The 227,583-nt window shown below is 69.7% G+C and carries 216 protein-coding genes, 7 tRNA genes and 3 pseudogenes (1 of these 226 only partly in view); 98 read left to right on the forward strand and 128 right to left on the reverse strand.

Translation table 11 applies throughout. The annotated features are described in order from the left end of the window. On the reverse strand, positions 1–1,792 hold a 1,792-nt coding region (locus SOM13_RS05760; protein WP_320479103.1), incomplete at its 3' end, for a glycosyltransferase. A gap of 328 nt (positions 1,793–2,120) precedes the next feature. Between SOM13_RS05760 and SOM13_RS05765 the strand changes: the two genes are divergently transcribed. Continuing rightward, complete coding sequence (locus SOM13_RS05765) at positions 2,121–3,353, forward strand: polysaccharide pyruvyl transferase family protein (protein WP_320479104.1); 1,233 nt, start codon at positions 2,121–2,123, stop codon at positions 3,351–3,353. Between the two features lie 176 nt (positions 3,354–3,529). On the opposite strand, the gene SOM13_RS05770 is transcribed toward SOM13_RS05765, so the two are convergent. The 5 genes from SOM13_RS05770 to SOM13_RS05790 form a co-directional block, all read right to left on the reverse strand. Beyond that, positions 3,530–4,915, reverse strand: a complete 1,386-nt coding sequence (locus tag SOM13_RS05770) for a carboxylesterase family protein (RefSeq protein ID WP_320479105.1) — start codon at positions 4,913–4,915, stop codon at positions 3,530–3,532. An 87-nt stretch (positions 4,916–5,002) separates the two neighbouring features. Further along, the gene (locus tag SOM13_RS05775; RefSeq protein WP_320479106.1) at positions 5,003–5,872 is read right to left on the reverse strand and encodes a ThiF family adenylyltransferase; all 870 of its coding nucleotides are present in this window, start codon (positions 5,870–5,872) and stop codon (positions 5,003–5,005) included. Positions 5,873–5,946: 74 nt separating this feature from the next. After that, positions 5,947–8,397, reverse strand: a complete 2,451-nt coding sequence (locus SOM13_RS05780; RefSeq protein WP_320479107.1) for an FtsX-like permease family protein — start codon at positions 8,395–8,397, stop codon at positions 5,947–5,949. Then, on the reverse strand, positions 8,357–9,121 hold the full coding sequence (locus SOM13_RS05785; protein ID WP_320479108.1) for an ABC transporter ATP-binding protein: 765 nt from the start codon (positions 9,119–9,121) through the stop codon (positions 8,357–8,359). The genes SOM13_RS05780 and SOM13_RS05785 overlap by 41 nt, the downstream gene beginning before the upstream one ends. After that, positions 9,118–10,044 (reverse strand): hypothetical protein, encoded by a 927-nt coding sequence (locus tag SOM13_RS05790; protein WP_320479109.1) that lies wholly within the window; start codon positions 10,042–10,044, stop codon positions 9,118–9,120. The genes SOM13_RS05785 and SOM13_RS05790 overlap by 4 nt, the downstream gene beginning before the upstream one ends. Before the next feature lie 300 nt (positions 10,045–10,344). Here SOM13_RS05790 and SOM13_RS05795 point away from each other — a divergent pair, with 300 nt between their 5' ends. Continuing rightward, positions 10,345–10,980, forward strand: coding sequence for a response regulator transcription factor (locus SOM13_RS05795; protein ID WP_320479110.1), 636 nt, complete (start codon positions 10,345–10,347; stop codon positions 10,978–10,980). 197 nt (positions 10,981–11,177) lie between these two features. Here the strand turns inward: SOM13_RS05795 and araA are convergent, their stop codons facing one another. From araA to SOM13_RS05840, 9 genes are all read right to left on the reverse strand, one after another. After that, a complete protein-coding gene (gene araA, locus SOM13_RS05800; RefSeq protein WP_243215643.1) occupies positions 11,178–12,704 on the reverse strand; it encodes an L-arabinose isomerase in 1,527 nt (508 codons plus the stop codon). Then, entirely contained in the window at positions 12,701–13,414 is a 714-nt protein-coding gene (locus SOM13_RS05805) for an L-ribulose-5-phosphate 4-epimerase (RefSeq protein WP_320478416.1), read from the reverse strand. The genes araA and SOM13_RS05805 overlap by 4 nt, the downstream gene beginning before the upstream one ends. Then, positions 13,411–15,207, reverse strand: coding sequence for a ribulokinase (gene araB, locus SOM13_RS05810; RefSeq protein ID WP_320479111.1), 1,797 nt, complete (start codon positions 15,205–15,207; stop codon positions 13,411–13,413). Before araB ends, SOM13_RS05805 begins: the two co-directional genes overlap by 4 nt. A 599-nt stretch (positions 15,208–15,806) precedes the next feature. Next, positions 15,807–16,028 (reverse strand): hypothetical protein, encoded by a 222-nt coding sequence (locus SOM13_RS05815; RefSeq protein WP_320479112.1) that lies wholly within the window; start codon positions 16,026–16,028, stop codon positions 15,807–15,809. Continuing rightward, the gene (locus SOM13_RS05820; RefSeq protein ID WP_192060926.1) at positions 16,025–16,480 is read right to left on the reverse strand and encodes an SRPBCC family protein; all 456 of its coding nucleotides are present in this window, start codon (positions 16,478–16,480) and stop codon (positions 16,025–16,027) included. The genes SOM13_RS05815 and SOM13_RS05820 overlap by 4 nt, the downstream gene beginning before the upstream one ends. Positions 16,481–16,589: 109 nt before the next feature. After that, on the reverse strand, positions 16,590–17,603 hold the full coding sequence (locus SOM13_RS05825) for a LacI family DNA-binding transcriptional regulator (protein WP_192060925.1): 1,014 nt from the start codon (positions 17,601–17,603) through the stop codon (positions 16,590–16,592). A 103-nt stretch (positions 17,604–17,706) separates the two neighbouring features. Beyond that, the gene (locus SOM13_RS05830) at positions 17,707–18,672 is read right to left on the reverse strand and encodes a carbohydrate ABC transporter permease (protein WP_192060924.1); all 966 of its coding nucleotides are present in this window, start codon (positions 18,670–18,672) and stop codon (positions 17,707–17,709) included. Positions 18,673–18,674: 2 nt separating this feature from the next. Further along, entirely contained in the window at positions 18,675–19,667 is a 993-nt protein-coding gene (locus tag SOM13_RS05835; RefSeq protein ID WP_192060923.1) for a carbohydrate ABC transporter permease, read from the reverse strand. 85 nt (positions 19,668–19,752) lie between these two features. Continuing rightward, positions 19,753–21,054 carry an ABC transporter substrate-binding protein gene (locus SOM13_RS05840; protein ID WP_243215648.1) on the reverse strand — a complete coding sequence of 434 codons (1,302 nt, stop codon included), beginning with the start codon at positions 21,052–21,054 and terminating at the stop codon, positions 19,753–19,755. Positions 21,055–21,264: 210 nt separating this feature from the next. Here SOM13_RS05840 and SOM13_RS05845 point away from each other — a divergent pair, with 210 nt between their 5' ends. The 3 genes from SOM13_RS05845 to SOM13_RS05855 all read left to right on the forward strand — a co-directional run bounded on the left by SOM13_RS05845 (position 21,265) and on the right by SOM13_RS05855 (position 24,103). Then, the gene (locus tag SOM13_RS05845) at positions 21,265–23,325 is read left to right on the forward strand and encodes a beta-galactosidase (protein WP_320479113.1); all 2,061 of its coding nucleotides are present in this window, start codon (positions 21,265–21,267) and stop codon (positions 23,323–23,325) included. Between the two features lie 120 nt (positions 23,326–23,445). Further along, positions 23,446–23,757, forward strand: a complete 312-nt coding sequence (locus SOM13_RS05850) for a hypothetical protein (RefSeq protein ID WP_192060920.1) — start codon at positions 23,446–23,448, stop codon at positions 23,755–23,757. A 67-nt stretch (positions 23,758–23,824) separates the two neighbouring features. Continuing rightward, positions 23,825–24,103, forward strand: a complete 279-nt coding sequence (locus SOM13_RS05855; protein ID WP_320479114.1) for a hypothetical protein — start codon at positions 23,825–23,827, stop codon at positions 24,101–24,103. A 358-nt stretch (positions 24,104–24,461) separates the two neighbouring features. On the opposite strand, the gene SOM13_RS05860 is transcribed toward SOM13_RS05855, so the two are convergent. The 7 genes from SOM13_RS05860 to SOM13_RS05890 form a co-directional block, all read right to left on the reverse strand. Further along, positions 24,462–25,418, reverse strand: a complete 957-nt coding sequence (locus SOM13_RS05860; protein WP_320479115.1) for a helix-turn-helix transcriptional regulator — start codon at positions 25,416–25,418, stop codon at positions 24,462–24,464. Between the two features lie 90 nt (positions 25,419–25,508). Beyond that, positions 25,509–25,976: a hypothetical protein gene (locus tag SOM13_RS05865; RefSeq protein ID WP_320478410.1), complete on the reverse strand. Its 468-nt coding sequence runs from the start codon at positions 25,974–25,976 to the stop codon at positions 25,509–25,511. A 295-nt stretch (positions 25,977–26,271) separates the two neighbouring features. Beyond that, the gene (locus SOM13_RS05870; RefSeq protein ID WP_243216395.1) at positions 26,272–26,616 is read right to left on the reverse strand and encodes a hypothetical protein; all 345 of its coding nucleotides are present in this window, start codon (positions 26,614–26,616) and stop codon (positions 26,272–26,274) included. Positions 26,617–26,679: 63 nt separating this feature from the next. Next, positions 26,680–27,147, reverse strand: a complete 468-nt coding sequence (locus SOM13_RS05875) for a hypothetical protein (RefSeq protein ID WP_320479116.1) — start codon at positions 27,145–27,147, stop codon at positions 26,680–26,682. Positions 27,148–27,226: 79 nt separating this feature from the next. Then, positions 27,227–28,096, reverse strand: coding sequence for an SDR family NAD(P)-dependent oxidoreductase (locus SOM13_RS05880; RefSeq protein WP_320479117.1), 870 nt, complete (start codon positions 28,094–28,096; stop codon positions 27,227–27,229). A gap of 98 nt (positions 28,097–28,194) precedes the next feature. Next, positions 28,195–30,405: an NADP-dependent isocitrate dehydrogenase gene (locus SOM13_RS05885; protein ID WP_320479118.1), complete on the reverse strand. Its 2,211-nt coding sequence runs from the start codon at positions 30,403–30,405 to the stop codon at positions 28,195–28,197. A gap of 48 nt (positions 30,406–30,453) precedes the next feature. Then, positions 30,454–32,592 (reverse strand): transketolase, encoded by a 2,139-nt coding sequence (locus tag SOM13_RS05890; protein ID WP_320479119.1) that lies wholly within the window; start codon positions 32,590–32,592, stop codon positions 30,454–30,456. Positions 32,593–32,704: 112 nt separating this feature from the next. On the opposite strand from SOM13_RS05890, the gene SOM13_RS05895 reads away from it, so the two are divergent. The 4 genes from SOM13_RS05895 (at position 32,705) to SOM13_RS05910 (ending at position 36,359) form a co-directional block, all read left to right on the forward strand. Next, a complete protein-coding gene (locus tag SOM13_RS05895) occupies positions 32,705–33,871 on the forward strand; it encodes an ROK family transcriptional regulator (RefSeq protein WP_320479120.1) in 1,167 nt (388 codons plus the stop codon). Positions 33,872–34,028: 157 nt separating this feature from the next. Beyond that, positions 34,029–34,502, forward strand: coding sequence for a PTS sugar transporter subunit IIA (locus tag SOM13_RS05900; protein WP_192060910.1), 474 nt, complete (start codon positions 34,029–34,031; stop codon positions 34,500–34,502). Between the two features lie 49 nt (positions 34,503–34,551). Further along, entirely contained in the window at positions 34,552–34,824 is a 273-nt protein-coding gene (locus SOM13_RS05905; protein ID WP_192060909.1) for a PTS sugar transporter subunit IIB, read from the forward strand. A gap of 47 nt (positions 34,825–34,871) precedes the next feature. Further along, positions 34,872–36,359 carry a PTS ascorbate transporter subunit IIC gene (locus tag SOM13_RS05910; protein WP_192060908.1) on the forward strand — a complete coding sequence of 496 codons (1,488 nt, stop codon included), beginning with the start codon at positions 34,872–34,874 and terminating at the stop codon, positions 36,357–36,359. Between the two features lie 129 nt (positions 36,360–36,488). Here SOM13_RS05910 and opgC read toward each other — a convergent pair whose 3' ends face one another. The 7 genes from opgC to SOM13_RS05945 all read right to left on the reverse strand — a co-directional run bounded on the left by opgC (position 36,489) and on the right by SOM13_RS05945 (position 44,451). Further along, positions 36,489–38,984: an OpgC domain-containing protein gene (opgC, locus tag SOM13_RS05915; protein ID WP_320479121.1), complete on the reverse strand. Its 2,496-nt coding sequence runs from the start codon at positions 38,982–38,984 to the stop codon at positions 36,489–36,491. After that, positions 38,981–39,409 carry an ATP-binding protein gene (locus SOM13_RS05920; protein ID WP_192060906.1) on the reverse strand — a complete coding sequence of 143 codons (429 nt, stop codon included), beginning with the start codon at positions 39,407–39,409 and terminating at the stop codon, positions 38,981–38,983. The genes opgC and SOM13_RS05920 overlap by 4 nt, the downstream gene beginning before the upstream one ends. Beyond that, positions 39,402–39,731 carry an STAS domain-containing protein gene (locus SOM13_RS05925; protein WP_197981978.1) on the reverse strand — a complete coding sequence of 110 codons (330 nt, stop codon included), beginning with the start codon at positions 39,729–39,731 and terminating at the stop codon, positions 39,402–39,404. Before SOM13_RS05925 ends, SOM13_RS05920 begins: the two co-directional genes overlap by 8 nt. Beyond that, positions 39,731–41,674, reverse strand: a complete 1,944-nt coding sequence (locus SOM13_RS05930; protein ID WP_320479271.1) for a glycosyltransferase — start codon at positions 41,672–41,674, stop codon at positions 39,731–39,733. Before SOM13_RS05930 ends, SOM13_RS05925 begins: the two co-directional genes overlap by 1 nt. 62 nt (positions 41,675–41,736) lie before the next feature. Next, on the reverse strand, positions 41,737–42,924 hold the full coding sequence (locus SOM13_RS05935) for a SpoIIE family protein phosphatase (RefSeq protein ID WP_243215780.1): 1,188 nt from the start codon (positions 42,922–42,924) through the stop codon (positions 41,737–41,739). 127 nt (positions 42,925–43,051) lie between these two features. Further along, the gene (locus tag SOM13_RS05940) at positions 43,052–44,104 is read right to left on the reverse strand and encodes a hypothetical protein (RefSeq protein ID WP_320479122.1); all 1,053 of its coding nucleotides are present in this window, start codon (positions 44,102–44,104) and stop codon (positions 43,052–43,054) included. After that, the gene (locus SOM13_RS05945; protein WP_320479123.1) at positions 44,101–44,451 is read right to left on the reverse strand and encodes a GntR family transcriptional regulator; all 351 of its coding nucleotides are present in this window, start codon (positions 44,449–44,451) and stop codon (positions 44,101–44,103) included. Before SOM13_RS05945 ends, SOM13_RS05940 begins: the two co-directional genes overlap by 4 nt. A gap of 210 nt (positions 44,452–44,661) precedes the next feature. Between SOM13_RS05945 and SOM13_RS05950 the strand changes: the two genes are divergently transcribed. Together SOM13_RS05950 and SOM13_RS05955 are read left to right on the forward strand one after the other, a co-directional pair. Next, positions 44,662–44,925 carry a GlsB/YeaQ/YmgE family stress response membrane protein gene (locus SOM13_RS05950; protein WP_192060901.1) on the forward strand — a complete coding sequence of 88 codons (264 nt, stop codon included), beginning with the start codon at positions 44,662–44,664 and terminating at the stop codon, positions 44,923–44,925. 120 nt (positions 44,926–45,045) lie between these two features. Further along, positions 45,046–46,260: a multidrug effflux MFS transporter gene (locus SOM13_RS05955; protein WP_320479124.1), complete on the forward strand. Its 1,215-nt coding sequence runs from the start codon at positions 45,046–45,048 to the stop codon at positions 46,258–46,260. 127 nt (positions 46,261–46,387) lie between these two features. Here the strand turns inward: SOM13_RS05955 and SOM13_RS05960 are convergent, their stop codons facing one another. Beyond that, entirely contained in the window at positions 46,388–46,894 is a 507-nt protein-coding gene (locus SOM13_RS05960; protein WP_320478398.1) for a hypothetical protein, read from the reverse strand. Positions 46,895–47,006: 112 nt separating this feature from the next. Between SOM13_RS05960 and SOM13_RS05965 the strand changes: the two genes are divergently transcribed. Next, the gene (locus SOM13_RS05965; protein WP_192060894.1) at positions 47,007–47,933 is read left to right on the forward strand and encodes a hypothetical protein; all 927 of its coding nucleotides are present in this window, start codon (positions 47,007–47,009) and stop codon (positions 47,931–47,933) included. 409 nt (positions 47,934–48,342) lie between these two features. Here the strand turns inward: SOM13_RS05965 and SOM13_RS05970 are convergent, their stop codons facing one another. Together SOM13_RS05970 and SOM13_RS05975 are read right to left on the reverse strand one after the other, a co-directional pair. Further along, complete coding sequence (locus tag SOM13_RS05970) at positions 48,343–49,359, reverse strand: endonuclease/exonuclease/phosphatase family protein (RefSeq protein ID WP_320479125.1); 1,017 nt, start codon at positions 49,357–49,359, stop codon at positions 48,343–48,345. A gap of 35 nt (positions 49,360–49,394) precedes the next feature. After that, a complete protein-coding gene (locus SOM13_RS05975; protein ID WP_320477711.1) occupies positions 49,395–49,853 on the reverse strand; it encodes a hypothetical protein in 459 nt (152 codons plus the stop codon). A gap of 513 nt (positions 49,854–50,366) precedes the next feature. Here SOM13_RS05975 and SOM13_RS05980 point away from each other — a divergent pair. Then, positions 50,367–50,840, forward strand: a complete 474-nt coding sequence (locus SOM13_RS05980) for a hypothetical protein (RefSeq protein WP_192061841.1) — start codon at positions 50,367–50,369, stop codon at positions 50,838–50,840. A gap of 1,638 nt (positions 50,841–52,478) precedes the next feature. Next, complete coding sequence (locus SOM13_RS05985) at positions 52,479–52,901, forward strand: hypothetical protein (protein WP_320479126.1); 423 nt, start codon at positions 52,479–52,481, stop codon at positions 52,899–52,901. Positions 52,902–53,322: 421 nt separating this feature from the next. Here SOM13_RS05985 and SOM13_RS05990 read toward each other — a convergent pair whose 3' ends face one another. Continuing rightward, positions 53,323–54,117: a hypothetical protein gene (locus SOM13_RS05990; RefSeq protein ID WP_320477709.1), complete on the reverse strand. Its 795-nt coding sequence runs from the start codon at positions 54,115–54,117 to the stop codon at positions 53,323–53,325. Continuing rightward, on the reverse strand, positions 54,114–54,689 hold the full coding sequence (locus SOM13_RS05995; RefSeq protein WP_320477708.1) for a sigma-70 family RNA polymerase sigma factor: 576 nt from the start codon (positions 54,687–54,689) through the stop codon (positions 54,114–54,116). Before SOM13_RS05995 ends, SOM13_RS05990 begins: the two co-directional genes overlap by 4 nt. Before the next feature lie 220 nt (positions 54,690–54,909). On the opposite strand from SOM13_RS05995, the gene SOM13_RS06000 reads away from it, so the two are divergent. The 4 genes from SOM13_RS06000 to SOM13_RS06015 all read left to right on the forward strand — a co-directional run bounded on the left by SOM13_RS06000 (position 54,910) and on the right by SOM13_RS06015 (position 58,124). Then, positions 54,910–55,386 (forward strand): hypothetical protein, encoded by a 477-nt coding sequence (locus tag SOM13_RS06000; RefSeq protein WP_320477707.1) that lies wholly within the window; start codon positions 54,910–54,912, stop codon positions 55,384–55,386. Positions 55,387–55,846: 460 nt separating this feature from the next. Further along, the gene (locus SOM13_RS06005) at positions 55,847–56,464 is read left to right on the forward strand and encodes a hypothetical protein (protein ID WP_320477705.1); all 618 of its coding nucleotides are present in this window, start codon (positions 55,847–55,849) and stop codon (positions 56,462–56,464) included. 96 nt (positions 56,465–56,560) lie between these two features. Further along, positions 56,561–57,034, forward strand: coding sequence for a DUF3515 family protein (locus SOM13_RS06010; protein ID WP_341850026.1), 474 nt, complete (start codon positions 56,561–56,563; stop codon positions 57,032–57,034). Positions 57,035–57,209: 175 nt separating this feature from the next. Beyond that, positions 57,210–58,124, forward strand: coding sequence for an aminoglycoside phosphotransferase family protein (locus tag SOM13_RS06015; RefSeq protein ID WP_244637325.1), 915 nt, complete (start codon positions 57,210–57,212; stop codon positions 58,122–58,124). 103 nt (positions 58,125–58,227) lie between these two features. On the opposite strand, the gene SOM13_RS06020 is transcribed toward SOM13_RS06015, so the two are convergent. Both SOM13_RS06020 and SOM13_RS06025 read right to left on the reverse strand, forming a co-directional pair. Beyond that, positions 58,228–59,331: a hypothetical protein gene (locus SOM13_RS06020; RefSeq protein WP_192061775.1), complete on the reverse strand. Its 1,104-nt coding sequence runs from the start codon at positions 59,329–59,331 to the stop codon at positions 58,228–58,230. Between the two features lie 398 nt (positions 59,332–59,729). Then, entirely contained in the window at positions 59,730–59,996 is a 267-nt protein-coding gene (locus tag SOM13_RS06025) for a hypothetical protein (protein WP_320477702.1), read from the reverse strand. A gap of 76 nt (positions 59,997–60,072) precedes the next feature. Between SOM13_RS06025 and SOM13_RS06030 the strand changes: the two genes are divergently transcribed. Beyond that, on the forward strand, positions 60,073–60,417 hold the full coding sequence (locus SOM13_RS06030) for a hypothetical protein (RefSeq protein WP_192061774.1): 345 nt from the start codon (positions 60,073–60,075) through the stop codon (positions 60,415–60,417). A gap of 40 nt (positions 60,418–60,457) precedes the next feature. On the opposite strand, the gene SOM13_RS06035 is transcribed toward SOM13_RS06030, so the two are convergent. From SOM13_RS06035 to SOM13_RS15370, 3 genes are all read right to left on the reverse strand, one after another. Continuing rightward, on the reverse strand, positions 60,458–61,027 hold the full coding sequence (locus SOM13_RS06035; RefSeq protein WP_192061773.1) for a recombinase family protein: 570 nt from the start codon (positions 61,025–61,027) through the stop codon (positions 60,458–60,460). Between the two features lie 511 nt (positions 61,028–61,538). Then, a complete protein-coding gene (locus SOM13_RS06040; RefSeq protein ID WP_320477701.1) occupies positions 61,539–62,129 on the reverse strand; it encodes a sigma-70 family RNA polymerase sigma factor in 591 nt (196 codons plus the stop codon). Positions 62,130–62,373: 244 nt separating this feature from the next. Next, positions 62,374–62,700 carry a helix-turn-helix transcriptional regulator gene (locus SOM13_RS15370; RefSeq protein ID WP_320477700.1) on the reverse strand — a complete coding sequence of 109 codons (327 nt, stop codon included), beginning with the start codon at positions 62,698–62,700 and terminating at the stop codon, positions 62,374–62,376. Positions 62,701–63,391: 691 nt separating this feature from the next. Between SOM13_RS15370 and SOM13_RS06045 the strand changes: the two genes are divergently transcribed. After that, entirely contained in the window at positions 63,392–63,985 is a 594-nt protein-coding gene (locus SOM13_RS06045) for a recombinase family protein (RefSeq protein ID WP_243214021.1), read from the forward strand. 144 nt (positions 63,986–64,129) lie between these two features. Beyond that, positions 64,130–64,594, forward strand: coding sequence for a DUF805 domain-containing protein (locus SOM13_RS06050; protein WP_243214019.1), 465 nt, complete (start codon positions 64,130–64,132; stop codon positions 64,592–64,594). Between the two features lie 431 nt (positions 64,595–65,025). Here SOM13_RS06050 and SOM13_RS06055 read toward each other — a convergent pair. Beyond that, a tRNA-Ser gene (locus SOM13_RS06055) sits at positions 65,026–65,116 on the reverse strand. A gap of 121 nt (positions 65,117–65,237) precedes the next feature. Between SOM13_RS06055 and SOM13_RS06060 the strand changes: the two genes are divergently transcribed. After that, positions 65,238–65,996, forward strand: coding sequence for an SGNH/GDSL hydrolase family protein (locus SOM13_RS06060; protein ID WP_320477698.1), 759 nt, complete (start codon positions 65,238–65,240; stop codon positions 65,994–65,996). Between the two features lie 341 nt (positions 65,997–66,337). Further along, positions 66,338–67,702 carry a DNA repair protein RadA gene (gene radA / locus SOM13_RS06065; protein ID WP_243214870.1) on the forward strand — a complete coding sequence of 455 codons (1,365 nt, stop codon included), beginning with the start codon at positions 66,338–66,340 and terminating at the stop codon, positions 67,700–67,702. A 193-nt stretch (positions 67,703–67,895) separates the two neighbouring features. Here radA and SOM13_RS06070 read toward each other — a convergent pair whose 3' ends face one another. From SOM13_RS06070 to SOM13_RS06085, 4 genes are all read right to left on the reverse strand, one after another. Continuing rightward, entirely contained in the window at positions 67,896–68,399 is a 504-nt protein-coding gene (locus tag SOM13_RS06070) for a dehydrogenase (RefSeq protein WP_320477697.1), read from the reverse strand. Between the two features lie 3 nt (positions 68,400–68,402). Further along, entirely contained in the window at positions 68,403–69,089 is a 687-nt protein-coding gene (locus tag SOM13_RS06075; RefSeq protein ID WP_320477696.1) for a hypothetical protein, read from the reverse strand. A 134-nt stretch (positions 69,090–69,223) separates the two neighbouring features. Further along, positions 69,224–69,757 carry an amino-acid N-acetyltransferase gene (locus tag SOM13_RS06080; protein ID WP_243214859.1) on the reverse strand — a complete coding sequence of 178 codons (534 nt, stop codon included), beginning with the start codon at positions 69,755–69,757 and terminating at the stop codon, positions 69,224–69,226. Between the two features lie 107 nt (positions 69,758–69,864). After that, entirely contained in the window at positions 69,865–72,354 is a 2,490-nt protein-coding gene (locus tag SOM13_RS06085; protein WP_192061742.1) for an ATP-dependent Clp protease ATP-binding subunit, read from the reverse strand. Between the two features lie 259 nt (positions 72,355–72,613). Here SOM13_RS06085 and SOM13_RS06090 point away from each other — a divergent pair, with 259 nt between their 5' ends. Further along, the gene (locus SOM13_RS06090) at positions 72,614–73,558 is read left to right on the forward strand and encodes an NAD(+)/NADH kinase (RefSeq protein ID WP_192061741.1); all 945 of its coding nucleotides are present in this window, start codon (positions 72,614–72,616) and stop codon (positions 73,556–73,558) included. A 235-nt stretch (positions 73,559–73,793) separates the two neighbouring features. On the opposite strand, the gene SOM13_RS06095 is transcribed toward SOM13_RS06090, so the two are convergent. From SOM13_RS06095 to tilS, 14 genes are all read right to left on the reverse strand, one after another. Further along, on the reverse strand, positions 73,794–74,324 hold the full coding sequence (locus tag SOM13_RS06095; RefSeq protein ID WP_320479127.1) for a hypothetical protein: 531 nt from the start codon (positions 74,322–74,324) through the stop codon (positions 73,794–73,796). A gap of 889 nt (positions 74,325–75,213) precedes the next feature. Next, positions 75,214–76,239: a sigma-70 family RNA polymerase sigma factor gene (locus SOM13_RS06100; protein WP_192061739.1), complete on the reverse strand. Its 1,026-nt coding sequence runs from the start codon at positions 76,237–76,239 to the stop codon at positions 75,214–75,216. A gap of 501 nt (positions 76,240–76,740) precedes the next feature. After that, positions 76,741–76,986: a hypothetical protein gene (locus SOM13_RS06105; protein WP_192061782.1), complete on the reverse strand. Its 246-nt coding sequence runs from the start codon at positions 76,984–76,986 to the stop codon at positions 76,741–76,743. 24 nt (positions 76,987–77,010) lie between these two features. Then, positions 77,011–78,564 (reverse strand): lysine--tRNA ligase, encoded by a 1,554-nt coding sequence (lysS, locus tag SOM13_RS06110; protein ID WP_320479128.1) that lies wholly within the window; start codon positions 78,562–78,564, stop codon positions 77,011–77,013. A 51-nt stretch (positions 78,565–78,615) separates the two neighbouring features. After that, positions 78,616–79,377 (reverse strand): Rossmann-like and DUF2520 domain-containing protein, encoded by a 762-nt coding sequence (locus SOM13_RS06115; protein ID WP_192061737.1) that lies wholly within the window; start codon positions 79,375–79,377, stop codon positions 78,616–78,618. After that, positions 79,374–81,353, reverse strand: coding sequence for a PH domain-containing protein (locus SOM13_RS06120; protein ID WP_320479129.1), 1,980 nt, complete (start codon positions 81,351–81,353; stop codon positions 79,374–79,376). The genes SOM13_RS06115 and SOM13_RS06120 overlap by 4 nt, the downstream gene beginning before the upstream one ends. Beyond that, a complete protein-coding gene (locus tag SOM13_RS06125) occupies positions 81,350–81,862 on the reverse strand; it encodes a PH domain-containing protein (RefSeq protein WP_320479130.1) in 513 nt (170 codons plus the stop codon). The genes SOM13_RS06120 and SOM13_RS06125 overlap by 4 nt, the downstream gene beginning before the upstream one ends. Before the next feature lie 45 nt (positions 81,863–81,907). After that, positions 81,908–82,378 (reverse strand): DUF3180 family protein, encoded by a 471-nt coding sequence (locus tag SOM13_RS06130; protein ID WP_320479131.1) that lies wholly within the window; start codon positions 82,376–82,378, stop codon positions 81,908–81,910. Beyond that, entirely contained in the window at positions 82,375–82,995 is a 621-nt protein-coding gene (folK, locus tag SOM13_RS06135; protein ID WP_320479132.1) for a 2-amino-4-hydroxy-6-hydroxymethyldihydropteridine diphosphokinase, read from the reverse strand. Before folK ends, SOM13_RS06130 begins: the two co-directional genes overlap by 4 nt. Next, the gene (folB, locus tag SOM13_RS06140) at positions 82,992–83,411 is read right to left on the reverse strand and encodes a dihydroneopterin aldolase (protein ID WP_320479133.1); all 420 of its coding nucleotides are present in this window, start codon (positions 83,409–83,411) and stop codon (positions 82,992–82,994) included. The genes folK and folB overlap by 4 nt, the downstream gene beginning before the upstream one ends. Continuing rightward, the gene (gene folP / locus SOM13_RS15375) at positions 83,408–84,367 is read right to left on the reverse strand and encodes a dihydropteroate synthase (protein WP_414655516.1); all 960 of its coding nucleotides are present in this window, start codon (positions 84,365–84,367) and stop codon (positions 83,408–83,410) included. The genes folB and folP overlap by 4 nt, the downstream gene beginning before the upstream one ends. Before the next feature lie 663 nt (positions 84,368–85,030). Beyond that, the gene (gene ftsH / locus SOM13_RS06150; RefSeq protein ID WP_320479135.1) at positions 85,031–87,028 is read right to left on the reverse strand and encodes an ATP-dependent zinc metalloprotease FtsH; all 1,998 of its coding nucleotides are present in this window, start codon (positions 87,026–87,028) and stop codon (positions 85,031–85,033) included. Between the two features lie 152 nt (positions 87,029–87,180). Further along, positions 87,181–87,732: a hypoxanthine phosphoribosyltransferase gene (gene hpt, locus SOM13_RS06155; protein ID WP_192061730.1), complete on the reverse strand. Its 552-nt coding sequence runs from the start codon at positions 87,730–87,732 to the stop codon at positions 87,181–87,183. Positions 87,733–87,782: 50 nt separating this feature from the next. Further along, entirely contained in the window at positions 87,783–88,790 is a 1,008-nt protein-coding gene (tilS, locus tag SOM13_RS06160; RefSeq protein ID WP_192061729.1) for a tRNA lysidine(34) synthetase TilS, read from the reverse strand. A gap of 68 nt (positions 88,791–88,858) precedes the next feature. Between tilS and ppa the strand changes: the two genes are divergently transcribed. Then, positions 88,859–89,350 (forward strand): inorganic diphosphatase, encoded by a 492-nt coding sequence (gene ppa, locus SOM13_RS06165; protein ID WP_055799285.1) that lies wholly within the window; start codon positions 88,859–88,861, stop codon positions 89,348–89,350. An 82-nt stretch (positions 89,351–89,432) separates the two neighbouring features. Here ppa and SOM13_RS06170 read toward each other — a convergent pair whose 3' ends face one another. After that, complete coding sequence (locus SOM13_RS06170) at positions 89,433–90,431, reverse strand: hypothetical protein (protein WP_320477684.1); 999 nt, start codon at positions 90,429–90,431, stop codon at positions 89,433–89,435. A gap of 523 nt (positions 90,432–90,954) precedes the next feature. Beyond that, positions 90,955–92,259 carry a M23 family metallopeptidase gene (locus SOM13_RS06175; RefSeq protein WP_192061141.1) on the reverse strand — a complete coding sequence of 435 codons (1,305 nt, stop codon included), beginning with the start codon at positions 92,257–92,259 and terminating at the stop codon, positions 90,955–90,957. Between the two features lie 234 nt (positions 92,260–92,493). Between SOM13_RS06175 and SOM13_RS06180 the strand changes: the two genes are divergently transcribed. The 4 genes from SOM13_RS06180 to SOM13_RS06195 all read left to right on the forward strand — a co-directional run bounded on the left by SOM13_RS06180 (position 92,494) and on the right by SOM13_RS06195 (position 94,503). Further along, a tRNA-Glu gene (locus tag SOM13_RS06180) sits at positions 92,494–92,566 on the forward strand. Between the two features lie 49 nt (positions 92,567–92,615). Further along, a tRNA-Asp gene (locus SOM13_RS06185) sits at positions 92,616–92,692 on the forward strand. Positions 92,693–92,770: 78 nt separating this feature from the next. Beyond that, positions 92,771–92,843, forward strand: a tRNA-Phe gene (locus SOM13_RS06190). A 136-nt stretch (positions 92,844–92,979) separates the two neighbouring features. Continuing rightward, positions 92,980–94,503: a glycosyltransferase family 39 protein gene (locus tag SOM13_RS06195; RefSeq protein ID WP_192061142.1), complete on the forward strand. Its 1,524-nt coding sequence runs from the start codon at positions 92,980–92,982 to the stop codon at positions 94,501–94,503. 37 nt (positions 94,504–94,540) lie between these two features. Here SOM13_RS06195 and ddaH read toward each other — a convergent pair whose 3' ends face one another. Continuing rightward, complete coding sequence (gene ddaH / locus SOM13_RS06200) at positions 94,541–95,395, reverse strand: dimethylargininase (protein ID WP_371740776.1); 855 nt, start codon at positions 95,393–95,395, stop codon at positions 94,541–94,543. 124 nt (positions 95,396–95,519) lie between these two features. Between ddaH and SOM13_RS06205 the strand changes: the two genes are divergently transcribed. Next, complete coding sequence (locus tag SOM13_RS06205) at positions 95,520–95,957, forward strand: Lrp/AsnC family transcriptional regulator (protein ID WP_192061143.1); 438 nt, start codon at positions 95,520–95,522, stop codon at positions 95,955–95,957. Positions 95,958–96,693: 736 nt separating this feature from the next. On the opposite strand, the gene SOM13_RS06210 is transcribed toward SOM13_RS06205, so the two are convergent. Beyond that, a complete protein-coding gene (locus SOM13_RS06210) occupies positions 96,694–100,254 on the reverse strand; it encodes a proline dehydrogenase family protein (RefSeq protein WP_320479136.1) in 3,561 nt (1,186 codons plus the stop codon). A 41-nt stretch (positions 100,255–100,295) separates the two neighbouring features. Between SOM13_RS06210 and SOM13_RS06215 the strand changes: the two genes are divergently transcribed. Further along, positions 100,296–100,781 carry a MarR family winged helix-turn-helix transcriptional regulator gene (locus tag SOM13_RS06215; protein ID WP_243215031.1) on the forward strand — a complete coding sequence of 162 codons (486 nt, stop codon included), beginning with the start codon at positions 100,296–100,298 and terminating at the stop codon, positions 100,779–100,781. Positions 100,782–100,818: 37 nt separating this feature from the next. Here SOM13_RS06215 and SOM13_RS06220 read toward each other — a convergent pair whose 3' ends face one another. After that, on the reverse strand, positions 100,819–101,766 hold the full coding sequence (locus tag SOM13_RS06220; RefSeq protein ID WP_320479137.1) for a DNA-3-methyladenine glycosylase 2 family protein: 948 nt from the start codon (positions 101,764–101,766) through the stop codon (positions 100,819–100,821). A gap of 92 nt (positions 101,767–101,858) precedes the next feature. On the opposite strand from SOM13_RS06220, the gene SOM13_RS06225 reads away from it, so the two are divergent. The 6 genes from SOM13_RS06225 (at position 101,859) to SOM13_RS06250 (ending at position 106,703) form a co-directional block, all read left to right on the forward strand. Then, positions 101,859–102,407 (forward strand): ArsR/SmtB family transcription factor, encoded by a 549-nt coding sequence (locus tag SOM13_RS06225; RefSeq protein WP_320477679.1) that lies wholly within the window; start codon positions 101,859–101,861, stop codon positions 102,405–102,407. Further along, on the forward strand, positions 102,404–103,678 hold the full coding sequence (locus SOM13_RS06230; protein ID WP_320479138.1) for an MFS transporter: 1,275 nt from the start codon (positions 102,404–102,406) through the stop codon (positions 103,676–103,678). The genes SOM13_RS06225 and SOM13_RS06230 overlap by 4 nt, the downstream gene beginning before the upstream one ends. 41 nt (positions 103,679–103,719) lie before the next feature. After that, positions 103,720–103,890, forward strand: a complete 171-nt coding sequence (locus SOM13_RS06235; protein WP_192061149.1) for a hypothetical protein — start codon at positions 103,720–103,722, stop codon at positions 103,888–103,890. Positions 103,891–103,956: 66 nt separating this feature from the next. Beyond that, on the forward strand, positions 103,957–105,234 hold the full coding sequence (nhaA, locus tag SOM13_RS06240) for a Na+/H+ antiporter NhaA (RefSeq protein WP_243215027.1): 1,278 nt from the start codon (positions 103,957–103,959) through the stop codon (positions 105,232–105,234). A 117-nt stretch (positions 105,235–105,351) separates the two neighbouring features. Next, on the forward strand, positions 105,352–106,038 hold the full coding sequence (locus SOM13_RS06245) for a GntR family transcriptional regulator (RefSeq protein WP_197982001.1): 687 nt from the start codon (positions 105,352–105,354) through the stop codon (positions 106,036–106,038). Continuing rightward, positions 106,035–106,703 carry a sugar transferase gene (locus tag SOM13_RS06250; protein WP_243215025.1) on the forward strand — a complete coding sequence of 223 codons (669 nt, stop codon included), beginning with the start codon at positions 106,035–106,037 and terminating at the stop codon, positions 106,701–106,703. Before SOM13_RS06245 ends, SOM13_RS06250 begins: the two co-directional genes overlap by 4 nt. 12 nt (positions 106,704–106,715) lie before the next feature. Here SOM13_RS06250 and SOM13_RS06255 read toward each other — a convergent pair whose 3' ends face one another. Next, on the reverse strand, positions 106,716–107,402 hold the full coding sequence (locus tag SOM13_RS06255; RefSeq protein ID WP_320479139.1) for a GntR family transcriptional regulator: 687 nt from the start codon (positions 107,400–107,402) through the stop codon (positions 106,716–106,718). A 110-nt stretch (positions 107,403–107,512) separates the two neighbouring features. On the opposite strand from SOM13_RS06255, the gene SOM13_RS06260 reads away from it, so the two are divergent. Both SOM13_RS06260 and SOM13_RS06265 read left to right on the forward strand, forming a co-directional pair. Next, positions 107,513–108,406, forward strand: a complete 894-nt coding sequence (locus tag SOM13_RS06260; protein ID WP_320477674.1) for a rhodanese-related sulfurtransferase — start codon at positions 107,513–107,515, stop codon at positions 108,404–108,406. Beyond that, positions 108,403–108,888, forward strand: coding sequence for a pyridoxamine 5'-phosphate oxidase family protein (locus SOM13_RS06265; protein ID WP_192061153.1), 486 nt, complete (start codon positions 108,403–108,405; stop codon positions 108,886–108,888). The genes SOM13_RS06260 and SOM13_RS06265 overlap by 4 nt, the downstream gene beginning before the upstream one ends. Positions 108,889–108,981: 93 nt before the next feature. On the opposite strand, the gene SOM13_RS06270 is transcribed toward SOM13_RS06265, so the two are convergent. After that, entirely contained in the window at positions 108,982–109,608 is a 627-nt protein-coding gene (locus SOM13_RS06270; protein WP_320479140.1) for a hypothetical protein, read from the reverse strand. A gap of 77 nt (positions 109,609–109,685) precedes the next feature. Between SOM13_RS06270 and SOM13_RS06275 the strand changes: the two genes are divergently transcribed. The 10 genes from SOM13_RS06275 to SOM13_RS06320 all read left to right on the forward strand — a co-directional run bounded on the left by SOM13_RS06275 (position 109,686) and on the right by SOM13_RS06320 (position 120,156). Beyond that, positions 109,686–110,711, forward strand: a complete 1,026-nt coding sequence (locus tag SOM13_RS06275) for a 6-phosphofructokinase (RefSeq protein ID WP_192061155.1) — start codon at positions 109,686–109,688, stop codon at positions 110,709–110,711. A gap of 96 nt (positions 110,712–110,807) precedes the next feature. Beyond that, positions 110,808–111,299 carry a hypothetical protein gene (locus SOM13_RS06280; RefSeq protein WP_192061156.1) on the forward strand — a complete coding sequence of 164 codons (492 nt, stop codon included), beginning with the start codon at positions 110,808–110,810 and terminating at the stop codon, positions 111,297–111,299. A 66-nt stretch (positions 111,300–111,365) separates the two neighbouring features. Next, positions 111,366–112,814, forward strand: a complete 1,449-nt coding sequence (locus SOM13_RS06285; RefSeq protein WP_243215019.1) for an SPFH domain-containing protein — start codon at positions 111,366–111,368, stop codon at positions 112,812–112,814. A 10-nt stretch (positions 112,815–112,824) separates the two neighbouring features. Then, positions 112,825–113,856, forward strand: coding sequence for an acryloyl-CoA reductase (locus tag SOM13_RS06290; RefSeq protein WP_320479141.1), 1,032 nt, complete (start codon positions 112,825–112,827; stop codon positions 113,854–113,856). Positions 113,857–113,991: 135 nt separating this feature from the next. Continuing rightward, a complete protein-coding gene (locus tag SOM13_RS06295) occupies positions 113,992–114,681 on the forward strand; it encodes a GntR family transcriptional regulator (protein WP_320479142.1) in 690 nt (229 codons plus the stop codon). Between the two features lie 136 nt (positions 114,682–114,817). Beyond that, positions 114,818–115,507 (forward strand): GntR family transcriptional regulator, encoded by a 690-nt coding sequence (locus tag SOM13_RS06300; protein ID WP_320479143.1) that lies wholly within the window; start codon positions 114,818–114,820, stop codon positions 115,505–115,507. Continuing rightward, complete coding sequence (locus tag SOM13_RS06305; RefSeq protein WP_320479144.1) at positions 115,504–116,337, forward strand: ABC transporter ATP-binding protein; 834 nt, start codon at positions 115,504–115,506, stop codon at positions 116,335–116,337. The genes SOM13_RS06300 and SOM13_RS06305 overlap by 4 nt, the downstream gene beginning before the upstream one ends. Positions 116,338–116,567: 230 nt before the next feature. Beyond that, positions 116,568–117,095, forward strand: coding sequence for a PadR family transcriptional regulator (locus tag SOM13_RS06310; protein WP_320479145.1), 528 nt, complete (start codon positions 116,568–116,570; stop codon positions 117,093–117,095). After that, a complete protein-coding gene (locus SOM13_RS06315) occupies positions 117,092–117,871 on the forward strand; it encodes an ABC transporter ATP-binding protein (RefSeq protein ID WP_320479146.1) in 780 nt (259 codons plus the stop codon). Before SOM13_RS06310 ends, SOM13_RS06315 begins: the two co-directional genes overlap by 4 nt. Then, entirely contained in the window at positions 117,868–120,156 is a 2,289-nt protein-coding gene (locus SOM13_RS06320) for an FtsX-like permease family protein (RefSeq protein ID WP_320479147.1), read from the forward strand. Before SOM13_RS06315 ends, SOM13_RS06320 begins: the two co-directional genes overlap by 4 nt. A gap of 214 nt (positions 120,157–120,370) precedes the next feature. Here the strand turns inward: SOM13_RS06320 and hemL are convergent, their stop codons facing one another. From hemL to SOM13_RS06380, 12 genes are all read right to left on the reverse strand, one after another. Continuing rightward, positions 120,371–121,732: a glutamate-1-semialdehyde 2,1-aminomutase gene (gene hemL, locus SOM13_RS06325; protein WP_243215015.1), complete on the reverse strand. Its 1,362-nt coding sequence runs from the start codon at positions 121,730–121,732 to the stop codon at positions 120,371–120,373. Beyond that, positions 121,732–122,721, reverse strand: coding sequence for a porphobilinogen synthase (gene hemB, locus SOM13_RS06330; RefSeq protein WP_243215014.1), 990 nt, complete (start codon positions 122,719–122,721; stop codon positions 121,732–121,734). The genes hemL and hemB overlap by 1 nt, the downstream gene beginning before the upstream one ends. Continuing rightward, positions 122,721–123,503 carry a uroporphyrinogen-III synthase gene (locus SOM13_RS06335; protein ID WP_243215013.1) on the reverse strand — a complete coding sequence of 261 codons (783 nt, stop codon included), beginning with the start codon at positions 123,501–123,503 and terminating at the stop codon, positions 122,721–122,723. The genes hemB and SOM13_RS06335 overlap by 1 nt, the downstream gene beginning before the upstream one ends. Beyond that, positions 123,500–124,486 (reverse strand): hydroxymethylbilane synthase, encoded by a 987-nt coding sequence (hemC, locus tag SOM13_RS06340; RefSeq protein ID WP_192061163.1) that lies wholly within the window; start codon positions 124,484–124,486, stop codon positions 123,500–123,502. The genes SOM13_RS06335 and hemC overlap by 4 nt, the downstream gene beginning before the upstream one ends. Positions 124,487–124,490: 4 nt before the next feature. Continuing rightward, positions 124,491–125,714, reverse strand: a complete 1,224-nt coding sequence (locus SOM13_RS06345) for a ferrochelatase (protein WP_243215011.1) — start codon at positions 125,712–125,714, stop codon at positions 124,491–124,493. After that, positions 125,711–126,493: a hydrogen peroxide-dependent heme synthase gene (gene hemQ, locus SOM13_RS06350; protein ID WP_320479148.1), complete on the reverse strand. Its 783-nt coding sequence runs from the start codon at positions 126,491–126,493 to the stop codon at positions 125,711–125,713. Before hemQ ends, SOM13_RS06345 begins: the two co-directional genes overlap by 4 nt. Before the next feature lie 99 nt (positions 126,494–126,592). Then, positions 126,593–126,820: a DUF3618 domain-containing protein gene (locus tag SOM13_RS06355; RefSeq protein ID WP_192061165.1), complete on the reverse strand. Its 228-nt coding sequence runs from the start codon at positions 126,818–126,820 to the stop codon at positions 126,593–126,595. 47 nt (positions 126,821–126,867) lie between these two features. After that, on the reverse strand, positions 126,868–127,329 hold the full coding sequence (locus tag SOM13_RS06360; protein ID WP_192061166.1) for a phage holin family protein: 462 nt from the start codon (positions 127,327–127,329) through the stop codon (positions 126,868–126,870). Then, the gene (locus SOM13_RS06365) at positions 127,326–127,607 is read right to left on the reverse strand and encodes a hypothetical protein (protein WP_243215010.1); all 282 of its coding nucleotides are present in this window, start codon (positions 127,605–127,607) and stop codon (positions 127,326–127,328) included. Before SOM13_RS06365 ends, SOM13_RS06360 begins: the two co-directional genes overlap by 4 nt. Before the next feature lie 51 nt (positions 127,608–127,658). After that, complete coding sequence (locus tag SOM13_RS06370; RefSeq protein WP_320479149.1) at positions 127,659–129,059, reverse strand: protoporphyrinogen/coproporphyrinogen oxidase; 1,401 nt, start codon at positions 129,057–129,059, stop codon at positions 127,659–127,661. Between the two features lie 29 nt (positions 129,060–129,088). Continuing rightward, entirely contained in the window at positions 129,089–130,189 is a 1,101-nt protein-coding gene (hemE, locus tag SOM13_RS06375) for a uroporphyrinogen decarboxylase (RefSeq protein WP_414655512.1), read from the reverse strand. 122 nt (positions 130,190–130,311) lie between these two features. Continuing rightward, complete coding sequence (locus SOM13_RS06380) at positions 130,312–131,325, reverse strand: NADP-dependent oxidoreductase (protein WP_320479150.1); 1,014 nt, start codon at positions 131,323–131,325, stop codon at positions 130,312–130,314. 185 nt (positions 131,326–131,510) lie between these two features. Here SOM13_RS06380 and SOM13_RS06385 point away from each other — a divergent pair, with 185 nt between their 5' ends. Together SOM13_RS06385 and SOM13_RS06390 are read left to right on the forward strand one after the other, a co-directional pair. After that, positions 131,511–133,913, forward strand: coding sequence for a DUF4143 domain-containing protein (locus SOM13_RS06385; protein WP_320479151.1), 2,403 nt, complete (start codon positions 131,511–131,513; stop codon positions 133,911–133,913). 73 nt (positions 133,914–133,986) lie between these two features. Next, positions 133,987–135,261: a glutamyl-tRNA reductase gene (locus tag SOM13_RS06390; RefSeq protein WP_320479152.1), complete on the forward strand. Its 1,275-nt coding sequence runs from the start codon at positions 133,987–133,989 to the stop codon at positions 135,259–135,261. Positions 135,262–135,728: 467 nt separating this feature from the next. On the opposite strand, the gene SOM13_RS06395 is transcribed toward SOM13_RS06390, so the two are convergent. After that, positions 135,729–137,693 carry a M13 family metallopeptidase gene (locus SOM13_RS06395; RefSeq protein ID WP_320479153.1) on the reverse strand — a complete coding sequence of 655 codons (1,965 nt, stop codon included), beginning with the start codon at positions 137,691–137,693 and terminating at the stop codon, positions 135,729–135,731. A gap of 41 nt (positions 137,694–137,734) precedes the next feature. On the opposite strand from SOM13_RS06395, the gene SOM13_RS06400 reads away from it, so the two are divergent. The 3 genes from SOM13_RS06400 (at position 137,735) to SOM13_RS06410 (ending at position 140,880) form a co-directional block, all read left to right on the forward strand. After that, positions 137,735–139,000 (forward strand): uracil-xanthine permease family protein, encoded by a 1,266-nt coding sequence (locus SOM13_RS06400; RefSeq protein ID WP_192061172.1) that lies wholly within the window; start codon positions 137,735–137,737, stop codon positions 138,998–139,000. A 1-nt stretch (position 139,001) separates the two neighbouring features. Continuing rightward, entirely contained in the window at positions 139,002–140,327 is a 1,326-nt protein-coding gene (locus SOM13_RS06405) for an MATE family efflux transporter (RefSeq protein WP_320479154.1), read from the forward strand. Positions 140,328–140,409: 82 nt separating this feature from the next. Further along, positions 140,410–140,880 (forward strand): MaoC family dehydratase, encoded by a 471-nt coding sequence (locus SOM13_RS06410; protein WP_320479155.1) that lies wholly within the window; start codon positions 140,410–140,412, stop codon positions 140,878–140,880. Positions 140,881–140,974: 94 nt separating this feature from the next. Here the strand turns inward: SOM13_RS06410 and SOM13_RS06415 are convergent, their stop codons facing one another. The 7 genes and pseudogenes from SOM13_RS06415 to SOM13_RS06445 form a co-directional block, all read right to left on the reverse strand. Next, positions 140,975–141,562: a YdeI/OmpD-associated family protein gene (locus tag SOM13_RS06415; protein ID WP_320479156.1), complete on the reverse strand. Its 588-nt coding sequence runs from the start codon at positions 141,560–141,562 to the stop codon at positions 140,975–140,977. A gap of 103 nt (positions 141,563–141,665) precedes the next feature. Continuing rightward, a pseudogene (locus tag SOM13_RS06420) lies at positions 141,666–141,824 on the reverse strand (DivIVA domain-containing protein); the annotation flags it as partial. 30 nt (positions 141,825–141,854) lie between these two features. Then, positions 141,855–141,917 (reverse strand): annotated as a pseudogene (locus SOM13_RS06425) (hypothetical protein); the annotation flags it as partial. Between the two features lie 66 nt (positions 141,918–141,983). Beyond that, positions 141,984–143,972 carry a glycoside hydrolase family 127 protein gene (locus tag SOM13_RS06430; RefSeq protein ID WP_320479157.1) on the reverse strand — a complete coding sequence of 663 codons (1,989 nt, stop codon included), beginning with the start codon at positions 143,970–143,972 and terminating at the stop codon, positions 141,984–141,986. Positions 143,973–143,976: 4 nt separating this feature from the next. Beyond that, on the reverse strand, positions 143,977–144,738 hold the full coding sequence (locus SOM13_RS06435) for a carbohydrate ABC transporter permease (RefSeq protein ID WP_243215687.1): 762 nt from the start codon (positions 144,736–144,738) through the stop codon (positions 143,977–143,979). A 116-nt stretch (positions 144,739–144,854) separates the two neighbouring features. Beyond that, positions 144,855–145,829 (reverse strand): carbohydrate ABC transporter permease, encoded by a 975-nt coding sequence (locus SOM13_RS06440; RefSeq protein ID WP_243215684.1) that lies wholly within the window; start codon positions 145,827–145,829, stop codon positions 144,855–144,857. 77 nt (positions 145,830–145,906) lie between these two features. Next, positions 145,907–147,163: a sugar ABC transporter substrate-binding protein gene (locus SOM13_RS06445; protein ID WP_320477658.1), complete on the reverse strand. Its 1,257-nt coding sequence runs from the start codon at positions 147,161–147,163 to the stop codon at positions 145,907–145,909. A 164-nt stretch (positions 147,164–147,327) separates the two neighbouring features. Here SOM13_RS06445 and SOM13_RS06450 point away from each other — a divergent pair, with 164 nt between their 5' ends. After that, a complete protein-coding gene (locus SOM13_RS06450; RefSeq protein WP_192061177.1) occupies positions 147,328–148,350 on the forward strand; it encodes a LacI family DNA-binding transcriptional regulator in 1,023 nt (340 codons plus the stop codon). A 252-nt stretch (positions 148,351–148,602) separates the two neighbouring features. Here SOM13_RS06450 and SOM13_RS06455 read toward each other — a convergent pair whose 3' ends face one another. Next, positions 148,603–149,832: an N-acetylglucosamine-6-phosphate deacetylase gene (locus SOM13_RS06455; protein ID WP_320479158.1), complete on the reverse strand. Its 1,230-nt coding sequence runs from the start codon at positions 149,830–149,832 to the stop codon at positions 148,603–148,605. Beyond that, a complete protein-coding gene (locus tag SOM13_RS06460; RefSeq protein WP_320479159.1) occupies positions 149,829–150,602 on the reverse strand; it encodes a glucosamine-6-phosphate deaminase in 774 nt (257 codons plus the stop codon). The genes SOM13_RS06455 and SOM13_RS06460 overlap by 4 nt, the downstream gene beginning before the upstream one ends. A gap of 300 nt (positions 150,603–150,902) precedes the next feature. Between SOM13_RS06460 and SOM13_RS06465 the strand changes: the two genes are divergently transcribed. The 3 genes from SOM13_RS06465 to SOM13_RS06475 all read left to right on the forward strand — a co-directional run bounded on the left by SOM13_RS06465 (position 150,903) and on the right by SOM13_RS06475 (position 152,925). Next, positions 150,903–151,904, forward strand: a complete 1,002-nt coding sequence (locus SOM13_RS06465) for a helix-turn-helix domain-containing protein (protein WP_320479160.1) — start codon at positions 150,903–150,905, stop codon at positions 151,902–151,904. A 183-nt stretch (positions 151,905–152,087) separates the two neighbouring features. Beyond that, entirely contained in the window at positions 152,088–152,423 is a 336-nt protein-coding gene (locus SOM13_RS06470) for an Lsr2 family protein (protein WP_320479161.1), read from the forward strand. 4 nt (positions 152,424–152,427) lie between these two features. After that, positions 152,428–152,925, forward strand: a complete 498-nt coding sequence (locus SOM13_RS06475) for a CarD family transcriptional regulator (protein WP_192061182.1) — start codon at positions 152,428–152,430, stop codon at positions 152,923–152,925. 181 nt (positions 152,926–153,106) lie between these two features. On the opposite strand, the gene SOM13_RS06480 is transcribed toward SOM13_RS06475, so the two are convergent. Further along, positions 153,107–154,174: a LacI family DNA-binding transcriptional regulator gene (locus tag SOM13_RS06480; RefSeq protein ID WP_320479162.1), complete on the reverse strand. Its 1,068-nt coding sequence runs from the start codon at positions 154,172–154,174 to the stop codon at positions 153,107–153,109. Between the two features lie 37 nt (positions 154,175–154,211). After that, complete coding sequence (locus tag SOM13_RS06485) at positions 154,212–154,907, reverse strand: hypothetical protein (protein ID WP_320479163.1); 696 nt, start codon at positions 154,905–154,907, stop codon at positions 154,212–154,214. Between the two features lie 146 nt (positions 154,908–155,053). Here SOM13_RS06485 and nucS point away from each other — a divergent pair, with 146 nt between their 5' ends. The 4 genes from nucS (at position 155,054) to SOM13_RS06505 (ending at position 158,188) form a co-directional block, all read left to right on the forward strand. Further along, the gene (gene nucS, locus SOM13_RS06490; RefSeq protein WP_192061185.1) at positions 155,054–155,749 is read left to right on the forward strand and encodes an endonuclease NucS; all 696 of its coding nucleotides are present in this window, start codon (positions 155,054–155,056) and stop codon (positions 155,747–155,749) included. Positions 155,750–155,856: 107 nt separating this feature from the next. Continuing rightward, positions 155,857–156,096, forward strand: coding sequence for a hypothetical protein (locus SOM13_RS06495; RefSeq protein WP_192061186.1), 240 nt, complete (start codon positions 155,857–155,859; stop codon positions 156,094–156,096). Positions 156,097–156,176: 80 nt separating this feature from the next. Beyond that, positions 156,177–156,854, forward strand: coding sequence for an HAD hydrolase-like protein (locus SOM13_RS06500; RefSeq protein WP_320479164.1), 678 nt, complete (start codon positions 156,177–156,179; stop codon positions 156,852–156,854). Beyond that, positions 156,851–158,188, forward strand: a complete 1,338-nt coding sequence (locus SOM13_RS06505; protein ID WP_320479165.1) for a CynX/NimT family MFS transporter — start codon at positions 156,851–156,853, stop codon at positions 158,186–158,188. The genes SOM13_RS06500 and SOM13_RS06505 overlap by 4 nt, the downstream gene beginning before the upstream one ends. On the opposite strand, the gene SOM13_RS06510 is transcribed toward SOM13_RS06505, so the two are convergent. After that, positions 158,154–159,044, reverse strand: a complete 891-nt coding sequence (locus SOM13_RS06510) for an SDR family oxidoreductase (protein ID WP_320479166.1) — start codon at positions 159,042–159,044, stop codon at positions 158,154–158,156. The genes SOM13_RS06505 and SOM13_RS06510 overlap by 35 nt on opposite strands. Positions 159,045–159,255: 211 nt before the next feature. On the opposite strand from SOM13_RS06510, the gene SOM13_RS06515 reads away from it, so the two are divergent. Beyond that, the gene (locus SOM13_RS06515) at positions 159,256–160,170 is read left to right on the forward strand and encodes a cation diffusion facilitator family transporter (RefSeq protein WP_192061189.1); all 915 of its coding nucleotides are present in this window, start codon (positions 159,256–159,258) and stop codon (positions 160,168–160,170) included. An 86-nt stretch (positions 160,171–160,256) separates the two neighbouring features. Here the strand turns inward: SOM13_RS06515 and SOM13_RS06520 are convergent, their stop codons facing one another. Then, positions 160,257–160,775 carry a universal stress protein gene (locus tag SOM13_RS06520; protein ID WP_320479167.1) on the reverse strand — a complete coding sequence of 173 codons (519 nt, stop codon included), beginning with the start codon at positions 160,773–160,775 and terminating at the stop codon, positions 160,257–160,259. Between the two features lie 115 nt (positions 160,776–160,890). On the opposite strand from SOM13_RS06520, the gene SOM13_RS06525 reads away from it, so the two are divergent. Then, complete coding sequence (locus SOM13_RS06525) at positions 160,891–161,574, forward strand: SOS response-associated peptidase (RefSeq protein ID WP_192061191.1); 684 nt, start codon at positions 160,891–160,893, stop codon at positions 161,572–161,574. Positions 161,575–161,705: 131 nt separating this feature from the next. Here the strand turns inward: SOM13_RS06525 and SOM13_RS06530 are convergent. Then, positions 161,706–161,789, reverse strand: a tRNA-Leu gene (locus SOM13_RS06530). A gap of 107 nt (positions 161,790–161,896) precedes the next feature. Between SOM13_RS06530 and SOM13_RS06535 the strand changes: the two genes are divergently transcribed. From SOM13_RS06535 to pknB, 7 genes are all read left to right on the forward strand, one after another. Next, complete coding sequence (locus tag SOM13_RS06535) at positions 161,897–162,613, forward strand: FhaA domain-containing protein (RefSeq protein ID WP_192061192.1); 717 nt, start codon at positions 161,897–161,899, stop codon at positions 162,611–162,613. Continuing rightward, the gene (locus tag SOM13_RS06540; RefSeq protein WP_243213724.1) at positions 162,610–163,134 is read left to right on the forward strand and encodes an FHA domain-containing protein FhaB/FipA; all 525 of its coding nucleotides are present in this window, start codon (positions 162,610–162,612) and stop codon (positions 163,132–163,134) included. Before SOM13_RS06535 ends, SOM13_RS06540 begins: the two co-directional genes overlap by 4 nt. Positions 163,135–163,141: 7 nt before the next feature. Beyond that, positions 163,142–164,386, forward strand: a complete 1,245-nt coding sequence (locus tag SOM13_RS06545) for a PP2C family serine/threonine-protein phosphatase (RefSeq protein WP_320479168.1) — start codon at positions 163,142–163,144, stop codon at positions 164,384–164,386. Between the two features lie 154 nt (positions 164,387–164,540). Further along, positions 164,541–165,833 (forward strand): FtsW/RodA/SpoVE family cell cycle protein, encoded by a 1,293-nt coding sequence (locus tag SOM13_RS06550; RefSeq protein ID WP_243213742.1) that lies wholly within the window; start codon positions 164,541–164,543, stop codon positions 165,831–165,833. Next, the gene (locus SOM13_RS06555) at positions 165,833–167,308 is read left to right on the forward strand and encodes a peptidoglycan D,D-transpeptidase FtsI family protein (RefSeq protein ID WP_192061196.1); all 1,476 of its coding nucleotides are present in this window, start codon (positions 165,833–165,835) and stop codon (positions 167,306–167,308) included. Before SOM13_RS06550 ends, SOM13_RS06555 begins: the two co-directional genes overlap by 1 nt. Continuing rightward, positions 167,305–169,107, forward strand: a complete 1,803-nt coding sequence (locus tag SOM13_RS06560; protein WP_320479169.1) for a protein kinase domain-containing protein — start codon at positions 167,305–167,307, stop codon at positions 169,105–169,107. The genes SOM13_RS06555 and SOM13_RS06560 overlap by 4 nt, the downstream gene beginning before the upstream one ends. Positions 169,108–169,276: 169 nt before the next feature. Next, positions 169,277–170,971 (forward strand): Stk1 family PASTA domain-containing Ser/Thr kinase, encoded by a 1,695-nt coding sequence (pknB, locus tag SOM13_RS06565; protein WP_320479170.1) that lies wholly within the window; start codon positions 169,277–169,279, stop codon positions 170,969–170,971. A 181-nt stretch (positions 170,972–171,152) separates the two neighbouring features. On the opposite strand, the gene SOM13_RS06570 is transcribed toward pknB, so the two are convergent. Next, on the reverse strand, positions 171,153–171,791 hold the full coding sequence (locus tag SOM13_RS06570) for an anthranilate synthase component II (RefSeq protein ID WP_192061199.1): 639 nt from the start codon (positions 171,789–171,791) through the stop codon (positions 171,153–171,155). A gap of 160 nt (positions 171,792–171,951) precedes the next feature. Continuing rightward, positions 171,952–172,725 carry a class E sortase gene (locus SOM13_RS06575; RefSeq protein ID WP_320479171.1) on the reverse strand — a complete coding sequence of 258 codons (774 nt, stop codon included), beginning with the start codon at positions 172,723–172,725 and terminating at the stop codon, positions 171,952–171,954. 107 nt (positions 172,726–172,832) lie between these two features. Between SOM13_RS06575 and SOM13_RS06580 the strand changes: the two genes are divergently transcribed. Next, the gene (locus SOM13_RS06580) at positions 172,833–173,081 is read left to right on the forward strand and encodes a cell division protein CrgA (protein WP_192061201.1); all 249 of its coding nucleotides are present in this window, start codon (positions 172,833–172,835) and stop codon (positions 173,079–173,081) included. Between the two features lie 172 nt (positions 173,082–173,253). Here SOM13_RS06580 and SOM13_RS06585 read toward each other — a convergent pair whose 3' ends face one another. Together SOM13_RS06585 and SOM13_RS06590 are read right to left on the reverse strand one after the other, a co-directional pair. Further along, positions 173,254–174,111, reverse strand: a complete 858-nt coding sequence (locus SOM13_RS06585) for a rhomboid family intramembrane serine protease (protein WP_192061202.1) — start codon at positions 174,109–174,111, stop codon at positions 173,254–173,256. After that, complete coding sequence (locus tag SOM13_RS06590) at positions 174,112–174,651, reverse strand: peptidylprolyl isomerase (RefSeq protein ID WP_320479172.1); 540 nt, start codon at positions 174,649–174,651, stop codon at positions 174,112–174,114. It abuts the gene before it with no gap. A gap of 138 nt (positions 174,652–174,789) precedes the next feature. Here SOM13_RS06590 and SOM13_RS06595 point away from each other — a divergent pair, with 138 nt between their 5' ends. After that, entirely contained in the window at positions 174,790–175,326 is a 537-nt protein-coding gene (locus SOM13_RS06595; protein ID WP_243213713.1) for a hypothetical protein, read from the forward strand. 303 nt (positions 175,327–175,629) lie between these two features. On the opposite strand, the gene SOM13_RS06600 is transcribed toward SOM13_RS06595, so the two are convergent. From SOM13_RS06600 to dnaA, 10 genes are all read right to left on the reverse strand, one after another. Continuing rightward, positions 175,630–175,702 (reverse strand) — tRNA-Ala (locus SOM13_RS06600). Positions 175,703–175,742: 40 nt separating this feature from the next. After that, a tRNA-Ile gene (locus tag SOM13_RS06605) sits at positions 175,743–175,816 on the reverse strand. Between the two features lie 84 nt (positions 175,817–175,900). Beyond that, positions 175,901–176,308 carry a DUF3566 domain-containing protein gene (locus tag SOM13_RS06610; RefSeq protein WP_243213711.1) on the reverse strand — a complete coding sequence of 136 codons (408 nt, stop codon included), beginning with the start codon at positions 176,306–176,308 and terminating at the stop codon, positions 175,901–175,903. Then, positions 176,301–178,970 carry a DNA gyrase subunit A gene (gyrA, locus tag SOM13_RS06615; protein ID WP_192061205.1) on the reverse strand — a complete coding sequence of 890 codons (2,670 nt, stop codon included), beginning with the start codon at positions 178,968–178,970 and terminating at the stop codon, positions 176,301–176,303. Before gyrA ends, SOM13_RS06610 begins: the two co-directional genes overlap by 8 nt. Before the next feature lie 76 nt (positions 178,971–179,046). Next, on the reverse strand, positions 179,047–181,026 hold the full coding sequence (gene gyrB / locus SOM13_RS06620) for a DNA topoisomerase (ATP-hydrolyzing) subunit B (RefSeq protein ID WP_192061206.1): 1,980 nt from the start codon (positions 181,024–181,026) through the stop codon (positions 179,047–179,049). 165 nt (positions 181,027–181,191) lie between these two features. After that, positions 181,192–181,761 (reverse strand): DUF721 domain-containing protein, encoded by a 570-nt coding sequence (locus tag SOM13_RS06625; protein WP_243213707.1) that lies wholly within the window; start codon positions 181,759–181,761, stop codon positions 181,192–181,194. Then, entirely contained in the window at positions 181,758–182,927 is a 1,170-nt protein-coding gene (recF, locus tag SOM13_RS06630; protein WP_192061207.1) for a DNA replication/repair protein RecF, read from the reverse strand. Before recF ends, SOM13_RS06625 begins: the two co-directional genes overlap by 4 nt. A gap of 16 nt (positions 182,928–182,943) precedes the next feature. After that, positions 182,944–183,831: a phosphogluconate dehydrogenase (NAD(+)-dependent, decarboxylating) gene (gene gnd / locus SOM13_RS06635; RefSeq protein ID WP_320479173.1), complete on the reverse strand. Its 888-nt coding sequence runs from the start codon at positions 183,829–183,831 to the stop codon at positions 182,944–182,946. Between the two features lie 54 nt (positions 183,832–183,885). Beyond that, positions 183,886–185,034 (reverse strand): DNA polymerase III subunit beta, encoded by a 1,149-nt coding sequence (gene dnaN, locus SOM13_RS06640; protein WP_192061209.1) that lies wholly within the window; start codon positions 185,032–185,034, stop codon positions 183,886–183,888. Between the two features lie 494 nt (positions 185,035–185,528). After that, the gene (gene dnaA, locus SOM13_RS06645) at positions 185,529–186,944 is read right to left on the reverse strand and encodes a chromosomal replication initiator protein DnaA (RefSeq protein ID WP_055799026.1); all 1,416 of its coding nucleotides are present in this window, start codon (positions 186,942–186,944) and stop codon (positions 185,529–185,531) included. A 366-nt stretch (positions 186,945–187,310) separates the two neighbouring features. On the opposite strand from dnaA, the gene rpmH reads away from it, so the two are divergent. The 8 genes from rpmH (at position 187,311) to SOM13_RS06685 (ending at position 192,564) form a co-directional block, all read left to right on the forward strand. Beyond that, entirely contained in the window at positions 187,311–187,448 is a 138-nt protein-coding gene (gene rpmH, locus SOM13_RS06650) for a 50S ribosomal protein L34 (protein ID WP_043595303.1), read from the forward strand. Between the two features lie 9 nt (positions 187,449–187,457). Beyond that, a complete protein-coding gene (rnpA, locus tag SOM13_RS06655) occupies positions 187,458–187,796 on the forward strand; it encodes a ribonuclease P protein component (protein ID WP_192061210.1) in 339 nt (112 codons plus the stop codon). Continuing rightward, positions 187,793–188,155 (forward strand): membrane protein insertion efficiency factor YidD, encoded by a 363-nt coding sequence (yidD, locus tag SOM13_RS06660; protein ID WP_192061211.1) that lies wholly within the window; start codon positions 187,793–187,795, stop codon positions 188,153–188,155. The genes rnpA and yidD overlap by 4 nt, the downstream gene beginning before the upstream one ends. Positions 188,156–188,165: 10 nt before the next feature. Beyond that, positions 188,166–189,128, forward strand: a complete 963-nt coding sequence (yidC, locus tag SOM13_RS06665; protein WP_192061212.1) for a membrane protein insertase YidC — start codon at positions 188,166–188,168, stop codon at positions 189,126–189,128. Positions 189,129–189,151: 23 nt separating this feature from the next. Next, a complete protein-coding gene (locus SOM13_RS06670; RefSeq protein WP_243213706.1) occupies positions 189,152–189,730 on the forward strand; it encodes a protein jag in 579 nt (192 codons plus the stop codon). 20 nt (positions 189,731–189,750) lie between these two features. Then, positions 189,751–190,392, forward strand: a complete 642-nt coding sequence (gene rsmG / locus SOM13_RS06675; RefSeq protein WP_320479174.1) for a 16S rRNA (guanine(527)-N(7))-methyltransferase RsmG — start codon at positions 189,751–189,753, stop codon at positions 190,390–190,392. A 322-nt stretch (positions 190,393–190,714) separates the two neighbouring features. Beyond that, complete coding sequence (locus tag SOM13_RS06680) at positions 190,715–191,617, forward strand: ParA family protein (RefSeq protein WP_308196159.1); 903 nt, start codon at positions 190,715–190,717, stop codon at positions 191,615–191,617. Next, positions 191,617–192,564: a ParB/RepB/Spo0J family partition protein gene (locus tag SOM13_RS06685; RefSeq protein WP_192061216.1), complete on the forward strand. Its 948-nt coding sequence runs from the start codon at positions 191,617–191,619 to the stop codon at positions 192,562–192,564. Before SOM13_RS06680 ends, SOM13_RS06685 begins: the two co-directional genes overlap by 1 nt. A gap of 920 nt (positions 192,565–193,484) precedes the next feature. Here SOM13_RS06685 and SOM13_RS06690 read toward each other — a convergent pair. From SOM13_RS06690 to SOM13_RS06715, 6 genes are all read right to left on the reverse strand, one after another. Continuing rightward, positions 193,485–194,444, reverse strand: a complete 960-nt coding sequence (locus SOM13_RS06690; protein WP_243213700.1) for a D-alanine--D-alanine ligase family protein — start codon at positions 194,442–194,444, stop codon at positions 193,485–193,487. Between the two features lie 49 nt (positions 194,445–194,493). Further along, positions 194,494–195,801 carry a PLP-dependent aminotransferase family protein gene (locus SOM13_RS06695; RefSeq protein ID WP_192061218.1) on the reverse strand — a complete coding sequence of 436 codons (1,308 nt, stop codon included), beginning with the start codon at positions 195,799–195,801 and terminating at the stop codon, positions 194,494–194,496. Positions 195,802–195,915: 114 nt separating this feature from the next. Beyond that, the gene (trxA, locus tag SOM13_RS06700) at positions 195,916–196,242 is read right to left on the reverse strand and encodes a thioredoxin (RefSeq protein ID WP_055799001.1); all 327 of its coding nucleotides are present in this window, start codon (positions 196,240–196,242) and stop codon (positions 195,916–195,918) included. Positions 196,243–196,310: 68 nt separating this feature from the next. Further along, on the reverse strand, positions 196,311–197,309 hold the full coding sequence (gene trxB / locus SOM13_RS06705; RefSeq protein ID WP_192061219.1) for a thioredoxin-disulfide reductase: 999 nt from the start codon (positions 197,307–197,309) through the stop codon (positions 196,311–196,313). Between the two features lie 182 nt (positions 197,310–197,491). Next, positions 197,492–199,162, reverse strand: a complete 1,671-nt coding sequence (gene murJ, locus SOM13_RS06710) for a murein biosynthesis integral membrane protein MurJ (protein ID WP_320479175.1) — start codon at positions 199,160–199,162, stop codon at positions 197,492–197,494. After that, entirely contained in the window at positions 199,159–201,444 is a 2,286-nt protein-coding gene (locus SOM13_RS06715; protein WP_320479176.1) for a DUF6049 family protein, read from the reverse strand. The genes murJ and SOM13_RS06715 overlap by 4 nt, the downstream gene beginning before the upstream one ends. 175 nt (positions 201,445–201,619) lie before the next feature. Between SOM13_RS06715 and SOM13_RS06720 the strand changes: the two genes are divergently transcribed. The 10 genes and pseudogenes from SOM13_RS06720 to SOM13_RS06765 all read left to right on the forward strand — a co-directional run bounded on the left by SOM13_RS06720 (position 201,620) and on the right by SOM13_RS06765 (position 211,187). After that, positions 201,620–203,050, forward strand: a complete 1,431-nt coding sequence (locus tag SOM13_RS06720; protein ID WP_243213695.1) for a CCA tRNA nucleotidyltransferase — start codon at positions 201,620–201,622, stop codon at positions 203,048–203,050. A gap of 137 nt (positions 203,051–203,187) precedes the next feature. After that, a complete protein-coding gene (locus tag SOM13_RS06725) occupies positions 203,188–204,615 on the forward strand; it encodes a sugar ABC transporter substrate-binding protein (RefSeq protein ID WP_320479177.1) in 1,428 nt (475 codons plus the stop codon). A gap of 117 nt (positions 204,616–204,732) precedes the next feature. Then, positions 204,733–205,095 (forward strand): annotated as a pseudogene (rpsF, locus tag SOM13_RS06730) (30S ribosomal protein S6); the annotation flags it as partial. A 123-nt stretch (positions 205,096–205,218) separates the two neighbouring features. Next, entirely contained in the window at positions 205,219–205,785 is a 567-nt protein-coding gene (locus SOM13_RS06735) for a single-stranded DNA-binding protein (protein ID WP_192061224.1), read from the forward strand. A gap of 66 nt (positions 205,786–205,851) precedes the next feature. Continuing rightward, the gene (rpsR, locus tag SOM13_RS06740) at positions 205,852–206,112 is read left to right on the forward strand and encodes a 30S ribosomal protein S18 (RefSeq protein WP_043595327.1); all 261 of its coding nucleotides are present in this window, start codon (positions 205,852–205,854) and stop codon (positions 206,110–206,112) included. 26 nt (positions 206,113–206,138) lie between these two features. Further along, entirely contained in the window at positions 206,139–206,594 is a 456-nt protein-coding gene (gene rplI, locus SOM13_RS06745; RefSeq protein ID WP_192061225.1) for a 50S ribosomal protein L9, read from the forward strand. Positions 206,595–207,236: 642 nt separating this feature from the next. Beyond that, entirely contained in the window at positions 207,237–208,622 is a 1,386-nt protein-coding gene (gene dnaB, locus SOM13_RS06750; protein WP_055798980.1) for a replicative DNA helicase, read from the forward strand. A gap of 162 nt (positions 208,623–208,784) precedes the next feature. Beyond that, on the forward strand, positions 208,785–209,195 hold the full coding sequence (locus SOM13_RS06755) for a sigma factor (protein ID WP_320479178.1): 411 nt from the start codon (positions 208,785–208,787) through the stop codon (positions 209,193–209,195). Positions 209,196–209,199: 4 nt separating this feature from the next. Continuing rightward, a complete protein-coding gene (locus SOM13_RS06760; protein ID WP_320479179.1) occupies positions 209,200–209,859 on the forward strand; it encodes an SLATT domain-containing protein in 660 nt (219 codons plus the stop codon). Next, positions 209,856–211,187, forward strand: a complete 1,332-nt coding sequence (locus SOM13_RS06765; RefSeq protein ID WP_320479180.1) for a nucleotide-binding domain-containing protein — start codon at positions 209,856–209,858, stop codon at positions 211,185–211,187. The genes SOM13_RS06760 and SOM13_RS06765 overlap by 4 nt, the downstream gene beginning before the upstream one ends. Before the next feature lie 248 nt (positions 211,188–211,435). On the opposite strand, the gene SOM13_RS06770 is transcribed toward SOM13_RS06765, so the two are convergent. The 10 genes from SOM13_RS06770 to SOM13_RS06815 all read right to left on the reverse strand — a co-directional run bounded on the left by SOM13_RS06770 (position 211,436) and on the right by SOM13_RS06815 (position 217,810). Then, on the reverse strand, positions 211,436–211,963 hold the full coding sequence (locus SOM13_RS06770) for a hypothetical protein (RefSeq protein WP_320479181.1): 528 nt from the start codon (positions 211,961–211,963) through the stop codon (positions 211,436–211,438). A gap of 1,537 nt (positions 211,964–213,500) precedes the next feature. Further along, positions 213,501–214,415, reverse strand: coding sequence for a hypothetical protein (locus SOM13_RS06775; protein WP_320479182.1), 915 nt, complete (start codon positions 214,413–214,415; stop codon positions 213,501–213,503). 163 nt (positions 214,416–214,578) lie between these two features. Next, positions 214,579–215,022, reverse strand: a complete 444-nt coding sequence (locus tag SOM13_RS06780) for a hypothetical protein (protein ID WP_320479183.1) — start codon at positions 215,020–215,022, stop codon at positions 214,579–214,581. Positions 215,023–215,496: 474 nt separating this feature from the next. Next, positions 215,497–215,823 (reverse strand): hypothetical protein, encoded by a 327-nt coding sequence (locus SOM13_RS06785; protein WP_320479184.1) that lies wholly within the window; start codon positions 215,821–215,823, stop codon positions 215,497–215,499. 21 nt (positions 215,824–215,844) lie between these two features. Continuing rightward, a complete protein-coding gene (locus SOM13_RS06790; protein WP_320479185.1) occupies positions 215,845–216,000 on the reverse strand; it encodes a hypothetical protein in 156 nt (51 codons plus the stop codon). Positions 216,001–216,013: 13 nt separating this feature from the next. Next, positions 216,014–216,211, reverse strand: a complete 198-nt coding sequence (locus SOM13_RS06795; protein WP_320479186.1) for a DUF4913 domain-containing protein — start codon at positions 216,209–216,211, stop codon at positions 216,014–216,016. Further along, positions 216,208–216,720 carry a TraG/TraD/VirD4 family protein gene (locus SOM13_RS06800; protein ID WP_320479187.1) on the reverse strand — a complete coding sequence of 171 codons (513 nt, stop codon included), beginning with the start codon at positions 216,718–216,720 and terminating at the stop codon, positions 216,208–216,210. Before SOM13_RS06800 ends, SOM13_RS06795 begins: the two co-directional genes overlap by 4 nt. Next, positions 216,720–216,917, reverse strand: a complete 198-nt coding sequence (locus SOM13_RS06805; protein WP_320479188.1) for a hypothetical protein — start codon at positions 216,915–216,917, stop codon at positions 216,720–216,722. Before SOM13_RS06805 ends, SOM13_RS06800 begins: the two co-directional genes overlap by 1 nt. 212 nt (positions 216,918–217,129) lie before the next feature. Further along, positions 217,130–217,351: a hypothetical protein gene (locus tag SOM13_RS06810; RefSeq protein WP_320479189.1), complete on the reverse strand. Its 222-nt coding sequence runs from the start codon at positions 217,349–217,351 to the stop codon at positions 217,130–217,132. A 93-nt stretch (positions 217,352–217,444) separates the two neighbouring features. Further along, positions 217,445–217,810: a helix-turn-helix domain-containing protein gene (locus tag SOM13_RS06815; protein WP_320479190.1), complete on the reverse strand. Its 366-nt coding sequence runs from the start codon at positions 217,808–217,810 to the stop codon at positions 217,445–217,447. A gap of 86 nt (positions 217,811–217,896) precedes the next feature. Here SOM13_RS06815 and SOM13_RS06820 point away from each other — a divergent pair, with 86 nt between their 5' ends. Further along, positions 217,897–218,298, forward strand: a complete 402-nt coding sequence (locus SOM13_RS06820; RefSeq protein WP_320479191.1) for a RidA family protein — start codon at positions 217,897–217,899, stop codon at positions 218,296–218,298. Positions 218,299–218,314: 16 nt separating this feature from the next. Here the strand turns inward: SOM13_RS06820 and SOM13_RS06825 are convergent, their stop codons facing one another. Next, positions 218,315–218,560, reverse strand: a complete 246-nt coding sequence (locus tag SOM13_RS06825; protein WP_320479192.1) for a hypothetical protein — start codon at positions 218,558–218,560, stop codon at positions 218,315–218,317. Between the two features lie 301 nt (positions 218,561–218,861). Then, complete coding sequence (locus tag SOM13_RS06830) at positions 218,862–219,599, reverse strand: hypothetical protein (protein WP_320479193.1); 738 nt, start codon at positions 219,597–219,599, stop codon at positions 218,862–218,864. A 359-nt stretch (positions 219,600–219,958) separates the two neighbouring features. Between SOM13_RS06830 and SOM13_RS06835 the strand changes: the two genes are divergently transcribed. From SOM13_RS06835 to SOM13_RS06845, 3 genes are all read left to right on the forward strand, one after another. Continuing rightward, entirely contained in the window at positions 219,959–220,510 is a 552-nt protein-coding gene (locus SOM13_RS06835) for a hypothetical protein (RefSeq protein WP_320479194.1), read from the forward strand. A gap of 258 nt (positions 220,511–220,768) precedes the next feature. Next, positions 220,769–221,272: a hypothetical protein gene (locus SOM13_RS06840; RefSeq protein ID WP_320479195.1), complete on the forward strand. Its 504-nt coding sequence runs from the start codon at positions 220,769–220,771 to the stop codon at positions 221,270–221,272. 91 nt (positions 221,273–221,363) lie between these two features. Then, positions 221,364–222,191: a DUF2268 domain-containing putative Zn-dependent protease gene (locus SOM13_RS06845; RefSeq protein WP_320479196.1), complete on the forward strand. Its 828-nt coding sequence runs from the start codon at positions 221,364–221,366 to the stop codon at positions 222,189–222,191. A gap of 217 nt (positions 222,192–222,408) precedes the next feature. Here SOM13_RS06845 and SOM13_RS06850 read toward each other — a convergent pair whose 3' ends face one another. After that, complete coding sequence (locus SOM13_RS06850; protein WP_320479197.1) at positions 222,409–223,179, reverse strand: DUF6998 domain-containing protein; 771 nt, start codon at positions 223,177–223,179, stop codon at positions 222,409–222,411. Between the two features lie 112 nt (positions 223,180–223,291). Continuing rightward, a complete protein-coding gene (locus SOM13_RS06855) occupies positions 223,292–223,807 on the reverse strand; it encodes a PH domain-containing protein (RefSeq protein ID WP_320479198.1) in 516 nt (171 codons plus the stop codon). Positions 223,808–224,338: 531 nt separating this feature from the next. Between SOM13_RS06855 and SOM13_RS06860 the strand changes: the two genes are divergently transcribed. From SOM13_RS06860 to SOM13_RS06870, 3 genes are all read left to right on the forward strand, one after another. Beyond that, entirely contained in the window at positions 224,339–225,157 is an 819-nt protein-coding gene (locus tag SOM13_RS06860) for a hypothetical protein (protein ID WP_320479199.1), read from the forward strand. A 297-nt stretch (positions 225,158–225,454) separates the two neighbouring features. Further along, a complete protein-coding gene (locus tag SOM13_RS06865; RefSeq protein ID WP_320479200.1) occupies positions 225,455–225,724 on the forward strand; it encodes a hypothetical protein in 270 nt (89 codons plus the stop codon). Positions 225,725–225,810: 86 nt separating this feature from the next. Further along, a complete protein-coding gene (locus SOM13_RS06870; protein ID WP_320479201.1) occupies positions 225,811–226,866 on the forward strand; it encodes a zinc-dependent alcohol dehydrogenase in 1,056 nt (351 codons plus the stop codon). Positions 226,867–227,085: 219 nt separating this feature from the next. On the opposite strand, the gene SOM13_RS06875 is transcribed toward SOM13_RS06870, so the two are convergent. Beyond that, positions 227,086–227,385 carry a hypothetical protein gene (locus SOM13_RS06875; RefSeq protein ID WP_320479202.1) on the reverse strand — a complete coding sequence of 100 codons (300 nt, stop codon included), beginning with the start codon at positions 227,383–227,385 and terminating at the stop codon, positions 227,086–227,088. 34 nt (positions 227,386–227,419) lie between these two features. After that, positions 227,420–227,583, reverse strand: the end of a protein-coding gene (locus tag SOM13_RS06880; protein WP_320479203.1) for a hypothetical protein. It continues 457 nt past the right edge of the window; the window shows 164 of its 621 coding nt (coding positions 458–621); the start codon falls outside the window, past its right edge — the gene reads right to left on this strand; the stop codon is at positions 227,420–227,422.

Consider the following 227,583-nt stretch of genomic DNA (forward strand, 5'->3'; position numbering starts at 1 on the left):
CGCCGCCGTCGCCCGCGTCGCCGACAGCGCGCGCACCGCCGCCGGCCGCACCGCCGCCGCGCGCACCGCCGGCCCACGCCTCGACGATCGTCGCCATGCCCTTCACGCGGTGCAGCCGCCCGACGCTGACCAGCAGCGGCAGATCGCGCCGCTCGGGCGGCAGGGTCTCGAGCAGCTCGCGCAGCTCGGCGAGCGGCGGGGTCGGCGGCAGCCCCGCGGCGTGCTCGGCGGCCTCGGACACCGCGCGGTCGACCACGTCGAGATCGATGCCCTCGGGCACGACCGTGTGGCGTTCGGGGTGCGCCGTGATGTCGATGCCGACCAGTTCGCGCATGTCGCGCTGCAGCTCGGGTCGGGGGAACAGCACCGTGTGCGACGCGTTGGCCGCGAGCTGCTGCACCAGTCGGGTGCGGAACCAGAAGTGCTCGCGCTCGTCGACGTCGCCGAAGGTCTCGCGGGTCAGACCGCCGGCGAGGTCGAGCGACTGGATGACGGCGTGCGGATCGGGCGCCACCGTGAACACCACGGGGATGTCCAGCTCGCGCGCAACGTCGGACGCCGCGAGGCTGCCGACGTCGGCCATGCGCAGGTGCAGCAGGTCGACCCCGCCGCTCGCGCGCAGGATGCGCCGGATGCCGCGTCGGGCCGCGACCCGCAGCGGCCAGGCCGCGGCCGACGAGACCGGCTCGCTGAGCAGGGGCACCCGTCCGTAGGTGTGACCGGTCGTGGTGGCGGCGATCCGTTCGACGCTGTCGAGCGCCCCGGCGGCCGAACCGCGCGAGAGGGTGACCACGCGGCCGACGTGACGGGTGTCGGGCTCGCGACCCGCGCCTCCTCGGCTGTCGGGCTCGGTCTGAGCACCGAAGCCCGCGCCGAAGCCGCCGCCCGCATCGGAGCCGCCGCCCGCGCCGAAGCCGCCGCCCGCATCGGAGCCGGCCGACGCCCCGGCGGCGGAGCGCCCCGCCAGCGCGTCGCCGAGCCGCACGAGCAGCGTCGCGATCCCGCCGTTGTCGCCGCTGCCCGCCTGCGTCAGGTCGGCGTCGATGTCGGCGTGCAAAAACAGCTGGGCGACGGTCAGGTCGCCGGTCGGTGCGCGGAGCTCGTCGGGTCGTGCCGAGAGATCGACGACGGCCAGCCGTGCGACGTCGCCGAGGAACCCCTCGTGCCGCGCGAGCCCGTCGACCGCCGCGGCGACCGCGGAGTCGCCCTGCCGCTGCCCCAGCGCGGAGACCGCGGCGACCCGGACGCGCTCGTGCTCGCCGGGGTCGAGGGCGATGGTCAGCAGCGGTCGGGTCGCGATGGCGGCGCGTACCAGCCCGAGCGTCTCGACCAGCCGGTAGCGCGCATCGGGCTCGTGCACGCCGAGCAGCGCGCCCTCGAGCCCGACGGCGACGAGGGCGGGCGACGACGACGTCCATTGCTCGAGCGTGCGCTGCGCGACCATGCCCGTGAAGCCGCCCGTCGCGACGAGGCCGATCAGCCGCCCGATCGTGTCGTAGCGAGGGAGGCGCTGGCTGAGCGCCGAGGCGGCGTGCTCTCTCAAGAAGGTGCGGTCGCTCGACAGCAGCCCCGAGAGCACGACGTCGGCCGCGTCGTCGAAGACCTGCGCGAGGGCGTTCGTGGCGGCGATGGCGACGAGCTGGTCGTCGCTCGAGAGGGCCGTGCGCAGCACGCGGATGGTGCGGGGCCCGCCGGTGCGGGCGGCGTCGAGGGCCAGCTCGTCGGCGAGGCGCATGGAGTCGACGAGGCGCTCGGCCTCGTGGATCGCGTCGAGCGAGGTCTGGATCCCCATGTGGTGCCTCTCGAGGTCGTGTGCCGTGCCGCCGGTGCGTCGCGCCCGGACTCCCCGGGCAGAGGGGAGCCTATCGCCGCCCGGTGACACTCTCGCGCGGGCCCGATCCGCGCGGGCGCGGCCCCTGGCGGTGGGGCGGGTCCGTGTCATCCGGGGCGGGTCAGCGCTGACCCGCCCCGGATGACGCGAACCCGCCGCAGCCCGTGCCCGAACCCCCGCAGCTCGCGTCCGAACCCGCCGCAGCGCGTGTCCGAACCCCCGCTCCGCCGTCCGGTACCGTCGTCTCGGCGCGGAACCGCGACCCCCCATCACCACCCCCGGAGGCCCCGTGCGCATCGTCACCATCGGAGACGTCGGCGTCGTCGACGACATGATCCACATCGGCGACGAGGCCATGTTCGACGAGTTCGCCGCGCAGCTGCGGGCCCGCGGCGCCTCGATCACCGGAGTCTCGTCCACCCCCGCCGAGACCGCCTCCCGTTACGGCATCGAGGCCGTGCCCGCGCTCGACTTCTCGCCGGCCACGACCGGCGGCCGTGTGGGTCAGCTGGAGCGCAGGAGGCGCGTGCTGGCCGCCGCCGACGGCGACCGTTCCGCACTCCCCGCCTCCGACACCGCGTGGCAGGCGATCGAGGCGATCCGCGCCTCCGACGCCTTCGCCGTCGCCGGGGGCGGCAACATGGCGTCGCTCTGGCCGATGCACGTGTTCGAGCGGTCGACGCTCGCCGAGCTCGCGCGCCGCGCGGGCAAGCCCTACGTCGTGACCGGGCAGACGATCGGTCCCGTGCTCGACGGCGACGACCGCGCGCTCGTCGCCGAGCTGCTGTCGGGCGCCGAGCTGGTCGGGTTGCGCGAGCGCGCCTCGTTCGAGCTGGTCCGCACGCTCGGCGTGCCCGAGTCGCGGCTGACGGCGACGATCGACGATGCGAGCTTCGTCGGGGTCGAGACCGACGCCGCAGCGCCCGCAGCCGGCACCGCGGCCGCCGCGCCCGCGGCCCCGTACTGCGCGGTCAGCCTCTCCGCCCACGTGGGAGCCGCCGACCGCACCCTGTTCGCGGAGGCCGTGGCGCGCCTCCTCGATCGGGTCGTCGACGAGACGGGGCTCGAGGTCGTCTTCCTCGCGCATTGGGCGTCGTTGCGGGCCGACGACGAGCGCGGCGACTCGCTGCTGCACCGCGCCGTGATCGACCGGATGACCCGGCCCGCCCGCGTCGAGCCGACCACCGACACCCCCGCCGCCGCGCGCTTCGCCCGGGAGGCGGCCCTGCACCTCACGAGCCGGTACCACCCCGCGGTCTTCGCCGTCGCGGCGGGCGTCCCCACCGTCGGCATCGCGGTCGACGACTACACGACGGTCAAGCTGACCGGGGCGCTGGCGAACTTCGGCCAGTCGAGCGTCGTCTCGGCCGAGCAGGTGCTGGCCGGCTCGGCCGACCAGGTCGTGCTCGACGCCTGGGGCGCGCGCGACGCGGTGCGCACCGCCTGGGAGGCGCGGGTCGACTCCGCCCGGACCGCCTCCGCCGCGTGGTGGGACCGCGTCGCCGCCGCCCTCCGCGCGTAGCCCGCGCCGCGCCGCCCCGAGCCCGCGCCGCGCCGCGCCCGTGCCGCGCGTAGCCCGCGCCGCGCCGCTACATCCGCTTTTCGGCGCTACACCCCGGTAAATGCGGGTGTAGCGCCGAAAACGGGGTGTCACGCGAGCGAGCCGGCGGCGCGCCGGCTCGCGAGCGAGGCCACGCCTCAGCCCCGGTCGAGCGTGATCGTGTCGCGCGCGCCGGCCGCGGCGTCCGCCGCCAGGGTGCCGGTGCGGGCGAAGTCGGCCCAGATCTGCCGCACCCGGCGCCCGCGGCGGTCGACGTCCTCCCACGAGCTCGAGCCGACCAGCCGGGTGTGCCCCCACGACTCGCGGCCGCCGAGCAGCAGCGGCACGTCGGTCACGTGGGCCGCGCCGAACTCGGCGCCCTCGGGGGCCCAGGTCATCCGGTACCGGACGGCCCTCCCGCCGGAGGCGCGGTGCCGGTCCGCGAACGCCCGAGCGTCTCGGCCGTAGATCACGTGCGTGGTCCCGCCGACCAGCACCCTGCGGACCAGCCCGCCCACCACCGGCAGCGCGGCCAGGCGACGGAGCGCGGGGATGAACGCCAGGAACAGCCCGGTCTCCTCGCTCGTGGTGCCGATCAGCAGGTCGATCTGCGGGGCCACGCGGCGCCAGGCGGCGTCGCGGTCCGCTTCGGCGGGCAGGGGCGCCTCGTCGTACTGGAGCCCGAACGCCATGCCGCCGCGCAGGCCGAACCGTCGGGCGGCCTTCTCGGCGACGGCCTGCCGGGCGAGCACCTCGTCGACTGGGGCGTCGCGCGACGGGGTGCCGACGGCGGCCGCCATCGCGGCGGACATCTTCGAGCGCCCGGAGGTGATGCCGAGTGGTGCGCTCTGCACGATGGCCCGCTGGAAGAGCCCGGCAGCGCCGTCGCTGATCATCAGGTGGGCGATGGCGTCGCCGCCCGCGGACTGCCCGAAGAGGGTGACGCGGTCGGCCGCGCCGCCGAACCCCTCGATGTTCGCGTGCACCCAGCGGAGCGCCTCGAGCTGGTCGAGGAGCCCGAGGTTGGCGGGGATCCGGTCGCCGTCGCCGAAGAAGCCGAAGAGGCCGAGACGGTAGGTGACGGTGACGACGACGACGCGCTGCTCGACGACGAGCGCGCGGGGGTCGTAGACGGAGAGGTCGCCGGCGCCGGTGACGTACGAGCCGCCGTGGATCCACACCATGACGGGCAGGCGCTCGCCCGGGCGGAGGTCGGCGGGGAGGGTGACGGAGAGGAACTGGCAGCTCTCGTCGGCGACCATGCCGTCGGCGGCGCCTTCGATGAGGGCGCTCAGCGTCTCGGAGGGCAGCTGCGGAGACCCGGGCGAGCGGTCGAAGGCGAGCACGGGCTCGGTCGAGGGCGGCACCGGGCGTGGTGCGGTGAAGCGGTCGGACTCGGCGTAGCGGATGCCCGTCGCCCGCACGACGTCGCCGTCGCCGTCGACCCGGCCGACGATCGGGCCGGCCGGTGTCTCGAACCGTCGCCGCGCCTCCTCGGGGATCGATGCTGCAGGAGGCGCGGTGCGAGAGCTCTGTTCGGTCACCCCGCCACGCTAGGCCCGCCCCCTGCGCCCGGCCCGCGAGCCGCCGCCCCGGCCCGTCACAGAACCGCATGGACGCAGCGGCAGGACTCACGGGCTTGAACAGCACGCACATGCCACTCCAGGGTCGAGAGATCCAGCTCCCTGATGGAACCCGAGAGAGTCGGCGATACACCGAGAAGCAGTCGCGCGGACGCAGAACCAGCACACCGTCTCACCGGGAATCACCGAGACGCCCGGCGCCCCGAGGACGGCCCCATAGGCCCCTCCGACGATGTGCGGGATGCCCATCGCCATGCAGGCCTCGGCCACGATGTCGGAGGCCAGTGTCACCGTGGGGTGATCGGCGCAATTGATGACGAGATCACAGCCCGCGATGATCTCGCGCAGAGCGGCCACCGTTCGGATGGTCCGGTTCCGGGACGTGACCCGGATGGATGGGTCGATCTGCTCTACGCGGCGTCGCGCCGCCTCGACCTTGATCGAACCGACGTCTTCGAGTCGGAACAGGACCTGCCTGTTGAGGTTGCTGACTTCGACCACGTCTGCGTCGATGACATCGAGGTTGCCCACTCCCGCCGAAGCGAGCGCCTGGACGACCCACGAGCCTGCACCGCCGACCCCGACGACTGCTACTCGAGAATTCCGGAGGATCGACTGAGCCCCGTCCGACGTGGAGGCGTCGATGAGATCCCCCGACGCGAGCATGTCGTCGAAGAGGCGCAGCTGCCGGCTGTGTCGTCCCGAGACGTCCCGACTCGGGGCCGAGACCGCGAGGAGACGTTCTTCGGCGAGCGCATCGATGATGGCTTCGACGTCGCCGCGTGGAACAGCCGGCGCCACGGCCCATCCGAGCTCCTCCGCCGTCTTGGAGCCGTCCATCTTCGAGACGACTTGCGGCACCCACGCCTCGACGTCGAATGTGGAGACCGTCCTCTCGTAGGGGTTTCTCACCTGCATGCGCCCGTCCTCTCCGATCGCGACGACGATGCTGTCGCGAAGCCGTGGTCGGGTGCCGGGTTCGTATCGCTCGGTCATGTCGCCTCAGCTCTCATGACGATCAGCGGGTCGGTCGTCAGCGCGGACCGCAACGGCGCGACGGCGGCGAGAGTGAGCGCGACCACGGTCACGCCGACGACACCCCCGGCGAGACTCCAGGGGATCGGCTGGGGGAGGGCGACTCCGAGCAGACCCGAGACGAGGCCCGTGCCGAGGAATCCGCCGACGAGCCCACCTGCGACCCCGCCGAGGATCCCGACGACGGCCACCACTGTGACGTCTGTCGCGATGACGCGGGCCACGAAGCGACGATCGGCGCCTATGGCGCGCAAGATGGCGAGGTCCCCTCGACGCCTCTCGACGTTCGAGTTGAGGGCGCTGCTCGCACCCAGGGCACCGAGTCCGATGGTCAGAGCGACGACTGCGAAGAGTCCGGCGGTGAGTCCGACGATCTCAGTCGTAGCGCGTGTCCTGGTCTCGTGTCCTGTGATGACCTGGACTCCAGGTTGCTGTCCGACGAGATCATCCACGCGTTCCGCGAGCATCTCGGGTTCGACACCCGGAGCTGCGGAGATGTCCCACCTGCTCACATCGACGAATCCCAGAGCACGGCCGAGCGACCGGTCGACGACTATCTGCTGACCAGTCGCCAGCGAGGTGAAGGTCCCTGCGATGGTCACCTCGCGGTCGACTCCGCCTCTCGTCAGGACGACGTCGTCGCCCGCCTCGACACCGAGCATCTCCGCCACCCCCCGAGGCACGGCGATGCCCGAGGCGGCGCGCACGCTGGCCGCCCCTTCCGTGTCGCCCACATCGAGCCACGGCAGTTGGGCGACGTCGAACCACGCGTCGCTGTCGACCGCCTGGACAGGCACATCGATGACGGACGTTCCACTGCTGAGGCTGGCCGTCCCCGTCGAGGCGGAGGCTATGAGTCCGACGCCGTCGACGCTGCCGAAATCGGGGACCTCCCTGAGCGGGACCATCGACGTCACCTGCACGTCCGCCCCGAACTGCCGCTCGATCTGCGTGACCGTCGCGTCGGACACCGCGCCCACAGTCGATGACAAGAGCACCCCGCCGAACACGACCATCGCAACCGGCGCGGCCACCTGCCGCCGCACGGTGCGCTCGTCTCGCGAAGCCAGCTCTCCGCTTCGGAGACAGCGAGCCGTGATGACGGACGCCGGCCGAACGAGAGCCCGCGCGGCGATCATCGAGAGCAAGGCGCACCCGACGACACCGAGCATGGCGAGGTTCGTCCCCCCTGAGGCCGCTGCGATACACACGCCCGTGACGGCCGCCGAGCCGATGATGAGGGTGACTGGACGAGCACGGCCAGCGGATCGAACATCGCGGTCTGCCAGCCCCCGAAGCTGCAGGGCGGGCGAGATGCCCATCACCTCGCGGACGGCTCGGAGGGCGCCGGCACCACCCGCGACGATCCCACCCGTGACCCCGATTCCGATGGCGAGCGCGATCGACACCGGCCCCGGGATGTCCTGTCCTGGCACGATTCCGGTCAGCACCCCCACGACGGCGCCGACGACGGTTCCCGCCCCGCAGACGATCGCCGTCTCCGCGAGGACGGAGGCGCCGATCCAGCGCCTGTCGGCACCGATGGCCCGGAGTGCGGCGTAGGTGGTGCGGCGCGATCGGACCGCGCCGAGACTCGCCGAGGCGACGAGCATCGTCGAGAGCGAGAGCGCGAGGACACCGAGCAGCCCCGTGACCACGGAGACCGCCGTCGCGACCGGTTCTATACCGCGAGCGATCGCGGCAGTGTCTTGAAACGCCGCGCCCTCGGGTAGATCGCGCTGGTGCAGGGTCGTCCATCCATCCGCGTCGGCCGCGTCCAGTGTCAGATCGATGCGGGTCAAGGCCCCGTCCAGGCCGTACGTCGTCTGGGCGTTGCCGAGGCTCGTGATTACATGTCCGTCGGCGAATACGCCGAGGGACTGCTGATCGACGACTCCGACGACGGTGAAGCGAACGGGGCCGTTCGGGGTAGCGACACTCACTGGTGTGCCGACGCTCACGTCGGCGTCAGTCGTGAGCCTCGACGGAACGAGCATCTCCGTCGCGTCGGCCGACGGAAGCCGACCCTCGGTCACGACCAGGGCAGCGAGCGAGTCCGGTCCGACGGGTACGCCGGTCAGGAGGGCGGGTTCGTCTGACAGACCGCCTCCCGTGAGTACCGTCTCACGGCTCAAGGTGGGCAGGACGCTGTCCACCCCAGGTAGCGCGGCGAGATCCGGCACGGCGTCCTGCTGCAGCAGCTCTCGTCCCGGTCCGGGGACGACGCCGACATCTCCCAAGGACACGAGCGACTCGATGCCCCCGACGACTGTCTGGCGTGATGTCAGGCCTCCGAGCACGGCGGTCGTCAAGAGCGCGACCCCCAGTGCCGTGCTCAGCCCCGTGAGGATCGACCGCCGGCGCCCGTCAGCGATGTTCCGCCAGCCAACGACGAACGCGTTCTTCATGAGCCCTCACCTCCTCGTGGCCTATGCCGGGTGGGGTGAACGATCGATCCGCGGTGACGCGGCCGTCTCGCAGGACGATGAGACGGTCGGCGATGCAGGCCGTCTCCAGGTCGTGCGTGACGATGACGACGCTGGAGGTCCCGGCCCCGACGGCCGAACGCAGCAGAGTGTGGACTCGTGATGCCGTCGCCGTATCGAGCGCGCCGGTCGGTTCGTCCGCCAGCAGCACCTCCGGTCGCGCGAAGAGGGCTCGCGCGAGAGCGACGCGCTGCCGTTCGCCTCCGGACAGCTCGACTGGTCGGTCACGACCCCGCGTGCCGAGCTCGAGATGTCTCAGCAGTTCGTCCGCACGCGGGCCCCAGGATCGCCGCCGCTCCCCCGCGACGATGGCGGTCAGCGCCACGTTCTCGGCGATGCTGAGCGTCGGCACCAGGTGACTGGACTGGAAGACGAACCCCAGACGTTCTCGGCGGAGGGCCGTCCGTTCTCGTTCCGAGAGACCTGCGAGCGGAACGCCACCGATGCTTATCTCCCCGGCGTCAGGTTCGTCCAGCGCTCCGATGAGTTGGAGGAGAGTCGATTTGCCGGATCCCGAGCGCCCGACGATCGCGACCATCTCCCCTCTCCTGATCTCGAGGGAGACGTCATCGACGGCGGCGGGGGCCGGCGGCGAGTCGAATCGGCGGGTGACTCTTTCCACACTCACCAGAGGCGCCTCGGTCATGTGCCGCCACCCGGTTGCATGCGATCGAAGTCCGTCCACATCTCCCAGTCGCCGAGTCGGCCGTCCAGCAGCAGTGCTGCGATGAGGTTCCAGAGGCATGACACGGCGGTCGCGATGTCGTTCTCCGTCACGGGCGCAGGAATGGGCTCGTGGACGCGCAGGACGAAGCGACCGTCACCATCGGCGTCCAGTTGCATCGGAATCATCGGAGACCCTGCCGCGGCGCTGAGCAGCGCCGGACCCTGAGGGGCCGTGATGCGCGACCCCAGGAAATCGACCTCCTGATGGCGATGGTCTTGCCCGCGAGGGTCGTATTCCGGGAACATCGCGAAGATCTGCCCTGCTTTCAGCGCCCGCAGACCACGCCGGAACGTCGTCGTGTCGTCGAGGGGGAAGCCCGCGACGTCCAGGTCCGGGAAAGCGAACCGTTTGAGGGTCTCCACGTCCATCCGGTTCACGACGAAGCGGGTCGGATGGATGTGCCCCAGGAGAGGAGGGATGACGTAAGACGCTCCGAGATGAAGCGGCAGCGCCAGGACTCCACGGTCTGCTGCCAGTGCGTCGTCCAGATGCTTTCGTCCCTCGACCGTCACGACCTCGGACAGCCGGTCCCGATCCGACAACCACAGCATGATGTAACTCGCGTCGCGCTGCATTCGAGGCCCGTAGGTGCCGTACCGGTTCGCAGCCTCGTCGATCAGGTGGCGAGGCACGGCAGGCAGGGACTGCATGGCCGTTCGGGCACGCGCTGCGCTCGCGACTCGACCGTCGCGCCTTTCAGCCGCGCTCTCGTAGCGCTCGGAGTCGAGGGCGGCCAGCTCTGTCATCAGCCGATCTGCACGTCTCGGACCTGCGGCTCGGAGAGCCAGCCACAAGTTCTCGTACCGCTCGATCTCGAACAAGGTCAGGAGGGGGAGATTCATGATCACTCGCAAGAAGAGGAAGAGCGGGCCGCCGCGTCGGCGACCCGCCCTCGATGGTCAGGTGCACAGGCAGGCGCCGTCGCAGCGTGCTGCACTACCGGGCTTGATCGTCGTGGTCTCGATCTTCTTCATCTTCGTCACCCCCTTCACGTCGTCCTCTGGTCGATGGATCAAGCCTCTCCAGAGGCATGGGGACGCATCAGTGCCTCGCATCATCGACTGCCCGTGAGTGACTCATGCATCTAACATGATGGGCGTGATGTGATCGACCAGGCGAGTCAGCGGAGCGGAGACCGATCGATGAACGACGACGAGATCGCAGTGAAGGTCATCGCTGCCGACACCCTCACCGTGTCGGCACTCGAGAGGTGCATACGCTCGACGCCCGGCATGTTCGTCGCCCGAACCGGCCGCACGACCCCCGGGTCGACCGCCGATCCTCCTCAGGGTCCGGAGGCCGGTGGATCGACACGACGTCGGTCAGCTGTCGTCATCGACCTCGACCACTGGGAAGCAGTCGCCGTCGACGAGGCGCGACGCTCCGTCGACTCCGGCGAGACGGTCATCGTGCTAGCTCACAAGCTGCCTCCGGCACTCGTGCGACGGTGCGTCCGCGCTGGAGTGCACGCCGTCTTGACGAAGAACCTCTCGATGCGACAGCTGCTGGCCCTCGTCGCCCGGGCCGTCGACGGCGAGAAGTACGTCGACCCCGGGGCCGCCGCCGAGGCCCTGGCCCACGCTGAGTGCCCCCTCACCCCTCGGGAGCGCGACGTCATGCGCCTCGTCGCGCACGCGAGCGGATCGGCCGACGTGGCCGCGCAGCTGCATCTCGCGGTCGGCACGGTGCGCAACCTCGTCGCCTCGGCCTGTCGCAAGATCGGCGAGCCGGATCGGACACGGGCGGCGGCTGAGGCCCTCGACCGCGGGTGGCTCTGAGGGCGTCGCGCGCCCCGGGTCGGCGCATGGCGAAAGGACGACGCCCCCCCCCCCCGCGAGGGGAAGGGCGTCTGGGTGGAGCACAGGTCCGGGCTCCCGGACAGGGCTGCCGAGTGGTCAGAAGATGTCCTTCAGGCTGAGCGGAAAGACATCTTCTGACCACTCGAGTGCGAACCCGCGAGCCCGCGAGCGGACCCCTACAGGCCCCGCGCGAGGCGGTGGTACGCGGCGTTCCAGGCGACCTCGTGGCGGAAGTCGCGGATGCGGGTGTCCTCGTCGATCACGAGCAGCTCGGTCTCGACGATGCGCGCGAGATCCTCGAACGCCTCGAGTCCGACGGCCGTCGACATCACCGTGTGGTGCGCGGCGCCGGCGGTCAGCCAGGCCTCTGCCGACACGGGGAACGACGGGCGGGGCTTCCACACCGCGCGGCCGACCGGCAGGTTGGGGAGGTCCTCGTCGGGCTCGACGACGTCGACCACGTTGACCGTCAGACGGAACCGGTCGCGCACGTCGCTCATCGCCACGACGACGGCGGGGCCGGGGTCGGCCGAGAAGACGAGTCGCACCGGGTCGTCCTTGCCGCCGATGCCGAGCGCGTGCACCTCGAGCGACGCGCGCTGCGACGTCAGGGCGGGGCTGACCTCGAGCATGTGCGCCCCGAGGATCTTCTCCTCGCCGGGCACCAGGTGGTACGTGTAGTCCTCCATCAAGGAGGCGCCACCCGGCAGACCGGCACCCATCACGTTGGCCGCACGCACCAGCACCGAGGTCTTCCAGTCGCCCTCGGCGCCGAAGCCGTAGCCCTCGGCCATCAGACGCTGCACGGCGAGACCGGGCAGCTGCTTGAGCGCACCGAGGTCTTCGAAGTTCGTCGTGAAGGCGCTGAACCCGCCCGCCTCGAGGAACGACCGCAGACCGATCTCGATCGCCGCCCCGTCGCGCAGCGACTGGTGGCGCTCGCCACCGGCGCGCAGTGCCGGGACGACGTCGTACTCGGTCTCGTAGACGGCGACCAGCGCGTCGATCTCGGACTCGGTGGCGGCGGCGACGGCCTCGGCCAGCTCGTTGACTCCCCAGGTGTTGACCTGCACGCCGAAGGCCAGCTCGGCCTCGGTCTTGTCACCCTCGGTGACGCCGACGAAGCGCATGTTGTCGCCGAAGCGCGCCAGCTTGAGCGAGCGCATGGCCGAGGCGCCGGCCGCCGCGCGCATCCACGTGCCGACCTGCTTCTGCACGCGGGGGTCGCTGACGTGACCGACGACCGTCTTGCGCGGCACGCCGAGGCGGGTCTGCATGTAGCCGAACTCGCGGTCGCCGTGCGCGGCCTGGTTGAGGTTCATGAAGTCGAAGTCGATGTCGGCCCAGGGCAGCGCCACGTTGGCCTGCGTGTGCAGGTGCAGCAGCGGCTTGCGGAGGGCGTCGAGCCCGCCGATCCACATCTTGGCGGGGCTGAAGGTGTGCATCCACGCCGTGACGCCGATGACGGAGTCGTCGAGGTTGGCCTCGAGCATCGTGCGGCGGATCGAGTCGGCGTCGGTCAGCACGGGCTTCCAGACGAGACGCACGGGCACGTCGGAGGCGGCGGCCAGCTCGTCGGCGATCGCCTTCGACTGGTCGGCGACCTGCTTCAGGGTCTCTTCGCCGTAGAGTCCCTGGCTGCCGGTGAGGAACCAGACCTCTTTCGAGGCGAGGAAGGCGACGGGGTCGAGGGTGTCGTTCACGAGAGTTCTCCTGCTGGCGCTTGGCCGTAGACGTTCTGGTACCGGTCGAACAGAGCGTCGATGCTCTGCTGAGGGATGGGGATGGGCTCGCCGAGCTGGCGGGTGATGTGCACGGTGCGGGCGACGTCCTCGGTCATGACGGCGGCCTTGACCGCGTCGCGGGCGTCTCTGCCGATCGTGAAGACGCCGTGGTTCTGCATCAGCACGGCGCGGCTGCGGTGACCGGTCAGCGTCTCGACGATGCCCTCGCCGATCGACTCGTCGCCGATGATGGCGAACGGCCCGACGGGGATCTCGCCGCCGAACTCGTCGGCCATCGCCGTGATCACGCAGGGGATCGCCTCGCCGCGGGCAGCCCAGGCCGTCGCGTAGGTCGAGTGCGTGTGCACCACTCCCCCGACGTGCGGCATGTTGCGGTAGACGTAGGCGTGCGCGGCGGTGTCGCTCGAGGGGCTGCGCTCGCTGCCCGGGGTACCCTCGAGCACGGTGCCGTCGAGGCGGCAGACGATCTGGTTCTCGGGGGTGAGGTCGTCGTAGCCGACGCCGCTCGGCTTGATGACGAAGAGGTCGGTGCCGGGCACGCGACCCGAGACGTTGCCGCCCGTCCAGACGACGAGGTCGTAGCGCACCAGCTCGGCGTGCAGCGCCGCGACGTCCTCGCGGGTCGCGTCGATGGCGGCCTGCGTCGCGCGATCGATCCAGCCGCTCATGCGGAGGCCTCGATGCTCGCGTCGGCGGCGGTCTGCTCGACCGAGTCCGCGCCTCCTCGGCCGTCGCCGTCCGACCCGGGAGCAGGAGCCGAGGAGGCGCGGGTCGCCTCCCGACGCATCGCCCGCAGGCGGTGCATCACGTCGTTGCCCCCACGACCGAACCAGTCGTGCAGCAGCAGGTACTCGGCGTAGAGCGCGTCGTAGGCGTCGGCGTTCGCGGGGTCGGGCGTGTAGGTGGCCCGCTCGACGCTGCCCATCGCCTCGGCCGCGGCGCGGATGTCGGCGTACGCACCGGCGGCGACCGCGGCGTGGATGGCCGAGCCGAGGGCCGGGCCCTGCTCGCTCGTGATCGTCGAGATCGGCAGACGCAGGACGTCGCTGTAGGTCTGCATCAGGTGCTTGTTCTTCAGCAGACCGCCCGCGGCGATGAACTCGGTGACGGGCACGCCCGACTCGTCGAAGGCCTGCACGATGCGGCGCGTGCCGAAGGCGGTGGCCTCGAGCAGCGCGCGGTAGCCGTCGGCGGGCGAGGTGGCCAGGGTCTGACCGACGATGACGCCGCTCAGCTCGTGGTCGACGAGCACCGAGCGGTTGCCGCTGTGCCAGTCGAGGGCGACGAGACCGTGGGCCCCGACGGGCTGCTCGTAGGCGACGTCGGTGAGGTGCTGGTGCACGCTCTTGCCGGCGGCCGCGGCCGCGTCGACGGCCGACTGCGGCACCTGGTTCTTGACGTACCAGGCGAAGATGTCGCCGACGCCCGACTGCCCGGCCTCGTAGCCGTAGAGCCCGTCGACGATGCCGCCGTCGACGACACCGCACATGCCGGGCACCTCGGCGAGCTTGTCGCCGTTCATCACGTGGCAGGTGCTCGTGCCCATGATGGCGACCATCTGACCGGGCTGCGTGGCCTTCGCGGCGGGGGCGGTGACGTGCGCGTCGACGTTGCCGACCGCGACGGCGATGCCCTCGGGGAGCCCGGTCCAGCCGGCGGCCTCGGCGGTCAGCGTGCCGGCGGCGTCGCCCAGCGCGCCGATCTCGTGCACGACCTTCGTCTCGGCGAAGTCGGCGAAGTCGGGGTTCAGCGCGCCGAGGAACTCGCGGCTCGGGTACTCGCCGTCCTGGTAGATGCCCTTGTAGCCGGCGGTGCAGGCGTTGCGGACGTACCGCCCGCTCAGCTGCCAGACGATCCAGTCGGCGGCCTCGACCCAGTGCTCGGTCGCGGCGTAGACCTCGGGGTCCTCTTCGAGCAGCTGGAGGCCCTTCGCGAACTCCCACTCGCTCGAGATGAGCCCGCCGTAGCGGGGCAGCCAGCTCTCGCCGCGCTCGGCCGCGAGCTCGTTGATGCGGTCGGCCTGGCCCTGCGCGGCGTGGTGACGCCAGAGCTTGACGTAGGCGTGCGGGCGGCCGGCGAACTGCTCGAGCTCGTTGAGCGGCGTGCCGTCGGCGGTGGTCGGCACCATGGTGCAGGCCGTGAAGTCGGTGCCGATGCCGACGACCGACGCGGGGTCGACGCCCGCGGCGGCGAGTGCCTCGGGCACGGCCTTCTTCAGCACGTCGACGTAGTCGGACGGCACCTGCAGCGCCCAGTCGGCGGGGAGGCGCTCACCCGTGCCGGGGAGGGTCGTGTCGACGACGGCGTGCGAGTACTCGTGCACGCCGGTGCCGAGCTCGGCCCCGTCGGAGACCCGCACCACGACGGCTCGGCCGCTCAGCGTGCCGTAGTCGACGCCCACCACGTAGGTCTCGGCGGGTGCGGCTGAGCCGGGGGCGGTCGGGGGAGCGTGATCGACCATGATGACCTCTTCGTCGTCGGGGTGGGCGGAGTGATCCGCACCGAAAGTGAGCGCTCACATCATGCCATGTGAGCGCTAACTCTCGCCACCCCGTGCCCGGCTCCGCGCGTCGATGCGACTCATTCGGCCGATCGGACGGGGCCGACCGCGCAGAACGAGTCACCTCGACGACTCACGCGCAAGCCAGGCCTGTCTCCGTGCGTCGATGCGACTCATTCGGCCGATCGGACGAGGCCGACTCCGCAGAACGAGTCACCTCGACGACTCGCGCGCCACCTCGCGTCTCGCGCCGCGCATCGAGGCGACTCATTCGGCGGATCAGACGGGGCCGACTGCGCAGAACGAGTCACCTCGACGGCACGCACCGTAGCCGGGGCTGTTGCCGCGCATTGAGGCGACTCACTCGGCGGATCGGACGGGGCCGACGACGCAGAATGAGTCACTTTGACGATTCGCACGCCACCCGGGGCTGTCGCCGCGCATCGATGCGACTCATTCCGTGGATTCGACGGGGCGGACTACGCAGAACGAGTCACATCGATGGCACGGCGCGGCGCAGCGCAGCGCGGCGCAGCGTCAGCGCAGCAGCGCGCGGCGCGTCAGCTGTAGTCGTGCCCGGCGACGCCCGTCGCGCGGTAGACGACGGGGTCGGCGTCGGCGGTCTCGGGGTCCAGCTCGTACGTGATGTCCTCGCCGTCGGCTGCCCCGGGCCGGGTCAGCGACTTGACCGGCGCGCCGTCGATCGGCTCGAGCTGCTCGCTCGACACCTCGGTGCCGTCTTCGCCGACGAACGACGCGGTGTACGTCGACTCGTCGCTCATGCCTGGACGTCTCCGCGCCATGCGCCCGTCTCGGAGCCCTTCGACTCGATGAACTCCTTGAAGTTCTTGAGGTCCTTCTTGATGGCGTGGTTGTCGGCGCCGAGCGTGTTGCCGATCTTCTCGAGGAATCCCTCGGGGGTCCAGTCGATCTGCACGGTGATGCGCGTCTCGGAGTCGCTCAGCTTATGGAACGTGACGACGCCGGCGTGGTCGACCTCGCCGCCGGTGCTGTTCCAGGCGACGCGCTCGTCGGGGTGCTGCTCGGTGATCTCGGCCTCGAACGTCTTCTCGACCGGTCCGACCTTGACCTTCCACACCGTGAGGGTGGGCGTGGTCTGGGTGATCGACTCGACCTCGTCGAGGAACTTCGGGAAGTCCTCGAACTGGGTCCACTGGTTGTAGGCGACGCTGACGGGCACGCTGACGTCGACGGTCTCGATTGCTTGCGACATGTTTCGTCCTTCGTTCTGCTGGTGGTGCTCGGTCTGCAGTGGACGGTAGGTCCGCGACCGGCGCCGCGTCCGCGCTTCCAGCGGATTGGCAGGGCCGAGGAGGCGCGGGTCAGGTGGTCGCGCGCCGCACCAGCTCGGTCGGCAGCGTCATCGCCGCGGGCTTCTGACCGTCGATCAGCTGCAGCAGCAGCCGCACCATCTCGGAGCTGATCCGGTCGAACGGCTGGCGCATGGTGGTCAGCGCGGGTTCGGTCGACGCCGCGATGCTCGAGTCGTCGAAGCCGCCGACGGCGACGTCGTCGGGCACCCGGCGGCCCGCCGCGGCGAGCGCGTCGAGGGCGCCCGCGGCCATGCGGTCGTTTGCCGCGAAGACGGCGTCGACGTCGGGCGACGCCGCGAGCAGGTCGGTCATGGCGGCCTCGCCGCTGGCCCGCGAGTAGTCGCCGTGACGGATCAGCGACTCGTCGAGGTCGTCGCCGAGCTCGGTGCGGTAGCCGTCGAGTCGGGTGATGCCGCCGGGGGTGTCGAGCGGGCCGGCGATGGTCGCGATGCGGCGGCGGCCGAGCGAGCGGAGGTGCGCCACCATCTCGCGGGCGCCCTCCTCGTCGTCGGCGGCGACGTACCCCATGCGCCGCTGGTAGCCGAGCGGGATGCCGCACGCGATGGCGGGCACGCCCGACCCGACGATGTCGGCGAGCAGACGCTGCCCGCTGTGCGCCGAGACGAGCAGCACGCCGTCGACGTGGCCCGCCTCGATGTAGGCCACGGCGCGCTTCTGCTCGGCCGACGACCCCGCCATGATCAGCACGAGCGACATGTCGCTCTCGGCGAGCGCCGCCGCGGTGCCCTTCAGCAGGGCCGAGAAGTTCGGATCCTCGAAGAGCTGCTGGTGGTCTTCGGTGAGGAGGAACGCGACCGAGCCGGTCCGGTTGGTCGCGAGGCTGCGGGCGTGCGGGTTGACCCGGTAGCCGGTCTTCTTGATCGCGGCGTCGACGGCGGCCTTGGCGTCGGGGCTGACCCAGCGACCGCCGTTCAGCACCCGTGACACGGTGCCCCGCGAGACGCCCGCCTGGTCGGCGACGTCGTTGATCGTGGGCCGCTGGCGACCGGGAGTGCTCGTCACGCGGCCAGCCTAGGGGGCTGCCGACTCGCGGGGCCCCCGCCCGCCGGGCCGGGCCGACCCGCGCCTCCCCCGCCCGCCAGGCCGGGCCGACCCGCGCCTCCCACTACTTGACGGCGCCGGCGGCGAGGTCGACCCGCCAGTACCGCTGCAGCACCAGGAAGATCAGGATGAGCGGGATGACCGACAGCAGCGCCCCGGTGATGACGAGCGTGTACAGCGCCGGCGCCGACGCGCCCTGGTTGAGCAGCCCGTTCAGGCCGACCGTCAGCGGGAACAGCGAGTCGTCGCCGAGCATGATGTACGGCAGCATGAAGTTGTTCCAGATGGCGACGAACTGGAACAGGAAGATCGTCACGAGCCCCGGGCCGAGCATCGGCACGGCGATGCGGTGGAAGATGTGCAGCTCGCCGGCGCCCTCGGTGCGGGCCGCCTCGATCACGTCGGTCGGCACGGCCGCGGCCCCGTAGATGCGGGCCAGGTAGATGCCGTACGGGCTGATGATCTGCGGCAGCAGCACGCCCCAGAACGTGTTGGTCAGGCCGACGTTCGCGAGCAGGAAGTACTGCGGGATCGCGAGGATCACCCCGGGCACCAGCACCCCCATCAGCAGCACGTTGAAGACGACCTTCTTGCCGGGGAACTCGAACTTCGCGAGCACGTAGCCCGACAGCGCCGACACGTATGTCGAGGCGAGGGCGCCGATGCCGGCGTAGAGCGCGGTGTTGAGCATCCAGCGCCAGAACAGGCCGTCGCGGTACTGGCTGAGTGCGACGAGGTTGTCGAGCAGGTGCGTGCTGGGCGCGAGGGTGAAGGTCGAGAACAGCTCGCCGCCGTCTTTCGTGGACGCCATGACGACCCAGAGCACGGGGAACAGGCAGTAGACGGCGCCGATCAGCACGATCGCGGTCGAGACGAGGCTGCGGCGCTCGGTCAGCGAGCTGCCGCCGGGGCGACGGGTGCTGCGGGGCCGACCCGCGCCTCCTGAAGCGGTCGCCGAGGAGGCGCGGGTCGAGTCGGCGACGGAGAGGTCGCCGCGGCGGGTGGCGCCGTCGAGGTCCGTGGTGGTCATGGTCAGTCCTCCTGGCCGAAGGCTCGCTTCTGCACGACCCGGAGGAAGAAGAAGGAGACGATGAAGGTGGCGAGGGCGATGACGACCGAGGTCGCCGCAGCCGAGTAGATGTCGTCGCGGGTGAACGCGTCGCGGTAGACGAGCATCAGCGGCGACCAGCTGGTCGACAGGCTGTTCGTCAGCGGACGGAGCGTGGTGGGCTCGGCGAAGACCTGCAGCGTCGCGACCATCGAGAACAGCGCGGTCATGACGAGCGCGGGAGCGACCATCGGGATCTTGATCCGCAGGGCGATCTGCACCTCGGAGGCCCCGTCGAGTCGGGCGGCCTCGTAGATGTCGCTCGACACGGCCTTCAGCGACGTGTAGATGACGATCATGTTGAAGCCGACGCCGCCCCAGAGCGCGATGTTCGCGATGGCGAAGAGCACGGTGCCCGAGCCGAGCACGCCGGGGACGTCCCAGCCGAGCCGTTCGAAGACGTAGTAGAAGGGGCTGACGGCGGGCAGGTACAGGAACCCCCAGAGCAGCGAGCTGATGACGGCCGGCACGGCGTACGGCAGGAAGATCGCGATGCGCGAGAACGACGTCGCGCGGGTGCGCTTCGAGTCGAGCAGCAGGGCGAAGAGCAGCGCGAGACCGAGCATGCAGGGCACGAGCACGAGGCCGTAGAGCAGCACGCGACCGACGCTGGCGCCGAACTCGGGGTCGGTGAGCGTGCCGATGTAGTTCTCGAGACCGGCGAAGCCCGTGCCGCGCGAGGCCGAGCCGAGACCGAGGCCCGAGACCTGCTTCTTCTGGAAGCTGAGGAACAGCGTGTAGACGATCGGCGCCGCCATGAACAGCACGAACAGGATGATGCCCGGGGCGAGCATCGCGTAGGGCGTGAGCACGCGGCTGCGGAAGCTGCCCGTGCCGTGCCGGCCGACGGGCGCGGTCGCGCGACGGTCGGGTGCGGCGACCTCCGCCGGGGTGAGAGGGGTGAGCGTGTCGGCCATGACGGTTCCTCGCTGGTCGCGGACGGTGAAGGGGGTGGAGGGCGGGAGGGGCGGCTCAGGGCGCCGCCCCTCCCGAGGCGCTCGGCTACTCGACCGAGAAGCCGCTCTTCACGAGGTCGTCCGTCGTGATCTCCTGCATGGCGTCGACCGCGTCTTCGAACGCCGCCTGGGTGCGGGCGTCGGCGGCCTTGGCGAACTCGTCGTTGTACGCGCTGAACGCGACGTTGACGTTGGGGCCGTAGGTGAACGGCGCGACGGTCGACGACGCCTCGGCGGCGATGTCGTAGAAGTCGCTCTGCTGGCTGAAGAACTCGGGCGAGGTGGTCAGCGCGTCGGCCGCGGCCTCGGTCGCGGCGGGGTAGACGCCGGCGATGTCGGCGAGCGCGGCGACGGCCTCGGGGTCGGTGTTCAGCCAGGTGGCGAACTCGACCGCCGCCTCCTTCTTCTCGGACTGCGTGGTGACGGCCGTGGTCGACCCTCCCCAGTTGCCGTCGGAGGGGTTCGCGGCGTCCCACTGCGGCAACGGCGCGGCGGTCCACTTGCCGGCGGTGTCGGGTGCGTTGCCGCTCAGCACGCCGGGGGCCCAGACCGAGCTGATCCAGCCGACCTGCGAGCCGTCGTTCAGACCGGCGTTCCACTCGGGGGTGTACATCGGCTTGTTGTCGATGGCGCCGCTCTCGACGAGTCCGCCCCAGTACGAGGCGACCTGCTCGGTCGGGCCCTCGGCGATGTCGACTCCCCAGCTCTGGTCGTCGATGGACCACCAGGAGGCGCCGGCCTGCTGCGAGAGACCGGCGAACCAGCCCGCGTCGTTGGCCGAGAAGGTGCCGAGGTACTTGCTCGGATCGGCGGCGTGCAGGTCTTCGGCGACCTGGGCGTACTCGTCCCACGTGGTGGGGACGCTGAGGCCGTACTGGTCGAGGATGTCGGTGCGGTAGTAGGCCATCATCGGGCCGCTGTCCTGCGGGATGGCGTAGACGCCCTGCCCGTCGAGGGTGACCGACGACCAGACGCCCTCGCTGAAGTCGCCCTCGAGGTCGCCGGCGCCCTGGTCGGTGAGGTCGGCGAGCGCGTCGGACGAGACGAGCGTCGGGATCTTCTGGTACTCGGCCTGGATCAGGTCGGGGGCGCCGCTGCCGGCCTTGATGGCGGTGAGCAGCTTGGTGATCGCGGGGTCGCCGCCGTCCTGCTTGTTGACGGTGACCTGGATGTCGGGGTTCTCCTCGTTCCAGATGTCGACCACCTTGTCGAGGTTGGGCGCCCAGGCCCAGTAGGTGAGTTCGACGGGCCCGTCGGACGAGCTGCCACCGCCGCCGGAGCAGCCGGTGAGGATGAGGGCCGCTGTGGCGACCGTGACGACGCCGATGCGGCGGAGTGAGCTGTGCATTCGTCCTCCTTGAGGAAAGCAAGAGCTGGTGAGCGGACAGCGCGAGCCGGGAGAACCACCACGCTGTGCCTGTGAGCGGTAACAGTTACGCACACGACTTTTCGCTTGTCAACACGCTGCGGGTCACGGTTCGACATGATCGTTGCGCCTTCTGCAGACTCAGCACGTGTGCTAGAACTGGGAGCGCACACAGTCAAAGGAGATCACCGTATGTCACTCGACCTCGATGCCCCGGCCGTCACGCCGACCCCCGAGTCCGACCCGCGTCGCACGACGAGCTGGCTGCCCGGTCGTGCCGACATCCGCTACGGCGGCGACTACAACCCCGAGCAGTGGCCCCGAGAGGTCTGGCTCGAGGACATCGCGTTGATGAAGCAGGCCGGCATCAACCTGGTCAGCGTCGGCATCTTCTCGTGGGCGCTGCTCGAGCCCCGCGAGGGCGAGTACGACTTCACGTTCCTCGACGACATCCTCGGGCTGCTGCACGACGCCGGCATCGACGTCGACCTCGCCACGCCGACCACCGTGCCGCCGGCATGGTTCTGGTCCGCCTACCCCGACTCGCACCCCGTGACCCGCGAGGGCCTCACCCTCGGTCGCGGCTCGCGGGGCATGGTCAGCCCGAGCTCGCCCGACTACCGTCGCGCGGCGACCGCCATCACCGAGAAGCTCGCCGAGCGCTACGCGACCCACCCGGCGGTCGTGCTCTGGCACGTGCACAACGAGTACGGCGCCCCGATCAGCGACGACTACGGAGTGCACTCGGTGCGCGCCTTCCGCGCCTGGCTGAAGACCCGGTACGGCACGCTCGACGCGCTGAACGCGGCGTGGGGCACGCTCTTCTGGGGTCAGACCTACGGCGAGTGGACCGACATCGACGCGCCCCGCGTCTCGGCCACGGTCGTGAACCAGACGCAGCGCCTCGACTTCGCGCGGTTCACCTCCGACGCCCTGCTCGCCTGCTTCGTCGCCGAACGCGACGTGATCAAGCGACACGCACCGCACCTCCCCGTCACCACGAACTTCATGTCGACCAACTGCCCGTCGATCGACTACTGGAAGTGGGCCCGCGAGGTCGACGTCGTCGCCAACGACCACTACCTGGTCGCCGAACGCCACGACAACCACGTGCTGCTCGCCATGGACGCCGACCTGAACCGGTCGCTGGCCGGCGGCGAGCCGTGGATGCTGATGGAGCACTCGACGGGCGCCGTCAACTGGCAGCCGCGCAACATCGCGAAGCGCCCAGGCGAGCTGGCCCGCAACAGCACGACGCACCTGGCCCGCGGCGCCGACGCGATCCTGTTCTTCCAGTTCAGGGCGTCGCGGTACGGCGCCGAGAAGTTCCACTCGGCGATGCTGCCGCACGCCGGCACCTCGTCGCGCATCTGGCGCGAGGTCGTCGAGTACGGCGCCGACCTCGGTCGCCTGGCCGACGTGCGGGGATCCCGGGTGGAGGCGCGGGTCGCCATCCTCTGGGACGTCGAGTCGTTCTGGGCCCACGACCTCGAGTGGCGCCCCTCGGTCGAGCTCGACCACCGCGAGCGCATCGTCGCCTTCTACACCGCGCTCTGGAACCTCGGCGTCACCGTCGACTTCCGCCACCCGCACGACGACCTGTCGGCCTACGACCTCGTGCTGGCGCCGTCGCAGTACATCGTCGACGCCGAGACGTCCGAGAACCTGACCTCGTACGTGCGATCGGGCGGCCGCTTCGTCGCGTCGTACTTCTCGGGAGTCGTCGACGAGAACGACGCCGTACCGGCCGGCGGCGCCCCCGGCGGCCTGCGCGAGGTGCTCGGTCTCTCGGTGCCCGAGTTCCTGCCGCTCTACGCCGACCAGGTCGTCACGCTCGACTCGGGCGCCACCGGCACCGGCTGGTCGGACGACATCGTGCTCGAGGGCGCCGAGGCCGTGGCGCGCTACACCACCGGCCCCGCGGCCGGCGGACCGGCCGTCACCCGCAACACTCTCGGCGACGGGACGGCCTGGTACGTCTCGACTCGCCTGGCCGGCGACGACCTCGCGGCCTTCGTCGGCGACGTGCTCGACGAGGCCGGGGTCGTCGTGCCCGGCGGCCACGTCGAGGGCCTCGAGGTCGTCGTCCGCCACGGAGACGACGCGACCTTCACGTTCTTCGTCAACCACGCCGACGCCGACGCCGACGTGGTCGCCGAGGCGGGGGTCGAGCTGCTCGGCGGCGAGGTCGTCGACGGCCCGCTGACGGTGCCGGCCGGTGGCGTGCGCGTGGTGCGGAGCCCGCGGGGCTGACCCGCGCCTCCTCGGTCCATCCATCGAGCCGAGGAGGCGCGCCGGGCGGAGCGGGCGGGCTGCGGGTGACCTCTCGGCCGATCCCTTGTCGGCGGCACCGGCACCGGCTACACAGGGTCCATGAAGCACATCACGTTCGCCGCCAAGTCGCTCTTCGTCGATGACGAGGCGGCGGACACGCTGCTCGAGTACGCCGCCCTGCTCGCCCAGTCGGGCGACGCCGACACGGTCGAGTTGAACGCGATCAACGCCGACGGCAACCAGGTCGTCGCGACGTTCCTGCTCGACTCGGGTTCGCCCCTGATGGCGGAGACGACGACGAGCTCGCTCGAACCGCCCGAGAACGGCGAGGCGATCGCCTACATGCGGACCGAGATCGGGCACGCGTTCTCGGCCCTGCTGCCCGATGAGCAGCACCGGAGCCGGGACTAGCGCACCGGCCAGGCCATTCTGCGAGTCTTGTTTTGAATTCCTCAAAACAAGGTCTAGAGTCGTGGACATGACCTCGACGCACACCACCACCTCCACGGCCCAGCTGCACCCCCTGGGCGGCCAGTACGTCTCGCGCATCGACACGGGCGTCGGCGTCGGCGTCGGCTCGTACACCGGCTCGAGCGCTCACGACGCCACGGTGATCGGGTCGTACGTCACGACCGTCGCCGAGCGCAACCTCGCCGTCGGTCGCTACACGCGCAGCGAGCGACGCGGCGTCTCGGCCTGGACCACCGCGGTCCGCACCCTCACGGGGTCGATCGTCACGTACCGTACGGCCGCCTGACCGGGGGCTGCGCGCCCCGCTCGACGGGCTCTGACGCGGCGCGGCCCTGGCGCGACCCGGCCTCGCGGCGGCCGGATCCGGCGCGGGGTGCCCTCGCGCCGCCGGGCCTCGCACCTCGCGCCACCCTCCCCCGCGCCACCCGGCCTCGCGCCGCCCGGCCTCGCGCCACCCTCCCCCGAACCCCGTTCGCGAAGATGAACCGCGTTATATCGCGGTTCATCTTCGCGAACGGGGTTCGGGGCGTCACCCGGCACCGCGCGCAGCTCAGCCCGGCACCGCGCGGAGCGTCGCGCAGCCCAGCCGCGCAGCGCTCAGCGCCGCGGAGCGCCGCAGCCCAGCAGCTGGCGACGCAGCGCCGCTAGCGGTGCAGCGTCGCGGACGGCTTCTCGCCGAAGCGCTCGCCGTACGACGCCGAGAACCGGCCCAGGTGGGCGAAGCCCCAGCGCGTCGCGATCGCGGCCACGGTCGTCTCGCGCGGCCCCAGGTTCAGCAGATCCGAGCGGGCGCGGTCGAGGCGGATGCCGCGCAGGTAGTCGGTCGGCGTCGTGCCGAGCTGGCGGCTGAAGGCGACCTGCAGCCCGCGGAGGCCCAGGTCGGCGTGCTCGGCGATCATGGTCGGGGTGATCGGCAGCTCGGCGTTGGCGTGCATGTACTCGACGGCCGCGCGCAGTCGCGCATTGCGCGGTGCGAGCAGCTGCTCGGGTAGCTGCGGCCCCCGGTGCTTGAAGGTGCTCAGCAGCGTGACCGCGGCGAGCCGGTTGACCTCGGAGCGCAGCAGGGGCGTCGCCTCGCCGCCGAGCACGGTCTTCGCCACCGTGGTGATCGTGTTCTTCCACTGCAGCAGCGCCGTCGCCTCGGGGATCGCCGTGTGATCGAACTCGAGCGTGCCCGGCAGGGTCCCCTCCTCTTCGGCGGCGACCCGCTCGAGGAACCCGGCGTTGAAGTGCACCAGGTTCTGGCGGTAGTCCTCGAACTCGAACTCGAACTGCTTGCCGGTGGGGAACATCGCCGGCCGGCCGATCTGCAGGGGCAGCTCGTCGCCGTTCAGGTCGTAGACGCCGGAGCCCCCGGTGATCCACGACACGACGTACTCGTTCTCGGGCTGGATGGCGCCCTTGATCGACCCGAGGAACATCGACGACCGCAGCGTCATCTCGTCGTCGCCCGTGATCGTGTACCGGTACGCGAAGTCCGACTGGCTGTGCTCGGTGTCGAAGCCCTTGCCGTTGTAGCCGTCTTCGTACATGGCCCGTGCCTGGTCCATGTCGCGACCCGCGATCTCCGACCTGATCGGCGGCTCGGTCTCACGGGTCATGCCCAGATGGTCCCACAGATGGCCTGCTGGTGCCGCCTCTCGGGCCGCAATGCGAAGACGACGGGATGCGAGGGTCGACGACCGCGGCGGTCAGCGGTCTTCGGAGTCGCCCAGCACCTTGAGCAGGGCCGTCCGCAGCACCGAGCGGAACGCCTTGGGCACCCTGATGCGGTACCGCCGATCGCCCTGCAGCGTCAGCACGACGTTCGACCCCTGCACGACGAGCGCCCAGCCGGTCACGGCAGCGAGCCGGAGGGTCGCCGACCCCCCGACGATCTCGGGACCTTCGATCGCGATGCGGTCGGGGTACACGTAGACGGCGTTGTGGTCGCCCGAGAGCGTGGCCGAGCATTCGAACACCAGCTCGGGGTCGAGTTCGCCGAAGAAGTCGGCCCAGTCGTCGTCGGCGGTGAGTTCGGGGGCGGCCGGGCGGCGGTCGGCGATGGCGGCGGGTCGACCGTCGGCCCCGCTGAACGCGTCGAGGAGGGCGTTGCCCGCGTCGGTCGTCGAGTCACGCCGGGCGGTCGGGTCGGGCTGCTGCTGCTGCTGCTGCACCACGACGCACCACCTCTCACCTCGGCCTGATCTCTTGTTCCGTCAGTCAATCAGTCGATCATGCTGCGACGCGAGGAGGTCGCAGGACTCCCAGGCCGTCTTGCGAGCCCCTGCAGCCCCCGATCCGCGGAGGGACGCGGATGCGGAGGGATGCTGGGCCGCCGACCGATTTTCGTGCACAGTCCGCTAAACGAACACCCATCCCTCCAGACCCCCGAGGCGCAGCCCGCCCTCGACCGCACCTGTCGCCTGGCGACGATCGGACAGCCGAGGAGGAGCGGCCCGCAGGAGGCGCGGGTCAGCCCGAGACGAGCGCCATCGACCGGCTGCGCATCAGGCCGAGCATGGCCGCGGCGTCGACGGGAGCCGACACGGACACGTCGACGACCGCGGCCTGCGCGGCGGCGCCCGAGGTCGGCCGGCCCTGCGGCTCGGCCGTCGGCGTCGGCGACGCAGGAGGTGTCGGCGAGACCGTCGCCGGCTCGTCGACGACGGTCTGATCGATGGGGGCCGAGCGCGGAGTCGGACCGAGCGGAGCCCGGCCCCAGACGATGGTCGCGACGAGGAGGACCATGCCGATGGTCGTGAGCATCATCGTGCCGTGCAGTGCACGGCGCGTGACGTGGCGATGTTCTCGACGCATGACTCCCCCTCCGGTCGATGCGACGTTAGGGGGTCAGCATCACCGCCTGCTGGGTCGTCGCCGTCAGAAGGCTGACAGCCGGGATCTCGCGCCGATGGCGATGCTCTCGACGAACCGCAGCGCCAGCGCCTGCGCCGCCGCGTCGTAGTCGTCGTATTCGGGCAGGCCCTGCACGAGCAGCGACAGGCAGACCACGACCTCGACGCCGCGGAGGGTCTTGTCGACCGTGCCGTCGTGGCGACCGCGCGCCACGAGCAGATCGATGCGACGCCGGATCTCGTCGTCGAGGCGGGCGACCTCGGTGGGCGGCAGGCCCGGGGCGCCGAACCCCGGCAGCATCAGGCTCTCGCGTCGGTCGATCGCCTCGGCGAAGAGGCTCTCGAGGCCGACGATGCCGTCGAGCTCGAGACCCGCGATGTGGTCGAGCAGCGAGATGGTCTCGCCGTAGGCACGCACCATCACCCCCTGGGCGGCGGGGGCGGCATCGGCGTCTGGGCCGTCGGGCACGAGGCGTGGCGGAAGTCGAGTCACGATATGTAGCCTACGAAACACCGGCGGCGAACGCGACCCCGGATCGCGACTCCGAGCGAAATCACATCGAGCAGACCCCTCAGACGATGTCGGGAGCCTCGGTGAACCGGACGCTGCACTCCCACAGGCCGCGGGCCAGCTCGGCGTCGTCCGCCGATCGGTGCAGACGACCGGGGGCCTGCAACCGGTCGAAGTAGTTCCCGCTCGGTGCCGGGACCCGTGCGGCGCCCGCCAGCCGCACGAGCGGCTCGGCGCCCTCCTCCGTCGTGACGGCGAGTCGCTTGCCGAGGGTCATGAGGCCGCCCGTCCCTCCGAAGCCCGACGCGACGAACCCGGGGTGGAACGCGAACGCCTCGACTCCCGTGCCGCGCAGGCGCCGGGCGAGCTCCCGGGTGAACAGCACGTTCTCGAGCTTCGACGCCCCGTAGGCCCTCATGCCGCCGACCCAGGGGCCGGTGGCGGTGCCGAGGTCGTCGAGCCGCACCCCGCCCATCCGGTTGCCCGCGCTCGAGGTCTGCACGATGCGGACCGCGCCGGCCGGCGAACTCTCGGCGGTCTCGAGGAGGCGCGGCATCAGCAGCGAGGTCAGCAGGAACCCCGCGAGGTGGTTGCTCTGGAAGGTCGTCTCGAAGCCGTCGCGGCTGCTCGTCCGCTCCGCGAAGATGCCGCCGGCGTTGTTCGCCAGCACGTGGATGCGCGGGTGGTCGGCGAGGAGGGACGCCGCCAGATCGCGCACCTGCGCCAGATCGGCGAAGTCGGAGACGTAGGCGCGACCGCCGACCTCGGCGGCGACGGACGTGGTGCGGTCGGGGTTGCGCCCGACGACGGCGATCTTCGCCCCGAGACGCGACAGCTCGCGAGCGGCGCTGCGGCCGATGCCGGAGCTCGCGCCGGTGATGACGATGGTGCGGTCGGTCTGGTCGGTGGCTTCAAGCAGGGTCACGGTCATGACTGCACGCTAGGCGCAGGCGCCTCCGAAGGGACCGGGGAACGGCAGGAGGCGCGGTGCCGACCGGCACCGCGCCTCCTGAAGGGATCGTCTCGGCTCTACAGCGTCGCGAGCGCGGCGTTCAGCGTCGCCGACGGGCGCATGACCGCTTCGGTCTTGGCGGCGTCGAGGCGGTAGTAGCCCCCGATGTCGACCGCGGTGCCCTGCGGCGCGATGAGCTCGGCGGTGATGGCCTCCTCGCCCTCGCCCAGGGTCGCGGCGAGCTCGGCGAACGAGGCGGCCAGCTCGGCGTCGACGGTCTGCGCGGCGAGCTCGTCGGCCCAGTACTTCGCCAGGAAGAAGTGGCTGCCGCGGTTGTCGATCGAGCCCAGCTTGCGACCCGGCGACTTGTTCTCGTCGAGGAACGTGCCGGTGGCGCGGTCGAGCGTGTCGGCGAGGATCTGCGCCCGGGCGTTGCCGGTCGTGGTCGCCAGGTGCTCGAAGCTGACGGCCAGCGCGAGGAACTCGCCCAGGCTGTCCCAGCGCAGGTAGTCCTGCTCGACGAGCTGCTGCACGTGCTTCGGGGCGGAACCGCCGGCGCCGGTCTCGAAGAGCCCTCCGCCGTTGATCAGCGGCACGACCGAGAGCATCTTCGCCGAGGTGCCGAGCTCCATGATCGGGAACAGGTCGGTGAGGTAGTCGCGCAGCACGTTCCCGGTGACGGAGATGGTGTCTTCACCGCGGCGGATGCGCTCGAGCGAGAACGCCATCGCGTCGACCGGCGACATGATCTCGATCTGCAGGCCCTCGGTGTCGTGCTCGGCGAGGTAGGTGCGGACCAGCTCGATGAGGGTCGCGTCGTGCGAGCGGGTCTCGTCGAGCCAGAAGACCGCCGGGGTCTCGCTGGCGCGGGCCCGCGTGACGGCGAGCTTGACCCAGTCGCGGATCGGGACGTCCTTCGTCTGGCAGGCGCGCCAGATGTCGCCCTGTGCGACCTCGTGCTCGAGGAGGGTCGTGCCGGCGGAGTCGACCACGCGCACGGTGCCGTCGGCCGGCAGCTCGAAGGTCTTGTCGTGCGAGCCGTACTCCTCTGCGGCCTGAGCCATCAGCCCGACGTTCGGCACCGAGCCCATCGTGGCCGGGTCGAAGGCGCCGTTCGCGCGGCAGTCGTCGAGCACGGCCTGGTAGATGCCGGCGTAGCTCGAGTCGGGGATGACCGCGAGGGTGTCGTGCTCGCCGCCGTCGGGGCCCCACATGTGACCCGAGGTGCGGATCATCGCGGGCATCGAGGCGTCGACGATCACATCGGAGGGCACGTGCAGGTTCGTGACGCCCTTGTCGGAGTCGACCATGGCGAGGTCGGGGCCGTCGGCGATGCCCTGGTCGAAGGCGGCCTTGATCTCGGCGCCGTTCGGCAGGGCCGCGAGACCCTGCAGGATGCCGTTCAGGCCGTTCGCGGGGTCGAGCCCGGCGGCCTTCAGGTCGGCGCCGTACTGCTCGAAGACGCGGGGGAAGAACGCGCGGATGACGTGACCGAAGAGCAGCGGGTCGCTGATCTTCATCATGGTGGCCTTGAGGTGCACCGAGAACAGCACCCCTTCGGCCTCGGCGCGGTCGATCTGCGCGGCCAGGAACTCGTGCAGGGCCGCGACGTGCAGCACGGTCGCGTCGACGACCTCGCCGGCGAGCACGGGGATCGACTCGCGCAGCACGGTGGTCGTGCCGTCGGCCGCGACGAACTCGATGCGCAGGGTGTCGTCGGCGGCGACGACGACGGTCTTCTCGTTCGAGCGGAAGTCGTCGACGCCCATGGTCGCGACGTTCGTCTTCGAGTCGGCCGACCAGGCGCCCATGCGGTGCGGGTGCTTGCGGGCGTAGTTCTTGACCGAGAGCGGCGCGCGGCGGTCGCTGTTGCCCTCGCGCAGCACGGGGTTGACCGCGCTGCCCTTGACCCTGTCGTAGCGGGCCTTGACGTCGCGCTCGGCGTCGTCCGCCGGGGCGTCGGGGTAGGCGGGCAGGTCGTAGCCCTGCGACTGCAGCTCGGTGATGGCGGCCTTCAGCTGCGGCATCGACGCCGAGATGTTCGGCAGCTTGATGATGTTGGCCTCGGGCGTCTGCGCCAGGGCGCCGAGCTCGGACAGGGCGTCGCCGATGCGCTGCTCGTCGGTGAGCCGCTCGGGGAACTGGCTGATGATGCGTCCGGCGAGCGAGATGTCGCGGGTCTCGACGTCGACCCCCGCGGTCTTGGCGTACGCCTGGATGATGGGAAGGAACGAGTAGGTCGCCAGCAGCGGCGCCTCGTCCGTGAGCGTGTAGATGATCTTGGCCATGACGGCGGGTTCTCCCTCGTGTCGCTCGTGCGTGTGTTCCGCCTCAGGCTAGCGCTCGGAGATGTCTCGATGTCGAGAGACTTCGAGCACCCGACGCGCGGCCCGCTCGACCGACTCGACGTCCACGCCCTTGAGGCGCAGCAGCTCCGCGCCCGAGCCCGACTCGCCGAACCCGTCGATGCCGACGACCTCGCCGTCGAGGCCGACGTACCGGTGCCAGGGCTGCGTGCTGCCGGCCTCGACGGCCACGCGAGCTCGCAGGGCGGACGGGAGCACCGCCTCCTGGTATCCGGCGGACTGCTCGTCGAACCACTCGAGGCAGGGCATCGAGACGACGCGGGCCGCGACGCCGTCGACCGCGAGTCGACGGGCGACCTCGACGGCCACGTGCACCTCGCTGCCGCTGGCGATCAGCGCGAGATCGTCGCCGCCGCGCTCGGCGTGCACGACGTACCCGCCGCGCACCGCGCCGACGTCGGTCGCCTCGCCGCCGCCGAGGTCGGGCAGGGCCTGACGCGAGAGCACGAACGCGGTCGGGCCGCTCCCGTCGTACACGCGGGTCGCACCGTCGCCCTCGCGGGTCGCACCGGCCGCCGCCGCCGAGGAGGCGCGCTCGGCTCCGCGACCCAGCACGCGCCTCCAGACGGTGACGACCTCGCGGGCGTCGGCCGGGCGCACCACGTCGAGCCCCGGCACGGTGCGGAGCGATGCGATCTGCTCGACGGGCTGGTGGGTCGGGCCGTCCTCGCCCACGGCGACCGAGTCGTGCGTGAAGACGTAGAGCGCGGGCAGCCGCATCAGCGCCGCCAACCGGATGCTCGGTCGGGCGTAGTCACTGAACGCGAGATAGGTCGAGCCGTACGGGCGCCAGAGGCCGTGCAGTGCGATGCCGCTGAGCACGGCCGCCATCGCGTGCTCGCGGATGCCGAAGTGCACGAAGTCGCCCCCGGGCGTCGCGCGATCGACGGCGGCCCCTGCGACGGCGACGTTCGTCGACGCCGACAGGTCGGCCGAGCCGCCCCACAGCCCGGCGAGGTCGTGCACGGCGGCGAGCACGGCGCCCGACGTCGTGCGGGTCGCCGCGCCGTCGTCGACCGGGACGCCCGCCAGCACGGTCTCGAGACGGGTCGGGTCGGGCGCGGCCCGGGCGGCGTCGCGTCGGGCCGCGAGGTCGGGGTGCTCCTGCCGCCAGCGCTCGACCGCCGTGCTCCACTCGCGGTGCCGCCGGACGCCGCGGTCGCGCGCCGTGAGACCCGCCGCCCGCACGTCGTCGGGCACGAGATCGTGCAGACCCGCGTCGGGCGCGTAGCCCAGCGCCACCTTGACCGCCGCGACCTCGTCGGCGCCGAAGCCGCCGGAGTGCGCCGCCGGGGTGCCGCCGCGCAGGGTCGACGGGGCCCCGATCACGGTGCGGAGGGCGACGAGCGTCGGGCGCCCGTCGCGCACGCGCGCCGCCTCGAGGGCCCGCTGCAGCGCGTCGAGATCGGTGGCGTCGTCGGCCGCGACGTCGATCACCGACCAGCCGTAGGCGCGGTACCGCGCCCGGACGTCCTCCGAGAACGCCAGCTCGGTCGTCCCGTCGATGGTGATGCCGTTGTCGTCCCACACGACGACGAGGTCGTCGAGCCCGAGCGTGCCGGCGAGGCTCGACGCCTCGGCCGAGACCCCCTCCTGGAGGCAGCCGTCGCCCGCGATCACCCACACCGTGGGGTCGAACAGGCCGGTGCCGCCGCCGTGCAGGGCCTCGTCGCGGCGGGCGGCGAGCGCGATGCCGACGGCCGAGGCGAGCCCCTGGCCGAGCGGCCCGGTGCTCATCTCGACGCCCGGGGTGTGGTGCAGCTCGGGGTGCCCGGGGGTGCGCGAGCCGAGGCTGCGGCTGCGGGGCAGCTCGTCGAGGTCGAGGTCGTAGCCGGTCAGCACGAGCTGCGTGTAGAGCAGCAGACTCGCGTGGCCCGCCGAGAGGACGACGCGGTCGCGCCCCTCCCACCCCGGGTCGGACGGGTCGTGCCTCAGCACGCGCTGCCAGAGCACGTGGGCGAGCGGTGCGAGGGCCATGGCGGTGCCGGCGTGGCCGTGGCCCTTCGCCTGGACGACCTCGGCGGGGATCGCGGTGGCCGCGGCGACCAGGCGCTCGTCGAGCCCGCGGCTAGGGTCTGTCGGGTGGATGTCGGGGACGTCGTTGGCCATCCGCCCACATTCGTATACAAATAGACAGAAGTCAACCGACCGGCACGGACCGAGCGAGACCGACACGACCCACCGAGACCCACCGAGACCCACCGACCGAGAAGAGCGCATCGTGGCCCGAACCCCCAAGACCCCCTCGACGGGGTCCGGCGTGGTGCTCGACCTCATCCGTCGCGGCGAGGCGGCCACGCGCTCCGACCTGATCGACCGTCTCGGCTGGTCGCGCGTCACGCTCGCCCGCCGTCTCGACGACCTGCTCGAGGCCGGCTTCATCGTCAGCGCCGGGCAGCTCAGCTCGAGCGGCGGCCGCCCGCCCGAGGAGTTCGCGGTCGACGCGTCGGCCGGCGTGATCCTGTCGATCGACATCGGCGGCTCGCACACCCGGGTCGGGGTGACCGACCTCGTCTCGACGGTGCTCAGCGAGGACGAGGCCGACATCGGCCTGCACGACGGACCGGACGAGATCTTCAGCTGGGCCATCCAGGTGTTCGACTTCCTGCTCGCCGACCTCGGTCGCGGTCGCGGCGACGTCCGGGCGATCGGCATCGGCGTGCCCGGGCCGGTCGACGCGGTGACGGGTCGACTCGGCAGCCCGCAGCTCGACTCCCGCTGGGAGGAGGTGCGCGTCGACGACTACTTCACCGGCTTCGACGCCGTGTTCGCGGTCGACCGCGACGTCAACATCCTGGCCGTCGGCGAGTCCCGGCTGAGCTGGCCCGAGTACTCGCACCTGACCGTCGTCAAGGTGGGCATGGGCGTCGGCTGCGCCTTCGTGCTCGACGGTCACGTCTACCGAGGGGCCCGAGGAGGCGCGGGTCAGCTCAGCGCGCCCCGTCACGACGGCAGCCCGCTGCACCGTCTCGAGCTCGAGGCGAGCGGTGCCACCATCCGCCGCGAACTCCGCTCCCGGGGCCGCGACATCGCGACGAGCGCGGACATCGTCGCCGCCGCCCGGGCGCACGACCCCGTGGTGCTCGATCAGCTCGAGCAGGTCGGCACCCGCATCGGCGAGGCCCTCGCCGACGTCGTCGGGCTGCTGAACCCGCAGGCGGTGATCATCGGCGGCAATCTGGCCGAGACCGGCGAGCGCCTCGTCGCGGGCATCCGCTCGGCACTGCTGACCGGCACCCACGACTTCTCGCGCCGCGGTCTCGTCGTCGAGCGGGCCCGCCTCGGCGACAAGGCCGGCGTGCGGGGGGCCTCGCTGATGGCGCAGGACGCCCTCTTCGACATCGGCCGGGTGAGCGCCGCGACCAGCCGGCGGTCGCCTGCGTCGTGACCCGCGCCTCCTGACCGGGTCTCCCGCGCCTCCTGCGGGGACTTTCGAACACGAGTGGTCAAAAGCCGTTTTTCGGGTTAGGCTCGGGCACCAGTCGACGAGGCCCCTCTTCGACGACAGCTGCCGCCCAACGAGGCGCCGAGCGGAAGAGCGCGACATGCCCGTCGACCTGGCCGAAGAACTCCCCGTCGAATCCGTCGTCACCGGCGCGCACGCCGCCGACTGGCGCGAGGCCCTCCGGCTGGCCGGCGACGGTCTCGTCGCCTCGGGCGCCACGACCTCCGCCTACACCGACGAGATGATCGCCGCCGTCGACGAGCTGGGGCCGTACATCGTCATCGCCCCGGGGCTCGCCCTGGCGCACAGCCGCCCCTCGCCCGCCGTGTCGCGCACGGGCCTCTCATGGGTCGGCCTCGCCGAGCCGGTCGAGTTCGGGCACAAGACGAACGACCCGGTCGATCTCGTCATCGGGCTCGCCGCGCTCGACCACGACGGCCACATCGAGGTCATGTCGGCCCTGGCCGGCGTGCTCGCCGACGAAGACGGGCTCGCGGCCCTCCGCGCCGCCGGGTCGCCCGACGAGGTGCTGCGCACGCTGCACGCGCTCTCCGACGCCCAGAACGCCTCCTGACAACCACCGCCACGCACCACCACCACGCACCGCTCGAAAGGAACGCACCATGAAGATCATCACCGTCTGCGGCATGGGGATCGGCACCTCGGTCCTGCTCAAGATGAACGCCGAGAAGGCCCTCCGCGCCCTCGACGTCGACGCCGACGTCGAGGCGGCCGACATCGGCACCGCCCGCGGCGCCGCCCGCACGGCCCAGATCGTCCTGACCTCGGCCGACCTCGTCGAAGAGCTCGGCGAGGTCCCCTCGAAGGTCATCGTCATCGACAACTTCACCAGCGTCGCCGAGATCCAGGCGAAGCTCCAGGAATCGATCGCCTGACGCTCCGCGTCGGCTGATCCCACGAACGAAACCCAGAAGGAGTCCCAATGGAGTGGCTGGTCGTCGTACTCGACTTCATCGGCATGCAGATCCTCAACGTGCCCGCCTACCTGATCGGCATCATCACCGCGATCGGTCTGATCGCGCTGCGCCGCAACGCCGGGCAGGTCGTGGGCGGTGCGCTCAAGGCCGCTCTCGGGTTCCTGATCCTCGGGGCCGGCGCGACCGTCGTCACCGGGGCGCTCGACCCGCTCGGCACGCTGATCCTCGCCGTCACCGGCGCCCAGGGCGTCATCCCCACGAACGAGGTCATCGCGGCCGTCGCGCAAGAGCAGTACGGCGCGCAGAGCGCCTACGTGCTGGTGCTCGGGTTCCTGGTGATGCTCGCCCTCGCGCGCTTCACCCCGCTGAAGTACATCTTCCTCACCGGGCACCACATGGTCTTCATGTCGGTGATGCTGACGGTCGTGCTGTCCGTCGGTCTCGGCGAGGGCCTCAGCTGGCTCACCGTCGTGCTCGGCGCGGTGCTGCTCGGCGTGATCATGGTGGTGATGCCCACCCTGGCGCAGCCCTTCATGAAGAAGATCACCGGCGACGACTCGATCGCCATCGGCCACTTCGGCACCCTCGGCTACCTCGCGGCGGGCGCGACCGGCTCGGTCGTCGGCGGCAAGAGCAAGTCCACCGAAGAGATCAAGTTCCCGCAGGGGCTGAAGTTCCTCCGCGACTCGATGGTCGCGACCAGCCTCTCGATGGTGCTGATCTACCTGGTCTTCACCGTCTGGGCCCTCATCGTGCTGCCGCGCGACCAGGCGTTCGACATCTTCGGCGTCACCGACGCGGGCGCGTTCATCATGGCCGGCTTCGCCCAGGCGCTGCAGTTCGGCGTCGGCGTCGCGATCATCCTCTACGGCGTCCGCACCGTGCTCGGCGAGCTCGTGCCGGCGTTCCAGGGCATCGCCGAGAAGGTCGTGCCCGGCGCCAAGCCGGCCCTCGACATCCCGCTGATCTTCCCGTACGGGGCGAACGCGGTGCTGATCGGGTTCCTGTCGTCGTTCGCCGGCGGTCTCGTCGCCCTCGCGGTGCTGGCGTCGTGGCTGAACCCGGTGTTCGGCCTCGCGCTGATCCTGCCGGGCATGGTGCCGCACTTCTTCACCGGTGGTGGAGCGGGCGTCTTCGGCAACGCGACCGGCGGTCGCAAGGGCGCCGTGCTGGGCGGTTTCGTCAACGGCCTGATCATCACGTTCCTGCCCGCGATCCTGCTGCTCGTGCTCGGCAACCTGGGCTTCGCGAACAGCACCTTCGGCGACGCCGACTTCGGCTGGTTCGGCACGCTCATCGGCGTCAGCTTCCTGGGCGGCCCGCTGATCGGCGTCGTCATCAGCCTGGTCGTCGGCGCCGCGCTCGTCATCGGCGCGTCGATCTACCAGATCAAGCTCGTCGACGGCGGCTGGGTGCCCGGCGCGAAGCGCGATGCGCGACTGGCGGCCGAGCAGGCCGAGGTCGATGCGGCGAAGGCGACCACCGCCTCCTAGGCAGGCGCTCCGCGAGAACGACGAAGACCCCCGTGCGCTGTGCACGGGGGTCTTCGCGTCGATCGGCCGGGTACCGGGCCTGAGGAGCGGAGCGCAGGAGGCGCGGGTCGCGACGACCGCGCCGCCCGGCTACCGCGGGATGACGGAGAACAGGAACCGCTTCCGCACCATCCACCACACCAGCAGGATGACCGCGGTGTGGATGATCGTGCCGGTGATCACGTTCGTCCGGTCGAGGCCGGGGATCGACGCCACCGCCAGGGCGAAGAAGACCTGCCAGATGAACACGTAGAGGCTGGCCTGCCCGAGCGGGATCCACAGCCAGCCGAGGGCGGCGGCGATGGGCTTCCAGAACACGGTGAGGATCGCGTAGACGCAGACGACGACCAGGGCGGTGTCGACCAGGCGGCCCCACTGCATGTCGACGCGCTGGTAGCCCGTCAGGTACAGCGAGTCGTAGATCGACGAGGGGATCGGCCCCAGGTCGAAGCCGTAGGTGCTGCCGGCCCAGATCAGGGCCAGGAACCCCGCGTAGCCGACCACGCCGACCCCGACCAGCACCTTGCCGACCGTCGTCGTCAGCGCCGAGACGATCTGCCGCCGGTAGTTGCCGATCACGAGACCGTGGGTGAACAGCACCTGCCAGGCGAAGAGCGGGAACACCGGCTCGAACTGCGACGGCAGCAGCGAGAAGTCGGGGAAGAGCACGCCGACCGCGTAGACGGCCCAGCTGCCGACGAGCACGACCCACCAGAGACCGCGCTTCACGAGCCACATGAGACCGGGGATCGTCAGGCTGAGCACGACGAACAGCCCCATGATGTTGAACGGCCAGGGGCCCATCTCGAGCAGCAGCAGCTGCCGCACGGCGTACCAGGGCGGCGGGTAGTCGAGCAGGCGGTCGGCGTTCGGGTAGAGGTCGTAGACCCGGCCCATCGCGCCGGCGCCGGTGTCGCCCGTGCCGCGGTCGGTGAAGGTCGTGATCTCGTCGGTGTTCACCAGCGGCACGAAGCTCAGGGCGAAGACGACGAGGATGACGACGAGCGTCACGACGTACTGCTTGCGGGCCCGCACGAAGGCGCCGATCGCGGCGGTCTTCTCGCCGAACTTCTTGACGCCCAGCGGGTAGACCATGCCGAGCACGAGCCCGCTGAGGAACACGAACATCTCGGCGCCGGTGATCGCGCCGACCGCCTTCAGCGTGACGAACGAGTACGGGCCCGCGACCTCGATGTGGGTGATGACCACGGCCAGGATGATGAACCCGCGGAAGAGGTCGATGCGGAGGTCGCGCCCGGGCTTGCCGTCGTCGGGGTAGCGCCAGCGCGGCAGCACGCGCCCCACGACGCCGCTCAGCAGGAACGCCAGCGCGAGGGCGACCGCGCAGCCCACGATCCAGCCCATCTCGTCGCCGCCGCCGCCGTCGCGCACCTGCACCGTGGCGGCGTCGCCCTCCTCGGGTGTGACGGGGTCGGTGAGAGGCCCGAAGACGATGGCCCCGCTGTCGACCAGGTCGGCGCGGAACGCCGCGGCGACGGCGTCGTCGTCGGTGGCGCGCCAGTCGACCTCGCGGTCGCCGGCCTCGGCCTCCTCGCGCACGGTCTCGAGCCAGGTGACGCCGGCCACGAGGGGCTGGTCGTCGAGCGCGGTGAGCATCTGACGCCACCAGCCCTGCTTGACCGCGAGCTCGGTGGCGCCGTCGAGCCCCTGGTCGTAGAGGGCGCCGGTGTCGAGCAGCAGCGGGTGGTCGGTGCCGACCGCGAACCGGTCGTAGAAGGTCGCCTCCTGCGGCTGCGAGTAGCCCCAGGTCTCGTCGAAGCGCGCCTGCACCTCGCCCTCGGCCGGCGCCTGGTTCGCGACGAGCGGCACATCGGTGCCGGCGGCCGTCGAGGCGTCGCCCTTGCCGAAGAAGAACATGGTGAGACCGACCCAGTCGACGGCGTCGTCGCCCGGGTAGTACGGGCCGTACGGGTCGTCGGCCTCGGTGACCGTGCCGTCGCCGTCGGTGTCGAGCAGGGCCTCGTCGCGGGCCCCGGTCGCGGGCAGACGCCCGTCGGCCTGGGCGAACGGGTAGCCGGCGCCGTACGAGGGCGCCCAGACCATGTCGGCGGTGGACGTGCCGTCGTGCACGGCGTCGGCGATCTGGCCGAAGGCCCGCACGAACTCGGTCGGCTGCTGCCCCCAGCGCTGCCAGTTGCCGTTCATCTCGGGGGCGAAGCGCACGAGCTGCGCGATGCCGTACTGGTCGTGGAACTCGGTCAGCAGCTCGTCGGCCCGGGCGGCCTGGTCGGCGTCGAGGTCGGCGAGCGGTCGCGACGGCTCGAGGCTGACGACCAGCGCGGCGCCCTGAGCCGCCGCCGCGCGGGCCGATCGCCGCCACTGATCGGCGGAGTCGTCGTCGATCGGGTAGTCGATGTTGACGGAGTACGTCGAGGGGGTCTCCCCCAGGCGATCCGCGTAGCCGTCGGGCCCGTCGGAACCCCAGTCGAGGTCGGGCCCGAACCAGGCCCCCTCTGCAGGAGGCGCGGTGTCGGCGGTCGCCGGCGCCGCGCCTCCCAAGACCAGGGGCACCACGGCCACCGCCGCCGCGAGTGCGGCGAGGGCGCGCAGTGCCGGTCTTCTCACCGACGGCACACGAGAGTCCAGATGTTGCGGCCGCCCTCGCGGGTGTAGTCGAGCGACTCGAGGCTGAGCATGGCGAGTGCCAGACCGCGGCCCCCCTCGTCGTCGAGATCCGCCATCGACACGTCGCTGAGGTCGATCTCGGCGGGCAGGCCGTTGTCGTTGAAGACGGCCGTCAGGCGCTCGTCCTCCGCACGGAGCTCGAGGGTGAAGCGGCGACCCTCGATCCCCTCGGCGCCGTCGGCCACGATCGAGTGCTCGATGACGTTCGCCGCGATCTCGACGATCGCCGTCTCGAACGGGAACCGCACCTCCATCGAGTCGATGCCGAGGGCCGTCCACCAGGCCTCGAAGGTGTTCTGGACGAGATCGATGCTCTCGGGGACGGCCGCGACGTCGATGACGCTGACGCCGTCGCTCTCAGTCATGGAGCGCTTCTTCGACCGAAGCGCGGGGCTGGAGGATGCGGTCGAGGTTCGTGAGCTTCAGCACCATCGACACCTGCTCGGTCGGCGCGACGAGCCGCAGGTCACCACCCGCCTGGCGCGCGGACTTGAGGCACGACACGAGCGCGCCGAGCCCCGACGAGTCGACGAAGGTCGTCTGCGACAGGTCGACGATGATCAGCCGGTCGCCGGCCTCGATGCGTGTCGCCACCTCCGTCCGCAGCTGCGGGGTCGACACGACGGTGAGGCGCCCCTGCGGGGAGATCACGCATCCGCCCTCGACGGTCTTCACTTCTACGGTCATCATGGGGATTCCTTGTCTCGGGGCTCCGGCCCCGTGTAGAGAACGGCGCGGACGACGATGCTGAAGATCACCAGGTCGAAGACGACCCAGAGGATGTTCACCAACGGCGCGATGCCGTCGGCCTGTCCGGTCGCGTAGCGGATGCCGACCAGCACCAGTGCTGCGGCGAGGCAGCCCATGGCGACGAGTTGCGGCTTCACGAGGTCCCAGCGTGGCCCGTTCGAGGCCTGCTTGGTCTTGGGCGTCACCGAGAAGCCGAGCGCACGGCCCCGGTAGACGTTCTGGAACGCCGTCGTCACCGACGCGATCCAGACGGGGAAGAGCGCCAGCGAGTACTGCTGCCCGCGCCAGGTCGGCCGCCCGGCGGCCACGACCCAGAACAGCACCTGGTTCAGCACCAGGAACGGGATCAGCCGGGCGAAGAAGTCGACGCTGTACGCGGTGACGGGCACGACGCCGAACGAGAGGCACAGCACCGGCGCGCCGATGTAGACGAGGGCGGCGAAGCCCGAGAGGTAGCTCCACATCGTCGAGAAGTACATCAGGCGCTGACCCAGCGAGAGGCCCTTCTGCACGAGCGGGTTCTCGCGGAAGAACACCTGCATCGTGCCCTGCGCCCACCGCAGGCGCTGCGTCATCATGGTGTTCAGGTCTTCGGGGGCGAGGCCGATCGCGAGGATCTCGTCGTGGTAGACCGACTTCCAGCCGAGGCCGTGGAGGCGCATGGCCGTCGCCATGTCCTCCGTCACCGAGATCGTGGCCAGCGGCATGATCGCCTGGGCCTCGTCGCCGCGGTCGACGTCGAGCGCGCCGACGAGCATCGAGATCGACTCGATGGCCTGCAGCGGCGACGCCGAGCGGTCGCTGAGCAGATCGAGGGCGGCCTGGTCGAGCGCGTCGAAGGTGCCGGGGCCGACCGACATGGCCGCGAGCTCGGCGATGTCGTCCTGCATGGCGGCGACGTCGGCGTCGGCGAACCGGTAGGCGATGGTGTCGATGCCGCGCTGGAACCGGTACGTGACGTCGCCGAGCGAGTCTCCGCGGGCGAGCTCGACCCGGGCGCGCTCGACGATCGTCTCGGCCTCCGCGAGCACCTCGAGCACGCGCGGCTGGTCGACGGCCTCGAGACGGGCGTGCTCGATCAGACGGCTCGACGTCTTGACGGCGCGACGCACGGCCGACTCGACCTCGGCGACGTACCGCGACACGCCCAGCTGCATCAGCGCCTCCCGACGGAGGACGGCGTTCGAGCCGCAGAAGAACGCGCTGTTCCAGCCGTCCTTCGACTGCTGGATGGGCCCGTAGAACAGCGGGGCCTGACTGCCGAGCGGGTCGGACTCCGGCACGTTCTCGAACCACTGCGGCGTCTGGACGAGCGCGGTCTTCTCGTCTTTGAAGTACCCGAGGGTGCGGTGCAGGATGCTCGGCTCGGGCACCTGGTCGGCGTCGAGGATCAGCAGGAACTCGCCCTCGGTCGTCAGCAGCGCGTTGTTCAGGTTGCCCGCCTTGGCGTGCCGCGGGCGGTCGACCCAGTCGGACGACCGGGTGATGACGCCGATCCCCGCGCCCTCGGCCGCCTCACGGATCTCCGCCCGCCCGCCGTCGTCGAGGATCCACGTCGTGTGCGGGTACTCGATGGCCTGCGCGGCGAGCGCCGTGCGCATCACCATCTCGACGGGCTCGTTGTAGGTGGTGACGAAGACGTCGACGGTGACGACGGTCTCGGGCGAGTCGGGCGACGGCGGGGTGGGCGGCTCGCCGCGTTCGCGGAGGCGCCAGGCGCCGAGGCCGAACAGCAGCGAGTCGATCACGCTGTACGTCTCGGCGACGACGAGCGGCACGGCGATCCACCACGAGGTCCAGTTCACCGAGACGGCCCAGCGCCAGATGATGTAGTTCAGGCCGGCGAGCGATGCGAGCAGCACGACGATGCGGATGGGCACGATCCGACGGGCCGGGGTCGACCGGCCGAGGAGGCGCTGGTCGCGTCGGGTGAGGAGGTCCGTCACGGACGTCGGTCCAGTACGAGGAGGGTCACGTCGTCACGGGCGATGCGGTCGCGGGCGAGCAGGGCGATGGCGTCGACGAGATCGGGGGCGTCGGAGCGTTCGGCGTCGCCCGAGCGGGCGACGATGCCGCCGACCTCGGCCAGCCAGCCGTTCTCGTCGTCGAGCACGTCGAGCACGCCGTCGCTCATGACGACGAGCCGGTCGCCCGGCAGCAGCACGATGGTGTGGGTCTCGTGCGTCTGCGCCTCGAGGCCGAGCGGCAGGTCGGATCCCATCAGCTGCTCGACGGAGCCGTCGGCGCGGACGACCAGGGCGAGACCGGAGCCGGCGTCGACGTACGAGAGCTCGTCGGTGTCGAGGTCGAGCACGGCGTGGAAGTACGTGACGAACGAGCCGGTGCGCTGCAGATCGCCGATGACGGCGCGCTCGATGCGGTCGACGGCCGTGCCGAGGAGGCGGTTGTCGCTGACCGTCGGGACGGCGGCTCGGCAGGCGGCCCGCACCGACGACCCGAGGATGGCCGCGCCGACGCCCTTGCCCATGACATCGCCCACGGCGACGTGCACCTGTCGGCCGACGACGCCGTAGTCGAAGTAGTCGCCGCCGACGCTGAGGGAGGGGAGGCAGACGCCCTCGACGTGGACGTCGTCGATCTCGAGCGGCTCGGCGGGCAGCAGCGCCTGCTGGGTCGCGGACGCCGCGGCGGACTCGGCGTCCGCCAGCAGCTCGCTCTGCGCCCAGGCCGCGAGGTCTTCGAACTCGGACATCTGCTCGGCGTCGAGATGACGCGGTTCGGGGCCCATGACGCAGAACGAGCCCACGACGTTGCCCGAGCCGTCGAGCAGGGGGTGGCCGAGGTAGAAGCCGAGATCGTTGGCGCGGAACGGCTCGATGTGGTCGAAGCGGGCGTCGGCGCGGGCGTCTTCGGCCGAGATGATCTCGCCCGAGTCGATCACGAGGTGGCAGGGGGTGTCGTGCCGACCCACCACGGGGACGTCGAAGCCGTCGCGACCGAGGAAGAGCGCGCGCTGGTTGTCGAGCACCGTGACCGACGACATCGGCACGCCGAAGATCGCCCTGGCCATGCGCGTGATGCGGTCGAGGCGGGGATTGCGGTCGGAGTCGATGACGCCGAGGCTCTCGACCGCCCGCTGACGCCTGATCTCGCGAGTCGACTCCTGCATCGCTGCACCCCCTCTCTGTGGACACTCTAAACAGATGGAGCGGTCTACGGCGGCGATCGGGCCGCCACCGGTGACCCCATTTCTGGTCTCGCCGGGGTGTGGAGGAGCCGACCGACGAGCCGTAGGGTCAGCGCTGCGCGAGAGCAGCCGCGACGGACGCGGCGGACTCGGCGTCGTCGATGGTGACGGCGACCGCGCTGCCGTCGCGGCGTCGGACGACGATGCCGGGGCGGCGGCCGGTGACGTAGGCGGTGCCGCGCTTCGAGACGCGCAACCCCCAGCCGCCCCACGACATCGGGTCGAGGGTCTCGGTCTCGACGCCGGCGACGTCGGTCAGGCGCACCCGCAGCAGGCGGACGCCGAGCAGCGCCGAGACGAGACGCACCCCGCGGTGGTCGACGGTCAGTCGAACGCGGCCCAGAGCGAGGACGGCGGCGCCGGCGAGCAGCAGCACGGCCGAGTAGACGACGACCGAGGAGGCGCCCATCACGAAGAGCACGGCGCCGGTGACGATAGCCAGGGCCAGCACGACGGACCCCATCACGACGAAGACGGGGCTGCCGGTGGTGCCCGACCACGCCAGCCGCTCCCCCGGTCGCAGATCCGCCGGGCGGACGCTCGCCCGGTCGTCGAACTCCACGTCGGGCAGCGCCCGGACGCCGCTGCCGGTCGCCAGCCAGCCGACGACGACGCCCCAGGCGAGGCCCGGGAGCGTGAGCGCGGGCGTCCAGCCGGCCACCGCCTCCTCGGGGGTCGGCGCGGCCGCGGTCGCGAGAGCGGTGGCGACCCAGGTGCAGGCGGCCAGGCCGGCGAAGGAGGCCGCGCCTCCGGCGATCAGGCGTGACGGGCGCCCGCGCCGGGTCAGGGCGGCCACGATCGACACCGCGGTCAGGGCGGCGACGATCGTCGCGACGACGGCGAACGACGACCAGGTGCCCGAGAACCCGTCGGGGGCGCCGTCGCCCGACCAGTGACGCGCGATGGTGTCGCCCAGCCGCGGACCGACCACGACGGCGACGACCACGAGGAGGGCCGCGGGCGCGAGGGCCGCGACGGCGGCCGAGGAGGTGCGGAGCAGGGCCACCCCGTCCACCTCGGCGGGAACGGGGTCGGCGGGCACGGGCGTGGTGCCGGTCTCGGGCTCGTCGGGCGTGCTCGGGGCGGGTCGGTCGGCGGTCATGTCATCCCCCTGATGATCGTGGCGAGGTCGGCGGGTGCGATGCCGAGGCGGGCGGCGTCGCGCACGAGCGCGGCGGCGGCGGCGTAGAGGGCCGTGGTCGGGGCGTTAGCGCCGGCGATGACGACCGCCCCGCGACCGCGACGGAGCTCGATCAGGCCGGCGGTACGGAGCGAGTCGTAAGCCCGCAGGACGGTGTGCATGTTGATCGCGAGGGCGGCCGCGAGGTCACGCGCCGAGGGCAGTCGCTCGCCGACCTCGATGTCGCCGTCAGCGATGCCCCGGCGGATCTGCGTCACGATCTGGTCGGCGATCGGCATCTCGGATGCCGGGTCGAGCCTGATCAACATGTTCTAGTTCTACTAGTACAAATGGTTGCTCGCAAGGGCCCCCGTGCGCTTATCGGCTAGCCGACGCTCGAGCTCGAGCACGAGACTCTCAGGAGGCGCACAGTGGATGTACCGCTAAGCCTCGATTTGAGGCTCCTGAGCTCGTCACCATCTCGGTGGTGAGGGGGTCAGGCGGTGCCAACTTGTCGTCAACCGCTCGAAAGGTCTCTCATGAGCTTCCTCGCCTTCCTCCTCCTCGGCCTCATCGCCGGCGCCATCGCCAAGGCCATCCTCCCGGGCCGTCAGGGCGGCGGCTGGATCGCCACCCTCGTGCTCGGCGTCATCGGCGCCCTGCTCGGCGGCTGGATCGGCGGCGCGCTCTTCGGCGTCGACTTCAACGGCTTCTTCTCGATCGAGTCGTGGCTGATCGCCATCGTCGGCGCGGTCGTCGTGCTGTTCGTCTACGGCCTCATCACGGGTCGCAGCAAGCGCTGACCGAGCGCTGACCCTCTGGGTCGAGAAGAAGGGGTGGGTGCAGTGCGCCCGCCCCTTCGTCGCGCTCGGGGTCAGCCGAGCCAGCCCCCGTCGGATGGCGCGGAGCTAGGCTTCGACGTGATGAGCGACGACGACGTCTCCGTGCCCCGCGCTGCCGCCCCGGCCCCCAGAGGGCGCGGCGCGGTCCTCACCATCGCGCTCATCGTCGGCATCTCGCCGTTCGCGACCGACATGTACATCCCCGGTCTGCCGGCCATCGCCCGCGACCTCGGAGCCTCGACGGCGCAGGTGCAGCTCAGCCTCACCGCCTTCCTCGTCAGCTTCGCGCTGGGGCAGATCGTCATCGGCCCGCTCAGCGACGGCACGGGTCGCCGGCGCATCGTCCTGATCGGCATGTCGGTGTTCGCGCTCGCCTCGGTCGCCTGCGCGGTGGCACCCGACGCGAGCACCCTCGTCGTGGCCCGGGTGCTTCAAGGACTAGGAGGCGCGGCGGGCTCCGTCGCGGCCCGCGCGATGGTCGGCGACTCGACGACGGGCACCACCCGGAGCCGCCTCTTCGCCACCCTGGCGGCCATCAACTCGGTCGGCCCGGTCGTGGCGCCGCTCGTCGGCGGCGCCGTGCTCGCGGCCGGGTCGTGGCGCGTCACGTTCGTCGTGCTGGCGGTCTTGGGGTCGGGGCTGGCCATCGCGGCGGCGCGACTGCTTCCGGAGACCCTCACCGCGCCTCCTGAAGGCGGAGCCTCGTTGGGGGCGTCGCTGCGAAGGATGCGCGGCCTGCTCGGGATCCCACGGTTCCGCTGGTATCTGATCACCGGATGCGCGGCGACGATCGGCTTCTTCTCGTACATCTCGACGTCGTCGTTCGTGTTCCAGCAGGAGTACGGATTCGGCGAGGGGCTCTACACGCTCGTCTTCGCCTCGAACGCGTCGTGCATGATCGCGTCGACGCTGGTGTTCCGGCGGCTCATCGGGCGATTCGACGAGGACCGCCTCTTCACCGTCGGGCTCGCGGTCTGCGCGACCGGGTCGCTGCTGGTGCTCGTGGGGGCTCTCTCGGGTGCCGGGCCGGCGCTCGTGTGGCCGGCGTTGGCGATCGTCACGGCGGGGTGGGGGTGGGTGATCCCGGGGTCGATCACGCTGACGCAGGCGCTCGGCCATCGCTCCCCCGGCACGGCGGCGGCCCTCGTCGGCGGACTGCAGTTCGGCCTGGGCGGAGCGGCCACACCGCTCGCGGGTGCCCTCGGCGGCACGGCCGTCGTGATGGGCGCGCTCATGCTCGGGTTCATCGCGGTCGGTCTCGGCGCGCAGGTCTGGGCGTCGCGTCGGGTCAGGTGACGGTGCCGGTGCCGGTTCCGGTTCCGGTTCCGGTTCCGGTGAAGGCTTCTCCGAGATCGAGATCGAGATCGAGGAGTCGCACGATCACACGACCTGGATCACGCTCGTGAACGCGAGTCGTGTCGACCTACGGGAGGTCGAGGGACCGTTCGTCGCGGCGAGGGTCGGTCTGTGCCTGCAGACGGTCGAAGACGGGAGCGCAGGCCGCTCGGAGTTCGTGCCACGTGGCCTCCATGAGGCCCGTCAGCGGGATGTCCACGCTGTGCGCGTAGCCGTGCTGCGCGCGCGGCACCGCATCTCCGGGCAGGACGAGAGACTGCACGAACGCCCCCGTGTCCTGGTCGAACGTGAGCGTGTGCGAGGCGACGTTCCGCCCCCAGTCTTCGGAGGGCCAGGACACGAACGCCACGTGACGGGGTGGGGCGGCCGGGTCGGTCGCGGAGACGTAGCTCCCGTAATGCTCCTCGCCGGGCGAGAGGATCTTGTACGCGCCGTTGTCCAGGTAGATCAGCAGAGCCTCGGGGAACGGCTTCGCTCCGTACATGGCCGTGTACCGCAGCGCCTGGACGAACACGGGAGCGCCCAGCGGCACCTCGAGTGCTCGCCGTGGTGATGAGTGCTCTTGCTCGATCATCGTGTCTCCTCTCGGTGAAAACGGGTCGACAGGGGTGCCCAGATTAGGCGATCTCTTCAGTACGTAGGCGTCTCCGGAGCCGCTGGGCTGATCGGCCGGTAGCGTCGCCGTCATGGGGATCTGGTCTCGGCTCGTCGGCGCGGCGTCGAGCGACGTGCCCGCGGAGTTCGTCGTCGTCGTCAACCGGGAGAGCGTGTCGATGGGCGACGACGCCCAGTCGCACCATCGCGAGCTGCGGGTCCGGGCAGGGTCGCTCGTCGGCGATGTGGTCGAGCGCAGCAGCCCCGACGTTCGCGTACAGGGCTGGTCATGGGTGGCCGTCGTCGACGGAACGGTCGTCGCGGTGTGGTCGCTCGACCACGGCGTCGCCCTGCTCGCCCCCGACAGGCCCCTCACCGTGTCAGACCCAGCCGGGGTCGTCCAGGTGCGCTTCCTCTACCTCGGTCGGCTCGACCCGGCGTGGCTGCACGCGCGCCTCGCCCAGGGTGCGCCGCTCGACCGGGAAGCACTCGCCGCCGAGCACGCTCCGCTCGCCCGTGCGGTGCTCGAGCGTGAGCGCCGGGAGCGCGAGGCCGCGACGACCGCGCGCCTGCTCGGCCCGACGTGCGTGCGGGCGCTGGAGCATCTCGGGGCGGTCGTCGACCTCCACTCTGACGTGCTCTGCCGGTTCGACGTCGGCGGTGTCGCCTGGCAGGTCGAGCGCAGCGACAGCATGATCGTCGTCTTCGGCCGGGGGCGCCGGTCTCCCCTGGCGTCGCTGCGCCCGGTCGGCCTCGCGGAACGCTGGGTGCTGGCGGCGCTCGCCCTCGACCGGCGCGTCGCCGACGGTCTCGACCCGCTGCCCGACGCGCCCGTGCGCGCCGGGGCCGAGCCGGTCCAGCTTATGGTCGCGGGCAGGGCCCGGGCTGTCGAAGGCTCGTCGGGCGCGGTCATCGCGCAGCTGAGGGACGAACGCGACGTCGCGTCTCTCGACCTCGTCCTGGGTCGCGACCTCGACGAGGTGGTCGCGCTGTTCAGCCTCGCCGAGCCGCGCGCCTGAGGCACCCGTCGCGGCTCAGCCCGTGGCACCTCCGGCCGGCCCGACCGCGGGCTCGATGAGCTACGCGCGCACGGTGACGGCCACGACGGTGCCCGATCCGACGACGCCTGCCTCGGAGTCGGCGGTCCGGAGGTCCGCGGCGGCCCAGGCGAGCACCTCCGGTCGGCGAGCCGGTGTGCCAGAGCGGCGCTTCTGTGGGCAGTGTTGGCCACGTTCACACTCATGCTTGCTGTGTTCATGCTCACACACGGGGACGTTTTGTGGTTGGGCTAAGTCGGCGCAACCGCGGTACCCGTCTTGATCGACGCTTCTGCGCTCATCTACGGCGCCAGCTATCGAGTGCACCGCGTGCGGGAGTCGCGAGGGGAGTAGCAGAGCGTCTCGGTGGCCCATCCCCTATTGAGACAGGTTACGAGCTGTTCGGATTGAGCACGGTGACGATGGGGCGGTGGTCTGAACCTCGGGTGGCCTGAGAGTAGAGCACTGCAAAGGCGACGGGCTCCCAACCTGGGCCGAAAAAGGTGTGGTCGATCGCGGCGCCCAGAGACGCTGGCAGAGCCGAGGGCCAGGTGCCTGTCGACTCAAGGCCCAGAGCAGAGGCCGCATCCTGACACGGGCCGAGCTGGTCGCCGCCGAGATTTGCCAGGGTGGCGTTGAAGTCGCCGACGGCGACGATGTTCCGTCGGTCCGCGCACTGTTGCCGCGCCCAGTCGACGTGGCTCTGCCAAATGCTTGAGTCGACCAATGAAGGACGCTGCAGATGCGCCACGAGCAAGGCGGGGGCGCGGGGATTGTCTGAGGTCGCGACGAACCCAGCCCATGCCGGTGTCGTTTCTTGGTCGGCAAGCGAATATGTGCCGAGATGCTTCGAGATCAGCAACGTCGCCGAGGATGAATCGGTCCCGATGATCTGCATGTCGTGCTCTTGGGCGAGCCCGGCGAGAGTTCCATCGGCCACGGCCGTGAAGTACTCAGGCAGAGCAACGACGTTCGCTTGCTCGGTTTTGATCAACGCGCCCAACTGCTCGGTTGAGACGTCTTGTTGGTTGGTGTTCCACGACAGGATTCGTAGCTGCCCCGCCGACGAGGATCCGGTGGGCACCGTTGTCGATGGTGCCGGCCTTCCCGCCGTCAAGACGATTCCGAGGCCAGCACTAACGACGAGGACAACTAGCCCTGCGGACGTGGCGAGTCGGAGGCGACCCCTGATCGCCGCGATGACCACCGCCATGGAAACGAGGGCCACCCCGAAGAATGCAAGCTGCGGGAATGCTGCCGCGACGAACACCAATGGCGTCGCAGACGCGGTCTGCGTCGCCAAGAACACTGCAGCCGTAGCTCCGGCGGCGGCCACCACCATCACCCACACCAAGACTCGCCGCACATTGCCCCCGTCGTCATCGACAGCTTCCCAGACGCGACGCATCGGGCAGAAGCGACACGTGCCCGCCGATCGATCCCCTATCGGACGATGACGCGCCATGCGCCGTTTTCGGTGCTCGCGACCGAGGAGAAGCTGACGTTCGTCACGCCCTTGCGGGACGACTCCGGGATGTCCAGCTCGAGCACGCCCTCGGCGCAGCTCTCACGGGCGGACGTCGTGTCGACGGCACCGGTAGCCGACGTCAGACCGAACAGCCCCTCGACGGATCCGTCGCCGAAACACTCGAGTTCGACTCGCCTGATCGTCACGGGCTCCTCGAAGGTCGCCGAGATCGCGCTGCCGCCGGCTCCCTCGCCGCGATCGGCGACCGCTGCCAAGACGACCAGCTCGTCGCCGTCGTCCTGCACCGCTGACGGCGCCTGGTCAAGCCACAGAGCGATGTCGCCGGCCTGCTCACCGGGATCGACCTCGGAGCACCCGGCGAGGCTGACAGCACAGAGGGTCACGACGAGTAGGCAGAGCGATCGGGGGCGCACGATCGAAGGATGGCATGAAGCGCACTTCGTCGCGACTCCAACTGCGGGGGCCCGGCCAGCGATCGGCTATCGAGGCACCCGACCCGCTGCGATGCGCGATAGCGGAACGGTTCGGCTCGGCTCGGCTCGGCTCGGCTCGGCTCGGTTCGGCATAGCCTGAAGCTCTCGCTATCGAGAGGGACCTTCATGCACCTACCGCGCACGTCACGAAAGAACACGATCACCGCCCTGTTCTTCACGGTCGCAGCTGGCTTGGGCACGGTCATCGAGTTGCTCTTTAACATCTGGGGGCCGACGCGCGTGCACGGCAGTGCGACCCCTCCGCGGCGGAAGCGTCGGTGAGCCGCTGTATCGACCCGAACTATCTCGGGGAGCCCCGCCGCGAACACGATGAGACCACCGGAGGATCGCTCCTCTTCACTCGTGCGTGCGAGACGTGCCGCTGACGGTCGACATCAGCACGAAGACGAGGACGGACCTCTGATGCTGAGATTTTTCGTCTCGACTTCCGTCGTGGCCGGGTTCATCGTCGCGGGGTGGCATTCGATCGGTCCCGAGCAGCCCGTGTTCGCGATCGTGGTCCAGTTTCTCCTCATGGCCTGGGCGGCTTTCACCGTCACGGAGCATTTCCCTCCTCTGCGAGGCAGATGGTGGAGGGTCTCGGAGCGGCAAGCGAGCTTCTTCCGGATGGCCGGTGTCGGTGCGTTCGGTCGCTTGCTCACCGTTGTTGGCTGGAACCGAGTCATCACTCGGGAGCGCAACTACCAGGTCACACGAGCAGGGATGCTGGCCCTCGAGCAACACACTCGTCGTTCAGAGGTCGCGCATCTGCTGTGTGCCGCTGCGGGGCTCGGCCTCGCGGTGGCTGCGCTCGTGGCCGGCACCTCCCCCGGTGCCGCCTGGTTGATGGTGTCGACGATCGTCTTGCAGCTGTACCCGGCCATGCTCCAACGATCCGTTCGGGCACGCCTTGGACGGGTTGTCTAGTCAGGTCCTCTCGGCCTCTCGCGTCACCTGTGACCCCGCGGGACTTGCAAGCTCGATCCGGACCGCTAGACGATGGCTGGCCGGACGTATCGGGGCCGGGGCGTGCCAGTGGGCGCCGTGGCTCTAGTGTCAGTCGCGGTGCTCTCACGAGGGGGGCCTATGACGAGGTAGATGACGTTGAGTGGTTCTAGGCGGTTCTTTGTGACGAGCGTGATCCTTCTCGCTGTCGGGTTCACTCTCTATGTCCTGTGCGACTACGCAGCCGCCACCTCTTCTGAGATTGGTGTCAACTTCGGCCTGGCCGCCGGGCTCGGGCTGGGTTTGATTGTTGGCGCCGTGGGACTCGTGTTCGGGGTTGTCGCCATGCTCAGCGGGTCGCAAAGGCGCCACCGGTAAAGCATCTGTTCGCCGTCCTTCGTTCCCGGGGAAAACGTCTAGAGGGCCCGTAGATGCGACTGAAGCTCGGTGGTGACCGCGACGAGGGGTCCCCGTCGTTGCTGTCGGGCTCGGTCGGGCTGAGCAACTCCACCCAGACTCGTAGCGGCTCTCAGTCCCGGCCAGGAAGGCTTTACCCGCCGGGGAAGCGAGGGCACCTCGGGTCCGCGTCTGGGCACCGCGACGGTCGCGCCTACTCCTGTCGTCGCCCCCAGCGAAGCAGAAGACCACAATGCCGTCGATGCACACCTTGCAGCTCTTCAAGACCTGGCCTCGATGAGGGGTCCGGGCCCCACGGCGACTGACGACTGACAGTCCGATAGGGAATCCGCTACTCAAACACTGCGGTCACCTCTCTGACCAGCTGATCGAAAGTGCGCTCGTAGACGAGGTGATGTTGATAGGTACGGACGAGGTACCGGCCCTCGTTGCTGCGCATGTGGAGAGAGACGTTGCTCTCACTTCCGCTTCCGCTCACACGCCAAGTCAGTCGCATCGGAAGCCTGGCCTGGCCCCGTCTGCTAGCGCCCCACATTCGATAAGCAAATCGCGAGCCCAGGTCCAGGGCACCTTCTGCGCTTGCCTCTCGTGGTGCCCGGCTTTTCTCGGCAAGCCACCCAGCCAGAACTTGGCTCGCTTCGTCGACGGTTTTGGGTGTAACGAGTTCAAGCGAACGAGCCTCGGCTAGATCAATCACTTGACCGTTCTACAGCGTCGTTTGTTCTGGCGTTGCTTGCCAGAGCGCGATTCGTGGCGGCCTCGAGCGCTAAATCTAGAACTTGGGGGCGCTTTAGCGCCCGATAGGGGATCGGCTAGCGGACCGCCTCGTCGCCTGGAGAGCCCAAGGTCCTAGCGGTGTTCGCGGTCGCGTCACCTGTCCTCCCTCGACCTGCACGGGCCTGCCGACGCTCTCTCGCCTCAGCATCCTGGCGCTTCTGGGTAAGACTCGTTCTGGCAGTCCCGAGGATGGCCATCCCGAGCAGGGCCAGCACGATGATGAGAGCCACTGGGACGATGACGATCGAGAGCACAGCGCCTCCGAGAAGTAGTGATGTCTGAAGTTAGCGAACTTCGACCGCGTGGTCGAGACCGAAGGGCGGGGTCCGATAGGGGATCCTTCGCCGCGACGGTTGCGACGTTAATTCTGGAGGCAAATAGTGGGCTGCCCTGGCGCTGGGTTCATTGCTCGGCCAGGATGAGGCCATGAACACGGGGAAGTGGGCACGGTTGGCGATAGTGCTTCTGGGGGCCGGGGCGCTAGCGGGCTGCTCCTTCGCTACAACGGATGACGTCTTTGCTGAGGAACAAATCAGTTCAGACGCGCTGCCCCAAGTTGAGAGTGTGGTGCTCGCGGATCTCGACCCGGAGTCGGCGCGGTACCTCGGTGAGGCTAAGGGCTCGCAATTCTGGGCGGCGCGGAACGCGGATGGTGAATTCTGCGTCCTCGCGAAGGTTGTCGCGGGCGGTGCCAACGAGATGATTTCTGGCTGCAGCCCAGGGGATGGCGACACGCTCACGATCTCGATGAACGGAGGGCCGTCAGCTTCTTGGTCGGCCGTAGAAAATCCGACCGTGCCGGACGGCAACACGCTGCTCCGCGCCCACCTCCTGGTGTCGCTCCGCTGACTACACAGTCTGCCAGTCGCCTCATGACGGAAGCACGGCTCGAACGGGCTGGCTTAGCGTTCGTATCGTCCCCTCCAGTGTGACCAACCTGTCCCGCTAGGGGATCTGCTACCGAGACACCGCTGCGGGCCGCCGTGCAACGGTCAGTACGCGGGAAGATGCAGGATGACTACTTCCGAGTGGCTCCGACTCGCTTACTTTCCATGTCTGCTCGTCGTGTTCGGCGTACTCGGTCACATTGGCCTGAAGTACAGCCAGGGAAAAGAGCTGCCACGACACAAGCAGTTTCGCTTGCTAGCGGTCGGAGCACTCGCCCTCGCCGTCGGAGTCGTTCTCTTCGCCACGAGCTGGCTCGTATAGCTTCCGTCGTGGCCGGTCGAGGATCGGCTATCGGGACACCATGTTTGCTACAGTCGCACGCTTATTCAGCGGGCGGCACCGGGGATGCGGTTTCCACCGAGTCGAGATCATCGATGAGGCCTTGATCCAGGGGCACGTCAGGCAGCGTCTCCGCTGGCGGTGTCGCGACTCCGATGACCGTGACGCCGTCAGTTCGGTAGATGTTGATCGGTCCAGTCATTTCCTCGCCGTAAGCGTCATCCCAAAGCGCCCAACCTTGCTCTCCACTGTCCGTGGCATATGGGACGAGGTCCGGGTGGCCGTTCCGGTTCTCGATGCCGTAGGTCTGACCTCGTGCGTTGACCTCCCACTTGGACGTGGCCGTGGAGGCGTATTGAAGTGCAGCTCGCCACTTCGTCTCTGGAGACGCATCGACTCTGAAGTCGGAGGAGCCCTTCGCTGGTAGCTGGCCGTCAATGACGTGCATCGTGCCGGTCGGGCTTTGAGAGCAGTGGATGGCGCTGGCTGTGCTCCCGTCTCCGGTGGGAACCTGCACTACGCCGCTGTCGGAGAGGCAAGTAATGTCGGCGATGACTGCGCCAGCGGTCGAAGGTGCTTGGCCGATGTCGACCACAGCAGGGCCGGTGTGCGTGGCGGTCGTCGTGTCGCCAAGGGCCGCGGTCACGGTCGATCCAGGCGCACCCGCGACGAAGAGCGCTGCCGCGGTGGTTGCAACGGCGATCGCGCCCGCCCCGAGCGCGGCCCGTGCCAGGCGTGTCCGCCGCTGCCTGCGCTGTAAGACGCTGTGCTTGGTTCCGATGGCGGCGAGCTCGGCCCGGATTGCGGCGGAGGTGTCGGGTCGCATGTCGATGTTCACGAGAGAACGCCTTCCTGTGCCGGGCTTGTCGAGGGGTTGAGATCATGCAGGTCGACGCGGAGGCGTTGCCGAATCCGGTGAAGCCGCACCCGAGCCGTCGACGGCTTGAGGCCCAGGGACTGTGCGGCCTGCCAGACGGGCACGTCCTCGAGACTCGTCAACACGAGCAGTGCGGCATCTCCCAAGGACAGTCCTCGCAGTGAGGCCCGCAGCCTGTCCGTCAATTCGATGTCCTCGAGATCCTTCTGCACCTGCTCATCCTGTCGCGGTAAACGGGCCAGCAAGGCCCGGTATCTCGCGGCTGCACGGCGATTGTTCCGCCCAAGGTTCACGGTCGTGACAAGTAGCCAGGGCAGGAGAGAGTCCGCGACAAGAGTGACGCTGCGTCGCTTCCGCCAGAGCTCGTAGAACACCGCTGCAGTGACGTCGTCCGCGTCGTGATGCTTGTCCACCAGAGTCAGTGCCCGCCGGTAGACACGAGCCCTGTGTCGATCGAAGAGTGCAGCGAAAGCCGCCCCCTCGTCGCGTTGAGCCCGGGCCCAGAGGGGGCCGTCGTCCTGATCGTTGTTCACACTCAAGAGTGTCCGGCCAGGGCCACCGTGTTTCAAAGCACCTGAACCGACCCGCGGCCGGCCCATAGCGGGATCGTCTATCGGACACTGACGCCCCCTTCCCCGAGCCGCTGATCGTGCTGCGTAGCTCGTCTCCTCAGGAGAGTCGGCGCACCTGGTCGGGGGGGGGATGCTCATGCCCGGGTGCAAGCCTTAGCCTCATGGGGAAGGGGGAGTCCTCATGAGCGTTGACGTTGAGCGTCCGGTACGCGCGCCGCGGTCGGATGCCCGTGTCTTGGTCGGGACAGGGGCAGCGGTCGGCGCGGGCTGTGCGCTGCTGCTACCCATCGTGTGGATCGTCGTGTGGGCTGCCTTCGCCGGACTCGACGGCGCCGGGATCGCGGGATGGGTCGTTATCGCGCTCGTCTACGCAGTTCCTGCTGCCGTGGTCTTCGCCCTCATCGGAGCGGTTGCCGGACTCGTCAGCGCGTCGCTATGGCGGCAGCGCCCCCGCTGGGGCAGATCGAGAAGCCAGACATTAGCGGTGTTGGCCACAGCAGCAGTTGTCGGCATCTCAGCAGGCCTGGCTCTGGGCCTCTTCTTCGGTGATCCCCTTTCGGGTGCCATCGTCGGACTCGTTGCCGCATCAGGTGCCGGCCTCACAGCGGCATTGAGCTTGCGCCGACTGGCACGACGAGAGGCGCCGCCCGTTCGGTAGCCGATCGGCTAACGGGCGCACCCGAGGCTCGGGCCCATCGAGCTACTGTGCAGTCATGTCCGCGAAGTCCTTCGGCACCCTATTGGTCTGCGTCGGCGCGTTCGTCCTGATCGGTGGCGGGGTGCTCCTTGTTACGTCTCCTGGGACCGACGACGTGTCTGGGTCTTCGACCGCTGCCTCATGGTTCATCATCGTCGCCGGAGCAGCGAACATCGCGTCCGGCTTGGCCATGCGGCGACAGGTCTGGCGGAAGAGGTAGTCCGACAGCGGCCACTCGCGGATCGGTCACCGAACGACCGCGCGCGTCAACCACTCCCCCGCAGTCACACGGGTCGGAACGTCTCGATAGACCAGTCCGGAAAGATCTCGATGAAGGATCTCCTACGGGGCGCAGGCGAGACCAGATCCACGAGCTCGCCAAGGCTGTTGCGCAGACCACGTGCGGATGGTGAAGTAACTCATGACGTTCTTCCCCGAAGTCACGCCTCCCGACGACGACGCGTCAGAGCACTACGTGGCTCCTGAGTGGGCTGCGCCCCCTATCGACTGGCTCCCGAGTCGCATCGGCATTTCGACGATCCTGGCGACGACCGACGACATCGCCGTCACAGTCACCGGGCTCTCGGTCCACGCCGCAGGCCTACAGATCGACGTCCAGTGGTTACTCCGCAACCATCACCAAAACCGCCGAGACTGGGCCACCCTCATGGACAGGTTCGGGGGCGGACGCTGGGGCAACGGGGCAGTCGACCCCGCTCGCAGCATCCGTTTCGGCGTCGTCCTCGACGACGGGACGAAAGTCGTCGCTGACGTCGGCGACGCATTCCACGACGATCCCGCCAAGGCTCCGACAGGACCCGTGTTGAACCTCACCGAACAGGGCGGGTCGGGCGACGACTCCTACTTCACGACCTCGGCTCGACTGTGGCTGTGGCCCGTCCCCCCGGACGGCCAGCTCGAACTCGTCATGAGCTGGCCCGAATTCGACGTCTCGGAGGCACGGCACACGTTCGATGCTCACGCCTACTCAGTCGCAGCTCGCCAAGCTCGACCCATCTGGAGCAACGAGGGCAACTAGCGCGCACCGGCCATCGATCCCCTATCGGGACGCATTCAACATCTAGAGCGCCAACACGCAAGGCCGAGGTACGGTCTCGCCATGAGAACCCTGCGCATGCGACTGCTCGTAGCTGCGACATCAGGAGCTCTCGCTGCGGTGTCGCTGGCAGGATGCGAAGCAACAGTCCCCATGGTCCCTGCCGCTGATGCCAACTCAGTGGAATGCGCGCAGGTCACCGTGCATCTTCCTGACTCCATCGGTGAAACCGAAACGCGACGCGAGACAGATGCCCAAGCCACTGGCGCCTGGGGAGAACCCACGACCGTCCTGCTTCGCTGCGGTGCCACAGAACCAGGTCCCACGGATCTGCCCTGTTACACGATCCAGGGGGTCGACTGGATTGTCGATTCCCCCGAAAACGACCCCCAGAGCGCCATCTTGACCACCTATGGCCGCTCTCCCGCCGTGGAGGTCATCTTCAGCACAACAAAGCTGACCGGAGCAAACGTCATGGAAGACCTCGCAGACGCTGTCGGGTACCTCCCAACAAATGGGCGAGCGTGCACGAGCACCGAAGATTTGCCCTAGTGACGGGACGTAGCGATCAGCGATCGGCTATCGAGACAGGTCCACCCCCAACCTGACTGACTTGCGGCGGTCTCGTCGTCCGTCCCGGACCGCGAAAGGAGCTTTGCTCCTGGCAGTCGTGACGATTGCGGTGCTCGCGCTGTGGTTGCGGCGGTGTGCTCGTAAACTGCTGTCCATGTGGCCAACGAAGGAGGCATGGCGGAGCACCGTTCCCGACCTATTGGCCCGCTCTGTGGCCCGTTGGGGCCTGACGCTCGGACGCGTGCACCCCGGCGGGAGTGCGTCATACGTCGTCTCCGTGCGGACCGCCGCCGGCCGCGACGCAGTTCTCAAGCTTTCATTCCCGCACCGCGAGGCGCGCGACGAGGCCGCGGCGCTTCGATGGTGGGACGGCTCAGGGTCGGTCCGGCTGCTCCAAGCGGACCTCAACGATCCGTTCGTGCTCTTGCTCGAACGATGCGATCCAGGCGTACGACTAGCCGACCGGCACGATCTGTCGCCGGAACGCCGGCTGTCGATTGCCGCGGATCTACTCACCCGGTTGTGGTCCCGCACAGCCTCAAACGATTCCGACACGACTACAGCGCCCGCCCCGACCACACGATTCGAGCGTGTGGCCGACGTCGCCGCCGAGTGGGCCGACCTCGTCGAGGAGCGAATGCGCACGTTCCGGCCAGATCTCGACCACGTCGCGGTCGCGCGAGGAAACGCGCTGCTTCGGGAGCTCCCTGTAACGGCCCCGCGGACAGTGGTCGTGCACGGCGACTACAACCCCGGCAACCTCCTCACCGCGACGCGAGAGCCGTGGCTCGTCATTGATCCGAAACCTATGGTCGGCGACCCGTCTTACGACTTGTGCCCGTTGCTCATGCAGATCGACGACCCCTTCTCGCTCCCGGACACCGAAGGGCATCTGCGGAATCGAATTTCTCTGCTTGCAGACCTGACCGGGGAGTCGCCGGTCCGCATCGCAGCCTGGTGCGTGGCACGCCTGGTCGAATCGTCGCTCTGGTACACCAGCCGGTCCGAACTAACGCAAGCGCGCGACAACATCGAACGTGCGAAGTTGCTCGATGCACTCGCCATCTGATTCGACCGCTCACCCACGGAAGGTGCCGCGAACCGCGCATTCTGCATCGGTCAGGAGACCGTCTCAGTAGCCGATCCCCTAACGGGACATGCGACCCATGCGTTCAGTGCTGGATGCGTCTCCATCCGCTGACGTTGTCATCGTCGTCGAACCGCCACTCCTCGGTGTCACCATCGATCGCAACGTCATCGGTGAGCCAGAAGGTTTCGTCGGGTGACCACCCCGCCAGCACGATCGCACCGCCTGGGACCTCGACCACCTCACCGGCCGCAGCGAGGTAGCCCTGGACTGAGACGTGGATGCCATCGAAATCACGCGCAACCTCTCGGTAGTCGGGGATGAACCACTGCTCATCACGGCCCGTCGATCCCCACCAGGTGCCGCGGCGCGCCCACCGGGCATCCCGCGGATAGCGCGCCACGAGGGCAGCCCAGTCCTCGATGCTGTGGATCTCGACCACACGTAGATGTCGAGACATGGTCAGCCTTTGCAGGAGCGCTTCGCCGTCTCCGAAACTGTCCTCGACGAGCATGAGGCTCACAGCCCCGAGGTCACCGATGCGACGGGTCGACGAGGGCGGTCGCGCCCATTCACCCTGAGCTTGTCCATATGTGTGCGGCGTCGACCACCAGGAACCATTGATCGTGCGTGACGCGCGATCTCTCGGCCTCTTCAGGTCGACGTTCTCCCTGTCGTGATTCACGGACCATTCATCAAGGACCCGGGTCATCGGGCCCGGGCTGCTGTTCGGGACGACCCGACCCTCTCTGAGAGGAGTCGTGACCCACTGATTGGTCATATCGACATCACTGGCCCACCACGCCGTGCCCGGTGCGGCCGAGATCGCCGCCGCCACAGGCACCAAGGCCTCGCGGACCGAGGCATCCGCGGTCAGGGCATCGCTGACGTAGGGCGCCTGCCATGGCATAGCCGCGTCGACTGTGGCCGTCAGCGCACGGAAGAACAGGAGCGGGTCGCTCCACGACCGGACATCGTCGAGACGAAGCGTCTCGAGAGCTCGGACCAATCGCTTGAGATCCCGAGGAGGGATCGAGAACGTGCCGGGCAAGGCGAATGCGTCAGCAACCTCGAGTGCAATCTCCCCGACGGCCCCCGACACCTCGTCGCTAATGCCCCCCGCGACCGCCATGCACACGCCGCGAAAACGCGCTCCATCGAGGAGAACCGGGAGCGACAAACGAGGCATAGCAGAAGTGTCCCACTGCCCTACACAGTGACCGCCCCATGACCGATCGTCTAACGGGCACCACCCACACGACGGAGGTGTCACAATGCGCACGTGCAATCTCACGCAGCCCGCAGACGCCGTCGCTTAGCTATCGCTCTTGTCGTCGCCGGCCTAGTGATGCTCCTTGCCCCAGTTCTTGCTGGCGCGATCGCGCCGGACATTGCGTGGGTGGCTTGGGTCGCCCGCTCCCTTCCCGCCGCCCTTGCGGTTGCAGGCATCATGGTCTGGTACCGGGCAGACAAGGTCTTCGACCGCGGTTTCGAGCCAGAAGGGCCGTCAGACGACGAGTCTCACGATGCGTGAGCGTTAATCGATCGTCTAGCGGGCACTCAATTCCAGCCGGCTGTCCAACGCGTCTAGTCGAGAAGTACGACGAAGTCCGGGCCAAGCTCAGCTTGGAGGTCTCGAACGAGCCGAACCGCCCACTGTCGATGGCGGGGAGACTGACGCATCTCGTGCGCATACCACCACTCGGTCCAGTCGTAGAGCTGCTGCGTCAGCCGTGCAGAAAGGCCGTACTCCTCTGGCGAATAAGTCGTTCGCGCCTCATCGTTGAGCAGAATATTCTCGCGTAGCGGCCACGACAGCCCCTCGAAGAGAACAAGGGACACCTCTCTTTGCATGCCGACCAGTGTGCCGGACGCCGATCGACTATCAGGCACGATGTCTTGCCTGACGCCGGTGTGCGATCCTGCTGCTATGAACACGAAGGAGGCGATCGCGTCCACTCGCCGCGACCGAGTTCTGCAGTTTGTTGGCTGGCTCGCTGTTCTGTGCTCATGTCTGAGCTTGGCTGCCGGCATCTTCCTTGGATGGTGGGTGAAAGGGATCGCCGCCATCCCCGTGTCCGCAGTCCAGGAAGCTGGCGGCTACGTCCTCTTCTTCGGGGTGCCGCTGAGCATTGTCGCTGCGCTCCTTCTGGCTACGATCGCCGGGATCCGCGGCGGAACGGGGCGCCGACTCGGCCTCATTGCAGGAGTACTCGTAGTACTGAGTGCCCCGGCATTTGCCCTGGTCGCCAACATCGTGCCCCTGCGGAACTAGGTACTGGGAACTAATCACAGATGCCTCAGCCGGGACTCGATCACGTTTCGGCCGCGCGCTGGATCGCTCTGTAAACCGTCGAGCGGGCGACGCCGAAAAGTTCGGCGATCTCGCTGGTGGTGTGGGCGCCCGTGCGGTGCAGCTGCACGAGGTGCTTCTCCTGCGAGGGGGTGAGCTTGGGCTTGCGGCCGCGGAGCTTGCCGGCGGCCTTGGCGATCGCCATGCCCTCCCGGGTCCGGGCACGGATGAGGTCGGCCTCGAACTCGGCCACCATGCCGAGCACGTTGAACAGGAGCCGGCCCACTGGATCGGTGGGGTCATAGACCGCTCCCCCGAGGTTCAGCGCGACCCCCCTCTTCGTCAGCTCGTCCGCTATGTCCGTCGCGTCCCGCAGTGAGCGGGCGAGACGGTCGAGCTTGGTGACGACGAGGACGTCTCCGGCACGGCATGCCGCCAGTGCCTCTCGCAGGCCCGGCCGGGCTCGAGTTGTGCCCGACAAACCATGGTCAACGTGCACGTGTGGATCGTCGACACCGAGTGCTGCAAGACCATCCCGCTGTGCTGCGAGATCTTGTCCAGACGTCGAGACGCGGGCGTATCCGATGAGCATCCGACGACTGTAGCGTTTAGACCCCCTTCACCGGGCATTTTTGCGGGACAGGCATACGCGAATTCGCAGGCCAAGCCCCTCTTGACTTCAGCCGGTCGCGACAGGCCCGCAAAGGTGTCCCGATGAACGACCGGCTAGGGGTCAGTTCGTGGTCATCCCGTTCGTCTCATGCATGAGCGACCTGATCATGGTGCGTCTTTCGGGTGACCTTGTTGCTGCCGGGTCCACTAGTCAGGCCTTGGGGGCTGGGCCTTCCCGAGTCCTGAACCGTCTCGAGGTATGTCGATCCTAGGAACATTCCTCACGAAAGAAGAGCGCTTCTCGACTGGGCTGTCCGTGAACGTCCACACGCCCCCGCTCGGGCGGGCGCGTGTGCGGGCTGCCGGTCGTCTGCGGATCAGGAGCAGACGATCGGGGCCGTGCCCGGGGTACCACCACAGGGCACGCTCAGAATAGGACCACAGCGCCTAATCTGCTAGGCGCCCGCAAGAGTTCGTCGCATGTGCGGGCGTTAGCTCCACGCGGGGCGGGGTTCGACGACGAGCTTCCTGAGCGCGATCAGGGCGTCTCGGATGCGGGTCTTCATCGTCCCGATCGGGACACCAGCTTTCACTGCTGCTTCGGATTGGGTGTACCCGCCGAAGTACGTCAGTTCGAGGGCTTCGCGGTGGGCGGGGGTGAGGGCTTTCATGCTGGTTGCGACACGCTGGTGCTCGATCAGGATCTCTGCCGTCTCGGCAACGTCGTCGCGGGTCGCTTCGAGGTCTCGGATGCCGACTGCCACGTCACGGTCGCGGGCGGCTTGGGATGACCGGACACGGTCGATGGCGCGGCGCCTGGCCCTGACGAGCAGCCACGCCGTAGCCGTGCCCTTCAAAGGGTCGAAGTGGGCGGCCTCTTTCCATGCCTGGAGAAATACTTCCTGGGTCACTTCTTCGGACTGGGCCGGATCGATCAAGATCCGTCGCACAAGCCCCAGAACTCGTGAGGATGTTCTGTCGTACAGGGCCGTGAACGCCCGATCGTTGCCCTCAACGGAGAGGCTCAGGAGGTCTTCGTTTGATCGCTCGACGTCGGCCGGTAGAGCGGGCGCAAGTGTCATGAGGTGTCCATTCGAAAGCGGTGCACGGCGACGTGTTCCCCAGACACAGATGCCACTGTATGCGCGCGCATATTTTGTGGTGACCCCAGTTCGGGCATGCTGCGGAAACAGGGCATACGAATCCCCCAGGACAGGCCAAGCCTGGCCTGTCCTGGCCAGGCCAGGCCAGGCCACGCCAAGCCAGTCCAGTCCAGTCCAGTCCAGTCCAGTCCAGTCCAGTCCAGCCCAGTCGACGCTTGATGGGTCAGCGTCGGAGGGTGTCGCTGGGGTGTTCGCCGTACTTCTCGGCATACGCCCCCGCGAACCGGCTCAGGTGGGTGAACCCCCACCTGCGGGCCACTTCCGCGACGGTGTTGACGTCAGCGTCGAGGTTCAGGAGCTCGGCACGAACGTGCTCGAGGCGGGCGGTGCGGATGAGGTCGGTCGGTGTCGTTCCGAGCTGCCGACTGAAGGCCTGCTGGAGTCCTCGCGGACTGAGGTTCGCGGCCTTGGCGACGTCGGTGGCGGTGATAGGCAGATGGACACTGGCGTGGATGTACTCGACCGCTCGCCGTGCGAAGCACGCAACCACCGACGTGGCCGGCGAGCAGCACCCGCACCCCCACGTAAGTCAGGCCCCTACTCAAATCGAGTAGGGGGCCCTGACTTACGTCCACTAGTCCACCCCCTACCGAACACCCCAGGTGCCTTCGCGACCAATGAGTTTTTGGCACCACTGGCATCCGCTCGACTAGCGCTACCCCGTTGCCACTCTCGCAAACCAGAGACACAACATCCGAGCAACGAAGGAAGAAGCAGTCAACGTTATTCCGACGCCCTCGCATTTCAGGGTGACCACGGTCAGGGTCCTCTGGGGCTCACATGTCCATGACGCTCCGGTCGACACGTCCAAATGATCTGCGCGCCCGTAGCTGTCTTCTGGAACATGAACTCGGACGAACGAACCGAAATCGCATGCCTCGTATGACTGCCCCTCATGCACCCACTTGAGGCAGTTCATCATCTCCATACCCGGAACTCAGGGGCTACATGATTCGGGAACAAGTAAGTCCCACCTAGCGACAGACAGCAACGCCGATCCAATCAAGCTTCGCCGAGAGACTCTCACAACCTTACGGTTGTAAGACGTCTCGTCAACCCCAAGCAGCGAGCCAGCCAAAGCCCACAATTCCAGGACACGGCGAGTCTCATAACCATGTATCGCAACCGTGGTGAAGAATCGGTGTCATGAAGATTGGTTGCGAGACAGACGCGGTGCCTCGATGAGGTTGATCGGGTACGCGCGGGTCTCGACCCGTCAGCAAGACACTGATCGGCAAGAACAGGATCTGCTCACGGCAGGCGTCCGGCGAGATGACCTGTACGTCGACCAGGGCGTGTCCGGTGCGCGCGCATCACGACCCGCGTTCGACCGAGCCCTTGCCGCTCTCCACGAAGGAGACACACTCGTCGTGACGACCCTCGACCGCCTAGGCCGCTCCACTATTGACATGCTCGGGTTCGCAGCACAGCTCCGAGACCGCGGCGCCGGCCTCCGCGTCCTCAACCTCGGCGGTGGCGACGTCGACACATCCACCCCCATGGGATCGATGGTGTTCTCCGTCATGGCAGCGCTCGCCCAGATGGAGCTCGAGATCAAACGAGAACGCGTCCGCGACTCCGTCTCGAAGAGACGCCAGACAGGCAGCGACCTCGGCGGACGACGTCCCGTGTTCACCGACAGCCAGATCCGATCAGCAATCAGGCTTCTCGACGCCGGCCACCCGCCATCGCAGGTTGCCCGAGATTTCGGCATGTCCCGTGCAACTCTCTACCGGCGCATCGCCACACTGGACGCACAAGCGAAGCACTCGTAAGCCTGTTCTCGTGCGGTAGTTAGAGTCTGCGAGACTGCTAGCCGGGATGGCCAGGACGCCACTAATTGTCGGCAGCGTTGCCGAGCTCAATTTCAAGCACCTCTAGACCCTCCCTGACCCTGTTGGACTGGACGGAGCAATGACGTGAGCTTGCCTGACCCCATCGGCTACGGAATGCACGAACAAGACGCCCTCGGCATGATCCCGCTTCGTTTGCCGCACTACGGAGCCTCGCTCCCCGTCGCGATGAGCCGGTTCTTCCGCAAATACGCCACGTTCTCCGGCCGTGCCGGCCGAGCCGAATTCTGGTGGTGGGGGCTCATCAACGTGGCCTTCAGCCTCGCCATGGGCCTACTCGGCGCCGCCCTGACCGGTGACGCCACCTACATCTACAACCAACCCGTCACTTGGGACGCACCCAACGTCCTGACAACGCTTTTCGGTCTCGCGACCTTGGTCCCGTCCCTCGCCGTGACCTGGCGCCGACTCCATGACGCCGACCTCAGCGGAGGCTGGTTCTTCCTGGCCCTCATCCCCATCCTTGGATGGGCCGCGCTGATCGTCATGCTCGCGCTCCCAAGCCGAGCCTCAGGCATCCGGTTCGACTAGACCAACTACCTCGAACACCCCTAGCAATCACACGGGGACGGCCGCGCAACCACCGCCCGGTCAACGACGGCCTATCGGACAGGTCATCCTGTCGTCGAAAGTGGCCGGGCCTGGGCGATGCGAAGCGGCTTAAAGTCGAACGCTAGTACTTACGATGGTCGAGCCTGCTGTCTCTGAGGCGCAAACATCCGGAAAGAGCCCTCCAGCGTCGAAGGGTTCTCCATGACGGAGTGAGGGCTAGCGGGACTTGTCACCATCCGCACGCATCAAACGCTCGAGCCATAGACCGGGACCATGTCGTTCTGACGAAACACGCTCATCTGATGCTTCGAGACGCGTCCGCAAGGCGGCTCTTCTCGCAGACTGCACCATGAGTGCGCCACGGACCGCCCAGGAAAATAGAAAACCCCTGGATGACCAGGGGTTTTCTGTGGCGGTACCGGTGGGATTTGAACCCACGGTGGAGTCAACCCCCACACATGTTTTCGAGACATGATCCTTCGGCCGCTCGGACACGGTACCGAGAGCGAGTGTAATACACGACGGGGGCTGTGTCGAAACGACGACCCGCGCCTCCTCGGCTCCTGCGCGCCTCCATAGGCATCGCAGCCGTGATGTCAGTGGTCGGGCGTAGGTTTCGAACATGACGCAGCGCACCTCCCTCGCCTTCCTGTCGGGCGTCGGCACCACCCTGGCCGCGGCCGGCGGGGCCTTCGCCCTGTACCGCCACTTCGCCGGTCAGCAACGCGCCGCCGCCCACGACCTGAACGAGAAACTCCCGGTCCACTCGGCCTGGTGGCGCTCGCGCTACGACAAGAAGGGCGCCCTGCTCTACGTCGCCCTCGGCGACTCGGCCGCTCAGGGCATCGGCGCCTCGAGCCCCGCCCGCAGCTACGTCGGTCGCCTGTCGGCAGGCATCCGCCGCGCCACCCACTCGTCACTGCGCATGGTCAACCTCAGCGTCAGCGGCTCGACCACCTGGCTCTGCCGCAAAGACCAGCTGCCGAAGCTCGCCGACTACGACCCCGACATCGTCACCGTCGCCATCGGCGCCAACGACATCATCGACTTCAAGGCCGAGTCGTTCGAGAAGAACATCCGCGCCATCTACAGCGCCCTGCCGAGCCACGCCATCGTCGCCGACCTGCCGACCATGTGGCTGCCCGACCGCGAGAAGAAGGTCGCCGAAGCCAACGCCATCGTCCACCGGGTCGCCGGCGAACTCGGCCTCACCGTCGCACCGCTCTACGAGACCACGCGCCGACAAGGGCTGCTCCGCACCTTCCGCAACTCCGCCGGCGACCTGTTCCACCCCAACGACCTCGGCTACCGCGTCTGGGCCTCCGCCTTCGAACCCGCCATCGCCGACCGCCTCGCGCAGATCGCCGCCGAGCGCGCCTGAGCCGGGCCTGCGCTGCGCGGCCTGGCCCAGCCCGGCCCAGCGCTGCGGCCCGACCCGGGCTGACTTGGCGCGGCCCAACGCGGCGGCCCGACCCGGCCTGACCCGGCGCGGCGGCCCGTCCCAGCCCGACCCAGCGCAGCGGGCCGTCCCGGCCCGGCCTGCCCCAGCGCTGGGGCCCGACCCGGCCTGACCCCGGCGCGGCTCCGGCCTGGAACCCCTGTGTGAGCAAAGCACCCCCGCGCGACGGGGTTCGATGCTCACGCGGGGGGTTCGTCGTCGGCTCTCCACAGCCCCACCGCGGAGGCACGGCGAGTGTCGGTGGCCACACCTAGGCTGTCCGCATGGCACGCCCCGCATCCCCACCCTTCCGCTGCACCGAGTGCGGGTGGACATCGCTCAAGTGGGTCGGCCGCTGCGGCGAATGCCAGCGCTGGGGCACCGTCGTCGACGTCACCACCACCCTCGCCAGCGCCCGCGGCACCGCTGCCATCAAGGTCGGCGCCGACCGCGCCGCCCGCCCCATCACCGAGATCGAAGCCACCAGCGTCGCCTCCTGGCCCAGCGGCATCGACGAATTCGACCGCGTGCTCGGCGGCGGCATCGTCCCCGGCGCCGCCATCCTCCTCAGCGGCGAACCCGGCGTCGGCAAATCGACGCTCCTGCTCGAGGTCGCCTCCCGCGCCGCAGCCACCGGCGCCCGCGTGCTCTACGTCACCGCCGAAGAGAGCGCCTCGCAGGTCCGACTCCGCGCCGAACGCACCAACGCCCTGCACCCCAACCTCTACCTCGCCGCCGAAGTCGACCTCGCCGTCATCCTCGGCCAGATCGAGCAGGTCGACCCGCAGCTCGTCATCGTCGACTCCGTGCAGACCGTCTCGTCGTCCACCCTCGACGGCATCGCCGGCGGCACCTCGCAGGTGCGCGAAGTCGCCTCGACCCTCATCCGCGTCAGCAAAGACCGCAACCTGCCCGTGCTGCTGGTGGGGCACGTGACGAAAGACGGCACGATCGCCGGCCCGCGCCTCCTCGAGCACCTCGTCGACGTCGTCTGCCAGTTCGAAGGCGACCGCCAGACGTCGCTCCGCTTCATCCGCGCCCACAAGAACCGGTTCGGCCCCACCGACGAGGTCGGCTGCTTCGAGATGACCGGCGACGGCATCGCCGAGGTCGCCGACCCCAGCGGGCTCTTCATGTCACGCACCGGCGCCCCCGTCAGCGGCACCTGCATCACCGTCGCCATGGAGGGCCGCCGCGCCCTACCCGTCGAGGTCCAGGCGCTCATCGTCGCCAGCTCGGCACCGCAACCACGCCGCGTCGTCAACGGCGTCGACTCGTCACGCGTCGCCATGCTGCTCGCCGTGCTCGAACGCCGCGCCGGCATCCGCCTCGGCGACGCCGACGTCTACGTCTCCACCGTCGGCGGCATCAAGCTCACCGAACCCGGCGCAGACCTCGCCATCGCCCTGGCGCTCGCGAGCGCCAGCCGCGACGTGTCGTTCCCGCACACCATGGCCGCCATCGGCGAGATCAGCCTCGCCGGCGAGATCCGACCCGCGTCATCCGCCACCCAACGCAGCTCCGAAGCCCGCCGCCTCGGCTTCACGCACCTCGTCGACTCCGACGCCACCCACCTCCGCGAGGCACTCCGCCGCGCCTTCAGCATCGGCAGCAGCCCGCGCGAACGCGAGCTCGACGCCGCATTCTGACGGCATGACCCCGCCGGGCCGATCGCCGCCTCGGGCGGCGACCCGCGCCTCCTGCGCTCCGCCCGGTGTGCAGCGGCGCCGACCAGGGACGTCGGGCAGCGACGCCGGGTAGCGACGCCGGCCAGCAAAATCGAGGCATCGACCCGCGCCTCCTTCGTTCCCTCGCACGCGAGGCGAGGCAGAGCCGGGTCGACTAGTGCAGAGCCTTCAGCAGGTCCTCCGGCGTGGCCGCCATCGTGTGCGGCCCCGCGATATCGAAGAACACCTGCTCGAGCACATCGAGGTGAACCTCGAGGAAGGCCCGCAGTGCCGACGCGTCGTACAGCATCACCTGACGGTTCGTGTCGTTCGGCACCATCGCCGCGTACGCGTCAGCCGACGAGAACAGCAGCAGGATCCGCTTGTCGGTGTTCTCACGCCCGAAGACGCGCACCTGCTCGGCCGCACCGAACGCCACACCATCGGCGTCAGCACCGTCAGCACCGTCGGCGCCGTCGGCGCCGTCAGCAACGTCAGCACCCTCGGCGCCGGCACCACCGGCACCACCGGTACCCCCGGCGGCACCGACCGACACATCGGCCACGAGCTTCGGCACCACGACCACGTCATGGCGCAGGGCGAACGCGACGGCGGCGACGTCCTGGCTGGCCAGGGCCAGCTCGAGCGCCTCGGAACGGGGGTCAGCAGCTTCGGTCATCGCTCAGTTCAAGATCATCGGGGCGGGGTCGGCAGACGTGATGTCACCGACGAAGACGGAGAGTCGATAGGTCGCGCCATCGGCCGGCACCGGGCTGCGCGACTCGCTGTCGCAGGTGTCGGGCGACGACCGCGTGCGGTCCCAGGCGATCGCCGGGGTCTCGAGCGTCTGCCCGGCCGTCAGCGTCACATCCTGATCGGTGCCGTTCACCTGGCAGTCCTTCGACGACCAGTACTGCTCCTCACCACTCGAGACGACCAGACGCTGCTGATTCGACCCTAGGTTGATGACGCAGTCGGCATCGCCCGTGTTCGTGATCGACATCGCCATCTGCGGCAGCTCGGTGGCCGCGTACGACTCCTTGTCGAGGATCGCCGCCAGAGCGATGTCCGTGGGCTCGCACGCCGTGCCGTCTGTCGCAGCCGTGGGGTCGACGCTGGGCTCGGGCGTCGCGTCGGCTGCCGGAGCCGTCTCGGCGGGTGCCGTGTCGGCGGCGTCGTCGGCCGAGCCGTCGGCGGCAGGGGCGCTCGACGTCGCCGCCGCACCCGGCTCGCTCGCACCCGACCCGGGTCGCACGACGATCAGCACGATGATGACGATCACCGCGATCAGCCCGAGGGCCACCACGGCACGTCGACGCCAGTACACCGAGGGCGGCTGCGGCCCGGTCGGATTCTTGAACGTCGACATGCGCACAAGCTAACCGCAGGTCAGCCCGCGAACCCGGCACCCCGGCGGCGTGTGGGCTGAGAATCGCCCCAGCAGCAGCCGAGGAGGCGCGGTGCCGGCCCCGAGGCAGCCGCACGAGCGCGCGACCCACCCGGTCAGTCGAGCGCGGGCAGCGCCTTCAGCATGCGCGAGTTGCCGAGCGTGTTCGGCTTGACCCGCGCCAGGTCGAGGAACTCCGCCACGCCCTCGTCGGTCGACCGCACCAGCTCGCCGTACACCTCGGGCGGCACGAGCCCCTCGTCGCCCACGTTGAGGTACCCGTGCTTCTCGAAGAAGTCGACCTCGAACGTCAGGCAGAACAGGCGCCCGATCTCGAGTCGGCGCGCGGCGCCTTCGAGGGCCTCGAGGAGGCGGTGGCCGACACCCCGACGGATCCATGCGGCATCGAGAGCGAGCGTCCGCACCTCGGCCAGATCGTCCCACATGACGTGCAGCGCTCCGCAGCCGATGGGGGTGCCGTCGGGCCCGACGGCGATCTGGAACTCCTGCACGTCGCCGTACAGCGTCACGAGGTCCTTGCCGAGCAGGATGCGCTTCTGCACGAAGGGCTCGCAGAGCCGCTGGATGTGCGGGACGTCGCTGACGACGGCATCGCGGACGGTGATGCCGAACTGGTCCGCTGTGGTCATCGGGCCAGCCTACTCAGGCCGACCCGCGCCTCCTCGGCTGCGGACACGCCGAAGGGCGGCCCGGCCGGAGCCGGACCGCCCTCGCGGTGAATCGGATGGACCCTCGATCAGCTCTCGATCTCGGGGGCGTCGCCCACCAGGACCTCGTCGCGACCGGGCTGGCGCGACGTCTCGAACGTGAACTCGCCGTCGACGAAGTCGATCGCGACGTGGTCGCCCGCGGTCAGGTCGCCCGTGAGGATGCGCTCGGAGAGACGGTCCTCCACCTCGTGCTGGATCGCACGACGCAGCGGACGAGCACCCAGCGACGGGTCGAAGCCGATCTTGATGAGCTGCTCCTTGGCGGGCAGCGTCAGGACGGTCGTCATGTCGCGGTCGAGCAGTCGCTCGGACAGGCGCTTCACGAACAGGTCGACGATCTGCAGCAGCTCGGGCTTGCTCAGCTGCGGGAACACGATGGTGTCGTCCACGCGGTTGAGGAACTCGGGCTTGAAGTGCTTCTTGAGCTCTTCGTTGACCTTGGCGCGCATCCGGTCGTAACCGGTCGCCGTGTCGCTGTCGCTCTGGAAGCCGACGGGGCCACCCGCGATTCCCTTCGACCCGAGGTTGGTCGTCATGATGATGACCGTGTTCTTGAAGTCGACGACGCGACCCTGACCGTCGGTCAGACGACCCTCTTCGAGCACCTGCAGCAGCGAGTTGAAGATGTCGGGGTGGGCCTTCTCGATCTCGTCGAACAGCACCACGGAGAACGGCTTGCGGCGGACCTTCTCGGTCAGCTGCCCGCCCTCTTCGAACCCGACGAACCCGGGAGGGGCGCCGAACAGACGCGAGACGGTGTGCTTCTCGCCGTACTCGGACATGTCGAGCGAGATGAGCGCGCCCTCGTCGTCGAACAGGAACTCGGCGAGCGCCTTGGCCAGCTCGGTCTTACCGACACCGGTCGGACCGGCGAAGATGAACGAGCCGGAGGGGCGGTTCGGGTCTTTCAGACCGGCCCGCGTGCGGCGGATGGTCTTCGAGAGCGCCGCGATGGCCTCTTCTTGCCCGATGACGCGCTGGTGCAGCGCCTTCTCCATGAAGACGAGACGCGACGTCTCTTCTTCGGTGAGCTTGAAGACGGGGATGCCGGTCGCCTGGGCCAGCACCTCGGCGATGATGCCCTCGTCGACGGTTCCGCCGGCTCCGGCTTCGCCCGAACGCCACTGCTTCTCGAGTCGGAGACGCTCGCCGAGCAGCTTCTTCTCTTCGTCGCGCAGCGAGGCGGCCTTCTCGAAGTCCTGGTCTTCGATCGCGCCCTCCTTCTGACCGCGGACGCCGGCGATGCGCTCGTCGAACTCGCGCAGCTCGGGCGGCGCCGAGAGGATCGACAGACGCAGACGCGCGCCGGCCTCGTCGATCAGGTCGATGGCCTTGTCGGGCAGGAACCGGTCGCTGACGTAGCGGTCGGCGAGGTTCGCCGCCGACACGATGGCGCCGTCGGTGATCGAGACCTTGTGGAACGCCTCGTACTTGTCGCGGAGGCCCTTGAGGATGTTGATCGTGTGGGGCAGCGAGGGCTCGTGCACCTGGACCGACTGGAAGCGGCGCTCGAGAGCGGCGTCCTTCTCGAAGTGCTTGCGGTACTCGTCGAGCGTGGTCGCACCGATCGTCTGCAGCTCGCCGCGGGCGAGCAGCGGCTTGAGGATCGACGCGGCGTCGATGGCGCCCTCGGCGGCACCCGCACCCACCAGGGTGTGGATCTCGTCGATGAAGACGATGATGTCGCCGCGGGTGCGGATCTCCTTGGTGACCTTCTTCAGGCGCTCCTCGAAGTCGCCGCGGTAGCGGCTGCCGGCGATGAGCGAGCCGAGGTCGAGCGAGTAGAGCTGCTTGTCTTTCAGCGTCTCGGGGACCTCGCCCTTGACGATCGCCTGGGCCAGGCCCTCGACGACGGCCGTCTTGCCGACACCGGGCTCGCCGATCAGCACGGGGTTGTTCTTCGAGCGGCGGGAGAGGATCTGCATGACCCGCTCCATCTCCTTCTCGCGACCGATGACCGGGTCGAGCTTGTTGTCGCGCGCCGCCTGCGTCAGGTTGCGACCGAACTGGTCGAGCACCTGACTGCCGCCCTGCGCGCCCTGGGTCGCTTCGCCGCCCACGGCCACCGCCTCCTTGCCCTGGTAACCGGAGAGGAGCTGGATGACCTGCTGACGGACCCTGTTGAGGTCGGCGCCGAGCTTGACGAGCACCTGGGCGGCGACGCCCTCACCCTCGCGGATGAGGCCGAGCAGGATGTGCTCGGTGCCGATGTAGTTGTGGCCGAGCTGCAGCGCTTCGCGCAGGCTCAGCTCGAGGACCTTCTTCGCCCGGGGCGTGAAGGGGATGTGACCGGTCGGCTGCTGCTGGCCCTGACCGATGATGTCCTGGACCTGCTCGCGCACGGCGTCGAGCGAGATGCCCAGAGACTCGAGGGCCTTGGCGGCTACGCCTTCGCCCTCGTGGATGAGACCGAGCAGGATGTGCTCGGTACCGATGTAGTTGTGGTTGAGCATCTTCGCCTCTTCTTGGGCGAGGACGACGACGCGACGGGCACGGTCGGTGAATCTCTCGAACATCTTCTTTGCTCCCTAGGTGACGGGGTGGAGTTGTCGCCACCGATACGCAGTCGGTGCCCGCAGGGGGTGGCACCGGTTTACACAGAGAGTAACCACGGGACACCGCTTAATCAGCCCCTGTTCGCTGGGGGCATAGAGCGGCCTCGCGACGGGCCGCGGGAGGCCCGCGACGGGCCCGCGGCAGGCCCGCTACGGGCCGCGGCAGGCCGCCGGGGTCGGGCTGACAGGGCCGACAGGGCCGACGACTAGCCTCGGCCCCATGGGCACCTTCACCGTCGGGCTCGTCCCGCACCCCACCAAGTCGGTCGTCGACAGCGTCGCGATCCTCCGCGACTGGACGACGCGTTCCGACGCCCACCTGCTCGCGATGACCGCCGACGCGGCCCGGGTCGGCGACGGCGTCGAGCTCGTCGACGAGGACGTCTTCCGCGAGCGCGTGTCGGTCGTGGTGGCGCTCGGCGGCGACGGGACGATGCTCGGCGCGATGCGTCTCGTGGCCGAACGGCCGGTGCCCGTGCTGGGCGTGAACTACGGCAACGTGGGGTTCCTGGTCGAGGTCGAGCCGCGCGACCTGCCCGAGGCCCTCGACCGGATCGGCGAGAAGCAGTTCTCGCTGGAGGCGCACCACGCCCTCGAGGTGACCCACACCTCGTCCGGCTTCGAGAACACGTACCTGGCCTTCAACGACGTCTCGGTGGCTCGGCGCCCCGGCGAGGGCGTGGTCAGCGCCGACCTCGTGCTCGACGACACCCCCTACGGCTTCTACAAGGCCGACGCGATCGTCGCCTCGACGCCGGCCGGCTCGACCGCCTACAACTACGCCGCCGGAGGGCCGATCCTGTCGCCGGCCGTGGCGGCCGTCGTGGTCACCCCGGTCGCCCCCATGTCGGGCATCGACCGCTCGGTGGTGCTGGGCCCCCGCGAGCTGCTGCGGTTCGAGATCGGCGACGGCACGCACTCGGCCGCGCTCGAGATCGACGGACGCGTCATGGCCGACGTGAGCGCCGGGTGCGTGGTCGCGCTCCGACTGCGCCGCGACGCGGGCCAGGTCATCCGACTCGACGCCGACCGGCACGGACGCAAGGGGCGCCTCAAGCTGAGCCTGCTCGACCTGCCGCTGCGCGAGGACCAGCTGCTCGAGCTCGTGCCGAGCGACGTGCGGGCGCGATTCCGCGAGCGCGTCGAGCGCGGCGAGCGTGCGTAGCAGCCGCCCTCGCTCGCGTCGCGTCGCCTCGCCTCGCCTCGCGTGGCGTCGCGTCGCCTCGCGTGGCGTCGCGTCGCGTCGCCTCGCGTAGCGTCGCGTCGCGTCGCCTCGCGTGGATGATCGACTGGTCAGAAGATGCTCTTCATGGGCTTGAGAAGAGCATCTTCTGACCACTCGACGAGGCCCGAGGGGGTGCGAGAGTCGATGGGGCGCCGGGATTCACGAGAGACAGCGCTCACGAGAGACAGCGCTCGACCCGGGCCACGAACTCGAGGGCGCGACGTCCGTACAGGTCGTCACCCGTGCACCGGACCGTGCGCCAACCCGCGTCCGCGAACCGCTCGCGACGGAGGATGTCGCTCCGGAACCGACGACGATCCCGTCGGTGCTCGTCGCCCTCGTACTCCACGGCGACCTTGCACCAGCGGAAGCGGAGGTCGGGCTTGCCCAGGTAGCGCCCCCGAGTGTCGTACGTGCGTCGATTGATCTCGGGCTCGGGCAGGCCGGCTCGGGTCAGCAGCAGACGCATGTCGGTCTCCCGCGGAGACTCGACCCCTGACCGCACCGACGCCATCGCCTCGCGCACACTCGCGATGCCCCGGACTGCGCCCGCCTCCGAGATCGCGTCGGCGAGCTCACCGAGTGGTCGCCCCCGTGCGACCCCGTGAGGGGACCACGAGCCGGCCAGGGCGTCACCGACGCGGATGAGCTCGTCGAGGGTGAGAAGTGCACCCGAGCGGACCCACGCCGTCAGAGGATCCTCCACCGGCAGCCCCTCCAGCACGACGATTCCCGAGACGCGGTGCGAACCGGGCGGCCATGGCTCTACCAACGGTGCCGATACCGGCGCAGCGGATATGGACGCGAGCGAGGGCACGGAGCCGAGGGCGACCGCGGGTGACGGCGTCGGCGCGGACGCTGAGGGTGACGTGGGCTTGGGCTCGGGCTTGGGCGCAGACGCTAGCTCGGGCGCGTCAGCGGGCGGCCCGGATGGCGAGATGCGGTGCCCCACGACACCGGAGCGACGCGGGCCTCGACCGACGGGGGTGCTGACGTGCAGCGGCTCGGCCCCGATGTCGACGCGTGAGGGGACGGGCAGCCCCCACAACGCCAGGGCGGTGACGTGCGAGAAGCGCCAGCCGTCGACCATCACCGGCCGCAGAGCCTCTGCTCGACCCCGCACAGTGCCGGGGACGGACGTCGAGGACGTCCCGCCAGCACGCGCAGTCGCGAGTGCCTCGCCGCCGGACGCGACGCGCACTCCCCGATGCGGAGCCGCCAGGTCGGCACCCCTGAGTCGTCCGACCCCCACCCCCGAGGTGCTCCCCTCGGCCACGGAGAAGGGTCGATCGGTGAGCGGATGGGGTAGCGGGATGCGGGGCATGTGACGACCCTCGCCTCGAGAGGTCGACCCGCGCCTCCTCGGCTCGTCCGACTGTGGACGGACTCGCCGACGTCACAGCCGGGGAGGACGCGCCGACTCCCCCTGTGGACGATCGAGTGGTCAGAAAACGCTCTTCACCCGCTCGGGAAGAGCATCTTCTGACCACTCGATCGAGAGAAAGCACGAGGGCGAGCACGACGGAGGGCCGCCACCCGAGCTGACTCGGGGCGGCGGCCCTCCGGTGAAGCGGACGCACGAGCGCCCGACAGTCCTACTGCAGGTACAGCTGGAGGTCCTGGCTGACGGCCTTCGCGAACATGCGCAGGCGGGCGCGGCTCTCGACGCGCGAGACGGCCTGGCGCGACGAGTGGACGCGCTTCGAGATCTCGTCGAGGGTCATCGGCTGGTCGTCGTCGAGGCCGAAGCGCATGCGGATCACGCGCGCCTCGTCGTCGGGCAGCGTCGCCACGAGGGCGTGCATGTCGCGGTTGAGCAGCGAGTTCTCGGTCGCGGCGGTCGGCGAGGGGGTCTCCTCGTCTTCGATGAAGTCGCCCAGCTCGCTGTCCTCCGCGTCGCCGACGACGGTGTGGATCGACACCGGCTCGTGCGAACGCGACTTCAGCTCGACCAGGTCGGCGACCTCCATCGCGACCTCGGCGGCGACCTCGTCGACGGTGGGCGCACGGCCCAGGTCGACGGTCAGGTCGCGCTCGGCCCGCGAGATGCGGTTGATGCGCTCGACCGTGTGCACCGGGATGCGGATGGCGCGCGCCTTGTCGGCGAGGCCGCGGGCGATCGCCTGGCGGATCCACCACGTGGCGTAGGTCGAGAACTTGTAGCCCTGCGTGTAGTCGAACTTCTCGACGGCGCGCACCAGGCCGAGGTTGCCCTCCTGGATGACGTCCATGAAGGGCAGCCCGCGCTGCGTGTAGCGCTTCGCGATGCTGACGACGAGGCGCAGGTTGGCGGTGATCATGCGGTCCTTCGCACGCTCGCCGTCGTGCTGCAGCCACTTGAGGTCGCGCATCATCTGCGCGTGGGCCTTGGTGCGGTCCTTCTTGACCGCGTCGGCGGCCTGGAGGTCCTTGATCTTCTCGGCGGCGAACAGGCCGACCTCGATGCGGCGAGCGATCTCGGTCTCCTCGGCCGCGTCGAGGAGGGGCATGCGGCCGATGTGGCGGAGGTAGTCGCCGACCTGGTCGGTGGAGGCCCCGCGGACCTGCGAGAGGACCTCGACTTCGGTGTCGTCGGTCGTCTCGGTGCTGCTGCTGCGCGTGGTGACGGTGGTGGTCGTCATCGTTCTCTCCCTGCTTCGAGTGCTGACTGCGTTGCTGTCGAATAAGTTCGTGAAGCTCTTCGGCGTAGTGAAAGTCTCTCGCTCGACCGAATCCCGGCAAAAGCCGGAGGGGACCTTCACAAGCTTTCTCGGAGGGCGCACACAGGGTTTCGAGTCATTCGGGGTACGAGAACACGTCGTCTTTGACGGCGCACCCTCCGCGGGTGTAGACGCCTCGACTCCCCGCGACGGGGTACAGCCCGAACGGTCGGGGCACAGTGAAACCCATGAACACGGGCCTCGCGGGGCGCGAGCGGCACGTCGAGGGGGACGCCGTCCAGCGATGCACACATCGGGTACGACCGCTCGATCTTTTTCAACCCGCCGGGCACCCTCCGTTCGGTTGGCGGCTAGGGGGACAACTCCGCTGGTGCCAGCGCGGCGCCCGAGACAGCACGAACGCCCGCCGACGTGGTCGGACGGGCGTTCGGGGAGAAGCCGGGGAGAGGAGCCGAGGAGGCGCTACGACGTGGCCGCGCGGCGATCGCCGTCGAGGCGGTCGCCCCCACGGCGGTCGGCGGCGATGCGCTCGGCCTCGAAGTCGGCTGCAGCGACCTTGGCGCGCTCTTCGGCCTCGATCTTGGAGTACGCGGAGCGCTCCGTCCGGTCGGCGCGGATCAGCGAGCGGACGACGAACCAGAAGATGAGGCCGACGACGATGGTCGGCGTCAACGAGAAGACGAACGCTCCGAGATAGGTTTCAGGCACTCGTCAAGGGTACGTCTCGGGATGTCACTTCACCAGCGGGAACAGGATCGTCTCGCGGATCCCCAGGCCCGTGATCGCCATCAGCAGGCGGTCGATGCCCATGCCCATCCCGCCGCTCGGCGGCATGCCGTGCTCGAGGGCCGTCAGGAAGTCCTCGTCGAGGCGCATGGCCTCGACGTCGCCGCGGGCGCCCAGGGCCGCCTGCTCGACGAAGCGCTCGCGCTGCACGACCGGGTCGACGAGCTCGGAGTACGCCGTGGCGAGCTCGAACCCGCGGACGTAGAGATCCCACTTCTCGACCACGCCCGGCTTCGAGCGGTGGCTGCGCACGAGGGGGCTCGTGTCGACCGGGAAGTCCATGACGAAGGTCGGGCGGTCGAGCGACGGCTTGACGAAGTGCTCCCAGAGCTCTTCGACGAGCTTGCCGTGCGTCTCGTGCGGCACGACGAGGTCGACGGTGGCGGCGAGCGCCTGCAGGTCGGCGACCGAGGTGGCGGGGGTGACCTCGACGCCGGCGGCCTCGCTGAGCGACTCGTACATGGGCACGCGGGCCCACTCGCCACCGAGGTCGTACTCGGTGCCGTCGGCGAGGGTGACGAGATGCGTGCCGGCGACGGCGAAGGCGGCGTTCTGCACCATCTCTTGAGTCAGTCGCGCCATCTGCTCGTAGTCGCCGTAGGCCTGGTACGCCTCGACCATCGCGAACTCGGGCGAGTGCGTCGAGTCGGCGCCCTCGTTGCGGAAGTTGCGGTTGATCTCGAAGACACGGTCGATGCCGCCGACCACAGCCCGCTTGAGGAACAGCTCGGGCGCGATGCGGAGGAACAGCTCGGTGTCGAACGCGTTGCTGTGGGTCTGGAAGGGCCGGGCCGCGGCGCCGCCGTGCATGGTCTGCAGCATGGGCGTCTCGACCTCGAGGTACTCGTGCGAGTCGAAGGTGCGACGGAGCGACGCGACGGCGGCGGCGCGGGCCCGCACGGTGGCGCGAGCCTGGTCGCGCACGATCAGGTCGAGGTAGCGCTGACGCACGCGGGTCTCTTCGCTGAGCTCGCCGTGCAGGTTGGGCAGCGGCAGGATCGCCTTCGACGCGATGGTCCAGTCGGTGACCATGATCGACAGCTCGCCCCGGCGCGACGAGATGACCTCGCCGGTGACGAAGACGTGGTCGCCCAGGTCGACGAGCTCCTTCCAGTCGGCGAGCGACTGCTCGCCCACCTCGGCGAGCGACACCATCGCCTGGATGCGCGACCCGTCGCCCGCCTGCAGTGCGGCGAAGCAGAGCTTGCCCGTGTTGCGGGCGTGCACGATGCGACCGGCGAGCCCCACGACGTCGCCCGACCGGCTGTCGGTCTCGAGCTCGGCGTGACGGGCGCGGACGGCGGCGATCGTGTCGGAGACGGGCACCCCGACCGGGTAGGCCTCACGACCCGAGTCGAGCAGACGCTGCCGCTTGGCGAGGCGCACCTGCTTCTGCTCGGACGCCTCGCGCGCCTCCTCGCTGACCGCCTGGCCGTCGGCGGCGGCGCCTGCCGCGCCGTCGAGCGCGGGGGTGGAGGTGGGGTCGGGCGAGACGGTCATGTGTCAGCTGCTCCAGCGAAGGGGGAAGAGGATGTGGGAGGCGCGGTGCCGTCAGGCGCGCGGGTCGCCGAACGCGGACGGCCCGTCGTCGAACGAGGCCACGTCGATGGTACCGGGGCCGACCGACCCCTCGGCGATGCCGAGAGCGCGGTCCATCGCCGACCGGACCAGCGGGGCGATGACGCGCCCCGGCTCGGGCATGCCCAGCTCGGCCAGCAGACCGACCGACTGGGTGACGATCGCGGCCGAGAACTCGGTCGCCGTCGCGACGGCCTCGGCGTACCGGGGGCGGTCGGCGTCGGCGACGAGCACGGGCTCGGCGCCCATCTCGACGACGAGCGCCTGCCCGATCGGCTGCACCGGCACGGGCGCCGTGACCGCGCAGTACGCGCCGCGGAGCCGCACGAGGTCGATGGTGGTGCCGGTGAACGTGAGCGCCGGGTGGATCGCCAGCGGGATGACACCGGCGGCGAGCGCGGGTCTCAGCACCTCGAGCCCGTGCACGGCCGAGGTGTGCACGACGAGCTGCCCCGGCTGCCAGCCGCCCGTCTCGGCGAGCCCCGCGACGAGGTCGGGGAGCTGGTCGTCGGGCACGGCGAGCAGCACGAGCTCGCTGCGTTCGACGACCTCCTGCACGGTCAGCACGGGCACGCCCGGCAGGATCGCCTCGGCGCGGTCGCGGGCCCGCTCGGAGACGGCCGAGATGCCGACCACCGCGTGTCCGGCGGCGGCGAGGGCGGCCCCGAGGATGGGGCCGACGTGCCCGGCTCCGATCACGCCGACGCCGAGTCGGCCGCTGCGCTGTGCGCTCATGAGCGCTCCCCCGCGCCGTGTGCGCCATCCACGACGGGCCCGGCGGCGGCCTCATCGGGAGTCCCCGCAGGAGGCGCGGCGTCCGTCCCCGAACGAGCCGCCCCCTCTGCGGACGCCCCGCTCACCGCCGCCGACAGCCACCGGTGCGTCCGGTCGGCGCGCGCCGCGCCCACGGCGTCGCGCCCCGCGGCGTGGAAGAACTCGAGCGCGTCGTTCTCGTCGAGCGCCCCGATCTGGGCCGTGATCGGCCCCTGGACGGTGTGCACGCTCACCTCGGCGAGTCGCAGCCGGCGCAGCAGCGGCCCCTGCCGCAGGGCGACGCTCTGCATGCGCGGCAGAGGCACGACGACGAGTCGGCGCCAGACGGCCCCGGTGCGCAGCAGCACCGCTCCGGGCGCCGAGCGGAACCCGTTGCGTCGCCACGAGAACCAGCGCAGCACGGCCGCACGACGGGGCGAGACGGTGAACCCGCCGTCGTCGCCCTTCGCGGTCAGACCCTGCTCGATGATCGACACGGTGCGGGCGGCGTGCTCGCCCGCGTTCTCGCGGAACCCGCGCGCAGCGCCCACCGGGTCGGAGGCGACCGCGTCGGAGGTGGCGACCAGCGCCTCCTCGGTGACGGGCTCCGTCGGGGCGACCAGCGCCTCCTCGGTGTCGGCGTCCGCGGCGGCCACTCCGACGAGCTCGGGCAGCACGAACTCGAGCACCCGACGCACGTCGGCCATGTCGCCCACCGGCAGGATGCTGGTGTTGTTCTGACCGTCGGCGCCGTTCGCACTCGACCGCGAGGCGCGGTTGATGGAGATCTCCCACCAGCCGAACGGCCGCCAGAGCAGCGGCTGACTGACCTTGACCGAGTGGATGCGCCCGGGCGGCAGCGTCTCGTTCGTGGTCGAGAAGAGGCCGTAGCCGATGCGGATGCCGTCGCGGGTCGACGCGATGCTGAAGCGCAGCGACTTCGAGATGCGGTTGACGAAGAACCCGCCCGAGCCGAGCAGTGCGGGCAGCATCGCGAACAGCAGGAAGTACTCGCCGGTCACACCGACGCTGATCGCCACCGCGACAGCCGCAGCGACGATGAACAGCGTGTAGCCGCTCAGCAGCACCGAGCCGACCAGGCGACCCGGTTCGATGCGGACGACCGAGTCGGGGTCGGCCTCGCGGGGGTCGAGCTCGGGCGCGAGGAACTCGTGCGCGCGCTGCTCGACGACGCCGCCGAGCCCGGTGCGGTGGGCGACCGGCGGGGTGCCGGGGGCTCCGTCGACGGCGGGCGCCGCGCCTCCTCGGTTCGCGGTGTCGTCGCCGGCGAGCGCGGACGTCGTCTCGGGTCGGCGGGCTCCGGAGGCGCGGCGCAGGATCTCGCGCCGGAGATCGTCGGCCGCGGCGCCCCGCAGGTACGCGAGCACGACGTTGGCGTCGTCGCCCGCCTGGTTGACCTCGAGCCGCGCGGCCCCGAAGACGCGCGCCAGCAGCGGGCGCTGGATGTTGATGCCCTGGATCCGGTCGAGCCGCGCCCGACGGTTCGTGCGGAACACGACGCCGCTGCGGACCTCGACGATCTCTTCGGTGACCCGGAACGTGTTCATCCGCCACGAGAGGTAGAAAAGACCGACGAGCGCCGCGATCACCACGACGATGCCGAGCAGCACGAAGCCGATCCAGCCCTGGTCGACCACGTAGCCGAACGGGTCGCCGTCGTCGGAGCCGCCGCGGCGACCGCCGGGCAGGAAGAGCTCGATGGCCCAGTCGCGCGCGTTGTTGACGACGATGCCGAGCAGCACGACGAGCGCGATGCCGCCCTTGAGCACCGGGGTGGCGGGGTGCAGGCGGTGCCACTCGCCGTCGGTCAGCGCGGCGACCGCGGGCGGCGGGGTGGAGGCGCCGGCTGGCGGGGTGGAGGCGCCGGCTGGCGGGGTGGGTGCGCCGGCTGGCGGGGTGGGTGCGCCGGGCGGCGAGGCGGGGGCGCCGTCGCTCACAGGCCGGCCCGTCGCGACTCGGCGAGACTCACGAGCCGGTCGCGCAGCGCCTCGGCGTCGTCGGCGGGCACCCCGGGGATGGTCACGCCCGACGAGGCCGCGGCCGTGACGAACTTCAGATCGCTGAGACCGAGCGCCCGCGCCACCGGGCCGCGGTTGATGTCGATCAGCTGCATGCGGCCGTAGGGCACCGCGACGAAGCGGACGAACATGACGCCCTTGCGCAGCAGCAGGTCGTCGTCGCGCAGCTGGTAGCGGATCGACCGGACGCGCCGGGGCGTGAAAGCGGCCACCAACGCGAAGATCACGACCACCGCGGCGGTGACGGCGTAGGCCCACCACTGCTCGAGGAGCCACAGGGGCAGGGTGGCGGCCGCCGCGATCAGGCCGGTGACGACCCAGCCGATCAGCTCGGGCCAGACGTACTTGGGCGAGACGCCGGTCCAGGAGCCGGACACGGCGTCGTCGCGGCGGGCGATGTCGTCGTAGGCGCTGTCGAGTCGATCCATGGCGGAGGTTCCTCCGGTCGGCGGTGGCGAGACGGAACACGGCCCTCAGGCCGCTTGCGCCCCCGGCCCGCCGTCGTCGTCGCCCGGTGGCACCGTGCACATGCGCTCGGCGACGACCCCCGCCACGAGGAGGGCGAGACCCCCCACCACGGCGACGATCGTGGGCACGAGCGAGCCTACCGCGACGGTCACGCCGCGCGTCAGCATGAAGACGAGCACCCCCGCGGCGGCCCCGCCGAACAGCGCCCCCGAGAGACTGCTCGCCTTGGCCAGCAGCAGCACCCTCGTCGCGTAGTACGGGTCGATGCGGTCGGTGCTGGTGCCCCGGGCGACGCGGCGCACGGGCACGGCCATGCTGACGACGATGCCGCCGATGGCGAGCAGCACGAGGCCGAGCGGCACCGGGGGCACGAGGGCGGCCATGCCGTTCGCGACCAGGGCGGCGTCGACGACGAAGCCCGCGACGAGGGCCGCGAGGCCGAGTGCGATCAGGGTGCCGGGGCGGGTGTGCTTCACGCGGTGACTCCCTGGTCGTGCCGGTCGTCCGCCGACGGGATGGCCGAGGAGGCGCGGCGCCGGCCGAGCAGCCGCGTCGCCCCGGTCACGGGTCGGGTCCGGTCGGGGAGCCTCGCGATCAGGGCGGCGACCGGTCCGTGGCCGCCGAGCCGCGCCTCCTCGTCGATCTCGAACCAGGGCTCGAGCACGAAGGCGCGCTCGGACGCTCGCGGGTGCGGCAGGGTGAGGCGCTCGGTGTCGAGCTCGAGATCGCCGAAGGCGATGATGTCGAGGTCGAGCGTGCGATCGCCCCAGCGGACCTCGCGGGTGCGACCGTGCTCGGACTCGATGCCGTGCAGCGCGTCGAGCAGCGCCAGGGGGTCGAGGTCGGTGTCGACGAGCGCGACCGCGTTGAGGTACTCGGGCCGCATCTCGTCGGGGCCGTCGAGCGTCAGCGCCACGGACGACACGGGGGTCGAGGCCGCGACGACGGTGACGCCCGGGGTCGCGTCGAGGGCCCGCACGGCGTCGCCGAGCAGTTCGTCGCGGGCGCCGAGGTTCGAGCCGAGTGCGATGACGGCGCGGGTGGCGGGTGTGCCGGCCGCTCGGGTGGTGGGCGTGTGCGGGTCGGCGCTCACGGGCGCTCCCGGACGATGGTGATCGAGACGTCCGAGAACGGCACGGTGATGGGCGCGCCGGGCTTGTGCACGGTGATCTCGGTGCGCACGGCGGCGGGGAACGCGAGCACCACGCCGGCGAGACGCTCGGCCAGGGTCTCGATCAGGTCGACCGGGTCGCTCTCGACGGCGGCGACGAGCTGCTCGGCGAGCACGCCGTAGTGCACGGTCGCCTCGAGGTCGTCGCCGGTGGCCGCCGCCCGGGTGTCGAGGTGCACGACGGCGTCGACGACGAACTCCTGGCCGTCGCGGCGCTCGTGGTCGAAGACCCCGTGGTGCCCGGTGGCGCGCACCCCGCTCAGCCGGAGCACGTCGAGGCCGACGGCGGCCGTCGCGGCGGGGGCAGCCGCGGCGGGGCTCGTCTCGGCGGCGGTCATGCGTGCCGCGCCGATCGGGTCGACTTCGCGGCGCCCGCCGAGCGGCCCCCCTGCTGCCAGGCCTGCCAGACGTCGAGCGCCGCCCGGGTCGCGGCGACGTCGTGCACGCGCACCGCCCAGACGCCCTCGAGGGCGGCCAGCACGCTGACGACCGCCGTGGCCTGGTCGCGGGCCTCGATCGGAGCGCCTTCGGGCAGCAGCTCGCCGAGGAACCTCTTGCGCGAGGCCCCGACCATCAGCGGCAGCCCGAGACGGCCGAGCCCCCGCAGACCGGCGAGCACCTGCCAGTTCTGAGCGGCGTCCTTCGAGAAGCCGAGACCGGGGTCGAGCACGAGACGGGAGGGGTCGATCCCCTGGGCGACGAGGTCGGCGACGCGCTGCTGCAGCTCGTCGTGCACGTCGGTCACGACGTCGCGGTAGTCGGGCCGGTCGGAGCCGTCGAGCGGCCCGCGCCAGTGCATGGCCACGAAGGTGCTGCCGGTGTCGGCGACGGCCTGCGCCATGAAGCGGTCGGCGAGACCGCCCGAGACGTCGTTGACGATGTCGGCTCCGGCCTCGACGGCCGCGTAGGCCGTGGCGGCGTTCATGGTGTCGATGCTCACCCGGACGCCTTCGGACGCCAGCTGCCGGATGACGGGCAGCACGCGCCGCTGCTCGTCGATCGGGGCGACCCGGGCGCTGCCGGGCCTCGTCGATTCGCCGCCGACGTCGATCACGTCGGCCCCGGCCTCGACGAGGGCTCTCGCGTGCCGCAGGGCGTCGTCGACCTCGACGTAGCGACCGCCGTCGCTGAACGAGTCGGGCGTGACGTTCACGATGCCGACCACGAGCGGTCCGCCGCGTGGCGGGCGGGGTGCCGGCGCGGCAGCGGCAGTGGCAGTGGCAGCGGCAGCCGGCGCAGCCGACGTCGCGGCAGCCGTCTCAGCCGGCGTCGCGGCCGGCTGCACGATGTCCATCACGAGGGTCGCGGCCGCCGGCTCGACGCCGGGCGAGCTGCTCGCCGGGGGTCGCCGCAGCTCGTCGGCACCGCGGACGGGCGGCACCACGGGACTCGGCGCGGCGTGCGAGCCGACCCGGGTGCGGGTCGCGGCCTCGTCGCGGTCGTCGAGCGGCCCGTCGAAGCGTCCGCCGGCGATGAGGCGGCGTCCGGAGGCGCGGGTCGGCAGGTCGGGTTCGCTCGCCGTGGTCGGGCCGCCGGGGGTGCGGGCCTCGGCGGACGGGCTCGCGGTCGCGGAGCCGGCGGTCGCGGAGCCGGGTGTCACGGTGCTCGGGCCGCCGGGGGTGCGGGTCGCGGGCGTCTGCGTGACCGGGGGCAGCTGGGCCGGGGGGCGGACCGCCGCCCGCTCACCGAGCGAGAGGACGAGGCGACGTTCGCTGCCGGCAGCCGGCGCGCTGGCGGGCGGTGCGTCGAGCACGACCGGGTCGGGGTAGCGCGCCCTCCCCCGCGGACGCTTCCAGACACGACCGGCCGACGTCTCGTCGGATGCCCGGTGTGCTCCACTCGGTGAGTCGGTCACGGGGAGGCGCCTCCGATCGGGGCCAGGGGTCGAACAGGGTCGGGCTCCAGGGTAGCGACCGCACCGGCGGCGTCGAGCCGGTGCGGTCGCTCCGCTCGACGGTTACGCCGTGGCGATGCCGGGCGTCGTGCGCGGCGGGCGCTGGCGGCTCGACGAGCTGTCGGCCTCGGGCTCGGAGCCGACGCCGCCGTCGACCGCGGCCGCGTCGACCGGCGCCTTGGTGGGCATCGGGATCGCGGGTCGGTCGGAGACGGGCCGCTTGTCGCTCGAGAGCCACTGCGGGCGCTCGGGCAGCTTGCGGACGTCCTTGAAGATCTCGGCGAGCTCGTCGTGGTCGAGGGTCTCCTTCTCGAGCAGCACGGCGGCCAGCTCGTCGAGCACGTCGCGGTTGTCGTTGATGACCTGCCACGCCTCATCGTGCGCCTGCTCGAGCAGCACACGGACCTCGGCGTCGACCGTCTCGGCGATGTTCTCCGAGTAGTCGCGCTGACCCATGTCGCGGCCCATGAACTGCTCGCCCGAGCCCTGGCCGAGCTTGACCGATCCGACCTTGTTGCTCATGCCGTACTCGGTGACCATCTTGCGGGCCGTGCCGGTCGCCTTCTCGATGTCGTTCGACGCACCGGTGGTCGGGTCGTGGAACACGATCTCTTCCGCGACGCGACCGCCCATGGCGTAGGTGAGCTGATCGAGCAGCTCGTTGCGGGTGACCGAGTACTTGTCTTCGAGGGGCAGCACCATCGTGTAGCCGAGGGCACGACCACGCGGCAGGATCGTCACCTTCGTGACCGGGTCGGTGTGACGCATCGCGGCGGCGGCGAGGGCGTGACCGCCCTCGTGGTACGCGGTGATGAGCTTCTCGTGGTCGTTCATGATGCGGCTGCGGCGCTGCGGACCGGCCATCACGCGGTCGACGGCCTCGTCGAGGGCGCGGTTGTCGATCAGCTGCGCGTTCGAGCGCGCCGTCAGCAGCGCGGCCTCGTTCAGCACGTTGGCCAGGTCGGCACCCGTGAAGCCGGGCGTCTTGCGGGCCAGCACCTCGAGGTTGACCGACGCGGCGAGGGGCTTGCCCTTGCCGTGCACCTCGAGGATCTGCTTGCGACCGTCGAGACCGGGGGCGTCGACGCCGATCTGGCGGTCGAAGCGACCGGGACGCAGCAGGGCGGGGTCGAGCACGTCGGGCCGGTTGGTGGCCGCGATGAGGATGACGTTGGTCTTGACGTCGAAGCCGTCCATCTCGACGAGCAGCTGGTTGAGCGTCTGCTCGCGCTCGTCGTTGCCGCCGCCGACGCCGGCGCCGCGGTGACGACCGACGGCGTCGATCTCGTCGACGAAGATGATCGCGGGCGAGTTCTGCTTGGCCTGCTCGAACAGGTCGCGGACGCGGCTGGCGCCGACTCCGACGAACATCTCGACGAAGTCCGAGCCGGAGATCGAGAAGAACGGCACCCCGGCCTCGCCGGCGACGGCGCGGGCGAGCAGGGTCTTACCGGTGCCGGGAGGGCCGTAGAGCAGCACGCCCTTGGGGATGCGGGCCCCGACGGCCTGGAACTTCGCGGGCTCCTTCAGGAACTCCTTGATCTCCTCCAGCTCCTCGATGGCCTCGTCGGCGCCGGCGACGTCGGTGAACATGACCTGCGGGGTCTCTTTGGAGTTCAGCTTCGCCTTCGACTTGCCGAACTGCATGACCTTGCTGCCGCCTCCCTGCATGGACGACAGGAGGAACCAGAAGATGACGCCGATGATCAGGAAGGGCAGGAGGATGCCGAGCAGCGACACGAGCCAGTTGCTCTGCGTGACGGTGTCGTCGAAGTTCTCGAGATCGGCGTCGGTGATGGCCGTGACGACCTCTTCGCCACGCGGCGTCGAGTAGTAGAACTGCTCCTGCTTGTCGCCGTCTTTCAACACGAGGTCGACGCGCTGCTCGTTGCTGAAGATCGTGGCCGACTTGACGTCGCCGGCGCTGATCGAGGCGAGGCCCTTCTGGGTCGACACCTGCGTCGTGCTCCCGGAGCTGATGACGCTCCACCCGATGCCGATGCCGATCACGGCGATCACGATGTAGATGATCGGGCCGCGGAAGAGTTTCTTGAAGTCCATGTCAGTACGGGCGGAGCCCGACGCCTTTCTGCAGGGAGAAGATGAGCAGAAGGTTACATCGAGCGCCCTATGCGCCTCATGGGTGTTCGCCGTGGGCCTAATGCGCGCCCCGGCCCCTGCCCGCCGGCCCGACCCGCGCCTCCCGCGAGGGCCTAGCTGTAGACGTGCGGCGCGAGCACGCCGACACCGCGCAGGTTGCGGTACCGCTCGTCGAAGTCGAGGCCGTAGCCGACCACGAAGTCGTTGGGGATCTCGAACCCGACGTACTTGACGTCGACGTCGACCTTCGCCGCCTCGGGCTTGCGCAGCAGGGCGAAGATCTCGACCGACGCGGCGCCGCGGGTGCGCAGGTTCTCGAGCAGCCACGACAGGGTCAGCCCGGAGTCGATGATGTCCTCGACGATGATGACGTCGCGACCGAGCAGATCGGTGTCCAGGTCTTTCAGGATGCGCACGACACCCGACGACTTCGTACCCGAGCCGTACGACGAGACGGCCATCCAGTCCATCGCGGCGCTCATCTTGAGCTCGCGCGAGAAGTCGGCCATCACCATGACGGCGCCCTTCAGCACCCCGACCAGCAGCGGGTCGCGCCCGGCGTAGTCGGCCTCGACCCGGCGGGCGATCTCGGCGATCTTCGCGTGGATCTGCTCTTCCGTGTAGAGGACGGAGGTGAGGTCGCTCTCGATGTCGCTGAGTTCCATGGCGGGCTGTCGCTCCAGAGGTGAGGTGTGAGGGGGTGGTGGCGGGGATCTCAGGAGGCGCCGGTCGCGGCGAAGTGCAGCGCGCCTCCGGTGCGTATCACTGTAATGCCCGGCAACGACACGGGACCCTGCCCGTGCCAGTCGGTCACGAGCCGGGCGACCTCAAGGGTCTGCGCCCGACTGAGCGTGACGGCGAACTCGCTCGCGACGGCCAGCCGGATGAGCCGCTGCCGCAGCGCCGCGGGGTTCGCCGCCAGCGACCGGACGTCGAGCGAGATGCCGGCCTCGGCGTGGTCCGCCACCTCTTCGGCCTGCTCGAGCGCGAAGTGGTCGAGCGCGTCGTTGTCCTCTCGCAGCTGGGCGGCCGTGCGGACGAGCGCCTCGGCGACCCCGGGGCCCAGCTCGCGCTCGAGCACCGGCAGCACGGACCGCCGCACCCGCACGCGGGCGTAGGCGGGGTCGTCGTTGTGCGGGTCGTCCCACGGATCGAGCCCGAGATCGGCGCAGGAGGCGCGGGTCGTCTCCCGACGCACCCCCAGCAGCGGTCGGCGCCACCGCCCCGTGACGGGCTCCATGCCCTGGAGGCTCACCGGGCCGCTCCCCCGAGCCAGCCCGAGCAGCACGGTCTCGGCCTGATCGTCGAGCGTGTGGCCGAGCAGCACGGCGACCGCACCGGTCTCGGTGGCGACCCGGTCGAGCGACCGGTAGCGCGCCTCCCTGGCTGCCGCCTCGGGCCCGCCATCGGTGCCGACCTCGACCCGGCGGATGTCGACGGGAGCGAGCCCGAGCGCGATCGCGGCCGAGGAGGCGCGGGTGGCGACCTCTGCGGAGCCCGCCTGCAGCGCATGGTCGACGACGACGGCGCCGACGCGGAGACCGGCGCGGGGGGCCTCGAAGGCGGTCGCGGCGGCGAGCGCGAGCGAGTCGGCTCCGCCGCTGAGAGCGACGAGCACGAGGGAGTCGGCGGGGAGCCCCTCGAGCGAGGCGCGGACGGCCCGGCGGACGTCGGCCATGGCCGGGGTCAGGCGCGGACGGGTCGGACGGTGCTCGGCGGGCATCTTGTAACGTTAGCGAAGCCGTCGACCGGCCCGGTCGGCACGCCCCCCGAACTGAACCAGGAGCACCCATGGCCGCGTACGACGCCGTGATCGAGATCCCCAAGGGAAGCCGCAACAAGTACGAGGTCGACCACGAGACCGGTCGCGTCTACCTCGACCGCGTGCTCTTCACAGGCTTCGTCTACCCGACCGACTACGGGTTCTTCGAGAACACCCTCGGGCTCGACGGCGACCCCGTCGACGTGCTGGTGCTGCTCGACTACCCGCTGTTCCCGGGCGTGGGCGTGAAGGTGCGCCCCGTGGGCGTGTTCAACATGACCGACGACGGCGGCAGCGACGCCAAGGTCATCGCGGTGCCCGCGAAGGACCCGCGCTGGGAGCACATCCAGGACATCTCGGACGTGCCCGAGTACCTCCGCAAGGAGATCGAGCACTTCTTCGAGCACTACAAGGACCTCGAGCCCGGCAAGTGGGTCAAGACCGAGGGCTGGGGCGACGCCGCCGAGGCCGAGGCCATCGTCGAGGCCGGCATCAAGAAGCTGGCCGACGAGGGTCACTGACCTCCGCCCGCAGCACGCAGAAGGGGCCCCGCGCGATCACGCGCGGGGCCCCTTCTGCGTGCTGAAATTCATCCGACCGCAGTCACCAGTTGCACGCTGCCGCAGGATTCTTTTTGATGACCGATGCCGGGATACCGCGCCGCCACCCGTCCCAGCTTCGACGTCTGCTCTCAAGATCGACGTTGACAACTGCAAGCAGACCGACGACATGGCAATCCCACTGCTGAGCCATGGTGCGATATTGCATCGAGTTCGGATGATGTTGACGGAGATCCGCGAGGCCCGCTGAGTAGACGAAGCCTGGATTCACGAGCTGCGTTGCACGAGCCAGAGCAGTGACTGTGAACCTAATCTCGTAACCGCCGTTCCTCCATCTCTCGTGTTTCACCTGGCTGATCATTCCGTGGGAGTACGCGGGATCTGCCGTGATCGGGTAGATCACTCCATCGGCGTCTTTGTGATCAACGACCTGCGTCAGCGTGTGCCCGTCGAGCTCATATCGTGTTGGGACTTCGGTCCCGGCCGCGTCGAGTGCCCAGGCTGGTGTGAAACCACCGATGAGGACTCCCAGCCTTGTCTCAAGGAAGATCAGGCCGCCGTCCTCGCGCACGACAGTTCCCTCCGGGAGTTCCAGGTCGTAGTCGAAGCGCTCGGGAGCTTCCGGGCCGTCCAGGATTGTCGCGATCTGCAGGGTCCCGTCTTCTTTGACGGCTGTCGTCGTCCTCGTTCCGTTGAAGTTCTCGGATGCAGTCACGCCGTCCTGGACCATAAATGCTGAGGACGAGTCGCTTTCAAAGGGGCGCCCGATACCCACGGTCGCGACGTCAGATTCGATGCGGATACTCTCGTTGCCGGCGCGCGGAACGGCAACAGTCACGTCATCGAGTTCGAGAAGCATCGACATTTCCGTCGTGGCGCTTGCCTCGGTCGTCGTCTCCGCCAGAACGTGCCTATCTTCCTCGACGGTCGCCCGGGCCACCTGGTTCAAGATTGAGCGAACGTCACGGACGGAACCGGAGTCGTCAGCTTGCGCAGCACCCGCAGTGACCACCAGCGCGGAGATCGTGATGAGGCCGATCAACGAGCTTGACCTTCGTGCAGACATAGGTAAACCTTTCGTTTGCAATAACAGTTGATCGAAAGGTAGCCCTAGTCGTGTTTCGAAGCAAGACCGTCGTCGCGATCTGCGTTGGCATCGTTCTCATCCTCGGGGTACTCGTCTGGATCCAGATGACCGGCGCTCTGGCCATCTTCTTCGACCCTGAACCGGAGTTGGATCTTTGAATCTCTGCCTTTCACCCCCACAGGCTCGCTGACCAGGCTGACGCGCGGGGGTCGGCTGAGCGCGCCGACCTCTCTGCATCCGAAAACCCGACGGATCTTGCAATCGAGGAGTTCATCAACCGGGCGACAGCTGGCCTTGCGCCCATCTGACTTAACGAAGACGTGTGCCGCTTCCAGAAGCTCGCTCTCTGGGCGCTGATAAGCGAGAACCTGGGCCGGTAGCGCTCGACAACTAGTTGGACCGGTGGACGTCGAAGTCCGCACTCGTTGCAGCCGCATCCAACACACAAGGAGCGCTGCTCGGAGACAGCGTCTGCCCGCTACAGCGTGATGCCGCGCTGCGCCATGAAGGCGACCGGGTTGGCGGCCGTGCCGTTGATGCGGGTCTCGAAGTGCAGGTGGCAGCCCGTCGAGTTGCCGGTCGAGCCGACGTGCCCGATCTGCTGGCCGAGCGCGACCCGCTGGCCGACGCCGACCATGATGCCGCCGTCGGGCTGGTGTCCATAGGCCGTCGTGATGCCGTTGCCGTGGTCGATCAGCACGTAGTTGCCGTAGCCGCCGTACCAGCCGGCGTAGACGACGGTGCCCGCCGTGGCGGCGAAGATCGGGGTGTTGCAGGCGGCGGCCAGGTCGGTGCCCGCGTGCAGGATGTAGGCGCCGGTGACCGGGTTCACGCGCATGCCGAAGCCGCTCACGACGTTCCCGCCCGACGGGCGCGTCCAGCCGAAGCTCGACGTGACGCCCACCGGGGTGCCCGAGGTCGGGCTGCCGAGACGGGCGGCGCGGGCCGCAGCCTCGGCCTCCTTCTTCTTGCGCTCGGCCTCGCCCTTCTCGAACTGGGCCTGTGTGGTGTCCGCGTTCGTCTTGAGCGAGACAAGCTGCGCCTGGAGGCGGGCGCCGTTCTCCTGCTGCTCGGCGAGCGAGTCGGCGGCGGCCCGGGCCGCCTCGTTGGCGACCTCGAGCGCGGCCTGCGCCTTCGCGGCCAACTCGCCCAGCGCCTCCTCGGCCACTGCGGCCTGGTCGGTCAGCGACTGCGCCGTGTTGCGATCCTGTGTGGCCTGCGAGTAGATGCCGTCGGCCTGCTCGGTCAGCTTGGTCATCGCGCCGAGCTTGTAGAGCAGCTCGCCCGCGTCGCCCGGGTCGGCGATCAGGGTGCCGGTCATGTCGTTGCCGTTGCCGCCCGAGCGGCCGAGCTGCGCGGCGAGCTGCCCCGCGCGCTCCTCACTGGCGGCGGCCACGGTCGCCGCCGAGTCGGCCTGATCGCGCAGCTGCTGCGTCTTGAACTGCGCTTCGTCGAAGGCGGTCTGCGCCTTCTGCAGGATGTCGCCCTTCTTCTTCGCGTCGGCGTTCTTGCGGTCGAGGTCCTTCGTCATCTGGTCGAGGATCTCCTCGAGCCGCTTGATCTCGGCGACCTTCGCGGCCTCGTCGCCGCGTGCCTTCTCCACGTCCGCCCACGACGGGTAGCTCGCCGCCTGAGCCGAGTCGACGGGACCGCCCGTCACGCCGACGCCCACGCCCGCGACCAGAGCGAGGGCGACGACCACGGCGGTCGCCCGACGACGGCGACGGGTCGAGGCAGCGGGGCGCGACGCACCGGAGCGGCCGAGGAGGCGGAAGAGACTCATGCAGGATCGATTCGTTCGAGAACGGGGTGACGCCGCCTGCGGCCCCTCAGACCTTCAAGCGCAGGTCGAAACTAACGGCGCCCGACCCGTCCGGGGGGTGACACGCCGGAGCGACGTCGCGGTCGGCGGTCGGAGACGCCGGCCGCGCACGGGCGATCGCCGACCACGTTTTGCATTAACGCCGCCTGGTCCGTATGCTCGTCTCTCGGTTGCTCTGTGCTCTTCGGAACACACGGCCCCATCGTTTAGTGGCCTAGGACACCGCCCTTTCACGGCGGCAGCACGGGTTCGAATCCCGTTGGGGTCACTGGTTCGGCAACGATCCAGAGTCCGGTTAGTATAAGTAGCAATTGTTTGGCCCTGTAGCGCAGTTGGTTAGCGCGCCGCCCTGTCACGGCGGAGGTCGCCGGTTCAAGTCCGGTCAGGGTCGCCAAGGCGAGTTTCTCGTCTGGAGGGCCAGTCCCTCCCGGTGGGCCAGAGAGTCGAAGCACCTGTTCGATCAGGCCCCCACGGCTGGGTAGCTCAGTTGGTAGAGCGTTCGACTGAAAATCGAAAGGTCCACGGATCGATGCCGTGTCCAGCCACTCAAGGTCCCGTCTCGGCGGGGCCTGTCGTCTTTAAGCCGGGTATCGGGTCGCTGCCGGGTATCGGATCACTGCCGGGTCACGGATCACTGCCGGTCCTCGGGCGCGGTCGTCGCGCCGGCCGCTGCGAGGTCGCGTGAGCATCGGCCACGACCCCGGCGTCGCGCATCCGCGCCACCGCTGGCTCGACCCGCTGCTGGCCGGTCTCCTGGCGTTCGTGGTCGCCGGTGTCGGCAGCTGGATCCCCTCGTACTGGAGCGACGAGGCGACCACCCTGATCGCCGCCCGCATGCCGCTGCCCGACCTGATCGCGTTCCTGGGTCAGCGCGACGCGGTGCACAGCGTCTACTACCTGATGATGCACGCCTGGATCGGCCTGATGGGCGAGAGCGAGTTCGCCACGCGCCTCCCGGGGGTGCTGTTCACCGGTCTCGGGGCCGCGGGCGTGCTCGTGCTGGTCCGCATGCTGACCAGCCGCATGACGGCCGTGCTCGCCGCCGTCGTCTACGCGGTGCTGCCGCGCCTCACGCTCGAGGCCATCGAGGCCCGGCCGTACGCCCTCACCGCCGCCCTCGCCGTCTGGGTCACCGTGCTGGTGCTCGTCGCGTCGCGGCGTCAGAGCTGGTGGTGGTGGCTCGCGTACGGCGCGGGTCTCGCCGCGTCCATCGCGACGTTCGTCCCGCTCGCCCTGATGGTCGTGGTGCACGGCGTGTTCCTCGCGTTGGCACCGGCTCAGCGCCGACGTCGGGGAGCCCGCCACCGCCTCCTCGGCTGGTCGCTCTCGACCGGGGCCGCGCTGCTGGCGACGGCGCCGATGATCGGCACGGTGCTGAGCGAGCGCAACCGGCTGCTCGGCTCGGACGACCCCTCGACCGGGGCCGACATCACATGGTGGACGGTGCTGGTCGAGCCGTGGTTCGCGACGTCGATCGCGTACGCGGTGATCGGCCTGGTGCTGCTCATCCTGCTCGGCACGCGGTTGCGCGACCGGGCACGGACCCCGGGCAGCATCGTGCTGCTCGGAGCCCTATGGGTCGTGCTGCCGGTGGGTCTGCTGCTGATCGCCGGTCTCGCGCTCGAACCGGTCTTCCAGGCGCGCCTCGTCGTGTTCGCGGCGCCGGGCATGTGCCTGCTGCTGAGCGTGGCGATCACGGGGTTCCGGCGCCGATGGGTCAGCATCGCGCTGATCGCCCTGCTCGTCGTCGCCTCCGCCCCGACCTGGGTGCTGCAGCGGCAGCCGACGGGCAAGGGCGGTGCGGCCGACCTGCGTCAGATCGCGGGCTACATCGAGCAGCAGGCCCGGCCCGGCGACGCGTTCGTGCTCGACGCCTCTGGCACGGTGTCGACCCGGCCCCGCCAGGCGTTCTACGCGTACCCCGACCGGTTCGACGGGCTCGACGACGTCGCGTTCGTCCGCTCGGGCGCCGCCGAGGGCCGCTTCACCGACGTGACCCTCGGCCTCGACGACGAGACGCAGCGCGCCGAACTGCAGGAGCGCCTCACCGACGTCGACCGCCTGTGGATCGCGCGGCTGCAGATCGATGCGCTCGACGACCCCGACCTGAACACCCTCGGCGGCTTCGGCTACGACCTCGCGCAAGAGCACCGCACGGGTCGCAGCGTCGTCTACCTGTTCGTCCGCCCCGACGGTCGCGGCTGAGCGGCGACCGCCGAGGAGGCGCGGGTCGGGTCGACCGTCAGCGTCGCAGATCGAGGGTGCAGCACTTCACCCCGCCGCCGCCCAGCAGCAGCTCGGAGAGGTCGACGCCGATCGGGTTGTAACCCCGCTCGCGCAGCTGACGCTCGAAGCCCGTCGCCCGGGCGGCGATGACGACGTTGTAGCCGTCGCTGTACGAGTTGAGCCCCAGGATGGCGGCGTCCTCCTCGTCGACGAGGATCGCGTCCGGGAACCGCTCGCGCAGCACCTCGAGCGAGGCCGCGTCGAAGGCGCTCTCGAGGTAGGCGATGTTCTGGCCGCCCTCGACGGGCTCGGGGTCGAGCACCGCGATGGCCGTGTCGAGGTGGTAGAACGCGGGGTTCACGAGGGTGAGCCCGACGACCTCGCGACCGAAGACCCGCGCGACCTCGTCGTGCGAGCGGGTCGATGTGCGGAACCCGGTGCCGGCCAGCACGACGTCGCCGACGAGGAGCAGGTCGCCCTCGCCCTCGTTGATCTCGTCGGGCACGGCGACGTCGAAGCCGGCCTCGCGGAACCAGTCCATGTAGGCGGGGCCCTCGGGCTGGCGCTCGGGGTAGGTGAACAGGGCGCCGTAGGCCTTGCCGTCGACGACGAATCCGCCGTTCGCCGCGTAGACCATGTCGGGCAGGCCGTCGATCGGGTCGATCAGGTGCACGTCGTGACCGAGGCCGACGTAGGTGTCGTAGAGCACCTGCCACTGGGCCACCGCCTTCGCGGTGTCGGTGGGCGCCGCGGGGTCCATCCACGGGTTGATCTTGTAGCTCACGGTGAAGTGGTCGGGTCGGCACATCAGCACCGTGCGCGGGGTGGCTCGACGGGTGATCGGGGGCTGGGGGTCTCCGGCGGTGTCCACGGAGTCGCTCGTGATGCTCACGGGTGCCAGTGTCACACGCACCGGGCGCAGGAGGCCGGGCTGCGACGCAACGAATGTGCGTTATGGGCCTGGATCACGCAACTAGTTGCCGTAGGGTCTCGGGGTGGACAATCTCGACTTCGGCATCATCGACCTGCTGCGCCAGAACGCCCGCGCCGGCTACGGCGACATCGGGGCGTCGGTGGGGCTGAGCGCCTCGGCGGTGAAGCGACGTGTCGACCGCCTCGTCGCGGACGGCGTCATCAAGGGCTTCACGGTGCAGGTCGACCCGACGGTGGACGGCCTGGGCACCGAGGCGTACGTCGAGCTGTTCTGCCGAGGCACCGTGTCGCCGCAGGAGCTGCAGCGGATCCTCAGCACGGTGCCCGAGGTCGTCGACGCCGGCACCGTCACGGGCAGCGCCGACGCCATCGTGCACATGCGCAGCCGCGACATCCCGTCGCTCGAGGAGGCGCTCGAACGCGTCCGCAACGCCCCGAACGTCGATCACACCCGCAGCGCGATCGTCCTGTCGAAGCTGATCAGCCGCCACCCTGCCTGAGCGCGTCGCGCGCGCGGCGCGCGGCGCGCCGGGTCCGTGGTCAGAAAGCGCCCGTCACGAGGCCACGAAGGACGACTACTGACCACCGAGCCCGGCCTCGCGCCGCGCAATGCGTCGAGTGGTCAGAAGATGTCCTTCGCGAGGCCACCAAGGACATCTTCTGACCACTCGAGCGCGGGCGCGCCTGACCTCGCGTGACCGAGCGCCGAGCGCTGCGCGTCGCGTCGCGTCGCGTCTCGTCGCGTCGCGTCGCGTCTCATTGGTCAGAAAGCGCCCTTCGCGATCCCACCAAGGGCGACTAATGACCACCGAGCCCGGCCTCGCGCCGCGCGCAACGCGTCGAGTGGTCAGAAGATGCTCTTCGCGAGGCCACCAAGGACATCTTCTGACCACTCGAGACGCGAGCTCGCCTGACCTCACGTGACCGTGCGCCGCGCGTCGCGTGGCGTCGAGTGGTCAGAAAGCGCCCTTCGCGAACCCACGAAGGGCGACTACTGACCACCGAGCTCGGCCTCGCGCCGCGCGCAACGCGTCGAGTGGTCAGAAGATGTCCTTCGCGAGGCCACCAAGGACATCTTCTGACCACTCGAGGCGCGAGCTCGACCCGACCCGGGCGTGGGCGTGGGCGCGGGCTGAGGCGCAAGCCCGACCCGACCCGACCCGGGCGTGGGCGTGGGTTAGCGCGCGAGCGCGGGCTCGAGCGCAGGCCCGCCCGGCGCCCGCACCCGCACCCGCGTCAGAGCCGCAGGTCGCGGAGGGCCGCCTCGGGCCGCCCGTCGCGGTGGGCCGCGACCGTGACCGTCTGCTCGTGCACGAAGGGGAGCAGCTCGACCCGGCCCTCGTCGGTGACCTCGCCCGTCCAGATGGCGACGTCGGCGCTGTGCCCGACGGCCGACGAGAGCTCCGTCCGCCCCCGGCCGACGAGGCGGATGCGCAGCCCGCGGTAGTCGGCCACACGACGGCGCTGGGCGGCGGAGGGCGTCATGCCGAGCTCGATCGCGGGGTCGTCGACGTCGTCGATCTGCTGCAGCGACCCGACGGCCGCACGGTCGAAGAAGGCCTCGTCGCTCTCGACGATCACCGCCCCCACCTCGACGGGCGACTGCGGAGACGTGATCAGCAGATGGAGCGCCGCGGGCAGGGGCAGAGCGGTGCTGAGGTCGATGCGCGCCCCCGCCCGGGTGGCTGCGGCGATGAGACGGACGAGGTCGACGGGGTCGCCGCCCGACGCGAGCCGCAGCACGACCGACGCGGGGCGGTGACGCAGCACGGTGCGCTCGACCTCGAGGCCGCCGAGGGCCCGCGAGGCGCCGAAGACGTCTCGCCAGGCGCGTTCGTCGCTGCGGGCCGCCGCGCGGATGCGGTCGAACTCGTCGAACGAGAGATTCGCACGGGCGGCCTCGATCAGGCGGACAACCGGCTCGGAGACGCCGTCGAGCTGCAACGACTTCTCGAGCGACCGGGCCGCTCTCGACCAGGCGCCCTGCGCGATGACGGTGTGCGCGCCTCCTGCGGCGGTGGTCCGCCCGACCGACGCGCGGCGGCGCCCGCCCGAGGGGCTCCGACCCGCCCGGGGTGCGGCGACCGCGCGGTTGACCACGAGCGAGCCGACGTCGAGGGCCTCGAGCCACTGCTCGACCTCGTCGACGTCGAGCGAATGCAACCCGGCCGTCGACGAGCGCTCGAGTGCGCTCTGGAGGTCGACCGCCTCGGCGAAGGTTTCGACATGCACGAGTCCGAGCACGGGCCCGCCCGGCATGGGGCGGGTGAAGGCGCCGCCCGGGCGCACGCCGTCTCGGATGCCGGGCCGCCAGAGCACGCCGTCGTCGTCGAGTCGTTCGGGCGCGACGAGCCAGGATTCTCCGGGGTCGAGCTCGGTGAGGGCGGCGAGCAGCGGCCCCTCGGCGGGAGCGATCAGCGGCCCGACGTCGGTGGTGGCGGCGTCGGGCCGGCCGATCCGCAGCGCGGCGACGGCGTCGACCAGACGACGACGGAAGCCGGCGGCCCGTGACCTCGACCCCACGACGACCACGAGCCGGGCGGCCCAGGGCGCCTGACCGGCGTGGGCGAACGCGCCGGCCACGACGTCGACGGCCGCTCGGTCGAGGTCGGCGGTCTCGGCGACGACGACGGAGTTGAGCCCGGGCGTCTCGGCCCAGAGCTCGCGGTCGCCCCGGAACGAGCGGACGCCCGCCGCGGTCTCGAACGGGCCGTGCAGCACGACGCGGTCGACGGCCGGGTGCACGAGCAGATCGTGCGCCAGCCCGAGGTCGTCGACGATCGCCGTCGCGACGAGTTCGGCGGGCACGCCTGCCGAGCGGAGCAGGTCGGCGACCACCGAGGCCGTGCGGCACGCCTCGGGCGCGGGGCGGACGACGACGCCGCTGCCCGCCGCGAGCGCCGCGGACACCGAGCCGACCAGGGTCGAGACGGCGGAGTCGGCCGTCGGCACGACGACGGTGAGCCGAGGAGGCGCGTAGCGGGCCCCGCGGACGTCGCCCAGACCGCGGGCGAGAACCGCGTGCCACCAGGCGGCGTCGACCGCCGCGCCGACGTCGAGGGCCGCCTCGCTGAGCGTCGCACCCGTCTCGCTGATCAGGACCTCGATCAGGCGGGCCCGGTGGGAGTCGAGCCGGGCGGCGACGGCGTCGAGCAGGGCGGCGCGCTCGGCGTGGTCGCGGCGACCCCAGGCGACTCCGGCCTGGACGGTGCGGGCGACGGTCTCCTCGAGCCGACTGTGATCGGGCACCCGGGCGCCGTCGATCTGCGCGAGACCGAGCTCGGACGTCTGCGCGGCGACGAGGATGCGCCGGCCCCATGCCCGGGCGAGGTCGAGCGCCGGGTCGGCGTCGGGGGTGTTGACGAACCCGGTGCCCGACTCGACGCCGGAAGTCGGATCAGCGGGCCCACCCGCCGCGGTGTCGCCGCCGGGCGCGCCCTCGGCCCCCGCCGCGGCTTCGACGCCGACCGCGACAGCGGGCGCGGCGGCGGCCGCGACCGACCGGCGGTAGGCCGCGACCTCGCGCTCGAACCCGGGCCCGTCGGCCGGGTCGACGCCGACGGGGCCGCCGATGAGCCCCCGCACCAGTCCGCCGATCGCGGCGTCGAACTCCTCCGGCGGTGCGACGGGCGTGTACATCGCCATGCCGCCGACCTCGGCGGCGACCGCCCGGGTCTGCGCCGGCGCCAGCCCGTGCACGGCCTCGAAGACGACGTGGGGTACGACGTCGCGCCGCTGCGCGAGGGTCCAGGCGTGGGCGAGGTCGAGCAGGCTGTGCGTCGCGACGCCGACGTGCGCCACCGCGGCGTTCTCAGGACGCAGGGCGTGGTCGAGCAGACGCCGGTACGACGCGTCGGTCGCGGCCTTCGTGGGCAGGGTCGGCGCGGGCCGCGCGTGACGGGACGCGTCGACGGCCTCGGCGGCGAGGTTCGCGCCCTTGACGAGTCGGATGCGGATCGGGGCCCCGCCGTCGGCGACCCGCTGCCGCGCCCAGTCGGTGAGCAGCTCGAGCGTCGCCAGGGCGTCGGGCAGGTAGGCCTGCAGCGCTATCCCGGCCTCGAGGCGCCTGAGCGAGGGCTGGTCGAGGAGGCGCGTGAAGACGTCGACGGTCAGGTCGAGTTCGCCGCGCCGCCCCATGTCGAGGTCGATCAGCGTCGGCACCCGGCCGGCGAGCGCGAGCTCGTACACCGGGGTCAGCCGGGCGACCAGGGCCGAGGCGGTCTCGTCGAGGGCCCAGGGGCCGAAGGGGCCGCCGACGTCGCGCAGCGAGACCGACACGTGGTGCACGTCGTCGCGGGCGACCAGGTCGTGCAGCCGCGCGAGGCGGCGGTCGGCCCCGGCCGGGCCGATGACGGGCTCGCCGAGCGGGGCGAGGTTCGGTCGCGAGCCGTCGGACGCCAGCGCGGACAGGTGCGAGCCGAGCTTGTCGGGGCTCTCGTCGACGACGAGGTGCTCGACCAGGCGCCGGAACGCCCGGCGGGCGACGGGCATCACGGCGCGCGGCGCCAGGGGGCCGAACCCGCCCCCGGTCGAGACGGCGGCCCGCAGGTGCCAGGGCAGGGAGTCGGGCATCGCCCGGCTGAGCTGGTCGAGGCGACGTGCCGCGACGGCGTGGTCGTCGACGAGCACGACGCCGTCGACGAACGCGGCCGTGAACTCGAGGCCCTCGGCGTCTCGCGCGACGCGGGCGAGACGGGTCGCCGACGCCTCGGCCGGGGCGTCTCTCACGGCCCGGCGCCAGCGCCCGGCGGTCTCGACGGTCTGCTGCGTGAGGTCGGCGGCGTTCACATCGGACATGGCCCGAGGATATGCCGGACCACCGTCTCTACACTGGGCGAATGGCCCACGAACTGACCGACGACGAGTGGGCCGTCTGGGATGCGTTCTACGCCATGCGCCGACGTCTCGATCGCGCGCTCGAGCTCCGACTGCACACGCAGTCGGGCGTGTCGGCGGCCGAGTACGAGATCCTGGTGGGGCTCGGTCGCAGTGCCGACCGGCGCCTCCGGGTCCGTGACATCGCCGAGCAGATCGGCTGGGAGAAGAGCCGGGTCAGCCATCAGGTCACGCGGATGGAGCGACGCGACCTCGTGCGCCGCTCGGACTGCTCGACGGACGGCCGGGGCACCTGGGTCGAGCTCACCGCCGACGGCCGGCGGGCCATGCTGACGGCGACCCGCGGTCACACCGCCGCCATCGGCGAGTACTTCGTCGCGGCCCTCGGACCGGACGCCGCGGCGCTGCACTCGTTCTCCCATCGGGTGCTCGACGCGATCGGCGGCGACGCATCGCCCGACGCGCCGACGGGCCGCCCGGCGGCCTGAGCCGCCGCCTCCACCTGCCCGCGCGGCCGGCGGGGCGTCAGTGGAACCGGTGATCCTGGATGGTCATCCGCGGGCCGAACTTCGGCTTCGAGAACCCGCTGGCCGAGATGAGCCGCATGACCCGTTCGCGGTGACCGCGCCACGGTTCGAGCAGCTCGAGCATGCCGTCGTCGTCGACGGGTCTGCCGATCAGGGCCCAGCCGACGAGGGCCGGGAGGTGGTAGTCACCGACGCTCGGGCTGTCGGCGTCGCCGTGGGCCCGCTGCATCGTCTCGGCGGCCGTCCACACGCCGATCCCCGGGATCGATCGCAGCCTCCTCTCGACCTCCGGTCCGCCGCGACCGAGCGCCAGCGTCCTCTCGAGCGACGGCGCGACGGCGCAGACCCGCATCACGGTGTCGGATCGCTGGGGGCCCACCCCGGCGCGGTGCCACTCCCAGCTCGGGATCCGCCGCCACCCCGCGGCGTCGGGCGGCACGACGAGCCCGTCGGGCGCGGGCCCGGGCGCCGGCTCGCCGTGTCGGCGCACGAGGTCGCGCCAGGCCCGCCAGGCCTCGCGACTCGTCACCTTCTGCTCGAGCACGGCGGGTACGAGCATCTGCACGACCTGGTTGGTGCGCGTCAGGCGGAGGCCGGGGAGGCGGTGGCGGGCATCGCGCAGGAACGCGTTGTCGGCGACGTCGAGACCCGACCAGTCGTCTCCGCGACCGAGCATCTCGGGGACGGCCTCGACGACCCAGTCGGCGCCCGGGCCCCAGGCGTGGGCGCGGATGCCGTCGGTCGTCGACTCGAGGCGGAGCGTCGCGGGGCCGGTCGGCGCCCGCACGGCACGCCACAGGGCGCCGCCGACCACCCGGAACGCGGGGTCGTCCGAACCGCGTGACAGCGGTCGGAGCGTCGCCCGCACGTCGACGTGCTCGCTCGGACGGTACGTCGTCTCGATCGGAGCCCCGGCCTCGTCGGGCGTCAGGGCGGGATCGGGCATGCGGCGATGGTAGACGCCGCCCCCGACACCCGCAGCGACCGACCCCCAAAGAGGCATTTGACGGTCGGCGTCGCCGGCTCCAGGGTTGGCCTGTGTCCGCACTCGACGAACTCCGCGCGACGGCCCACCCGATCCGTCTGCGCCTCCTCTCCCTCCTCACCGGCGCCGCGATGAGCGCCGCCGAGGCCGGGCGCGAACTCGGCCTGTCGCAGGCGACCGCGAGCTACCACCTCAGGGTGCTCGAGCGCGTCGGTCTGATCGAGGTCGTCGAGCTGATGCGGATCCGCGGCGGTGAGGCGAAGCGCTATCGGCACGTCTCGTCGGCCCGGCCGTTCGACCCGAGCCCCGACCCCCACGACCCGTCCTCCCCCGGCGCGTCCCGACCCCACGATCAGGAGGAGCGCGCCCAGTACATCGAGGCCCTGATCGACGAGCTCCGCCGACGATCCGGCCGTCGCGCCGTCGGGCCCCAGCTGTCGACCGACGCCGAGCTCTGGGTCGACGACGAGACGTGGCAGCGCGTGGTCCGCCACGTCGGCCAGGCCTCGGCCCTGCTGCACGCCCGGGCGCGACCGCCGCGCACGCCCGGCACGAGCCCCGTGTCGATGACGGCCGCGCTGTTCGCCCTGAGGCGACCGTGACCGCGGACCGAGGAGGCGCCTCCTCGGCCTCCGGGGACGTCCCGACCCGGGGCGGTCCCCTCGCGCACCCCTCGTTCCGCTGGCTGCTCGCCGCACGGACGACCGGCATCCTCGGCAACGCGGTCGCCCCGATCGCCCTTGCCTTCGCCGTGCTCGACCTCACCGGGTCGGCGGCCGATCTCGGGCTCGTCGTCGCGGCGCGCTCCGTGGCCAACGTCGCCGTGCTGCTGTTCGGGGGCGTGATCGCCGATCGTCTGCCCCGCGACGTCGTGCTGGTCGGCGCCTCGCTGGCGGCGGCCGCGACGCAGGCCGTCGTCGCGGCCCTCGTGATCACCGGCACGGCGACCATCCCGACCCTCGTCGTGATGAGCGTGCTGAACGGCGCGGTCGCGGCCGTCAGCCTGCCGGCCGCCGCGGCGCTCGTGCCCGAGACGGTGCCGGCGGACCTCCTCCGCCCGGCGAACGCCCTGCTGCGACTCGGGCTCAACGGCGGGAGCATCGTCGGCGCCTCGGCCGGGGCGGGTCTCGTCGCGGTGATCGGGCCGGGCTGGGGTCTCGCCGTCGATGCGGCGGGCTTCGCCCTCGCCGGCGCCCTGTACACCCGGCTGCGACTGCCCCGCCGACCCCGGGCAGCACCCGAGGCGGGGCGGAGCCCGTCGGTGCTCGGCGATCTGCGCGACGGCTGGCAGGAGTTCACGCGGCGCTCGTGGGTCTGGATCGTGGTCGCCCAGTTCGCCGTCCTGAACGCCGCGTTCGTGGGCGCCACGACCGTGCTCGGCCCCGTGGTCGCCGACGACTCGTTCGGGCGCGGCGCCTGGGGCCTCTTGATCGCCGCCCAGACCGGCGGCCTGGCCCTGGGTGCGCTGATCGCCCTGCGCTGGCGACCCCGGCGGGGGCTGGCCGTCGGGGTCGGCCTCATGGCCGTGACCGCGGTGCCGGTCGCGACCCTCGGACTCGCTCCGCAGCTGCCCGCCCTGATCGCCGCCTTCGCCCTCGGCGGCGTCGCCCTCGAGATCTTCGCGATCACCTGGGACCAGTCGCTGCAGAGCCGGATCCCGCGCGAGGCGCTCGCCCGGGTCTACTCGTACGACATGGTCGGCTCGTTCGTCGCGATCCCGCTCGGCGAGGTCCTGGTCGGCCCGGCGGCCCACGTGTTCGGCACGCCGTCGACGCTCGTGGCATGCGCCGTCGTCATCGTCGCGGCGAGCGCCGCGGCCCTCGCGGCGCCGAGCGTGCGGCGGCTGACCCTGGATGACACCGGCGGGCGATAGGCCTCGGCGAGCATCGCACCGGACGAAGTACCCTGGAGACCATGAGCCACGCCCGGATCCGACACGTGCGACGTCGCGTGACGGTCCGTGCGCAGTCGTTCCCGAAGGCCCGCGTGCTGACGAAGCGCACGTGCGGCACGAACGGGTGGATGAGCCTGTGGGGCAGCAACGCCCACGGCGAGATAGCCGGCTGCCCGCCGCCACGGCGCTGAGACCGCCCGACCTCCAGGCCGGGTGACACGCATCCCGTTCTCGCTCCACCGACCCCGAGGTCACGCATGTCCGACGCTCCGTCCACCCATCCCTCCCCCCAGCAGGCCCCGGGAGGCGCATCCCGCGCGCAGCGCATCTCGCGTTTCGTCAGCCGCGACACCACGGGCGGGCTGCTGCTGCTCGTGGCCACAGTGCTCGCACTCGTCATCGCCAACAGCCCGGCCGGCGGCTTCTACTCGGAGGTCCGGGACCTCCGCTTCGGCCCCGAGGCGCTCCACCTGAACCTCAGCGTGGGCACCTGGGCCGCGGACGGCCTGCTGGCGATCTTCTTCTTCGTCGTCGGCCTCGAGCTCAAGCAGGAGTTCGTGGCGGGTTCGCTCCGCGACCCGAAGGTCGCCGCCCTCCCGATCGCGGCGGCCGTCGGCGGCGTCATCCTGCCCGCCGTCATCTTCACGCTGATCAACCTGAACGCCGGGCCGGACGCCCTGCAGGGCTGGGCCATCCCGGCGGCGACCGACATCGCCTTCGCCGTCGCGGTGATCGCCGTCGTCGGCAAGAACCTCCCACCCGCTCTGCGGACGTTCCTCCTCACGCTCGCCGTCGTCGACGACCTCATCGCGATCACGATCATCGCCGTGTTCTACACGGCCGGCATCGCCTTCGTCCCGCTCCTGCTCGCGGTCCTGCCGCTGATCGCGTTCGCGGTGCTCGTGCGCCGCGGGGTGCGCTCGTGGTGGCTGCTGATCCCCCTCGGCGTCACCGCGTGGGCCCTCGTGCACGCCTCGGGTGTGCACGCCACCATCGCCGGCGTCGTCCTGGGCCTCCTGGTGCCGGCGGTCGCGACGAAGCGAGCCGGCGTCACGCACGTCACCGCCGACGGCCGAGAGGAGCGCCACCCGCTGACGCACCACTTCGCCGAACGCTGGAGCCCGATCTCGTCGGGTCTGGCCGTGCCGATCTTCGCGTTCTTCTCGGCCGGGGTCTCGGTGGGCGGCGTCAGCGGCCTCACCGAGTCGCTGACGGACAGCGTCGCCCTCGGGATCATCGTCGCCCTGGTCGTCGGCAAGTCGATCGGGATCACCGGCGCGTCGCTCCTCGTGACGCGCCTGCCGGGCATCCGGCTCGACCCGAGCCTCCGCTGGCCCGACGTCCTGGGGCTGTCGTTCGTCGCCGGGATCGGGTTCACGGTGTCGCTCCTCGTCGGCGAGCTCGCCTACGGCACCGGCAGCGCGCAGGACGACGTGGTGAAGGTCGGCGTGCTGGTGGGCTCGCTGGTGGCCGCGTTGATCGGCGCGGGCATCCTCGTCGTGCGCGGCCGCTGGCACGCCCGGCAGCCCGGCTGAGGCCGGGCGGACCCCGCCGAGCCCCCCTCGGCCGGCGCGGTCCGCCGACACCGGCATATCGGGTCTGGCTTAAAAGAATGACAGATGATATGTTTTGCTTCCGACCTTGGAGGCAGCATGCCAGTTCCCGACCGCTCCACACGTCGCCCCCGGCGACTGCTGCGTGACCTGACGTTCGAATCGGTGCTCGACGCCATTCTCGACGGCACGCTGCACCCGGGCGAGCGCCTGTTCGAAGACGACATCGCCGCGTGGCTCGGCGTCTCGAAGACACCCGTCAAGGAGGCGCTGGCGCGTCTCGCGACGCAGGGCCTCGTCGACATCGAGGCCAACCGGTACACCCGGATCTCGTCGGTGACGGTCGCCGATCTGCTCGACACGTTCGAGCTGATCGGCATCCTGCACGGCGACGCCATCCGCTCGGCGGCGCACGCCCCGACCGACGAGACGGCGGAGATCGCCGACCGCGTCGTCGAGGCGATGACGGCCGACGGCGCCACCTGCGCCGACGTCGTCCGAGAGACGACGGTCTTCGTCGACCGCGCCGAGAACCCCCTCACCCGCAAGGCCGCCGAGCCCCTCGACCACCGCGCGGCGTTCCTCTCCCGCCACGTGTCGATCGATCTGCACCACCCTGCTCTGCGCCCGTCGTTCGACGCGTTCGTCGCGACGCTCGTCGATCGCCGGTGGGTCGAGGCGGGCGACGCTCTCACGGGGCTGCTCGGTCGCGACGCCCTCGGGCCCGTGGTCGCCGGGCTCGACGACATCCCGCCCCTGCCCGAGACCCGGCGGGTGACCCGGTGACGTCGACGCCCCTCCGCCCGCACGCCGAGAGCATCCGCGTCGAGCTGCCGCCCGTCCGACGCCGACCCCACCGGGTGACGAAGCGCGTCGTCGACGTCGTGGTGGCCGCCCTGCTCATCGTCGCCCTTCTGCCCCTGGCTCTCATCACGGCCCTCGCCGTGCGACTCGACAGTCGCGGTCCCGTCCTCTACCGGCAGGTGCGCGCCGGGCTCGACGGCGAGGCGTTCACGATGCTGAAGTTCCGCACCATGCACGTCGACGCCGAGACCCGCCTGGCCGATCTCGTCGCCCGCAACGAGGCCGGCGGCCCGCTCTTCAAGCTGCGCGACGACCCGCGCATCACCAGGGTGGGTCGCGTGCTGCGCCTCTACTCGATCGACGAGCTGCCCCAGCTCTGGAACATCCTCCGAGGCGACATGAGCCTCGTCGGGCCACGACCCGCGCTCTTCCGCGAGGTCGACCACTACTGCGACCGGGCGCGTCAGAGGCTGCTCGTGCTGCCCGGTCTGACCGGCCCGTGGCAGGTCGGTGGCCGCTCCGACCTCCCATGGGACGACGGGCTCGACCTCGATCTCTCGTACGTGCACGACTGGACTCCGGCGACGGACGCCGTCGTCCTGGCGCGGACGGTCCGTGCGGTCATCCGCCCCGTCGGCGCCTACTGACACCACCGGTGGTCACGCCGCCGCGCTGCCGGCACGCACGACCGAGAGCAGCACCGGCGCCGACGCGATCTCGGCGAGGGCGACGCGTGAGGCGCCGAGGTCGGCACGGGCGACGGCGGCGCGGAGGGCCGCCAGCGCCGTCGACAGCCCCGCCTCGTCGAGATCGTCGCCGATGAAGCGGGCGTGGAACAGCACCGTGGGGCCGAAATGGCCCATCAGCTGAGCGAGCCGCCGGTTCGACGACGCGGTGGCCATCGCCTCGGCGGCGGAGACGAGCGCCTCGATGACCGGGGGCGCGGTCGGCGACGCGACCCGCGCCTCCTCGTCCACCGGCAGCGGGCCGTCGAGCGCCGTCGCCACCACGACCCGGGCGGCGTCGTCGGCGATCGCCTCGGCGAGCGCGAGATCGGCGAGCGAGCAGAGCGTCGACAGCAGAGGCCGCACGAGCCACGGGCGCGCGGTGCTGACCCGCGTGTACCGCTTGGGCACCGTCTCGACGAGAGAGAGGTCTTCCAGGCGGGCGAGCGCCATGCGGATGGGTGTGCGCGAGACGCCGAGCCAGTCTTCGAGATCGGTGTCGTGCAGGCGCTCGCCCTCGCCGAGCTGCCCCGACACGATCGCCTCGAGGACGAGCTCGAAGACCTCGTCGCGATGCAGACGCCGGCAGAGGGTGGGCGACGGGGTCGTCGGGATGGGCATCGATCCTCCTCGTAGTGTGTGGCGGCACCGACCGGTCGACCTGTCGTGCCACATCCCAGAATAGTGCATTTATCATCCAGGCCCTGACGACCGATGGCTACACTCTTCCGGTGGCCGTCCCCAAGATCCTGCTGTTCTACGTCTTCACCCCGCTCGCCGACCCCGAGGCCATCCGCCTCTGGCAGCGCGAGCTCTGCCGCTCGCTCGACCTGACCGGCCGCATCGTGCTCTCGCCGCACGGCATCAACGCGACGGTCGGCGGCGAGCTCGCCGACGTCAAGCGGTACCTGCGCACCACGCGCGAGTACGCCCCCTTCGCGGGCGTCGACGCGAAGTGGAGCGAGGGCACCGGTCACGACTTCCCCAAGCTGTCGGTCAAGGTCCGCGACGAGATCGTCACCTTCGGCGCCCCCGACGAGCTGCGCGTCGACGAGCAGGGCGTCGTCGGCGGCGGCACCCGCCTCAGCCCCGACGACCTGCACGACCTGATGGACCGCGAGCAGGTGACCTTCTTCGACGGCCGCAACGAGTTCGAGTCGCGCATCGGGCGGTTCCGCGACGCGGTCGTGCCCGACGTCGCCACGACCCGCGAGTTCGTCGCCGAGATCGAGAGCGGGCGCTACGACCACCTGAAGGACGAGCCGATCGTCACGTACTGCACCGGCGGGGTCCGCTGCGAGGTGCTCAGCTCGTTGATGACGAGCCGCGGATTCTCCCGCGTGTACCAGCTGGAGGGCGGAGTGGTCCGCTACGGCGAGCGCTTCGGCGACGACGGCGTGTGGGACGGCTCGCTCTACGTCTTCGACGGGCGCGGCTCGGTCGACTTCTCCGACCACACCGCGGTGCTCGGCCGCTGCGTGCGGTGCGGCGACGCCACGAAGCGGATGCAGAACTGCAGCGACGTGCAGTGCCGCGAGCAGCTGGTGGTCTGCGACGCCTGCGGACGAGGAGGCGCGGTTCACTGTGACCCGCACCGCGCCTCCGGCGTACCGTCGCAGCCATGACGGACACGAACGACATCAAGCGCATCTCCGAGGTGCTCGACAAGGGCCGCATCGGCATCCTCACGACCCAGGGCAGCAGCCAGCACCTGGTCAGTCGACCCCTGGCCATCGTCGACCGCGAGTTCGACGGCAAGGTCTACTTCTTCACGCCCGACCCGTCACCCAAGACGGACGACGTGCGCGCGCACCCTCAGGTGAACGTCGCGGTCGAGACCGGCAAGGGCTACCTGTCGCTCTCGGGCAAGGCGACCGTCGTCAAGGACGCCGAGATCATCGACGAGCTGTGGACCACCGCGGCCGAGGCCTGGTTCGACCAGGGTCGAGACGACCCGACCGTCGCGCTGCTCGAGGTCGACGTCGAGACGGCCGAGTACTGGGTGAGCAACGAGCCCAAGGCCATCACGATGCTGAAGTACGCGAAGGCCGCGATCACCGGCGGTCACCCCGAGAACATCGCCGACACGGGCACCGTCCGCCTCTGAGGCGTCTGGGCTGCGCCCGACTCGGGGCGCGGCCCGGCTGCGGGCGGCCCGGCTGCGCGCGGCTCGGTCGCGCGCGTCCCGGCTGCGAGCGGCTCAGCCGCAGGTGACCTCGCGCCCGGCCGGGTCGACGTACTCGCCCGACCCGAGCTGGGCGCAGGTCGCCGACAGCCGCGCCAGGTAGTCGAGGGCGCTGACCCCGTAGACGATGCTCGCGATCAGCACGACGCCGCCGATCGCGACGCCGATCAGGGCCAGCCGACGCGAGAAGCCGGCGTGCGACGAGCGGTGGGCGGCGACCAGCCCGAGCACGATGCCGAGCGGCGCGAAGAAGACGCCGAAGACGATCGACGCGACGGCCAGGCCGTGACCCGGGTCGTCGTGCCGTGGCCGCGGAGCGTCCCACACGTCGTCGTCGGCGGGTGCGAAGTACGAGTCGAAGTCGGCGTCGCGGCCACGGTGCTCGGGTGCGCGCGTGCCCTGCGGCGTGGACTCCACCGCGCCCGGAGCGGACGCCGCGCCCTGACCGGACGGCGTGCGCTCGGGCGCCTCGGGCGACCAGGTCTGCGGGGCGACCGGCGCGATCGACGCGACCCGTGCCTCCGGCAGGGTGTTGACCGGCCGAGGAGGCGCGGCGAGGGGGATCGAGCGATCCTCACCGGGTGCGGGTCGGGTGAAGCGCGCCCACGGCGACGGAGGTCGCGGCGTGGACTGGTCGGTCATGCGTCCACGGTAGTACGCCATGATGGGATCGACCTCGGCCCTCCGGGCCGGGCCCGACCTTGCGATGGAGCATCACGATGAGAATCGGAATCCTCACCAGCGGCGGCGACTGCCCTGGACTCAACGCCGTCATCCGCGGAGCCGTCCTCAAGGGCACGCAGATCCACGGGCAGGAGTTCGTCGGGTTCCGCGACGGCTGGCGGGGGGTGGTCGACGCCGACATCGTGCCTCTCGTCCGCAAGGACATCCAGGGCATCGCGAAGCAGGGCGGCACGATCCTCGGCACGAGCCGCACGAACCCCTTCGAGGGCGACGGCGGCGTGGCGCGCATCACCGAGAACATGGAGCGCCACGGCATCGACGCCATGATCGCGATCGGCGGCGAGGGCACCCTCGCGGCCGCCAAGCGCCTGACCGACGCCGGCCTCAAGATCGTCGGCGTGCCGAAGACGGTCGACAACGACCTCGGCGCCACCGACTACACCTTCGGCTTCGACACGGCCGTGCAGATCGCGACCGACGCGATGGACCGCCTCCGCACCACGGGCGAGTCGCACAGCCGCTGCATGGTGGCCGAGGTCATGGGCCGCCACGTCGGCTGGATCGCGCTGCACTCGGGCATGGCGTCGGGTGCGCACGCGATCCTCATCCCCGAGCAGGCGACGAGCATGGACCAGATCGTCGCGTGGGTGAAGTCCGCCTACGACCGCGGGCGCGCACCGCTGGTGGTCGTCGCCGAGGGCTTCGTGCCCGACCAGGGCACCGACGTGCACTCCGAGCGCGGTCTCGACGCCTTCGGCCGCCCTCGTCTCGGCGGCATCGGCGAGCGCCTCGCCCCCATCATCGAGGAGCGCACCGGCATCGAGACCCGCGCGACGACGCTGGGGCACATCCAGCGCGGCGGCACCCCGACGTCGTACGACCGGGTGCTCGCGACGCGTCTCGGTCTCGCGGCGAGCGACGCCGTGCAGGAGGGGCGCTGGGGTCGCATGGTCGCCCTGCGCGGCACCGACATCGTGCACGTCTCGTTCGAGGAGGCGCTCGACAGCCTGAAGACCGTGCCGCAGCACCGCTACGACGAGGCCGCGATCCTCTTCGGCTGAGCCGAGGAGGCGCGGGTCGCCTCCACACGGACGGATCCGTCCACATTCCCCCGTGCAGCCGAGGCGCGAGGCGTCGTCATCTGACAGTCTCGATGCATGGTCACGTTCATCGTCGTCGGGTCGGTGGGGCTCGTCGTCCTCCTGGTCAGCATCGTCGTGGGTGATCTGCTCGACGTCTTCGACATCGGCGACGGCCTCGTCTCGGGCGTCGCCGTCGGCGCGGCGCTCGCCATCTTCGGCCTGGCCGGCATCGTCACGCTGCAGAGCGGTCTGCCCCCGGGGTGGACGTACGCGATCGCCGTCGCGATGGCGCTCGTCGCCCTCGTGCTGATCCAGATCGTCATCCGCCGCGTGACCAGACGCGAGACCGGCGGCCACTGGTCGCCCGTCGGCTTCGTCGGCACCGCCACCGAGACCATCACGCCGACCGGCGGCGAGGTCCGGCTCGACGGCGTCCGCGAACTCGAACGGCGTCTCGCCGTCAGCGACGTGCGCATCGAGCGCGGCACCCGCATCCGCGTGGTGGCCGAGTCCGGGCCGCGCGTCGAGGTCGTGCGCGACGACTCCGAGCCGACCCGCGCCTCCTAGGCTCCCCCGGCCCGCCGGGCCCCCCGACAACCGCCCTGCACCACCGAAAGAGAAACGAGAAGCCCTGTGGACTTCATCTCCGGCAACACCAGCGTCGTCGCCATCGTCGTCGCGGTCGTCATCGCCATCGCGCTGCTGTCGTTCATCGCCAGCCGCGTGCGCCGCGTCCCGCCGAACGAGGCGCTGATCGTCGTCGGCCGTGGTGCCGAGCGCTCCGAGGGCGGCGGCATCTCGAGCCCGCAGAAGGTGATCATCGGGGGCCGCACGTTCGTCTGGCCCATCTTCCAAGAGGGATTCAAGCTCAGCCTCGAGCAGTACCAGACCCCCGTCGAGGTCCAGGCGATCGACGCCAACTACATCCGCACCGCGGTCAAGGCCACGGTCAACTTCAAGGTCACCGGCACGGAAGACGGCGTGCGCCGCGCCGCCCAGCGCTACCTGCTGCAGCAGCAGCAGCTGCCGGTCATCGTGCAGCAGTCGCTCGAGGGCTCGATCCGCGGTCTGATCGGCGGGCAGCCGGTCGACGACCTGGTCAAGAACTTCTCGCGCCTCGCGGCCGACGCCGTCAACGAGACGAAGGGCGAGCTCGCCGAGCTCGGTCTGCAGATCGAGACGATGAACATCCGCGAGATCGAGACCCCGGGCAGCACCTACCTCGCCGACCGCGGTCGCGCCGAGGCGGCCGTCGCCAAGCAGAACGCCGACGTCGCCGAGGCGGAGGCCGAGCGCATCGCCGCCCTGGCCCGCATCGGCAACACGCAGCAGACCGCCGAGCGTCAGCTGCAGCTCGACGTGCGCCAGGCGCAGATCAAAGCCGAGACCGACCGCGCCAACGCCGAGGCCTCCGCCGCCGGCGAGCTGGCCCGTGCCACGCAAGACAAGCTCGTCGCCGAGCAGGAGAGCATCGCCGTCGCCGAGCAGGCCAAGGTCAACCAGGAGCGCCTGAACATCGACGTGCGTCAGCCCGCCGAGGCCGCCGCGTACGCCGCCGTCCAGAACGCCGAGGCCGAGCGCGACGCCGCCAACGCCGCCGTCGAGGCCGAGGCGTTCCGCCGCACGCAGCTCGCCGACGCCGCCCGCGCCGCCGCCGAGAACGAGGCCGCAGCCGTCGAGGCCGCCGGTCGCGCCGAGGCCGCGGCCATCAAGGCGAAGGGTCTGGCCGAGGCCGAGGCCGTCGACGCCCTCGCCGAGGCGCAGGGCAAGTTCGGCCAGGCGGCGCTCGCGTCGCAGGTCATCTCGCGCCTGCCCGACATCGCCCGCGAGATGGCGGCGCCGATGAGCAACATCGACACCCTCACCGTCGTGTCGACGGACGGGGCGAACGAGCTCACCAAGTCGGTGGCGAACAACATGACGCAGCTGCAGGACGTCGTCAAGGCCACGACGGGTCTCGACCTCGTCGGCGCCCTGGGCGGGTTCCTGGGCGGGCGTGCCGGTGCGGCATCCGACCCGACCGTCGGCACGTCGCCTCTCGGCACCACGCCGCGCAGCACCACGCCGCGCGACTCCGCGTAGCCTGACGCCCATGCGAGCCGTCGTCGTCGAGAAGGGTCATCCCGCGTCTCTCCGAGAGGTGGGGCCCGGGCCCGACGGCGACGGCCTCGAACCCGGCCAGGTCGTCGTCGACGTCCTCTGGTCGGGCCTGAACTACAAAGACGGGCTCGCCCTCGCGGGCGACCCGGGCGTGGCGCGGGTCAGCCCGCTCGTGCCGGGCATCGACCTCGTCGGGACGATCGCGGCCGTCGGGCCGGTCTCGAGCGGCGCATCCTCATCCGGCTCCGCGGCGCCTTCGTCGCCCGCGGCGTTCGCGGTCGGCGACCTGGTGGTCGCCACGGGCGCGGGTCTCGGCGAGACGCGAGACGGCGGCTACGCCGAACGCGCCGTCGTCGACACCGCCACGCTCGTCGCCGTGCCCGACGGCATCGACGCCCGGCGTGCGGCAGCGATCGGCACGGCCGGTCTGACCGCGATGCTCAGCGTGCTCCGTCTCGAGCGCGACGTGCGGCCGGGCGACGGCGAGATCGTCGTCACCGGTGCCGCCGGAGGTGTCGGGTCGGTGGCCGTCGCCGTCTTGAGTCGACTCGGGTACTCGGTCACCGCCTCCTCGGGTCGGGCCGACGAGCTGGGGCCGTACCTGCAGTCGCTGGGCGCCTCGTCCGTCATCGACCGTGCCGAGCTCGGCGAGCAGGGGAAGCCGCTCCGACGCCCCCGCTGGGCCGGCGCGGTCGACTCGGTCGGCAGCACGACCCTCGCGAGCGTGCTCGCCGAGACCGCCTGGGGCGGCACGGTCACGGCCTGCGGCCTCGCTCAGGGCTCGGACCTCACGACGACGGTGCTGCCGTTCATCCTGCGGTCGGTCACCCTGGCGGGCATCGACTCGGTGCAGGCCCCCCTGGCACTCCGCCAGGAGGCGTGGTCGCGGCTCGCGACCGACCTCGACCTCGAGCTGCTCGACTCGCTGACCACCGAGACGACCCTCGACGAGGTCGTCGCCCTCGGCCCCGAGATCGTCGCCGGGCGCGTGCGCGGACGCACGGTCGTGCGCGTGGGCGCCTGACACGACGGCCTTCGGCGGAACCCCGAGGTTAGGCCCCGAGGACGCGGCCCTGAGCGTGGGGCCTCGACACGGTTCGCAGCGGTCGAGTAAAGTACCGGATAATCGATACTTCCTCGCGCATTGAAGGTCTGATACATGCCCATCCCCACCGGCCCCGAGAACCCGGCCCCCCGCCGTCTCCTCCGTGACGTCGTGTTCGACAAGATGCTGTCCGCGATCGAAGACGGCACGCTGCAGCCCGGCGAGCGTCTCAACGACGACGAGCTGGTCACCTGGCTCGGCGTCTCGCGCACGCCCATCCGCGAGGCGATCGCCAAGCTGGTCGACTACGGCCTCGTCGAGATGGAGGCCAACCGCTACACGCGCATCGCGATGCCCGACTTCGATCTCTATCGGCACGCGCTGCAGGTGTACGCCGGGCTGAACGAGTTGACGGCGCGGTGGGCGATCCCGCTGCTCTCCGACTCCGATGTCGACGAGTTCACGGACCTGGTCGACACGGCCCTCCGCCGCCTCGACGCCCGCGATGTCGGCGGCCTCGGCGACTTCCAGGCCGTGCCGGCGTACCTCCGCACGAAGGTCGGCAACCCGCTGCTCGACAGCGCCGAGCGCCTCGTCAACGCGCGGGTCATGTTCATGTCGAAGCCCGTGCTCAACCACTGGCAGTGGGAGCTCACGACGGACTTCCTGAACCGCATCCGCGAGGCCGTGCGCCGACGCGACATCGACCTCGCCATCGCCGCGTTCATCCCGTTGAACGAGGCGAACCTCCGCCACCTCGAGGCCGTCGAGGTCGACGGGGCCCTTCTCTCGACCCCGTCGTGACCCCGCTCGGACGCTGAGCCGCTAGACCGCACCACAGCACCACAGCGAGACCGCACCACAGCACCGCCTCATGTGCGGGCCGACGCAGGGAAGTCGGCCCGCACCTCCCACCCTCCGCCCGACCCAGGAGTGCCCGATGCCGATCCCCACGCTCACCGACCAGCCGCCCGCCCCCCGCCGCCTGCTGCGCGACGTCGTCTACGACAAGATGTTCGACGCGATCATCGACGGCACCCTCGAGTTCGGCGAACGACTGAACGACGACCAGCTGGTCGCCTGGCTCGGCGTCTCGCGCACGCCCGTCCGCGAGGCCATCGCGAAGCTCGCCGACCAGGCGCTCGTCGACATCGAGGCGAACCGGTACACGCGCATCGTGCACCCGACCTTCGACGAGTTCGTCGACACCATCGATGTCGGTTACGCCGTCTGGGCGCTCTTCGTCGAGCGCGGTGTCGCGCGTCTGGGTGCCGCTCAGCGCACCGAGGCCCTGAAGATCCTCGACGCCCGCGCGAAGGCGTTCGCGGCGAAGAAGCCCGAAGACGACCGCACGCTCGTCCGCTTCAACGAGCTGCTGCTCGAGGCCAGCGCGAGCACCTCGTTGGCGCGACTGTGGGCGAACACCGGCCCGCGCCTCCTGCTGCTGATCCGTCGCCCGTCGTCGCAGGGTCTGTTCGACTTCGACGCGGCCCTCGCGTTCACGAGGACGCTGCGCGACGCGGTCGCCGAGGGCGACGCCCAGGCCGCGGCCGAGGCGGTCCGCACGCAGCCCGAGCGTCTGGCCGAGTTCCACGAGCAGGTCCGCGAGGCGGGCGTCTACCTCTCGTGACGCCGACGTCGATCACGTCGAGCACCGCACCAGTGGTGCTCGACGTGGCCGACGTCCGGGTCGCCCGTGCGGGTCGCGATCTGCTCGCCGGAGTCTCGATGCGCGTGCGGGTAGCCGAGCACTGGGCCCTGATCGGTCCGAACGGGGCGGGCAAGACGACGCTGCTCACCCTCTGCGGCGCCCTCGGTCACCCCACCTCGGGCACGGTCGACGTGCTGGGGCGGCGGCTCGGTCGCGTCGACCTGAGCGAGCTGCGCCGGCGCATCGGCCACGTCGACCCGCAGCATCGCATGCTGCGTGACAACACGGTGCTCCAGGTCGTGCTGACCGGGCTCACCGGCAGCAGCGACCCCGTCGCCCGCTGGTCGCCGACACCCGCCGAGGAGGCGCGGGCACGATCGCTGACCGCCTCCGTCGGACTCGGGGCCCGCTCCACGGCCCGCTGGTCGGTGCTCTCGCAAGGAGAGCGGGGTCGCGCCCTGATCGCCCGCGCGCTGCTCGCGTCGCCCGCGCTGCTGCTGCTGGACGAGCCCGCGACGGGTCTCGACGTCGCCGCGCGCGAGCATCTGCTCGACACCCTCGACGAGGTGCGGGCGAGCCACCCCGACGTCGCCTCGGTGACGGTCACGCATCATCTCGAGGATCTGCCGGCCAGCACGAGTCACGCGGTGCTGCTGCGCGACGGGCGCGTCTTCGCGCAGGGGCCGGCCGACGACGTGCTGACCTCGGAGCTCGTCTCGGCGGCGTTCGACCACCCGCTGGTGATCGAGCGCGTCGCCGGCCGCTGGTCTGCGCGCACCCGATGGGCCGGGCCGGCGGCATCGATGTGACCCGAAACGGGCCCTAGGCCGGTATCGACGCCCCCTTCGGGTCACTTCGATGGCAGGGTCGCAGCCGCGGGCGCCCAGCCCGATCGAAGTGACCCGAAAGGTGCCCCCGGCCCCTGCCGGTGCGCCCGACGGGTCACCTCGATGAACGGAGGCGGTGCAGGGCGGCCGCGGCTCGGGACCGCAGCGCGGGTCGATCGCGCCGACTACACACCGAGTGTATAGTCGGCGTCGTGGACAACTCTCGCGCCCTCCTGGGCCTGCTCAGCGTCGAGCCGACGTACGGCTACGACCTCAAGCACGACTACGACCGGCACTTCGGGCGTCGAAAGCCGCTCGCCCTCGGTCAGGTCTATTCGACGCTGGCGCGGATGATCCGCGACGGCCTCATCCAGACGCTCGGCGCCGAAGCAGGCGGCGGCCCCGATCGCAAGCGCTACGAGGTGACCGCCGCCGGTCGCGAGATCCTGCGCGAGTGGATGTTCACCCCCGATGTGCCGTCGGACACCCTGCAGAGCAACCTCTTCGCCAAGACGGTCATCGCCCTGCTGGTCGGCGACGACGCCGAAGCCCTGCTCGACGCGCAGCGCGCCGAGCACATGACGCGCATGCGCGAGCACACGCGTGCCAAACGCGGCGCCGATCTCGTCGACGTGCTGCTGCACGACCACGCCCTCTTCCACATCGAGGCGGACCTGAGGTGGATCGAGCTGACGGGGGCACGTCTCGGCGAGCTCCGACAGACGGTGCGGCCGTCATGACCGTGATCGACCCCCCTGAGACCGCCCGGGGCCGCGGCGACGCCCTGTCCGCCCGCGGCCTGACGAAGACCTTCGGCCAGACCGAGGCCCTCCGCAGCATCGACCTGGACGTCGAGGCCGGTGAGGTCGTCGCCGTCATGGGCCCCTCGGGGTCGGGCAAGTCGACGCTGCTGCACACCCTCGCAGGAGTCGTCACCCCCGACTCGGGCTCGGTCTCGCTCGGCGACGTGGTGCTCAGCGAACTGCCCGAAGACGAACGCGCCCGGCTCCGTCTGACCGAGTTCGGCTTCGTCTTCCAGTTCGGTCAGCTGCTGCCCGATCTGACGGCTCTCGACAACGTCACGCTGCCGCTCCTCCTGACCGGGTTCTCGCGGCGTCGGGCCCGTCGCCAGGCCTCCGCCTGGCTCGAGCGCCTCGGGGTCGAGGCGTCCCGCGACCAGGTGCCGCGCGACCTCTCGGGCGGCCAGGCCCAGCGGGTCGCCATCGCCCGTGCACTGGTGACCGGCCCGCGGGTCGTCTTCGCCGACGAACCCACCGGCTCGCTCGACTCGCTCGCCGCGGAGAACGTCATGGCCACGCTGACCGACCTGGCCCACGACACGGGCGCCTCGATCGTGGTGGTGACCCACGACCCCCGCACGGCGGCTCACGCCGATCGAGAGATCGTCGTCCGCGACGGGCGCATCAGCACCGGGCTACCGGCGTGGGGTGCTCGAGCGACTCCCGCCGGCGGCGCGACTGCGACCAGCGCCTGGTCGACCGAGGCGCCTCGATGAACCCGGCCGCGATCGCGCTCGTCGTGGCCGGCGGCCGCGGCGACCGCGCCCGCCTGCTCGGCATGGTGGCCGGGGTCATGGTGGGCGTGGCGCTGTTCCTGCTGCTGTGGGGTGCGTACCAGGCCCTGCAAACGAAAGAGGAGCGCGGCGCCTGGCTGCAGCTCGGCGGGGCGTCGTCCCACCATGCGGCGGACATCGAGGGCGGACCCGACCCCGCGGCGGTCGTGGCCCGCGCCGGGGACGACCACTTCGAGGGCACCGTGATCACCCGGGTCGACGTCGGCGCACCGATCGCCGGCACCGCAGCCGGGAGCGCAACCGGGACCGGAACCGACCAGGGCACGGACACGGACACGGACACGGGCTCAGTGCCGCAGATCCCCGGTCTCGCCGAGCTCCCCCCCGTCGGCAGCTACGCGGCGTCCCCCGCGCTCGCCCGGCTGATCGCCTCGGCGCCCGCCGACCAGCTCGGTGACCGCTACGGCGAGCGGATCGGCATCCTCTCCCCCGCGGCGCTGCCCGGTCCCGATGCACTCGTCGCGGTCGTCGGCACCGAGCGCGACGCCATCGTCGCCAGCCCTGACGCGCTTCAGGTCGCGTCGTTCACAGGAGAGGCCTACGGGGGGAACGCGAACTATCGGACCGTCGCGCTCGTCGGCGGCATCGCCCTGCTCCTCCCCGTCCTGCTGCTGGTCGCGATCGTGACCGATCTCGGCGCGGCACAGCGTCGAGACCGCCTCTCGACCCTGCGGCTGCTCGGCGCGACCCGCGGCGACCTCGCCCGCATCGCCGCCGCCGAGACGGGGGCGACCACCCTGGTGGGTGCACTGGCCGGTGTGGCCCTCGCGCGCCTCCTCGTCCCCCTCGCCGCCCAGTTGAGGATCGACGGCGTGCGCTTCTTCGCGACCGATCTCATCGCCTCGCCCGTCACGGCGGTCGTCGCTGTCGCCGGAGCGGTCGGCACCTCCACGCTCGTCGCGGTCGTGCGGGCGCGACGCTTCGATCCGGGAGCGCCCGGTGCCGCCCGCGAGTCCGCGGAGGCTGCACCGCGCGCCAGACGCCTCGTCTTGGTGATCGCCGGTCTCGCCGTGATGGTCGCGACCACCGTGGCCTCGCTGTCGTCGATCACCGTCCCGCGCATCGATCTCCTGCTCATCGCAGGGTTCGTACTGACCAGCGTCGGGCTGCTCGTGGCCGGCCCCTACCTCACGTGGCTCGTGACCCGAGGTGCGGCGGCGCGGGCACGGAGCGCCTCCGGCCTGATCGCCATGAGCCGGATCAGCCGGTCTCCGCGGTCGACCTTCCGATCGGTGGGCGGCCTCGTGCTGGCGGTCTTCATGGTGTCGGTCTTCGCGGGGGCGGCGAGCACCGCTCTCGGCGAGCAGGAGGTCGTGGTCGACGACCGTCGGCTCCCCCCGTCCGTGCTCATGGCCTCCCTCGAGCAGCCGACGACCGCGTCGCCCGAGGCGATCACCCCCACCGAGGAGGCGCGGGGCGGCTACACCCTCGCGGCCGCCCGCTCGGCAGTCTCGCCACTGTCTCGCGTGGCGGGCGTCGAGCACGTCGCGATCGGCGCGTGGGCCGTCGACTCGGCGGGGGGACTCCTCATCGATCGTGACGACGCCCGGGGGTTGGGGCTGACGCTGCCCGCCGGTGACTCGCCACTGCTCGAGTTGGCCCCGGGAGCGCAGGCGAACGACCCGGCGCTCCTCTCGCCGTCGGCCGCGACCGGGGCTCGGCAGGCGGCCGTCGTCATGGTCACCACCGACGGGACGGAGGGCTCGGTCGAGCGGGCGCGGACCGCCCTCGACACGTCGGGACTGCATCTCTGGAGCCACCCCCTCACCCGGGCGGAGAACGTCGACGGCTCGGTGCAGCTCATGGTCGAGAGCTTCGCGCGGATGGCGAACGTCGGCATGGGCATCGCGACTCTGGTGGCCGCGGCCTCGTTGACGGTCGCGACGATGGCGGGTGTCCTCGATCGGCGGCGGTCGTTCGGGCTGCTCCGCCTCACCGGTATGCCGATGTCCGTCGTGCGCAGGGTGCTGATGCGCGAGGCGGCCGTACCTCTGACCGCCGTGACCCTGGGCACCGTCGCCCTGGGGTTCGTCGTCGCGTGGACCATCCTGGCCGGGCTCACAGCAGGCACCCGCACCGTCTCGTGGCCCGATCCCTCGTACCTCGGGGTGCTCGCGGCCAGCCTGCTGCTGGCGGTGGCATCGGTCGTCACGACGTTCGGGGCGGCGGAGCGCAGCACGGCCGGTGAGTCGACGCGGTTCGAGTAGGCGGGGCCGGTCGGCGCGGGCGCCCGGCGTCGTCGAGGTGACCCGAAAGGTGCCCCCGGCCCGCTCCGGTGCCCCGACGAGTCACCTCGACGACCGCGTCGCGGCCGCGGGCGCTCAGGCCCATCGAAGTGACCCGGAAGGGGCCCTCGGCCGGTGCCGATGCCCCTGTCGGGTCACTTCGATGAGCGGGCCGGGCCGACTAGCGGCCCGGCCGCTAGCCGGCGGCGGGCGCCGTCGCGGCCGCGGCGGCCTTGGCGGCTGCAGGCAGCGCGTCGAGGATCCGCGACACCGCAGTCTCGTCGTGCGCCGCCGTGACGAACCAGGCCTCGTACACCGACGGCGGCAGGTTCACCCCGGCGTCGAGCATCGCGTGGAAGAACGGCGGGTAGCGCCAGGTCTGCTGGGCGCGCACGTCGTCGTAGTCTCGCGGGGCGTCGGGTGTGAAGGCGAACGAGAAGAGCGAACCGGCGCGCTGCACGGTGTGCTCGACGCCCTCGGCCGACAGGGCCTCCGAGACGGCGACCGACAGCCGGTCGGCGACCGAGTCGAGCGTCGCGTAGACCTCGGGAGTCGCGAGTCGGAGCGTCGCCGTGCCGGCCGCCACGGCGACCGGGTTGCCGCTCAACGTGCCGGCCTGGTAGACGGGGCCGAGAGGGGCGAGGTAGTCCATCACGTCGGCACGCCCGCCGAGCGCCGCCAACGGCATGCCGCCGCCGATGACCTTGCCGAAGGTGACGAGGTCGGGCTCCCACCCGCTGCCGTCGGGGACGACGTCGGCGGCCTCGAGACCCCACCAGCCGGCGGGCCCGACCCGGAACCCGGTCAGCACCTCGTCGACGATCAGCAGCGAGCCGTTGCTGCGGGTGATCTCGGAGAGGCTGCGATTGAACCCGCGTCGCGGGGCGAGGACGCCCATGTTGGCCGCGGCGGCCTCGACGATGACGGCGGCGATCCGCGGTCCGTGCTCGGCGAACGCCTGACGGACGGCGTCGAGGTCGTTGTACGGCAGCACGAGGGTCTGCGCCGCGGTCGCCTCGGTGATGCCAGCCGAGCCGGGCATCGAGAGCGTCGCGACACCCGAGCCGGCCTCGGCCAGCAGCGAGTCGGAGTGGCCGTGGTAATGACCGGCGAACTTCACCAGCAGGTCGCGACCCGTGAAGCCGCGTGCGAGCCGGATGGCGGTCATGGTCGCCTCGGTGCCGGTCGACACCATGCGGATCTTGCCGATCGGCCGGGCGTCGCCCACGGAGACCCGCTCGCGCACGAGCTCGGCGAGCTCGGTCTCACCGGGTGTCGACGCCCCGAACGACAGGCCGCGCGCGGCCGCCTGCTGCACGGCCTCGAGCACCTCGGGGTGCGTGTGGCCGAGGATGGCCGGACCCCACGACGCGACCAGGTCGACGTACTCGCGACCCTCGGTGTCGGTGACGTAGGCCCCCTTCGCACCCACCAGGAACCGGGGCGTGCCCCCGACCGAGCCGTAGGCGCGGACGGGTGAGTTCACCCCGCCGGGGATGGAGCGCTTCGCTCGGGCGAAGAAACCGTCGTTGGTGCGGTCGTCGCGATCGATGCCCATCAGATGCGTCCTTCCCGGAGGCGCGTGGCCAGTTCGGTCGCCCAGTACGTCAGGATCGCGTCGGCCCCGGCGCGCTTGATCGACAGCACGCTCTCGTACGACGCGGCGTCGAGGTCGATCCAGCCGTTGGCGGCGGCGGCCTGGATCATCGCGTACTCGCCGCTGATCTGGTACGCCCAGACCGGGACGGTGCTCGTGGCGGCGGTCTCGGCGAGCACGTCGAGGTAGCTCATGGCCGGCTTCACCATCACGATGTCGGCACCCTCGGCGATGTCGAGGTCGACCTCGCGGAGACCCTCACGGCCGTTGGCCGCGTCGAGCTGGTACGTGCGGCGGTCGCCCACGAGCGTCGACTGGACCGCCTCGCGGAACGGCCCGTAGAACGCCGAGGCGTACTTCGCCGAGTACGCCAGCAACGCGGTGTTCGAGAAGCCGGCCTCGTCGAGGGCGTCGCGGGCCGAGCCGATCTGGCCGTCCATCATGCCGCTCATGCCGATCAGCTGCGAGCCCGCCTCGGCCTGCACGACGGCCATCGCGTCGTAGCGCTCGAGCGTCGCGTCGTTGTCGACCGAGCCGTCCGCCGCGAGGACGCCGCAGTGGCCGTGGTCGGTGAACTCGTCGAGGCAGAGGTCGGTCTGCACGACGAGGGCACCCTGCGCCGCGTCGACGGCGACCCGGGTCGCGACGTTGAGGATGCCCTCGGGGTCGGTGGCCCCCGAGCCCACGGCGTCCTTCTCCAGCGGCACGCCGAACAGCATGACGCCGCCGACACCGGCCTCGGCGGCCGCGGCGACCGCATGCGGGAGGCTGCTCAGGCTGTGGTGCACGACACCCGGCATGGACGAGATCTCGGCGGGCGAGTCGATGCCCTCTCGCACGAACATGGGCAGCACGAGGTCGGACGGGTGGAGGCGCGTCTCGGCCGTCAGGCGGCGGAGGGCGGGGGTGGCGCGCAGCCGGCGGGGGCGCACGCGGGGGAACTCTGACATCAGTCTTTCTCGGGATCGGAGTGGCGTCCGTCGAGGGCGTGGTCGACCACGGCCTGGACGAGGGCGGCCGCCGAGCGGGTCTCGGCGATCAGGTGCACCGGCAAGCCGGCGGCGCGGGCGTCGAACGCCGTGCGCGGCCCGATGCAGGCGACGAGTGTGCTGGCGGGCAGCGGGGCGAGCTGCGCCGCGATCTGCCGGGCGACGCTGCCCGAGGTGATGAGGATGACGCCGATGTCGCCCGAGCGGACGCCGGTCGCGACGGGCTCGGAGACCTCGACGCCGACGGTGCGGTAGGCGGCGACGAACTCGGCGTCGAAGCCGCGCTCGGAGAGACCGGCGACGAGGGTCGGCTCGGCCAGGTCGGACTGGGGCACGAGCACGCGACCCTGGACGTCGTCTCGGGGCCACTCCTTGACGAGGCCCCGGGCCGAGTTGTCGCCCTCGGGCACGAAGTCCACGCGGTACCCCGACAGCGTCAGGGCCGCGGCCGTCGTCTCGCCCACGGCGGCGATGCGGGTCGAGGCCGGGGGCCGGATGCCGTTGCCGACGAGGACGTCGACCGTGGTGGCGCTCGTGACGACGAGCCAGTCGTAGACGCCGGCCTCGAGTCGTGCCAGGGCGGCCGCGAGCAGCTCAGGTGTCTCGGCGGGTGCGAAGTTGATCATCGGGGCGATGACCGGGGCGGCGCCGTGCGCACGGAGCGCCGCGGCCACGCCGTCGCCCCACTTGCCGCCTCGGGGCACGAGGACGCGGGTGCCCTTGAGCGGCCGCTCGGCCGTCACGAGGCGCTCCCCACCGGGTCTCCGCCGGAGGGCCCGCCGCCGATCGGGGCGAGCTCGGCCGCCCCGAGTTCGAGCAGCTCGTCGACGACACGACCGGCGACCTCGGCGACGTCGACCAGCTGCGTCTCGAGCGGACCGTCGTCGAGCGAGACGGCGTGCGACGCACTGACCGTGCCGGCGCCCTCGGGGCTGTAGACCGTGGCGCTGAGCAGCAGCAGACCGGCGTCGACCACGGCCGAGGCGCCGATCGGCGCGGCGCACCCCGCCTCGAGCCGCGCCAGCACCTGACGCTCGGCCGAGACGACCAGACGCGTGTCGCGGTCGTCGATCGCGGCGAGGCCGCGGGCGAGGGTCTCGTCGGGGTCGCCCTCGCGGACCTCGACGGCCAGCGAGCCCTGGCCGGGGGCGGTCGGCCACCAGCCGAGACCGAGCAGGTCGGTCGCGGCGTCGAGGCGCCCGAGACGCCCCAGACCGGCGGCGGACAGCAGGACGGCGTCGAGATCGTCTCCGACCCGGCGGAGGCGCGTGTCGACGTTGCCGCGGATGTCGACGACCTCGAGATCTGGTCGTCGTGCCAGCAGCTGGGCGGCGCGACGCGGTGACCCCGTGCCCACCCGGGAGCCCTGCGGCAGGGTCTCGAGGGTCAAGCCGTCACGGGCGCAGAGCGCGTCGCGGGCGTCGGCACGACCGGGTGTCGCGCCGATGACGAGCCCGGGGTGCGAGGCGGTCGGCAGGTCTTTCAGGCTGTGGACGACCACGTCGCACTCGTCGACCAGGAGCGCCGAGCGCAGTGCGCTGGCGAAGACGCCCGTGCCCCCGAGGCTGGCGAGCGACTCGCCCGTCGCCTGGGTGCGGTCGCCCTCGGTCTTGATGCGGATGAGCTCGACGTCGGCGCCCGTCTCGCGGGCGAGCCGCTCGGCGATCGTGGTCGACTGGGCGACGGCGAGTGCGCTGCCGCGGGTTCCGATGCGAAGTGTCGTCACAGCTCTAGGGCACCAGACCCGAGAGGGCGGGCTTGAAGCCGAGACGGACGTTCTCGCAGCACCCGGGGCGGCAGACGTCGTACCAGGGGCCGAGATCGGTCACGTGCGGGCGGTCTTCGACCGGCACGCCGTCACGGCGTTCGAGCACGAGGTCGACCAGGCCCGTCACGTAGTTCGGGTCGATGCCGGGGGTCGGCGTGCGCACGGCCCAGAAGCCGTTCTTCTCGCTCGTCTCGAGGGCCTCGTTGTCGAGATCCCACATGACCTCCATGTGGTCGCTGACGAAGCCGAGCGGCACGATCACGACGGCGCGCGTCGGGCCACCGGCGAGGTCGTCGATCGCGTCGTTGATGTCGGGCTCGAGCCACGGCATCGACGGCGGGCCGCTGCGCGACTGGTAGACGAGCTGCCACGGCACGGTGCTGCCGCCGCCCTCGGGGATCTCGAGCTCGAGCGCGGCCTCGGCGGCCGCCATGACGACCTCGGCCACGGCCTTGTGCTGCGCGGCGTAGGCGCCGTCGTCGTCGAAGCCGCGCGACTGCGGGCCGCTCTTCGCGGCGTCGGTCGACGGGATCGAGTGCGTCGCGAACAGCACCTGGATCTCGCTCGACAGATCGAGGCCGTCGATCTCGGCGCGGGCCTTCAGCAGGGCGTCGCGCACACCGTCGATGAACGGCTGGACGAAGCCGGGGTGGTCGAAGAACTGACGCACCTTGTCGATCTGCATCGTGTCGGCGAGACCGGTCTCGTCGAGCGCCATCGCGAAGTCCTCGCGGTACTGGCGGCACGAGCTGTACGACGAGTAGGCGCTGGTCGCGACGGCGATCAGCTTGCGGAACCCGCGGCTGTCGGCCTCGCGCACCGCGTCGGCCATGTAGGGATCCCAGTTGCGGTTTCCCCAGACGACGGGCAGGTCGATGCCACGACGCTCGAGCTCGGCCTCGAGGGCGGCCTTGAGCTCGCGGTTGTGCTGGTTGATGGGGCTGACGCCGCCGAAGTGGCGGTAGTGCGTCGCGACCTCTTCGAGCCGCTCTTCGGGGATGCCGCGACCCCGGGTGACGTTGCGGAGGAACGGGATGACGTCGTCCTGGCCCTCGGGCCCGCCGAAGCCGGCCAGCAGGATCGCGTCGTAGTCGGTCGGCTCGGAGACGTGCTCGGGGCCGCGCTCGGCCGCCGGGGTGGCGTTGCGCACGAGCTCGCCGTTGGTGATTCCGCTGGTGTCGGTCACGACAGAACCTCGATGATCTCGGTGGTGGTGATCCGTCGGCCGGTGAAGAACGGGATCTCTTCACGGACGTGACGGCGGGCTTCGGTGTAGCGCAGGTCGCGCATCAGGTCGACGAGCTGCACGAGCTCGGGTGCCTCGAGGGCGAGGATCCACTCGTAGTCGCCGAGCGAGAAGCTCGCGACGGTGTTGGTCAGCACCGCGCGGTGCTCGGAGCCCTGCTTGCCGTGATCGGCCAGCATCTGACGGCGCTCGGCCTCGGGCAGCAGGTACCACTCGTAGCTGCGGACGAACGGGTAGACCGTCAGCCACGTCTCGGGCTCTTTGCCGCGCATGAAGGCGGGGCTGTGATTGCGCGAGAACTCGGCATCGCGGTGCATGCCCATGGCGTTCCAGGTCGGGAGGAGACCACCGAGGGCGTCGGTACGCAGCAGCCGCCGGTAGGCCGACTGGATCGCCTCGGGCACCTCGCCGTGCAGCCAGATCATGATGTCGGCGTCGGCGCGCAGGGCGCTGACGTCGTAGAACCCCCGGACGACGACCCCGTCGGCGGCCAGCGATTCGACGACCGCGTCGAGCGCCTCGGCGTCGGCCTCGTCGGGTGCGAACGGGTTCTGGAGGTCGCGTCGGAGGACGGCCCACAGGGTGTAGCCGAGACGCTCGCCCCCACCGGCCGACGACGACGCGTCGGTCGGGGCCGGCGACGGCGCCTCGGGTGAGGGGGCGGCGGGTGAATCTGACGTCGGCAACACGGGTGCCGACCCGTCGGCGCTGGTACTCATGCGGCTATTCTCCCCCTCTCCCGGCTGGGAGCCCAACCAGGTACTTCCAGTTCGAGAGAACGGTGGAGAACCCCTCGAGGAGGGGCCTCCGGGGAGGGACTATCGGCGCTTGACGACAGCGACCAGGATGCCGCCCACGGTCAATGCCACGACACCGGCACCGGCCAGCCAGGGCCACTTGTCGTGCTCGTACGAGGCCTTCGCGCGCTGACCGGCGGCGCCCAGCTGCTTGGGCACGTTCAGCTTGTCTTCGATCTCGTTCAACGTGGCGGCCAGCTCGGCGCGCGTCTTGTCGATGTGACCCTGGATGTCGTTCGTGTCGCTCACGATGGTTCCGATCGGTGCAGAGGAGGTGCGGAGAAGGAGGGAGCGCGTCAGGACTCGTCGAGGCGCGTGCGCGGAATGGTGCCGACGCCCTTGATGGCGCGCAGGTCGCGCTGGAGGCTGGCGAGGGTCTTCTCGGGGACGACCGGCAGACCGACCTTGATCTTCTTGTAGCCGACCCAGCCGAGGATCGCCGCGCCGATCAGCAGGGCGACGGCCACGATCAGCGCCGAGAGCCAGCCCGGCAGCCATATGGCGATCAGCAGCACGATCGCGGTCAGCAGCACGCCCAGCGCCGCGAAGACCAGCACGAGAGCGCCGACGACGAAGCCGGCGCCGAGGCCGAACGCCTTGAGCGTCGCCATGATCTCGCTCTTGAGCAGCGCGATCTCGCCCTTGACGAGATCGGTGACCAGCGTGGGGACGTCGTGCAGCAGGGTGAAGAGCGACCGCGAGCGCGTCCGTGAACCGGAGTCGTGCCGGATCCGGTCGCTTCGGGTGGAATCGGTCATCGGGTCTTACCGGTGGTCGCCGACTTCTGCTTCTTCTTCTTGCCCCCGCCGAAGGCCCGCACGATCACGAACTTCGCGCCGTTGACCCCGGCGTCGACGAGGTCGGCGGTCTTCGCGCCGGCGAAGTCCTCCGCCTTGGCGACCTGACGCTGCACCGCGCGGCTGTGCCAGAGCTTGGACGACGTCGTCGAGATCTGGTCGTAGCGGTCTCGCCCGGCCCGGGCGCCCAGTACGAAGCCGAGGGCTCCTCCGGCGACGAAGATCAATTTGCCTCGCATGTCGCTCCATTCGTGGTCTGCGCACGGCAGTCGGCCGCGCGAGTCCCCAATCTAGTCCGAGCGCGCCGCGAGTTGCCCGACCCCGCCGCTGAGCAGTGCCGCGGCGGTCGCCCGGGACTGCGCGATGACCGCGGCCAGACCACGACCGGCCACGGCACCGCCGACCCGATGCACGCCGTCGAGGGGGGCGACGGGGGCGACCCGCGCCTCCTCGGCGTCCGTGACGGGTGCGGCGAGCGGGGCGTCCCAGGCGACCCGCGCCCAGCCCTCGACGGCATCGGGGTCGATCGGCACGCCGAGCAGCACCGCGGCGTCGGCGATCGCGACGGCCCGCAGCTCGGCGTCGGGCGTGCCGTCCTCGACCACGGGCGAGTCGTAGCTGAGACGGAGCACGTGCCGCCCGCCGGCGAGGTCGGCGAGCCAGGGCCATTTGACCGTCGCGTGCGTCAGAGCCTTCGCCCGCACGTCGAGGGCGCCGGGGGCGACGAGCACGCCCGTGCCCCGCGGCCCGGTGTCGAGCGCCGGCTCGCGGACGACGAGCGTCACGAGCGTGATCAGGCCGGGAGCCGAGGAGGCGCGACCCGCCAGAGCCCGCCCCGCACCGTCGCCCACGGCCAGCACCACGGCGTCGGCGACGAGTCGCTCGCCGTCGACGGTGACGGACGACGCGTCGAGCGCCGACACCACCGCACCGAGTCGCATCTCGACGCCGAGTCGCTCGAGGTCGGCGACCAGGGCGTCGACCAGGCGGGCGTTGCCCCCGCGGAGACCGGCGACGGCCGAGCCGGCGGGGGCCAGCGCGCGGAGGCTGAGGACGGCCGCGGCCAGCGAGCCCTCCCGCAGCAGCGCCCGGCGGAGCCCCGGCGAGACGCGGTCGACGAGGAGGTCGTCGGGGTGCCGCGAGTGCACGCCTCCGACGATGGGCGTGACCAGGCGGTCGAGCACGGCGTCGCCCATCCGCGCCCGGATGAACGGGCCGACCGTCGTCTCGTCGGCGCCCACCTCGGCCGGCTGCGCGTCGAGTCGCTCGGCGAGCGCGGCGCCCTCGACGCCGATCACCTGCAGCACGTCGGGGTCCGTGAGGTCTCCGGGGATCCCGAGCAGACCCGTGCGGGGCAGCGGGAAGGCCTGTCCGTCGGCCTCGTGCACCCAGGCGCCGCGGCCGTCGGGCAGCACGACGTCGTCGGCGAGACCGAGCTCGTCGAGGTACGCGGCCACCGTGCCGCCGCGGGTGGCGAAGCTCTCGGCGCCCGAGTCGAGGTCGATCCCCGCGACGGTGTGCCGACCGACCTCGCCGCCGAGACGGTCGGACGCCTCGAGCAGCAGCACGGTCGCACCGCCGCGGGCCAGCTCGCGCGCGACGACCAGCCCCGCGACGCCGCCCCCGACGACGACCACGTCGGCCGGCGAGCCGCCGGCACCGGTCGAGGAGGCGCGGAGCAGGTCAGGCACGGTCGTACCCTTTCTACGAGAGTGGACTTCTAGAGCGTGTGCGCCAGCTCGACGATGCGGCTCAGCACGTCGGGGTCGGTGTCGGGGTTGACCCCGTGGCCGAGGTTCAGCACATGGGCCGGGGCGGCGCGACCGCGTTCGACGACGTCGCGCACGTGGGCCTCGAGCACGGGCCAGGGCGCCTGCAGCAGAGCGGGGTCGATGTTGCCCTGCAGGGGCGTGCCGCCGCCGAGCCGCCGGGATGCCTCGTCGAGCGGGATGCGCCAGTCGACGCCCATCGCGTCGACGCCGACGTCGCGCATGGCGGTCAGCACCTCGCCGCTGCCGACGCCGAAGTGGATGCGCGGCACGCCGAGGTCGGCCACGTGCGACAGCGCGCGGGCCGAGTGACGCGCCACGTTCGCCGTGTAGTCGGCGAGCGAGAGCGACCCGACCCACGAGTCGAACAGCTGGGCGGCGCTGGCACCCGCGAGCACCTGGGCGCGGAGGAACGCCCCGGTGACGTCCGCCGCCCAGGTGAGCAGCGCCTCCCAGGTGTCGGGATCGCTGTGCATCAGGGTGCGCGCGCGGATGTGGTCTTTCGACGGACCGCCCTCGACGAGGTACGCGGCGAGGGTGAAGGGCGCCCCGGCGAACCCGATCAGCGGCGTGCTGCCCAGCTCGGCGACGGTCTGGGCGACACCCGCGGCGATGGGCGCCAGGGCCTCGTCGTCGAGGGGTCGGAGGGCGGCGACGTCGGCCGCGGTGCGGATCGGCGTCTCGAGCACCGGACCGCGCCCGGGCACGATGTCGACCGAGACCCCGGCGAGCTTGATCGGCACGACGATGTCGCTGAAGAAGATGCCCGCGTCGACCCCGTGCCGGCGCACCGGCTGCAGCGTGATCTCGCTGGCGAGGTCGGGCGTCAGACAGGCGTCGAGCATCTTGGTGCCGACGCGCAGCTCGCGGTACTCGGGCAGCGAGCGCCCGGCCTGCCGCATGAACCACACGGGCAGCGTCTCGGGCCGGTCGCCCCGCAGGGCCCGCACCAGCCGGGAGTCGGCGGTGAGACCGGTCGCGAGCGGGTGCTGGTCGGGCAAGGCGGAGGAAGTCACGCGGAAGATTCTCGCATCGCCCGCTGGGCGTCGCATCGAGGTGACGCGACGGGGGTCTCGCCTGGGCGACGGACCCCTCGTCGCGTCACCTCGACGACCGCGGAGCCGAGGAGGCGCGGGTCGGCCGAGGAGGCGCGGGTCGGCCGAGGAGGCGCGGGTCAGCCGACCTTGACGACCATCTTCCCGACGTTGGCACCGCGCATCAGGCCGGTGAACGCCTCGAAGGCCTGGTCGATGCCCTCGACCACGGTCTCGTCGTGGACGACGTCGCCGTTCGCCAGCCACGGGCCCATCTCGGCCTGGAAGGCCGGAGCGACGTGACGGTAGTTCCCGAGCGTGAAGCCCTTCATCATGAGGCCGCGCGTGACCATGTTGGTCAGGCCGGTGATGCCGACCGGGGCGCCGGTCGAGTTGTAGTTCGCGATCGAGCCGCAGAGCGCCGCGCGCCCGCCGTCGCGGAACGAGTCGAGGGCGGCCGAGAGGTGGTCGCCTCCGACGTTGTCGAAGTAGAGGTCGATGCCGTCGGGCGCCGCCTCGCGCAGCAGCTCGGTGACGTCGCCGTCCTTGTAGTTGAAGGCCGCGTCGAAGCCGTACTTCGAGGTGAGCAGCTCGACCTTCTCGGCGGATCCGGCGCTGCCGATCACGCGCGAGGCGCCCTTGAGACGGGCGATCTGGCCGACCATGGTGCCCACGGCGCCGGCGGCTCCCGAGACGAAGACGACGTCGCCCTCGCGGATGCCGGCGATCTCCGTCAGACCGACGTAGGCGGTCAGCCCGGTGAGACCGAGCACGCCGAGGTAGGCCGACAGCGGCACTCCGTCGACGGGCTGCACGGCACGGAACGAGCCCGCGCCTCCCTGGGCCACGTCGCGCCAGCCGAGGTCGTGCTGCACGACCGCGCCGACGGGGAGGTCGCCCGAGCGGGACTCGACCACGCGGCCGATGGCACCGCCGGTCATCGTCTCGTTCAGGGCGAACGGCGGCACGTACGACTTGACGTCGTTCATCCGACCGCGCATGTAGGGGTCGACGGAGAGGAACTCGTTCTGCACCCGGACCTCGCCCTCGCCGAGGTCGGGCAGCGTCACCTCGACACGGCGCACGTCGTCGGGGGTGGGCTCGCCCTGGGGGCGGGCGATGAGCTGCCACTGGGTGCTGATGGTCGATGTCATGGGGTTCTCTTTCAATCCGAGCTTGTGCGTTGGGTTCGGGTCGCTTGCTTCCTTGCCTGGGCCCGACTCCTTTTGCAACCGTCCTCCTCACGGTTGCATTCCGCAACAGAAAACCACTCACTCCCGAGGCAAATAAGCAGACACAAACGGTACAGTTTTTGGCGGGCATCGCGTACACTTCTTGCATGGCCTACGTGAATCGCTCCCTGAGCCCTCGCATCGTAAATCCCGGCGCCGCCGTGGTCGTCCTCGAGGGCGCCCGCGCTGTTGGCAAGACGACCATGGTTAAGCGCGAGTTGGTCGCCTCCGGCGCCTATTCCTACGCGACACTCGCAGATCTCGAAACCCGTCGTGAAGCCTCGAGTGACCTCACCGGGTGGGTACATCGCCTCCGTCTACCTGCCGTGATTGACGAAGCTCAACTGCTCGAAGATCTTCCGACGGTTGTGAAGGAGCGGGTGGATGCCCTCGGCCCGGGCTCGTGGTTCGTTCTGACAGGCTCGGCTTCAATCGCGAGGACGGGTCTGGGTGGCGCCGACCCACTGACCCGTCGATCGGTGCGGCATACACTGAACCCCATCACCCTTTGGGAGAAAGCCGGTCTCGCAGGTTCGATCGTTGACCATCTAATGGACGGGACTATTCGCCAGGGTCCGGTCGACTCAGTTTCGGACCAGAAGCTGCTCGACCTCATGCAAGTCGGGGGGTTCCCCAACTACCTCTTCACTCCCTCCCCTCTCACAACGGGCTCGTTTCGTGGACGCGTCGAGTCCGACACCATCGCGCTCCTCAGCGACTCGGTTCTTCCGGGTCGAGGATTCGACACATCGACCGCTAGGTCGGTTCTCGACGCGATTCTCAGGACCCCGGGCGGGATATTCACTGCCGCGAGCCATGCTCGCGAGCTCGACCTGGACCGACGAGGCGTCGACCGTTACGTGGAGATTCTGCACCGACTTTTTCTACTTCACTCACTGCCAAATTCCGCGGTCCGCCCAACCAAGCAATCGTATTCACGAACTAAAATGCATGCGGTTGACACTTCACTCGCCGTTGAATCGTTGATAAGAGGCGGCATTGACATCCCCAAGAACAGAGAACTTTTCGGAGCGCTGCTCGAGACCCACGTTGTGAACCAAATCTTGAGTGCTATCGAATGGTCCGCGGAACGACCCTTAGCGTCTTACTGGCGTCAAGCGAGCCACTCAAATCCCGAAGTCGACCTTGTTCTCAGCACAGGCTCACGCCGTGTCGGGATCGAGGTCAAGGCCGCCACAACCGTGTCGTCCAAAGATATGCGTGGACTCCTTGCTCTTCGAGAGCATTCAGGCCTTGATCGAGGCTTCGTCTTCTACACAGGCTCAGAGGTAAAAGAAATTGCTCCATCTATTTGGGCTGTGCCGATGGCATGCCTGGGCAGCGACGCATGGCTGGAGAAAGACGTTCGACACCAAGCTCCACGCGAGAGGATCATCGTGAGCAGTGACATAGAAAAGACCAACCCAAACATTGACGTCCGACTTTTTGTGAGCTATGTGCATGCCGATAATCAGCGGCTCAACGGTCGCATCGTCGACTTCGCACGGGATATTGCTGAGGCCTACGCATTTCTCTACGGATTCGAGGTAAGCCTATTCATCGACCGCGACGATATTGAGTGGGGCGAGTCGTGGCGAGACAGGCTCGACGATGAACTGGCTGCGGTTCCGTTTCTTCTGAGCATGGTCACGCCCCGATATCTAGCAAGCCTCGCCTGTCGTGACGAGGTTTTGACCTTCTCGGCCGCTGCGAAGCAAGCGGGAGATCCTCGGAGACTTCTTCCGATCTCTTGGGTCGACGTCTCCACGTCGGATGTAGTCCCCGATTCGGACCCCGTCCGAAAGATTCTCTCCAATGCGCAATACCTCGACATGACGCAGGCGCGGCTCGAGCCGCGCGGTTCCGTTGCATACAACGACATAGTCGAATCAGCCGCCCACCGCCTACGTCGGTCGGTTATTCGGCTTCGGGCGGATCAAGGCAATCTCGCTACAGATGCCGATGTCCAAGCGGTCGACGACACCGACGCCACAACCGCCGTCGATGACGACCGGGATCTCACTGAGGTCATGTCTGATTTCGCAAACCACGGCGCTCAGGTAGAAGAGGCCGTCACCGCACTCCACAATGCGTTTGACGGCATGGGAGCTGTCATGGCAGAAAATCCGATGCCACAAAATACCTCTCCCGCCGCGGCGTCGGCTCAATTCGTGCGCCTCGGTCAGTTCCTGGCAGAGCCCGTCGAGGAGATCGAGCGCGCGACCGACAATGTTGGTGCTGCCTGGGAGGCAGTCGACTCCGATATATCTCGAATGGTCGAACTTGTCCGCGCCGTACCCGACGCGGACGTCGTGTCACCCCTGAAGGATTCCCTGTCGGACCTCGAGAGGAGCCTGACATTTCCGGGAATCGACCTAATGACGGCACAGATTGGGGCACTTGGAGCGCTTTCACGTCACCTCCAACCTCTGGCCCGCGCAGTCACAGGGGCCTTGACAGTTCTCGAGGGCATCCAGAAGTCGACTCGTCTCTGGGTCGAGCGCATGTAGCATCACCCCGCGCATCCGCTCGACGTCGAGCCATCACCCAGCCGAATGCGCCCGAGGGCGTTACTCTTGATCGGTGCTCATCTGCCTGACGGCGTCCCATCGGAACGCCAGCTTCGACCTCCTCGAGAAGTTGAGCATCGGCGCACCCTCCGCGGTCGGCACACTGGTCGACGGCAGCGACTTCGTCAACGGCGCCGTCGTGCTCGCGACCTGCAACCGCTTCGAGGCCTACCTCGACGTCGACGAGCCCCTCACCGCCGGCAGCGCCGTCGCGGTCGAGGCCACCATCGCCACCATGAGCGATGCGAGCGACGTCACGGCCGACGACCTCCGCGACAGCGTGCGGGTCATCACCGGCGACGAGGTCGTCGAGCACCTGTTCGCCGTCAGCTCCGGCCTCGAGTCGGTCGTCATCGGCGAAGACGAGATCTCGGGTCAGGTGCGTCGCGCCCTCGAGCGGGCCCGCGAGGGCGGCACGACGTCGTCCGACCTCGAACGCCTCTTCCAGAAGGCGTCGCACACCTCGCGGGGCGTCAAGAACCGCACGAACGTCGGAGGCGCGGGTCGCTCGCTCGTCCGCCTCGCCCTCGAGCTCGCCTCCTCGCGCGTCACGGACTGGGCCCACGCCCGGGTGCTGATCGTGGGCACCGGCCAGTACGCGGCCACCACGGTCACCGCACTGCGCGATCGGGGCGCCGACCGGCTGGCCGTCTACTCGTCGTCGGGTCGCGCCTCCTGGTTCGGGCTGAAGCACGACGCGACCCCCTACGACGACCTCGCCACCGCCATCGAGTGGTGCGACGTCCTCATCACCTGCACCTCGACCACCCAGCCCGTGGTCACCCCCGACGTCGTCACCCCGGGCGCGCGCCGACTCGTCATCGACCTCGGTCTGCCGCGCAACGTCGACCCGCTGGTCACCGAGGTCGAGGGCGTCGAGCTGCTCGACCTCGAGACGATCAGCCTGCACGCTCCGCTCGCCGAGCTCACCGCCGCCGACGACGCCCGCGCGCTCGTGTCGACGGCCGCCGCCGAGTTCCAGGCCGTCGCCGCCGAGCAGTCGCTGACCCCCGCGGTCGTCGCACTGCGGAAGCACGTCTTCGATCTGCTCGACTCCGAGATCGAGCGGGCGCGGTCGCGCGGCGACTCGTCCGACCGCACCGAGGCCGCGCTGCGTCACCTGGCCGGCGTGCTGCTCCACACCCCGTCGGTGCGCGCGCGAGAGCTGGCCCGCGAGGGCCGCGGCGAGGAGTTCCGCGACGGGCTCGAGGCGCTGTTCGGCCTCACCGAGACGCGCGCGGCCGCCGCCCCGGCCCCGCACCTGCGCGCCGTCGGCGACGCCAGCTGACCAGCGCGTCACCCCCGCGCGACGTCGGCTGAACGGGCGCGTTCCCCCGCACGGCGCCAGCTGACCGTGCGTCGCCCCCGCACGACGTCGGCTGACCCGCGCGCCACCTACGACGCCACGAGATGCACACGACGCCACGAGAAAAGGTGGCGTCATGTGCATCTGGTGGCGTCGTGATGACGACCCGCGCCTCCTCGGCCGACCGCCGACACCGGCGCGTCACCCCCGCGCGACGCCAGCCGACGGGCGCGTTGCCCCGCACGACGCCCGCCGGCCGGCGCGTTTCCCCGCACGACGCCACGAGATGCACACGACGCCACGAGAAAAGGTGGCGTCGTGTCCATCTGGTGGCGTCGTGATGACGACCCGCGCCTCCTCGGCCGACCGCCGACCGCCGACCGCCGACGCCGACGCCGGCACCCCGCAACCCCGGCGCCGGCACCGACACCCCGGCACCGGCCCCGCGGTCACCAGATCGTGACGCGATCCTCCGGCGGCAGCCAGGCCGCGTCGGTCGGCGAGACGTCGAACGCGGCGTAGAACTCGTCGATGTTGCGCACGATCTGGTTGCAGCGGAACTCGTTCGGCGAGTGCGGGTCGATTGACAGCAGGCGCACGGCCTCCTCGTCGCGCAGGGTGATCTGCCACGCCTGCGCCCAGCTGAGGAAGAACCGCTGGGCCCCGGTCAGACCGTCGATCACGGGCGGCTCGGCCCCCTCGAGCGACAGCAGGTAGGCCTTGTAGGCGATCGACAGCCCGCCGAGGTCGCCGATGTTCTCGCCGATGGTGAGGGCGCCGTTGACGTGGTGGTCGGGCACCTGGGCGGGTGCGAGCGCGTCGTACTGGGCGATCAGCGAGGCGGTGAGCTTCTCGAACGCCTCGCGGTCGGCGGCCGTCCACCAGTCGCGGAGCCGCCCGTCGCCGTCGTACTTCGAGCCCTGGTCGTCGAAGCCGTGGCCGATCTCGTGCCCGATGACGGCGCCGATCGCGCCGTAGTTGGCGGCGGCGTCGCGGGTCTCGTCGAAGAACGGGAACTGCAGGATGGCGGCGGGGAACACGATCTCGTTCATGCCGGGGTTGTAGTACGCGTTGATGGTCTGCGGCGTCATGAACCACTCGCCGCGGTCGAGCGGCTGACCGATCTTGCCCAGCTCGCGGTCGAAGCCGACGGCGGCGGTCGCCCGCACGTTGCCGACCAGATCGGCCGGGTCGACCTCGAGGGCCGAGTAGTCGCGCCAGGTGTCGGGGAACCCGATCTTGGGGGTGAACTTCTCGAGCTTCTCGAGCGCGCGGCCGCGGGTCTCCTCCGTCATCCACTCGAGCTCGGTGATGCTCTGCCGGTACGCCTCGACGAGGTGCGCGACGAGCACGTCCATGGCGGTCTTGGCCGCGGGCGCGAAGTGGCGCTCGACGTAGATGCGCCCGACGGCCTCGCCCATGGCCCCCTCGACGAGCGAGACGCCGCGCTTCCAGCGGGCGCGCTGCACGGGTGCGCCGGTGAGGGTGCGGCCGTAGAAGCCGAAGTTCGCCTCGACGAACGGGGTCGACAGGTACGCCGCCGACGAGCGGACGATCTGCCAGCGCAGCCAGTCCTGCCAGTCGAGGAGGCGCGCTCCGGTCAGCAGCGACGCCAGACCGGTCACGAACGACGGCTCCCGGACGACGACCTCGTCGAACACGCGCTCGGGCGCGCCGACGGCGTCGCGCCAGACGGTCAGGTCGACGCCGTCGGCGAGCGCCTCGAACCCCGCCCAGGGCAGCAGGTTGTAGGTGGCGTCGCTGTCGCGGGTGGCGACGTTGTCCCAGTGGTGCGAGGCGAGCTCGGTCTCGAGCGCCATGATGCGGGCGGCGCGGTCGTCGGCCTCGTCGAAGCCGGCGAGCTCGAGCATGCGGGCGACGAAGGCGACGTAGGCGGTGCGGATCGACTCGGACTTCTCCTCGCGGTAGTACGACTCGTCGGGCAGCCCCAGACCGCCCTGCTCGACGAACAGGACGTAGCGCTCGGGGTCGCCCGGGTCGTTGTCGACGAAGAGCTGCACGAAGCTCGCGAGCCCCTGCTTCTCGAACGAGCCCAGGAGGCGCAGGAGGCCGTCGACGTCGGTCACGTCGTCGACGGGGTCGAGCAGGGGGCGGATGGGCTCGGCGCCGAGCGCCTCGACCCGCTGCTCGTCGAGGAAGCTCGTGTAGAGGTCGCCGACCTTGCGGGCCTCGGTGCCGGGCTCGGCGTCCTGGGACTCCTGGATGATGTCGCGGACGGCCGCCTCGGCCTCCTCGGCGAGCACGTAGAACGAGCCGTAGCGCGCCTTGTCCTCGGGGATCTCGGTGCGGGCGATCCACCGCCCGTTCACGTGACGGAAGAGGTCGTCCTGAGGACGCACCCCCGGGTCGAGCTCGTCGGTCAGGATTCCGGAGGAGAGGGCGTCGCTGGTCATGGCCGTCAGCCTACGGCCGCGCCGCCGCTACAGTTCTGAGCATGGCACTCCCCTGGTCTCTGCACGGTGACGGAAAGACGGTGGACTCCACCGAGATCGTGGCGCCGGAGGAGCGGCTCACCTGGCCGCGCACCATCGGCCTGGGCGGTCAGCACGTCGTCGCGATGTTCGGCGCGACGTTCCTGGTGCCGATCCTCACCGGGTTCCCGCCGAGCACGACGCTGCTCTTCTCGGGCATCGGCACGCTGCTGTTCCTCATCATCACGAAGAACCGGCTGCCGAGCTATCTCGGGTCGTCGTTCGCGTTCCTCGCGCCGATCGCGGCGGCGAAGGAGGTCGGCGGCATCCCTCTGGCGCTGAGCGGCATCATCGTCGTCGGGGCGCTGCTCGCGATCATCGGCGTGGTGGTGAATCTCGCGGGCACCCGCTGGATCGACTCGCTGCTGCCCCCGGTCGTCAGCGGCGCGATCGTCGCCCTGATCGGCTTCAACCTCGCGCCGGCGGCCCGCGACAACTTCGCGCTCGCCCCGCTGACGGCGGTCATCACGCTCGCAGCGGTGGTGCTGAGCGCCGTGCTCTTCCGGGGCCTCCTCGGTCGCCTCTCGATCTTCGTCGGCGTGGTGGTCGGCTACGTCGCGGCCGTGCTGCTCGGCGAGGTGAGCTTCGACGCCGTGCGCGACGCCCCGTGGGTCGGTCTGCCGACGTTCACCGCCCCGGCCTTCGACCTGTCGGCGCTGCCCGTCTACCTCGGGTTCCTGCCCGTCGTGCTCGCGCTGATCGCCGAGAACGTGGGGCACGTGAAGGGCGTCGGCCAGCTCACCAAGCGCAACCTCGACCCGCTGACCGGTCGCGCGCTGTTCGCCGACGGTCTCAGCACCGTGCTCGCCGGGCTCGGCGGCGGGTCGGCCACCACGACCTACGGCGAGAACATCGGCGTGATGAGCGCCACGCGCGTGTTCTCGACGGCCGCCTACTGGGTCGCCGGCATCGTCGCGATCCTGCTGGGGCTGTCGCCGAAGATCGGCGCCGTCATCTTCACGATCCCCCCGGGCGTGCTCGGCGGCGTCACCACCGCCCTCTACGGTCTGATCGGCGTGATCGGCATCCGCATCTGGGTCGAGAACAAGGTCGACTTCAGCCGCCCGAAGAACCAGCTGACCGCCGGCATCGCCCTCATCATGGGCATCGCGGACTTCACCCTGTCGCTCGGCGGCGCCACGTTCGGCGGCATCATCCTCGGCACGGTCGCGGCGATCGTCGTGTACCACCTGATGACGCTGGTCGGCCGCGCCCGCGGTACCGACTGAGGTGCGCCTCCGGAACCCCCTCGATCGCGAGATCGTCCGACTGGCCCTGCCGGCGCTCGGCGCGCTGATCGCCGAGCCGCTGTTCCTGCTGACCGACACCGCCCTGATCGGGCATCTCGGGTCGGTGCCGCTGGCCGGCCTCGGGGTGGCCGGGGTCATCCTGCAGACCGCGCTCGGGCTGCTGATCTTCCTGGCGTACGCGACGACGCCGACGGTGGCGAGGAGGCTCGGCGCCGGTGATCGCGCCGGCGCCATCCGGGCCGGCGTCGACGGGCTCTGGTTCGCGCTGCTGCTCGGCGTGGTGCTCGCCGTCGTGGGGGCGTTCACGGCACCCGCGCTCGTGGGGCTGTTCGGCACGGAGCCGGCCGTCGAGGCCGCCGCGACGACCTACCTCACGGTGTCGATGATCGGGCTGCCGGGCATGCTGATCGTGATCGCCGCGACGGGTCTGCTGCGCGGGCTGCAGGACACCCGCACCCCGCTGATCGTGGCCGGCCTCGGGTTCGCCGCGAACGCGGGCCTGAACGCCGTGTTCATCTACGGTCTCGGCTGGGGCGTCGCCGGCTCGGCGGCCGGCACGGTCGTGGCGCAGTGGGGCATGGCGGCCGTGTACGTCGTCATCGCCGTGCGGGCGGCCCGCGCCGTGGGCGCCGACCTGCGCCCGGGGCTCGCGGGGGTCGGACGCACCGCCCGGTCGGGCGCGTGGCTGCTGGTGCGGAACGCGAGTCTTCGGGTCGCGATGATCGCGACCGTGGCGACCGCCGCCTCCTCGGGGGTGACGGGGTTGGCGACGATCCAGATCGCGTTGACGCTGTTCGGCACGCTCGCGTTCGCGCTCGACGCCCTGGCGATCGCCGGGCAGGCGATGATCGGGCACTCGCTCGGCGCCGGCGACCGCGACCGCGTTCGTGCCGTCACCCGGCGGCTGATGGTGTTCGGGGTCGGCGGCGGGGTGCTGCTCGGCGGGCTCGTCGCGGCGCTGTCGGGCGTGCTCGGGCCGGTGTTCACGACCGACGAGGGCGTGCGGGCGCTGCTGCCCGGCGTGGTGCTCGCGATGGCCGTCGGCATCCCGCTGGCCGGGTTCGTCTTCGTGCTCGACGGGGTGCTGCTCGGCGCGGGCGACGCCCGGTACCTCGCACTGGCGGGGATCGTGAACGTGGTCGTGTACCTGGCGATCCTCGTGCCGGTCGAACGCGCCGTGGGCGACGGAGCGGGATCGACCGTGGCGCTGTGGCTCGCGTTCGGACTGGGCTACATCGGCATCCGCGCCGTCACGCTCGGAGTGCGGGCCGCGGGGTCGCGCTGGATGGTGGTCGGGGCGCGCTGAGCACCTCGGCAGCAGCGGGGGCGCTCCGCACGTCCGTCCAGCCCACGACCAGGAGACTGCGCGATGTGTAGCGTCTCCTCTCGTGCCTTCCTTCGACGAGACCCCGCTGCGTGACCGCCACTTCGACGACTACCGGCCCGGCGACGGTGGGACGTACGGCCCCGTCGAGGTGACCGAGAGCTCCATCGTGGGCTTCGCGGCCGACTTCGACCCGCACACCATGCACCTGGATCCCCTCGGCGCGGCCGACGGCCCCTTCGGCGGGCTGATCGCCAGCGGCTGGCACACGACAGCCGTGATGATGCGGCTGATGGTCGACAACTTCCTGAACGAGCGGACCAGCCTCGCGTCTCCCGGCGTCGACGAGCTGCGCTGGCACCTGCCCGTCCGCCCCGGCGATCTGCTGCGCGCGCGGTTCACGGTGCTCGAGGCCCGCGCGTCGCGGACCAAGCCCGACCGCGGCATCGTCCGTACCCGCATCGAGATGCTGAATCAGCGCGACGAGGTCGTCATGTCGCAGGTGATGATGAACCTGATCCGCCGCCGCGCGTAGCCGTGGGCGCCGGCCCGCGTCCCTCCCGTGAGCACGGTGGGCAGAAGACGCCCTTCGCTGCGCCGGGAAGGGCGTCTTCTGACCAGGGTGGGCGTCAGTCGGGCGGAGCGACGCCGGGCGGCTCGACGCCGGCCTCGAGCCGGGCGACGGCGCGGGCGATGCGGCCGACCCGCGCCTCCTCGGTGGGTGCCGTCAGCACCGGATGCATGACCGAATAGCGGGCCGACCGGCTCAGCCCGGCGAACGCCTGGGAGGCGCGGGTCGAGTCCGCGAGCGCAGCCGCCAGGTCGGCGGGCGGCTCCATGTCCGCCTGGCCCGCGTAGGCGCGATCCCAGCGTCCGTCGGCCTTCGCCCGGTCGATCTCGGCCTGGCCCCGCGGGCGCATCCGGCCCGAGTCGACCAGCCGCGCGACGTGGTCGACGTTGCGCACCGACCAGATCGAACGTGCTCGACGCGGGGTGAAGTGCTGCTGGAAGGTCGCCTCGTCGATGGCGTTGCGGCGCCCATCGATCCACCCGCTGCAGAGCGCCTCGTCGAGCGCCTCGGCATAGGTGAGCGACGTGGGGCTCGACGTGCCCTTCTTCGCGAGCACGAGACGCACGCCGTCCGAGGTCGACTCGTGGGCGTCGAGCCAGGCCCGCCAGGCGGCGGCGTCGGGCACGGTGAGGCGGTCGTCGCTCATGTCTCCCTCTCGGAGCCGGGTCCGTCGGCGGGTGGCGACCCGCGCCTCCCCGACCCGCGCCTCCTCGGCTCCGTGGTCAGTCGGCGGCAGGCGATTCCACGGCGCGCAGGGCGGTGACGACCTGTTCGAGGAACGCGTCGACCTGATCCTGGTCGTACCCCTCTCGGAACTTCGTCGGCTGGAACCTCGCCGCGACGACCTCGTCGGCGGTGAGGGGGCCCGGGCCGCGCCCCTGCTCGACGGCCGCGAACGTCGCGGTGATCTTGTCGAGCAGATCGTCGACCTGATCCTGGTCGTAGCCCTCCCGGAATCGGGTCGGTGTGAATCTCGTCGCGACGACGTCCTGTGCGAGCATGTCTCCCCCTCGTTCGTGCCTCGATACTCCCACGGGTCGCGGCCTGCCACGCTCGCGGCCCGGGGGTCAGGCCGTGGGCAGCCAGACGCGCATCGTCGAGGGCCCGCGGTTCGCCCACGAGGCGTAGGGCACGAGGTCGACGCGACCCAGGGGCACGACCCGCCCGCCGGACTCCCCGTAGGGCCAGTCGACCGTCTCGTCCGCGAATCGGGCGATGTCGACGGAGGCGCCGGTCGCGGTGGTCTCCAGGGTCGCGCCGGTGTCGACCACGACGTCGTTCACGTCTCCGCTCGGCAGATCGGTCGACTCGAGCACGAGCACCAGCGGGCCCCGCTGCACGGCGACCTGCCCTCGGACGGCGTCGATGCGCGGGTCGGGGGTGACCCAGCGCGCCTCGAGCGGGAACTCGACGGTCACGACGTCGCCTGCGCGGAACCGCCCGGAGACGGTCGTCGTGCGCCCGACGCGCACGTCCGCGGCGACGTCAGCGGCCCCGCCGTCCGCGGCGACGTCCGCGGCCTCGCCGACCCCACCACCACGCCCGACCCGCGCCGACCCGGCCCACGACGGGATGCGCAGGTCGAGCTCGACCTCGCGCCCCGTGTCCTCGCGCCAGGTGACGGTCACGTCGCCCGCGTACGGGTAGCCGCTCCGCACCGAGACCGCGACGACCGTGCCGTCGGCGAGCGCGGTGTCGACGTCGTAGTCGCCGTACTGGTGCAGCTGCAGCCCGCCGGGCGTCGTCGTCGCGAAGGTCGACTCGACGCTCGCCAACGTGCGCGCCACGTTCGTCGGGCAGCACGACACCTCGAACCAGGGGGCCCTGAGACTCGAGAGGGCGCGCGCGTTCAACGCGGCCTCATCGGGCGCGACGCCGTCGGTGCGCTGGTGCAGCGTGTTCGTGTAGAAGAACGCGCGGCCGTCGTCACGGGGTGAGGCCATCACGTTGTTCAGCAGCGTGCGCTCGATCAGGTCGGCGTACCGGGGGTCGGCGTCCTGCAGCAGCAGCCGCCACGACAGCATGTTCGACGCGATGCCCGCGCAGGTCTCGGAGTACGCGCGGTCGGGCGGCAGCTCGAAGTCGGCGCCGTACGACTCGTCCTGATGGTGCGACCCCATGCCGCCGGTCACGTAGGTGCGTCGCGCGACGGTCGCCTCCCACTGACGGCGGACGGCGTCGGCGAGCTCGGCGTCATCCGTCTCGACCGCGACGTCGAGCGCACCGGCGGCCAGATAGAGCGCCCTGACCGCGTGACCCCGCAGCACGTCCGCGTCGCGCACCGGCACGTCGTCCTGGAAGTACTCCGGCCCGTACTCGATCGGTGCGAGCAGCCCGTGGCCGCGACGCTCGACGAAGAGGCGGGCGAGCTCGACGTGACGGGGCTCGTCGAGAGCCCGACCCAGCTCGACCAGGGCGACCTCGATCTCGGGGTGCCCGCAGACGGCGACCCGCCCCTCCGGCCCGAACGCCTCCCAGAGATGATCGGCCAGGCGGCGCGCGACGTCGACGATCGCGCTGTCGAGACCGGAGCGCGCCGCCGCGACGGCCGCCTGGATCAGGTGCCCGAAGCTGTAGAGCTCGTGCCCCCACTCGAGGTTCGAGTAGCGCGCCGGCTGCCAGGGGCGACCGAAGCTGGTGTGCAGGTAGCCGTCGTCGTCCTGCGCCGAGGCGACACGCGAGACGAGTCGGTCGTAGCGGGCCGCCAGGTCGGCGTCGTGCGACCGGCCGAGCTCCCACGCCATGCCCTCGAGCAGCTTGTAGACCTCGCTGTCGACGAACTCGATGCCGGAGTGCTCCCAGCCGGTCTCGCTCGACGCCGCCCGGTCGAAGTTGGCCGTCCAGCCGATGCGCTCCATCCAGTCCTCGCAGTGCCGCAGCACCACGTGGGCGTTGAGCTGCTGCTTGTCGAACCAGTAGCCGCCGGTCAGACGGATCTCGCTCGAGTCGAGGGGGGTCAGCGCCGAGCTGCGCGGGGCGACGGGGCCGCCGAGGGCGGACGTCGAGGTCTGGACGGTGGTCACGGGGATGCTCCTCGAGGGGTGGGTGGCGGTCATGTCGTCAGTCCTTCACGGCGCCTGCGGTGACGCCGGCGGCCACGTAGCGCTGGGCGACGACGAGCAGGACGGTGGCGGGGATGGAGGCGACGACGGCGGTGGCCATGATCGAGTTCCACTCCTGGTTGTTGTTGCCGATGTAGCGGTAGATGCCGAGGGTGATCGTCTGCGCGTCGCCGCCGCTGTTGAGCGTCGACGAGAAGACGAAGTCCGACCAGGCCCAGAGGAACGCGAAGAGTCCGACGGTGACCGCCGAGTTGCGGCTGACGGGCAGCACGATCGAGATGAAGGTCCGCCAGGCGCCGGCGCCGTCGAGCTTCGCGGCGCTCATCAGCTCGTCGGGGATCCCCCGCATGAAGGCGGTGAAGATCAGCACCCCGAACGGCACGGCGAGCGTCGAGTCGGCGATGACCAGCCCCCACCACTCGTCGAGGATCCCGAGGTTCAGGTAGATCGCGTAGAAGCCCATGGCCATGATCACCTGCGGGATCATCTGCGCGACCAGCAGGACGAAGCTCAGCGCGCCTCCTCCCCGGGGTCGCAGCTTCGCGAGCGAGTACGCGGCCGGCGCGGCGAGCGCGATCGTCACGACCACGGTGCCGATCCCCACCAGCAGACTCGTGCCGAGGTACGGCAGCTGGTCGGCGACCACGGCCCGGTAGCCGTCGAGCGTCGGCGCGGCGGGGAACCACGACGGCGGGCTCTGCCGCATCTGCGCGGTCGGGGTGAGCGAGACGTTGATCATCCAGTAGATCGGGAACAGCATGATCGCGGTGAGGACGACGCCGATCACGGTGGTGGCGAGACTGCGACGACCGGCTCTCCCCGAGGAGGCGCGGCGCGCCTCCGATCGGGGGGCCGCGGCGGGGCGGACGGCGGTGGTCATGACTGGTCCTGCTTCCTCTGCACGCGCAGGTAGACGAAGCCGCAGACGAGGGCCATGACGATCAGCAGGTTGCCGACGGCCGCGGCCGGTCCGAAGGAGGGGAGGGTGGAGCCGAAGCCGAGCTGGTACGACCAGATGGCGAAGGTGGTCGAGGCGTCGCCGGGGCCGCCCCGCGTCATGATCCAGATGATGTCGAAGACCTTCAGCGTGTAGACGAGGCCGAGCAGGATCGTGATGGCCGACACCGGCCGCAGCAGGGGGAACGTGATGCGCCAGAAGACCTGCCAGGCGTTCGCGCCGTCGAGGGCGGCGGCCTCGTAGATGTCGCCCGAGATGTTCTGCAGCCCGCTGTAGAGGATCACGAGGTTGAACGGGATGCCGATCCAGATGTTGGCGATGATGACGCTGGTCAGAGCCCACTGCGGCGAGGTGAGCCAGTTCACCTGGTCGCCGCCGAGGGTGCGGATCACCGAGTTGACGACGCCGCTCTCGCTGTTGAGCATCCACGACCAGGTCGACGCGCTGACGATCAGGGGGAGGAGCCACGGCACGAGGAACAGCGCCCGGAGCGTCGCCGAGAGCGGGAACCTCTGGAAGAAGAACACCGCGAGCGCCATGCCGATCGAGAACTGGAACGCGATCGAGATGCCGGTGAACAGCAGGGTGTTGATCAGCGCCGGCCCGAAGGTCGGGCTGGTGAAGACGTCGGCGAAGTTCTCGAACCCGATGAAGGGCGCGTTCCCGTCGATGAACGAGCGGACCGTGTAGTCGTGCGTCGACAGGTCGACGTTGCGGACCAGCGGCCAGACGTAGAAGACGGCGAGGTAGGCGACGACCGGGGCGAGGAACGCCCAGGCGGCCAGCTGCCCCGTGTCGGGGCGGCGCCTCCGGGTGGGTCCGGCGGGGGCGGGCGTGCCGCCCGTCCCCGCCGGGGACACGGCCTCACGACGTTCCATCGTGTCGGTGCTCATGGTGCTCCTGTCGTCGTTCGGCGGTGTCGCGGTGGTGCGGTGCTGCGGGTGGTGCCGGTGCTGCGCGGTGTCGCGTGCTACTCGGTGGCGGAGGACGCAGCGGTCTGCGCCTCCTTCAGGGCCTCCTCGGGGCTCGCCGACCCGCTGAGGCTGTTCTGCACGGCCTTCCAGAGCTGCTCCGAGATCTTCGGGTAGTCCGTGCCGAGGTCGTCGCTGGTGCGCCCCTTGGCCTCGCCGACCGCGGTGACCCAGGGCTCGAGGTCGGGATCGGCGGCGAGCTGCGCCTCCTGGGCGTCCTTCGTCGGGGCGACGTACGACAGGGTCGTGTCGGTCGCGACGAGGTTGTCGGTGCTCGTGAGGCAGGCCTGGATCTTCTCGCTGACCTCGTAACGGGCGTCGTCGCTCTGCACGGGCACGGTCAGGAACTCGCCGCCGGTCGGTGCGGGGGCCGCGCCGCCGTCCTTCGAGGGGATCGAGATGATGCCGTAGTCGATGTCGGACGCCTTGATGCCCGCGAGCTGCCAGGTGCCGTTCTCGCCGAACGCGTACTCGCCGGTCATGAACTCCTGCCACGTCGTGGTCTGGGTATTGTTGATCACCGAGTTGGGGGCGTACCCCTCCTCGAGCCAGCCCGTCCAGAGGTCGAGGGCCGAGACGGCGTCGTCGGAGTCGAGCTCGGTCAGGTCGGCCCCGCTGCCCCAGTACCAGGGGAGGAACTGGAAGCTGCCCTCCTCCGTGCCGATGGCCGAGAACGTGATGCCCTTCTTGCCCACCGCCGTGACCTTCTCGAGGGCGCTCGTCAGGGAGTCCCAGTCGGTGATCGACGCCGGGTCGACGCCCGCCTCGTCGAGGATCGCCTTGTTGTAGTAGAGCGCCAGGGTGTTGGCCCCGATCGGAACGCCGTAGGTCTTCCCGTCGACCTGACCCGCGGCGAGGATGTTCTCCTCGATGTCGGCCGTGTCGGCGCCGGTCTCGTCGGTGTCGGTCAGCAGACCCGCCTCGGCGAGGGTCGAGACCACCGGGTTGTCGACGAGCAGCAGGTCGGGGCTGTTGCCCTGCTGACCGGCGAGGAGCGCCTTGCTCGTCAGGTCGGAGGTGTCGTAGCCGGTCCGCTCGATGGTGACGCCGGCCTCGGTGCCGCACGACTCGACGAGCTTCGTCCAGTCGGACGCGCCGTCGAACTGGGGGTACGGGTCCCAGAAGGTGTAGGTGCCGGTGGCCGCGTCGCCGCCGGCGGACGAGCCGCCACCGGAGCAGCCGGTGAGGGCGAGCGAGACCGCTGCGAGCCCGACGAGCGCGACGGCGGCCTTCTTGCTGTGGAAGGGGGAGATCACAGGAGGTTCCTCTCTGAACTGCTGCGGGTGCTCCGTCAGAGAGCCGGGCCGGAGGTGCGGCGCGGGTGCTCGTCGTCGAGAACGTGAGACCGAAACTGGTTTCGGGAGTGAAGTTACACGCGGCCTGGTTGCTCGTCAACGACTTTGTGAACTATTTTCGGAACATGTCCAACGCAGCAGGCGGCAGAGGCCCCGCATCGACGGTCACGCTCGCCGACGTGGCGCGTGCCGCCGGGGTCTCCGTGGCGACGGCCTCGAAGGCCCTGAACGGTCGCGCCCAGGTGCGCGAGAGCACGCGGGTCAAGGTGCAGGAGGCCGCGGCCGCACTGTCGTTCACCCCCAACTTCTTCGCCCAGGCGCTCAACTCGCCGCGCACCGGCACCATCGGCATGGTCACCAGCGATCTCGACAACCGGTTCGTGCTGCCGGTGCTGCTCGGGGCGGAGGACGCCTTCGGCTCGGGGTCGCTCTCGGTCCTGCTGGCCGACGCCCGCGACGACGCCCTGCGCGAGCAGCTGCACCTGCAGACGCTGCTGACCCGGCGCGTCGACGGCCTGCTGATCGTCGGGCGGACGACGAACCCGAGACCACCCGTGCCCCTGATGGCCGATGTGCCCGTCGTGTACGTCTACGCGCCGTCGACCGACCCCGCCGACGCGTCGTTCACGCCCGACAACGTGCAGGCCGGCCGCCTCGCCGCCGAGCACCTGCTGGCGACGGGTCGCACGCGCATCGCCCTCGTCAACGGCGAGGCCTCGTACGCCGCGGCACGCGACCGGGCCGCCGGGGTGCAGCAGGCCGTCGAGGCGGCCGGGCTCGAGCTCGTGGGCGGCACGTCGCTGTTCGGGCAGTGGGGCGAGGGGTGGGGGCGGGACTGCGCGCGCCTCCTCGTCCGGGGCGGCGAAGCGGTCGACGCGATCATCGGCGGCAGCGACCACATCGCCCGCGGGGTCATCGACACGCTGCGCGACGAGGGCGTCGGGGTGCCCGACGACGTCGCCGTGATCGGGTTCGACAACTGGGACCTCCTGGTGCGCGAGTCACGACCGACCCTCACCAGCGTCGACATGTCGCTCGAACAGCTCGGGCGGGCGGCGGCGCAGCACCTCGTCGACGCGATCGGCGGGGCTCCGTCGCCCGGCGTGGTGGCGGGGCCGGTGCGGCTCGTGGTGCGCGACTCGGCGTGACTCGGCGGTCTGCACCCGACCCGCGCCTCCTGCGCACGCACCCGCCCCCTGCGCACGCACCCGCGCGAGGTTCGGCGGGTTCCCGTCACTCGCGGCGGGTCAGCGCTGACCCGCCCCCGATGACGGCGACCCGCCGCACCCTCACCGCACCGCGCCTCCTGGGCACCGCACCCGCGGGAGGTTCGGCGGGTTCCCGTCACTCGCGGCGGGTCAGCGCTGACCCGCCACCGATGACGGCGACCCGCCGCACCCTCACGACACCGAGAACAGCACCGCGCCCTCGGCCACGACCACGTCGGGCGTCCAGTCGGCGCCGAGCACGACGAGGTCCGCGCGGGCACCGACCTCGAAGCGCCCGAGGTCGCCGCGGCCGAGCAGATCGGCCGGGGTGCGTGTCAGCGCGGTGACCGCCGCGACCGGGTCGACGCCCGACTCGACGGCGAGGCGCAGGGCGACGTCCTGCGTGAGCACCGACCCGGCGAGCGCGCCCGAGTCGGCGAGCCGCGCCTCCCCGTCCGAGACGACGACGTCGAGCCCGCCGAGGCGGTACGCGCCGTCGGCGCTGCCCGTGGCGCTCATCGCGTCCGTCACGAGCGCCACGCGCCCCGGGGCGAGGCGGAAGGCCGCGCGGGTGACGGCCGGGTGCAGGTGCACGCCGTCGACGATGAGCTCGAGCACGGCGTCCGCATCGACGGCCGCCAGCACGGGCCCGGGCTCGCGATGCAGCAGCGGGGGCATGGTGTTGAAGGCGTGGGTGAGCGCGCGGGCGCCCCGGCGGAAGGCGTCGAGGGCGCAGTCGTAGTCGGCCGCGGTGTGCCCGACGGCGACGACGACCCCCGCCTCGACGAGTCGTCTCCGGGCGTCGGCGGCACCGTCGAGCTCGGGCGCGATCGTGATCATCCGCAACGACCCGGCCGCGGCGGCGAGCAGGCGGTCGATCGACTCGGCGGTGGGCGTCGTGAGCACCGTCTCGTCGTGCGCGCCCTTGCGCGACGGTGCGAGATAGGGGCCCTCGAGATGCGAACCGAGCACGAGGGGGTCCGACGCCGCGAGCGCCGCGACCCGCCGGAGCGCCGCCTCCTGCCGGTCGATCGGCGCCGAGACGAGGCTCAGCACCTGCCGCGTCGTGCCGTGCCTGCGGTGGTGCGCGAGGGCGGGTGCGAGGTCGGCGTCGTCGTCGTACGAGATCCCGGCTGCGCCGTGCCCGTGCAGGTCGATGAACCCGGGGGTGACGACCCGGCCCCGCGCATCGATGGTGCGGACGCCCGCCGGAGGCTCGGCGCGAGACCCCGCACCGGTCCCGACCCCGGTCCCCACCTCGACGACGACCCCGCCCTCGGTGCGGAGCCAGCCCGGCCGGCGCCCCGCCGAGTCGATCAGAACGGCGTCGTGCACGAACAGCGCACCCCCGTCGGCGCCAGCACCCGCACCCGCACCCGCACCCGCACCGGCGCCAGCACCAGCACCCGCGTCAGCGGTCACAGCTCCTGCCATTCGGGCTTGTTCGCGTAGGCGAGGCGGTAGTAGTCGGCGTGCTGCAGCTCGCTCGCCGCGGCTTCGTCGACCAGCACCGTGACGCTCGGGTGCAGCTGGATCAACGAGCCGGGCACGCCGCTGCTGACCGGGCCCTCGACGGCGGCGGCCACCGCGGCCGCCTTGTTCGCCCCGAACGCGAGGAGCACGAGGTGGCGCGCGTCGCGGATCGTCCCGAGACCCTGCGTGAGGCAGTGCAGCGGCACCTGGTCGATCGAGTCGAAGAAGCGGGCGTTGTCCTCGCGGGTCTGGGTGGTCAGGGTCTTGACGCGGGTGCGGCTCGCGAGGCTCGAGCCGGGTTCGTTGAAGCCGATGTGCCCGTCGGTGCCGATGCCGAGCAGCTGCACGTCGACGCCGCCGGCGGCGGTGATGGCCGCCTCGTAGCGCTCCCCGGCCGAGGCGAGGGTCGCGGGCGACGCGTCGGGCACCGCGAGCAGGGCCGGGTCGAGCCCGAGCGGCTCGACGGCCTCGCGGTCGAGCACGGCGCGGTAGCTCTCGGGGTGCCCTTCGGGCAGGCCGACGTACTCGTCGAGCGCGAAGCAGCGCACCCCGCTCAGGTCGGCGCCGGCCGACGCGAGCGCTCGGTAGGTCGTGAGCGGGGTCGAGCCGGTGGCGACCCCGAGCACGGGTTGATCGATGCGCGCGAAGCGACGGAGGATCGCGTCGGCGGCGAGACGACCCGCGGCCTCCGCGTCGGTGACGATGACGACTTCGGCCATGGCGGTCGGGCCTTTCGAAGCGAGGGCTGAGGCGTGGGCGGAGGCGAGAGCTGAGGCGAGGGCTGGGGCGAGGGGCGGGGCCTGGCGCCCGCCCCGACGCGCGATCCCTCGCCGCAGACGACGCTAGCATCGGCGCCCCGCGTTTTGGGGGCGCGCGGACTCGGCCCGGATGCGCGACCGTGGAGGGATGAGCCCACGCCCTGCGTGTTCGTGACGATGACCCCTCCGGCCACGTCCTGATACATGCAGCCGCACGCCCCACCAGCGCGCGCTGCCGGACGCTCAGGACCAGGAGACACCATGACCAGCACCTACACGCCCCACGACGCTCCCGCCGCCGAGCCCTCTCCGCCGACGGGCGGCTTCGATCGATTCCAGATGTCGGGAGAGGATCTCGAGGAGGCGCGGGCCGGTCTCGAGACCAGTCTCGAAGGTCGCGAATTCCGCGCCCGACGTGCCGAGATGCCTTTCTCGTACCGATTCGCGTCGGCGGGCGACTCGCGTCTCAGCCTGCAGAGCGGGACGTTCCTCGCGCACATCCAGGGGGTCATCCCCTGGTCGAAGGACTACATCGTGTCGTGGTTCCGCACAGGTGCGGTCATCATCGACCACCCGGGCGGCCAGCTCGGCAGCGACGGTTCCCGGCCCTTCCTGACGCCGAGCGAGACGTCGTACTCGTTCACGATGACGCCGCACCGGCACGGCATCGTGCACTTCGGGGCGTCGTTCCTCGAAGACGTCGCGACCGAGCGCCACGGCGGTCCGCCGCAGCGCATCGTCTTCGACTACGCCGCCGTCCCCGACGCGGCGGCCCTCTCCGCCTGGCAGGCCGCGCTCGGCGCCGCGACCCCGCTGATCGTGGCGCCCGCGACACCCCCTCTCGCCCGGCACTCGGCGCAGGCGTCGCTGGCCCGCGCGCTGCTCGACCTCTTCCCGTGGCGGGCCGTCGACGTCCCCGAGGCGCTCCGCACCGAGCACACCCGGAAGCTCCGCCAGGCCGCCGAGTACGTGCACGCCTTCGCCGATCAGCCGATCACGGCGGGCGACATCGCCTCGGCGGCCGGCGTGCACACCCGCACGCTGCAGCAGCTGATGAGCCAGCACCTCGGATCGAGCCCCACGACCTACCTCCGCCACGTGCGACTCGACCGGGCCCGTCAGGACCTCCTCGCGGCCGACCCCGGCTCCGACTTCGTGGCCGGCATCGCGCGCCGCTGGGGCTTCGGCAATCTGGGGCGCTTCTCCGCGGCCTACGCCGCGCGCTTCGGCGAGTACCCGCGAGACACGCTCAGCCGCTGGTGACGTCGGGAATCGCTCTCCTCACCCTCGCATGAATGCGTGCGCATAAACGATTAGGAGGTGCTTCCGCCGTCGGCGGAACCGGTTAGGCATGTCATACGGAGAACCATGAATTACACTTGATCCCTAGCACGCCGTCGCACGTTTATCCGCGGCGCTTTTTCATTGTTTTTTCAGGAGACTCCGTTGGCCCAGAAAACACTCATCCAGCTCGTCGACGACCTCGACGGCACCCCCATCGCCGACGGCGAGGGCAAGACCGTCTCGTTGTCGCTCGACGGCGTCTCGTACGAGATCGACCTGAGCGACGCGCACGTCGACGAGCTCACCGAGGCTCTGGCCCCCTTCGTCGGAGCGGCGCGCAAGACCGGGCGCAAGACCCCGGCCCGCACCGGCTCGGCCAAGTCGAACTCCGACGATCTGCAGAAGATCCGCGAATGGGCGAAGGCGAACGGGCACGACGTGTCCGACCGCGGCCGCATCGCCGCCACCGTCCGCGACGCTTACGACGCTGCGCACTAGAACGGTGACTACGACATACGAAGTCGGCACGACGCTGGTCTACCCGCACCACGGCGCCGTCACGATCACCGACCTGACCACCAAGAACATCAAGGGCTCGCCCACGGAGTACATGTCGCTGCGCGTGCACACGAGCGAGCTGGTCATCCAGATCCCCACCGGCAACGCCACCGACATCGGTGTGCGCGAGGTCATCGACCAGGCCGGTGTCGAGCGCGTCTACGACGTGCTCCGCACCTCCGAGGTCGAAGAGGCCGGCAACTGGTCGCGTCGCTACAAGAGCAACCAGGAGAAGATGACGAGCGGTGACGTCTACAAGGTCGCCGAGGTCGTCCGCGACGTCTGGCGTCGCGATCAAGACAAGGGCATCTCCGCCGGCGAGAAGAGCATGCTCGGTCGCGCTCGGCAGATCCTGGTCTCCGAGCTGGCTCTGGCGTTGAACACGACCTCCGAAGAGGCCGACAAGGCCCTCGAGGGCGTGCTCGCCACCCCCGCCGGCTGACACGCCGCGTCCTGCGAAGAGGGGCGTCGCACCGCTGATCCCAGCGGCGCGGCGCCCCTCTCCTCACCCCCGGCGTCCCGAGGCGGGGCCTGCAGGGGGCGCGGCGCCCGTCCCGCAGGACGCCGCGCCGAAGACGAGGCGGACCCGGGGCCTGGTATCTGCAGGGGAGGCGCGGCGCCGGTCAGCGACGCGGCGGCGCCGTGGTCGACCCGCGATGGAACACGCTCGTGAAGGTCGTCGACTCGGCGGGTGCGCCGGCCAGCAGGTCGAGCAGCGCCCGGCCCGCCGCACGCCCCTTCTCGACCGCGGGCTGCCGCATCGTCGTCAGGTCGGCTGCGCGGGGGTCGTCGAGCCGGATGCCGTCGAAGCCGACGACGCTGAGGTCGCGCGGCACCTCGAGTCCGAGCTCGGAGGCCGCGGCGATGACCCCCGACGCGAGCAGATCGCTCTGGGCGACGATCGCCGTGGGGCGCTGGTCGGGGGCGACGTCGAGCAGCGCCCGACCGGCCCGGTGCCCCTCCGACGTCCAGCTGCCCGCCGTGACCACGCCGCGGGCCCGGGGGAAGACCTCGCGGACCCCCTGCAGGCGCTGCAGTGCGGTGTGCGTCGTCCCCGACGCGATGCGCTCGTCGGTGATCGGCCCGAGGGTGCGCGTGGGGCCGAGCTGGAGCGCGACCACGGCGACGTCGCGGTGACCGAGGTCGTGCAGGTGCCGGGCGAGGGCTCGAGACGCGTCGACGTTGTCGAGACCGATGTCGAGCACCCCCTCCATCGCCCGCGCCTCGATCGACACGACGGGGATGCCCCGACGACGCACGACGGCCACCGACTCGTCGAGCCGCAGACTGCAGCCGAAGAGCACCACGGCGTCGACGGGCGCGTCGATCAGTCGCGACTGCTCCGGTCCGGTCTCGGTCAGCAGCAGCAGCGAGTTGTCGGCCGGGCCGGTGACGTCGGCGAGCCCGTCGAGCATCGCCACGTTGACCGGGTCGCGGAACGCGTCGCTGAGACTCGACTCGATCACGGCGCCGACGATCCCCGAACGGCCACGGCGGAGCGACCTCGCGCGCGGATCGGGCCCGCCGTAGCCGAGCTCGGCGGCGACGGCCAGCACGCGGTCGCGGGTGGCCGGCGAGACGGGCCCGGCGCCGCTGAAGGCCAAGGAGGCGGTGGAGGCGGACACACCGGCCGCCTGCGCCACGGCGGCGAGCGTCGGCCTGACGGCGGCGGCCTTCTCTGCCCGGGTCATGGTGGTGCAGCCTAGCGAAGCCGCCGGAGAGAGCCCCCTACGGCTTGTCGGGCGCGAACGCGATGGAGAAGTCGGCCATCAGACCGGGGATCGCGCGCCATTCGCCGTAGTGCACGGCCGTCTCGATCTCGTCGACGATGCGGGCGCGGAGATCGTCGGAGAGAGCGGGGGCGGCTCCGTGGACGCGCAGCGCCTGCTCGGTCGCGAGCACCGAGAGCGGGCGGACGACCTCGCGATCGAGTCGAGCGGCCTCGTCGTCGTCGAAGAGGCCGAGCAGCGGGTCGGCGAGCTCGATGAGGCGGGCGATGTCGAGGGGCGTCTCGAGCCCGTGCCGGTCGCCGAGGGTCGCGGCGGGCCGCGGCTCGGGGAGGTCCTCGGTCTGCGCGCCGCGGGCCAGCGCGAGCTCGATGGCCCCGCCGAGACGGCGCAGCAGGGTCGTCGTGCAGTACGCGGGCAGTCCGACGACCGCGTCGCGTCCGAACGGGGGGCGCAGCAGGACGCCGATCCGGCAGAGCACGTCGACCGACCGGCGCACCTCCGCGAGCGTGACGCCGAGCTCGTCGGCCACGGCCGACTCGTCGAGCACGTCGCCCGGGGTGTGACGACCCGTCGCGAGATCCACCAGGAACACGTCTCCGACGAGGTCGACCACGGGCCGGGGGTCGCTCGCCTGCGGGTCGCTCGGATGCGGCGCGGTCGGGTGCGATGCGGTCGGGGGCAGCGTGGTCGACATGGTGTTCCTCCGGGGTCTGAAGCGGATGGTCGTGCACCGATCGTGTCGGTGTCATGAACATATGTCGCATTTCACACTCTGTCAACACCGGGTCGCGGTCCGATCGACGAAGCCCCCTCCGCCCGGCCACCGCCTAAGATCGTCGGGTGCGTCTCGTCATAGCCCGTTGCTCAGTCGACTACGCCGGGCGACTCTCGGCCCATCTGCCGCTGGCCACCCGCCTGCTCATGATCAAGAGCGACGGCAGCCTCCTCGTCCACTCCGACGGCGGCAGCTACAAGCCGCTCAACTGGATGAGCCCGCCCTGCTCGATCAGCATCCTCGAGGCCGACGCCGACCAGCAGGAGGCGGGGGTCGTCGAGCTCTGGAAGGTCACGCAGGCGAAGACCGCCGACATCCTCGTGGTCTCGATCCACGAGATCATCCACGACTCGAGTCACGAGATGGGCTTCGACCCCGGCCTGACGAAAGACGGCGTCGAGGCCGATCTGCAGAAGCTCCTGGCCGAGCAGATCGAGCTGCTGGGCGAGGGCCACACCCTCGTGCGCCGCGAGTACATGACGGCGATCGGCCCGGTCGACATCCTCGCCCGCGATGCCTCCGGAGGCGCGGTGGCGGTCGAGCTGAAACGTCGCGGGGACATCGACGGCGTCGAGCAGCTGACCCGCTACCTCGAGCTGATGAACCGAGATCCGCACCTGGCGCCCGTCACGGGCGTCTTCGCGGCGCAGGAGATCAAGCCGCAGGCACGCACCCTGGCGCACGACCGCGGCATCCGCACGCTGCTGCTCGACTACGACGCCATGCGCGGACTGGACGACTCGCACTCGCGGCTGTTCTAGCGCGGCGGCGGACGATGTTCGCCGACCCCCTTGCGGAACCGGAATATGAGGGTAACATTTCTTATGACCCGCCCTCTTCTCCGACCCGCGACCTCCTGGAGGCTCCCGTGACCTCGCCCATCTTCGACCAGATCCTCTCGCAGCGAGAGGCGACTCCCCTGTTCGAGTCCATCTCCGGCTCGTTCCCGAGCGTCATGCGAGACGACATCGACGCCCTCCCCTCGATCTCGCGCCGGCGCTCCGGTTCCGAGCGTCCCGCCCGTCGACCGGTCTCGTCCGATCGCGTCCGACCGGTCGCCCCGTTGACCGTCCCGACGACCACCTGGCCCCTCGGCCCGGTCGCCTGAGCACCGCCGGTCGAGACGCATGGCACGGCGGCCGACCGCACCGCCGCCCGGTGTCGGCGGCGATGCCTAAGCTGAGGGTGATGACTCTCCCCTACACCGCCGTGCTCTTCGACCTCGACGGCACCATCGCGGACTCCGCTCCGGCGATCACCGCCAGTCTCGCCTACACGATCGAGGCCATGGGGCTGCCGGTGCCCCCGGCGACCGAGCTGATCGCCTGGGTCGGCCCGCCCCTCCCGCAGAGCTTCGAGGTCCGTCTCGGTCTCACCGGCGACCGTCTGGTCGAGGCCATGCGCATCTACCGGGCGCACTACCTCGAGACGGGGGCGCTCTCCAGCCCCATCTACCCCGGGGTCGCCGATCTCCTGGCCGCCGTGCACGCCGCCGGCATCCCCACCTCGACGGCGACCTCCAAGCCCGAGACCCCGGCCACGCGCATCCTCGAGGTCAACGACCTGGTCCGCTACCTCGACATCATCACCGGCGCCTCCGACGACGAGGTGCGCAACACCAAGGCCGACGTCGTCGCCGAGGCGCTCCGCCGACTCGAGGCCCGCGGCGTCGACCTGTCGCGTCCGGTCCTGATCGGCGATCGGCACCACGACGTCGAGGGCGCCGCCGTCCACGGCGTGCCGACGATCATCGCCGGCTGGGGCTACGGCGACGAGAACGAGCACGTCGGGTCCGTCGCGGTGGCGGCCGACGTCGACGAGCTCGCGGCCCTGCTGGGCGTCACCCTCCTGCGCGGCGCGGCGTGAGCACCCGCGCGGGCGCCGCCGTGCGGTCGCCCGCCACCTGGCTGCTGACCCTCGCGATCGTCCTGATCGCGATCAACCTCCGCGGCCCGATCGTGGCCACCGCACCCGTGCTCGACCAGATGATCGGCGACCTGGGGCTCTCCGCGGTCGTGGCCGGCCTGCTGACCAGCATCCCGGTGCTCTGCTTCGCCGTCGCGAGCCCGGCGGCCTCGGCCCTGATCGGCCGGGTGGGCCCCGAGCTGGCGGTCACCCTCGGTCTCGCCGGCGTGCTCGCCGGCACGATCATCCGCACCCTCGGCAGCTCCTTCTGGCTCTACGCCGGCACGATCGTCATCGGCATCGCGATCACCATCGGCAACGTGGTGCTGCCGGTGGTCATCAAGCGCGACTTCTCACCCGAGCGGGGCGGCTTCGTCACGGGCGTCTACACGTCGGCGCTCAACGTCGGGTCGATGATCACCTCGCTCGGCACCGCCCCGATCGCGTCCGTCGTCGGGTGGCCGGTGGCGCTGCTCACCTGGGGTCTCCTCGCGGTGCTCGCGGGGGTCGTGTGGTCGATCGCCGTGGGGCCCCGGGTGGCGCTGCGGGGCGTGCGCGAGCGGTCGGCGACGGGCGCGGGCGACGCGACCCGCGCCTCCTCGGCTCGCGACGGGTCCGACACGACGCCCGGGGCCGAGCCCGGCGCATCCGATGTGCTGACCGGCGGCGTCCCGGTCATCGACGAGCGGTCCGCCGCCGCCGACGCCGCGCGCCGTGCCGAGGCCGACCGTCCGCCGCTGCTGCGCCGCTGGACGACCTGGGGGCTCACCCTCGCGTTCGCGGGCCAGGCCTTCGGCTACTACGGGCTGACGGCCTGGATGCCGACGCTGCTGCGCGACGAGATCGGACTCACGCGCGAGGCCGCGGGCGCCAGCTCGTCGGTCTTCCAGATCCTCGCCGTGGTGGGTGCGCTCGGGGTGCCGGTGCTGGCCCTCAGACTGCGCCCCGCGATCGTCATCGCCCTGATCAGCCTCTTCTGGACGGTCATGCCCCTCGGGCTGCTCTTCGCCCCCGAGCACTGGCTGCTCTGGTCGATCTTCGGCGGCGCGGCCCAGGGCGGCGGCATCACGATCATCTTCATCGTCATCGTGCGCATGGCGAGCACCGACACCGACGCCAGGCGCCTCTCGGCGCTCGTGCAGGGCGGCGGCTACGCGATCGCGGCACTCGGTCCGCTGGCGATCGGCGGGCTGCACGACGTTTCGGGCAACTGGCAGGTGCCGATGCTCGGCGTCTTCGCCGCGACGCTCGTGCTCGGCGTCAGCGGCGTGCTGTCCTCCCGGCGGATCCGCTGACCAGCTGCTCGAGCGTCAGCGGGTCGTGGCCGGTCAGATCGCGCACCGCGGTCGAGACGCCCGACACCTCGCCCGAGGCGATCGACGCGTAGGTGCTGACCCAGGCGTCGGCGATGTAGGGCTCGGGGTTCCAGGCCGCGCGCGACGCGTAGGCCTCGTCGAGGGTCTCGTCGACGAACGTGTGCCCGCGTCCGGTCGCGGTGGTCAGTCGGGCGGCGAGCTCGGCGAGGCTCAGCGCCTCGGGGCCCGTCAGGTCGTAGGCGGCGCCCCGGTGCGCCGACGGGTCGCGCAGCACGGCGACCGCGGCGTCGGCCACGTCGGCGCGGGCGACGGCGGCGACCCGCCCCTCCCCCGCCGGTCCGCGGATCACCCCCTCGGCGTCGGCGAAGTCGATCAGGGCGTCGAGGTAGAACGAGTCGCGCAAGAACGTGGTGGCGGCACCCGAGGCGAGCAGGTGCTGCTCGGTGGCGGCGTGGTCGCGCGCCAGCGTGAAGACCGCATCGGGCGCCGCGCCCTGGAACGACGTGTAGACGATGTGCCGCACCCCGGCCTCGACGGCGGCATCGACGAACGTGCGGTGCTGGTCGAGTCGGTCGACGGCCTCGGCGGCCGACACCATGAAGAGCGTCTCGACGCCCTCGAGCGCCGTGCGGGCCGCGGCGCGGTCGGCGTACGAGGCGACGGCGATATCGACGTGCTCGCCGAGGCTCGGCGCGCGCGAGGCGTCGCGTACGACGAGGCGCAGCGGCACGCCGTCGGCGGCGAGCGCGGCGGCGACCCGCCCGCCGAGGGCTCCGGTGGCGCCGGTCACGGCGACGAGGCGGGGGGAATCCGAGGAGGTGCGGGTCGAGTCCATGACTCAGCCAACCGCGGTCGCGCCCTCTTTGTTCCGTGACCCGCGCCTCCTGGGCTCGATCGCCGTGCTGACGCGGATCGAGAGTCGTTATCGACTGGGTCCGAGACCTGTCGGGTGTCGGCGGCCCGGGCTATCGTCGGGGTGAGCGATCACCGACGACCCGCGACCGGGCCGTGGGCTCGGGCCGCCCGAACACCCGAGAGAGCACAGCATGGCGCACGACCACCAGCACGGTCACATGGCGGCCGACGGGCGACGGCTGCGACTGGCGATCCTCGTCATCGCGCTCGGTCTGGTGGCGCAGCTGATCGGCGCCCTCCTCTCGGGGTCGCTCGCCCTGCTCGCCGACTCGGGGCACATGTTCTCCGACCTCGCCGGCCTGGTCGTGGCGTTGGCGGCCACCATCGTCGCGGCCCGACCCGCGAGCGGTCGGCAGACGTACGGCTACCGGCGGGCCGAGGTCTTCGCCGCCGCGATCAACGGCCTGGTGCTGATCGCCGTGTCGATCTCGGTGGCCGTCGCGGCCGTCGGGCGACTGCTGACCCCATCCGATCACGAGGTGCTCGGTCTTCCGATGCTCGTCGTCGGCGTGATCGGCGGGGCGACCAACGTCGTCGCGCTGCTCGTGCTGCGGGGCGGGGCGACGCACTCGATCAACATGCGGGGCGCCTACCTCGAGGTGCTCGGCGACCTGCTCGGCTCGGTCGCCGTCGTCGCGGCGTCGATCGTCGTGCTGACGACGGGCTTCGTGCAGGCCGACTCGGTGGGCTCGCTGATCATCGCGGCGATGATCGTGCCGCGCGCCTGGTCGCTGCTGCGCGAGGCGTTCCGGGTGCTCTTCGGCTCGGCGCCCGGCGACATCGACCTCGACGACATCCGCAGCCACATCACCGAGACGCCCGGCGTCGTGTCGGCGCACGACGTGCACGCCTGGCAGATCACCAGCGGCGCGACGGTCTTCTCGGCGCATGTCGTCGTCGACCGCGAGGTCTTCTGCGACATGCGGGTCGACGAGACCCTCGACTCGCTCGACCGCTGCCTGGCCGCGCACTTCGAGGTCGAGCACGCGACCTTCCAGCTCGAGCCGGCCGATCACGCCGACCACGAGCGCGCGACGCACGCGTAGTCGACCTCGTCCGCGCCCCGCGCCCCGCGCGGTGCTCCCACCACGAGCCCGCACGGTGCCCGGGCCCGGGTGCCCGGGGTCGGGTGTCAGAGGTCGTGCTCCCACGGCAGCCGGTCGGTGCGCGCCACCGGGGCCAACGGCACGACGACGACGGGCAGGTGCTGTCGGTGGCTCAGATGCAGAGCGACCGAGCCGGCGAAGAACTCGCGGACGCTCCCCCGCAGACCCGCCTCGCGGCTGCCGACGACGATCATCGGGGCGCCGATGCGCTCGGCGAACCGGCCGAGGCAGTGCGCGGGTTCGCCGGTGAGGGCACGGGTCTCGAGCACGACGCCCCGGGCCTCCGCGATCGGCCGGAGCCGCGCCTCCTGGTCGTCGTCGAAGGCCGGCGGGCCGTCCAACTCGTCGGGGTCGAGGGGGTACGAGAGCACCGTCCCGTCGATGCCCTCGGTGAAGGCCACGCGATCCGGTTCGACGATCACGCAGACGAGGCCCGTGCCGAAGCGGGCGGCGAACTCGACAGCCCGGGTGACCACCGCCTCGCCGCTGCCGGGGACCACGCCTGCCACGACGTAGCCGTGCAGGTCCGAATCGTCTGTCGCCATGGTCACCCTCGTCTCGTCGAGGCCTCGCGGGGCCGGTGCTGCGGCGGCGTGACGCCGACCGCTCGGCCTCAGTGAAGCACTACCGGTGGGGGCTGCGGAAGGGGAGACTGGGCGCATGTGCGGCCGTTACGTCATCGCCCGAGCCACGTCCGATCTGCTGCCGAGCCTGCTCGACGGTCTGGGGCCGCTGCCCGACGACTTCAACGTCGCGCCGACGACCCGCGTGCCCGTGGTGCGCGAGCGGCAGGGTCGACGCGAACTGCCGCTGATCCGCTGGGGCATGGTGCCCTCGTGGTACCCCGATCTGAAGCGGCGACCGCAGCCGATCAACGCCCGCATCGAGACGGTGGCGACGAGCGGCATGTTCCGTCGACCGTTCGCGCAGGCCCGGTGCATCGTGCCCGCGCTCGGCTACTACGAGTGGGTGGTCACCGAGACGGGCAAGCAGCCGCACTTCATCCATCAGCCCGAGTCGGGGCTCGCGATGGCCGCGGTCGCCAGTGCGTGGCCCGACCCGGCCAAGACCGACGACGACCCCGACAAGTGGCTGCTCTCGATGTCGATCATCACCCGCGACGCCCATGTGGCCCCGGGCGAGGTGCACGACCGGATGCCGGCCTGCCTGACCCCCGACTCGTACGACGACTGGCTCGGCGATCACCTCGACACGACCGAGCTGCTCGAGCTCCTCGACCGCGACTCGCACGAGATCGCGCACGATCTGGTGCACCACGAGGTCTCGCGAGAGGCGAACAGCGTCCGCAACAACGGCCCGCACCTGATCACCCCCCTCCCCTAGGAGGCGCGGCGCAAGAGAAAATGGCCCTCCCGTAAGCGGAGAGCCATTTCGTTCGTGCGCCGCAGAGGCGGCGGCGCACTATGGGCACAGAGAACAATTGGCCCTCCCGTAAGGGAGAGCCAATTCGTTCGTGCGCGAGGGGGGACTTGAACCCCCACGCCCTTTCGAGCACTGGCACCTGAAGCCAGCGCGTCTGCCAATTCCGCCACTCGCGCGAACTCGAAAACACTAGCATGAAGACGGCCTCCCGCTTCGCACTCGTGAGAACATGCCACCCGTTCCGGCTAAGATCGGGCGACCTGAGACCCGACCCTGGAGAGACATGGGACTGCTCGACAACTTCGAACGCGGGCTGGAGCGTGCCGTCAACGGCGCCTTCGCCAAGACGTTCCGTTCGGGCGTGCAACCTCTCGAGTTGACGAACGCGCTGCGGCGCGAGCTCGACACGAAGGCCGCCGTGGTCTCGCGCGACCGCATCCTGGTGCCCAACGAGCTGCTGGTGCGGCTCGCCCCGGTGGACTACGAGAAGATGGCCGCCATCGGCTCCAGCCTCATCGACGAGCTGACCCAGTTGACCCAGCGTCACGCGACGGCGCAGGGGTACCACTTCGCCGGTCCGTTGAGCATCCGCCTGCGTGAAGACGAGTCGCTCAGCATCGGCATCATGGCCGTCGACTCCCGCAACGTCCGGGGCGAAGAGGTCTCGTGGCGCCCGGTGGTCGACATCGACGGGCAGCGGCACGTCCTCCGCGGTCAGCGCACGGTGATCGGGCGCGGGTCCGACGCCGACATCACGATTCAAGACACGGGCACGTCGCGTCGGCACGTCGAGATCCTGTGGGACGGCAACCGGGCCCAGGCGCGCGATCTCGGCTCCACGAACGGCTCGAAACTCAACGGCGAACCCCTGTCGAAGGCCCCCTTGCCCCCCGATTCGACGATCCAGATCGGTCGTACGCGTATCGTGTTCCGCGTGCTCCCCCTCTCAGCGACGCCCGACCCCTCTCCTGGGCCCGACGTCTCGGGGGGTCGACGATGACGAGCGAGCTCACCCTCCTCGCCCTGCGGTTCGGCTTCCTGGCTGTGCTGTGGCTGTTCGTGTTCGCGATCGTCTTCGCCCTCCGGTCCGATCTCTTCGGGCAGCGGGCGCGCAGACTGCCCGCCGACCAGCAGCCGGGCCAGATGTCCGCAGCCCCCGCCGCGCCTCCTGCCCCTGCCGCGCCTCGCGCCTCGGCTCCGGCCGCCCCCGCCGCGTCCGACGGCGACTCGGCCGCCCGCCGCCTGGTCATCACGAAGGGCGCGAAGGCCGGGCTCGAGATGCCCCTGGTCGACGGCCCGCTGACGATCGGTCGCTCGCAAGAGAGCAACCTCGTCATCCGCGACGACTACACGTCGACGCATCATGCGCGTCTCATGCTCTGGAACGGGCGCTGGGTCATCCAAGACCTCGACTCCACGAACGGCACGTTCCTCGCGGGCGAGCGTGTCACGGTCCCGACCCCGGTGCCCGTCGGTTCCACGGTGACGATCGGCCAGACGAGCTTCGAGCTGCGACGGTAAGCGCCCGATGACGCCTCCCAAGAGCGCGGCTCTGTCCAATGTGGGCAAGATCCGCTCGAACAACCAAGACAGCGGCTATGCCGGCGGTCGTCTGTTCGTGGTCGCCGACGGGATGGGCGGGCATGCGGGTGGCGACGTCGCCTCCGCCATCGCCATCCGTCGGATCCGCGAGACCGACAAGCAGTACAGCTCGCCCGGCGACGCCGAGTTCGCTCTGCAGTCGTCGCTGATCGCGGCGAACCAGCTGCTCGCCGAGACGGTGTTCGAGCATCAGGAGCTCACAGGCATGGGCACGACCGTCAGCGCGATGCTGCGGGTCGGCGACAGCATGGCGATCGCGCACATCGGCGACTCGCGCATCTACCTGTGGCGCGAGGGCGAGCTCAGTCAGATCACGGCCGACCACACCTTCGTGCAGCGACTGGTCGACAGCGGCCGCATCACGGCCGAAGAGGCCGCGGTGCACCCTCGTCGCAGCGTGCTGATGCGCGTGCTCGGCGACGTCGACGCGGCTCCCGAGATCGATACGGCCATCCTCGGCACGCAGCCCGAGGACCGCTGGCTGATCTGCTCCGACGGTCTCAGCAGCTATCTCGCCGAAGACCGCATCAAGAAGGCCCTCGCGGCCGGGCTCGACCCCGAGCAGACCGCCCGTCGTCTCGTGAAGGAGACGCTCGACCACGGCGCCCCCGACAACGTCACCGTCGTGATCGTCGACGTCGACGAGTCGGGCGACTCGTCCGTCGAGCCGCCGGTGACGGTCGGTTCCGCCGCCGTCCCGCTCACCTTCGAGGGCGAGACGGGTCGCAAGTCGCTCCGGCTGCCCACGATCCTGCTGCACCCGCTCAAGGTCGCGACCACCCCCGAAGACAGCCACTTCGAGCCCGAGTCCGACGAGTACCTCGCCGAGCTCATCGCCGAAGACAAGCGCCGTCGCCGCCGCCGCCGCATCACGTGGCTGGCCGCGCTGGTGGTCGCGATCGGCGCACTCGTCGCCGGTCTCGTGCTCACCTACCAGTGGACTCAAGACCACTACTACGTGGGTCAGCAAGAGGGGACCGTCGTGATCTACCGGGGCGTGCAGCAGACCCTCGGGCCGATCGCGTTGTCGAGCGTGGTCGAAGAGACCGATCTCGACGTGTCCGATCTGCCGAACTACACGCAGCGGACCGTCGAAGACACGATCAACGCCGGTTCGCTCGCCGACGCCCGCGCCATCGTCGAGAGGTTGACCGATGCCAGCACCCGGTGACGACACGTCGACCGAGCTGATCGGTCGTCCTTCAGGAGGCGCGCGAGGGTCCGCCGAGACCCCCCGCCCCGCACCCGCCGAGCCCACCAGTCTGACGCAGGCCATCACCATCCGTCTGCGGCAGCCGGCCCGGCTCCGCAACCTCGAGCTGCTCATGCTGCTCATCGCGTGCGGCATCTGCGCGGGCGCCGTGGTGCTCGTGCAGCTCGGCGCCACCGACGCCATCGATCCCAGCGTGCTGATCGCCGGCTCCGCCGTGCTCGGTCTCGGTCTGATCTTCCATGTCGTGCTGCGCGTGGTCGCCCGCGAGGCCGACCCGTTCATCCTGCCGATCGGGCTCGCCCTGAACGGCATCGGCATCGCGATGATCTACCGCATCGACCTGGCCTACGGTCGTTCGGGCTGGGAGGCCTTCGGCATCAAGCAGATCGCCTGGACGGCGATGGCCATGGTGATCGCCCTCGTCGCGCTGTTCGTGGTCCGCAACTACCGCATCCTGTCGCGGTACCGCTACATCGCCATGTTCGTCTCGATCGTGCTGCTGCTGCTGCCGCTCATCCCGGGTCTCGGCCGAGAGGGCCTGAACGCGCGCGTCTGGATCGACATCGGGCCGTTCTCGTTCCAGCCGGGCGAGATCGCGAAGATCACGCTGGCGATCTTCTTCGCCGGCTACCTGGTGACCGCCCGCGACAACCTCTCGCTGATGGGCCCGAAGATCCTCGGCATGCGGTTCCCCCGACCGCGCGACCTGGGGCCGATCCTCATCGTCTGGCTCGTCGCCATGGGCGTGCTGATCTTCCAGCGCGACCTCGGGACGTCGCTGCTCTACTTCGGGCTGTTCCTCGTCATGATCTACGTCGGCACCGGTCGTGCGAGCTGGATCGTGCTGGGTCTGACGCTGTTCCTCGGGGGCGCGATCGTCGCCTCCACGTTCCTGGGCTACGTGCAGGGGCGCTTCGCCGCCTGGCTGAACCCCTTCGACCCGGCGGAGTACAGCGCCGACGGCGGATCGTTCCAGCTGGTCTCCGGTCTGTTCGGCTTCGCGAACGGCGGGCTGATCGGCACGGGGCTCGGTCAGGGTCGACCGCAGACGACGCCGCTCGCCGAGAGCGACTACATCTTCGCGTCGCTCGGCGAAGAGCTCGGTCTCGCCGGCATCTTCGCGATCCTCGCGCTCTACCTGCTGCTCGTCTCACGCGGGTTCCGCATCGGCTTCGTCGGCCAGGACGACTTCGGCCGGATGCTCGGCGTGGGTCTGGCCTTCGTCATCGCCCTGCAGGTCTTCGTGGTCATGGGCGGCGTGACCCGCGTCATCCCCCTGACCGGTCTGACGGCGCCCTTCATGGCCGCCGGCGGATCGTCCCTCGTGGCGAACTGGATCATCGTGGCCCTGCTGCTGCGTCTGTCCGACTCGGTGCGCAATCAACCCAGGCTGGTGATCGGCTGATGAACAAAGAACTGAGACGAGTGAGCCTCGTCGTCCTCGCGATGTTCGTCGCGCTGTTCGTGTCGAGCACGTACATCACGACGTTCCAGGCCGACGCCCTCCGGGCCGACCCGCGCAACTCGCGCTCCCTGCTCGCGAGCTACTCGGCCCAGCGGGGTCCGATCCTCGTCGGCGGCGAGCCCGTCGCGCAGTCCGACCCCGTCGACGACGTCTACGAGTACCAGCGCTCGTACCCGCAGCCCGAGCTCTACGCGCCCGTCACCGGCTACTACACGCTCGGTCAGGGGTCGCGGGGCATCGAGGACGCCATGAACCAGTACCTCACCGGCAACGCGAACTCGCAGTTCTTCGAGCAGATGAACTCGCTGCTGACCGGCCAGTCGCCCGAGGGCGCCACGGTGAACCTCACGCTCGACCCGGCCGTGCAGCAGGCGGCCTTCGACGCGCTGGGCTCCAACAACGGCTCGATCGTCGCCGTCGAGCCCTCCACCGGCAAGATCCTCGCCATGGTGTCGAAGCAGAGCTACGACCCCAACCCCCTCGCCAGTCATGACAGCGCCGCCGTCAAGGCCGCGTACGACTCGCTCGTCGCCGACCCGGCCGACCCGCTGCAGAACAAGGCCATCGAGGGCAACCTCTACGTGCCGGGGTCGACCTTCAAGCTCATCACCGTGGCGGCGGCGCTCGAGAGCGGCGACTACACGCCCGAGAGCGCGTTCCCGAACCCGTCCACGCTGACGCTGCCCGGCACGTCGACCAACATCAACAACGCCGAGGGCGGCAGCTGCGGCGGCGGCGACGAGGCGACGATCGCGACCGCCCTCCGCCTGTCGTGCAACATCCCCATGGCCCAGCTCGGTCGCGCGCTCGGCGCCGACGCGTTGAAGGAGCAGGCGCAGGCCTTCGGCTTCGACGACGACTCGATCGAGATCCCCCAGTCGGTCACCCCCAGCCAGTTCCCGATCGAAGACGCCGACGGCGCCGAGATCAGCGACGCCTCCCTCATGCTGCAGTCGTTCGGACAGGGCAACGACCGCGTCACGCCGCTGCAGATGGCGATGGTCTCGGCCGCGATCGCCAACGGCGGGACGCAGATGGATCCGACCCTGATCGACAGCGTCCTGAACCCCGATCTCAGCCCGGTGGAGGATTTCTCGCCCACCGAGTACGGCGACCCGATCAGCTCCGACACGGCGTCGACGATGACCGACATGATGGTGGACGACGTCGCCGACGGCGCGGCCAGCAATGCAAGAATTAGCGGTGTCGATGTGGCCGGCAAGACGGGCACGGCGGAGAACGGCCCAGGCGAGCCGTACACGCTGTGGTTCACCGGCTTCGCCCCGGCAGCCGACCCCGAGGTCGCCGTCGCGGTCGTCGTCGAGAACGGCGGCGGGCAGGGACAATCCGCGTTCGGAAACAGTGTCGCGTCACCAATCGCGAAGAAAGTCATTGAGGCGGTGCTGAACAAATGAGACCTTCGGGCGGAATCACCTTCGGTGGGCGTTACCAGCTGTCGACCCGCGTCGCCATCGGCGGCATGGGCGAGGTCTGGGAGGCCACGGACCTCGTGATCGGGCGCACCGTCGCCATCAAGATCCTGAAAGACGAGTACCTCGGCGACCCCGGGTTCCTCGAGCGCTTCCGTGCGGAGGCCCGCCACGCGGCCCTCGTGAACCACGAGGGCATCGCCAACGTCTTCGACTACGGCGAAGAGGAGGGCAGCGCCTACCTGGTGATGGAGCTGGTGCCCGGCGAGGCCATGTCCACCGTGCTCGAGCGCGACCGCGTGCTGCCGACCGACAAGGTGCTCGACATCGTCGCCCAGACGGCGTCGGCTCTGCAGGCCGCCCACGCCGCGGGCCTCGTGCACCGCGACATCAAGCCCGGCAACCTCCTCGTCACGCCCGACGGTCGGGTCAAGATCACCGACTTCGGCATCGCGCGCATCGCCGACCAGGTCCCGCTGACCGCGACCGGTCAGGTCATGGGCACGGTCCAGTACCTCTCGCCCGAGCAGGCCAGCGGCCACCCGGCCTCCCCGAGCACCGACATCTACTCGCTCGGCATCGTCGCGTACGAGGCCCTCGCCGGTCGGCGTCCGTTCACGGGCGAGTCGCAGGTCGCCATCGCGATGGCGCAGATCAACGAGCAGCCACCGGACCTCCCCGCCACCGTCTCCGAGCCCGTCCGCCGACTCGTCATGTCGTGCATCTCGAAGAAGCCGGGCGAGCGACCCGCGACGGCCTCGGCCCTCGCGCAGGCCGCCCGCGCCCTGCGTCGAGGCGACGTCGGCGCAGCGACCGTCGCCGTGCCTGCCATCGGCGCCGCGGCCCTCCCCGCCGACGACGCGACCCGCGCCTTCGCGGCGCAGGACGCGACCACGCAGCTCTTCAACCCGAACGCCACGGGTGCGGGTGCGGCCGTCACCGGCGCCTACACGCCCGGGTCCGCAGACCCCGACGCCCTGCGCGACGACGACCTCGACGACGAGCCGAAGCGGCGGAGCCCCTGGTTCTGGCCCCTCATCGTGCTCGGGGTGCTCGTCCTGGCCGGTGCGGTCGCCGTGATCGCCTTCGCGCTGAGCTCGAACGAGCCCGCGCCCGCGCCGACCTCGTCGTCGGTCGCGCCGTCGACCGAGCCGAGCCCGACGCGGACCACGCCGAGCCCGACGCCGAGCCCCACGCCCGACACGGTCAACGTCGTGCCCGGCGACTACGTCGGCATGAGCGAGAGCGACGCACGGGCGGCGCTCGGCGCCCTCGGCCTCGCGGTCGAGTCGGCTCCGAGCTCGGCGGCCCCCGCCAGCGCTCAAGACGTCGGCACCGTCGCGAGCCTGAACCCGAGCGGCAACGTCCGCAAGGGCAGCACCGTGACGATCCTGATCTACCAGGAGGCGCCCCAGCCGACCCAGCCCGGGTCGCCGACCGCGTCGCCCACCCAGATCACCGCCGACGGCACGGACGCCGCCACGATCACGTGGGAGCCCTACGCGGGCTGCCCGGCCGGCTACTCGCTGACCGGCTACTCGTACTCGATCACCGGGGGCACCGACACGGCGGGCCAGACCGGCGGCGCCGTCGGCGCGAACGTCTCCTCGATCCAGGTCGTGACGACGACTCCCGGCAACGTGACCGTCGCCTACGTCGCGAACTGCGGCGACCTCGCGTCCGACCCGTCGCCCGGGGTGACGGTCACCGCGACGGCCGACGAGTCGCAGCCGACCGCCGAGCCGACGACGCCTCCGACCGACCCCGTCGTCCCCACCCCGTAGCACCCTCTCGTGACCACGGCCCTCGCCGGCCGTGGTCACGAACCCGTGACAATCATCCCCACGACGGACCTCGACACCCGATCTGGGGCCAGACGGCCAAGTACACTTGCTGCGACCGTGTGTTCCGAGTTCGCGGTCTCGTGAGGGAGTGTACGGCGTGGTCGAAGGCGTGAGAGAGGGCATCGAACTCCTCGCCAACCGCTACCAGATCGGTGAGCGCATCGGTCGTGGCGGCATGGCAGACGTGCACGTCGGCACCGACGCCCGTCTGGGTCGTCGCATCGCGATCAAGCTGATGAAGCCGGCGCTGGCCACCGATCCGGCGTTCCGCACCCGGTTCCGCCAAGAGGCGCAGGCCGCTGCGCGGATGGCCCACCCGACCATCGTCCGCGTGTTCGACGCGGGCGAAGAGACCGTGCGCTCGGCCAACGGCCACGAGGTGCAGGTCCCCTTCATCGTCATGGAGTACGTCGAGGGGCGCCTCCTCAAGGACATCGCAGCCGAGGGCCCGATGGAGCCCGCCGAGGCCGCGCGCATCACGCAGGGCATCCTGACGGCGCTCGAGTACTCCCACCGTGCCGGCGTCGTGCACCGCGACATCAAGCCCGGCAACGTCATGATCAACCACGCCGGCGAGGTCAAGGTCATGGACTTCGGCATCGCGAGGGCCATCTCCGACTCGTCGGCCACCGTCGCCCAGACGACCTCCATCCTCGGCACGGCCCAGTACTTCAGCCCCGAGCAGGCCCGGGGCGAGACCGTCGACGCCCGCACCGACCTCTACTCGACCGGTGTGCTCCTCTTCGAGCTGCTCACCGGGCGTCCGCCGTTCCGGGGCGAGTCGCCGGTCGCCGTGGCCTACCAGCACGTGAGCGAGCCCCCCGTCCCGCCCAGCACGATCATCCCGAGCATCTCGCCTGCGCTCGACGCCGTCGTCCTGCACGCGCTGGCCAAAGACCGCTTCGAGAGATTCCAGACCGCGGCCGAGTTCCGCTCCGACGTCGAGGCCGCCGCCGACGGGCGGGCGCCGAATCGTCGTCGCCCCGCCGCTGCCGCCGGCTCGACGCTGTTCGGCGTCAATCCCGCCGCCGCGGCGGGCAGCGAAGCGGCGCTGAAAGAGCTCGCCTCCGACGACAACACCCGCCCGCAGCGCACTCAGACCCGACCTCCGGTCGCCTGGATCTGGGCCGGCATCGTCCTGGTCGCCATCGTCATCGTCGCCGTCGTCTTCTGGGTCGTCAATCTGACTCCTCCCGTGGTCGACAACACGCAGTCCGCGCGCATCCCCGATCTCGTGGGGGTCAGCTACGAAGAGGGCTCCGCCGAGCTCGGCGAGCTCGGACTCGACGTCACCCGGGCCGAGATGCCCGACGACACCGTGTCCGAGGGCGACATCGTCTCGACCGATCCGACCTCGGGCATGTCCGTCCCTCTCGACACCACCGTCACGGTCACCGTCTCCACCGGCCCCCAGCTGGCGGCCGTGCCCGACATCGTCGGCTCGCAGGTCGACGCGGCCTGGGTGTCGTTGTCCGATGCTGGCTTCACGCAGGGCCAGCAGACCACGGACTACTCGCCCGACGTCGCCCAGGGCGCGGTCATCTCGGCCGACCCGGCGACGGGCACGGAGGTGCCGACGGGCAGCACGGTCGATCTGATCGTCTCGAACGGGCTCGTCAACGTCCCCGATGTGACGGGGCTGTCGACCGTCGACGCGAACGCGCAGCTCGGCGAGCAGCTGCGACTCGTCGTGACGCTCGAGTCCGACTTCACCTGCACGGGCGGTGTCGTCGCCGGGCAGACCCTCGCACCCGGCGATCAGCCGCAGGGTTCGGCCATCACCCTCCGGGTCTGCAGCGGCTGACCGAGCGAGCGCGCGAGCGGTGCCGGGTCACGTCAGGTCGTCTCGAACCGCGTTCGCGAAGATGAACCGCGATGTACCGCGGTTCATCGTCGCGAACGCGGTTCATCGACATCGCACCCACCCCGGTCCACCTGACCCGCCGCGCCGCCCGGCGACCGCCGCACACGCAGCGCGCCCGCTCTCAGCTGAGGTCGAGCAGCGGTGACAGCCCTCGGGCCGTGACCTTCGCCTCGGGCAGCCCCGCCTCGCCGAGCCAGTTGCCGATCATCTGGTAGCCGCCCTCGGTCAAGACCGACTCGGGGTGGAACTGCACGCCGTACACGGGTGCACTCCGGTGCCGCAGGCCCATGATGATGCCGCCCGTCGTGCGTGACGTGACCTCCAGGGCCTCCGGCACGGTCTCGTCGACGACGGCGAGCGAGTGGTAGCGCGTCGCGGTGAACGGCTGCGGCACGCCGTCGTAGAAGGGGCTGTCGTCGTGCGTCACGGCCGAGGTCTTGCCGTGCATCAGCTCTTCGGCGTGGGTCACCGTCGCACCCAGCGCCTCGGCGATCGCCTGGTGCCCGAGGCAGACTCCGAGCAGCGGCTTGTCGACCTGCAGGGCGGCGTTCACGACGTCGATCGACACCCCGGCGGCCGCGGGCGTGCCCGGACCGGGCGAGAGCAGCACGGCGTCGTAGTCGCCGATGCGAGCGGCCGCGTCGCGACCCGAGAAGGAGTCGTTGCGGACGACCTCCGTCTCGGCGCCCAGCTGCTGCAGGTAGCCGTTGAGGGTGTACACGAAGCTGTCGTAGTTGTCGACGACCAGGATGCGCGTCATGGGTTCTCCACAGTGACGTCGGGGGCGGGCAGCAGCTCGTTGACGGCGGGGAAGACCCACTCGACGAGTGCGAAGAGGACCGCTGCGAGCAGGACCAGCACTATCACCAGCCTCACCCACCACGGACCCGGAAGAATACGCCACAGGGCTGCGTACATGGTCAGCTCCCCACATCGGTGGCGGCGAGCCCGGCCGGAGGCCCGGCGGCGAGCGGCTGCCACGAATCGAAGACGCCGTAGGCGACGATGCGCTCCTGGGCGGTGAACATCGGATTGCAGCTGGTCAACGTGATGAGTCGCTCGCCCGAGGCGGACGAGACGTCCGGGGCGTCGGGCACCGGCTGCAGCACCGACACCTGGGTCGCCTGGACGTACTGCAGATTGCGGAAGCCGTAGGTGTACCAGCCGTCCTTCGTCTCGACGTACATCTTGTCGCCCGCACGGAGGTCCGCGATCGCGTTGAACGGGGCGCCGTAGGTCGTCCGATGCGCGGCGATGCCGAAGTTGCCGACCTCTCCCGGCATCTGCGTCTGGTCGTAGTGCCCGATCCCGACCGTGTTGAGGGTCTTGACCGTGCTCGTGCCCCCGGCGATCGGCACGGCGTAGTCGTCGCCGAAGCGCGGCACGTAGAAGTTCGCGAACTCCTCGGCCTCCGTCGGCTGCTCGCCCACCGGCGGATCGCCGAACGACCCGTCGGCGTCGGGCTCTCTCGCCGGCCCGGCCTCCTGCTCGAAGCGCTCACTGAGACTCGACGCCTGATCGCGGTGCTCACCGGCGACGACGAGGTCGTTGAACCACTGCTGCCACCCGATGAAGAGCAGCACGAGCGCACCGGCCGTGATCAGCAGCTCACCGACGACACCCACGAAGGAGGTGCGGTGAGGCGCCCGACGCGACCGCGGCTTCCGACCGGGTCGGCGCAGGTCGTCGGTCATGGCTCGATTCTAGGTGCAGGCCCTCGGGGGCCGGCCGTCTCGGAGACGACTGTGGACGGATCGACCTCCCCCGCGCCTCCTGAAGGCCCCACGGTATGATGTCGGCCATGGCCAAAGACACGAACCGCACCTCGAAGCCCATCGATCCGCGCGAGACGCGCACGGCCGCAGACGCCCCGAACCCGGTGTGGTTCAAGCCCGTCATGTTCGGCTTCATGCTGATCGGGCTCGCCTGGATCGTCGTCTTCTACGTCAGCCAGAGCACGCTGCCCGTGCCGTCGATCGGCTCATGGAACATCCTCGTCGGCTTCGGCATCATGTTCATCGGGTTCCTGATGACGACCCGCTGGCGCTAGAACACACCTTCGGACTTACACGGATGTAACTATCCCCAGTGTTAATAAACCTGTGGATAACTTTCTGTGGACAACGGTGTGAAAAGTCCCGGCCCGGCCACGAACGACAGAAGAGGCGGCTCCTGAACGGAGCCGCCTCTTCTGTCGTCTGCGTGTTCGAACCCTCGCCGGGTCAGATGATGCCGTAGGCCTGTGCCAGTTCGTACGAGCGCCAGAACACGATCGCGAGCACGACGACGCCGATCCCGGCGATCGCGGCGGTCTGGACCGCGCGCTTCGACCGGTGCCGGGTCTTCGAGAACACGAACGCGACCGCGGCACCGGCCACGAGGCCGCCGACGTGCGCCTGCCACGAGACGTTCGGCAGGACGATGCCGATCACCAGGTTGATGCCGACCAGAACCAGCAGCTGCACCCCGTTCGAGCCGCCCAGACTGCGGGCGATCACGAAGAACGCCGCCATGAGGCCGAAGATGGCCCCGGAGGCGCCGATCACGCTCGACAACGGAGCGATCAGCGAGACCGCTGCCGCGCCTCCTACCCCGCTGATGAAGTACAGCGCCAGGTAGCGACCTCGGCCCAGCGTCCGCTCGAGCTGCCCGCCGAAGATGAACAACGCGTACATGTTGAACAGCAGGTGCAGCAGACCGGCGTGCGCGAACAGCGACGTGACGAGTCGCCACGGCTGCGTGATCTCGAACGGCGCCGAGAACGACAGCTGGTTCGTCAGAGCGGAACCGAAGACGAACTGCAGCACGTACACGAGCACGCTGACGCCGATCAGCGAATACGTCGCCACGGGCGCACCGCTCGCCGACGCGCTCCGCATGCGGGTCACGACGGCGGGCTGGACCCGCGGGGCGTTGCTGCGCGCCTCACGGACGCACTCCGGGCAGTGCACACCGACGGCCGCCGGTGTCTGGCACTGCCCGCAGATGGTCCGTCCGCAGCGCTGGCAGAGCACGAAGCTCTGCCGATCGGGGTGTCGGTAGCAGAAGTTGCCCGCATCCGACGGAGAGGGTCGCGTCACTTAGACCTCGTCGATGGTGACGCTCTGGATGACGACATCCTCGAGGGGCTTGTCGCGAGCGTCGGTCTTGACCGCCTCGATGGCGTCGACGACCTTCTTGGACTCGTCGTCGGCGACCTCGCCGAAGATGGTGTGCTTGCCCTGCAGCCAGGGGGTCGCGACGGTCGTGATGAAGAACTGCGAACCGTTGGTGCCCTTGCCGTTCTGGGTGCCGGCGTTGGCCATGGCGAGGACGTACGGCTGGCTGAAGTCGAGCTCGGGGTTGATCTCGTCGTCGAACTGGTAGCCGGGGCCGCCGATGCCCTGGCCGAGCGGGTCGCCGCCCTGGAGCATGAAGTCTTTGATGATGCGGTGGAAGACGACACCGTCGTAGAGCTTGTCGGTGCTGACCTTGCCGGTGCCCGGGTGCTTCCACTCGATGGTGCCGGTGGCGAGGCCGGTGAAGTTGGCGACGGTCTTGGGGGCGTGGTTGCCGAACAGGTTGACCTTGATCGTGCCGAGCGAGGTCGTCACGGTGGCAACAGAAGTGTGCTTTGACATGGGCCTCATTCTTTCACAGGGGCCCGTCGACCTCAGGGTGGGTACAGAATTCGTGGTGTTCCCTGTCAGGTTGCGTCGTGCCAGGATGGAGGAGCCAGTATCCCTCTGGCCCCGTTGCCTACTCGTTGGAGGAACACTGTGGCCCTGTCACGCAAGCAGAAGAAGGAACTGAAGAAGTTCAAGAAGCACGCGTCCGACGTGTGGACGGAGCAGCGCGAGGTGCTCGGCCACGCTGGCAAGGTCCTCGTCGACGTCCGCGACGCCGGAGTGAAGGCCGCCAACAAAGAGGTCGTGCCCCGGGTCCGCTCCGCGGTGGACAACAACGTCCGCCCGGCCGTGTCGACCGGTCTCGCCGCCGGCAGCAAGTACGCGACCAAGGCTCAGGATCGCCTCAAGCACGACGTGTACCCGAGCGTGCAGTCGTACCTGAACGGTCTCGACATCACGAACGACCCCAAGGTGCAGAAGGCCGTCAAGAACGCCAAGAAGCAGGGCGCGAAGGTCGCGAAGAAGTACGCTCCCGCCCCCAAGAAGTCGGGCCCCGGCGTCGGCGGCGTGCTGCTGATCGGCGTGGGCGTCATCGCGCTCGGCGCTCTCGTCTTCGCCGCCGTGCAGACGCTCCGTGCCGACGACGAGCTCTGGGTCGCGGACGACGACGCCGACACGAAGGCTTAGTCTCCCCCGAACCACCGAGAGGGCCCGCATCCACCGGATGCGGGCCCTCTCGCCGTCCGGAGCCGGCAGACGCTGACCCCACAACTCATGCGGCGGGTTCCCGTCATCCGTGGCGGGTCAGCGCTGACCCGCCACGGATGACGCGAACCCGCCGAACCGGACTGCACGGCCCCGAGCGGCGAGTCTTCGAGCCCAGCGCCCCGAGCCCCGAGCCCCGAGCCCAGGGCCCCGAGCCACACGAGCACAGACAAGAAATCCCCGCTACCCGAGGACATCGGGGAGCGGGGAAAGAAATAATTCTCGTGGAGCCTAGGAGAATCGAACTCCTGACATCCTGCTTGCAAAGCAGGCGCTCTACCAACTGAGCTAAGGCCCCGTGGAGCTGGGGTTTCACCCGCTGGTGGATCTCACGGGAGTGGGGCTAACAGGACTTGAACCTGTGACCTCTTCGTTATCAGCGAAGCGCTCTAACCGCCTGAGCTATAGCCCCCGAACCGTCGTAAAGCCTACAACACCACGACGGAGTTTCCGAATCGTCGACGCGGCGGCCGCGTCGACGATTCGCTGGAACGGATCAGTTGTTGGTGAAACCGACGAGGAGACCGCCGGTCACACGCACACTGAGGTTGTAGAGCACCGCGACGATGGCGCCGATCACGGTGCCGATCACTACGTTCAGGATGGCGACCACGATCGCGAAGAGCATGACCTGGCCGATGCTGAACGACTCCTGGATGGAGAAGTCCTGATCGCCGAGGATGTCGCGCAGCAGCTGGTCCAGGTCGTTGAAGATGCCTGTCTGGTTGAGGATCAACCAGATCAGGAACGTCGCGACGACGGTGATGATGCCCAGGGCGACCGCGATCAGGAACGAGAGCTTCACGACCGACCAGAAGTCGATGTAGACCAGCTTCAGCCTGACCTGCTTGGTGCCCGCAGGTCGCTTGGCTTTGCGCTGGAGTCGCTCGGCGACACTACTCATTGATCGGTTCCTCTCCGGTGGTGCCGTCGTTCGGCACATCGGTCGTCGTGGCGTCGGTGTCGACGGCGTCGATCACGTCTCCGGGACTGACGGCCGGTACGGCCTCGTTGTCACCGACGGCATCGATGACAGCCTCGTCGGACTGTGCCACGAGGTTGCGCTCGGTGTTGCGCGCCACGGCGATGATCCGATCATCTGCGGCGAACCGTGCGAACACGACACCCATGGTGTCGCGGCCCTTGGCAGGCACTTCGGCCACGGCAGACCGTACCACCTTGCCGCTCGACAGCACCACGAGCACCTCGTCGTCCTCGCCGACGATGAGTGCGCCGGCGAGGTCGCCCCGCGCCTCCGCGAGCTTGGCGACCTTGATGCCGAGACCGCCTCGGTTCTGCACCCGGTACTGGTCGGCGGCGGTGCGCTTGGCGTAGCCGCCCTCGGTCACGACGAACACGTAGCCCTCGTCGTCCGAGACCGACGCCGACAGCAGCGTGTCGCCCTCGCGGAAGGTCATGCCCTTCACACCCGACGTCGACCGACCCATCGGACGCAGCGAGTCGTTCGTCGCCGTGAAGCGGAGCGACATCCCGTGGCGCGAGACGAGCAGCAGATCGTCGTGCTCGTCGACCAGCAGGGCGGAGACGAGCTCGTCGTCGTCGCGCAGGTTGATCGCGATGATGCCGCCGGTGCGGTTCGTGTCGTACTCGGTGAGCGCGGTCTTCTTGATCAGACCGTCGCGGGTGGCTAGCACCAGGTACTGGGCCACCTCGTAGTCGCGGATGTCGAGCACCTGCGAGATCTGCTCGTCGGGCAGCATCGCGAGCAGGTTCGCGACGTGCTGGCCCTTCGCGTCGCGACCGGCCTCCTGGAGCTCGTAGGTCTTGGCGCGGTACACGCGACCCTTGTTCGTGAGGAACAGCAGCCAGTGGTGCGTGGTGGTGACGAAGAAGTGGTCGACGACGTCGTCGGCGCGCAGCTGCGCACCCCGCACGCCCTTGCCGCCGCGGTGCTGGCTGCGGTAGTTGTCGCTGCGGGTGCGCTTCACGTAACCGCCGCGGGTGATGGTGACGACCATCTCCTCTTCGGGGATGAGGTCCTCGACGCTCATGTCGCCGTCGAAGCCGAACATGATCTCGGTGCGCCGGTCGTCGCCGAACTTCTCGGTGATCTCGGCCAGCTCGTCGCTGACGATCGTGCGCTGGCGCTCGGGCTTCGCGAGGATGTCCTTGTAGTCGGCGATCTCGCGCTCGAGCTTGTCGGCGTCCTCCTGGATCTTCTGCCGCTCGAGGGCGGCCAGACGGCGCAGCTGGAGGTTGAGGATGGCCGAGGCCTGGATCTCGTCGACCGTGAGGAGGTCCATCAGGCCGACCCGCGCCTCCTCGACGGTGGGCGACCGGCGGATCAACGCGATGACCTCGTCGAGGGCGTCGAGCGCCTTCAGGTAGCCGCGCAGGATGTGCACGTCGGCTTCGGCCTTCTTCAGACGGAAGCGGGTGCGCCGCTGAATGACGTCGATCTGGTGATCGACCCAGGCCGAGATGAAGCCGTCGAGCGCGAGCGTGCGCGGGATGCCGTCGACGATCGCGAGCATGTTCGCGCCGAAGTTCTCTTGCAGCGACGTGTGCTTGTAGAGGTTGTTCAGCACGACCTTCGCGACCGCGTCGCGCTTGAGCACGATGACGAGTCGCTGACCGGTGCGACCCGAGGTCTCGTCGCGGATGTCTGCGATGCCGCCGACGCGACCGTCTTTGACGAGCTCGGCGATCTTGATCGCCAGGTTGTCGGGGTTGACCTGGTACGGCAGCTCGGTGACGACGAGGCAGGTGCGACCCTGGATCTCTTCGACGTTGACGACGGCGCGCATCGTGATCGAGCCGCGACCCGTGCGGTAGGCGTCCTGGATGCCCTTGACGCCGAGGATCTGCGCACCCGTCGGGAAGTCGGGCCCCTTGATGCGCTGCATGAGCGCCTCGAGCAGCTCTTCGCGCGACGCCTCGGGGTTCTCGAGGTACCACTGCGCACCCGACGCGACCTCGCGCAGGTTGTGCGGCGGGATGTTCGTGGCCATGCCGACCGCGATGCCGACCGAGCCGTTGACGAGCAGGTTCGGGAACCGGCTGGGCAGGATGGCCGGCTCTTGGGTGCGGCCGTCGTAGTTGTCTTGGAAGTCGACGGTGTCTTCGTCGATGTCGCGGACCATCTCGAGTGCGAGCGGCGCCATCTTGGTCTCGGTGTACCGCGGTGCCGCGGCGCCGTCGTTGCCGGGCGAGCCGAAGTTGCCCTGGCCGAGCGCGAGCGGGTAGCGCAGACTCCACGGCTGGACCAGACGCACCAGCGCGTCGTAGATCGCCGTGTCGCCGTGCGGGTGGAACTGACCCATGACGTCGCCGACGACGCGCGAGCACTTCGAGAACGCGCGGTCGGGGCGGTACCCGCCGTCGTACATCGCGTAGATGACCCGGCGGTGCACGGGCTTCAGGCCGTCGCGGACCTCGGGCAGCGCGCGCCCGACGATGACGCTCATCGCGTAGTCGAGGTACGAGCGCTGCATCTCGAGCTGGAGGTCGACCTGCTCGATGCTGTCGCGCTTCAGCGCCGCCGCGAAGGTGGGCGTGACCTCGGGGTCGGTGCCCTCGGGGGTGTCTGTCGGCTCGTCGGCCATGATTCTCCGTTTGTCGTCGTCGGCCCCGATCTGCTCCGCGGGGCGCGGATGTCCTCCGGATCACCGGAGGCGCGTGTCAGATGTCGAGGAAGCGCACGTCTTTCGCGTTCTGCTGGATGAAGTTGCGTCGCGACTCGACGTTCTCGCCCATCAGGGTGTCGAAGATCGTGTCGGCGGCCGCGGCGTCCTCGAGGGTCACCTGCAGCAGGGTGCGGGTCTCCGGGTCCATCGTGGTCTCCCACAGCTCTTTGTAATCCATCTCGCCGAGGCCCTTGTAGCGCTGGATCGCGTTCTCCTTGGGGATCCGCTTGCCGGCGGCGCGACCCGACACCAGCACGGCGTCGCGCTCGGCGTCGCTGTAGACGTACTCGTGCGGCGCGTTGCTCCACTTGAGCTTGTAGAGCGGCGGCTGTGCGAGGTAGACGTAGCCGAGGTCGATCAGCGGACGCATGTAGCGGAACAGCAGGGTCAGCAGCAGCGTCGTGATGTGCTGGCCGTCGACGTCGGCGTCGGCCATCAGCACGATCTTGTGGTACCTGGCCTTGTCGGGGTCGAAGTCCTCGCCGATGTCGGCGCCGAAGGCCTTGATCATCGCCTGGACCTCGTTGTTGCCGAGCGCGCGGTCGAGACGGGCCTTCTCGACGTTGAGGATCTTGCCGCGGAGGGGCAGGATCGCCTGGGTCTCGGGGTTGCGCCCCTGCACGGCCGAACCGCCGGCCGAGTCGCCCTCGACGATGAAGATCTCGCTGAGCGAGGGGTCTTTGCTCTGGCAGTCCTTCAGCTTGCCGGGCATGCCGTTCGACTCGAGCACGCCCTTGCGTCGGGTCTGCTCGCGCGCCTTGCGAGCGGCCATGCGGGCCTGCGATGCAAGGATCCCCTTGCGGACGATCTCGGCGGCCTGACGCGGGTTGCGGTCGAACCAGTCGGTGATCTGGTCGAACGCGACCTTCTGCACGAACGACTTCGCCTCGGTGTTGCCGAGCTTCGTCTTCGTCTGACCCTCGAACTGCGGTTCGCCCAGCTTGATCGAGATGACGGCGGTCAGGCCCTCGCGGACGTCGTCGCCCGTGAGGTTGTCGTCCTTCTCCTTCAGCAGCTTGTTCTTCGGGTCTTTCGCGTAGCGGTTGACCAGCGTGGTGAGCGCCGCACGGAATCCCTCTTCGTGGGTGCCGCCCTCGTGCGTGTTGATCGTGTTCGCGTAGGTGTGGACGCTCTCCTGGTACGAGGTGTTCCACTGCATCGCGACCTCGAGCGAGATCTTCTTCTCGGTGTCCTCCTGCTCGAAGGCGATGATGTCGTCGTGGACGGTCTCGACCTTCTTCACCGTGTTGAGGTACTCGACGTAGTCGACGAGGCCCTTCTCGTAGTGGAAGACGTCGTGCCTCGGCTCGGCGTCGTCCTCTTGCACGCGCTCGTCGCTGAGCTCGATGCGGAGGCCCTTGTTCAGGAAGGCCATCTGCTGGAATCGGGTGCGGAGCGTCTCGTAGTCGAACTCGATGCTCTCGAAGATCTCGGCGTTGGGCCAGAAGGTGATCGTGGTGCCGGTGGTCTCGTCCGCCTCGCCCTTGGCGAGCGGGGCGACGGGCACACCGTCGGTGAAGCTCTGCCGGTACACGTTGCCCTGGCGGCGGACCTCGACGTCGAGCTCGCTCGAGAGCGCGTTGACGACGGAGCTGCCGACGCCGTGCAGACCGCCCGAGACCGCGTACCCGCCACCGCCGAACTTGCCGCCGGCGTGCAGCACGGTGAGGACGACCTCGACCGTCGACCGCCCCTCCACCGGGTGGATGTCGACCGGGATGCCGCGGCCGTTATCGACGACGCGCACGCCGCCGTCTTCGCGCATCGTGATCTCGATGTGGTCGCAGTGCCCCGCGAGGGCCTCGTCGACCGAGTTGTCGACGATCTCGTACACGAGGTGGTGCAGACCCCGGGGCCCGGTCGAGCCGATGTACATGCCCGGTCGCTTGCGGACGGCCTCGAGCCCTTCGAGCACCTGGATATCGCCGGCGCCGTAAGAGTGGTCGGGTTGGGCGTCGGTGGTGTCAGGTGACATGTGCGGGGAGGCTCCTGCCGGATGGGACGAGGGTGGAACGCCCGTTCTCCGAACCCCTGGAGAGTCCGGCGGACGACCTTCCGAGTCTACCGCAGGCCCGTCCGCGACGGGGCGAAATCCGCCCTCAGAGGGATTTTCTCCACCGCCTTGGACGATTCACCCTCGTCACCCGTAGGTATCGCGAGGACCACGCCCTGGAACCGATCTGGGACCGCGTTTCCAGGTCGGGGCGTTGGGTGCCAAGAATCGCACCGACTGGATGCCCGCCTCGGGGTACCTCTGGACGATGGTCGTGGTGACCTGTCCGCGCATCAGACGGAGCTGCGTCGCCCAGGCCGTCGAATCGCACTGCACGGTGAGCGTGCCGTCGTCGATCGACACCGGATGCGAGTGCCCCGAGAGCTCGTCGCCCACCAGCGCCGGCCACGCCTCCATCAGCTCGGACTGCGCGAGCGGGGAGTTCCAGCCCATCTCGGTCGTGACGCTGGCGAGCACGTCGGCGATGCCCCGTGGCTCGCGACCCGTGCCGAAGGGCTGACTCGGCGATCCGAGCTTGATGGCCTTGCGTCGTCGACCGTCGCGCGACCGGCTCGTGGGGTCGCCGAAGACCCGGCGAAAGCGCAGATACACCCGCTGCGCCTCGTCGGCGGGCGGCGGCTCCACCGGCGGCAGCTGCGGGCCGGGGACCGGAGGAGGCGCGGCGCCGGTCTCGGACGGATCGGGCGCGTCGGTCACGGGGTCGCCTCGTCGACGATGGTGCCGGCCGCGATGCGCACGGTGTGCGCCTTCAGCCGCTGCGGCACGTCGCCCTCGACCGCGGCGGTGATGAGCACCTGCTCGTAGCCGGCGACCTCGTCGGCGAGACGCTCGCGGCGGGATCCGTCGAGCTCGGCGAACACGTCGTCGAGCACGATGACGGGGTCGCCGGTGGCCGACTCGGAGCGGACGACCGCCGCCGACGCGAGCTTCAATGCCAGAGCGAACGACCACGATTCGCCGTGGCTGGCGTAACCGCGTGCCGGGAGGCCGTTCAACGAGAGGAAGAGGTCGTCGCGGTGCGGCCCGACCAGGGTGAGACCGCGATCGAGCTCGGAGGGACGCACGCGGGCGAGCGCCTCGCGGAACACGTCGGCGACGGACTCGGCCGGGATCGCCTCGTCGGGGACCTCCGCGGCCGCCGCGGTCTCGTCGTCGGGGACGGACCCGCGGATGCTCAGCACGGTGGCGAGCCGGGCCCGGTGGTCTTCACCGGCCACGGCGGCGTAGGCGCGGGCGACCTCGGGGGCGAGATCGGCGGCCAGTCGATCGCGCGCGATGATGAGCTCGCTGCCGAGGGCGACGAGACGTTCGTCCCAGATGTCTAGGGTGCCGAGCTGACCGGCCTTGACGCCGCTGGCCCTGGCCGACTTGAGCAGGGTGTTCCGCTGCTTCAGCACCCGCTCGTAGTCGGTCTGGACGCCGGCGAAGCGAGGTGATCGGGCGACGAGCAGCTCGTCGAGGAACCGGCGGCGACCCGACGGTTCGCCTCGCACGAGCGCGAGGTCTTCGGGGGCGAACAGCACGCTGGTGAAGTAGCGCGGCAGCTCGCGGGGCTTGATCGCGCCGCGGTTGATCTGCGCCCGGTTCGCCGACGACCGGTTGATCTGCACCTCGGCGAGCAGCTCGCGACCGTCGGCCTCGAGTCGGGCCCGGACGATCGCGGAGTCGGCGCCCTGTCTGATGAGGGCGGCGTCGCTCGAGACGCGGTGCGAGCCGAGACTCGAGAGGTAGCCGAGCGACTCGACCAGGTTCGTCTTGCCCTGGCCGTTGCTGCCGACGAAGAGGTTCGGCCCGCGCGCGAGGCCGACTTCTGCAGTGGTGTAGTTGCGGAAGTCGGTGAGACTGAGATGCAGTACTCGCACGCGGGCCGGAGAGGCGCTAGGCCTTCTTGACCGCGTGGCCACCGAACTGGTTGCGCAACGCGGCGACGGCCTTCATGGTCGGCGAACCCTCGCCCTGACGCGAGACGAAGCGCGCGAAGATCGACGCGCTGATCGTCGGCATCGGCACGGCGTGGTTGATCGCCTCTTCGAGAGTCCAGCGACCCTCGCCGCTGTCCTCGACGTAGCCCGAGATCTCGGCGAGCTTCGGGTCGGCCTCGAGGGCGAGGACCATCAGCTCGAGCAGCCAGGAGCGCACGACGGTGCCGCGCTGCCAGGCCTTGAAGGTGCCGGGCACGTTCTTGATCAGGTCGGAGCGGGCCTCGAGGAGCTCGTAGCCCTCGCCGTAGGCCTGCATGATGGCGTACTCGATGCCGTTGTGGACCATCTTCGCGTAGTGACCGGCGCCGGTGTCGCCGGCGTGCACGAAGCCCTCCTCGCGGGGGCCCTCGGGGCGGAGCGCGTCGAAGATCGGCTGTGCGATGGCGACGTTCTCGGTGGAACCGCCGACCATGAGGCCGTAACCGTTGTCTTTGCCCCAGACACCGCCCGAGACGCCGGCGTCGATGTACTTGATGCCCTTGGAGCCGAGCAGCTTCTCGTTGGCGAAGTCGCTGGTGAACTTGCTGTTGCCACCGTCGATGACCAGGTCGCCCTCGGAGAGCTCCTTGGAGAGGTCTTCGATGACGGCGGCGGTGATGTCGCCCGCGGGGACCATCACCCAGACGATGCGGGGGCTGGGGAGCCCGGCGGCGAGATCGGAGAGCGTGGCGACGTCGGAGACGGCGGGGTTGGCGTCGTAACCGGTCACCTCGATGCCCTTGTCGCGGAGGCGGGCACGCATGTTGTTGCCCATTTTGCCGAGACCGACGAGGCCGATGTGCATAGGTTTCCTTTGTTCGTGGGAGGCGCGGGTGGGCGCCTGCTCTGGGGGGCGCGTCTAGCGCAGGAGGAGGTTGGGCTGCAGCAGGTACTTGTAGCTGTCAGCGCCTGCCTGGTCTTTGGAGGACTGACTGGTGATCAGCACCGGACCGGGCTTGTTCGGGTTCTCCGTCTTCGTGAAGGAGATGCGGACGAACTCGGAGTGGACTGCTCCGAGACCGTCGAGGAGGAACTGCGGCTTCAACGAGACCACGGTGTCCTCTCCCGTCAACAACGCATCGATCGACTCTGACGCCTGCGCCTGCTCGCTACCGATGGCCTCGAGGGTGAGGCCGTCGATGGTGAACGTGAACCTGAGGGCCGCCTCGCGCTCGAGGACGAGCGAGACGCGGCGGATGGACTCGACGAGCTCGGCCGTGTTGATCACGGCGTAGTTCTCGACGGTCTCGGGGAAGAGCCGCTTGACCGGGGGGAAGTTGCCCTTGATCAGCAGCGAGGTGACGGTCTTGTTGCCGGCCTGGAACGCGATGAGCTCGCGGTCGTCGCTGCCGGTGATCGACACGGAGACGGTGGTCGCGTTGCCGAAGGTCTTGCCGACCTCCTGCAGGGTGCGGGCCGGGACGAGCGCGGTGGTCGTCTCGGCGCTGGCGGCGGTGCCCGGGTCGAAGTCGATGCCTCGGACGGCCACGCGGTACCGGTCGGTGGCCACGAGCGAGAGCGCGTTCTCGGTGACCTCGAGCTGGACACCCGTGATGACCGGGGTGACGTCGTCGCGTGACGCGGCGACGGCGACCTGCGAGACGGCCAGTGCGAAGCGGTCGCCGGGTACGACACCCGACTGCTCGCCCACCGTCGGCAGCGTCGGGTACTCCTCGACGGGCATGCTCAGCAACGAGAAGTTGGCGGACCCGCAGCTGACCGCGATGCGGTTCTCCTCTGTGGAGAACGTGACGGGAGCGTTCGGCAGGCGACTCGCGATGTCCGCCAGCAGACGCCCGGAGACGAGGATCGTGCCGGGTTCGTCGACCTCGGCGGGGATCTGCGTCTGAGCCGAGACCTCGTAGTCGAACGACGACAGGGTGAGGCCGTCGGCGTCCGCCTCGATCAGCACCCCGCTCAGGATCGGCAGCGTGGTGCGCTGCGGAAGGAGCTTCACCGCGAAGGAGACGGCATCGCTGAAGACGTCACGGTTGACCTGGAACTTCACGCGGGGGACCCCTATCGACTACCTGCTCGTGGATGGCCGGTTAATACTGGCACAGCAATCGGCGCCCCGGACCCGTGGCCTCGAGGGCCCTCGATCCGTCCACAAGGTTGTCTCTCCAATGATTTCTTGTAATGAGGATTAACAGTCTTAACCGTTGTGCACAGTGTGGATAACCTGTTAAAAACCCCGCGGCGACAGGGAACTACAACCGTGTGACTTGTGCACTCGGTGTGGACCGGAATCACAAACTCCGGGACGACCGCCGGTGGGGTCGAGGGCTGTTCCCACAGGGTCATGTCATCCGTGAACAACCGGCCCCCAAGTTATCCACCACTTTCCACAGGTTATCCACACTGTGGGATCGTCCGGTCTCCTGGGGTGCTGTTGCGCGCCTCCTGCAGGTCGACGAGACGACGAACGGGCGCCGACCGATGGTCGACGCCCGTTCGGACGGTGCTGCCGGGAGGTGACGATCTCGCCCCTCGACCGGGCCCTTATTTGTAGCGGGTGTCCTGTTTGATGCGGCTGGTGAGCTCGGTGACCTGGTTGTAGATCGACCGGCGCTCCTTCATCAGCTCGCTGATCTTCTTGTTCGCGTACATGACCGTCGTGTGGTCGCGGTTGCCGAACAGCTGACCGATCTTCGGCAGCGACAGGCTGGTCAGCTCGCGGCACAGGTACATCGCGATCTGCCTCGCGGTCGCGATCGCCTGCGACCGCGACGAGCCGTAGAGGTCGTCGACCGAGAGCTTGAAGTAGTCGGCGGTGTGGTTGATGATGTCGACCGGCGCGATGATGTTGTCTTCATCTAGCGTGATGAGGTCTTTCAGCACGGTCTGCACCAGCGCCAGGTCGACGGCCGTCCGGTTCAGGCTCGCGAACGCCGTGACCCGGATGAGCGTGCCCTCGAGCTCGCGGATGTTGCTCGACACCTTCGTGGCGATGAACTCGAGCACCTCGTCGCGGATCTGCAGCTTCTCGCTCTGCGCCTTCTTGCGGAGGATCGCGATGCGGGTCTCGAGGTCGGGCGCCTGCACGTCGGTGATGAGGCCCCACTCGAAGCGCGAGCGCATGCGGTCCTCGAAGCCGGTCAGGTGCTTCGGCGGCAGGTCGCTCGTGATCACCAGCTGCTTGTCGTGATCGTGCAGCGTGTTGAAGGTGTGGAAGAACGCCTCCTGGGTGCTGTCCTTCCCCTGCAGGAACTGGATGTCGTCGATCAGGAGGATGTCGATCTCGCGGTACCGCTGCTGGAACAGGTTCGAGCGGTTGTTCGCGATCGAGTTGATGAAGTCGTTCGTGAACTCCTCGCTGCTGACGTAGCGGACGCGGATGCCCGGGTACATCGTCTCGGCGTAGTGGCCGATGGCATGGAGGAGGTGCGTCTTGCCGAGGCCGGACGACCCGTAGATGAAGAGGGGGTTGTAGGCCTTGGCCGGCGCCTCGGCCACGGCGACCGCGGCGGCGTGGGCGAACCGGTTCGAGGCCCCGATGACGAAGTTGTCGAAGCTGTACTTCGGGTTCAGCCGCGAGTCGTTGCGCTTGCCCGTGGTCGGCGACTCGACCGGGGTAGGGACGAACGGGGCCTCGATGTAATGGGCCGGCTCGGTCTGCTCGGGCTGCTGGGTGAGGGTGTCGGGCGTGATGTCGGGGTTGACCGTGATGGCGAAGCTCGCGACGGAGTCGTCGCCGAGCGCGGCGATCGATTCGAGGAGCGGACCCCGGATGCGCTGTTCGAGCATGCCCCGGGTGAGGTCGTTGGGCACCTCGAGGTAGAGGGTGCCGCCGAGCACGCCCTTCGGCTCGACCAGGCTGATGAAGCCGTGCAGCTGGGGGGTGATGCGGTCGTCGGTGGTCAGACTCGCGAGCACGGACCGCCAGAGGTCCTGGACCGGATCGACGGTGTTCGCCACGGGGATTTCTCTTTCTGCCGGTGATCTGCGTGCTGGGCACGCCGTGCGCCCCGGGGGCGACGGCATCTCGGCGTACCGAGTTATGCACAGCTTTGTCCACGGGTCGGCGGTGGCCGATTCAGCCGGGAGTGGTGCTCGTTCCCCGTGTTTACGCGGATCCGGAGCGGGAGGTACCCACCCTAGTTCGGATGAGTATGTCTTCTGCAATCGGAGTTTTCAACACTGTGGATAAACTCCCCCGAGGCTGCCGTTTGACCGCAGGGCCGATGCCGCGTACTTTTAATCAGTTGATTTCAGCCAGTTGGGCTGTACAAGACTTCTCGGATCATGGCAGCAGGCCAGGTCCGCATCACTGGAGAAAACACCATGAGCAAGAGAACGTTCCAGCCGAACAACCGCCGCCGCGCCAAGAAGCACGGTTTCCGTGCTCGCATGCGCACCCGTGCGGGTCGCGCCATCCTCGCCGCCCGTCGTGGCAAGGGTCGCACCGAACTCTCCGCGTAGTCGCACCCGGTGTTGGCCAGAGCCAACCGGATCGTCCGCGCAGACGACTACCGAAACACCGTGCGCCGTGGCCGCAAGTCGGCCACGGCGCACTCGGTCGTCTACGTGCGTCGTCATGACGACGGCGGCGACGTCCGGTTCGGGTTCATCGTGGCCAAGACCGTGGGCAACGCGGTCGCCCGCAACACCGTGCGTCGTCGCCTCAAGCACGTCTGCCACGAGCTGCTGCCGTCGCTGCCCCCGGGCACCGACATCGTGATCCGCTCTTTGCCAGGCAGTGTCGACGTTTCCTGGTCTACCCTGCTGAGGGATATCTCAGGGGTCGTCGACAAGGTCGTGAAAGCGTGAGAGAACTCGTACTGTTCGTGTCGTTGCTTCCACGCAACGTCGCGATCGTCGTGCTCCGCGCCTACCGGGCTGTCATCTCCCCGCTCTACGGCGAGGTCTGCCGGTACCACCCGTCGTGCTCGCGGTACGCGCTCGAGGCGATCCAGCGGTACGGCGTCGTCGCCGGCTCCGCTCGCGGCGCCTGGCGCATCGCGCGGTGCAACCCCTGGGCGGCGGGCGGCATCGACGACGTCCCCGAACCGCGGTTCCAGAACTTCTCGATCACGGGCTCCGGCTTCGTGCTCCCCCGTCGTGCGGCTCGAGCCTCCGCTCCCGTCGCACCGCACGGTCTCCTCGTACAGAGCCACGGAAAGGGCTGACCCGAACACCATGGGCTTCATCGACACCATCCTCTGGCCCCTCAAGTGGGTCGTCGAGGCGATCCTCGTCGGCTTCCACGAACTCCTGACCAGTGCGGGCATGGGCTTCGACTGGGGCGGAACGTGGGTGCTGTCGATCGTCGGCCTGGTGCTCGTCGTGCGCGCGCTGCTCATCCCGATCTTCGTCCGGCAGATCAAGAGCCAGCGACGCATGATGGAGATCGCGCCCAAGCTCAAGAAGATCCAAGACAAGTACAAGGGCAAGCGCGACCAGTTCAGCCGCGAGGCCATGTCGCGCGAGACCATGGCGCTGTACAAAGACACCGGCACCAACCCGCTCAGCTCGTGCCTGCCGCTGCTGATCCAGATGCCGATCTTCTTCAGCCTCTTCTCGGTGCTGCAGAACGCCCAGCGCGAGGGCGTCGGGGTCGGCCTGCTGAACCAGGCGCTCTCCACGTCGTTCGGCGAGGCGACCCTCTGGGGCGCACCGCTGAAAGAGACCTTCCTCAGCGCCACCACCTGGGAGGTGCGTCTCATCGCCGCCGGCATGGTCGTCGTCATGACCGCGTCGCAGTTCATCACCCAGCTGCAGATCGTCTCCAAGAACATGTCGCCCGAGACCAAGGCGAGCCCCATGTTCAAGCAGCAGCGCATGCTCCTCTACGTGCTGCCCCTCGTCTTCGTCTTCTCGGGTCTCTCGTTCCCCCTCGGCGTCATGTTCTACTGGCTGACCTCGAACATCTGGACGATGGCGCAGCAGTTCATCGTCATCCGCAACATGCCCACGCCCGGCAGCGAGGCGGCGCTCGCCCGCGAAGAGCGCCTCGCCCGCAAGCAGCAGCGCAAGGGCCAGGGTCTGCCCGCCATCACGGTGACCGAGATCGAGTCGGCTCCGGCCGTGCCGAAGACCACCCAGCGCACTCAGCCGGTGGGCAAGAACCGCGCCAAGAAGCAGAACGGCAACAAGAAGTGACGAGCGAGACGGACCACAACGACGTGACGAACACGCAGCCGACCGACGCCGAGGGCGTCGCCTCCGAGACCGAGTCCCCCGAGGAGGCGCGGGTCGACCCGAGTGCCGCCGAGGCCTCCGACGAGAACGCGACCAGCGCCTCCTCGACGGGCGACCTCGACGAGGGCGAGATCGCCGCCGACTACATCGAAGAGCTGCTCGACATCTGCGACTTCGACGGCGACATCGACATCGAGGTCCGTGCCGGCCGCTCGTACATCTCGGTGGACTCGACGGGCGAGGGCAACCTCCGCGTGCTGTCGAAGCCGGACACGGTGAACGCTCTGCAAGAGCTGACGCGCATCGCGGTGCAGACCAAGACCGGCGAGTTCTCGCGGCTCATCCTCGACATCGGGGGCTCGCGCGCCATCCGCGAGGCCGAGCTCGGCGCCCTCGTCGACCGCGCGGTCGAGAAGCTCGAAGAGGGCGGCACCGCGGCGTCGCTGCCCCCCATGTCGTCGTACGAGCGCAAGCTGGTCCACGACATCGTGGCCGCTCGTGGCTTCACCTCGGAGTCCGAGGGCGAAGGCCGCGACCGCCACACCGTCATCACCCGCGCCTGAGTCGGCACGCCGAACGACCGATGGCCGACCAGAGCACCCTCGAGACCGAACCGGCCGTCGCCGCCGAGATCTTCGGCGACCGCATCGACGCGGTGCGGCAGTACGCACGTGATCTCGCCCAGTACGGCGAAGAGCTCGGTCTGATCGGCCCGCTCGAGCTGCCGCGGCTGTGGACGAGGCACATCGTCAACTCCGGTCTCGTCGCACCCCTCCTCGTCGACGGCCGCGTGGGCGACGTGGGGTCGGGTGCGGGTCTGCCCGGCCTGGTGCTCGCGGCCGCCCGGCCCGGCGCGACGCTCGTGCTGATCGAGCCGATGGAGCGTCGCACGGACTGGCTGCGTGCCGAGGCCGGCCGAATGGGCCTGACGAACGTCGAGGTCGTGCGGGCTCGTGCCGAGGAGGTCGAGCTCGACGGCTGGCTCGACCAGGTGACCGCCCGCGCGGTGTCGGCGCTGTCGAAGCTGATCCCGCTGACCGCTCCCCTGGTGAAGACGGGCGGCCAGTTGCTGCTGATGAAAGGCGCGCGGGTCGATGCCGAGGTCGACGCGGCTCGCAAGGTCATCGCGAAGAACCATCTCGTCGACGTCGAGGTGCTCGAGCTGGGCGTCGGCGTGGTCGACCCGACCGAGACGACCAGGGTGTTCCGCGCCACCCTGGCGTGACCACCTTCAGGAGGCGCGATCCGGCTCCACAGGAGCCGATCTGAGCGCGTTCGGTCGCGTCGGGGTGCGACTCGTGGTGGCTGTAGCGCTGAGAGAGCGTTTGACGCATGCGACACCCGATCTGGTACCTGAACTACCCTTGATCAGGAGTTTCGACGGTTTGCGTGTCATTGCACGCTCACCTCCGTGCTTTGTCGGTGCTGCAAGCTAAAGTTGAGCCAGTGCTCGACCTGTCGCCGCGCCTCCTCGGTGTTCGACTGTGTTCGTCGGGCGGCACCCACGTTGTTCCACGTGAAACATGGCGATTCGGAGAATCCATCCGGTGAGTTCCTCCACTGACTACGACGGCACCACTCCCCTGGCTCGGGAGCTCGCCGACCTGAACCGGCGCAAGGCGGCACTGTCGCGTGCGCCGCTCCCCCCGCCGGCGGAGACACGGGTCTTGACCGTGTCGAACCAGAAGGGTGGTGTGGGCAAGACGACGACGACGGTGAACCTCGCCGCCGCCCTGGCTCGCAGTGGCGCCCGCGTGCTCGTCATCGACCTCGATCCCCAGGGCAACGCCTCGACCGCTCTCGGAGTCGACCATCGGGCGGACACCCCGAGCGTGTACGACGTCATCGTCAACGACGGCAACATGGACGACGTCGTGCAGCAGAGCCCCGAGTTCGACACCCTGTTCTGCATCCCGGCCACCATCCACCTCGCCGGTGCTGAGATCGAACTCGTCTCTCTCGTCGCCCGTGAGCAGAGGCTCCGCACGGCGTTGGAAGCGCACCTGGAGCGGACAGAGGCTGCGGGCCAGCGCTACGACTACGTGTTCATCGACTGCCCGCCGTCACTGGGTCTCCTCACCATCAATGCGTTCGTCGCTGCAGGAGAAGTCCTGATCCCGATCCAGTGCGAGTACTACGCGCTGGAGGGGTTGAGCCAGCTGCTCCGCAACATCCAGCTGATCGAGAAGCACCTCAACCCGCGTCTGGCCGTGTCGAGCATCCTGCTGACGATGTACGACGGCCGCACGAACCTGGCGCAGCAGGTCGTCGCCGACGTACGCGAGCACTTCCCCAAGGAGGCGCTCAAGACGCTGATCCCCCGCTCTGTGCGGATCAGCGAAGCCCCTGGTTACGGGCAGACCGTGATCAGCTACGACCAGAACTCCCCCGGGTCGATCTCGTACCTCGAGGCGGCCGCCGAACTCGCACACCGAGGAGCACCCCAGTAGTGGCTACGAAGAGAACCGGACTCGGGCGCGGCATCGGCGCCCTCATCCCCGTGAACGACGAGACCCAGGGTCGCCCTGTCGACGTGTTCTTCCCCACGGCCCAGCAGACGGCGGAAGACCTGGTCGCGGTGCCCGGGGCTCGGTTGGCGAACCTCAATCCCCTCGACGTGGTTCCGAACGCGAAGCAGCCGCGCACGGAGTTCCGTGACGAGGAGCTGGCTGAGCTCGTGACGTCGATCCGCGAGGTCGGCGTGCTGCAGCCCATCGTCGTACGGCCCCTGCCGAACAAGGGCAAGAAGACGACGCCGGTGCAGTACGAGCTCGTCATGGGCGAGCGCAGACTCCGCGCGACGAAGGAGCTGGGTCTCGCGACGATCCCGGCGATCGTCAAAGACACCGCTGACGACGCGATGCTGCGTGACGCTCTGCTGGAGAACCTGCACAGGGCTGAGCTGAACCCGCTCGAGGAAGCATCCGCCTATCAGCAACTTCTTGCCGACTTCGGCATCACTCAGGATGAACTCGCCACTCGCATCGGTAGAAGCCGACCTCAGATCACGAACACGCTGCGCCTTCTGAGGCTGCCGGCCAGTGTGCAGCGCCGGGTGGCTGCGGGCGTGCTGTCGGCCGGTCATGCACGGGCGATCCTATCGACGGGCGACCCCGTGCTGATGGAGCGTCTCGCGGAGAAGATCGTCAACGAGGATCTCTCCGTCCGACAGGCTGAGGCGATCGCTGCAGGGTCTCCGGCGAAGGCCAAGACCACCAAGGCGGCCGGCCGCCACCAAGCGCACCTCGACGAGATCGCCGAGGGCCTCGGCGACCGGCTCGAAACACGGGTAAAGGTCAACCTGGGTGCGCGAAAGGGGTCGATCACCATCGACTTCGCCACGATCGACGACCTGAACCGCATCCTCGGCGAATTGGGCCAGGACCCCGTGGTCTGAGGTCGAATTAGCCGTCTGGACGGTCGTGTTTCACGTGAAACGCCCCCTCTTTGGAGGGGGCGTTTCGGCGCTGTGGGTGCTGAGCAGTGCTGTTAGTGACACTGGCTGCGTACAGACCGGATTCCTCGCGTGGCTTGGTAGGTGGGCCTGGCCTTCGCTCTCGCCCTGGCCCGGATCCGGACACCGTTCGTTGTCGCGGTCGTACCGTGCAGGGGCGTGCAGGGCGATCTCCAGGGTCTGCTCGTCTCTGCGATAGCCATGGTGTGTTGCTCGTCGCTGGACGCCGATGCGCTGTTTCATGTCTGTGAACAGCAGTTTCGACGGTACGACCTGTTCTTCCGTGCTGTATCGGGGTATCCGAGTCGCCGATCGTGGCGCGACGCCCGAGCAATACATCCGCAGGGCCATGCGACGGGCAGGACTGCGGCGATCTAACTTGCGGCTGTGTCAGGACACCACGGAGAGGGCGCATGTGGTTGCGCAGGTATGAAAATCGATGGCGGTGGTCCATCTACGCATAGTCGCCTGCGCCGGTGCGCCGGTGTGCCGGCGCGGAAGTGCGGAGGTGCGCAGGTGCGCGGGTGTTCGAGAGGCAGGTGCCGGGTCCGCGGGTGTTCGAGAGGGAGGTGCCGGGTCCGCGGGTGGGCAGGCACGCAGCGTGCAAATACGAGGTGATGGGTTCGGGGCTCAGGATCCGGGGTTTGGGGTTTGGGGTTTGGGGTCTGCGGGTGCCCGGCGCCGGGCGCCAGGTGCGAAAGTCCGTGTGTCGTCGGTCAAGTCGGTACGTTTCACGTGAAACGGGACCGGCGCACGTGCCTCAGTAGCGCGACGTGGCACATGAAGGAGTTTTAACGCGAGAGAGTGCCGGACTTCCACCGGGTTTCACGTGAAACACAGCCACACAGATCGGCGTGGCAGACCTACTGGTGGTCGCGCACGGCCTTCTCTGCCAGCGCAGCATAGACGAGGCCGAGCTCGAAGCCAGCGGCATCGAGTGCCATGGGTACGAGAGAGGTCTCGGTGAGCCCCGGCAGCACGTTCACCTCGAGGAACCACGCCGCACCGGTCGCATCGACGATGAGGTCGACCCGCGACAGGTGCCGCAGCCCCAGTGCCTCGTGCACCGCGACCGCCGCCCGGGCCGCACCAGCAGCAGCGTCATCGTCGAGACGCGCGGGTGTGAAGAAGGTGGTCTCCCCCGCGTTGTAGCGCGCGTCGAACCCGTAGAAGCCGCTTCGCGGCACGATCTCCACAGCTGGCAGCGCCGTCGGACCATCACCGGTGTCGATGACCCCGACGGCGATCTCGGTGCCGGTGATCTTCTGCTCCACGATCACGTCGTCGCAGTACGTGTAGGCGTCGACCATCGCACGGGGCAGGCCATCTGCGGACTCGACGACCGTGACTCCCTGCGCCGAGCCTCCTCGGGCCGGCTTTACCACGACGGGCACCGGGTGCTCGTCGGCGATCGCTGCGAGGACTCCCGCGGCGCCCAGTTCGCGGAACGCGTCGTGCGACAGCGTGAGCCCACGAGGGGTCAGAACCCCGGCGCGACGGGCGAGTTCTTTGGCGGTCGGCTTGTCCCATGCGAGTCGCGCCGCGGCGGAGGTGCTGCCGACGAACGGGATGTCCAGCGCCTCGAGCAGGCCCCGCAGAGCGCCGTCCTCACCGCTCGCCCCGTGCAGCACCGGCCACACGACGTCGGGCCGCGTCTCGGTCAGGTGAGCCAGCAGAGTCGCATCGGGATCACGCAGCTCGACCGTGATGCCGTGGGAGGTGAGACTGTCGACCACGCGCCTCCCTGATCGCAGCGACACGTCCCGCTCGTGCGAGATGCCGCCGGCGAGGACGGTGACGTTGCGCAGAGGGCTCGAGTTCATGACCGGTGATCCTTCGGGAGAGTGAGCGGTGTTACGGGTAAAAGCCTGGTCAGGAGATGTTCGGCGGCGGCATCGTGACGCCCTCGCGCTGACGGCTGGGCTTGCCGAGCTGCGCCCCTGAGAACGTGTTGAGCAGATCGAGCTCGCCGTTGATGACGGTCGCCAGCCGGGCCACGCCGACCTTGATCATCTCGGACGTCGGATAGCAGAACGAGAGGCGGATGTTCTGCCGGCCACCCCCGTCGGCGTAGAACGCCGTACCGGGCGTGTAGGCGACGAGCTCCTTCACGGCCCGCGGCAGCATGGCCTTCGAGTCGAGCTCGTCGGGCAGCGACAGCCACACGAAGAAGCCGCCCTCGGGGCGCGTCCAGCTGAGCGACGGCAGGTACTCCCCCAGTGCCGACAGCATGGCGTCGCGCCGCTCGCGGTAGAGATCGCGGAAGATGTCGATCTGCCCCCGCCAGTCGGCCTGGTCCAGGTACTCGGTGATCACGAACTGACCGAACGAGTTCGGCGACAGGGTGGCCGACTCGTTCGCGAGGATCAGCTTCTCGCGGATCGCGTGCGGCGCCAGAGCCCAGCCGACGCGGAACCCGGGGGCGAGCGTCTTCGAGAACGAACCGAGGTAGATGACGCCCTCGTCGTCGACCGAGCGCATGGCCTGCGGGGCCGGCTCGTCGAACGACAGCAGCCCGTACGGGTTGTCTTCGAGCACCAGGATGCCCGCGCTGCGGCAGATCTCGAGGATCTCGAGCCGGCGGGCCCACGAGAGCGTGACACCGGCCGGGTTGTGGAAGTTGGGGATGGTGTACAGGAACTTGATCGTGCCGCCCCGCGAGGTGACGGCCGTGATCGCCTCTCGCAGCGCCTCCGGGATCAGCCCCTCGTCGTCCATCGCGACGTGCTGAACATCGGCCTGGTACGCCTTGAAGACGCCCAGGGCGCCCACGTAGCTCGGCGACTCGGCCAGCACGACGTCGCCCGGGTTGATGAACAGCCGGGTGACCAGGTCGAGCGCCTGCTGCGAGCCGGTCGTGACGACGACGTCGTCGGCGCTGCCGCGGATCCCCTCCATGGCCATGATCTGCATGATGTGCTCGCGGATCGCCGGGGTGCCCTGCCCCGAGCCGTACTGGAGCGCCATCGCTCCCCCGCCCTTCGACATGACGCGGTCGATCGAGCCCGTGACGAGCTCACGCGGGAGGGCCGACACGTAGGGCATGCCGCCGGCCAGAGAGACCACCTCGGGGCGGGAGGCGACGGCGAACAGGGCTCGGACCTCGGAGGCGCTCAGGCCGGCCGTGCGGTCGGCGTACGAGTCGTACCACGGATCGAGGTTGGTGCCCTTGTCGCTCATCTGCGTCCTTAACGGTCGGAGGGTGAATCGCTCAAGACTATGCCTGGTGCGGCGGTGAGACCACGAGAGCCCGCCCAGCGTGGTGCTGGGCGGGCTCTCGATGCGTTGTGTCGACTACGCGAGGAACTCCGCCAGGTCGGCCTCGAGGGCCTGCTTGGGCTTCGCGCCGATGACGGTCTTGACGACCTCGCCACCGCGGTAGACCTTCATGGCGGGGATCGAGGTGATCTGGTACTTCGCCGCGGTCTGCGGGTTGTCGTCGACGTTCAGCTTGACGATCTCGATCTTGTCGGAGTGCTCGGCCGCGATCTGGTCGAGGATCGGCGAGACGGCGCGGCACGGGCCGCACCATTCGGCCCAGAAGTCGACCAGGATCGTCTTGTCGGAGGTGATGACGTCGCTCTCGAAGGACGCGTCGGTGACTGCCTTGGCGGTGCTCATGGTGGTTCCTTTCGTCGTGGGGACTGTTAGGGCTGTGGGGTTCGCGAGACGGTGACCGGGTGCGCCGGTCAGACGCCCACCGCGACGGACTCGGCCGTGTCGATGCCCTCGGCCGCGCCCTCGGTGTTCTCGGCTAGAAACGTCTGGTCGAGGCTCGCCAGGAAGTGCTCGGCGTCGAGCGCTGCGACGACACCGGAGCCGGCGGCGGTGGCCGCCTGGCGGTAGGTCGCGTCGATGACGTCGCCGGCCGCGAACACGCCGCGCAGGTTGGTCTTCGAGCTGCGGCCCTCGACGGCGATCGTGCCGTCGACCGTGAGGTCGAGCTGGTTGTGGACGAGGTGCACGCGCGGGTCGTTGCCGATCGCGATGAAGAGACCGTCGAGGTCGAGGTCGCTGGTGCTGCCGTCGACCGTGTCGGTCAGCTGCACGCCCGTGGCCTTCTCGTCGCCGTTGATCTTCGTGACGGTCTTGTTCCAGAGGAACTCGATCTTGTCGTTGGCGAAGGCGCGCTCTTGCATGATCTTCGACGCACGCAGCGAGTCGCCGCGGTGGATGACGTAGACCTTGCTGGCGAAGCGGGTGAGGAACGTCGCCTCCTCCATCGCCGAGTCGCCGCCGCCGACGACCGCGATCTCCTTCTGCTTGAAGAAGAAGCCGTCGCAGGTGGCGCACCAGCTGACGCCGCGGCCGCTGAGGCGCTCTTCGTCGGCGAGGCCGAGCTTGCGGTACGCGCTGCCCGTGGCGAAGATCACCGTGACGGCCTCCTCGACGGTGCCGTTGCCGAGCGTGACCTTCTTGACGTCACCGGTCAGGTCGACGCTGGTGACGTCGTCGAGCAGCACCTCGGCGCCGAACTTCTCTGCCTGCTCTTGCAGCTTGAACATGAGGTCGGGGCCCATGATGCCGTCGGGGAAGCCCGGGAAGTTCTCGACCTCGGTGGTCTTCATGAGCTCGCCGCCGGCCTCGACCGAGCTGGCCACGATGAGCGGCTCGAGCCCGGCTCGTGCGGCGTAGATGCCGGCCGTGTAGCCCGCGGGGCCGGAGCCGATGATGATGATCTGGCGCATGAGCACCTCTCTGGAAGAACGTGGCGGATGTCGTGCCAGATGCGTTCGAGCCGTGGTGCCCGATCGACGTTCTCGCCCGACCGTCTGAGTGAACACATCCTAACGACGGGCTATTCCGAGCGACCCGGGAGGCACGGCTCGCCCCTGCGGACTTCGCAGGCCGGACACCGAGGAGGCGCGGATCAGCGCTTCAGGACGCGCGCCAGCATCGGTCGTGCCCGGCTCCACACCGGCGCCGTGAGGGCCTCGAGCTCGGGCAGCCGGATCAGCTTCAGCATGCCGAGGTAGACGACGGCCATGACGGCGGCCGCGACCATGACGGTCAGCAGACCGGGGATCCGGCCGGTGTGGGCGAAGCCGTCGGCGGAGAAACCGCCCATGGCGGTCACGACGACGAGCCCGACGGCACCGGCGATCAGTGAGAAGAACAGGAACTGCACGTAGCGGCGCAGCACCCAGCGGCCGTCCATGCCGTCGAGCCGCCGCGAGATGAGCACGAGCGCCACGACGGTCTGCGTCGAGCCGGCGATCGAGGTGGTCACGGCGATGGCGACGGCCACCTGGTCGTCTGCCACCACGGCCGATGAGATGAGGGTGCCGACCACGAAGATGCTCGACTGGACGACCTGCATGAAGAACGGCGTGCGCTGGTCGTGCAGGGCGTAGAAGACCCGCTGGACGACGAACAGCACGCTGAAGAGGATCAGCCCCGGCATGAAGCCGAGGATGACCTGGGCCATCTGGCTGGCGCCCTCGAAGGTCCGCTCGAAGAAGCTCGCGAACGGGTAGGCGACGACGCACATCGCCACGGTCGCGAAGACCATGAACATGCCGATGGTGCGGAGCGACTGCGACAGGTCGGCGCGGACGGCCCGGAGGTCGCCGCGGGACGCGTGACCGCTCATCCGGGTGAAGTAGGCGGTCGCGATCGAGACGGCGACGATGCCGTGCGGCAGCATGAACAGCAGCCACGAGTTGGCGAGCACGGCGTTCGAGGCGCCCGCGCCGCTGCCCTGCGACGCGACCCGGCTCTGAACGAGACCGGCGACCTGGGTGACGAGCACCATGCCGAACAGCCAGCCGGCCGCCTTGCCGGTGGCGCCCAGACCGACTCCGCGCCAGCGGAAGTCGGGGCGGAACGTGAGCCCGGCGCGACGCCAGAACAGCAGCAGGAACGCCGCCTGCGCCAGCACGCCGAGCGACGCGGTGCCGGCGATGACGGTGATGCGGTCGGGCGACCAGACGTCGACGGACGAGTTCGACTCGGCTCCGCCGAACAGCACCATGAAGACGACGAGACCGGCGATCGCGACCACGTTGTTGAGCACCGGTGCCCAGGTGAACGGGCCGAAGACCTGACGGGCGTTGAGCACCTCGCTGAGCAGCGAGTACATGGCGTAGAAGAAGATCTGGGGCAGGCACCAGTAGGCGAAGGCGGTCGCCAGGGCCAACGACTCGGAGGTGTAACCCCCTTGACCGGATGCATTCGCCTGCTGCGCGTAGATCGAGACAAGCACCGGGGCGAGCAGGGTGCCGAGCAGCCCGACGGCGGCGAAGACGATCGTGCCGAGGGTGACGATCTTGTTGATGAATCGCTGCCCCCCGTCGTCGTCGTGGGTCGCCGCCCGGACGATCTGGGGCACCAGCACGGCGCTGAGCAGCCCGCCGGCGATCAACGCGTAGATGTTGTTCGGCAGCTGGTTCGCGAGGGCGAACGAGTCGGCGGCGCGGCTCGCCGACTGGCCGATCGCCGCGGCGAGCACGGCCGTCTTGACGAAGCCGAGCACCCGCGACACCATCGTGCCCGAGGCGAGCAGCACGCTGGCGCGGCCGAGACCGCCTTGACCGGTCACGCGACGGCGTCTTCCGACGATGCGTCGTGCGACGTGGCGTCTCCGTCGGTTGCGCCGCGACGGCGCTTGCGGATCGTGCGGTAGATGCCGCCGCCGAACAGCAGCGCGAAGCCGATGCCGAAGGCCCAGGTGATCGCGGTCTCCCACCCGGCCTGCACGTTGATCGAGACGACGGCCGGGGTCGCGATGGTGACCCCGGTGGAGCTGACGAGGGACATCGAGACGTCGACCGTTCCGTTGGCGATGGACTGCACGGGCACCCGCACACGGGTCTGCGACTGTGCCTGCACGGTCACGGGGATGCGGTTCTCCTCGACGAGGAGGCGCGAGCTGGACGGCGCGAGGGTGAGGAACACCGTCGCTGCCGAGTCGGAGGTGTTCTGCACGTAGAGCGGAAGCGACGAGCGGTCGCCGAGGATGAGCTGATCGCTGCCCTGCACGATCGAGACGAGCTTCGAGGTCTCGGTGGCCGCGATCGCGGCGTCGGCGACCTCGTTCGTCAGACCCTCGGCGTTGTCGCGCCAGGCGTTCGACGACAGGGCCAGCGTGCGCAGACGGGCGGCGCCGGTGACGGTCTCCGGCTGCTCGAGCGCGGTCGAGAAGTCGGTGACCTGCTGGTCGGACCTGACGAGCGAACGGAGCTCGCGGAGGCGCTCGGCCGGCTCGGGCCGGTCGACGACCGTCGCATCGGTCGGCTCGGCTGCCAGGGTGTCGCCCAGCGACGACGGGGCCGACCAGGGCAGCGCGTCGAGCGCCTGGAGGGTCTGGCGCAGACGGTCGCCGTCGATCGACCACGAGCGGTCGAGGGTCGCGAGCATGGTGCGGGCGTCGCTGGGGCGCTCTTTCGCGATCGTCGCGACGCTCGCCGACAGCTCGGCCATCGCGGACTGCCAGAGGTCGGTCGACGTGGCCGAGGCGGCCTCGCGGACGAGATCGGAGAGGGTGTCGTCGGAGACGAGACCGGTCGAGCCGCCGAGGTCGACGGGCGCGTTCTCGGTCGCGTCGGTCGCCACGTTCACGTTCGAGCTGGAGAGGATCGTCGACGTGTAGTCGCGCTGGGTGATCGTGTCGACGTCGGAGGTGACGACGCTGTCGTCGACGGGCCAGGCGATCGACGAGAGCGACCACGGGAACGCCAGCAGCGACTCGGTCGTCGGCAGCGGCGGCGCCGAGGGGGCCTCGGTGGGGGTGGCGGTCGGCTCGTCGGTGGGCGTCGCGGTCGCACCGGAGCCGGCGGCCCCGGAGCCAGAGTCGGACGAGCCGGAGCCCGACGAGCTGGTGCTCGAGTCCGACCCGTCGCTCGTGTCGCCGGTCTCGACCGGGCTGGGAACGTCGGTCGCGGTGGCCGAGGTGTCGAACCGCGACTCGTCGACGAACGAGTCGAACGAGGTGGGCGCCGGCACCGAGGGGGCGCCGGCCTGGCTGAGCCCGGCGACGTCGGCGTCGGCGTAGGTGAGGGGGAACGTCTCGAGGCCCGCCGACGTCAGCTCGTCGAGCCACTCGACGGCCGACTCGGGGGCTTCGCTGCCCAGCAGGCGGATGGACGTGATGATCATCGGGTCGACGGCCACGGTCGCCGAGCTGCCCACCACCTGGCGCAGCTGCCGGGTCAGGGTGCCGTCGGCCGAGGTGTACGCCTCGAGCGCGGCGGCGTCGAGCACGCCGTTCTCGGTCTCGGGGGTCGTGATCGGCACCGCGACCGAGAGCCTGGTCGGCTGGAAGCTCTCGCTCGGGTACCAGACGACGCTGCTGCGGGCCTGCGCGACCTGCAGCCCGTCGGAGCCCAGGAGGCGCACGCCCAGTGCCCGCGCACCCCACGTCCACCCGTCGAGGGCCGTCCGCTCGGCCGGGATCGACACGTCGTCGACCGTGACGCTCTGACCGGCGGCGACGGCGGGGACGTCGACGCGCGCCATGTAGAGGCCGAGGTAGTCGTCGCCCGTGGTCGTCTCGGGCTCGAGCCAGTCGGCGAGCTTCGAGCGGGTGAGGAACGAGTCGCGGTCGAGGTAGATCCGCGCGCTGCCCGCCTCGAGGTCGGTCTCGCCGCCGTTGCTGATCGTCAGCGTCAGGTCGAGGTCGTCGCCCGAGCGCAGCACCCCGTCGGCCTCGGGCGCGACCGTCAGCGTGACGGAGTCGCCGTCGGCCGCCGTGGCCGCCTCGCTCGCGGCCGACGCCGTCGTGCCCGTGCCCGCCGACGCGGCCGTCGCCGTGTCGGCGGGCAGCGCGGCGCCCGCGACGCCGAGCGTCGTCACGAGGGCCAGGAGGGCGGGGAGAAGTCTCATAGTGATGGCGCTCGCACGGACGCAGGGGTCGCGCGAGCAAGGCGAGTCTAGAGAATCGTCCCTCGCAGGGGGACCTCGAGCACGCCCGGCGGGGGCTTCGGGGGTGGGGAACCAGCCCTGGGGAGGAGGCGCGCGACGGTGATCCGCGCCTCCTCGTGTGGCAAAGTGGTCGCCCATGGACAACGTCGCCGCCGCCGTCGAGCGCCTCGGTCGACTGGCCGCCACTCCCCGCATCGCCCGCCTGTCGGCCGCCTTCGCCGCCGCGGGTCACGAGTTCGCCCTGGTGGGCGGTCCGGTGCGCGACGCGTTCCTCGGGCACCGGGTCAACGACCTCGACTTCACGACCAGCGCCTCCCCCGATCAGATCCTCGAGATCGTCGTGCCGCTGGCCGAGGCCCACTGGGACGTCGGGCGCGAGTTCGGCACCATCGCGGCACGGGTCGACGGTGAGGTCGTCGAGATCACGACCTACCGCAGCGACGTCTACGACGGCGAGACCCGCAAGCCCGTCGTCGAGTTCGGCGACACGCTCGAGGGCGACCTGGTGCGCCGCGACTTCACCGTGAACGCCATGGCGCTGCGCCTGCCCGAGCAGGTGCTGGTCGACCCGTCGGGCGGTGTCGACGACCTCCTGGCCCAGCGCCTCGCGACACCGGGCGCCGCGGTCGACAGCTTCCGAGACGACCCGCTGCGGATGATGCGAGCCGCACGGTTCACCGCGCAGCTCGGCTTCGAGGTGTCGCCCGAGGTGCGCGAGGCGATGACGACCCGCGCCTCCACCCTGTCCATCGTCTCGGTCGAGCGCGTCGCCGACGAGCTCTCGAAGCTGCTGCGCACCGCGACCCCGACCCCGGGCATCCGCCTGCTGGTCGACACCGGGCTCGCCGAGCACGTGATGCCAGAGCTCGCGGCCATGCGCCTCGAGGTCGACGAGCACCACCACCACAAAGACGTCTACGAGCACAGCCTCACCGTGCTCGAGCAGGCCATCGGCTACGAGGCCGAGCGGCACCCCGGCGACTCCCCCGATCTCACGCTGCGTCTCGCCGCCCTGCTGCACGACTGCGGCAAGCCGGCCACGCGTCGACTCGAACCCGGCGGGGTCGTGACGTTCCACCACCACGACGTGGTCGGCGCGAAGCTCGCGAAGAAGCGGCTCAAGGCGCTGCGCTTCGACAACGACACGATCGCGGCCGTCCACCGCCTGATCGAGCTGCACCTCCGCTTCTTCGGCTACACCGAGGGCGGCTGGACGGACTCGGCCGTCCGCCGCTACGTGCGCGACGCCGGCGACCAGCTCGAGCGGCTGCACATGCTGACCCGCGCCGACGTCACGACCCGCAACCGTCGCAAGGCCGACCGCCTGGGCTTCGCCTACGACGACCTCGAGCACCGCATCGCCGACCTGCGCGAGCGTGAAGAGATCGACTCGCTGCGACCCGACCTCGACGGCGACGACATCCAGAGGGTGCTCGGCATCGGCCCCAGTCGCGAGGTCGGCGAGGCGTACCGGTTCCTGCTCGAGCTGCGCACCGAGGAGGGGCCGCTGGGCGCCGAGGCGGCGACCGAGCGGCTGCTGGCGTGGTGGGGCGCGCGCGGGGCGTAGACGAGCCGCGCCGTGCCGAGCCGAGACGAGCCGCGCCGTGCGGGTGCGGCGGAGCGGTCGGGCCGACCCGTGAACCGGGCCGCGCCTCCTGGCCAGGCCGACCCGCGCCTCCTCGGCGGTGCGGGTAGCCTGCATCGGTGTCCAAGCCTCTGAACTCCGCGATCGTCGCCGGGTCCGTCTGCGTCGCGATCGTCGCCGCCTCGGCCCTCGGCATCACCGCGTTCGGTCTCGCGAACTCGGGTCACTCCGGCCCGTCGCGCCCCGGTCCCGACGAGGATCAGACCACGGTCACCGTCCGCGTGTGGGATGAGACCGTCGCAGCCGGTTACGAGAAGTCGTTCGCGACGTTCGAGCGCGACAACCCCGACATCGACATCGAGGTCGACGTCGTGCCCTACGGCGAGTACTTCACGACGCTCGCCGACGACGTCGAGTCGGGCGAGGCCGACGACATCTTCTGGTTGAACAGCTCGAACTACACGACCTACGCCGACGCGGGCGCGCTGCTCGACATCGACCGCGCGCTGGCCCGATCGTCGCGGGCCGCGTGGTCCCCCGCCGTCGTCGACCAGTTCACGACCGCCGACGGCCACCTCTGGGGCGTGCCCCAGCTGTCGGACGGCGGCATCGCGCTCTACTACAACGCCGATCTGCTGAAGCAGGCGGGCATCGACCCGGCCGCGCTCGACGATCTCACCTGGGCGCCCGGCGGCGGCGAGGGCGACACCCTGCTGCCCGTGCTGAAGAAGCTGACCCGCGACGCCGCCGGTCGCACCGCCGACGACCCGGCCTACGACGGCACCCCCGTGCAGTACGGCTACAACGCCGGCAACGACCTGCAGGCCGTCTGGTACGACTACCTGGCCTCGGCCGGCGGCGCCTTCGAGAACGACGACATGACGGCGTTCGCCTTCGACACCGAGGAGGCGCGGGTCGCCTTCCAGTACGTGGTCGACCTCGTGCAGCAGGCGCGTGTCGCGCCTCCTGCGGCATTGACCAACGACGACGCCGACTTCAGTCGCGAGCAGTTCGCGGCCGGCAAGATGGCGCTCTTCCAGTCGGGGCTGTACAGCCTCTCGCCGGTGGCCGCCGGGGCCGACTTCGAGTGGGGTGTCGCACCGATGCCGGCCGGGCCCGAGGGTCGGGTGAGCGTGACGAACGGCATCGTGGCGGCCGGCAACTCGGCGTCGCCGCATCGTGACGACACCGCCAAGGTGCTCGCCTGGCTCGGCTCGACCGACGGCGCGAAGCACATCGGTGCCGACGGGGCCGCCGTGCCGGCCGTGCTCGGTGCGCAAGAGGGGTACTACGACCACTGGACGGCGCAGGGCGTCGACGTCCGGCCGTTCTTCGACGTGATCGACGACGGGCCGACCATCGCCGCGCCGAGCGACATCTACGGTCGCACGCAGTCGATCATCGAGCCGATCTTCGACGAGATGTTCGCCGGGCGGATCTCCGTCGAGGACGCCCTGGCGCGCGCGCAGAGCGAGGCGAACGCGGCGCTGTCCGCTCCCCCGGCGGGCGACGAAGACGGCGACGAGGGCGACGGGGCATTGAACTAGGAGGCGCGAGCGGCTACCCTTGCAAGGTTGCGTGTGCCCAAGCGGTGCCCGCGACCATGAATACCCTCCTGTCACAGACCGTCTGTGACCGTTAAGTCCGAAGGAGGTGGGTTAGTCATGAACCAGTACGAACTGATGGTCATCCTGGACCCCGAGATCGATGAGCGCACCGTCGCCCCGAGCTTGGACAAGTTCCTCAACGTCATCCGCAACGACGGTGGCACGATCGACAACATCGACATCTGGGGTCGTCGTCGTCTCGCCTACGAGATCAACAAGAAGACCGAGGGCATCTACGCCGTCGTCAACATGACCTCGAACTCGGCCGCCACGGTCGAGCTCGACCGTCAGCTGGGTCTCTCCGAGGCCGTGCTGCGCACCAAGGTGCTCCGCGCCGAGGAGGCCATCGCGATGGTCGCCGCCGCCAAGAAGGTCTCCGACGAGAAGGCCGCCCGCAAGGCCGCCAACGCCGCGTCGGCTCCCGCCGCTGCTCCGGCCTCCGCGTCGGCTCCCGCCGCGTCGGTCGCCTCCGCGTCGTCCGAGAAGCCCGCTGCCCCGGCAGCGCCCGCTGCTCCGGCCGCACCGAAGGCCTCCGAGTAACCGATGGCAGGCGAGACCGTCATCACAGTGGTGGGTAACCTCACCAGTGACCCCGAGCTGCGTTACACGCAGAACGGGCTCGCGGTCGCGAACTTCACCATCGCGTCGACCCCCCGCACGTTCGACCGCGCGTCGAACGAGTGGAAGGACGGCGAAGCGCTCTTCCTCCGTGCCAGCGTCTGGCGCGAGTTCGCCGAGCACGTGGCCAGCAGCCTCACCAAGGGCAGCCGGGTCATGGCTCAGGGGCGGCTCAAGCAGCGCTCGTACGAGACCAAGGAAGGCGAGAAGCGCACCAGCATGGAGCTCGAGATCGACGAGATCGGCCCCTCGCTGCGTTACGCGACCGCTCAGGTGACCCGCGCCTCCTCGTCCCGCGACGGCGCTGCCGGAGGCTCCTTCGGGGGCAACCGCGGCGGCGGCCAGCAGGGCCAGCAGGGTCAGGTCGGCGGCGGTCAGGCGCAAGAGCCGTGGGGTCAGCCCGCAGCCGCTCCGCAGGGTGGAAACACCTCGGGCGACGTGTGGAACACCCCCGGTGGCGGCGGCACCTACAACGACGAGACGCCCTTCTAGGCACCCTGCCTCAGGGCACGTCGTTCACCTCAGTACTTCTTCTTACTCATCTGAAAGCAGACCACAATGGCTGGAAAGAGCAGCGGCGACCGCCGCAAGCCCCTCCGCGGCAAGGGCGGCAAGAACGCCGCTCCCGCGAAGTCGATCCGTGTCGGCGTCATCGACTACAAAGACGTCGCGACCCTTCGCAAGTTCATCTCGGAGCGTGGAAAGATCCGCGCCCGTCGCATCACCGGCGTCTCCGTCCAGGAGCAGCGCCTCATCGCCCGTGCCGTGAAGAACGCCCGCGAGATGGCGCTTCTCCCCTACGCCGGCTCCGGCCGCTGATCAGCGCCGACTGAAGGAGAGAACGCATGTCTTTGAAAGTAATCCTCACGCACGAGGTCTCCGGCCTCGGCTCGGCCGGTGACGTCGTCGACGTCAAGAACGGCTACGCCCGCAACTACCTCGTCCCCCAGGGCTTCGCTGTCGCGTGGTCGCGTGGTGGCGAGAAGCAGGTCGCTCAGATCCGCACGGCCCGCGAGACCCGCGAGCTGAAGACGATCGAAGAGGCCCACGACCTCAAGGCCCGCCTCGAGGCCCAGAAGATCCGTCTCACGGTCAAGACCGGTGCCGACGGTCGTCTGTTCGGCTCGGTCCGTCCGGCCGACGTGGCCGACGCGGTCACCAAGCAGGGCGTCGCGACCATCGACAAGCGCAAGGTCGAGATCCCCTCGGCCATCAAGCTCGTCGGTGAGCACGAGGCCACGCTGCGTCTTCGCGAAGACGTCATCGCCACGATCACCCTCACGGTGGTCTCGGCCAAGTAGCTCTCTGAGCTCTGGCGAGCGGCGCCCCTCCTGTCGGGAGGGGCGCCGCTTTTCGTCGCGGTGGCGGGATGAACCGCGTTCGCGAAGATGAACCGCGCTCTATCGAGGTTCTTCTTCGCGAACGCGGTTCATGGGCGTCTGGCTGAATCGGGGCGCGCAGCGGGGCGCTGAGGGGCTGCTGAGGGGCCGAGGAGGCGCGGCTGGGGGAGTCGAGACCGGGTTACCGGAAGCTGAACGGGAGCCGAGTCCGTATCGGTCGCCGCGCCTCCTTGTCAAGTTCTCTGTGCACAGGCCGTTGTCAAATCGGGAGTCTCGACCCCGGGTTGAGACTAGTTTTTACACACAGGGTGAGTAAATCGAAACCCCAGGTCAGAGGGGGGTAAGGCCAGTGAAGTATCTCTTTCTCCACAGGTTGATCCACAGTTCTCCCCAAGCGCCTCCGGCGTTTCGCACGGGTTCTCCCCAGAGTTATCCACAGGCTTGTTTGCTGTGGAGAACTAGGTGTCCATATGGTGTACACGCGCTCGTAGGGGATAGGTCGCGGCGGTTCGGGCAGCGATGTCGGGGGTCCGCTGTAGAACAGTCCCGAGTGTCGTTCGTGCCCGTCGGCACGCGCCCGATCAGCTCTCGCCAGGAGGCCACATGTCGCTCGCCCAGCTCGGTATCGCCAGCGATTCGCCGCGTGACCGCGATCGCCCCGCGATGGGTTCGGGCATGGATCGTGTGCCGCCGCACGACCTGCTGGCCGAGCAGAGCACGATCGGCGGCATGCTGCTGAGCAAGGACGCCGTCGCCGATGTGATCGAGACGGTGCGCGGCATGGACTTCTACGTGCCGAAGCACGAGGTCATCTACGACGCGATCCTCGGGCTGTACTCGCACGGTGAACCCACCGATGTCATCACGGTCAGCGACGAGCTGATGAAGTCGGGCGATCTGTCGCGGGCCGGCGGGGCCGAGTACCTGCACACGCTGACGGGTGTGGTGCCGACGGCGGCGAACGCCGGGTACTACGCGTCGATCGTGGCCGAGAAGGCGGTGCTGCGCCGTCTGGTCGAGGCCGGTACGCGCATCGTGCAGATGGGTTACGCCAGCGAGGGCGAGGTCGTCGACCTGGTCAACAACGCGCAGGCCGAGGTCTACAACGTGGCCGGGGGAGTCCAGACCGAAGACTACGTGCCGCTGAACGAGGCTGTGACGGTCGCGATCGACGAGATCGAGGCGGCCAAGGGTCGTGACGGTCAGATGACGGGTGTGCCGACGGGGTTCGCGCAGCTCGATGCGTTGACGAACGGGTTCCACCCCGGGCAGCTGATCATCGTGGCGGCGCGACCGGCGCTCGGTAAGTCGACGTTGGCGCTCGACCTCGCGCGGGCGGCATCGATCAAGCACGGTCAGGCGTCGGTGTTCTTCTCGCTCGAGATGGGGCGCAGCGAGATCGCCATGCGTCTGATGTCGGCCGAGTCGAGTGTGCCGCTGCAGAACATGCGCAAGGGCACGGTGGATGCGCGTGACTGGACGAACATCGCGCAGGTGCGTGGGCGGATCAACGATGCGCCGCTGTTCATCGACGACAGCCCGAACATGACGCTGGTCGAGATCCGAGCGAAGTGCCGGCGGTTGAAGCAGCAGCACAACCTGAAGCTCGTGGTGATCGACTACCTGCAGCTGATGACGTCGGGTAAGCGCGTCGAGAGCCGTCAGCAGGAGGTGTCGGAGTTCTCGCGTGCGCTGAAGCTGATGGCGAAAGAGCTGCAGGTGCCGGTGATCGCGCTGTCGCAGCTGAACCGTGGCCCCGAGCAGCGTGCCGACAAGAAGCCCGCGATCAGCGACCTGCGAGAGTCCGGTTCGCTCGAGCAGGACGCCGACATGGTCATCCTGCTGCACCGCGAGTCCGCCTACGAGAAGGACAACCCCCGCCAGGGCGAGGCAGACTTCATCGTCGCCAAGCACCGCAACGGGCCGACGGACACGATCACGGTGGCGTTCCACGGGATGTTCTCGCGGTTCGTGGATATGCCCAGCTAGGTCTCGTGTCGCTCTGCAAATGCCTGGTTGCGTTCTCACATCTCCAGTTGCGATGGGCCTCTTTAAATGGGCCTCGGGTATACGCACCAGACTTTCAATTTCCTTCGCTCCCGAGCCTTCGGGGGGCATGTCTCTGAGCGCTTGTGGAATGGATGATCACCGATGTCTTTTGCGACTGCGCTGCTGCCAGATGGTGGGCGATCAGGCAAGGAGTTGCTCTGTCTGATCTCGGAGGGCCGCGAGCGGGCATTTGCGGCTTTCTACGACAGGACCGCATCACGTGTCCTGGGGCTTGTGCGGCGCATCCTGGTCGACCCGGCCCAGTCAGAAAAAGTGACTCAAGAGGTGTTCTTCGCCGCGTGGCAAGAGGCGGCTCGATTCGACCCGGACAAGGGCACAGCCGTGGCCTGGTTGTTGACGCGGGCCCATCGCCGCGCGATCGACTGGGTTCGAGCTTCTCAAGCCAATCGTGACCGCGACAGGGCTGTCGGCATCGATGATCTGGAGACCAGTCGCGACGACGTCGCCGAGAAGGCGGAGATCCCACGATCAGTCCGCACCATGGCAGGGTGAGGTTATGGCCAATCCACAGGAGCACTCGGTCCCTGAACCCAGCGACGAGAGCCCGTCTCCGACGCCGGACGAGTCGCGTGCGCTCATACTTGGGCAAGTTCGTGAGATTTATGGGCGGATGGCCTACACCCATAAAACACACGAAGTGCAAGCCGACATATTCGAGGCCAAGTCTCGGAGACACCGGGTCATCAAATTCGTTTTGGTGGCAGCGGGCTCTGGAACCTTTCTCGCCTCGTTGATTGGAGTGTTCCTCGAGCCGAAGTGGGCGTCGCTAGCCACCTCATTTGTAGCTCTCCTGGTGGCGGGGGCAAGCCTCGCCGACCGTACATTCCGCTATGGCGAGGAGACGCAGCAGCACCGAGACACTGCTGCGCGACTGTGGGACATCCGCGAGTCTTACCTTTCGCTGATTGTCGACCTGAAGGCACTCACGGTTTCGGTAGATGAGGCGGTGGAGCGAAGAGACGCACTTCAAGAAGCTGCCGGTGCCATCCTTCGTGACGCGCCGAGAACCGGCCCAAAGGCTTATCCCATCGCTCAGGACCGTCTAAAGAACCGCGAAGATCTGACGTTCACCAGAAGAGAGATTGACCTGCTACTTCCCGAAGCGTTGCGAGAGGATCACCCCCGGGTGGATGTGCGAGAAGAGAGTCAGCAATGACGCAAACCGGCGACATCTTTGAGACTCTGTTGACGAATCTGGCGGTGAACACCGCCGACAGCATTGCTGCCCGCCGAGACGAGATTACGAAAGCCCTAAACCAGGACTTCCGCGATCTTGATGGGTCTACCGGGCACAAACTGATGGTGGGTTCGTACGGCCGTGCAACAGCCATCAAGGGGATCTCAGACCTAGATCTTCTGTACATCTTGCCCACGGACCTCAAGAGCACCTACCGCACCGCCGGTGGCCCACTGAAGGTGTTGCGCCGCACGCGCAAAGCAATCGAGAAGCGCTACTCGGACACAACCGTCTACGTTGACCGACTCGTCGTGGTCGTCGAGTTCACCAACTTCACGTTCGAGGTCCAACCCGTCTTCGAGATCCAGCCTGCTTCTGAGGATGAGAACTATTCGTATGACTACCCGGATACCTATAGCGACTCTTGGAAACTCACCAAGCCCCGCGACGAAATCGCAGCCACAAGGGAAGAGAACACCGCAACGCAGGGCAACCTCCGCCGTCTTTGCAAGCTGACCAGAGCGTGGCGGAACAAGCACGGAGTCGTCTTGGGCGGACTTCTGATCGATACGTTGGCCTACAACTACCTCACCAGCACCGAGACCCATCGAGCCGCAACATTCGACCAACACGGCGAGATGATGCGGGACTTTCTTCGGTACCTTGCCGAGGAGGATGACCACGAGTACTACGCCGCACTTGGAAGTCGCCAACGGGTGAAGGTCAAGAAGGCATTCCAGAAGAAGGCAGCCGCAGGAGCCGACCTGTGCGACGAGGCCATTAGCGCCGCTGGCACACGAGGCGAGTACAAGAAGTGGCGAGCTGTGTTCGGGAAGGCCTCGCCCGCGGCACCCGCCGCGGAGGCAGTCTTGCAAGCGTCGGCAGCTCCAACGCCGACGTATACCGACACCGAAGAGTTCATCGAAGACCAGTACCCGGTCGACATCCGCAACTCGCTTAACCTCGCCTGTATTGTCAATCAAGACGGGTTCCGACCACTAACTTTGGCGCGATACCTCATGGAGCATCACCGGCTGCCACCAAAGAAAATTCTGCGATTCTCCGTTCAAAGCACTGACGTTCCTCTGCCTTATGAGGTGCGATGGAAGGTCCTGAACCGCGGGCCTGAGGCCGAGCGCCGAAACAAAATTCGAGGCGAGATAACTAAGGGAAATTACGCAGGTGGCGCAGAACGACGAGAGCCCACTGAGTTCCGAGGCGACCACTACGTCGAGTGCTACTTGATCCGCCGTGGCGTCGTAGTCGCGCGCGCTCATCTGGACGTACTGATCGAGTCAAACAATTAGCAGCAGTCGAGTCAGAACAGAGGCGACCGCACCCCGCTGCGATGGTGAACCCAAGTGGCAGCGTCGAGCAGCATTGCTGGGCCCCCAAGCTCGCTTGGGTCACGGATATGGGGCCGGGTGCCCGTTAGGCGGTCGTCCATTTGGACACCTTCGCGAGCTGCCAACGGCCGGCTAAGGCTACGTAGCGCCCGGCCTGCGGATTCGCGTATGCCTGTCCCGCAAAATGCTTGGTGATGGGGGTCTAAGTGCTACAGGCGTCCGATGCTCATCGGTACGCCCGCGTCTCGACCTCGGGGCAAAATGTCGCAGCACAGCGCGACGGCCTTAGAGCACCCGAACTCGATGACGATCAGTGCACGTCGATCATGGCTTGTGGCAATTTGCAAGGAGCAGGCCTGGAGCGCCGCAAAGTCATCGTTCATCGCGGTCTCCAGTCGCGCAACGTTGGCAGGACTTGTGTCGTCCCACCTGACTGCGTTAACGAAGGGAAATATGATGACGCCCGCTAATGCAATAAAAACCGACAAGACAACGATCGCGGCTGAACGGAACGACGACTTGTTCTTTGCGTCGTTTTCTTGTACGCGCACACGCAGCTCATGCAGAATGCGAGTGCGGTCATCCTTGGACTGCAGGAGGTACTCGCTGACCTGTGCGCTAAAGTCGTCTGGTTTATCAACGAGTTTGAAGACCGCATCCTTATGAATCGTAGGGCTGTCTCGGTCAGAAGTATCGTCCTTCTTTGGCTGCGCAGCTGTATATTTTCGGCATTTCATCCCCGGTGATGTTGTGATCGGGGCTATCTCGTGGAAAAGCTTAGGGGCCAGCAGGACCCGCAACCGGCTATGCCGTAGGCACTTTGGCTTGCAGGTGGCCTAAGGGCGACCGGCTATTGGTAATGATCGATCCTGGAGCGGCGACACCTCCGACGCTCGCGGGGTGGGGCCGACGCGCCGTGTCGAAAGTCTGCCCTGAAACAGATTTATCCCGAAACATCTACTGTACGTTTTCGGGCCAACTGGTAAACTGGAAGTCTCGCGAGGGATTAAATCATGGTGCAAGCAGCAAGGGCTCAGCGCGTCAGTGAGTCCGCCCAAGTGGCCTCCGCCGACGTTGGCGTATACGAGGCCTCACGGGGCCGACTCCATGCCGACGGCGCCGCGAAGGAGAGCGCTGCGAACATCCACGAGCAGAAGACTGGACGGGCTGCAGGGTCGTCCGTGACCGCGGTGCCGGTCACGGCGGCTGGGTGGGCTAGCAAGACCGCGTCGTCGAGCTACCCGCACGACGCCAGTGCGACGCTGACCCAGTCGCGGAAGGGCGCCTCGCCCCGGGCCCGCGTGAACCGTGGGGGAAGCGCGCAGAAGGAACGCGTTCAGGACCTTGGGCGTTGACCGTTGAGTGACACCAAGGCCGCAACGACCCCAGACCGAGCCGGGTACACCCGCGGGCGCTCCTGGCTGTACGCCCTCGCGGGGCTGGTCCTGGGTGTGATCGTCGGGAGGATTATCCCGCCTCCATATCCGGATGGCCAATGGTGGTCCAACTTCCTCACCTCCCCTGGCTTCGGTGGAAGTGTCGCGGCCCTCGTCGCGGGTACCGCGGCGACTATCGCCTGGCACAACTCAGCCAGTGATCGCCGACAAAAGCAGTCCACCGACGACTCGACCCGATGGTGGGACCGGTTTACCTGGGCCGCTGAGAAGGCGATCAGCAAGAACCCGGGAGAATCGGAGCTGGGTTTGTCAGTCTTGACAGAACTCCTAGACGCACCGTGGGTCAGGGACGAAGATAATGAGATGGCGCTCGTCGTTTCAAACGTGATCGCGGCGGGCGTGAGCAACGAACCTGAGGTGACCGAGAACTCGGCACCAGCAGGGAAGCGAAAGAGGTGGTGTCGATGAGTGGTTATAGCGAACAGTCCCAGCGTCTTGCTCGCGCCCTCGCGGAGAAGGCGGCGGACAACCTTCGGAGATCCGGACACACGGTCACCCGCAGCGCCGAAACCGGCCGATACACCGTCGAGTCTGGTGCTAGCGACGCGATCGGTATGAGCGGGGGGGGCCGCGGCGCGCGACACATCGTGCCGAACGACGGCGGGGGCTGGAAGTCCACCGGCGGTAGGCAGCGTTAGGGGCGAGGCCGAATCAGACGAAGGCCCACAAGCCGACGTGCCGCTGGTACAGATGAGGAGAGCCACCCAACGGGGTGGCTCTCCTCGTGTGGCCGCATGTCAGTTGAGAGTCGCTACCAGGGTGTCAGAGACGAAGGTGCCCAAGACTGTTGCGAACACCCTCGACCCATGACATTGCTCTATGCCGCGCGTGCTCGGACCTGGTTGGGCTCGAGTCGGCTTGCGACGAACAACGTGAACTGACGAAGAAGGTCTTCCTCGTTCTCAAAGGCCTGCAGCGTCAACCGCAAGTTCGTGTTTCGGCCTCGCTCAAGCCCAGGTCGGCCGACGAGCTTGTCCTTGGGTGTCTTGAGAAGCTTTCCGTCGTCGGTCACGACAGCGCCGGCCAGTTGTGCGAACGAGAGAGCACTGGTTTCGAAGAAGCGCGTCGCCGACATGAGGAGTGTTTTCCGAACCCAGGAGTCGGGTACCAGGACGAGTGCCTTGCCGTTCGCCACAGGGAGAGTGAACTCTTCGATATCCCACTCTAGCGCGGCTGCATTCCACACCTGCTTCTTGAACGTCTTGATCTCATGAGGTGCCGTCGAGAGCTCGGGGTACTGAAGAAGCATGTCTTCGGTGAAACGAGCTAGTGCGCCGAAGATGAGCCTTGTCGTGATGTCCGAGGTGATGTCGCGGTCGACTCCGTGTACGAAGAGCGGGAGATACTCGAGGTGACGCAGGATGCCTACTCGGACAAGGGCTTCGGCATCTGAGGTCAACGTGTCCAAGATCCAGGTCCCGACGTCATGTGCGCCTCCGTGGCCGGCGAAGCCGGACGTGGCGAGTCCGAGTCGCGTTTCCCAGGGCTCCGCAAACTGCTGAAGCAACGTCTCAGCCCGCTGCAAGCTTTCGGGCGAGCCCTCAAAAACGCAGGCCGTGACTTCTCGAAGGAAGCTGTCCATGCACTCGACGGCCTCGCTAGCGTACGGCTCAGCAGGCTGGCTCAGGCGAACGGCGTGAGGATCGACGAAGAAGCAGTTGTCGACGTTCACTTGGACGTTCTTGAACGGCACCGGACGGTTGATCGCGTAGAACTCGGTGATGCTGGGCACAAGGCCTCCTTCGGGTAATACCCGAGGGGGCGAAGCGAAAGACGCTGGGTGCGCCTCTGCTTCCTTCGCCGCTACGCTAGTGATGGCTGACTAAGTCATCTCTGCGCCCTCGGGCCAGGTGCGGCCCGAGATCGCCTAGGAACGATCTCGGGCCGTAAGTCTTTTAAGGGCTTGAGTGCCCGTCTGTCTCGGTCTCGTCATCCGTACTCTTCGGAGCAGCTCGGCGACGGTTGTTGGACGCCTTCGACCCAGGCTTGCTGATGTCGATGACCAGCAGGTCATCCTCGAGCGACGGAGTCCAGCGGTAGGCTTCCGAGGTGTCGAGTCCGATGAACTGGGTGAACAAGGAGCCGGCGATCAGCCATGGCCCACGCTCGACGTTGGTCGCCACCTGAGGTCGAACCGGGTAGGCGTTCTGGTTGGTGAGCGCAGAGGGCCGTAAGCCGATGACGCGCCGATCGCCGTCCCAAAGGAGCTCGACGCCCTCCGGCTTGTTGAGCTGTTCGAATGCGGCTCGGTTGATCGAGATGAGACCGCGCCGCTGGATCGTCACCGACGGCGTCGTCGGCTGGGGCGCGCTGCCCTTCTCGTAGACCTGGAAGCCCATGGTGTCTCCTCGCTGGTGTTTTATCAGAGCGTACAGCAGAGAGTGCATCAGGGAAGGCGTTGGCGATGAAGTTCGTCAGAAATTTCTGCCACGCAGCTGTCCGGCTTCTGGTCGCATCGGTTCGGGCGTCACGGGGTCCTCCGGATCTCGCTGTTCAGCGGCTCTAAGAACTTGCTCTGGGCGCGCACAAATTCAGATCGCCATTCTGGGGGGAACCATGCCTGACCGCGTCGAGCAAGCGACGACGTATCGTCCCTGCGTCGCTCTCGCGCCGTGAAGGACATCAGGTCGCACTTGAACAATGTCGAGGGTATGTCCGGCGATCTGTGGAAGGCGATGAGACAGCCGGTCGAGTGCCTCTCGCAGTGCAGGGGGGTTGCGACTACGTGCCTGCCCCCGGAGTCGTTAGCGCCGACGGACTGGCAACAGAAGAGCCACCCCGCGGGGTGGCTCTTCTCGTTTCCTATGGACTCGTCAAGGAGCGCTGGTTGTCCGGCCGTCGTCAACGGTTGCCGACCCGCTGGGTGCGGGGCGAGGGCTCTCAGTGATGGGTCGAATGGACGAGGCGAATCGTTGCCACGCCAGCGCGACCGTGCCGGCAGTCACGATGCCGGCGAGGAGTGTTCCCGCGACTAGGAGCCAGACCTGCGAGACGCAGATCAAGTCGATCGCTGCCACCGACTGAGTGGCCCCCATGTACGCGAGGAGCGCTACGGCAGCGGCGACACCGACCCAGATGAGTCCGATGAAGGCGTGGACGAGACGGATGCCCAGGGTGGCGCTGAGGTAGTAAGAGCTCACGAGGTGTCCTTTCAGGAGAAGTCAGAGGGAGGCGTAGAACTCGGCGTCTGGTGTTCCAGATGGCCACGGTTGAGGCAGCTGGCGGCCGCCGAGGTCTTCGGCCTTCCAGAAGGGGCCCTCGGGGGAGGTGATCACGTTCATGGCGGGGTCGAGGTGGTCGCGGAAGATGACGGCCATGCCGGTCGTCCACCTAGAGGCGGAAGTGCTTCCAGGAGCGCCAAAGCGCCTCTAGGCGGTCGACGACCTCGACGTACTCGAACCACTGCGGGTCCCACCGGTGCACTTTAGGGTTGCGGGCGTAGCGCGGCAGCAGCCACTCATCGACCCACTCGACGACGTTCTCGTAGAACGTCTTCAGCTGCTCAACCTCTTCGACCTCGTCGCTCATCGGTTCACTTCGATCGTCGAAGCGCGGCCCTCTTTGACGGCCAGGCCCTCGTAGTAGGTCCTGCTCTGGGCGACGTGTTCGGCGAACTCGCCAGTCGAGTAGTGGTCGAGCTTGACGAGTGCCGCCGGTATGCCCGAGGCGAGCATGACGGCGCGGCCGCGCGGCATGGCCGTGAGATCCGCGACATCGAAGATCCACTCACGCTGCAGGCTGGTCGTGACGCCGCGTCCCTTGCTTTGCGTCGACGAGCACCGCTTGGTGACGTCGTGGTCACCGATCAGGCTCGAGAGGAACGAGAGGGACTTGTCTTCTGCTAGGCCGGCACCCGCGACGCGGATGTTGGCGGACGACCAGAGCTTCGACAGGCCGTTCCCGCCGTATGCCTCGACGCCCTGCGCCCAGAACTGTAAGAACGCGGACATGAAGATGCCCCGCGAGCCGTAGTGCGAGAACACGTCCGGCAGATCACGCCACCGGAAGACGTTCGCTGCCTCGTTCAGGACGGCCACTAGAGGCGTCCGCCGACTTGACGGGCACCGACACGCTCTGCGGCCATCAGGATGACCGTGGTGAGCGCCCCGGTGATCGCACGGGCCGAGCCGCCATCCTCATTCGCAATCAGGTTGATGGTGTCGGTCGAGCGAACGAAGGTCTCCGGGTCGAAGTGAGGCCGCTTGATGCCGTCATCGATGATCCAGGGCAGCACCTTGTCGCTGCCGAGTACTCCGTTCCAGGGCCGGATCGTCCCGTAGACGCCGTCGCGCTACTTCTCGGTCGTCGTCTGAGTGCTGCGGAGCGCCTCGCCCTGGTCGAACTGACCATGCAGGGCGAGGATCTCGGCCGGGTCGAGGGCGCCGACCGTGAAGTCCGGCTCGGGGTTGTCCGCTCACCGGAACACCTCGAAGATCGACAGATCCCTCAGCGTCGCCGGAGGAGGATTCGCGACTGCGTCTCCTTGCTGGCGGACTCGCAGTACGCGTCCTGCTTAGCCTCGGCGGCGGTGATGAGGAACTCTGCCATCTTCTCGGCCAGCTCCATGTCGGTCACGAACGTCAGCGGGGTCGACCACCAGGACGAAGCCTCACGGATGATGTCCTCTGCGTCTCGGTCAAAGGTGATGCTCCCCTTGGTGTGCGTCATCCGCGAGGTCGACTCCTGTGGCGCTTGTCCGGGGTGGGAAATAGGAGCCCGCAGACTCACGTTGCCTTAGGGAGCCGACCCGCGCCTCCTGGGCTAGGGGGTTTCGGGGGCGTCGTAGGTGGTTCGGGCGGCGGTTATGGCGGGGAGGCTGGTCGTGGTCCAGCGGTAGAGGGCGTCGATGAGGGTCTGGACGGAGTGGGCCAGCGGGGTGAGGCGGTACTCGACGGCCACGGGGCGGGTGGTGAGGACGGCGCGCTCGACCATTCCGTTGCGCTCGAGACGGCGGAGGGTCGTCGTGAGCGACTTGGGGGAGACGTCGGGCACGGCACGCCTCAGGTCGTTGAAACGACGCGGACCCTCGCAGAGCTCGTCGATGATCTGCAGCGACCAGCGGTCGAGGAGCTCGCCCAGCAGCTCACGGTGCTCGGGGGTGATGACTGCGGCATCGGTGTCGTGCATGCCACTTAGTTTCGTTGAAGTGCCCTGGGGTCGTCCCGTAGACAGTCCTGCGACGGCCTCCAGCGCGGCGGCCTCGAGAGGATGACATGACCGTTCAGCTCAGCAGCCCGGCGGGGATGCTCGCCCCCGCCCCGTACCACCACGTCTCGGTCGCCACCGGGTCTCGATTCGTCGAGGTCGCGGGGCAGGTGGCTCATGGGGCGGACGGGGTTCCGGCGGATCTCACGGGGCAGGTGGCCCTGGCGCTGCGGAACACCGCGGTGGGGCTGGCCGGGGCGGGCGCGTCGTTCGCGGACGTGACTCGGCTGCGGTTCTTCGTCACCGAATGGTCGGTGGATCAGATGGACTCGTTCATGGCCGGGGTGCTCGCCGTGGCGGGGGAGTTGGGGATCCCGTCGCCGATGCCTCCGGCGTCGCTGATCGGGGTGGAGATCCTGTTCGAGCCGGGGGTTCGGGTGGAGGTGGAGGCTTCGGCTGTTGTGGGTTGAGGAGGGTCTGCTCGGCCTATTTCCACCGTCGGCGCCACCGCACCGCCCACGTCGCCGTGACGAGCATCGTCACACCCAAGATGTAGCCCAAGGTGATCCAGAGCCAGCCCGGCAAGGCGATGCTTCGGCCCGACGACCACTCGGCAAGATCGTTGGGAGTGCTGGTCGCCCAGTCGACGGTGTTGTAGAAGATGAAGGCCGCACCAGCGACGTAAGAAGCGACGATCGCCCAGAGAGCCGGCTTGCGTGTGGGCGTCACCATGGGGGCGAGGTTAGTACTGGACGTCAGTTAGGCGTCCAGCCCTGCCGGGGTGGCGGCGGTCGGAGGGCGGTGCGACGACAGCCAACGGCCTAAGGACTGGGTGGTGAGGACGGATCCGCCCGAACATTCCGTGGCGCTCGAGACGGCGAAGGGGGCTGCTGGAGCTTCTGGAAGCAGCACCGGAGCTGATCATCGGGCGCTCCTCCCTGAGTGTGGCTGTAGGGGAGACCGAACCGCCGTATTCACATCGAGCATTCGATGGCGATGATCAGGGAGGGGCGACCGCCTCAGGGCCGGGAGCTCAGCAGTCGCTCTTGATCTCGTTCGGTCCCTGGATCGACTCGATGACACCCTTCTCGCTGTAGACCGAGGCGCCGTACGGTCGGTAGTCGCCGCTGTCGACCTGGGGGTTCCTGACGAGGTCGTAGACGATGGACAGCAGCTCCTGATCGGGCGCCGTCGCGAAGTCGTCCTTCACAGTGGCGTCGAGGGCCTCGTCGAGAGGAGCGACGGAGTCTCCGACGGCCTCGCCGGTCAGGGTCTCGATGCGCACAGAGCGCCCGTCGGTCGTCGCCACCGCCGTCTCGTTCGTCCCGAAGCTGAGCGTCCCGTCGTCGGTGTGGAGGTCGGGCGTCCCGATCCGGGTCGCGTCGCCCCATGACCAGGCCGTCTGGGCTCGAACGCAGCTCGACGCCTCGAGGTCGCTCGGACGGGGCTCTCCCAGCACGTCGGTCAGAGTCGACACGGCATCGTCGAGAGGCGTGCCGACGAGGGCGATCGAGGCGACCTCGGAATCGGCTGCGCGAAGAGACAGCTGCGTGGCGGAGACCACGATCGTGTCGACCGAGGCCAGAGCGTCCGCGCCCTGCTCGGGAGCCGCGGCGGCGCTCGTCGACGGCGCAGGAGTCTGCGAAGTCGAGGCTGAGGCGGAGGGCGACGAGGTGGGCGCCGCTGAATCGGTCGTCGTGCACCCTGCCAGCACGGCCATGACAGACACGGACACGGCTGCTGCTGCCGTCATTCCCCAAGGACTTCTCATGATTCGACCGTAACGCCATCGCTCGGCCTCCGAGCTGTCTCGGGCCGGATCTCCGTCGCTAGACGACCTGTGTCATCCTCCCGGACGACACCGGTCGTGCAACGACTCGCCAGCGTGGACGAGTCGGGGCATGGAGGTCAGCACACGAGTACACGTAAACGATGACCTTCGGCGACATCCCGCTGGACCCGGTCGATTTCGGCTTCTTGGGCACAGCCTCGGGTCGGCGATGCGGTCTCCTGCGCCCGACCGACGGTCACGGTGGTGGTTCTAGGCTGGGATCAGAGCCCGAGACGCCGTTGTCAGGGCCATCGACACGGGAAGCCTCCTGTGTCGGTGACGAGCACGAGGGGGACACCGTGACCGATCTGCAGCGAGACGATCGACTTCGTGGAGGCGTGACCGGCGCCTCCTCGGCTGGGCACACCGCCGAGCAGGCCGCAGACTCCCTCGAGCCGAGACCGCCCATGACAGGCCAACAGCTCAGCGCGACCCCGTACGTGGCCGCGATCGCGCTCTCACCGATCGTGACGTGCGTACTCGTGGTGGTCGCACTCCGACGGTCAGTCGAGCTGCTCACCCCGGGTAGTACGGGCGTCGGGCAGGGGGAGTACGTGCTCGTCCTCACCGTCAGCTTCGCCATCGGAATCGGACTCGTCGTCCTTTCGTGGCTCGACCGTCGGACGCTGCAAGCTCGAGGCGTCGAGCGGCCTTTCCACTGGGCCTGGTCGATCGTCAGCCTGCTGATCTACCTGATCGGGCGCAGCATCGTGTTGCAGCGTCGCGTCGGAGGCAGTGCCGCACCGCTCTGGCTCTTCCTCGGGCTGTCAGTCTGCGGCGGAGCCATCGCGATCATCATCGGCATCTCATCGGGGGTCGCCACCATGGATCGCCAGCCTCTCGATCTCTAGCCGCCCGCACCGCAGTCGCACCTGGCTGAGGCGCACCCGAACGTGTCCACGTCGGGCTGGAAGCACGACGGCTGGACGACGGGGACATGAGGGTGGATACCGGACTCGCCGCGTGAGCGTGAGCCGGCGTTCGCTGCGATGATGTGGGTGGGGTGCAGCGGGGACTGCTGGGCGGGGTGTCGGGGTCTGCGGGACTGGGCCGCCGGCGCGCGAGCCGCAGAGGTGTCGTGTGCGCCGTCACCGTGATGGAGGAGGAACGTGTCGAAGCCCAAGCGGCCACCGAAGCCGATCGAGCCGCTGACTGCTCGGCAGAAGCGCGACCTCAAGACGATGGGGATCTTCCTGCTCGTGGTCGTCGGGGGCATGGGCCTCTTCTTCGTGGCGATGCTCATCTGGAACGAACCCGACTTCCCCCAAGAGATCGCCGAATCGACACCCCACAGCATCTTCGAGACCGACGACGGCCGCCCGGGATCGTGGGAGTACCTCGATGAGAACCTCGAAGCCCACCCTCTCGGCGAATGCGTGCGGATCGACGGGTGGCGCAATCAGAGGCCCTTCCAATGCACCTCGGCCGACGAATCACACGTCTTCACCTTCCGGGACCCGGGCGGACATACCGGCGGCGGCTTCCAGGACGAGGCCCTGACCGTCGACGGCCGAGACGTACCCATCGAGTGCACCCTCGAGAACGACTGGGACGCCCTCATCTACTGCGCGCCCCTGTCGGCGATACCGTCGCCCGAAGCTCGGGCGCGGTGAGGGGCGTGAGCCGCTGACCCGCGCCTCCTCGGCTGGGGATCCGTTCCAACGAGACCGGCGGGCGGTGGACGGGCCGTGATGTGATGAGGGCATGTCCGACCGATCGACGGTGCCCGATTACCTCGCCCTGCTGAGACACGAGGCGGGGGTGGCCCGCGCGGCCGCGTGGGTCGACGAGTACGAGGCGGCGCATCCGGATGTGTTCTCGGTCTACTACTCGGCGTGGGGCGACCGATCGGCTCGCGGTGAGGCTGCGGCGCTCGTCGAGACGCAGGCGGATGTCGTCCGACGCCGCGAGACCGCTACGTCTCTCGCCGTGCACGCCGTGGCCCGGCGACTGCGGGAGCTGGGCCTGATCGACGACGAGATCCCGCTCGTCATGCTCGTCGGAGGGCGCAGTGCGAACGGGTGGGTCGCGAACTTCGACGGCGCCCCCACGCTGTTCATCGCACTCGAGTACCTCGACGATTCGCCGGGCGACACCGCCCTGGTCGCCCATGAGGCGTCGCATGTCGTTCACGCTCGCCTCAACCCGACCTTCGACACCGAGACCCTGACGGGACGACTCGTCGCAGAGGGCGTCGCCGTGGTCATGTCTCGACTGCTGGTGCCCGACGCGTCCGAGTCTCAGACGTTCTGGTTCGACGGGACGCACGCCGATTGGGTCGAAGGGTGCCGTCGGGCGCGACACCGCATCGGGGAGGTCGTCCGAGATGCGCGATCGGGGGACTCGGCGGCGCGTGAGTCGCTCTTCTCCATGCGGCCGGCGGACGGCGTCCCGCCTCGGGCCGGTTACTGGGTCGCCGAGCAGATCGTTCTAGAGCATGCGGCGACTGCGGCCTCTGTGCGGGACGTGATGCTGTGGACGGAGGATGAGGCCGAGGGATTCGTGGACCGGGGGCTCACCAGCATCCTCTAGCGGGCGATTTATCGTCGATGCCCGCACCAAGATCGTACCTACGAGTGGCCCGTGCGGCACTTACGACGGGGTTGGGTGTATTCGCGGACCCGCAGCATGACGAGCGAGGGGTCGCTCGCTTCTCCAGCGGACGGCTCGGCTTCAGAGGCCGCGAGGATCTGGCCGGCGGGGGTCGACACACGCCAGCCATGTCAAAGTCGGTTCCGATCCCCGCAGGTCAGCGAGTTTGGCTGAGCATCGCACCCCAGGCCGCGTCGAAGTCGGCTGTTCGGTCGCGCCCGCGGGCCTTTGACGAGCGCACCTGGGCGACAGTGACGACCGTGCCGTTGGTGTGCTTCTTGTAGGACCCATGCTCGCGCACCTCGACCGGAGTCCATTCCCGTGCCGCGATGACTCTGCCAGCTTCATTGTCGATCACGATAAAGGCACATGTGTCGAAATCGAATGACCGGACTGGCGAGAAGACGGCACCGCTCGCCATTCCCGGTCGAATAAGTCGGACTTTGACCTGCACCTTGCGACCCTCGACCGAGGTCAAGTCGTAGGACTTCTCTGAATTGGGCGCCAGGAGTCCGTCATAGACCATCGCCGCGCAGTACTCGGCGAGGTCGCCGACGGGAGCGTTGTTAGTCCGGACCAGGTTTCGGGCGCGTAGTTCTAGCAGCACTTGGGAGTAAGTGTCGAGTAACTCCCCAACGCTTAGTCGCGCGAGTGGCATCGCGTCCGGCGGCGTGGCACCAGCCATTCCCTCTGAACTTAGGAATGGCGGGGACGTCGGTTCCGTCGTCTCGAGGTGCTCCGGCGAGTGAATGGACCGGGTCTCTCCGAACCGTGCGGTCAGAATCGCGACTTGCTCACCGGTCAGACTCCACGGCTGACCCTTCTCGATCGGATGCCGCCAGCCTCGCTCTCGCATCCAGCGACGCATCTCCTTCTGGTCGGCACCGATCTGCGCAGCTAGCTCTGGAACGGATCGCGTGTCACTCATGCTCGAACCGTAATGGCCTCCTGGTCAACCATGTCACTGGGGATGCTTCTTTCTAGTCGCACGGCACTGAGGGTCGAACTCGGGGACGGAGTCGCGCGAGCCTGACTGCGAATCAGAGGCGCGCGAGAAGTTCCGCCTTCTTGATCTCGAAATCATCGGGGGTGATGACGCCCGCATCCCTCAATCCCCCTAGCTGCTTGAGCAACTCGATGACATCGAGGGCAGGTGCAGACCCGGTAGGCGCTGTATTCATCGACTCGCCAGTGCGATGTTTGGAGTTCATAGCTTCCTTGACGACATCGATGAATGCAGCGAAGTCGGTTGCAGGCTGCAGCCATTTCACCTGGACGGCATTTCCAGATGCATGGAAGGCAATGTGATGGCCCATCATCGACTTGCCGTGCTCAAAAGACGAGATGTTACCGAACGGGAACGACTCCAGCTCGAATCCACCTAGTTTCTTCGCGTAGAAGACCACGCGTCGATCTGTCGCGATCAACACGCCATTCCTGACGCTGTCTGAGCCCATGACCTTGGTTTCGTACGCTCCCATGACGGCAGCGCGAACCTCCTCGCCTTGCTCAAGGTGCGGTGCTGCTTGTTCGAGAAGCTTGTCGGCTTTGCCCATTTTGACTCCCATGCCTTGAGCCCCTTGGGCTTCGATAAACTTATCGTGCAAACACCAGGACAAGCTCTCGAGGTGAGACCTCGGAGGACTGCCCTCAGTCAGATGGAATTGTCATGCCGGCGTGGGCGCGCGGATGGCGAATGAGCGAGACGATGAGCGAACATGCCCGAACTGGGGCTATGAGAGGTGAGGATCGCTCCTAGGCTTGATGGGTGTCACTGAACTCACCACCACGCAGCAAGACGCGCGGCATCCAGACTGGGCGCGCGTTCTTCCAGATTCCGGCTGTCTGAACGCGTGGGCATCTACATACGCGAGGGCATCAGAACGGGGCCGTTCCGCTTCGTTGCCCGCAAGACCGCAGTTGGCGTCAGCACAGTTTTGCCGGGTTCTGGCACAGGAGCGGCGCCACGTGCCAACTACGTGACGATGAACGCCGAGGGCCTGACGTATCGGACCACACGTGCCCGGGCGGAGCGGTCGAGGCGACCCGCGCCTCCTCGGGGGTCGACTGCGCCGGCGCAGGTCGAGATGAAGGACGTCACCGGGGCCACCATCCACGAGCTCGTGCCGACGGGGCGGGGTGACATCGTCGAGCAGCTCAACAGCGCCGCCGGTCACCGGTCGTGGCTCTGGGTCATCGCCGCACTGGTCTTCGTGGCAGGGCTCGTGCTCGCGCCGTGGGGATGGGCGCTCTCGGCTGCCGCGGCGGCGGCGCTCGTGTTCTTCCTGCTGCGGGACCAGGTCAAGAGCCGCGTGGTCGTCTTCTATGAAGTGGACGGAGTGGACGAGCGCTGGTTCGAGTCGCTGATCGATACGACGAAGATCGCCGCCGGCTCGCAGAGGATCTGGCGCGTGCTCGAGTCGGGGCAGGTCGTGACCACCCGCCAACACAAGACCAACGCCGGCGCCGCGAATCTGATCAATCGAATCGTGGCGGGCGTGAGCTTCGACGCTCCGCGTCATCTCGCGACCAACATCACGGTGCCGACCATCACGGCAGGCAGCACGAGCCTGCACTTCCTCCCCGACCGGATACTCGTCAAAGACGGCCGGCACTACGCCGACGTCGCATACGGCGACCTCTTCAGTGGAGCCACGACCACACGCTTCATCGAGGCGGCCGGGGCGGCGCCCCGCGACGCGCAGAAGGTCGACCGGACGTGGCAGTACGTCAACGTCAAAGGCGGACCCGACCGTCGCTACTCGAACAACCCCGAGCGCTCGGTCATGCTCTACGGGCAGCTGGAGATGTCGTCGCAGGGCGGGCTGTATTGGAAGATGCAGACCTCTGCGACGCACGTGGCTGCTCAGCTGAACGCGGCGCTGCGGGCGGCGCCGCGGCACTGATCTGGGCCTCGAGTCACGGGTCACGGGCCACGGGCCACGGGCCACGGGGTGACCTTATCGACGGATCACCCGACCCGTGACCCCAGCGGGGCCGGTCGCGGTGACCACGATCCGCTCACACCGAACTCCGTCGCCCGGGGGAGATCGCTGAGCATCTGGTCCAACGGGTCGCATCGCTCGTGGGGCGTGTTCTACCGTCTTCGGAGTGAGCCGAACGCCAGACGGATGCCACCGCGGAGGACGCAGAACGATGACCTGTGACGAGACGGGCACCCGCAGTCACCCGGGGCGTCGGTCATGACGAACTGGCTGCGGGCGCTCGCTCCCGTCGCCCTGACGGCCATCGCCCTGGTCGTCTTCTTCACCGGCGACAGCACCGTGGGGATGCTCCTGATCGTGGCCGCACTGGGCTCCGCCTTCTCGACCGGCACGCGCCTCCTGGGACACCCGTCGACAGGCCACGCACAAGAGGTCGACGCCACCGCGATCCGGGCCTATCGCCGATCCCACCCGGGCACCACCATCAGCGAGGCCGTCCGGGCCGTGGGGGAGGATGGTCGACCGTGACCACCCGGACGGGGCGATGTCTCGTCGGCCCGACCCGCGCCTCCTGGGTAGGGCGACAGGTGTCGGCTAGGGATAGCGTGATGGGCATGACTGAGCTGCCTGCCCGCACACGTTTCGCCACCGTCGACGCCGAGCGGTCGGTCGCCTTCGCCGACGCCGAGCTCGAGGCTCCGGGGGAGCGGCAGGCCGTCGTGCGGATCCGGTACACGGGCGTGTGCGCGACCGACACTCACGGGTGGGCGTCGGGCGGGCTGATCCCTCCGGCGGTGTTCGGCCACGAATGGACCGGCACCGTGGTCGCCGCCGGCCCCGGCGTCACCACCGTCGCCGTGGGAGACCGCGTCGTCGCCAGCGTCGGCCCGCCCTGCGGCAGCTGCGCCATGTGCCGCGCCGGACACCCCGACCACTGCGACACCGCCTTCGCCGAAGCCAACGGCGTCTCGGACGGCGCCCCCTCGCACGGCGCCTTCGCCGAGCACGTCACCGTCGACGAACGCCGCGTGCAGCGCGCCCTCGACGGCCTCACCGACAAGCAGCTCGGACTCGTCGAACCCACCGCCGTCACGTTCCACGCCGTCCGCCGCGCCGGCCAGCGCCTCGGCGACGTCGTCGTGATCCAGGGCGCCGGCCCGATCGGCCTGCTCACCGCGCAGCACGCCCGCCACTCGGGTGCCGGAGCCGTCGTGATCGTCGAGCCGATGGAGGCGCGGCGCGAGACCGCCCGCCGGCTCGGCTTCACCGACGTCCACGAGCCGGGCGCCGCATTCGAGTCGCGCGTGCTCGCGCTCACCGACGGCCTCGGCGCCGACGTGCTCTACGAATGCACGGGCGCAGCACCCCTCTTCCAGTCGAGCGCCGAGCTGGTCCGCCGCGGAGGCACCCTCGCCCTGCTCGGCTACCCGATGACCACCTCGGAGGTCTCGTACGGCGACTGGCAGAGCCGCGAGCTCACCGTCGTCGGCAGCCTCGCGTACACGCACTCGGACTTCGTCGGCGCGATGCGGGCGCTCGCGGACGGGTCGGTGGATGCGGGGCCGCTGATCACGGGGACGGTCGGGCTCGACGAGCTGCCGGGGCTGCTGGCGGAGCTCGATGGCGGGAAGACCCGGCACGCGAAGGTGCTGGTCGCGCCGAACGGGTGACGTCGTCATCGAGGTGACTCATTGCGGGGGGTGAGGTGGGTTGGGGGCGCGTTTCGGGGCATGTGGATCGCCTCGGGGGGCGACCCGCGCCTCCTCGGCTGGGGGTCGGGGCGTCGAGGGGTCACGACTCGCCGCGGTGGGGCGTGGGAGTGCGGCGTGTCGTGACTCCTCGAGGGATGACGCGCGACTCCCGCACTCGCGCGGGCGCCGGTCATCCCATCAGGACTCGAGGAGGCGCCACTCGCGGGCGAACTCGGCGACGCTCTTGGTCTCGAGGTCGTTCCGCACCGTGGCGAGGAGCTGATCGGCCTCCTCGAGCGTGCCCGCCCCGGTGCGGAGGACCTCGCGGCCCGTGTCGCGTCGCGTCACGACCAGGTCGATGCCCCCGGTCGCCGCGGCCCCGTCTCCCGTCAGCAGGCCTCCGATCAACCCGGCGACCAGACGACGCGCCCGCCCGCGCGCGGGGTCCCGCTGCTGATCGAGCCGCGCGTCGAGAGCGGCGCTCGCGGGCTCGGTCACGATCGACCCACCCCGGCGTCGGGGCGTCGAGGAGTCACGACACGCCGCGGGGGTGGTCGGGCACGCGGCGTGTGTCGACTCCTCGAGGAGGAGACCCGCCGGCGGCGTCGAGCAGGGCGGCGAGGGCCTCGTCTCGCGTGGGGAAGCGGCCGTAGTCGACCTCACGGGGTGTGGTGGCCGTCCAGTCCCCGACGCGCG

Source organism: Frigoribacterium sp. CFBP9030, from assembly GCF_034045195.1.
Taxonomy (GTDB): domain Bacteria; phylum Actinomycetota; class Actinomycetes; order Actinomycetales; family Microbacteriaceae; genus Frigoribacterium.

Coding starts and splice junctions, on each gene's coding strand:
- SOM13_RS05775 (WP_320479106.1), bottom strand. CDS start 5,872: ATGCAGGTGAGAAACCCCTACGAGAGGACGGTCTCCACATTCGACGTC.
- SOM13_RS05780 (WP_320479107.1), bottom strand. CDS start 8,397: ATGAAGAACGCGTTCGTCGTTGGCTGGCGGAACATCGCTGACGGGCGC.
- SOM13_RS05785 (WP_320479108.1), bottom strand. CDS start 9,121: ATGACCGAGGCGCCTCTGGTGAGTGTGGAAAGAGTCACCCGCCGATTC.
- SOM13_RS05790 (WP_320479109.1), bottom strand. CDS start 10,044: ATGAATCTCCCCCTCCTGACCTTGTTCGAGATCGAGCGGTACGAGAAC.
- SOM13_RS05795 (WP_320479110.1), top strand. CDS start 10,345: ATGAACGACGACGAGATCGCAGTGAAGGTCATCGCTGCCGACACCCTC.
- SOM13_RS05805 (WP_320478416.1), bottom strand. CDS start 13,414: ATGAGCGGCTGGATCGATCGCGCGACGCAGGCCGCCATCGACGCGACC.
- araB (WP_320479111.1), bottom strand. CDS start 15,207: ATGGTCGATCACGCTCCCCCGACCGCCCCCGGCTCAGCCGCACCCGCC.
- SOM13_RS05815 (WP_320479112.1), bottom strand. CDS start 16,028: ATGAGCGACGAGTCGACGTACACCGCGTCGTTCGTCGGCGAAGACGGC.
- SOM13_RS05820 (WP_192060926.1), bottom strand. CDS start 16,480: ATGTCGCAAGCAATCGAGACCGTCGACGTCAGCGTGCCCGTCAGCGTC.
- SOM13_RS05830 (WP_192060924.1), bottom strand. CDS start 18,672: ATGACCACCACGGACCTCGACGGCGCCACCCGCCGCGGCGACCTCTCC.
- SOM13_RS05835 (WP_192060923.1), bottom strand. CDS start 19,667: ATGGCCGACACGCTCACCCCTCTCACCCCGGCGGAGGTCGCCGCACCC.
- SOM13_RS05840 (WP_243215648.1), bottom strand. CDS start 21,054: ATGCACAGCTCACTCCGCCGCATCGGCGTCGTCACGGTCGCCACAGCG.
- SOM13_RS05845 (WP_320479113.1), top strand. CDS start 21,265: ATGTCACTCGACCTCGATGCCCCGGCCGTCACGCCGACCCCCGAGTCC.
- SOM13_RS05850 (WP_192060920.1), top strand. CDS start 23,446: ATGAAGCACATCACGTTCGCCGCCAAGTCGCTCTTCGTCGATGACGAG.
- SOM13_RS05855 (WP_320479114.1), top strand. CDS start 23,825: ATGACCTCGACGCACACCACCACCTCCACGGCCCAGCTGCACCCCCTG.
- SOM13_RS05860 (WP_320479115.1), bottom strand. CDS start 25,418: ATGACCCGTGAGACCGAGCCGCCGATCAGGTCGGAGATCGCGGGTCGC.
- SOM13_RS05870 (WP_243216395.1), bottom strand. CDS start 26,616: ATGCGTCGAGAACATCGCCACGTCACGCGCCGTGCACTGCACGGCACG.
- SOM13_RS05880 (WP_320479117.1), bottom strand. CDS start 28,096: ATGACCGTGACCCTGCTTGAAGCCACCGACCAGACCGACCGCACCATC.
- SOM13_RS05885 (WP_320479118.1), bottom strand. CDS start 30,405: ATGGCCAAGATCATCTACACGCTCACGGACGAGGCGCCGCTGCTGGCG.
- SOM13_RS05890 (WP_320479119.1), bottom strand. CDS start 32,592: ATGGCCAACGACGTCCCCGACATCCACCCGACAGACCCTAGCCGCGGG.
- SOM13_RS05900 (WP_192060910.1), top strand. CDS start 34,029: ATGCCCGTCGACCTGGCCGAAGAACTCCCCGTCGAATCCGTCGTCACC.
- SOM13_RS05905 (WP_192060909.1), top strand. CDS start 34,552: ATGAAGATCATCACCGTCTGCGGCATGGGGATCGGCACCTCGGTCCTG.
- SOM13_RS05910 (WP_192060908.1), top strand. CDS start 34,872: ATGGAGTGGCTGGTCGTCGTACTCGACTTCATCGGCATGCAGATCCTC.
- SOM13_RS05920 (WP_192060906.1), bottom strand. CDS start 39,409: ATGACTGAGAGCGACGGCGTCAGCGTCATCGACGTCGCGGCCGTCCCC.
- SOM13_RS05925 (WP_197981978.1), bottom strand. CDS start 39,731: ATGACCGTAGAAGTGAAGACCGTCGAGGGCGGATGCGTGATCTCCCCG.
- SOM13_RS05935 (WP_243215780.1), bottom strand. CDS start 42,924: ATGCAGGAGTCGACTCGCGAGATCAGGCGTCAGCGGGCGGTCGAGAGC.
- SOM13_RS05940 (WP_320479122.1), bottom strand. CDS start 44,104: ATGACCGCCGACCGACCCGCCCCGAGCACGCCCGACGAGCCCGAGACC.
- SOM13_RS05945 (WP_320479123.1), bottom strand. CDS start 44,451: ATGTTGATCAGGCTCGACCCGGCATCCGAGATGCCGATCGCCGACCAG.
- SOM13_RS05950 (WP_192060901.1), top strand. CDS start 44,662: ATGAGCTTCCTCGCCTTCCTCCTCCTCGGCCTCATCGCCGGCGCCATC.
- SOM13_RS05955 (WP_320479124.1), top strand. CDS start 45,046: ATGAGCGACGACGACGTCTCCGTGCCCCGCGCTGCCGCCCCGGCCCCC.
- SOM13_RS05960 (WP_320478398.1), bottom strand. CDS start 46,894: ATGATCGAGCAAGAGCACTCATCACCACGGCGAGCACTCGAGGTGCCG.
- SOM13_RS05965 (WP_192060894.1), top strand. CDS start 47,007: ATGGGGATCTGGTCTCGGCTCGTCGGCGCGGCGTCGAGCGACGTGCCC.
- SOM13_RS05970 (WP_320479125.1), bottom strand. CDS start 49,359: ATGCGTCGCGTCTGGGAAGCTGTCGATGACGACGGGGGCAATGTGCGG.
- SOM13_RS05985 (WP_320479126.1), top strand. CDS start 52,479: ATGAACACGGGGAAGTGGGCACGGTTGGCGATAGTGCTTCTGGGGGCC.
- SOM13_RS06000 (WP_320477707.1), top strand. CDS start 54,910: ATGAGCGTTGACGTTGAGCGTCCGGTACGCGCGCCGCGGTCGGATGCC.
- SOM13_RS06005 (WP_320477705.1), top strand. CDS start 55,847: ATGACGTTCTTCCCCGAAGTCACGCCTCCCGACGACGACGCGTCAGAG.
- SOM13_RS06010 (WP_341850026.1), top strand. CDS start 56,561: ATGCGACTGCTCGTAGCTGCGACATCAGGAGCTCTCGCTGCGGTGTCG.
- SOM13_RS06015 (WP_244637325.1), top strand. CDS start 57,210: ATGTGGCCAACGAAGGAGGCATGGCGGAGCACCGTTCCCGACCTATTG.
- SOM13_RS06020 (WP_192061775.1), bottom strand. CDS start 59,331: ATGCCTCGTTTGTCGCTCCCGGTTCTCCTCGATGGAGCGCGTTTTCGC.
- SOM13_RS06025 (WP_320477702.1), bottom strand. CDS start 59,996: ATGCAAAGAGAGGTGTCCCTTGTTCTCTTCGAGGGGCTGTCGTGGCCG.
- SOM13_RS06030 (WP_192061774.1), top strand. CDS start 60,073: ATGAACACGAAGGAGGCGATCGCGTCCACTCGCCGCGACCGAGTTCTG.
- SOM13_RS06035 (WP_192061773.1), bottom strand. CDS start 61,027: ATGCTCATCGGATACGCCCGCGTCTCGACGTCTGGACAAGATCTCGCA.
- SOM13_RS06040 (WP_320477701.1), bottom strand. CDS start 62,129: ATGACACTTGCGCCCGCTCTACCGGCCGACGTCGAGCGATCAAACGAA.
- SOM13_RS06045 (WP_243214021.1), top strand. CDS start 63,392: ATGAGGTTGATCGGGTACGCGCGGGTCTCGACCCGTCAGCAAGACACT.
- SOM13_RS06060 (WP_320477698.1), top strand. CDS start 65,238: ATGACGCAGCGCACCTCCCTCGCCTTCCTGTCGGGCGTCGGCACCACC.
- radA (WP_243214870.1), top strand. CDS start 66,338: ATGGCACGCCCCGCATCCCCACCCTTCCGCTGCACCGAGTGCGGGTGG.
- SOM13_RS06070 (WP_320477697.1), bottom strand. CDS start 68,399: ATGACCGAAGCTGCTGACCCCCGTTCCGAGGCGCTCGAGCTGGCCCTG.
- SOM13_RS06075 (WP_320477696.1), bottom strand. CDS start 69,089: ATGTCGACGTTCAAGAATCCGACCGGGCCGCAGCCGCCCTCGGTGTAC.
- SOM13_RS06080 (WP_243214859.1), bottom strand. CDS start 69,757: ATGACCACAGCGGACCAGTTCGGCATCACCGTCCGCGATGCCGTCGTC.
- SOM13_RS06085 (WP_192061742.1), bottom strand. CDS start 72,354: ATGTTCGAGAGATTCACCGACCGTGCCCGTCGCGTCGTCGTCCTCGCC.
- SOM13_RS06090 (WP_192061741.1), top strand. CDS start 72,614: ATGGGCACCTTCACCGTCGGGCTCGTCCCGCACCCCACCAAGTCGGTC.
- SOM13_RS06100 (WP_192061739.1), bottom strand. CDS start 76,239: ATGACGACCACCACCGTCACCACGCGCAGCAGCAGCACCGAGACGACC.
- lysS (WP_320479128.1), bottom strand. CDS start 78,564: ATGACCGTCTCGCCCGACCCCACCTCCACCCCCGCGCTCGACGGCGCG.
- SOM13_RS06115 (WP_192061737.1), bottom strand. CDS start 79,377: ATGAGCGCACAGCGCAGCGGCCGACTCGGCGTCGGCGTGATCGGAGCC.
- SOM13_RS06125 (WP_320479130.1), bottom strand. CDS start 81,862: ATGGATCGACTCGACAGCGCCTACGACGACATCGCCCGCCGCGACGAC.
- folB (WP_320479133.1), bottom strand. CDS start 83,411: ATGACCGCCGCCGAGACGAGCCCCGCCGCGGCTGCCCCCGCCGCGACG.
- folP (WP_414655516.1), bottom strand. CDS start 84,367: ATGGACATCGTGCAGCCGGCCGCGACGCCGGCTGAGACGGCTGCCGCG.
- ftsH (WP_320479135.1), bottom strand. CDS start 87,028: ATGGACTTCAAGAAACTCTTCCGCGGCCCGATCATCTACATCGTGATC.
- hpt (WP_192061730.1), bottom strand. CDS start 87,732: ATGGAACTCAGCGACATCGAGAGCGACCTCACCTCCGTCCTCTACACG.
- tilS (WP_192061729.1), bottom strand. CDS start 88,790: ATGCCCGCCGAGCACCGTCCGACCCGTCCGCGCCTGACCCCGGCCATG.
- ppa (WP_055799285.1), top strand. CDS start 88,859: ATGGCCGCGTACGACGCCGTGATCGAGATCCCCAAGGGAAGCCGCAAC.
- SOM13_RS06175 (WP_192061141.1), bottom strand. CDS start 92,259: ATGAGTCTCTTCCGCCTCCTCGGCCGCTCCGGTGCGTCGCGCCCCGCT.
- SOM13_RS06210 (WP_320479136.1), bottom strand. CDS start 100,254: ATGTCCGATGTGAACGCCGCCGACCTCACGCAGCAGACCGTCGAGACC.
- SOM13_RS06215 (WP_243215031.1), top strand. CDS start 100,296: ATGGCCCACGAACTGACCGACGACGAGTGGGCCGTCTGGGATGCGTTC.
- SOM13_RS06220 (WP_320479137.1), bottom strand. CDS start 101,766: ATGCCCGATCCCGCCCTGACGCCCGACGAGGCCGGGGCTCCGATCGAG.
- SOM13_RS06235 (WP_192061149.1), top strand. CDS start 103,720: ATGAGCCACGCCCGGATCCGACACGTGCGACGTCGCGTGACGGTCCGT.
- nhaA (WP_243215027.1), top strand. CDS start 103,957: ATGTCCGACGCTCCGTCCACCCATCCCTCCCCCCAGCAGGCCCCGGGA.
- SOM13_RS06245 (WP_197982001.1), top strand. CDS start 105,352: ATGCCAGTTCCCGACCGCTCCACACGTCGCCCCCGGCGACTGCTGCGT.
- SOM13_RS06255 (WP_320479139.1), bottom strand. CDS start 107,402: ATGCCCATCCCGACGACCCCGTCGCCCACCCTCTGCCGGCGTCTGCAT.
- SOM13_RS06265 (WP_192061153.1), top strand. CDS start 108,403: ATGACGGACACGAACGACATCAAGCGCATCTCCGAGGTGCTCGACAAG.
- SOM13_RS06270 (WP_320479140.1), bottom strand. CDS start 109,608: ATGACCGACCAGTCCACGCCGCGACCTCCGTCGCCGTGGGCGCGCTTC.
- SOM13_RS06275 (WP_192061155.1), top strand. CDS start 109,686: ATGAGAATCGGAATCCTCACCAGCGGCGGCGACTGCCCTGGACTCAAC.
- SOM13_RS06280 (WP_192061156.1), top strand. CDS start 110,808: ATGGTCACGTTCATCGTCGTCGGGTCGGTGGGGCTCGTCGTCCTCCTG.
- SOM13_RS06290 (WP_320479141.1), top strand. CDS start 112,825: ATGCGAGCCGTCGTCGTCGAGAAGGGTCATCCCGCGTCTCTCCGAGAG.
- SOM13_RS06295 (WP_320479142.1), top strand. CDS start 113,992: ATGCCCATCCCCACCGGCCCCGAGAACCCGGCCCCCCGCCGTCTCCTC.
- SOM13_RS06300 (WP_320479143.1), top strand. CDS start 114,818: ATGCCGATCCCCACGCTCACCGACCAGCCGCCCGCCCCCCGCCGCCTG.
- SOM13_RS06315 (WP_320479146.1), top strand. CDS start 117,092: ATGACCGTGATCGACCCCCCTGAGACCGCCCGGGGCCGCGGCGACGCC.
- SOM13_RS06320 (WP_320479147.1), top strand. CDS start 117,868: ATGAACCCGGCCGCGATCGCGCTCGTCGTGGCCGGCGGCCGCGGCGAC.
- hemL (WP_243215015.1), bottom strand. CDS start 121,732: ATGGGCATCGATCGCGACGACCGCACCAACGACGGTTTCTTCGCCCGA.
- hemB (WP_243215014.1), bottom strand. CDS start 122,721: ATGTCAGAGTTCCCCCGCGTGCGCCCCCGCCGGCTGCGCGCCACCCCC.
- hemQ (WP_320479148.1), bottom strand. CDS start 126,493: ATGAGTACCAGCGCCGACGGGTCGGCACCCGTGTTGCCGACGTCAGAT.
- SOM13_RS06360 (WP_192061166.1), bottom strand. CDS start 127,329: ATGACCGATTCCACCCGAAGCGACCGGATCCGGCACGACTCCGGTTCA.
- SOM13_RS06365 (WP_243215010.1), bottom strand. CDS start 127,607: ATGCGAGGCAAATTGATCTTCGTCGCCGGAGGAGCCCTCGGCTTCGTA.
- hemE (WP_414655512.1), bottom strand. CDS start 130,189: ATGCGACGCCCAGCGGGCGATGCGAGAATCTTCCGCGTGACTTCCTCC.
- SOM13_RS06380 (WP_320479150.1), bottom strand. CDS start 131,325: ATGACATCGACCATCAGCACCCAGTGGCAGCTCATCGCCCGCCCCCAG.
- SOM13_RS06385 (WP_320479151.1), top strand. CDS start 131,511: ATGGCCTACGTGAATCGCTCCCTGAGCCCTCGCATCGTAAATCCCGGC.
- SOM13_RS06395 (WP_320479153.1), bottom strand. CDS start 137,693: ATGACCAGCGACGCCCTCTCCTCCGGAATCCTGACCGACGAGCTCGAC.
- SOM13_RS06400 (WP_192061172.1), top strand. CDS start 137,735: ATGGCACTCCCCTGGTCTCTGCACGGTGACGGAAAGACGGTGGACTCC.
- SOM13_RS06415 (WP_320479156.1), bottom strand. CDS start 141,562: ATGAGCGACGACCGCCTCACCGTGCCCGACGCCGCCGCCTGGCGGGCC.
- SOM13_RS06430 (WP_320479157.1), bottom strand. CDS start 143,972: ATGACCGCCACCCACCCCTCGAGGAGCATCCCCGTGACCACCGTCCAG.
- SOM13_RS06435 (WP_243215687.1), bottom strand. CDS start 144,738: ATGCTGTTCCCGATCTACTGGATGATCAACGTCTCGCTCACCCCGACC.
- SOM13_RS06440 (WP_243215684.1), bottom strand. CDS start 145,829: ATGAGCACCGACACGATGGAACGTCGTGAGGCCGTGTCCCCGGCGGGG.
- SOM13_RS06450 (WP_192061177.1), top strand. CDS start 147,328: ATGTCCAACGCAGCAGGCGGCAGAGGCCCCGCATCGACGGTCACGCTC.
- SOM13_RS06460 (WP_320479159.1), bottom strand. CDS start 150,602: ATGGCCGAAGTCGTCATCGTCACCGACGCGGAGGCCGCGGGTCGTCTC.
- SOM13_RS06465 (WP_320479160.1), top strand. CDS start 150,903: ATGACCAGCACCTACACGCCCCACGACGCTCCCGCCGCCGAGCCCTCT.
- SOM13_RS06480 (WP_320479162.1), bottom strand. CDS start 154,174: ATGACCCGGGCAGAGAAGGCCGCCGCCGTCAGGCCGACGCTCGCCGCC.
- SOM13_RS06485 (WP_320479163.1), bottom strand. CDS start 154,907: ATGTCGACCACGCTGCCCCCGACCGCATCGCACCCGACCGCGCCGCAT.
- SOM13_RS06500 (WP_320479164.1), top strand. CDS start 156,177: ATGACTCTCCCCTACACCGCCGTGCTCTTCGACCTCGACGGCACCATC.
- SOM13_RS06510 (WP_320479166.1), bottom strand. CDS start 159,044: ATGGACTCGACCCGCACCTCCTCGGATTCCCCCCGCCTCGTCGCCGTG.
- SOM13_RS06515 (WP_192061189.1), top strand. CDS start 159,256: ATGGCGCACGACCACCAGCACGGTCACATGGCGGCCGACGGGCGACGG.
- SOM13_RS06520 (WP_320479167.1), bottom strand. CDS start 160,775: ATGGCGACAGACGATTCGGACCTGCACGGCTACGTCGTGGCAGGCGTG.
- SOM13_RS06525 (WP_192061191.1), top strand. CDS start 160,891: ATGTGCGGCCGTTACGTCATCGCCCGAGCCACGTCCGATCTGCTGCCG.
- SOM13_RS06535 (WP_192061192.1), top strand. CDS start 161,897: ATGGGACTGCTCGACAACTTCGAACGCGGGCTGGAGCGTGCCGTCAAC.
- SOM13_RS06540 (WP_243213724.1), top strand. CDS start 162,610: ATGACGAGCGAGCTCACCCTCCTCGCCCTGCGGTTCGGCTTCCTGGCT.
- SOM13_RS06545 (WP_320479168.1), top strand. CDS start 163,142: ATGACGCCTCCCAAGAGCGCGGCTCTGTCCAATGTGGGCAAGATCCGC.
- SOM13_RS06550 (WP_243213742.1), top strand. CDS start 164,541: ATGCTGCTCATCGCGTGCGGCATCTGCGCGGGCGCCGTGGTGCTCGTG.
- SOM13_RS06555 (WP_192061196.1), top strand. CDS start 165,833: ATGAACAAAGAACTGAGACGAGTGAGCCTCGTCGTCCTCGCGATGTTC.
- SOM13_RS06560 (WP_320479169.1), top strand. CDS start 167,305: ATGAGACCTTCGGGCGGAATCACCTTCGGTGGGCGTTACCAGCTGTCG.
- SOM13_RS06570 (WP_192061199.1), bottom strand. CDS start 171,791: ATGACGCGCATCCTGGTCGTCGACAACTACGACAGCTTCGTGTACACC.
- SOM13_RS06575 (WP_320479171.1), bottom strand. CDS start 172,725: ATGACCGACGACCTGCGCCGACCCGGTCGGAAGCCGCGGTCGCGTCGG.
- SOM13_RS06580 (WP_192061201.1), top strand. CDS start 172,833: ATGGCCAAAGACACGAACCGCACCTCGAAGCCCATCGATCCGCGCGAG.
- SOM13_RS06590 (WP_320479172.1), bottom strand. CDS start 174,651: ATGTCAAAGCACACTTCTGTTGCCACCGTGACGACCTCGCTCGGCACG.
- SOM13_RS06610 (WP_243213711.1), bottom strand. CDS start 176,308: ATGAGTAGTGTCGCCGAGCGACTCCAGCGCAAAGCCAAGCGACCTGCG.
- gyrA (WP_192061205.1), bottom strand. CDS start 178,970: ATGGCCGACGAGCCGACAGACACCCCCGAGGGCACCGACCCCGAGGTC.
- gyrB (WP_192061206.1), bottom strand. CDS start 181,026: ATGTCACCTGACACCACCGACGCCCAACCCGACCACTCTTACGGCGCC.
- gnd (WP_320479173.1), bottom strand. CDS start 183,831: ATGCACATCGGCCTCGTCGGTCTCGGCAAAATGGGCAACAACATGCGT.
- rpmH (WP_043595303.1), top strand. CDS start 187,311: ATGAGCAAGAGAACGTTCCAGCCGAACAACCGCCGCCGCGCCAAGAAG.
- yidC (WP_192061212.1), top strand. CDS start 188,166: ATGGGCTTCATCGACACCATCCTCTGGCCCCTCAAGTGGGTCGTCGAG.
- rsmG (WP_320479174.1), top strand. CDS start 189,751: ATGGCCGACCAGAGCACCCTCGAGACCGAACCGGCCGTCGCCGCCGAG.
- SOM13_RS06690 (WP_243213700.1), bottom strand. CDS start 194,444: ATGAACTCGAGCCCTCTGCGCAACGTCACCGTCCTCGCCGGCGGCATC.
- SOM13_RS06695 (WP_192061218.1), bottom strand. CDS start 195,801: ATGAGCGACAAGGGCACCAACCTCGATCCGTGGTACGACTCGTACGCC.
- trxA (WP_055799001.1), bottom strand. CDS start 196,242: ATGAGCACCGCCAAGGCAGTCACCGACGCGTCCTTCGAGAGCGACGTC.
- trxB (WP_192061219.1), bottom strand. CDS start 197,309: ATGCGCCAGATCATCATCATCGGCTCCGGCCCCGCGGGCTACACGGCC.
- SOM13_RS06715 (WP_320479176.1), bottom strand. CDS start 201,444: ATGAGACTTCTCCCCGCCCTCCTGGCCCTCGTGACGACGCTCGGCGTC.
- SOM13_RS06720 (WP_243213695.1), top strand. CDS start 201,620: ATGGACAACGTCGCCGCCGCCGTCGAGCGCCTCGGTCGACTGGCCGCC.
- SOM13_RS06735 (WP_192061224.1), top strand. CDS start 205,219: ATGGCAGGCGAGACCGTCATCACAGTGGTGGGTAACCTCACCAGTGAC.
- rpsR (WP_043595327.1), top strand. CDS start 205,852: ATGGCTGGAAAGAGCAGCGGCGACCGCCGCAAGCCCCTCCGCGGCAAG.
- rplI (WP_192061225.1), top strand. CDS start 206,139: ATGTCTTTGAAAGTAATCCTCACGCACGAGGTCTCCGGCCTCGGCTCG.
- dnaB (WP_055798980.1), top strand. CDS start 207,237: ATGTCGCTCGCCCAGCTCGGTATCGCCAGCGATTCGCCGCGTGACCGC.
- SOM13_RS06755 (WP_320479178.1), top strand. CDS start 208,785: ATGTCTTTTGCGACTGCGCTGCTGCCAGATGGTGGGCGATCAGGCAAG.
- SOM13_RS06760 (WP_320479179.1), top strand. CDS start 209,200: ATGGCCAATCCACAGGAGCACTCGGTCCCTGAACCCAGCGACGAGAGC.
- SOM13_RS06765 (WP_320479180.1), top strand. CDS start 209,856: ATGACGCAAACCGGCGACATCTTTGAGACTCTGTTGACGAATCTGGCG.
- SOM13_RS06770 (WP_320479181.1), bottom strand. CDS start 211,963: ATGAAATGCCGAAAATATACAGCTGCGCAGCCAAAGAAGGACGATACT.
- SOM13_RS06780 (WP_320479183.1), bottom strand. CDS start 215,022: ATGGGCTTCCAGGTCTACGAGAAGGGCAGCGCGCCCCAGCCGACGACG.
- SOM13_RS06790 (WP_320479185.1), bottom strand. CDS start 216,000: ATGGCCGTCATCTTCCGCGACCACCTCGACCCCGCCATGAACGTGATC.
- SOM13_RS06795 (WP_320479186.1), bottom strand. CDS start 216,211: ATGAGCGACGAGGTCGAAGAGGTTGAGCAGCTGAAGACGTTCTACGAG.
- SOM13_RS06810 (WP_320479189.1), bottom strand. CDS start 217,351: ATGACGCACACCAAGGGGAGCATCACCTTTGACCGAGACGCAGAGGAC.
- SOM13_RS06815 (WP_320479190.1), bottom strand. CDS start 217,810: ATGCACGACACCGATGCCGCAGTCATCACCCCCGAGCACCGTGAGCTG.
- SOM13_RS06820 (WP_320479191.1), top strand. CDS start 217,897: ATGACCGTTCAGCTCAGCAGCCCGGCGGGGATGCTCGCCCCCGCCCCG.
- SOM13_RS06825 (WP_320479192.1), bottom strand. CDS start 218,560: ATGGTGACGCCCACACGCAAGCCGGCTCTCTGGGCGATCGTCGCTTCT.
- SOM13_RS06830 (WP_320479193.1), bottom strand. CDS start 219,599: ATGAGAAGTCCTTGGGGAATGACGGCAGCAGCAGCCGTGTCCGTGTCT.
- SOM13_RS06845 (WP_320479196.1), top strand. CDS start 221,364: ATGTCCGACCGATCGACGGTGCCCGATTACCTCGCCCTGCTGAGACAC.
- SOM13_RS06850 (WP_320479197.1), bottom strand. CDS start 223,179: ATGAGTGACACGCGATCCGTTCCAGAGCTAGCTGCGCAGATCGGTGCC.
- SOM13_RS06855 (WP_320479198.1), bottom strand. CDS start 223,807: ATGGGCAAAGCCGACAAGCTTCTCGAACAAGCAGCACCGCACCTTGAG.
- SOM13_RS06860 (WP_320479199.1), top strand. CDS start 224,339: ATGAAGGACGTCACCGGGGCCACCATCCACGAGCTCGTGCCGACGGGG.
- SOM13_RS06865 (WP_320479200.1), top strand. CDS start 225,455: ATGACGAACTGGCTGCGGGCGCTCGCTCCCGTCGCCCTGACGGCCATC.
- SOM13_RS06870 (WP_320479201.1), top strand. CDS start 225,811: ATGACTGAGCTGCCTGCCCGCACACGTTTCGCCACCGTCGACGCCGAG.